Origin of the sequence: Bordetella petrii (assembly GCF_000067205.1) — a bacterium.
Classification (GTDB): Bacteria; Pseudomonadota; Gammaproteobacteria; order Burkholderiales; family Burkholderiaceae_B; genus Bordetella_A; species Bordetella_A petrii.
The window spans coordinates 3,486,664-3,715,355 of record NC_010170.1; the positions used below are offsets into that span (position 1 = coordinate 3,486,664).

A 228,692-nucleotide genomic window follows, 5' to 3' on the forward strand; every position below is an offset into this window, starting at 1 on the left:
CGGGCGCGAGGTGCCAAGTGCCGATCTTCGGTGCCGCGCTATCTCGTGTCCTCAAACATACGGATTTCGACCATGGCTACCAAAGCAAAAGCTCCTGCCAAGAAAGTCAGCAAGACCGCCGCCAAGGCTCCGGCCAAGAAGGCAACCGCCAAGAAGCCCGCCGTGAAAAAAACGGCTGCCGCTCCCCGCGCTATCAAGCAAGCGCTGAACAAGTCGCAACTGATCGCTCACCTGGTTGAACAAACCGGCGTGGAAGCCAAATCGGTCAAGGCCGTGCTGGCTGGCCTGGAAGGCGCCGTGCTGGGCTCGGTCGACAAGAAGGGCGCCGGCGAATTCTCGCTGCCGGGCCTGTTCAAGGTCACCGTGCAAAAGGTCCCCGCCAAGGCCAAGCGCTTCGGCAAAGACCCCTTCACCGGCGAAGAGCGCTGGTTCCCGGCCAAGCCCGCTTCGGTCAAGGTCAAGGTTCGCCCGCTCAAGAAGCTGAAAGACGCCGCCCAATAAGCGCTCCGTCGCGCAGCTTCATCGGCAAGGCCCGTCTCGCAAGAGGCGGGCCTTGCCGTTTTCCGCGGGATCGCATCTTCTCCCGCACGCCCCCCGCCTTCCCCGCTTGCCGATGCCTCACGATTCTTCCCGCCACGACGCCGCTCCCGCCCTGACCACCCCCATCATCCTGCTCATGTCGGCGGCCACCGGCCTCATCGTCGCCAGCAACTATTACATGCAGCCGCTGCTGCACACCATCGGCCAACAGTTCGGCCTTTCCGAAACGGCCGCCGGCGGCATCGTCACCACCGCGCAGCTTTCGTACGCCGCCGGACTGCTGCTGCTGGTACCGCTGGGCGACATGATCGAACGGCGCGCCCTGATCTGCGCCATGACCGCGCTTGCCGCGGCGGGGCTGCTGCTATCGGCGTTTTCCACCAGCGCCGCGATGTTGCTGGCGGGCACCGCCATCACGGGTTTCCTGTCTGTCGTGGCGCAGGTGCTGGTGCCCTTCGCGGCCACCCTGGCCTCGCCCCAGCAGCGCGGCAAAGCGGTCGGCACGGTCATGAGCGGGCTGCTGCTGGGCATTTTGCTAGCCCGCACATTCGCCGGCATGCTGGCCGGCCTGGGCAGCTGGCGCATCGTCTACTGGGTGGCGGCCCTGCTCATGCTGGCCATGGCGGGCGCGCTGTGGCGCGTGCTGCCGCGCTACAAGACCTCGGTAAACCTGCACTACGCCGGACTGCTGGGGTCGATTTTCCACCTGTACGCGCGCGAGCCGCTGTTCCGCGCCCGTTCGGTGCTGGGCGCGCTGATCTTCGCGTCGTTCAGCATGCTATGGACGCCGTTGACCTTTCTGCTCGCCAATCCGCCCTATTCTTATAGCGACGGCGCCATCGGCCTGTTCGGCCTGGCCGGCGCGGCCGGCGCCGTCGCCGCCAATCGCTACGGCCGCCTCAGCGACCGGGGCCTGGGCAACCTGGCCACCCGCGCCGGGCTGGCGCTGCTGCTCGGCTCATGGGGGCTGCTGGCGCTCGGCCAGCATTCACTGACGGCGCTGCTGGTCGGCATCCTGGTGCTCGACATGGCGATCCAGGGCGTGCATGTTACCAACCAAAGCTCCATCTACCGGCTGCGTCCCGATGCCCGCAGCCGCCTCACCGCTGGTTACATGACTTCTTATTTCATCGGCGGGGCGGCGGGTTCGCTGGCCTCGGCCGCGCTGTACACCCACGCGGGCTGGCTGGGGGTGGCGGCCGGCGGCGCAGCGGTCAGCGCGGCCGCGCTGGCGTATTCCGCCTGGTCGCCGGCCGCGCGCATCCCGGAAACCCCGTCCGCGGGGGGCCGGGCGTAGGTACTTCTATAATCAGTGGTTTGACCGTCGCCGCCTTCGCGCCGCGCCGGCCCTTTACCTTTATCGCAACGCGCACGAGTCCATGCAGGAACGCTACAGCCCCACAGCCGTCGAAGCAGCCGCCCAACAAGACTGGCAGGCCCGCGACGCCTATCGTGTCACCGAACACGCCCGCAACGCCGACGGCACCGAGAAACCCAAGTTCTATGCCTGCTCGATGCTGCCCTACCCCAGCGGCAAACTGCATATGGGGCACGTGCGCAACTACACCATCAACGACATGATGGCCCGCCAGCTGCGCATGCGCGGCTACAACGTGCTCATGCCCATGGGCTGGGACGCCTTCGGCATGCCGGCCGAGAACGCCGCCATCAAGTCCAAGGTGCCGCCGGCCAAATGGACCTACGACAACATCGCCTACATGAAGAAGCAAATGCAGGCGATGGGGCTGGCCATCGACTGGTCGCGCGAAATGTGCGCCTGCGACCCCGAATACTACAAATGGAACCAGTGGCTGTTCCTGAAGATGCTTGAAAAAGGCATCGCCTACCGCAAGACCCAGGTCGTAAACTGGGATCCCGTCGACCAAACCGTCCTGGCCAACGAACAGGTCATCGACGGGCGCGGCTGGCGCTCGGGCGCGCTGGTCGAAAAACGCGAAATTCCCGGCTATTACCTGCGCATCACCGATTACGCCGACGAGCTCCTCGACCAGGTCCGTTCAGGCCTGCCCGGCTGGCCTGAACGCGTGCGCGCCATGCAGGAAAACTGGATCGGCAAGTCCGAGGGCGTGCGCTTCGCCTTCCCGCACACCATCGCCGGCGCCGACGGCCAGCTCATCCAGGACGGCCGGCTGTACGTCTTCACGACGCGCGCCGACACCATCATGGGGGTCACGTTCTGCGCCGTGGCGCCCGAACATCCGCTGGCCACGCACGCCGCGGCCACCAACCCCGAGCTGGCCAGCTTCATCGAACAGTGCAAGCTGGGCGGCACCACCGAAGCCGAGATCGCCACGCGCGAAAAAGCCGGCATGCGCACCGGCCTGACCGTCACCCATCCGCTCACCGGCGCGCCAGTCGACGTGTGGGTGGGCAACTACGTGCTCATGAGCTACGGCGACGGCGCCGTCATGGGCGTGCCCGCGCACGACGAGCGCGATTTCGCCTTCGCCAAAAAATACCAGCTGCCCATCCGGCAGGTGGTGGCCCACGAAGGCAAGGCCTACTCCACCGACGCCTGGCAGGAATGGTACGGCGACAAGCAGGGCGGGCGCACCGTCAATTCCGGCAAGTACGACGGGCTGCCGTACGCCGAGGCCGTCGACGCCATCGCGGCCGACCTGGCCGCGCAAGGCCTGGGCGAAAAACAAACCACCTGGCGCCTGCGCGACTGGGGCATCTCGCGCCAGCGCTACTGGGGCACCCCCATCCCCATCATCCATTGCGCCGACTGCGGCCCCGTGCCCGTGCCCGAGCAAGACCTGCCGGTCGTGCTGCCCGACGATCTCATCCCCGACGGCAGCGGCAACCCGCTGGCCAAGAACGAAGCCTTCCTGTCCTGCAGCTGCCCCCGCTGCGGCAAGCCCGCCCGGCGCGAGACCGACACGATGGACACCTTCGTCGACTCGTCGTGGTATTTCATGCGCTATACCTCGCCCGGCAACGACCAGGCGATGGTCGATGCCCGCAACGACTACTGGATGCCCATGGACCAGTACATCGGCGGCATCGAGCACGCCGTGCTGCACCTGCTGTACGCGCGCTTCTGGACGCGCGTCATGCGCGACCTGGGCCTGCTGAAGTTCGACGAACCCTTCACCAAGCTGCTATGCCAGGGCATGGTGCTCAACCACATCTACTCGCGCAAGAACGCCCAGGGCGGCATCGAGTACTTCTGGCCTGAAGAAGTCGAGAACCTCTACGACGCCAAGGGCGCCATTACCGGCGCCCGCCTGAAAAGCGACGGCTCCGACGTCAACTATGGCGGCGTCGGCACCATGTCCAAGTCCAAGAACAACGGGGTCGATCCGCAGGCGCTCATCGACACCCTGGGCGCCGATACCGCGCGCCTGTTCGTCATGTTCGCCAGCCCGCCCGAACAGACGCTCGAATGGTCCGACTCCGGCGTCGAGGGCGCCAACCGGTTCCTGCGCCGCCTATGGTCGCACTGCCATGCGCACCGCGACGCCGTGGCGCGCGGCCTGGCGGCCGGCGCCGACTGGGCGCAGGCTCCCGCGCCGGTCAAGGACCTGCGCCGCGAAGTCTACGGGCTGCTCAAGCAGGCCGACTACGACTACCAGCGCATCCAATACAACACCGTGGTGTCGGCATGCATGAAAATGCTCAACGCCATCGACGACGCCAAACTGCCCGAAGGCGCCCATGCCGACGCCGCGCGCGCCGAAACGCTGGGCGTGCTGCTGCGCGTGCTGTACCCGGTGGTGCCGCACGTCACTTGGCTGCTGTGGCGCGAGCTCGGCTACACCCACTCGCTCGGCGACCTGCTCGACGCGCCCTGGCCGCATGTCGACGAGGCCGCGCTGGTGGCCGACGAAATCGAGCTCATGCTGCAGGTCAACGGCAAGCTGCGCGGCGCGATCCGCGTGGCGGCCAAGGCATCCAAGGCCGACATCGAGCAGATCGCCGCGGCCCAGGAAGAAGTCGCCCGTTTCCTTGAGGGCCGTCCGCCCAAGCGCGTCATCGTCGTGCCGGGCAAGCTGGTCAACGTCGTAGGCTAAGAGGTTCTGCATGCAGATTGCCCCGCAACGTCCGCAACGCTTCCCCGCCCGCTGGCTGCTGCGCGCCGCCAGCCTGGCGGCCGTCATGCTGCTGGCGGCGTGCGGTTTCGCATTGCGCGGCGTCACGCCGCTGCCGTTCGACACCCTGTACGTCGGCATTGCCGACAACACCCGCTTTGGCGCCGACATCCGGCGCGCGCTGCGCGCGGCCTCACCCAACACGCGCCTGGTCGACCAGCCCGATCAGGCGCAAGCCATCCTGCAGCAGGTGCATAGCCGCCGCACACTGCGCGAGGTTTCTCTGAACGCGCAAGGCCGGGTCGAGGAATACGAACTGGGCATAGACTTCACCTTCCGCCTGATCACCAACAAGGGCTTGGCCATCTTGCCCGACACCACGCTGTCGGTCTATCGCGAAATGCCCTACGACGACCAGGTCGTGCAGGCCAAGCAAGGCCAGATCGAAAGCCTCTACCAGTCAATGCAGCAATCGCTGGTCAGCCGCCTGCTGCGCCGGCTCACCGCGGCCGACGTGCGCACCGCCGCCGAAGCCGCCGCGCGCGGCGAAAGCGATCCCGACGCGCCCGTCTTCGATCCCAACGCCGCTCCGTCGGATACCGGCCCCGAAACCTGGCAAACGCCCGGTTCGCCCGGCACCGGCTCCTGGTAAAGCATGGCACAGGCGCTCGATGCCGACCGGCTGGCCGATCACCTGCAGCGCGCAGGCCAGCAGCTGGCTCCGCTATACACGGTGTCGGGCGACGAGCCCCTGCTGGTCACCGAAGCCATCGACGCCCTGCGCGCCGCGGCGCGCGCGGCCGGCTACACCGACCGCACCAGCATGGTCATGGACGCCCGCAGCGACTGGAGCGCCGTCGCCGCCGCCACGCAGAGCGTATCTCTGTTCGGCGACCGCCGCGTGCTGGAAATCAAGCTGCCCACCGGCAAGCCCGGAAAAACAGGCGGCGACACACTGACGCGGCTGGCCGACCAGGCCTCACGGCAACCCGACCCCGACACGCTCATCCTGGTGGCGCTGCCGCGCCTCGACAAGGCCACCCGCGACGCCAAGTGGGCGCAGGCCCTGGCGCAGGCCGGCATCATGGTCGACCTGCCCACCATCGAGCGCAGCCGCCTGCCGGCCTGGATCGGCGCACGGCTGGGGCGGCAGAACCAGCGCGCCGACAACGCCACGCTGCAATGGATGGCCGACAAGGTCGAAGGCAACCTGCTGGCCGCCCACCAGGAAATTCAAAAGCTCGGCCTGCTCTATCCCGAAGGCCAACTGGCCGCCGAAGACGTCGAGCGCGCCGTGCTCAACGTGGCGCGCTACGATGTCTTCGGCCTGCGCGACGCCATGCTGGCCGGCGACGCCACGCGCACCGTGCGGATGCTGGCCGGGCTGCGCGCCGAAGGCGAGGCGCTGCCGCTGGTGCTGTGGGCCGTCGGTGAAGAAATCCGCCTGTTGGCGCGCGTCGCCGAAGCGCGCGCCGCCGGCCAGGATACCGGCGCCGTCATGCGCCGGCTGCGCATATTCGGCGCCCACGAACGCCTGGCGCTGCAAGCCCTGGGCCGCGTGTCCGCGCGCGCCTGGCCGGCCGCCGTGCAACACGCCCACGAGGTCGACCGCCTCATCAAGGGCCTGTCCGTGCCCGGCCGCCTGGCCGATCCCTGGGAAGAAATGGCGCGCCTGGCCTTGCGCGTGGCGGCTGCCGGCCGTGCCTGAGCGGCGTCGCACGTTACACTTGAACTCCACGGCGGCGCGCGCCGCGCCGCCACCGCACTCATGCAAGATTCCGTGATGCCCGCTACCGACATCGATACCGCCATGCTGGCTCTGGGCGAAAACGCCCGCCGCGCCTCGCGCGCCATGATGCGCGCCACTGGCGCCGCCAAGAACCATGCCCTGCAGGCCATGGCCGAAGCGCTGCGCGACAACCGCGCCGAACTCCAGGCCGCCAACGCGCAAGACATCGACGCCGCACGCGCCGGCGGCCTCGAGCCGGCCCTGCTCGACCGCCTGACACTGTCCGACAAGGCCATCGACCGCATGGCCGAAGGGCTGTTGCAAGTGGCCGCGCTGCCCGACCCTATCGGCAGCACCACCGCCAGCGCCTTGCGCCCCAACGGCATGCGCGTGGCGCAAATGCGCGTCCCGCTGGGCGTCATCGGCATCATCTACGAATCGCGTCCCAACGTCACCATCGACGCGGCCGCGCTGTGCCTGAAGTCCGGCAACGCCACCATCCTGCGCGGCGGCAGCGAGGCCTTGCATTCCAACGTGGCGCTGGGCCGCATCGTGCAGGCCGGCCTGCAGGCAGCCGCGTTGCCGGCCGAAGCCGTGCAGGTCGTCGGCACCACCGATCGCGCGGCGGTCGGCAAGCTCATCACCATGACCGAACACATCGACGTCATCGTGCCGCGCGGCGGCAAGGGCCTCATCGCCCGCCTGGCCAGCGAAGCGCGCGTGCCGCTGATCAAGCACCTCGACGGCAACTGCCACGTCTATATCGACGCCGCGGCCGACCCGCAAAAGGCCCACACAATCGCCTTCAACGCCAAGACCTACCGCTACGGCATCTGCGGCGCCATGGAAACCCTGCTGGTCGACGCCGGCGTGGCCGTGTCCATCTTGCCGCGCCTGGCTGCCGCCTTCAGCGCGCACGGCGTCGAATTGCGCGGCTGCCCGCGCACGCTCGAAATCGTGCCGTCCGCCACGCCCGCCACCGATGACGACTGGGCCACCGAATACCTGGCGCCCATCCTGGCCGTGCGCATCGTCGATTCGCTCGACCAGGCCATCGAGCACATCGCACGCTGGGGCTCGGGCCACACCGACGCCATCGTCACCGAAGACCTTTCGGCCGCGCAGCGCTTCCAGCGCGAGGTCGATTCTTCCTCGGTCTACGTCAACCTGCCCACGTGCTTTGCCGACGGCTTCGAATACGGCCTGGGCGCCGAGATCGGCATTTCCACCAATCGCCTGCATGCGCGCGGCCCGGTCGGCCTCGAAGGGCTCACCACCCTGAAATGGGTGCTCAACGGCGACGGCCAGACCCGCGGCTGACCGCCCTGCTACTCCACTCACGCGTTTCCTGATTTCGAGTTTCCATGCCCACGCAAGTCCTGGCCTACGCCTTCAGTCTCGTCACGCTCTGCTTTCTGGTCTGCTGCATCTGCGGCATCCTGCTGTTCTTCGTGCGCACCGACCACATCAATAACGCGCTGCAGCATCCCTTGCTCAAGCACGGGCCGTTTCGCCGTTTCCCGCTGGTCGTCAAGACCACCATCTTGCAGGACTACTTCTTCAGGCTGGCGTTCCCCGGTTTCAATTTCGGGCTGTTTGCCCACGCCAACCGGCAACTCGCCCACGTCGACCCCAAACGCGTGCCGCTCAGCATCAAAGCGCCCATCGTCGGGTTCTGGGCGTCTTGCTGGGTCGGCCTGGCGGCCATGATCGCCGTCTGGATCATCCTGTTCATGTACCGCTGACGCGGCGTTACTCGTCCTCTTCGAATACCTGCACGATAGCGTCGGCAATAGCGCGCACCCGCGCGCTGCGCCTGAGGTCGCCGTGCAGCACCAGCCACAGGTCGTACGATTCGGCGCGCTGCGGCCACAGCCGCACCAGGGCCGGATACGTGCCGGCCAGCATCACGGGCAACTCGCCGATGCCCAATCCGCGGACCACCGCTTCCAGCATCATCAGGCCCGAGTTCACCTCCAGCACCACCTGGCCATTGCGCGTGGGTTCACCGCAAAAAGCATCCAGCCGGCCGGGAATCGCGCTACGCTGGTACGCTACCAGCCGATGCCCGGCGAACGCCGTGCCAAGCCGGGGCTCGCCATGCTCCTGGACATACGCCGCCGACGCATACAGCCCCATCTCGCGCCGCGCCAGGTGACGGTGGATCAAATCGGGATTGTCTGGCCGCACGTTGCGCACGGCGATATCGGCTTCACGGCGCGTCAGGTTGGTAATCTGCGTTGAGGTCGACAACACCACGCGGATGTCCGGGTGCTCGACCTGCACACGCTTGAAGGCCTCCAGCAAATAATGGCGCCCCAGGGTATCCGACGTAGCCACCCGCACCACTCCTGACAGACGCGCATCCAACCCCTGCAGCTGGCGCTGCAATTGGTCGGCCGCCTGCTCCATGCGCTCCGCGGCCGCGAAGGCCAGTTCTCCAGCCGCCGTGGGCACGTAGCCTCGCGGCGTGCGCAGGAACAACCTGGCCTGCAGCGACGCCTCGATGGCGGCCAAGCGACGCCCCGCGGTCGCCTGGTCCACCTGCAACACCGCCGCCGCGCCACGCAATGTGCCCACCCGGTAGATGGCCAGGAAAATGCGCGCGTCATCCCAATTCATGGAGTTTCCCCGAAGGCTGCAGCCGTGCCAGTCCGGAAGCAGGGCGGCGCCAGGCGTGCAATGCGATGCAACTTTGCATTTCGTTAACGCAATTCTACGGGTTTTTTTGCATCACTAGCCGGCCCTAAGATGCCAGTTTCCGGCCAGCCTTACACTAGGGAAATCACCTGTCATGCGTACCACTTGCCCTTCTTCTGCACTAACCGTGAGCGCGCCCGCGGCGAGCTCAGCCTTTTTCCCCTTGCTGGCCCTGGCCATCGGCTGCGTCATGGCCATGCTGGACGTCACCGTAGTCAATGTGGCCCTGCCCAGCATCGGCGCCCAGCTCGGCACGCCGCTCAGCGGCCTGGTGTGGATTATCGACGGCTACACCCTGGCGTTCGCCGCCCTGCTGCTCGCGGCCGGGGCCTTGTCCGACCACTACGGCGCACGGCCCGTGTACCTGGCGGGCCTGGCGCTGTTCACATTGGCCTCACTGCTTTGCGGCGCCGCGCCCAGCACCGGCCTGCTGGTCACCGCGCGGTTGCTGCAAGGCGTGGGCGCGGCCCTGTTCATGCCCAGCTCGCTCAGCCTGCTCATGCACGCCTACCAGGTGCCCGAGGTGCGCGGACGCATGCTGGCGGCCTGGTCCGCCATCATCACCGTAGCCGCCACCGCCGGGCCGCTGGCGGGCGGCATGCTGATCGATCTGTTCGGCTGGCGCAGCATTTTTCTGATCAACCTGCCGCTCGGACTGGCGGGCCTGTGGCTGGCGCGCGCGCATCTGGAGTCACCCGCGGCGCGGCCGCGGCCGCTGAACCCCGGCAACCACCTGCTGGGCATCGGCATGCTGGGGCTGGCAAGCTATGCGCTGATCCAGGGCAACGTATACGGCTGGACGGCGCCGCGCATCGTGACAGCCGGCGTGCTGGCCTTGGCTTGCGGCGCGGCACTGCTGGCGCGCGAACGGCGTCATCCTCATCCCATCGTGCCGCGCGCCCTGGCGCAAACGCCCGGCTATCTTGCCACCAACACCTATGGCTTTCTGGTCAGCTTCTCGGTGTACGGCCTGATCTTCCTGCTCAGCCTGTATGTGCAGCAAGCCCTGGGAGCCGACGCATTGCAGGCCGGCCTGAAGCTGCTGCCCGTGTTCGGCGTGTTCTCGATCGGCAACCTGGCCGCCGGGCGGCTGGCTGTCCGCTGGGGCGCACGGGCCACCATGCTGGTTGGCGCGGCCATCGGGGCGTTGGCCGCCATCGCCACCGCCATACTGTGCGCACCCGACTCGCCCTATTTGCTACTGGTGATCCTGCTGGGCGTAGGCAACCTGGCCACCGGCGCGGCCATTCCAGCCATGACGGCGCTGGCCCTGCAAATCGGCGGCGCCGCGCACGCGAACAGCGCCGCGGCGGCCCTCAACGCCAATCGCCAGGCGGGCGCCCTGGTAGGGGTGGCAGCCATCGGCGGCGTGCTGCACACGCTGCCAGACTGGCACGCCAGCCTGCCAACCGCCATGCTCCTCATCGCGGCAGCCTATGCGGGCAACGTCATGATCGCTGCACGCTACCTGCCGCGAAGCGCTGGCCAGCCCGCTCCCGCGCCGTAAAATGGGTCGTCTCCATCCCATTTCTATTACTGCAGGCCTGCCCACTCCATGTCCGACATCCAACATCACGAGCAACAAGGCCGCTTCGACATCCATGTCGACGGCCAGCAGTGCGTTCTGGACTATCAACTGCGCGATGGCACCATGGCCATCTTGCACACCGGCGTTCCGCCGGCCGTGGAAGGCCGCGGCATCGCCGGCCGGCTGACCCGCGCCGCGCTCGATACGGCGCGCCAGAGGGGCTGGCGCGTGCAGCCCATATGCTCGTACGCCGTGGCGTACCTGGCGCGCCACCCCGAATACCAGGATCTGGCAGCCTGATGGGCAAGCCCGCGCCGGCGGGGCCGCAAGCCTGCCCGTGCGGCAGCGGCCTGGCCTATTCCGCCTGCTGCGAGCGCTGGCACCGTGGGCCCCAGCATCTGCAGGCGCCCACGGCCGAGGCCCTGATGCGCTCGCGCTATAGCGCCTTCGTGCTGGATGCCCTGCAGTACCTGCTGGACACCTGGCATCCCGACACCCGCCCCGCCGGGCTCGACCCCAATCCCCCCGACCTGAAATGGCTGGGCCTGCAGGTCAGGCAACACAACCAGCAAGACGCCAATCACGCCAGCGTCGAGTTCGTGGCGCGCTGCCGCCAAGGCGGCCGAGCCACCCGCCTGCACGAAATCAGCCGCTTCGTGCGGCAAGAGGGCAGGTGGCTCTATCTCGATGGCCAGCATCTCTAGCCCGCCCGCCAGGCCAATGTGGCGCCCCGCCCATAACTACGTCACCGGCGCCGCCAGGGTCTTCGCAAACAGCCAAGGCGCGCGGGTCTCAAAGCCTGCCCGCCATACATTCGGAATAAATGCGCTCAGCTAGGCGCGCGGCCATCTGCTGCTGCTCGACTTCAGAGTAATACCTTTCTTCGTCATGAACTTGCGTGATCAGCGCACGCATCTTCTCGTCGTTTCCGGTCACGCTCATCATTTCGGCAATGGTGCCCCCATGCTGTTTGATGGTCAGCAACACGCCGGACAGCGCCGATTTTTTCTGGCATCGCTCAGCAATGGCAGTGTCGTTCGCCGGGGTGCCGGCAGCCGCGGCGTTTGCTGCCATGGCCATCGCGATGCATGTCTTCCATGTCTGCTGTTTCATGTCGAATTCCAAAACCGCTTCCCGCGAACAGGCTCATGCGGCGGCGGCCGCAATACGCCGGCTGGCGGCACGGCAATCGCGCCGATATGCAGTCAGGTTATCGAAACAAAAGGGCATCAGGATGATGGAACGCCCAGATCACATGCGCGGCCGCAAAAGCCGCGCGGATCACACTCCAGGCCCAGGCCACCCCATACACAGGTTGTGGCGATGTCGCGACGCTGCCGTTCGTCAACCGAACCCGGTAGCCACAAAGACAAAACCCCAGCACGAAGGGTGCTGGGGTTTTGGGGGATAAGAGCCTGACGATGACCTACTTTCACAGACGGGAAGTCCACTATCATCGGCGCGAAGGCGTTTCACTGTCCTGTTCGGGATGGGAAGGAGTGGGTCCACCTTGCTATGGTCGTCAAGCGTAGCTGGTTGGGGCGTTGCGGTCAGGCGCAACGCCACCGAATTGGGAAGAAGCACAGCGACCTGGGCAAGGTTGAAGTTGCGCAGGGGTTGTGAAGAAAGTTGTTGGAACGGCACTTGTATCGCTACGCGCTCATACCAGGTCTACAAAACCCGCAGAGTTATAGGATCAAGCCGCACGGGCAATTAGTATCGGTTAGCTCAACGCATTACTGCGCTTCCACACCCGACCTATCAACGTTCTGGTCTCGAACGACCCTTCAGGGGGGTCTAGCCCCCGGGATACCTAATCTTCAGACGAGTTTCCCGCTTAGATGCCTTCAGCGGTTATCTCTTCCGTACTTAGCTACCCGGCAATGCCATTGGCATGACAACCGGTACACCAGAGGTACGTCCACTCCGGTCCTCTCGTACTAGGAGCAGGCTCCGTCAAGTATCCAACGCCCACGGCAGATAGGGACCAAACTGTCTCACGACGTTTTAAACCCAGCTCACGTACCTCTTTAAATGGCGAACAGCCATACCCTTGGGACCGGCTACAGCCCCAGGATGAGATGAGCCGACATCGAGGTGCCAAACACCGCCGTCGATATGAACTCTTGGGCGGTATCAGCCTGTTATCCCCAGAGTACCTTTTATCCGTTGAGCGATGGCCCTTCCATTCAGAACCACCGGATCACTATGTCCTGCTTTCGCACCTGTTCGACTTGTCAGTCTCACAGTCAAGCACGCTTATGCCATTGCACTATCAGCACGATTTCCGACCGTACCTAGCGTACCTTCGAACTCCTCCGTTACGCTTTGGGAGGAGACCGCCCCAGTCAAACTGCCTACCATGCACTGTCCCCAATCCGGATAACGGACCAAGGTTAGAACCGCAAACAAACCAGGGTGGTATTTCAAGGTCGGCTCCACCGAATCTGGCGACTCGGTTTCTGCGCCTCCCACCTATCCTACACAGGCCGGTTCACAGTCCAATGCAAAGCTACAGTAAAGGTTCATGGGGTCTTTCCGTCTAGCCGCGGGTAGATTGCATCATCACAAACACTTCAACTTCGCTGAGTCTCAGGAGGAGACAGTGTGGCCATCGTTACGCCATTCGTGCAGGTCGGAACTTACCCGACAAGGAATTTCGCTACCTTAGGACCGTTATAGTTACGGCCGCCGTTTACCGGGGCTTCGATCAAGAGCTTGCACCCCATCACTTAACCTTCCGGCACCGGGCAGGCGTCACACCCTATACGTCGACTTTCGTCTTGGCAGAGTGCTGTGTTTTTAATAAACAGTCGCAGCCACCGATTCTCTGCGGCCCCTTCAAGCTCTGCGCGCAGGCGCATCACCCTACCGGGGCATACCTTCTCCCGAAGTTACGGTATCAATTTGCCGAGTTCCTTCTCCTGAGTTCTCTCAAGCGCCTTGGAATATTCATCCCGTCCACCTGTGTCGGTTTGCGGTACGGTCTCGTACAGCTGAAGCTTAGAGGCTTTTCTTGGAACCACTTCCAATCACTTCGCGAGACTTGCTCGCTCGTGCCACACCCTTGAATTTCGCGCCCGGATTTGCCTAAAGCGCCTTCTCCAATGCAGCAACAGGGACATCCAACACCCTGATGACCTTCCGCGATCCGTCCCCCCATCGCACTGTACGACGGTGCTGGAATATTAACCAGCTTCCCATCAGCTACGCATCTCTGCCTCGCCTTAGGGGCCGACTCACCCTGCGCCGATGAACGTTGCGCAGGAAACCTTGGACTTACGGCGAGGGGGCTTTTCACCCCCTTTATCGCTACTCATGTCAGCATTCGCACTTCTGATACCTCCAGCAGCCTTTACAAGCCACCTTCGCAGGCTTACAGAACGCTCTCCTACCGCGTGTACAAAGTACACACCCGCAGCTTCGGTTTATCGCTTGAGCCCCGTTACATCTTCCGCGCAGGACGACTCGATCAGTGAGCTATTACGCTTTCTTTAAAGGATGGCTGCTTCTAAGCCAACCTCCTGACTGTCTATGCCTTCCCACTTCGTTTCCCACTTAGCGATAATTCGGGACCTTAGCTGGCGGTCTGGGTTGTTTCCCTCTTGAGTCCGGACGTTAGCACCCGGTGCTCTGTCTCCCAAGCTGGACTTGCGGGTATTCGGAGTTTGCCATGGTTTGGTAAGTCGCCATGACCCCCTAGCCATAACAGTGCTCTACCCCCCGCAGTCATACTTGAGGCACTACCTAAATAGTTTTCGGAGAGAACCAGCTATTTCCAGATTTGTTTAGCCTTTCACCCCTATCCACAGCTCATCCCCTAGTTTTTCAACACTAGTGGGTTCGGTCCTCCAGCACGTGTTACCGTGCCTTCAACCTGGCCATGGGTAGATCATCTGGTTTCGGGTCTACACCCAGCGACTGATTCGCCCTATTCGGACTCGCTTTCGCTACGCCTTCCCTATTCGGTTAAGCTCGCCACTGAATGTAAGTCGCTGACCCATTATACAAAAGGTACGCCGTCACCCCATAAAGAGGCTCCGACTGTTTGTATGCATACGGTTTCAGGATCTATTTCACTCCCCTTCCGGGGTTCTTTTCGCCTTTCCCTCACGGTACTGGTTCACTATCGGTCGATCACGAGTATTTAGCCTTGGAGGATGGTCCCCCCATCTTCAGACAGGATTTCACGTGTCCCGCCCTACTTCTCTTACGCCTAGTTCCACCAGCCAGATTTCGTCTACAGGGCTATCACCTGCTACGGCCGGGCTTTCCATCCCGTTCGACTACCTGATTGGCTAAATCGTAAAGGCTACTCCGATTTCGCTCGCCACTACTTTCGGAATCTCGGTTGATGTCTTTTCCTCGAGCTACTGAGATGTTTCAGTTCACCCGGTTCGCCTCCACTGGCCTATGTATTCAGCCAGGGATACTGCTTGCGCAGTGGGTTTCCCCATTCGGACATCTGCGGATCAAAGCTTGTTTGCCAGCTCCCCGCAGCTTTTCGCAGGCTACCACGTCCTTCTTCGCCTGTGATCGCCAAGGCATCCACCATATGCACTTAGTCGCTTGATCCTATAACACTACCGTCTTATAGGACGCTGATATGTTTCGCGTTTGTGCCGTTCATAAGTTTCAAAGCAGCTCTGACAATACTGCCGCCAGACCTTGAGACTTGGAACTAAATCTATGCAATCACAACCCGTGCTCATTTTTCATCGGCTCGCGCCAATTACTACATGAACACACTTTCGTTGTGCTTCTTCCACTTTGTTAAAGAACTATGTATAGCCTTCCATCGGGTCCTAAAACCCAACGCCCAGCACTGACTCGCAGCACTCGCCGTTGGACTCTCGCAAACGTCGTTGGTGGAGGTGAACGGGATCGAACCGATGACATCCTGCTTGCAAAGCAGGCGCTCTCCCAGCTGAGCTACACCCCCATACCCGCCGCAATCACGACAGCAACCTTGCGGCCACCACCACCTCCTGCGCAGATACCTGGTGGGTCTGGTTGGATTCGAACCAACGACCCCCGCCTTATCAAGACGGTGCTCTAACCGACTGAGCTACAGACCCAAAACCCTCTTCGGATCAGCAGTCAGGATCGCAGCACGGCAGAGGATCTCTCCCGCACCCCACGCTCACAACCGATCCCTCGCTACACATTTCAACAACCGATAAGCGTGGACGCTTCAAGCCATGCCGCCTTCGCTCTTAAAGGAGGTGATCCAGCCGCACCTTCCGATACGGCTACCTTGTTACGACTTCACCCCAGTCATGAATCCTACCGTGGTAATCGCCCCCCTTGCGGTTAGGCTAACTACTTCTGGTAAAACCCACTCCCATGGTGTGACGGGCGGTGTGTACAAGACCCGGGAACGTATTCACCGCGACATGCTGATCCGCGATTACTAGCGATTCCGACTTCACGCAGTCGAGTTGCAGACTGCGATCCGGACTACGATCGGGTTTCTGGGATTGGCTCCCCCTTGCGGGTTGGCAGCCCTCTGTCCCGACCATTGTATGACGTGTGAAGCCCTACCCATAAGGGCCATGAGGACTTGACGTCATCCCCACCTTCCTCCGGTTTGTCACCGGCAGTCTCATTAGAGTGCCCTTTCGTAGCAACTAATGACAAGGGTTGCGCTCGTTGCGGGACTTAACCCAACATCTCACGACACGAGCTGACGACAGCCATGCAGCACCTGTGTTCCGGTTCTCTTGCGAGCACTGCCAAATCTCTTCGGCATTCCAGACATGTCAAGGGTAGGTAAGGTTTTTCGCGTTGCATCGAATTAATCCACATCATCCACCGCTTGTGCGGGTCCCCGTCAATTCCTTTGAGTTTTAATCTTGCGACCGTACTCCCCAGGCGGTCAACTTCACGCGTTAGCTGCGCTACCAAGGACCGAAGTCCCCAACAGCTAGTTGACATCGTTTAGGGCGTGGACTACCAGGGTATCTAATCCTGTTTGCTCCCCACGCTTTCGTGCATGAGCGTCAGTGTTATCCCAGGAGGCTGCCTTCGCCATCGGTGTTCCTCCGCATCTCTACGCATTTCACTGCTACACGCGGAATTCCACCTCCCTCTGACACACTCTAGCCCGGTAGTTAAAAATGCAGTTCCAAGGTTAAGCCCTGGGATTTCACATCTTTCTTTCCGAACCGCCTGCGCACGCTTTACGCCCAGTAATTCCGATTAACGCTTGCACCCTACGTATTACCGCGGCTGCTGGCACGTAGTTAGCCGGTGCTTATTCTGCAGGTACCGTCAGTTGCCCCAGGTATTAGCCAGAGCCGTTTCTTTCCTGCCAAAAGTGCTTTACAACCCGAAGGCCTTCATCGCACACGCGGGATGGCTGGATCAGGGTTGCCCCCATTGTCCAAAATTCCCCACTGCTGCCTCCCGTAGGAGTCTGGGCCGTGTCTCAGTCCCAGTGTGGCTGGTCGTCCTCTCAAACCAGCTACGGATCGTCGCCTTGGTAGGCCTTTACCCCACCAACTAGCTAATCCGATATCGGCCGCTCCAATAGTGCGAGGCCCGAAGGTCCCCCGCTTTCCCCCGTAGGGCGTATGCGGTATTAGCTACGCTTTCGCGTAGTTATCCCCCGCTACTGGGCACGTTCCGATACATTACTCACCCGTTCGCCACTCGCCGCCAGACCGAAGTCCGCGCTGCCGTTCGACTTGCATGTGTAAAGCATCCCGCTAGCGTTCAATCTGAGCCAGGATCAAACTCTTCAGTTCAATCTCTGTAGTTCGCGCACCACTGCCGAAGCAGCGGCACTTCGCTCAAAGAAAATGAGGTTCCTTGAATGATCCAACATCTCTGTTTGACATTCTTGGTACTTCACTTCTATGTGAGCGCCTGATTTCTCTTTGGCTCGCAGCCTTTCGAAAAAGACCGCGCGGCCGCATCACTCAAGCGCCCACACTTATCGGTTGTTTTGTTGTTAAAGAACGAGATACTGCGCTTGCCGATCGCTGCGGTGCAGTTCGATCAGCACAGAAACGAGATTATGAGGCCTTTTTTTGACCCTGTCAAATCAGCATCACTGCTTTGACCGACTCGCTCCTGCTTACTGCTCTTGCCAACTTCGCTTCGCCAAGCCCACAATTTGTAAGGGTTAACCCGAACAACATTGCTAACTGCGAAGCCCGAAATCTTAACACGATTTTTGCAGCTTGTGCAACAACCCCTGGGCCATCGCACCGCCGCCGTGTCCTTGACTGCGGCCCCGCTGCCTGGACAAAACCGCGTCTCGGCAGCGAAGGAGCGAGACTATACACGAAATTCGCGCCCCCTGCCGCCGGCCACTCATTACCTGTAAACCACCTGGTAAATCTAGATGCTTAGCCACCGCTTGCGCCGGCTCTCTTCTATTTGCCGCTGGATTTCGCTTTCGCGCAGCGCCCAGGCCGGCGCGCCGATGTCGTCCAGCATGTGCGGGTCGAGATCTTTGAGCAAGGTCGCCGTGTGCCGGCAGGCGCGCTGCGCCTGAATGGATTGCCACCAGGCCAGGCTGGCCCGGCGCCAGGCCGCCAGCCAGGTGATCGTCAGGCCGGAAAACAGCGGCATTGTGTTGGCATTGAGTAGAGGTTGCGATTCCATGCTGGTCTCCCATATCTGCACACTGGTAAGCGTATAAGCCCAGAAACCGCCTGTGAATCGCATTGTTCTACCCATATTGGTCGGTTATGCTTACCAGCATGAGCCGCCTGCCTCTTAACACCCTGCCCGCCTTCCGTGCCGTGGCTGAACTGCAGAACCTGCGCGCCGCCGCCGAGCGCCTGCACCTGACCCATAGCGCCATCAGCCAGCAGATACGCGGCCTGGAGGAACAGCTGGGATTCGAGCTGTTTGACCGGCGCGGCCGGCGCGTGGTGCTCAACAGCGCAGGCGAAGCGCTGCTGCGCAGCGTTCAGTGCGCCCTGGCCCAGCTGGACGATGGCGTACAAGCCGCGGCGTCGGTGGCGCGCGGGGCCGGCCAGCGCCTGCGGGTATCGGTGCTGCCTTCTTTTGCCCAGCGCTGGCTGCTGCCGCGCATGGCGCGCTGGCACGAACGCCATCCCGGCCTGACCCTGGAAATCGAGACCTCGCAGCAGGTGGCCGACCTGCAACGCCAGGGCCTGCACGCGGCGCTGCGTTCGGGCAAGGGGCCGTGGCCCGGCGTGGTGTCCGACCCGCTGTTCGAGGACATCCACATGCCGCTTATCGTGCTGGCGTCGCCGGACGCCGCGCGGCAACTGGCCGACAACGGGCCGGAAACCCTGGCGCGCCAACCGCTGCTGGGCGACAAGGAGCTATGGCGGCAATGGTTCGCCGCCGCCGGCCTGATGGTGGACGTGACGCCGGTGGCCACCTTCAACGATGCCGGCCTGATGCTGCAGGCCGTGGAACAGGGCCTGGGCCTGGCGCTAAGCCGTGAACTGCTGGCGGCCGACGCCTTGTGCGCCGGTCGGCTGGTGAAGGTATCGCCCATCAGCGTGGATTTCGAGCCCGCCGATACGTATCATCTGGTGTACCCGCCGATACTGCGCGATTGGCCGCCGCTATTGGCGCTGCGACAGTGGATTCGCGACGAACTGGAGCGCTCGCGCGACAGCCTGGCTTCGCCGCGCCGCGCCGCGGAATCACCCGGCAAAACTGAATCCAAACGTTGAGCCGGTAATGGCGTGTGTCCCAGGCGGGCATGCGCACAGGTTTTGTTGCATGCGGCCACGGCAGGCTTGCTATGCTGCGCGGTCGGAAAGAGGAGCGCGAGGTTCTCTCTATCATGATGCTGCTCCAATGCGCACGACGCATTTCCTGGCGGCGGCTATGGGCGGCTCTGCTGCTCTGCCTGCTGGCCACTATGGCCGTTTCGGCAATCGCCCAGCCCGAACACCCGCCCGAACGTCCGCCCGACGCCGCCGAAGCCGAGTCGGCGCTGGCCGATGCCCGCAAGCAGATCGACGAGATCCGCAAGCACCTGGAAGATGGCGGCGAAGACGCGCAACTGGTGCAGTGGCGCGCCGACGTGCTGGATATTCAATCGCGCGCCGACGCGCTGGCCGAGGCGCTGGCGCCGCAACTGGCCAGCATGACGGCGCGCCTGACCGAGCTGGGCGAGCCGCCAGCCGGCACGCGCGAGGCCCCCGACGTGGCGGCCCAGCGTGCGCAGTTGCAGAAAAGCAGCCGGGCGCTGGATTCGCAGACCAAGCTGGCGCGGCTGCTATCGGTGGAGGCCGCGCAGACCGCCGAGCAGATATCCACGTTGCGGCGCAACCAGTTCCAGGCCCGGCTGGGCGAGCGGCGCGACTCGCTGCTGGGCACATTGTTCTGGTCGGAATTGCAGGGCGACCTGCCGCGCGACCTGCGGCGGGTAGGACGCCTGGCTGATGATTTACAGCAGGCGGCCGCCGACACGCCGGACGGCGTCTGGGCGGCGTTGGCCCTGGCCATCGCCGCCGTGCTGCTGTTGCGGGCCGCCTGCAGCCGCCTGCTGGTCAGGCTGACCGCCACGCGCGTGCCGCCCGGCCGCCTGCGGCGCTCGTTTTTGGCCGTGAGCATCGTGGTGTTGGCGGTTGCCACGCCGGGCCTGGTTGCCGAACTGCTGCACATCGGCCTGACCTGGAACGATACCCTGCCAGACGACACCAACGACTTGCTGGGCAGCCTGGTGGCGGTGGTGTGTTTTGGCGGTTATGTGGCCGGGTTGGGCCACGCGCTGTTGTCGCCCGAGCGTTCCACCTGGCGCCTGCCCGTCATTCACGACCGCGTCGCGCATGGGCTGCGCCACTTGCCGGTTGCACTGGGCATGCTGGTGGTGGCGATCTGGCTGGCCGACCAGTTGCCCGTTCTACTCAACGCCAGCCTGACCACCACCATTTGCGTGGCTTCGCTGGCCGCGCTGGCGCTGGCCGCCACGCTGGCGTGGGGGCTGCGCCGCTGTACGAGCCTGCACCGGCAGGCGCGCCAGGCCGACGAAGACGGCCGGGTGGCGCCGCGCCCGTTCTGGGTGTCGGTGCTGGTGGCCGTGACGTGGGCCGTGCTTATTACCAGCGTCGTCAGCCTGCTGGCGGGATACGCGGCGTTCGGCAGCTTTATCGTCAAGCAAGTGTTGTGGACGCTTGCCATTCTATGTTCGGCGTATCTGTTGTCGGTGCTGATCGAAGACGGCTTCGGCACCCTGCTGGCCTCTACGGCCCACGACGACGAAGGACGCAACCGGCTGCGCGGGCAGGTGGCCGTGCTGCTGTCGGGCGCCGCGCGTGTGGCGGTCGTGCTGTTCGCCGCAACCCTGCTGCTGGCACCCTTTGGCGAAGGCCCGAGCGACCTGCTGCATCGCGTGAACCAGTTGCATAGCGGCCTGCAGATCGGCGAAGTGCACTTGCGCCCCGGCGCCCTGATGCAGGCGCTGCTGGTGTTGGCCCTGTGTCTGGTGGGCGTGCGGCTGCTCAAGCGCTGGCTAGCCAACCGTTATCTGCCCACCACCGAACTCGATCCGGGCATGCAATTGTCGGCTGCCACGCTGTTCGGCTACACCGGCGTGGTGGTGGCCGTGGCGCTGGCCCTGTCGGCGCTGGGCATCGGGCTGGAGCGCGTAGCCTGGATCGCCAGCGCGCTGTCGGTGGGAATCGGTTTCGGCCTGCAGGCGGTGGTGCAGAACTTTGTGTCGGGCCTGATCCTGCTGGCCGAACGGCCGGTCAAGGTGGGCGACTGGGTATCTCTGGGCGGTGTCGAGGGCGACATCCGGCGCATCAATGTGCGCGCCACCGAAATCCAGATGGCCGACCGATCGACCGTGATCGTGCCGAACTCGGAGTTCGTCACCAAGACCGTGCGCAACGTCACGCACGCCGATCCGCTGGGTCTGGTGCAGGTGAAGCTGCCCATGCCGCTGGATGCCGATGCGCCGCGCGTGCGCAAGCTGATGCTGGAAGCCTTCGCGGCGCACGAAGGCATTGTGGAGAACCCCGCCCCCGATGTGTTCCTGGAAGGCATCGAACACGGCCATCTGATGTTCAACGCGCGGGGCTATGTGGGATCGCCGCGCAATGCGTACGGGGTGCGCAGCGCGCTGCTGTACGACATTTTGCAGCGCATGGCGCAGGCCGGCCTGCCGCTCGCCTCGCCGTCGACGCTGGTGCTGGCGCGCCCGCCCGCGCGCGGCGATGCCGCCGCGCAGCCCGACGCATCGGACGCTAGCGCGCCAGGCGACGCTTCATGAACGCGAGAAAGCGCGGGTCGGTGGCGTAGGCAATGTTGACGCGCAACGCCGAGGTCAGCTGGCCGCGCTCGGGCATGAAGATCGCGCCCGGCGCCAGAAATATGCTGGCGTCGGACGCTTCGCTGGCCAGGGCCAGTTCGTCCTGCCCCGGTTTCAGGCGGGCCCACAAATAGAACCCGCCGCCCGGCGCGTACGGCAGGGCCAGTCCCACGCTTTTCAGGGCGGGCAGCGCCTCGCGCGTGGCGCGCTCCACGTGCGCCTTGAGGCGGCGCTGGTGCTTCAGGTACTGCCCGCTGGCGATCAAGTTGAAAACCAGGCGCTCGACGTAGTCGGATGTGCTGACCAGCGTTAGCATTTTCAGGTCGCACAGGGCGCCGGCCAGGGCGTTGTTGGCCGCCAGGTAGCCGACCCGCAGGCTGGCCGACAGGGTCTTGGAAAACGTGCCCACGTAGATGACGCGTTCCAGCTGGTCGAGCGTGGCCAGCCGCGGGCTGGCGGCGGGCAGGATGTCGGCGAAGGGGTCGTCTTCGACAATATAGAAACCGTACTGCGCGGCCGCCTGCAGCACCCGGTGCCCCACCGGCAGCGTCAGCGACCCGCCGGTGGGGTTGTGCGCCAGCGACTGGGTGAAAAACACTTTCGGCTTGAAGGCCGCGGCCTTCTGCGCCAGGTCGTCGAGATCGGGGCCATCGGCGCGGCGGCGCACGCCCACCAGTTTCACATTGGAAAAGCGCAGTTTGCCGAACAGGGGGTAGTAGCCAGGGCTGTCGACCAGCGCGACATCGCCGGGTTCGAGTAACTGCCGCGCCACCAGGTCCAGGGCGTGATTGGCGCCATGGGTCAACAGCACTTGCTCGGCGCCCGCCTGTATGCCGCGTTCGGCCAGCGCCACGGCGATGCGCTCGCGCAGCGGCTTGTATCCCCACGGATTGCCGTAGCCGTGGCCGATATCGGTGTCGCGCAACGCCTTGGCATTGCCGGCGGGACGTCCCAGGTCGAAGCGCTCCATCCATGACGGCGGCGGCCGGCCATCGCCGACCCGCACCTCGTAATGCTGGACCAGTTGTTCGCGCAGCAGCGATACGGTGTCGATCGCCTGCGCGACGTGGCGCGAACGCTGTGCCGAAGACAGCGCGCGGGTGACCGCCACGTAGTAGCCCGAACCGGGCCTGGCCTGCAGGTGTCCCATGGCCACCAGCCGGTCATAGGCATCGGCCATGGTGTTCTTGGACACGCCATGCTCGACGGCGCCGGCGCGCACCGAGGGCAGGCGCTGCCCCGGCTTGAGCGCGCCGCGGGCGATCAGGCCGGCGATTTGTTCAACGATTGTGCCCACGCGACTCATGGGGGCTCCTGCAGCGATGTTGAGTGTGCCTACTTCGTATCTGGGACAGTTTTGCAAGCTACCCGGAAACTGTACCTTGTTTTGTCCCGGTTTAGCGTTGATTATCCCATCTGCCCGATCGCGGGCCAGCCGACCGGCACGGCGGCGCCAGAACAGAACACATCAGGAGGAGATATGAAGACCATCGATCGCCGCTCGGCCATCAAGACCTTGGGCCTGGGCGCACTGGGCGCGGCCGGCATGTCAGCCGCGATGCCCGCGCACGCGCAACAAGCCGTGAACTGGCGCATGCAGGCGCTGTGGGACGGCGGCACCACGCCGCAAAAATTCGAAGAGCGCTTCGTCAAACGAGTCGCCGAGCTTACCGACGGCAAGTTCAAGATCGAACTGTTCTCGGCCGGCCAACTGGTTCCCGCCAACCAGGCTTTCGACGCCGTGCGCGGCGGGGCCTTCCAGATGATGAAGACCTTCGACGGCTACGAGGCCGGCAAGATTCCGGGCCTGGCCTTCACCAGCACGGTGCCGTTCGGCTTTCCGGAGCCCGACCAGTATGAAGCCTGGTTCTACGAGCTGGGAGGCCTGGAACTGGCGCGCGAGGCGTATGCGCCCGCGGGCCTGTACTACATCGCACCTACCGTCTATGGCCCCGAACCTATCCACTCGAAAGTGCCGCTCAAGACGATTGCCGACCTGCAAGGCAAGAAAGGCCGCTTCGTGGGACTGGCCTCGACCGTGATGGGCGCCCTGGGCGTGGCGGTGACGCCGCTGCCCACCAGCGAAGTGTATTCGGCGCTGGACAAGGGCGTGATCGACCTGGCAGACCGCGGCGACCTCACGGCCAACCTCGAGGCGGGCCTGGGCGAAGTCGCCAAGTACATCGTCATGCCCGGCCCGCACCAACCCACCACGGCAACCAGCTACGTGGCCAACCGGGCCGCCTACGAAAGCCTGCCCGCGCCCTATAAGGCCGCCCTGGCCGCGGCCGCGCGCGAAACCTCGGCGGCCCTGCGGCAGCACATTCTGGTGGCCGACGGCAAGGCGCTGGAGGCCTTCAAGGCGCAGGGCGTCACCGTGACGGCGTTCGACCCGGCCGAGCTGGCGAAGACGCGCGCGCAGGTGGCCGAGGTGTGGCAGAAGGCGGCCGGCAACAATGCCAACGCCGGCAAGATCCTGGAAAGCCAGATGGCTTTCCTGAAGCGCCTCGGCCTGCTCAGCTGAGCGCGCCGCGCGGGGCGGGCCGCACGCGGCCCGCCGCTACGCAGGCGCAGGCCTGCCCTATCAACCGAGACCTTCATGCCCCGAGCCATAAGCTGGTATGTCAAGCTGGTGACCGGGATCAACCGCGCGTTGTTCCTGGCGGTCGCCGGCCTGATGCTGATCATCGTTCCCGTCATGCTCTACGAAGTGACATCGCGCTACGTGTTTGGCGCGCCCACCACCTGGGGCATGGAGCTGGCGACGATGCTGTTCGGCCCCTACTTCCTGCTGGGCGGCCCCTACCTGCTGCACCTGCGCGGCCACGTCAACCTGGACCTGGTACGCCGCCGCCTGCCGCCGCACCGCATACGCCAGCTGGACCTGTTCAACCACCTGATCATCATGGCGTTCTGCGCCATTCTCGTGACGTACTCGCTGCCGCTGGCGCTGCAATCGCTGGCATTTCACGAGACCTCGTTCTCAGCCTGGAACCCGCCGGTGTGGCCGGTGAAGTTCACGGTGCCGCTGGCCGTGGTCCTGCTGGGCGCGCAAAGCCTGGCTGAATTCCTGCGCCTGCTGGCGCGCGACCCGGGCGCGCTGGAGGGCACGCCATGAGCTCGAACACCATTCTGGCCATTATGTTCGGCGGCCTGACGCTGCTGATGCTGACCGGACTGCCGATTGCCTTCGTGCTGGGCGGACTGTCGCTGCTGCTGACCGTCACGCTGTGGAACGCCGACGCCGTCGTGCTGATGGTGCTGCAGATATTCGACACCATGCGCTCGGAAGCACTGCTGGGCATCCCGCTGTATATCCTGATGGCCGGCATCCTGCAGCGCTCGGGCGTCATCGAAGACCTGTACCGCGCGATGGAACTGTGGTTCGGCCGGCTGCGCGGCGGCCTGGCGATCGGCACGGTCGTGATCTGCGTGATCATGGCGGCCATGACGGGCGTGGTCGGCGCCGCGGTGACCGCGATGGCCCTGCTGGCCATGCCCGAGATGCTGCGGCGCGGCTATGACCCCAAGCTGGTCACCGGCACTATTTGCGCGTCGGGCACGCTGGGCATCTTGATCCCGCCTTCGGTGCTGACCATCGTATATGCGGTGACCGCCCAGGTGTCCATTGGCAAGATGCTGATCGCGGGCATGGTGCCCGGCCTGATCCTGGCCACGCTGTACATCTTGTACATCCTGTATGTGGCGTATTTCCGCCCCGGCCAGGTGCCGCCCCCCACGGGCGAACGAGTGCCGTTCGGCGCCAAGCTGCGCAGCCTGCGCGCGGTGATCCTGCCGATACTGCTGATCGTGATGATCCTGGGGTCGATTTTCTTCGGCATCGCCACGCCTACCGAGGCGGCCGCAGTGGGCGTACTGGGCGCGGTGCTGGCCAGCGCGGTCCGGCGCCGGCTGACGGCGCGCGGCCTGAGCGAAGCGGCCATCGAGACGCTCAAGGCCACGGCGATGATCCTGTGGATCACCATCGGCGCCAAGGCGTATGTGGCGATCTTCACCGGCCTGGGCGGCGCCAACACCTTGATGGAGTTCATCCGCCACCTGGACATGCCGCCCTACGCGGTGCTGGCCGCGATGATGCTGATCCTGATCTTCCTGGGCACCGCGCTCGACGAGATCGGCATCATCTTGCTGACCGTGCCGGTGTTCCTGCCCATTGTGCGGCTGCTTGGTTTTGACGAGATCTGGTTCGGCGTGCTGTACGCCATCACGATCCAGACCGGCTACATCAGCCCCCCGTTCGGCTACACGCTGTTCTACATCAAGGGGCCGCTGCCGCCGCACCTGGGCATGGGCACGGTTTATCGCGGCGTCACGCCCTTCATGCTGCTGCAGATACTGGCCCTGCTGATATGCGCCGCGTTCCCCGGCCTGGTCACCTGGCTGCCGCGCCTGATGGCCCATTGACCCCTTCCCTTTCCGTTCGATACCTGGACACACTACCGTGAGCACAGACGCCAAGAATTCCCGCATTTCCGGTTTCCACAAAGACGACATCCCCACCCGGCTGGCCCGCGTGGCGGCATTCGCCGGGCTGGACGACGAGACCGTGCAGCACCTTGCCAACATGGGCAACCTGGATCCGCAGCTGGCCGACCGCCTGATCGAAAACGTAGTGGCCACGCTGAACGTGCCGATCGGCATCGCCACCAACATGAAGGTCGACGGCGAAGACGTGCTGGTGCCCATGGCGACCGAGGAATCGTCGGTGGTGGCGGCCGTGTGCAACGCGGCGCGCCAGTGCTACGACCAGGGCGGCTTCACGACGTCGATGTCCGGCTCGCTGATGATTGCCCAGGTGCAACTGGTGGATGTACCTGACGCCGCCCATGCCCGCATGCGCATTCTGGAGCACAAGGCCGAGGTCAAGGCCCTGTGCGACGACTGCGACCCGCTGCTGGTCAAGCTGGGCGGCGGCCTGCAGGACGTGGAAGTGCGCATCGTGGATGCGGCCGGCGGCCCCATGGTGGTCACGCACCTGATCGTGGACACGCGCGACGCCATGGGCGCCAACGCGGTCAACAGCATGGCCGAGAAACTGGCCCCGCACATCGAGTCGTGGACCGGCGGGCGCGTGTACCTGCGCATTCTGTCCAACCTGGCTGACCGCCGGCTGGCGCGCGCCCGCGCCGTCTGGACCTGCGACGCCATCGGCGGCGCCAGCGTGCGCGACGGCATCATCAGCGCCTACCGCTTCGCCGCCGCCGACCCCTACCGTGCCGCCACGCACAACAAGGGCATCATGAACGGCGTGTCGGCCGTGGTGCTGGCCACGGGCAACGATACTCGCGCCGTGGAGGCCGGCGCGCATGCGTATGCCGCGCGCAAGGGCTGGTATTCGAGCCTGACCGATTGGGAAGTGACCGCCGAGGGACACCTGGCCGGCACGCTGGAAATGCCCATGGCCGTGGGCCTGGTGGGCGGCGCCACCAAGCTGCATCCGACCGCGCGCGCCTGCCTGAAAATACTGGGCGTCTCGACCGCCGAGCGCCTGGCCCGCCTGATCGCGGCCGTCGGTCTGGCGCAGAATTTCTCGGCGCTGAAGGCGCTGGCCACCACCGGCATCCAGAAAGGGCACATGTCGCTGCATGCGCAGAATATCGCCATGATGGCCGGCGCCGTCGGCGACGAGATCGAGCCGGTGGCCAAGGCGCTGGTGGCGCAGGGCGCGGTGCGGGTGGACGTGGCCGAAGCCGAGCTGGCCCGGCTGCGCGGCCAGGGATGATACGGGCGCCGGGCCGAGGGTAGCCGGCCGGCTACCCTGCCAGGGCCCGCGTGGCGGGGATCAGCAGGCCCAGGCCCGCCAGCAGCAACAGCACGAACACCAGCCGCTTGACCGTGCGCACCGCCCCGGCAGACGCGTAACGGCGCACCAGCCAGGTCAGCCCCACCACCACCGGCAGCGCTTCCAGGCTCAGCCATAGCGGCGCGGCGCCCAGGCTGCCATGGCCCGCCACCAGCGCCAGGCGCAGCACCGCGTTTGACGAGAACAGCACCAGCAGGCTGTTGCGCACCAGCGGCAGGGGCAGCGGCTGGCGGTACATCTGGTACACCATGGGCGGGCCCGCGCTGGAAAACAGCCCGCCCAGCACGCCGGACAACACGCCGAACGAAATAAAGGACAGCCGCGAGGACACGCGCGGCAGCGGCCGCGTGCGCGTCACCAGCAAGATCGCGCAAGCCAGAATGGTCAGGCCCAGCAGCCAGCGCAACAGCAAGGCGGTGTTGCCGCTGATCCATTCCAGGGCGAATACCCCCAGCGCCACGCCGGCCAGGCTGCCCGCCAGCGGCGGCCGGATCAGCGACCAGCTCAGGTGCGAGCGGGCGCGCCCCAGCGCCACCAAGGCATTGGCCAGCGTCAGCATGCTGACCACATTCGAGACGTCGGGCAGAGGCGCCAGCGAGAACAGCCCGGTCAACCCCAGCAGCACCAGGCCGAAAGCGAACCCGGTCATGGTCTGGGCATAGGTGGCCAACGCCACGCACCCCAGAAACAGCAAATGATCCAGCCACGTCATACTACGACTACGACAACTGCCACAGGCGCGCGCGGGCGCGCCGCGCACTGCTACCGTCTGCCTCCCCGACTTGCATACATATTCAAAGACAGGCCGCCCAGCACCAGGCAAGCCGCGACGATTTTCCAGGGAGGCAGGGGCTCGTCCAGCAGCGCCGCCGACGCCAGGATGCCGAACACCGGAACCAGCAGCGCGGTTGGTGTCACGGTGGCGGCGGGATGGCGCGCCAGCAGCCAGCCCCACACCCCGAAGGCGAATACGGTATTGCCTGCCGCCTGCCAGAAAGCCGCCAGCCACGCCCACCCGCTGGCGTGCGCCAGCGCCTGCCCGATGCGCGCCGGGCCGTCCACCGCCAGGCTGATGAGCGCCAGCGGAATGATGGCGAACAGGCTGCTCCAGGCAGTGAACGCCACCATGTTCACCCGGCCCACGCCGCGCATCACCATGTTCGTGCAGCCCCACGCAAAACCGGCGGCCAGCACGATGCCCAGCCCCATCAGCGTGACCGCGGCAGCGGAATCGGTAGCGCTATGCCAGGCCACCACGCCATAGCCGGCAGTAGCCAGGACCAGCGCCCAGGCCTGCAGCGGCCGCACGCGCTCGCCGCCGAAAACCATGGACATGAGAATCGTGAAGAACACCTGCGACTGGATCACCAGCGAGGCCAGGCCGGGAGAGATGTCCTGCCGCATGGCCCAGTACAACAGCCCGAACTGCCCCACGCCCAGCAGCAGGCCGACGCGCGCCATGGCGCTCCAGGGCACCGCCGGCCGGCGCAGCACCAGCACCCATGGCAGCGCCGACAGCAGGAAGCGCAGCGTGGCGAACAGGAAAGCGGGGAACTCGGCCAGGCCCCACTTGATAACGACGAAATTGGTGCCCCAGATGAAAACGACGGTCAGCGCCAACAGCAGGTGGGACAGCGGCATGAATCAGGCAGGGGAGACGGGGCAAGGCCGCATCATACCCCTGCACGCCGCATCCGGCCTCAGGCAGGCACGGGATGCGCCGCCTGTTCGCCCACCACGGTGGTCCAGCGGCGCACGCGCCACTGCTTGACCAGACCGGCTTGCACGTAGGGATCGGCCTGGGCAAAAGCCTCGGCCACTGCCGGCGATTCGCCTTTGAACAGCAGCACCGCCTGGTCGGCCGGATCGGCCAGCGCGCCGCCCAGCACCAGCTCGCCGCGCGCCACGGCCTGGCGCGCCAGCGCCAGATGCGTATCGCGGAATTCGCCGCGGCGTTCGAGATAATCGGGCACCAGGTCGTAGAACAGCAGATAATGCATGGCAGCTCCTGCGCTAAATTGTCGAGACGGCTCGATCATACTTGCCGCTATCTTGCCCATCTACCCAAGGAATCCCGATGATCCAGGAAATTGCCAGCATTCTCGTCACCGCAGGCCACGAGGCCGACTTCGAGGCCGCAGTGGGCCAGGCCCGGCCGCTGTTCATGCGCGCCCGCGGATGCCATGGCGTGGCGCTGCACCGTTCGATCGAAAATCCGCAGCAGTACACCCTGGTGGTCGATTGGGAAACGGTAGAGAACCACATGGTGGATTTCCGCGAATCGGCCGACTTTCAGGAATGGCGCAAGCTGGTCGGGCCGCATTTTGCCGAAGCGCCCCAGGTGCACCACGAAACCAAGGTGCTGTAGGGCGGCGCGCGGCGCCTAGCGCCGCGTCCAGCCTTCGTAGGCGAGCCGCAGGCCGAACAGGGCCAGGCCGGCGCCCGCCAGGCATTCCAGCGCGCGCTGGCAGCGCAGATACGCGCGCCGCACCAGGGGCCGCGAGAACAAGTGGCACAGCAGCACTCGCCACAACAGCGACGCCGCCACCAGGGCCAGCCAGGCGGTGGCCTTGGCCCATGGCGGCGTATCAGGCCGCAGCGTCACGGAAAAGATGCCGGCAAAAAACAGGACCGTTTGCGGATTGGCCAGGTCGGTGCACAGGCCGCGCCGGAAATGGCGCCAGCCCGCGACGGGCTGTGGCGCGGACGCGACGGGCAGGCCATGCGTGCCGCTGCCGCGCAGCAACCGCCAGCCATACCAGGCCAGATAGGCGCCGCCCAGCATCTGGATGAAGGTGAACAGAGCACCACCGGCCGTGATCAGGGTGGCCATGCCGAATAATCCCAACCCGGAATAAAGGGCATCGCCGGTGGCCACTCCCAGGCCGGTCATGGCGCCGGCAGTCCTTCCTGCTGCCAGGCTGGCCTGCACCACGACCAGCAGGTTGGGGCCGGGGCTGAGGAACGTGAAGGCGAACAGCCCCACGGTCAGCAATACGGTGTGCAGGGGATCCATGCGCCTATTATGCCGCTGTGCAGCCGTGCCCGGCATGCGGATCCTGCGCGCCCGCCAGTTCCACCGCCAGCCGGATGGCGTCGGCCAGAAACGGCGAACGGTCGTCCTTGCGGCAACTGATGATAACCGGCGACACGAAAGAATCCGCATCCACCGGCACATGCGCGACGTCTGCGCGGTGCAGGCGCTGCACCGACGCCGGCACCAGCGTCACGCCCAGGCCGGCGGCCACCAGGCCAATGGCCGTCTGCAGTTCATTGGCCTCCTGGATCACGCGCGGCGCATGGCCGGCGGCGCGAAACAGCCCCAGCACATGATCGGCGTAGTTGGGCCGCGGCCGCGCGGGATACAGCACAAACGGCTGCTCGGCCAATTCGGCGATGCCAATGCGGCGGCTGCGCGCCAGCGGATGCCCCAGCGGCAATGCCGCCACCAGCGGCTCGGCCATCAACACGCGCCGCTCGATGGCGGGATCGTCGATCAGGATGCGGCCAATGCCCACATCGATGCGCCCTGCCTTCAACGCCTCGATCTGCGGCAAAGTGGTCATTTCGGCCAGGCCGACCTCGACGTGCGGATCGGCCTCGCGCAGGCGGCGGATCAGTTCGGGCACGAAACCATACAGGGTGGAAGGCACGAAACCCATGCCAAACCAGCGGCGCTTCGTGCGACCCAGGCGCCGCGTGCCCTGCACAATCTCGTCCAGGCGCTGCGTGAGCTGCAACGATTGCTCAAGCAAGAACCGGCCGGCCTCGGTCAGTTTCAGGGCGCGCGAACCGCGCTCGAACAACACGACGCCCAACTCGTCTTCCAACTGGCGGATCTGCCTGCTGAGCGGTGGCTGCGCGATATGCAGGCGCGCCGCCGCGCGGGTGAAGCTGCCCTCGCCTGCCACAGCCTGGAAGTAGCGCAGATGCCTGAGTTCCATAACGCACCTATACCTTAAAGGTATTGAAAGCAACCAATATAGTCTTGGACCGCTTGAAAATCGAGCCGCATACTTCAAATCAAGACTTACTGCTTATTTCAGGTATGGAAAGCATTCGCATCGAAACCGTCGAAGCCATTCTGGTGGATCTGCCCACCATCCGCGCCCACCAACTGGCCATGGCCGTCATGCAGCGCCAGACACTGGTGATCGTGCGCCTGCGCTGCAGCGACGGTGTCGAAGGGCTGGGCGAGGCGACGACCATAGGCGGCCTGAGCTACGGCGAAGAAAGCCCCGAAGGCATCAAGCTGGCCATCGACACGTACCTGGCGCCGGCCCTGGTCGGGCAGGACGCCACCAACGCGCGCGCGGCCCTGGCGCGGCTGGAAAAGGTGGCGCGCGGCAACCGTTTCGCCAAGTCGGCGCTGGAAACGGCCCTGCTCGACGCCCAGGGCAAGCGCCTGGACGTGCCCGTGGCCACCCTGCTGGGCGGCGCGGTGCGCTCTCGGCTGCCCGTGCTGTGGACCCTGGCCAGCGGCGATACGGCGCGCGACATCGACGAGGCCGAGGCGCTGCTGCAATCCCGCCGGCACAACACGTTCAAGCTGAAAATCGGCCGGCGCGACGTGGCGAGCGACGTGGCCCATGTATCGCGCATCAAGCAAGCCCTGGGCGACCGCGCCCGGGTGACGGTGGACGTTAACCAGGCCTGGGACGAGGCCGAGGCGGCCGGCGCCATCGCGCGGCTGGAAGCCGCCGGCGTTGACCTGATCGAACAACCTATTCCGCGCGCCAACCTGGCCGGCATGGCGCGGCTGGCGGCCCGCTTCGTGGTGCCCATCATGGCCGACGAAGCCGTGTGCACGCCGGAAGACGCGCTGGACATCGCGCGCCTGGGCGCGGCCGACGTGCTGGCGCTGAAAATCGCCAAGTCGGGCGGCATCCTGGAAATGGGACGCACCGCGGCCGTGGGCGACGCCGCGGGCATGGCGCTGTACGGCGGCACCATGCTCGAAGGCTCGATCGGCTCTGTTGCATCGGCGCACGGTTTTGCGACGCTGCCACGCCTGGCGTGGGGCACCGAGCTGTTCGGGCCGCTGCTGTTGAAAGACGACATCGTGGCGGTTCGCCCGGTGTACGACGACTTTTCGCTGGAACTGCCGGCCGGGCCCGGACTGGGCCTGGCGCTGGACGAGGACAAGCTGGCGTTTTACCGGCGCGACCGCGCCGCGGCACGCGGCGCTTGAATCACCGCTGCCTGGCGTCCGTTATTCGCACGCCCCGGGTTTTCAATAGATTTACACAGGAGACACCATAATGAATACCGTTTTGTCGAAACCGCTGGCGGCGCTGTGCGCGGCAACCGCGCTGCTCGGCGCGGCGTCGGCGGCGCAGGCCGAATACCCCGAGCGCGCCGTGACCTGGGTGGTGCCCTTCCCGCCCGGCGGCGCGATGGACAACATCGCCCGCACCCTGGGCGAAGCCATGGGCAGGCAGCTGGACACCTCGTTCGTGATCGAGAATCGCGCCGGCGCGGGCGGCAACATCGGCGCCGCCATGGTGGCGCGCGCCAAGCCCGACGGCTACACCATTCTGATCGTGGCCAATGGCATGGCCGTGAACCCGGCCCTGTACTCCAACCTGAACTACGACCCGCAAGCTGACTTCGCGCCGATCTCGCTGCTGGCGGTCGTGCCCAACGTTCTGGTCACCAACCCGCAACGCACCGGCGCCACCAGCGTGGCCGACGTAATCGCCAAAGCCAAGGCCAAGCCCGGCGCCTACACCTTTGCCTCGGCCGGCGTGGGCACCTCGATCCACCTGGCCGGCGAACTGTTCGTGTCGATGGCGGGCATCGACATGCTGCACGTGCCTTACAAAGGCAGCGGCCCGGCGGTCGCGGACCTGCTGGGCGGGCAGGTGGACTACATGTTCGACAGCATCACGTCGGCCAAGCCGCACATCGTGTCGGGCAAGCTGACCGCGCTTGCGGTCACCACGGCCAAGCGTTCGGCCGCGTTGCCCGACGTGCCCACCGTGGCCGAAGCCGGCCTGCCCGGCTACGAGCTCACGCCCTGGTTCGCCGCCTTCGCGCCGGCCGGCACGCCGCCCGAAATTGTGGCCAAGCTCAACGCATCGATGCGCCAGGCGCTGGACGATCCCAAGGTCAAGGCCACGCTGGATTCGATCGGCGCCGAACCGATCGGCAGCAGTTCCGAAGAATTGAAGACCTACCTGGCCAAGGAAGCGGTGCAGGGCAAGAAGCTGGTCGAAGAACGCAACATCAAGCTGCAGTAAGGCCGCACGCCGATTCCAATATCCGGTACTCTGCTTGCGGCCGTATATGGAAAATTCTGCACGATCAGCGAGGAACTCATGAAACTGGCGGCGAACCTATCCCTGCTCTACCCGGGCCAGTCCCTGGCGCAACGCGCCGAAGCCGCGGCGCTCGATGGTTTCGCCGGCGCCGAGATCCTGTTTCCCTATGACGTGCCGCCGGCCGAACTGGCCGCGCTGCTGCGCGCGCACGGCATAGCGCTGGTGCTGGTCAATACGCCCATCGGCCCGGCCGGTGAAAAAGGCCTGGCCTGCGTGCCCGGCCGCGAAGCGGAATTCGATGCCGCGCTGGCCCAGGCTCTGGCTGTATGCCGGGCCACGGGCTGCCGCGCCGTGCATGTGATGGCCGGGCATCCGCCGGCCGGCGCGTCGCACGCCGACTGCCAGGTCACGCTGGTGGGCAACTTGCGCCGCGCTGCGCCCCTGGCCGCGCAGGACGGCATCACCCTGACGCTGGAAGCCCTGAACCGGCACGACATGCCTGGCTACTTCTACAGCCAGCCAGGGCAGGCGGCGCAGATCATCGCCGCGGTCGGACACCCGTCGGTGCGGCTGCAGTTCGATTTCTACCACTCCCAGCGCGAGGGCCTGGACCTGGACCGCGAACTGCGCGCCGTGCTGCCCCTGGTGCACCACGTGCAATTCGCCCATCCGCAAGGACGCCACGAGCCCGATCCCACCGACCCGCCCGTGGCCCAGGCCTTGCGCACCCTGGCAAGCAGCGGCTACGCCGGCTGGATCGGCTGCGAATACCTGCCGCGCGCGGACACCCGCGCCGGGCTGGCGTGGCGCGACGCATACTGGCAACTGGCGAAGGGCGGCGACAAGCCCTAGTCGCCGTCCAGTTCGGGGTAGTAGCGGAAAATGCCGTCGCCGAACGGCAGGCGCCGGCCGCTGGAAAAATACGCCTGCAGGGCCGGCAGCGTCGCCACCCGGGCATGCAGCGCCATCACCTTGGGATAACGCCCCGCCACTGCGCCCATGCGCCGTGGAAACGCGTACAGCAGGCCATCTACCAGGTGAAACAGCGACAGGTCGGCGTACGACCAGCGCCGTCCGCCAGCCAGCCAATCGCCATACCCGTCGAGCACGCGCTCGAAATACCCGAGGAACTTCGGAATGCGCTCGGCCCGGAAATTGGCTGCGCGGCGCAAGGCTTCGTCACGCTGGTCTTCGTAGTATGCGCTGGCGGCCACCGGGTGGTGGGTATCGTGCGCTTCGGCCACCATATCGGCGATGGTCAGCTGCAGCTGGTGCGTCCAGTAGCGGCCGCTCGCGCTGGCGGGCGCCAGGCCATGCTTGTCGCCCAGGTAGAGCAAGATGTTGGCTGTCTGGCCCAGAGTGAGCCGACCGGCCACCAGGTAAGGCGGGGCGAACGGCGGTTGCTTGCGCGGCGCCTGCATGTCGTCGACCAGGCTGGCGTCGGGCTGCCGGGCACGCTCGCGATACGGAATGCCGCCGGCCTCGAGGGCCAGGCGCACGAATTCGCCGCGTCCCGGTATGCCGTCCCAGTACCACAGGTCATAGGTCATGGGATGCTCCTTGGTGCAGTGGGAATGCCGCCGGCGCCTGCGCCGGCGCCTTGGCATTGAGCATCCACCTTACCACCGCGCGCGGCGCGGCTGCCGCCCGGGAGCCCCGGATGCCCTAGAAACCCTGGACGCCCGCCAGCTTGCGGCGCGCGGCCAGGGCCACGGCCACCGTGCTGCGCACGTCGGCCAGCGCGCGGTGGGTGGGATCGGCCGCGCCCACATGGCGCGCCAGCACCTGCAGCTTGTGCGACGGCAGCTCGGGCCATGCCTGGCGGGCCAGCTGCAGCGTGCAATGCGTGGCGTTGGCGAACGGCAGCCCGGTATGCTCGGCCGCGGCCTGCAAAAAGCGGCAATCGAACGACGCGTTATGGAAAAACACCGGCGCGTCGGCCAGGAAAGCCAGGAAGGCGGAAAACGCCTCGGCCACGGGAATGCCGTGGCCGTCGACCTCGGCCTGGGTAATGCCGGTCAGGCGGGTAATGAACGGCGGCACCGTCCCGCGCGTGCGCACAACCTGAGAAAACTCGCGCTCGATGGCGCCGTCGGGCCCCACGTGCACCGCGGCGAATTCCAGGATTTCGCAGCTGGCGGTGGACAAGCCGGTGGTTTCCAGGTCGGCCACGGCAAACGGCCCGCCCAGCGCCTGCATGGCCAGGCGATGCCGCGACGCCCGTGACGGCGCCGCCTGTAAAGGCCGGGGCGGCGCAAAGGGATCGTGGTCCAGATACGGATTGGGCGTGGAGTAGCGGCGGCGAAAATAGGGCATGGCAGGCGCGGCAATGCACGCATTGTATGCGCGCGAGGCGGCCGTTGCGCGGCCGCCCCCAAAGCGTGGCTCAAAGCGGCGACCCAAGTCTTATATAAGATATAAGACACTTGCCGCAGCCCCCCTCCTCCCTCTACAATCCTGGCGACAACCCTCCTAGCAACCCGACTTTACGCAGGCCTCCCCATGCTGGAAACGTACCGCCAACACGTCGCCGAGCGCGCGGCGCTGGGCATCCCCCCGCTGCCCCTTTCGGCCCAACAAACCGCCGATCTCATCGAACTGCTGAAGAACCCGCCCGCCGGCGAAGCGGAATACCTGCTGAACCTGCTGACGCACCGCGTGCCGGCTGGCGTCGACGACGCCGCCAAGGTCAAGGCTTCGTACCTGGCCGCCGTGGCGCTGGGCAAGGAATCGTGTGTGCTGATCAGCCGGGCCAAGGCAACGGAGCTGCTGGGCACCATGCTGGGCGGCTACAACATCGGCCCGCTCATCGAACTGCTCGACGACGCCGACATCGGCACCATCGCCGCCGACGGCCTGAAGAAAACCCTGCTGATGTTCGACGCCTTCCACGACGTGAAGGAAAAGGCGGACAAAGGCAACGCCAACGCCAAATCGGTACTGCAGAGCTGGGCCGACGCCGAATGGTTCACCAGCCGCCCCGAACTGCCCGAAAGCCTGACCATCACCGTGTTCAAGGTGCCGGGCGAAACCAACACCGACGACCTGTCGCCCGCCCCCGACGCCACCACGCGGCCCGACATCCCCATGCACGCGCTGGCCATGCTGAAGAACAAGCGCGACGGCGCCGCGTTCGAGCCTGAAGAAGATGGCAAGCGCGGCCCGGTGAAGTTCATCGAATCGCTGAAAGAAAAGGGCCACCTGGTCGCCTACGTGGGCGACGTGGTGGGTACCGGCTCGTCGCGCAAATCGGCCACCAACTCGGTGCTGTGGTTCACCGGCGAAGACATCCCCTTCGTGCCGAACAAGCGTTTTGGCGGCGTCTGCCTGGGCGGCAAGATCGCCCCCATCTTCTACAACACCATGGAAGACGCGGGCGCGCTGCCCATCGAGCTGGACACCTCCAAGATGGAAATGGGCGACGTGATCGAGCTGCGCCCCTATGAAGGCAAGGCGCTGAAAAACGGCGAAGTCATCGCCGAATTCCAGGTCAAGTCCGACGTGCTGTTCGACGAAGTGCGCGCCGGCGGCCGCATTCCGCTGATCATCGGCCGCGGCCTCACCGCCAAGGCCCGCGAAGCGCTGGGCCTGCCGCCCTCGACGCTGTTCCGCCTGCCCAAGAACCCGGCCGACTCGGGCCGCGGCTACACGCTGGCCCAGAAAATGGTCGGTCGCGCCTGCGGCCTGCCCGAGGGCCAGGGCGTGCGCCCCGGCACCTACTGCGAACCGCGCATGACCTCGGTGGGCAGCCAGGACACCACCGGCCCCATGACCCGCGACGAACTGAAAGACCTGGCCTGCCTGGGTTTCTCGGCCGACCTGGTCATGCAGTCGTTCTGCCACACCGCGGCCTACCCCAAGCCTGTCGACGTCAAGACCCACCACTCGCTGCCGCAGTTCATCAGCACGCGCGGCGGCATCTCGCTGCGCCCCGGCGACGGCGTGATCCACTCGTGGCTCAACCGCATGCTGCTGCCCGACACCGTGGGCACCGGCGGCGACTCGCACACCCGCTTCCCCATCGGCATTTCGTTCCCCGCCGGCTCGGGCCTGGTGGCCTTCGCGGCCGCCACCGGGGTCATGCCGCTCGACATGCCCGAATCGGTGCTGGTGCGCTTCAAGGGCAAGATGCAGCCCGGCGTCACGCTGCGCGACCTGGTCAACGCCATTCCGCTGTACGCCATCAAGCAAGGGCTGCTGACGGTGGCCAAGCAAGGCAAGAAGAACATCTTCTCGGGCCGCATCCTGGAAATCGAAGGGCTGCCCGACCTGAAGGTGGAACAGGCCTTCGAACTGTCGGACGCCTCGGCTGAACGCTCGGCCGCCGGCTGCACCGTGCGCCTGAACAAAGAACCGATCATCGAATACATCAACAGCAACATCGTGATGCTGAAGTGGATGATCGCCAATGGCTACGAAGACGAGCGCTCGCTGGGCCGCCGCATCAAGGCCATGGAAGCCTGGCTGGCCGATCCCAAGCTGCTGGAGCCGGACGCCGACGCCGACTACGCCGCCGTAATCGAAATCGACCTGGCCGACATCCACGAACCGATCGTGGCCTGCCCGAACGACCCCGACGACGTCAAGACCCTGTCCGACGTGGCCGGCGCCAAGATCGACGAAGTGTTCATCGGCAGCTGCATGACCAACATCGGCCACTTCCGGGCGGCGTCCAAGCTGCTGGAAGGCAAGCGCGACATCCCGGTCAAGCTGTGGGTGGCCCCGCCCACCAAGATGGACGCCCAGCAGCTTACCGAAGAAGGCCACTACGGCGTATTCGGAACCGCGGGCGCGCGCACCGAAATGCCGGGCTGCTCGCTGTGCATGGGCAACCAGGCACAGGTGCGCGAAGGCGCGACCGTCATGTCGACCAGCACGCGCAACTTCCCCAACCGCCTGGGCAAGAACACCAACGTGTACCTGGGTTCGGCCGAACTGGCCGCCATCTGCTCGCGCCTGGGTCGCATCCCCACCAAGGACGAGTACATGGCCGACATGGGCGTCATCAACAAGAGCGGCGACCAGATCTACCAGTACCTGAACTTCGACAAGATCGACGACTACAAAGACGTGGCCGACGTCATCGAGGTGTAAGCCGCAGGCGCGGGCGGCCGGCCTTCTGGCCGCCGGCGTATCGAATCCCCGGGCATGCCCGGGGATTTTTTTGCTCTACGATGCAGCCATTGCCGGCCGGCGCCGCCGCCGGAACATGGGGCCTGCATATGAACACCGAGTATCTGGAAAGCTTCGCCAAGGTGGTCGAGTGCCGATCGCTGGCCGAGGCCGCCCGACGCCTGCACCTGACATCGGGCGCGGTGGCGGCGCGCATCCGCATTCTTGAAAGCGAACTGGCCACGACGCTGGTGCAGCGTTCCGGCCAGACCATCACGCCCACCGAGGCGGGCATGCGCATCTACGACCGCGCCAAGGAACTGATCCAGTCCGCGCGCGACCTGCAGGCCATCGCCAGCTCGGGCGCCCCGGAAGGCGAGCTGCAGCTCGGCGCGTTTCCGTCCGCGCTGACCACCCATGTGCCGGTGCTGCTGGATGGCTTCTGCGCCAGGCACCCCGACCTGTCGATCTACATAGCCTACGATGCCTCGGCGGAACTGTGCCGCCGCGTGCATCTGGGCCAGCTGGACGCGGCCGTGGTGATCGAGCCCACCTTTGCCATCCACAAGAACTGCGACCTGCACACACTGCAGGAAGAACCGCTGATCGTGATCGCCCCGGCCCATATGGCGGGCCGCGACGCGCACGACCTGCTGCTGCACGAACCCTTCATCCGCTATGACCGCATGGCCCACAGCGGCCAGCTGGTCGACCGCTACCTGAAAGACAACGCCCTGGTGCCGCGCCAGCGCATCGAGGTCGACAGCCTGCTGACCATCGTGTCGCTGGTCGAGCGCGGGGTAGGCGTGTCGCTGGTGCCGGACTCATTCTCGATCTGGTACAAGGCCGACGGGCTGGTGAAGATCCCCCTGCCCGAACGCACGCCGATTCGCCGCATCGGCATGATCTGGGGCCGCCACAGCCCGCGCCTGAGCGTGGTGCAGGCCCTGGTCGAGCACGCCAGCCGGGCGCTCTGACGCGCCCATTACCGCGCCGCCAAACCCTTTGCGTTGAAAACGCAAAAAATTTGCGAATCCGCCGGGTGCCGGTCTCGTAGACTTTCAGCGTTTATGAACCGGCAAGAAGGACAAGCAGAATGCCCAGACAAGTGGTGCGGCTCAATCTCTGGACCGACCCGGCGTTCGACCGGATCGTCGGCGCCAGCCCCGATGCGGCGCTGACCGTCGTGGACCTGGCCAGCCCGCCGGAAGCCATTCTGGCGCAGCTGGGCGAGGCCGACATTTACCACGTGTCCGCCGCCAAAGACGAAGTGCCGCCGCAATGGCAGGTGACGCGCGAACTGATCCGCCGCTGCCCGCGGCTGATTTGCGCCTCGACCTCGGGCGCCGGGTACGACACGGTGGATGTCGACGCCTGCACCGAGCATGGCATCCTGGTAGTCAACCAGGCGGGGGGCAATGCCGCCTCGGTGGCCGAGCATGCCTTCGGGCTGATGCTGGCCGTAACACGCCGCATTGTTGAATCCGACCACCTGCTCAAGACCGCCAGCGGTTTTTCGCGGGAAGACCTGATGGGCCGCGAACTCAGCGGCCAGACACTGGGCCTGGTGGGCATCGGCCACATCGGCCGCTACACCGCCCGGCTGGCGCAGGCCTTCGGCATGCACGTGCTGGCAACCGATCCGTATCTGGACGCGGCCGAGATCCAGGCGCGCGGCGCGAGGCCCGTGCCGCTGGATGAGTTGCTGACCAGCAGCGACGTGGTCTCGCTGCACTGCCCGCGCACAGCCGAAACCCGCAACCTGTTCGGGGCCGCGGCATTCCGCAGCATGAAGCGGGGCGCCTTGTTCATTTCCACCGCCCGCGGCGGCATCCACGACGAAGCGGCCCTGTATGACGCCCTGGCCGCCGGCCACCTGGGCGGCGCGGGCCTGGACGTCTGGAACGTGGAGCCGCCGCCATCAGACCACCCTCTGCTCACGCTGCCCAACGTCGTGTCCACCTATCACACCGCTGGCGTCACCCATGAAGGTCGCCGCAAGGTGGCCGCCATGGCGGCCGAGCAGATCGTGGCCCTGTGCGCTGGCACCTTGCCCGGCCGCATCGTCAACCCAGACGCTTTGCCAGCTTTCCTGCGCAGGCTGGGGTAACGGCCCCGGAAGCGAATCACCGACACCACAACCAACTAGACCAAGGAGACACTGTCATGCATATCAAGAACGGGTTCAAGCATCGGCTGGCCACACTGGCCGCCACCGCGCTGACCCTGTCCGCGACCCTGGCCAGCCCGGCCGCGCAAGCCGAGTACCCCGAGCACCCGATCAACATGGTAGTGTCGTATGGCCCCGGCGGCGGCACCGACCTGATCGCACGGGCCCTGGCTCCGTTCATTGAAAAGTACCTGGGCAACGGCGCCCAGATCGTGGTGCTGAACCGGCCTGGCGCGGGAGGCGCCATCGGTTTTGCCGAAGTCGCGCGCGCCAAGCCCGACGGCTACACCATCGGTTTTCTGAACACGCCCAACCTGATCACCATACCCATCGAGCGCAAGGCCCAGTACCGCTGGACCGACTTCGACCTGATCGGCAACCTGATCGACGACCCGGACAGCTTCGCCGTGAACAGCAGCAGCAACATCAAGAACCTGGCCGACCTGGCCGCCTACGCCAAGGCCAACCCGGGCAAAGTCACGGTGGGCACCACCGGCATCGGCTCGGATGATCACCTGGCGATGTTGCTGTTCGAGAAATCCACCGGCACGAAGATGACGCACGTGCCGTACAAGGGCGCGGGCGAAGTGCGCAGCGCGATTTCCAGTGGCGAGATCTTCATGGCCGCCATGAACATCGGCGAAGCTATGGCTTACATCAAGGCCGGCTCACCCATGCGCGACCTGGGCGTCATGAGCCAGGAACGCTCGCCCATCGCGCCCGACCTGCCCACCTTTAAGGAACAAGGCCACGACATCACCATGTCGTCGCTGCGCGGCATCGGCGCCCCCAAGGGCCTGCCGGCGGACGTCAAGGCCAAGCTGGTGCACGCGGTGCAGCAGGCCGTGCGGGACCCCGCGTTCCGTGAAAAAGCCCAGGCCATGTACGCACCGCTGCGCTACCTGGCCCCCAAGGAATACGAGGCAGAACTGCAGGCCAACGAAACCCTGTTCCGGAACTTCTGGAAAGAGACGCCCTGGGCGGAAAACTAGGCTGTTGACGGGCGGCGGCCCGGGGGGTGAATAAACGCGCCCCCGGGGCGATGGAACCTCGTTGCCCGCGTCGCCCCCCCGGTGCTTCAGAACTCGACCGCAGCCGACAATGAGAACGTCCGCGGGCCGCCCAACACTAAGTAGCCGTTGCCTGGGTATCCGCCCACCGACGACCAGTAATCACGATTGGCAATGTTTTCGACGCGGGCGCGCAGCGTGACCAGGTGGCCCTGCACGTCCATCATGTAGCGCAAGCCGGCATCGAAGCGGGTCCACGACGGAACTTCAAGCTTATTGGCGGCATCGGCGTACGACGATCCGGTGTACACCATGCGCCCGTCCAGCGTCAGGCCCTCGACACCGGGAACGTCCCACTCCACGCCCAGATTGGCCTGGAAGTGCGGCACACCGATGACGCGATTGCCATTGTTGCCTTCTGTGCCCGTGTCGATCTGCCGCGCATCCAGCCAGGTCAGCCCGCCCAGCACGCGCACGCTGCGAGTCACTTCGCCAAACAGGTTCAACTCTGCACCGCGGTGACGGTCTTTGCCCGAACTGGAGAACACCTGGTCGTCGCCGACTACGCCGCGCGGCTTATCGGTGGTGAACAAAGCCAGCGTGGCGCCCAAGCCTTCGCCTTCGTACTTGATGCCTAGCTCTTTCTGGCGAGACACATAGGGCGCCAGGCTATCGCCCGCGTTCACCACCGGTTTGCCTCCGGAAGTCTGCGGGGCAGAATCGCCCTGGACCAGGGCCTCGATATAGTTGCCGTATAGCGACACGCTGGGCGTGAGCTTGAATACGATGCCTGCGGCCGGCGAATTATTGCTGGCGTCGTAGGCGGAGTTCTCGACACCGGTGTTGTAGTCGTAGCTGCGCGTCGACATGCGTTGGTGGCGAATGCCCAGCATCAGCGATACGCGGTCGTCCCAGAACGACATGGTGTCGCCGAAGGCATAACTGCTCATCTGCACGCGCCCTTGCAGCAAGGGATCATCCAGGTCGCCGCCACGCAGCGCCATCGAGCTGAAAGGCGGTTTGTTGTACGAAACGGGATCATAGATGTTGGTGGGGAACGTGTTGGCATAGTCCATGACATAAGCGTTCTTCTTCTTCAACTGGAAGAACGATGCCGATGCCACGAACTCGTGCCCAACCGAGCCCGTCCGCGCCTTGGCGCGAATGCCGAATTCACCCGTATCCACCGTATCTTCGCGGGTGTTGTCGAAGCGGTAAAACGAGGCGTCGCCCGTCTTGCCATTGCTGACCGTGACATTGCCCAGCGAGTTTTCTTCGTCGCTGCGGCGCATGCCGTATGCCGCCCAGGCGGTGATGTTGTCGTTGAAATCGTGCTCGGCGCGCAGCGTGCCAAACACGTCGCGCTCGTTCGAATACGACCAGGGTTGAGCGTAATTGGAGCTGGCATCCGGAGCATCGGGGACGTCGGTCACGCCGGCGGCCAGGGTCACATTGGGACGCGCGCGCTTCAGCTTGTTTTCCTGCCAACCGATGTCGCCCGACAGACGCGTATTGGCCGAGCGCCAATCCAGGCCCAGCGACACCACGCTGGTGCGCGTGTGCTCGTCATCCACCGCGGTATCGCCGCTGCGTTGCCCCACGTTCAACCGGATGCCGGTACTGTCGTCCGGGCCGAAACGGCGGGCGATGTCAGCCGACGCCTGGAACTGGCCACCGCTGGATACGCCGGTGGTCACGCGCGTCAGCGGTTCGTTGGGAGCCCGCTTGGGCACCAGGTTGATCACGCCGCCAATGCCGCCGCCACCGGGGGCCGCGCCGGTCAGGAATGCGCTGGCACCGCGCAGCACCTCCACCCGCTCGAACAGTTCGGTGGCGATGTACTGGCGCGGCAGCAGGCTGTACAGGCCGTTATAGGCCACATCATCGGAACTGAGGATGAATCCCCGGATGAAGTACGACTCCTGGAAGTTGCCGAAGCCACGCGCCACGCGCACCGTGGCATCATTCTGCAGCACGTCGCCGACACTGCGGGCCTGCTTATCCTGGATCAGTTCATTGGTATAGCTCGTCACGCTGAAAGGCGTGCTCATGAAATCTTCGGTACCCAGAATCCCGACGCGCCCGCCACGGGCCACCTGCCCGCCCGCGAACGCCGGCGACAGGCCTTCGGCCGAGGCATCCGCGCTGGCCTCCACGGTAATCGTGTCCATTACTACCGAGCCGTCCTGGCTGGCGGCATTTTCCTGGGCCTGTGCGGCGCCCAGGCACCAGGGTAAAGCCGCCGCCAGACTGGCGTAGGTACGAAATTTCATGAGCTGATTTCCTGATGCCGCGGCCACACGCCGGCGGCCGCGAATACGACAATGAGAATCGAATCATATCAAAACGAAAATGCTTCTCATTAGAAAATCAGCTTTTGATGCAAATATCTGTGGCCAGATGACAACAAACAGTGTCCTCTCGACGTTCCTGCCCCTACCCGCCGAACCGCTGCTCCGGCAAGCCGCGCACCCCCAGGCCGTGCACGGCGAACAGGCTGCCGCGCGACACGCCGTCGTGCGGAAACCGCGGCAGCGGCGGGCGCGCCATCGAGGTCACGTACAACACGTCCAGATCGGGTCCGCCGAACATGACGCTGGTGACTTTCTTCACCGGCATCTCGATCACGCGGTCGACCGAGCCGTCCGGCGCGTAGCGAACCAGCTTGCCGTCGTACACCAGGGCGTTCCACAGGTACCCTTCGGCATCCACCGTGGAGCCATCGGCGCAGCCGCCGCCGCTGGTGTCCACACGCGCATGCGTGCGCCGGTTGGAGACGCCGCCGGTTTGCTGGTCGTAATCGTAGGCCCAGACTTCGCCCGACCCCGAATCGTTGAAGTAGAAGGTATTGCCGTCGGGGCTCCAGCACGGGCCGTTGGACACCACGATGCCGCGCGCCAGAGTGTGCAGCGACAGGTCGGGGTCCAGCCGGTACAGGGCCCCGTTCGGGCCCTCTTCATTGGTGTCCATGGTGCCGGCCAGGAAGCGCCCGTGGCGATCGACCTTGCCGTCGTTCAGGCGGTTGGCCGGCTTGTCGGGTTCGGGGTCGACGATGAGTTCGACCTCGCCGGTGTCGAAGTCCAGGAAATGGAAGCCGCGCGCCAGCGACAGCACGGCGCCGCCCTGCTTGCGCAGCGCCATCGAGCCGATTTTTTGCGGCACGTCCCAGGCGCGGACCTCGCGTCCGTTGGCGGTGCAGCGGAAAATCCGGCCGTCGGCGCTGTCTATCCAGTACAGGCGCTGCTCGTCTACGTCCCACAACGGGCCCTCGCCCAGGGTGGTCTTCACGTCGACCACGATGTCGATGTGCATGATGTCTCCTTGGTGTGCCCGGAATGCAGCCCGGCCGCCTCTCTTCAAGTGCGGCGTGCGGCGGGCGCGCCGGGCGGACGCGCTCAGGGGGCCGGGTCGCCGCCAACAGCCTGCTTGTGGGCGGCCAGCGCCATCAGCCGGCGGTCGCGCCACAGCTGGCGCGCGGCCAGCTCGTCGGCGGGCAGGTGCTCGCGGCGCTCGGCCTCGATGCGGTCCATCAGCTCGCCGCCCCACGGCACACGCCGCTGCATCTGCTCGAACAGCCCGGCGTACATGCCTTCGTAGCGCTCGGCATAGTCGCGCACGCCGCCCGGCGCATTCAGGTCGATGGTCTCGAACGGGCCCATGAACGACCAGCGCAGCGCCAGGCCTTCGCGCAGGCCGATGTCTACGTCTTCGACGCCCGCATAACCGTCGGCCACCAGCCGAAAGGCCTCTTGCAGCAAGGCGCCTTGCAGACGGTTCATGACGAAACCATCGATTTCCCGGCGCATCATGATGGGTACCTGACCGGCATCGGCAAGCAGCCGGCGCGCCTGTTCCATGGCCTGCGGCGAGGTCCAGGGCGCGGGCACCAGTTCCACGGCCGGCACCAGATAGGGCGGATTGATCGGATGCGCCACCAGGCAACGCTCGCGGCCCGCCAGGTGGTCGGTAAAACGGGACGGCAGCAAGGCGGACGTGGAGCTGGCCAGGATGGCCCCGCCCGGCGCCAGACGGTCGAGTTCGGCGTAGACGGCGCGTTTGCTGTCCAGCACTTCAGGCGTGCTTTCCTGCACATAATGGGCGTCCGCCAACGCCGCCTCGACGTGCGGTTCGACCCGCAGACGGGCCAGCACCTGGTCGGCCGGTTGGCCCCGCAACAGGCCTTGCGCGGCCAGGTCGGGCAGCACCGTGGCGGCGAACTCGAGCGCCGCTTCCGCCTGCCCGGGCTGGCTGTCCCACAGGGCGACCCGGTGGCCGCCGCGGGCGAAAACAATGGCCCAGGCGCGTCCGATGAGCCCGGCTCCGATGATGGCAATGTTCGACATGTCTGCTCCTTGGTTGAAGTGTGCGTACAAACCTTAGAGCGTTTCGACGTTGCCGTCGACGCTGAGCGACGTGCCCGGCAGACGACGGCGGCCAACAGCGCTTAGAATCCCGCCATCGCCCCCCAAGGAATCCGGCAATGCGACTAGGGCCGCCGCTGCTGACCCTGCTGATGGTATTGACTGGCTGCGCCACCGCGCCGCCGTCGAATCCCGAAAACCTCTGCGCGATCTTCCGCGAAAAACCCGACTGGCACGACGCCGCGCTCGACATGCGCGAGAAGTGGGGCGTGCCGGTGCAGGTGCCGTTCGCCATGATGTACCAGGAATCCAGCTTCCGGCACGATGCCCTGCCGCCGCGCTATTACTTCCTGGGCTTCATCCCCTGGGGCCGCGTCAGTTCCGCATATGGCTACGCCCAGGCCAAGGACGAGACCTGGGCCGACTACAAGCGCGAGGCGGGCGGCTGGACCGCCAGCCGCGACGACCTGGCCGACTCGCTTGATTTCATGGGCTGGTATATCAACAAGACCCAGCGCATCAATGGCATTTCGAAATGGGATGCCTACGGCCAGTACCTGAACTACCACGAAGGCTGGACGGGTTACCGCAACCGCAGCTACGACCGCAAGGCCTGGCTCAAGCGCGTGGCGCAGCAAGTGCAGGCGCGCGCCGAGCGATTCGGCGCCCAGTACCGCTCATGCGAAAAGGACCTCACCCGGGGCGGCTTCTTGGGCGTGTTCTGAGGCCATCGCGCTGCGCTATCCTGTCGGCTGGAGAGAGAGAGGCGCCATGTATTTCGATTCGACACTCTGGGCAATGACGCGCGGCGTGCGCTTGCGCGTGCTGGCCTGCGCGCTGTTGGGGCTGCTGGGCCTGGCGGCGGGCATCGCGCGGTTCGTATTGCTGGGGCTGTTCCTGGCGCGGCTGTTCGCAGGCGTTGGCGGCGGCGCCTTGTGGTGGCCGCTGGCCGGCGCGGCCGGGGCGATTCTGTTGCGCGGCATGTTCGAGCATGCCCTGAACCTGCTGGCCAACCGCAACGCAGCGCTCATCCAGAACAACCTGCGCGCGCAGCTGTACGACAAGATCGTCGAGCTGGGCCCTGCCTGGTTCGGCGGTCAACGCACCGGCGGCGTCATGCTGGCCGTGATCGATGGCGTCGAGCAGTTGCAAAGCTTCTTTGGGCGTTACCTGCCGCAGCTCTTCATCGCGGCCTGCGCGCCCGTCGTGATCTTTGCCTTCATTGCCTGGTGGGACTGGCCGGTAGCGCTGGTGTTGATGGCCGCCGCGCTGGTCACGCTGGTCCTGCCGCTGGCGGCGCACCGCAGCCATCGCGACGCGTCGCGGCGCCGGGCCCAGGCCTTCAAGGCCTTCGGCGAGGAATTCCTCGACGCAATGCAAGGCCTGCCCACCCTCAAGGCATTCGGCCAGAGCCGCGCCTGGGGCGAGCGGCTGGCCGAGCGGGCGCGCGCCTTGTCGGACAACACCTTCAAAGTGCTGGGCCGTGAAGTCTCGGCGCGTTTCGCCACCGACATCGGCATCACCGTAGGCGCCGCGGCCGCGCTGGCGCTGGGCGCATGGCGCGTATCGCAAGGCGAAATGACGCTGGCGGCGCTGCTGGTGGTGCTGATGGCCGGCACGGAAATCTTCCGGCCCCTGCGCGACATGCGCTCGGTGTTGCACCACGGCCTGATGGGCCAGTCGGCGGCGGCCAGCGTGCGCGCGCTGCTCGACGCCGACAGCCCGGCGCCGCGCGGCGCCGCAGACGCCACGGTAGCCGTGCCGGCCATGAGCGGCGGCGGCCTGTCGATCGCGTTCAAAGACGTCGAGTTCTCGTATCCCGGCGGGCGCCGCGGGACGCACCAGGGCATGAGTTTCGACATCCGGCCCGGCGAACGCGTCGGTATCGTGGGGCCCAGCGGCTCGGGCAAATCCACCCTGGTGCGGTTGCTGCTGCGCCTGCACGACCCGCAGGCCGGCTGCATCGAAATCGACGGCCACGACCTGCGTTCGCTAGACCCCGAAGCGGTGCGCGCGCGCATGTCGCTGGTAGCGCAGGACAGCACGTTGTTCCACGGCACGGTCGAAGAGAACCTGCTGCTGGCGCGGCCCGACGCCACGCCCGACCAACTGCATGCCGCCGCGGCAGCCGCCAACGCGCACGCGTTCATCATGGCGCTGCCGCAGGGCTACCAGACGGTGCTGGGCGAGCGCGGCCTGCAACTATCGGGCGGCCAGCGGCAACGCCTGGCAATTGCGCGCGCGCTGCTGCGCGACACGCCCATCCTGATCCTCGACGAAGCCCTGTCGTCGGTAGATGCCGAAAACGAATCAGAGATCCAGCAGGCGCTCGACCGCCTCAGCCGCGGCCGCACGACCCTGGTGCTGGCGCACCGGCTGTCCAGCGTGGTCAATGCCGACCGCATTCTGGTGCTGGACCGCGGCCGCATCGTCGAGACAGGCACGCATGACACCCTGATGGCGGGCGACACGCTATACCGGCGCCTGATGGGAGGCCAGCACGACGCTACGCATACTGCGCTGGAACCGGCCGCCTCCGGTGCCGCGCCAGCCGAAACCGACGCCGCCGGCGGCCGCCCCGCCCCCGCACCGCTGGAAGCCGAGGCGCGCCACATTGGCACGCGGCAAGTCATGCAGACGCTGATGCAGATCATTCGCCCCTGGAAACGGCAATTCGCCATCACGGTGGCCAGCGGCATCGGGCGCGTGGCGGCGTTCATCGGCGTTTCGGTGCTGGGCGCGCTGGTCATCGCGCGCCTGAAAAACGGCGAATCGTTCGATGGCCTGCTGGCCGGCCTGTTCGTGGCGGCGGTGGCCGCCGCCGCGCTGCACTGGCTCGAATCCTGGCTGGCCCATGCCATTGCCTATCAGTTGCTGGCGGAAATGCGCATTGCGCTGTACCAGAAGCTTGAGGCCCTGGCGCCCGCCTACCTGCTGCGCCGGCGTTCCGGCGACCTGGTCGGGCTGGCCACGCAAGACGTGGAAACCGTGGAATATTTCTTTGCCCACACGGTGGCGCCGGCGTTTGTCGCGGTATTGGTGCCGGCCGCGGTGCTGGCCATCCTGGCCGCCACCGCGTGGCCGCTGGTGCTGGCGTTGCTGCCCTTTCTGCTGTGGGCCGGCGCCTCGCCCTGGCTGAACCGCGCGCGCGTGGATGCGCAAGGCAGCCTGGCTCGCCAGTCGCTAGGCCTGCTGGGCGCCCATCTGTCCGAAACCATACAGGGCCTGTCCGACCTGGTGGCGTTCTCGGCGGCCGGGCGGCGCCGCGCCGCTTTCGTGGCGATCGCGCACGATTACCAGCGCGTGCGGCTGGCCTTGCTGGCCGATCTGTCCCGCCAGGGCGCGCTGCTCGAAATCGCCACCGGCCTGGGCGGCCTGGCAGTGGCGGCGGTCGGCGCCTGGTGGGTGGCGCAGGGCGAGCTGGCCGCGAGTCTGCTGCCGCTGCTGGTGCTGTTGTCGGTGGCCGCGTTCCTGCCGGTGTCGGAAATCGCCCAGGTCAGCCGCCAGTTGGCCGACACGCTGGCCTCGACGCGGCGCCTGCGCGCCATCCACGATGAGCCGGTGCAGATCGCCGACGGCCCGCTGGCGCCGCCGCTCGACTCCGCGGGCCTGCCGCTGGCCTTCGAGCAAGTCACTTTCACCTATCCCGGCCGGCTGCAGCCTGCGCTGCAGCGCGTCAGGCTCGACCTGCCGGCAGGCGCCACCCTGGCGCTGGTCGGCCCCTCGGGCGCGGGCAAGAGCACGCTGGCCAGCCTGTTGCTGCGCTTCTGGGATCCGCAGCAAGGCGCCGTGCGCATTGGCGGCGTCAGCCTGCCCGAATTGACGCTGGATGCGCTGTACCGCCGCATTGCCCTCGTCGCGCAAGACACCTGGCTGCTCAACGGCACCCTGGAAGACAACATCCGGCTGGCCCGCCCCGACGCCAGCGCCGACGACCTGCAGCAGGCGGTAGAACGCGCCGCGCTGGCCGAACTGGTGGCCGGCCTGCCGGATGGCCTGCGCACCCGCGTGGGCGAGCGCGGCGTAGCGCTCTCGGGCGGCCAGCGCCAGCGCATCGCCATCGCGCGCGCCTTCCTGCGCGACGCGCCCATCCTGATCCTGGACGAAGCCACTTCGCACCTGGACGCCATCAGCGAAGCCCAGGTGCACCACGCCCTGGGCGAGCTGATGCGCCATCGCACCACGCTGATCATCGCGCACCGGCTGTCCACCATCCGCCAGGCCGATACGATCGCCGTGGTAGACGGCGGCCGCATCGTCGAATCAGGCACGCACGACGAACTGATCCGACGCGGCGGCGCCTATGCGCACCTGGTGAACCGGCAGATGATGGCGGCTCGGCAGGCCGCCTGAAACGCTGCTCCGCCCCATGCGCAGCGCCGCCTACGATTGCGGCGCTGCGCCGATTATCGTGGCCGGTGCATAGCCGGCCGGCCGCGATGCCACCCGTACGCCGCCGTGGATGCGCTGCTGCTGCGCATCAGCGAACATGTAATACGGGAACGGCGCCGGCATGCCGCTGGCGTCGTCCAGCCGGCGTGCCGCATCGGCCGGCAGCGTGAATTCCAGCGACGCCAGCGACTCCCGCAACTGCGCGGGCCGGGTGGCGCCCACGATAATGCTCGACACCCCCCGCTTGCCCGCCAGCCAATTCAACGCCACCTGCGCCATAGGCTTGCCCAGTTCGCGCGCCACGCGTTCCAGTTCGGCCACGATGGCGAAATTGCGCGCAGTGAAGCGGTCAAAGCCGGGCCTGGGGTTTTCCGACACCACCTGCAAGCGTCCCTGGCCGAACTGGCCGTTTTCGCTAGGCCGGTACTTGCCCGACAACAAGCCCATGGCCAGCGGGCTCCAGGGCACGATGCCCATGCCCTGCTCGATGGCCAGGTCGGCGAACTCGCGCTCGACGTTGCGCTCGACCAGCGAATACTCCAATTGCAGCGCGGCCACCGGCTCGAAGCCGCGCCACTGCGCCAGCGTCTGCGCGCGCGAGGCATACCAGGCGGGCACGTCCGACAGGCCCACGTAGCGGATCTTGCCGGCCCGCACGGCGTCGTCCATGGCACGCATCACTTCGTCCACCGGCGTCAGGCGGTCCCAGGTGTGCAGGTAATAAAGGTCGATATAGTCGGTGCGCAGCCGCTTGAGCGACCCCTCCAGCGCGCGCTGGAAGTTCTTGCGCTGGTTGCCGCCGGCGTTGGGATTGCCCGGCTGCGCGTTGTAGGAGTACTTAGTGGCGATCACCAGCTCGTCGCGGCTGCCCGTTTCCTGCACGAACTGCCCCAGCCAGCTTTCGCTGGTGCCCTCGGTGTACATATCGGCGGTGTCGATGAAGTTGCCGCCGGCTTCCCGGTACAGGTCGAAGAGTGCACGCGCGGTTGCCTGGTCGGCGCCCCAGCCCCACTCGTTGCCGAAAGTCATGGCGCCCAGCGCCAGCGGGCTGACCCGCAGGCCCGAGCGGCCCAGCGTGAGATATTGCTTCATGGTCATGATCGTGCCTTTCCTGAAAAACGGCGGCGCGGAATGCGGCGGCCATGCAGGCACTCTAGGGCTCGACACTTATAAGAAAAATAGCCTATCGGTTGATAATTAATGAAGCCTGACTTCATAATCTGGCGCATGGACTATCCTGCCCAACTGCTGCCCGCCGTACATGCCTTCACCCGCGTGGCTCACCACGGCAGCTTCACCCGCGCGGCTGCCGACCTGGGCGTTTCGGCGTCGGCGCTGTCGCAGACCGTGCGCGGCCTGGAAGCGCGCCTGGGAGTGCGCCTGCTCAACCGCACCACCCGCCGGGTGGCGCTTACCGAAGAAGGGCAGCGCTTCCTGCAGCGCGTACAGCCGGCGCTGGGGGCCATCGGCGACGCGCTCGAAGACATGGACGACACCCGCGGCCGGCCCGCCGGCACGCTGCGCATCAATACGTCGCGGGTGGCTTGCGCCATGCTGGTCACGCCGCACCTGGCGGAATTCACGGGGCGCTACCCTGGCATCGTGCTCGAGCTGTTCCTCGACGATGGCCTGTCCGACCTGGTGGCCGGCGGCTTTGACGCCGGCATCCGCCTGGGTGAAAACCTGGCGCGCGACATGGTGGCGGTGCGCATCAGCCGCAACCAGCGCATGGTCACCGCCGGCTCGCCGGCGTATTTCAGGCAGTACGGCAATCCGCCCCGGCAACCGGCCGACCTGGCCGCGCATGCCTGCATCGGCACCCGCTTCGAAACGCGCGGCACCCTGTACCGCTGGGAGTACCGCCAGCCAGACGGCCAGTTGCTGGAAGTCGACGTGCCGCACCGCATCGTGACCAACGATTTCGCGCTGATGGTGCAGGCGGCGCTGGACGGGCTGGGACTGATCCACGTGCTCGAAGACCCGATCGCGGCGCACCTGGCCAGTGGCGCCTTGCAACCCGTGCTGGAATCCTGGGCCGCGGATTTTCCGGGCTTCTATCTGTACTACCCGCACCGCACGCAAATGGCGCCGAAGCTCCGCGTCTTTGTGGACTTCCTGCGCGAGCGCCTGGCTGGCGCGGTCACGCCCCCTGGCAAGCCGGACTGACGCGCCGGCGCGTCGAATGTCCCGTGTCCGATGACCCTGGAAACGGCCGGGGAACTCCTCCACCAGAGCCAAGTCTTACATAAGATATAAGACAGAGGACATTCAAGCCTGCGTAACCTTGTCTCACATACAATGACAAGCGCGCCAAAACGCCAGAAAATGGCAGCTTTACGCGGTCCCACACCCACGGAGTCTCATCATGCCGCACAACACGTTCAATACCCTCCAGAATTTCAAGATCGGCAATAAATCCTGTCAGTTTTATTCCCTGCCGGCCCTGGGCAAGGCGCTGGGGGTGAACGTGCAGCGCCTGCCGGTGTCGATTCGCGTCGTGCTTGAATCGGTGCTGCGCAATTGCGACGGCCAGAAAGTCACTGAAGAACATATCAAGCAGCTCGCCGGCTGGCAGGCCAACGCCAAGCGCGAAGACGAAATTCCCTTCGTGGTGGCGCGCGTCGTGCTGCAAGACTTCACCGGCGTGCCACTGCTGGCCGACATCGCGGCCATGCGCTCGGTGGCCGACCGCATGGGCAAAGACCCCAAACGCATCGAACCGCTGGTGCCGGTCGACCTGGTGGTCGACCACTCCGTCATGATCGACTACTTCGGCACCAAGAACGCCCTCGATCTGAACATGAAGCTGGAATTCAAGCGCAACCAAGAGCGCTACCAGTTCATGAAATGGGGCATGCAGGCCTTCGACACGTTCGGCGTGGTGCCTCCGGGCTTCGGCATCGTGCACCAGGTCAACCTCGAGTACCTGGCGCGCGGCGTGCACCAGAAAGACAACGTCTACTACCCCGACTCTCTGGTGGGCACCGACAGCCACACCACCATGATCAACGGCATCGGCGTGGTGGGCTGGGGCGTGGGCGGCATCGAGGCCGAAGCCGGCATGCTGGGCCAGCCCGTGTATTTCCTGACCCCCGACGTGGTGGGCGTCGAACTTAAGGGCAAGCTGCGCGGCGGCGTCACCGCCACCGACCTGGTGCTTACCATTACCGAAATGCTGCGCCGTGAAAAAGTGGTGGGCAAGTTCGTGGAATTCTGCGGCGAAGGCACGGCCAGCCTGTCGGTGGCCGAACGCGCCACCATCGGCAACATGGCGCCCGAGTATGGCGCCACCATGGGCTTCTTCCCGGTCGACGAGCGCACTATCGACTACTTCGAGGGCACCGGCCGCACGCCCGAAGAAATCGCCGCCTTCGAGGCTTATTTCAAGGCCCAGAAGATGTTCGGCGTGCCCAAGGCCAAAGACATCGACTACACCAAGCTGCTCACGCTCGACCTGTCCACGGTGGCCCCTTCGCTGGCCGGCCCCAAGCGTCCGCAAGACCGCATCGAAATCGGCAACGTCAAGAGCACCTTCATCGACCTGTACTCCAAGCCGGTCTCTGAAAACGGCTTCAACCAGCCGGCCGAGAAGCTGCAAAAAACCTTCACCACCAGCGCCGGCACCAAGATCAAGAACGGCGACATCCTGATCGCCGCCATCACTTCCTGCACCAACACGTCCAACCCCAGCGTGCTGCTGGCGGCCGGGCTGCTGGCCAAGAAGGCGGTGGAAGCGGGCCTGACCGTGCCCAAGCACATCAAGACCTCGCTTGCCCCCGGATCGCGCGTGGTCACCGAATACCTCAGCAAGACCGGCCTGCTGCCCTACCTGGAAAAGCTCGGTTTCGACGTGGCCGCCTACGGCTGCACCACCTGCATCGGCAACGCTGGCGACCTGGCTGCCGACCTGAACGAAGCCATCACCGGCAACGACCTGGTCTGCGCCGCCGTCCTGTCGGGCAACCGCAACTTCGAAGCGCGCATCCACCCGAACATCAAGGCCAACTTCCTGGCCTCGCCGCCGCTGGTGGTGGCCTACGCGCTGGCCGGCACCATCACGCGCGACCTCATGACCGAGCCCGTGGGTCGCGGCAAGAAGGGCGACGTCTGGCTGGGCGACATCTGGCCCACCACCGAAGAAGTGCAGTCGCTGCTGAAGTTCGCGCTCGACCCCGACGCGTTCCAGGCCAATTACGGCCAGGTCAAGAGCAAACCCGGCAAGCTGTGGGAAAACATCAAGGGCGTGACCGGCGAAACCTACAACTGGCCCGAGTCCACCTACATTGCCGAGCCGCCGTTCTTCGAGGGCTTCGGCATGGAACCTGGCGCCATGCCGGTTATCCGGGGCGCGCGCGCGCTGGGCATTTTCGGCGATTCGGTCACCACAGACCACATTTCCCCGGCCGGCTCTATCAAGGAAACCTCGCCCGCCGGCAAGTGGCTGAAAGAGCATGGCGTGATGAAGGCCGATTTCAACAGCTACGGCTCGCGCCGCGGCAACCATGAAATCATGATGCGCGGCACCTTCGCCAACGTACGCATCAAGAACCTGATGATCCCGGCGCTGCCCGACGGCAGCCGCTTCGAAGGCGGCGACACCCTGTTCCAGCCCAGCGGCGAACAAATGTCCATCTACGACGCCGCCATGAAGTACGTGGCCCAGGACACGCCCACCGTAGTGTTCGGCGGTGAAGAATACGGCACCGGCTCGTCGCGCGACTGGGCCGCCAAGGGCACCCAGCTGCTCGGTGTGAAGGCCGTAGTGGCGCGCAGCTTCGAGCGCATTCACCGCAGCAACCTGGTCGGCATGGGCGTGCTGCCGCTGCAGTTCAAGGGCGGTGACAGCGTCGATTCGCTGGGCATCACGGGCAAGGAAACCTACGACATTTCGGGCCTCGAAAACGGCATCAAGCCCATGCAGGACGTCACCCTGACCATCCACCGCCCGGATGGCTCCAGGCAAGACGTGACCGTGCTGCTGCGCATCGACACGCCCATCGAAGTCGAGTACTACCAGCACGGCGGCATCCTGCCCTTCGTGCTGCGCCAGCTGCTGGCCGCTTGACGTAAACCCCACGCGCCTGGCACCCGCGGGGTGTCGGGCGCTGCCGCACAGCACTCGCGGCGGGTCGCGCGGCGCGCGATGAAACACCTGCGCCTGATGCGGCGCTCAAGCCTTCACCGGCCCACAGGGTTAAACTATTCAGTTCGCATTCTGAAATGGATCCTGACCCCAGCATGGCCCGAACCCGCAGCACCCCCCACCCCAGGCTGAACCGCGACGCGTCGCGGCTGGTCGCGCTTGCCCAGTCGTTGAACCGCTCAGGCAGCCGGGTCGAAGACCTGTACTGGGAAAACCTGCTTGCCGAGGCCATCCCGAAATTGCTGCGCGGCGGCCAGGATGCCCCGCTCGAATCCGCGCTGGACCATCTTGCCCAGCGCGACCCGGGCGCCTATGAAGTGCTGATCGAACAGGCCGAAACCCTGTCCGAATCGATGCAGGTCGACAAGAACGGGCAGCGATACGACGTGCTGCTGATCGTGGCGCCCGTGGTTGCCTGGACCCGCTACACGATTCCCACCGGCCCCATCGGGGCGCCGGCGCAACAGGCGCTGCTGGCCCAGCTGCATGGCCATGTGCTGGCCGACGGCGCGCGCGCCGCCTTGCTGCCCTGGCTGGTCAGCATCGACCACATGCCGCGCACGTTTTCCGAAACCTGGCAATGGCTGCAGCGTCTGGGCAGCCAGGCACTGGGCGCCGAAACCGCCAAGCCGACCCTCAACGACGACACCGAAACCGCCAACATGCTGGCCGATACCCGCTACGTCGTGGCGGCGGTCGCCGTGCCCGCCGGCGCCCCGGTGTTTCGCTGGCAAGAGCAGCCCGGCGACGCCACCCACAGCCGCGACAGCTGCCTGGCGAACTGGGTCGAACAGGCCCAGCCCACGCTGGCCACCCTGCTGCCCGGCTGCGGCATCGAATGCCTGCTGCCCGATGCCTATTACGTCAGCAATCGCGAAGCCGACCGCCGCGTGCGGCCGCTGTCGTTGCGCGCCGCCGTCAACTGGCTGGAAGGCGCCGTCAACCTGGCGCCGTCCGAACTGCGCGCCGTGGTGGCCGGCTGCGGCGACGTGCGCATCGACGAATACCGCATTGGCTTCACCGCGCGCAACAGCAACGATGTCTATTACGGCTGCGTATGGCCGCTGTACGGCCGCGAAGAAGACCAGACGCCCGACGAAGACATGCCCGACACGGTCGACGAAATCGCCGCGCTGCTCAAGGAATACGGCGTGCATGACGTGCGCCGCATTCCGGGCGTGCTGCCGCCCGAATATTGCGAAGACTGCGGCGCGCCGCAGTTTCCCAACCCGCTGGGCGAACTGGTGCACGCCGAACTGCCCGAAGACGCCGACACCGCGCCGGCCCAGTTCCACTGAAGTGAAACGTCTGCGCCGAAACGCCCGGGTCTTGCCAGGCGCCAGGCTCCGCAGGTGCCTGACACCGTGCTGTCGAGACAATCGCTGCACACTTCGGTGTCAGGCACCTGCAAAGCCTGACACCCGTCATGCCTTGTTCCCGTTTCAGGTTGGGCGGGAGGCGTAATGCAGGCCGACATCTTCTGCCGCGTCATCGACAACTACGGCGACATAGGCGTTTGCTGGCGCCTGGCGCGGCGCCTGGCACACGGCCGCGGCTGGCGCGTGCGCCTGTGGGTCGACGACCTGCGCGCGTTCGGTTGCATCCGGCCCGGCATCGATCCCGACGCCGGCGTGCAACGGCAAGCGGGCATCGACATCGTGCACTGGACCCCATCGCCGCCCCCGCTGGCCCCCGGCGACGTCGTCATCGAGGCGTTCGCCTGCGACCCGCCGGCCGCCTTCGTGCAGGCCATGCGCGCCCGGCCGCCGGTATGGATCAACCTCGAATACCTCAGCGCCGAGCCATGGGTGGAAAGCTGCCACGGCCTGCCGTCGCAGCGGCCCGACGGGCTGGTCAAGCACTTTTTCTTTCCCGGGTTCACGGCGGCCACCGGCGGCCTGCTGCGCGAGCCGGGGCTGAGCGCCGAGCGCGATGCTTTCCAGGCCTCGCGGCCGCAACAGCACGCCTTCCTGCGTGGCCTGGGCCTGGACGGTGCCGCCCTAGCGCATTGGCAGGCCGGCGCCCGCGTGGCTACGCTATTCTGCTACGCGCACGCCCCGATTGCCGCGCTGGCCCAGGCCCTGGCCCGCGACGCGCGGCCCACGCTGCTGCTGGCGCCCGCGGGCGTCGCGCCCGGCCTGGAAGAGGCCGGCGCGGGCGCCCTGCGGATCGCCCGCGTGCCCTTCGTGGCGCAGCCCGATTTCGACCGCCTGCTGTGGTGCGCCGACCTGAATTTCGTGCGCGGCGAAGACTCCTTCGTGCGGGCGGCTTGGGCGGCCCGGCCGCTGGTATGGCACATCTACCCCCAGGCCGACGATGCCCACCTGGATAAGCTCGACGCCTGGCTGGCCCGCTACCCCGGCCCGCCGCAGGCCCAGGCGCTGATCCGCGCCTGGAATGCCCCGGGCGACGCGGCCGCCGCCGTGGCCGCCGCACTGCCGGCCGCGCTGGCTGCGCCCGCCTGGCCCGCGTGGCAGGGGGCGGCCCGCGCCTGGGACGCCAGCCAGGCTGCCCGGCCCGATTTAGGGGACACGTTGGCTGATTTTTGCGCAGAACTCGCCAGGAAACGCTAGAATAGAGAGTTTTCCGAGTTCCTTTGCCCGCGCATGTTGCGCCGAGCCAGGCCTCGAATTGACAGCCTCCCGGGGCACGCGGGCCGCCATCATGCGGACACCTGCGCGCAAGCACGGCGAGCGCGCTATATCACCCGGAGTTTTTAATCGATGAAAACCGCTCAGGAATTGCGAGTCGGCAACGTGGTCATGGTCGGCAAAGATCCTCTCGTCGTCCAGAAGGCCGAATACAACAAGTCGGGCCGCAACGCCGCCGTCGTCAAGCTGAAGTTCAAGAACCTGCTCACCGGATCGGGCAGCGAATCGGTCTACAAGGCCGATGAAAAGTTCGACGTTGTCGTGCTCGACCGCAAGGAATGCACCTACTCGTACTTCGGCGACCCCATGTACGTCTTCATGGACGAAGAGTACAACCAGTACGAAATCGAAGCCGAAAGCATGGGCGACGCGCTGAACTACCTTGAAGAAGCCATGCCCGTCGAAGTGGTCTTCTACGACGGCCGCGCCATCTCGGTCGAACTGCCCACCATCCTGGTCCGCGAAATCACCTACACCGAGCCGGCCGTGCGCGGCGACACCTCGGGCAAGGTGCTCAAGCCCGCCAAGATCAACACCGGCTTCGAGCTGAACGTGCCGCTGTTCTGCGCCATTGGCGACAAGATCGAAATCGACACGCGCACCAACGAGTACCGCAGCCGCGTGAACTGATCGCCCGGCGGGCCAGGCGGAAACGGCCCGCCCCTGCGAGTACGAATAACGGCGCCGACAGGCGCCGTTATTGCTGCGGCGCCACACCCGGCCGGGCCGATAGCCGAAAATACTTGTGTTCGCCGCCGCGCGCCCCCATATTCCCGTCATGGCACTCAAAGTTTTCGACCTACAGTGCGACCAGGGCCACCTTTTCGAAGGCTGGTTCGGCTCGCACGACGATTACGACGCGCAGCAGGCGCGCGGGCTGGTCACGTGCCCGATGTGCGCGTCTGCCCAGATCACCAAGCGCTTGTCCGCGCCGCACCTGAACGTGGCGCACCTGCATGCCCCGCCGCCAGCCGCCGCGGGCGCCGCCGCGCCCAACGACCCGGCCGCCGTAGCCCGCCTGCAGGCCGCCGTGCTGCAGCAAATACGCGACATCATCCGAAAAACCGAGAACGTCGGCCCGCGCTTTGCCGAAGAAGCGCGCCGCATCCACGAAGGCGATGCCGACGACCGCCCCATCCGCGGCACCGCCACGGCCGAGGAACGCCTGGCGCTGAGCGAAGACGGCATCGAGGTCATGGCCCTGCCCGACTTTCTGGACGACGAGCGCCTGCAATAGTCCACCGTCGTTGCCGGCCGCTCAAAGCAAACGGGCCCGTTCACTGAACGGGCCCGGTTTGCTTGAGAAAACCCGGCGCGCTAACGGCGGCTTTTCTTGCGCACGGACGCAGCCTGCTCGCGCTGCAACTCGGCTTGCTCGGCCTGCAGGGCGTCGATCTGGCGCTGCATGGCGCTGAGTTCCTTGCGCAGCTGCTGCTGTTGCTGCGACAGCGCCGCGGCCTGCTGGCGCGCCTGTTCCTGGCGGGCGGCCACCTGTTGTTCCTGTTGGCGGCGCAGGGACTGGTCGGCCTGCAGCGTGGCCAGCTCGCTGCTGCGCTCGGCCAGCAGCCGTTCAGACCGCGCGTATTCGGCCTGCAGCTTGATGCGCTTGATGTCGACTTCGGCCAGGTCGGCCGACTGCTGGGCGAAGGCGCGATACGTGGATTCAGCCTGCTTGTCGGACTGCGTCTGCACGACGCGCCAGAAGTCCTTCTGCTGGAACAGCGCAACGTAGTAGGTGAGATCGTCAGGCTTGAACAGCAGGCTGGCGCCGTAGGTACCGTTATAAGTGGTGCGCAGCTCGGACACCTGGCGGCTCTGGATCAGCGACTGCAGTTCGGCAACGGTGGAATTGGCCTTGGCCTGCGGCGCGGGTGGCGTGACAGGCGTATCGCCCGCCTGCTTGCTTTCCACCTGCTGCACCGGCGGGCGGGCGGCGTCGGATTGGGCGCTGGCGCAGGCCGCCAGGCTGGACAGTACCGCGCCCAGCATGACCAGCCGCGCGGCGGTATGAAGTTGATGGACTCGCATGCCTTCCCCAAAAAAACGTTGCAGAACTATACCAATTAATTTCAACCTTCAGGGGCCTGATTTTCCCCAGCCCCGGCGCGGCGGCTACATGGGTTCGGCCAGCCCTTCCGCCATTTCGCCCTGGTTGTTGCCCAGGCGCAGCTTGCGCATCTTTTCCCACAGCACCTTGCGGCTGATGCCCAGGTAATGGGCCGTGTCCTGGCGCCGCCAGCCATGGGCCTCCAGCGCCGCCAGAATGCGCGCGCGCTCGGCGCGCTCGGCGTCGGTCAGGGTGTCGCCGGCGCCGGCGGCCAGCACCAGAGCGGCCTTGCCGGGCGCGGCCGCCAGCCGGTCGAATATCTGCTCGATGCGCGGCCGGTCCCATTGCCGGAACTGGCGATGCACAATGGCCACCCGCTCGACCACGTTCGACAGCTCGCGCACATTGCCGGGGAACGTGGTGGCGGCCACGCGTTCCAGCAGCCAGCCCGGCGGCGGATCGTCCTGCCCGGCATCGTGGCGTTCCAACAGCGTACGGAAAATAGCGATTTTTTCTTCGGCGCCTCGCTCTTCCAGGCTGGGGATATACAACTCGATGACTGCCAGGCGGTAGTACAGGTCGGAACGGAACTCATCCTGCGCGCACAACTCGCGCAGGTCTTTGTTGGTGGCCGCCACCAGCCGGAAGTCGACCGGAACTTGCACCGTGGAGCCCAGCCGGGTCACGGCGCTCTGTTCCAGCACGCGCAGCAGCTTCACTTGCTGGTACAGCGGCAGGTCGCCGATTTCGTCCAGGAACAGCGTGCCACCATCGGCCTGCTCGAAATACCCTTTGTGCGCCCCGACCGCGCCCGTGAACGCGCCCTTGGCGTGGCCGAAAAAATGCGCCTCGAACAGCCCTTCGGGAATGGCGCCGCAGTTCACCGCCACGAACGGCCCGTCGGCCCAGGCGGCGCGGTCGTGCAACAGGCGCGCCACGCGCTCTTTGCCCACGCCGGTCTGGCCGTGGATCAGCACATTGCTGCGGCAATCGGCAAACATCTGGGCCTCGGCCAGCAGTGCCTGCATGGGTTCGGACACCGCCACGAAGGGCTGCTCGCGGCGTGCCACCTGGCGATCGGCGCGGTCCAGCGACCCGAGCAGGTCGAACAGCTGCTTGCGCAGCTCCGCCGCCGTGAACATCAGCGGCAGCGTATGCGAGTATTCGGGCGGATAGAAGCGCGGATCATGGCCGCGCGCCTCGGACGCCACCCAAATGACCGGCATGCCCTGCGAGGCCAGCCAGTCGTAGCCGCTGAAGCGCTTATCGCCCATGACCGACACGGACACCAGGGCCACCGCGGTGCGAGTTACGTCGCGCGGCGGCGGAAAGGCCGTGCCGGCGTCGGCGCGCACCACGGTGACATCCATGCCGGCCAGACACCGCTCGGCACGCGCCGCGATATCGGACAGCCCCTCCCATACATAGAGGTCGAAGTCGTCGCGGATTGCAGGCTTGGTCATTCCTTCAGAGGTTCCTTTACTTGTCAGTACACCAACCGTGGCTTGCCGCAGTCCACCGACAGCAGCGACACGTCAGTTTCGCCAAGATTCAGCCCCAGCAGATTCAGCAACTGCTGCAGCAGGGTCGACAGCGGATCCAGCAGCGGCTGCAGCAATGCCACGACAATCGCCGCCAGGCCGCTCAGGCCATTGCCATTCGCCTTGAGCACCAGATCCGCCACGGTATTGATGCGGCATTGCTTCAGGCTGCCGAACAGGCCGCCCACGCCGCAGCCGATGTCCAGCACCGGAGACAATAACGAACCCAGCACATTGCCCACGACCTGCAGCGTTCCGCCCAGCACGCCGGTCAACCCGCCTGTCGTCATGCGACTGCCCAGGGCATCCATCGCCTCGCCCGACCACTGCAACTCATTGACCACCGTCGTGATAGAGCGGCCGTTGGCCGTCGGCCCCACCAACTGCTCGGCCAGCAACTTGCGCTGCTCGTCGTTCATTGACACCGGGCTGGATCCGTTGGCGCCCAGCAGATCGCCCAGGATGCCGCCTATGACGGCATCGGCCGTGTCCCCGCTCATCTGGGCCAGGTCGATGTCGGTAGCCTGGACCGTCTTGGTGGCGTCGGCCGAGGGCGGCTCGGTCAGCGTAACGGACACCGGGGAGCCCGGACGAAATACCGGCAAGGTCACGCGGCTGCTGACCGGCAAAATACCCAGCACATTGAGCACCGGATACCGTTGCACCGACGTGAAATCACTTTCGACACATGCATTGGAGAGAGAGAAAAAGGACTCATCGTCGGCAGAATTCAGCGCCGGGAATTTGCCCAGGCACACATTGGCCACCGATGAGCGCACGTCGAAGGTGGCCTGGTGCGGTGTCAGCGGCGCCTCGCACAGCGCGGTCAGGGTCGCGTCGGACTGGCCTGCCTCGATGATCAGCGGCAGGTCCACCCAGGTTCCCGCCGTGGCCAGCAGAGGCCCGACGATGGGAATGTCCTTTGTCTTCAGCCGGAGATACACCCGGACGCCGGCGGTGCTGGCGCGCGTGCCCACGCCGCCCACGGCGATCGACGGCGGCTCGACGACACGCACACGGCTTTGCACCCCCAGGATGGGCACATCCAGGCCCAGATCGATCAAGTTGTCGCCATTGGCGATCATCAGGCCGGTTTGCAGCAGATCGGTGACATTGACATCTGCCAGCAAGGCCGACTGCGCGTCGGTCGCAAGTGCCGCATTCAGCACGCCGCCATCGCCAAACAGCTTGATGGGCACGTCCAGGGGGGCAACGTCGAGCAGCACGCCGATAATGTCGGACAGCAGGCCGATCTGTGCTTGCGCGGTGCCCTGCGTGCGCCTGGCCACCGACAATGTGGCATTCAGCAAGTCCCCGAGCGACACGGCATCCAGCGCGGCCAGCTCTTCGGGCGTGCCGATGCCAGACAAGACCGACAGCGGGATTCCCAGCTCCTGCAACAGCCCCGAGGGCGTTACCTGCAAATTGAGCAGGCTGGACGAATCCAGCACGCTCAGCTGGTCCGGCGTGGCGCCCAGCGAAGCCAGCAGTTTGCCCATCAGGCCATCCGATGCCAGGCGCAACAAACGCGATTCCACGCTGAACGCCGCCGTGGGCGCTGTGTTCGAGGCGACCGCGACAACGCTGACTTCCGTGCCGCCCATCCAGTTGCCAATCACGCTGGGAATGAGCGCCGTCAGTGTCTTGTCGATGCGCACCCGCACCGCGTTCACGCGTCCGCCGGAGGCGGCATCGGGCTCGAACAAATGCATGCCCGTCGAATCGGCGCGGGCGGGGTCCCAGAACTTGCAGTCGACGGTAACGTTGGCAGCCGCAATGGAATCGACAAAAGCCGGCACGTTGGCCACCGCGCTGGTTTGCGCGGCGACGGCTACGGGCGAGCCTGCCGCGCAATCGGATGCCGCACCAGTGGGCGCCAGAACCTGGACGGCCGACAACGCGGCCAGATCCGCCGCTTTTTGCAGCTCGCGCTTCATATAGAACAGGTAGCCGATCTGCGCCGACAGCAACATCACCAGGCCAATCAGCACGGCGAACGCGGTCGACACGGCGATAGAGCCGCGCTGGCGGTCGTGCATGGGCGAGGATTGCAGGAACGGCTTCATCTGGCGGATACCCGTGGGCAGGCTTATTTGCTGTCGGTTTTCACTTTTTCGGTGAACCACTGCGGAATCGGCTGGCGGAAGCTTTCCAGGTACCGGTTCCACGCCGCGGTGGACACCGGCCCCAGAATGGGCAACGCGCCGCCGGCGCGGCGGCCGTCGGCCTGGGCGGCCAGGAGGCCGCGCGTCACGTCGCCGAAGTTCTCGCGTTGCGGGGCGGACGCCGCCTGGGCCGGCGCGCTGGCCACCGCCGCGCCGCCCGTAGCCCCCTGGGGGGCGGCGGCCGGCATTGGCGTCTGCACCTGCCGCACGACCGGACGGTTGGGCATGGCCTGCGCCGCGGGTGCGGCCGGCGCCGCCACGGCGGCGGGCTGCGCGGCGGCCCCGCCGGTCAGGGGCGCGTTCATCTGCGCCGCCGCCACGCACGGCAGCGCGGCGGCCAGGGCCAGCGGAAGGCGAAGAAAACGTCGGGACATGGTCATCTCTTTCAGGTTCGTGAATACGGTGGCCAATTGGCGAATACCGCCCTACTGCGCCATGGGCGGGTTGATCATGCGGTCCATCACTGGCTGCAGCATGGGCATGACCACGTCACGCCCGCTGGACACCTGGGTGGCGCCATGCCCGCCGGATGCTTTCGTTACGTCACGCACTACGCCCTGGGCGCGCGGCGTACCGCCGGCGCGCGCCTGCACCTGCATCTGGCTGGCCAGCTGGTAAATCTGGCTGCGGGCCTCCTGCCCCAGGTTGGCGCGGTCCATCAACTGCTGGGCCTGCACGGCATTGCCTTCCACCACGAGCAGCAGCGCCATGTTGGCCAGCACCTTGATATTGGACGGGTCGAGCTCGGCCGCCTTGCCCAGCGGCACGCGCGCGCCCGCGCTGTCGCCGGCGCGCAAGCGGGCGTAGCCCAGGTCGCCCAGCATCTGGGCATCGGTGGGCGCCAGCTTGACGGCGCGCTCCAGGTCCTGCGCGGCCTGCGCATAGTCGCCGCGCGCCCCGGCCAGCAGCCCCAGGCCGTGCCACCCTTGCGCGGCCTGCGAGCCACCCAGCAGTTTGCGGTAGGCCGCCTCGCTCTGCTCTTCCTGGCCCGTGCGCCGCAAGGCGTCGGCCTGCAGCGCGGCCAACTGATCGTTGTCGCCGAAGTTCTGTCTGTAGGCGTCGATATAAGCCAGCGACGCAAAGTACCGGCCCTGGGCCTGGCTTTCGCGGATCAGCGCCAGCATCAACTGCGGCTCGGTGGGCTGCTTGCGCGCATCCGGGTCGTCTTCAGCCTGCCGCATCAGGGCCTGCTCTTGCTGCTGTTGCTGGATCAGTTCCCAGGCCGATTCCATCTTGTTGCTCTGACAGCCAGCCAGCAACATGGTGCATAGCACCGCCCCCAGCCAGCCATGCCGCCGCGTTACTTGCTTCATTACATTCCTCCCGCAATACGCGACAGCCCGCGCAGCACCGACAAGATGCCCATGCCGCCCGTCACGATCAGCAGCGCCGGCAACAGGGTCACGATCATCACGCCTGTCATCTTCACGGTCAGGCGCCCGATTTTTTCCTTGAGCTCGAACCGACGCTTGTCGCGGATGCGCTGCGCGAAGCGGTTCAAGGGCTCCTGGACGGCGCCGCCATGGCGGTCGACCTGCACCAACAGCCGGCAGATCGCGGCCAGGTCGTCGTCATCGAAACCCTGCGACAGCCGCGCCAAGGATTGCTCGCGAGTGCGGCCCCTGGCGTACACGGCGGTCGACACCCCAAACTCGTGCCCCAGCACCGGCAGCACGGGCGTAAAGTCATTGACGATCACGCTCAGGCTCTGATCCACCGACAGGCCCACGCCCTGCAGCAGGCGCAGCAGGTCCACCAGCAAGGGCAGTTCTTTGCCGGCCTGCTTCTTGCGGGCCTTGACCCGCCGCACCAGCATCCATTTGGGCAACAGGTAGCCCACCGCAAAGCCGATGAACAAGGTGAACACCAGGGCCATCATCGAGCCCGGTCCCAGCCACGCCCGGCGCGCCAGCACGGCGGCCATGGGCAGCGCCAGCGCCAGCCCGAAACGCAGCACCACATAGCGGGCGCGCGCATGGGCCGGTTTGGCGTAGCCGGCCAGTTCGATCAGCTTGTTGTCTTCGTCCGGCAGCAGCGATTCGGCCAGGCGCCCTTCGCTCAAGCGCTTGCCCAGGGCATCGGTACTTTGCGCCAGGGCGGCCAGGCGGCCGGCCGGCTGAGACTCATCGGCGGGCAGCGCGGCGCGCGCCGGGTCGCGCCCGGCCAGCGCCTGTTCGACCACGCGCATGCTGCGCGCCTGCCCGCGCAGGCGCCAGACCATGCCCAGCCCAGCGATCAGCAACGCCAGGCCCACCAGCAACACGGCCGCGGCCCACAGGCCTGAAGGAGTGGTTGCGGTCAGGATGTCCATGGCGCGCCCGTCATATGGATTTGGTCATGCGATACAGCCAGTACGACCCCGCCAGCTGCAGCCCCAGCGCCGCCATCAGCATCTTGAAGCCCAGCGGGTCGTCCCACATATCCATGAACATCGCGTTGTTAGTAAGCATGATGTAGCAGGCGATGCCCAGCGGCATCAGCGCCAACACCCATGCCGACAGGCGGATCTCGGCCGAGGCCGCGACCAGTTCGCCGCGCGCCTGCGCCACGTCACGCATGAAGGCGGCGATGCGCTCGAGCACCACGTCGCTGCGGCCGCCGTATTTCTGGGCCACGCGCACCACGGCGGCAAGCAGGCGCAGTTCTTCGAACCCATACTGACGCGCCACGTTGGCCAGCGCGGCATCCAGTTCCTGGGTCGAGCGGCTCAGGTGCGCCGCTTTTTCGACCACCTCGCGCAAGGGTTCGCTGGTATTGGCCGACGCGGCCTGGAAGGCCGCCGCCATGCTGTTGCCGATGGTGATCAGCCGCACCATGGTGTCGAGCATCTCGGGCAGCTGGTCGAACATTCGCCCGCGACGGCGATCGGCCCGCAGCCAGATGTAGAAATAGATGGCCACCAGCAGCATGACCGCCGCCACAATGGCCGATACCGGGCCGCCGAGCACCGCCGCCAGCAACACGCCTGTGCAGAGAATGAGCGATATGGCGCCGTACAGGCCCGCGGTCTGCCGCAGGCCCGCGCAGCGCAGCAGCACGTCCCAGTGCTCGATGCCGCTTTGCAGTATGGTGCGCGGCGCATTGTCGTCATCGGCCGACGCATTCTGGCGGCCCTGGGTGAGCTGGCGTTCCAGGAATACCGAGGTAGCCTGGCGCCGCTGCCCCTGCCCCGCGCGGCGCCATAGCAGCACCGCGCCCAGCATAAAGGCCAGCGCCGAGGCCGCCAACACCCATGCGGCGGCCATCAGCGCCTCCGCCCCCAGAAACCGCCGCCGGAAGAATCTTCCTGGGCCGCGGCGCTGGCGCGCATTTCCTCGCGCAGCCTGCCGAGCTTGGGCGTATGCGGATGCACCCCCAGCCAGCTCCAGGTGTCTTTCTCTTCGCCGTCCGGCGTCACGAACAATTCGTGGCGATACAGCTCCTGCGTGGCGATCACGGTATCGCCCATGCCGGTGACTTCGGTAATCGACAGCACGCGCCGCTTGCCATTGGGCAGGCGGCCGATCTGCACGATGAAGTCCAGCGCGCTGGCGATCTGCCGGCGCAAGCTGTCTTCGCTGCCCTGGAAGCCGGCAAAGCCCGCCAGCATCTCTATGCGGTACAGGCATTCGCGCGGCGAGTTGGCGTGGATGGTGGCCATAGATCCTTCATGGCCGGTGTTCATGGCCTGCAGCATGTCCATGACCTCGGCGCCGCGCACTTCGCCCACCACCACGCGGTCGGGGCGCATACGCAGACTGTTGCGGATCAGATCGCGGATGGTGACCAGGCCGTCGCCGTCGAAACCGCCCTGCCGCGACTCCAGCCGCACCACGTGAGGGTGGTTCAGTGACAGTTCGGCCGTGTCTTCGACCGTGACCACCCGCTCGTTGGTGGGAATGAAGAACGCCAGCGCGTTCAACAGCGAAGTCTTGCCCGAGCTGGTGCCGCCCGACACCAGGATGTTGCAGCGGTTGGCCACCGCCATGTTCAGCAACCGGTGGATGTCTTCATTGAACGTGCCCAGCGTCAGCAGGTCCGCCGGTTTCAGCGGATCTTTGCGGAACTTGCGGATCGACACCATCGGCCCGTCTACGGCCAGCGGCTCGATCACCACGTTCAGGCGGCCGCCGTCCGGCAGACGCGCATCCACCATGGGGCTGGACTCATCCAGCCGGCGGCCGATAGGCGCCAGAATGCGCCGCACGATGCGCAGCACATGCTGGTTGTCGGAAAACCCCAGCGATTCGCGCGTCAGCACGCCGCCGCGCGACACGAAGACGTTGTCGTAGCCGTTGATGAGAATGTCTTCCACCGCAGGATCGGCCAGCAGGTCTTCCAGCGGGCCCAGCCCGGCCAGTTCCTTGGTCAGCGCCTCGGCGATGTGGCGCATTTCGCCTTCGTTGATGGCCACGCGTTTGGTGCGTGCAAAACTGGCCACCTCGATGTCGACGAAATCCTGGATGGCGTCGCGCGCCCAACGTCCGAACTCCGCGCCCAGTTCCTCGATGCGCGAAAGCAGGTGTTCGTAGGCGGCGGTCTTGACTTCCTGATAGCGGGCAGACCCGACAAAGCTGTTGTCGCTGTCCGGGCCGAATTGGATCGTGGCTGTCATGATCATGTCGCGTCCTGTTCAATACGTGCGCGCCCCTGGGCCACTATTCGGCCACCAGCATGCGCCGGTGCACGCCGGGCAGCCAGGTGGCCAGCCAGCTGCCGCGCCCGGCAGCCGGGTGAGTGTCATTGCACAGCTTTTCGGCCAGGGCCTGCACGCCGCGCACGTACACGTCGCGCTCGGCATCCTGATGCAGCAGCCGGCCCTGGTTGGTGCATACCATCAACGCCAATGCCCGGTCGGGCAGCGTGCCCACCAGCTCGAGCTGGAACCGCTCGGCGATCTGCTGGGCAGTCATGCCGTAGCGCTCGTCGTAGCGATTGACCACCAGGCCCAGCGAACTGCGTTCTACATGCCGGCGCTCCAGATCCTGCAACGTGCCCGAAAGCGCAACCAGCGAGCTGACGCTCTGGTCGGTGACGATCCAGTTGGTATGCGAAGTGCGCGCCAGTCCGGCCACGAAGTCCATATTGGAGAAGCCGCCGGTGTCGGTGATCATCAGGCCGAAATGCTGGCGCAGCCGCTCGAACACCAACAGCGAATCCGACTGCGACATATGGTTCATCTGGGCCGGGTCGCGCGGCAGCGACATCACGCTGAGGCCCTCGCGCGTGTGCGCCATGGCCGATCCCAACAGCGTGGCGTCGAGCCGCTGCAGGTTGCGCACGGCCTCGGCGAAGTCGAAATCGCCGCCCACGTTCACATACAGCTGCGCGTCGCCTATGGGCCAGCCCAGGTCCAGCAGCGCCACGCGCGCGGCCAGCGGCAGCATGGCGCCCGCATCGGCCGGCTTGCGGCCCGCGCCATTCGATTCGCCATGCGCCTGTGCATAGCGGTCCTGGGCGATGCCAGCCAGATGAGCCGCCAGCGTGCTGGTGCCGACGCCGCCCCGCGCGCCGATCAGCAGCACGTCGCGGCGCGAGCCCGCTTCGGCCCCGCCCAGACTGGGCATGTCCAGCAGGCGCTGCACGATGTCGCGCACTTCCTGCGGCGCCACCGAAGGGTCGACGAAGTCCGTTACGCCGGCGCGCAGCGCGGCGATCGCGCCTTCAGGCTGGCCCAGCAAACCCACCGCCACGCGAGGAATATTGGGAGCCACGCGGGCCAGCATGCGAGCCAGGTCGGCCGAGCGCAGCAGCTTGCCCGGATCGTTGCTCGCCAAAGTGAAGTCCAGGAAGATGATCTGCGGGTCTATATCGGCCAGCCGCCTGCCCAGTTGCTCAACCGATGGAGACTCCTGGGTCAACACCCCCAGCGGGCCCAGTGCCTCGACCAACTGCGAGGCCACGCCGTCTCCCTGCGAGCAGAAAAGAAACCGGATGCCGCTTTGCAGCCCTGCCAACTCTGTGGAATAAGCCTTCATATCTTTCACCGCGAAAAACCCGGCACTTGTTGGCCGCCGGCAGGCCCCATCAGGTAGTAGCCCCATGCATTGGTGATCGAATCGGGCCGCTCCTGACGCTCGCCGGGCAATGGCAGTGCCACGCCGCGCGCAATTGGCCGCACCAGGCGGGGCGTCACCACGATGACCAGTTCATGCTCTTCCTGCGAGTATTCGATGCCGCGGAAAAATGCGCCGATGATGGGCAGTTCGCCCAGGAACGGCACTTTGTTCACCGAGGCCTTGGTCTGGCGCGACACCAGCCCGCTGATGACGAAGCTTTCACCGTCGCCCAGCTCGATCATGGTGTCGGCCCGGCGCGTGCGCAGCGCGGGAATCAGCGTGGCGGTCTCGCCGTTCAGGATGGGAATGCCATTGACGTAGTCGAGTTCGCTGGCCTCGGGCGCCACTTTCAGCGCGATGCGGTCGCGCGACAGCACGGTGGGCGTCACCGTCAGCCCGATGCCGAAGGGCTTGAACACCACGTTCTGCGTGCCCAGGCCGCCCGACTCGGGAATGGGGATTTCTCCGCCCGCCAGGAAGCTGGCGCTCTGGCCGCTGAGCGCCACCAGGGTGGGCTCGGCCAGCACGCGCGCCATGCCGTTGCTTTGCAGCATGCGCAGCGTGGCGCCGAAATGGTTGGAGTCGAACAGCAGATTAAAACCGTCGCTGAGCACGCCGCGTGGGTTCAATGTGCCCGGCGTTGAAAAACCGTCGGGCGACGTGCGCGAGCCGAAGCCCCAGCCGCCCGCGTTGCCTGTCATGGACAGCCCCACTTGCTTCATGACGGAGCGCGACACCTCGACAACCTTGACTTCGACCTGCACCACGCCGCCGCTGCCGGCGGTAGCCACGTCTACCACGTTCTTGTCGCCAACAGAGGCAGCGGCGGCGGCCACCGAATTCTGGTGCGACAGCGCTGAAGGCGCATGGCCCGACACGACGGCATGCGTGCCCGCGACGTCGACGTTGGCGCCGCCGGCCTGGCCGCGACGCTGCAGTTCGGCCTGCACGGGTCCGGTCACATGCACGGTCCAGGTTGCCGGGCTGCGGCTATTGCGCGCCCAGACCTGTACCTGGGTCGTGCCGGCGCTTTTCCCGATCAGCATCACAGCCGCGGGCCGCCCTGCTGCCGCGGGCAACACCTTGACGTCCGCGACGTCGGGATCAGCCACGGCAATGCGAGTCGGCGTGCCGGGCAAGGGCAGCAGCTGCTGCCCCTTCACCGCCAGAGAAATATCCTGGCTGGCCGCGGGCGCGGCGGCGGCAGGTTCGGCGGGCCGCGCCTGGCCTGCAACGGGCGCGCCGTAGAAAACGCCGGCCGTGGCCAATACAGTGCAGAGTAGAGAGGCGCGCATACGGGGTTTCATCCAAATCGACATAACAGACGGATACTCGGGTTCATGTAGTCGCGCATCATCAATAGCGCACGCGTTGGGCGTCGTCGCCGCGCAAGATTTCAATGGTGCGCCCTGCGCCGCCGCCCGACGCTGCCGCGGGGGAACGCTTCATCGGCTGCGGCGCGGGCCCGTCCAGCTGCGCCAGGCTGTCGCCGGCATAGGCGCGGTTGACGCCGTCCGCCAGCGCGGCGCGCTGCTCGGCCGTCAGGCCCGCGCGCGCCGATATCACCGCTTCCCGGGGTACGAACAAGTCGCGATCAGGCAGCGCCTCATCACTGGGCGCGCGCAGCGCCAGTTGCAGATGGCCGGACCGGCTGGCAAGCAGCAACTCGTTGACGCGCTCGACCGGCACGGCAAGCAGGGCCGACCTGGCGGGAGCGGGGCTGGCGCCGCGCTGGACCACCGGCTTGTCGGATGCCACCGGCGGCCCATCGATAGACTGCGCGCCATAGGCAAGCACGCGCACGCGCGACTGCAGCAGGCGCACCTGGCTGCCCTTCACCTCGTTGTCTTTTTCCAGGGCAAAGAAAACGTCGACCAGATCGCCCGGGGTTATGCGGTTGCCGGCTCCGACGATCTCGTCCACGGGCACTGCCACGGCGCGCTCGCCGTCGCGGAGTTGCTGCGCCAGGCCCTGGGCCAGCGACTGGTTAGTGATCGGTTCGCCACCGGCAATATCCAGCCGCGCCACCTGACCCGCCAGGTCTTCGGGCTTGGCATAACCATGCGCCAGCGGAATCGGCCACTGCTGCACTTTCAACATGCCGGCATCCAGCCGAGTGCCGGCCTGGATGTCCTTCGCTGCCAGAACCACCGGGTAAGTCGCCCGCGGCGCGGCAGGCTGCTCCGGCGCGGGCGCCGCGGTTGCCTGGGCGGCGGCCGGCGCAGGCGCCGGCTGGCGGGCAAGATAGTAGGCCAGTGCGGCGAGGACAACACCAGCCGCCAGCAGGACAGCGGCGAGAATCTTACTTACGCCGGTCATAACGGCTCCTGTGTGATTTGAATGGTGGCGCGCGCGGACAACCTGGAAGGCACCAGGTTTTCGGCCTGTCCGCCCGCGACGAGCCCGAGCAGGCCCTGGAACGATTGCAGCAATGGCCATTGCGCCACGTCGTAGCTCAGAACCACATTGATGCAACCGACCTGGGCGCCGCTTGCGCCCGGCCACGAGCAGGTAACGGGCTCGGCCGTGCGATTGCATTGAACTCCGGTGCCGGATCCGAATATGCTCTGGGCCGCGTCGCACGCCGCGGCCTGCACATCAGAGCGACCGGCATAGCGGGCTTGCAGGCCCGCGCGCGCGCCCTCGCCCGCGGCGGCCGCCAACTGCTGCTGGGTCCAGAAGATGGCGCCATAGCCCACGATGGCCAACAAGATCAGCAGCAGCACGGTCAGCACCATGGCGAACTCGATGGCGGCCACGCCCCGTTGGCGAGGCGGCCGGGCCAGGCAATGCGGCATGTTCGACGCGACCATGGTTCAGCCCCCTTCGGCGCCAAGGTCGCTCAGGCGCACGGAGGCACGCGCCGTCAACATGTCGGGAACCATCGCGCGCTCGATCAGCGGCAAGTTGGGGATCAGCGGATACCCCCCATACGGGTAGCGGACGACCACCTCGATCTGGTCATCCGCCAGCGCCTGGCCGCTGCACACCGCGCCAGCCGTGACACTCAGCGGACCTTCCTTGCCGCATACCGCGACGCTGAGCGCCGCGCCCGACATCGCCGTGATCCAATCGGCCTGCTGCAGCGCGAAATCGCGCGCCGCGGTGGCGCGCAACTGCATATGCTGGTCGCCCGCCTGCCATTGCAGGGCTTTGCGGGCGCCGTCTTGCGCAGCCAGGTTCAATGACTGCTGCGCGGTGAAGAGCATTCCGTACATCATGATGCCGTACAGCACCGAAAAGAACACCAGGAAGATCAGCGCGAATTCCACTGCGTAAGCGCCACATTGAGCGCGGCGAGAGCCAGGTACGTGACGTAGGGCACCCGGCCCAGGGAATGCGGCAAAGTCCACCGGCGAGAGGCCCCCAGGTACAACAGGGCGTGCCCCCCCGCCAGCAGGCTGCCTAACATCAAGACAGCCAGCAGGCCCCTGGGCCCCAGCATCAGGCCATAGGCCGCGATCACTTTGATGTCTGCGGCGCCCATGCTGCGGCGCATCCATAGGGGTACGAACAACAACGCCATGGCGAAACCGAGCAGGGCCATGCCCCAGCTCGTCCACATTGGCGGGTAGTGCCATCCCACTTTCAATGCAGCCGCGCCCGCCCACAGCCCTTGAAAGCTGGCGCCGGCCACGACGAGCACGTTGGGAACCCGACGGTGGCGCCAGTCGGCGGCCACCAGCAACAAGCTCCACAGGATGAAGAACAACCACCACAATGCATCCCCTACGGACAGCAATCCGGGCTCCTGGAATCAATCGGGAAGCGGTCAAGCAAGCGCGCATCGGCTGATACTGCGCGCTGCCTTCCTCGCACGGGACTAGCCGTCAGTGCCAACCGCTTTCAGGTTCGTCACGATGGTCGTGAAGAAGTCTTGCAGTCCATCGGTGAGCGACACAACAACCGTTGCCAACCCCGCCACCAGCAACGCCGCCAGAATCGCGTATTCCAGCGTGGTCACGCCCTCTTCATCATTCCAGAATCGCAAAAATTGCTCTTTCATTGCTCTCTCCCATGCACGCCCCCGGTACAGCCGGGGTTTCCTATCCGCGCTCCAGCGATGCGGCGGGCTCGGCGCCCGCGCCCACCCCTGTAGCGCCAGATCCAATCAGCTGGTCCACGCGTTGCGCCAACTGCTGGCGGAAACGCAGGGACGAGCGGTGCAACTGCCAGCGCAGCAGCGCCAGCACGGCAACCGACAAAACGAACACGACATACGGCAGCGAAGCGCCGCCGACCAGCAGGCCCACGAATTCGTAGGGAACGGCGCACACCATGGAACCCGCGGCCGCGGCGGTGTAATGCATGCCGCACACCGCGGCGGCCATGACGGTGGCTGCCAGCGCGCGCTGCCAGGTGGTGTACACATGAAAGGCCAGCCACAATGCAGCGGTAGCCGCCACCACGGCGACCAGGACGGACAGCACGATCAGCGGCAGGCTCCACAGGAACACAGCGGGAATACGCATGGCGGCGATACCCACGTAGTGCATGGCGGCGATGCCCAGGCCGGCAATAACCCCGCCCACCACGCAACGCAGCGCGGAAAAGCGCGCGCGCGCCACGTACCACAGCGCGATGCCCGAACACAGCACGGCGAGCAGGAAGCTCAGCATCGTCAGCCCGACCTCGTAACCCGCGGCGAACGGCATGGCCTGCGCCTGTATGCCGATGAAATGCATGCTCCAGATGCCAATGCCGCCCAGCGCCACTGCCGCAATGCCCACATACGGCAGCCAGGGCTGGCCGTTCGCGGCCGCCGCCCGGATGTGAGCCGCGGCGGTCAGGGCGACGTATGCGCCATACCCGGCAATCAGAAAGGACAAGATCACCAGGCCTGGAGCAAATGACAGGGGAACGATTTCACCGGGGGTCATAAATCCGTCCGTTGGGTACTACGCCTGTCCCTGTCTGCCCAGTCTGCGATGCGATGCGCCAGCAAGTTTCATTTGGAGATCCCAGAAACCAACCGCGACAAAACAATTTGCATAACGTCGAAGATAGTCTCAACTATTAACAGGCAAATAGCATTAGGGTTATTACGTAATTTATGTTTATATTTCCGACTATCCTAACTTATCCGGGCAATAAGTCCAGATAGTGATGAAAAACGTCAATAAAATGCAGCATATCAGTTACAAATAGGCAAAATTTGCTCAGAGGAACTATATAGAGAAGTGTTTTTTGTATAGTTTTATTACTAAGTTGCTCGCAACAGTTTTCCGCTATGGCAACATGCAGAAGTGATACCAACTATTTTGTTTCACGTTGCGTGCCGGCCCGTATCGTGGCGCGGCCGCGACATTCTGTTGATTGCGGCCCATGACAGCTTCCCTGCGTACCGGCGTTCTTGTTTCTTCCGCGCTGCTGACCCTGTTGGGCAGCACTGCCAGCCGGGCCGACGGCCCGCTGCGCGGCAACCCGGTCGACGCCCTGCCGCGTGTCCAGACGCCCGCCAATACCGGCGCGCCCCGGCCTCAACCGACCTTGCAGGCCCCCACTCCTGAACAGCAGGCTGTGCAGGCGCGCCTGGCGCAGCGCATCGTGCCGCGCAACTTCGACGTGTCGGGGGTAAGAACACTGCCCTTCGACGAGGTGTCGGCCATCCTGGCGCCGCTGGCGGGCAAGGAAACCACGGTGGGCGCGCTGGTGGCCGAAGTGAACAAGATCACCGCGCTGTACCGCGAGCGCGGCTACCCGCTGTCGTTCGCGCTATTGCAAAACCAGTCGTTCGCCAATGGCCTGGTGGCGGTCACTGTCGTCGAGGGGTATGTCTCGAAGGTGCAGATCGACGGCGACATTGGCAATGCGCGCGACCGCCTTGATAGCCTGGCCGCGCCGCTGCTTGAAGAAAAGCCATTGACGCAGCCCACGCTGGAACGCGTGCTCAACCTGATGCGCACGGTGCCTGGGGTGCGGTTCCAACCCAAGCTGGACCTGCCGCGCCGCGCCGATGGCGCCACCGAGCTGGTGCTGGACGCCACGCGGCGCCCGGTAACGGCCGACGGCGGCATCGCCGACCTGGGCACGGGCATGCAGCCGCTAGTGAACGTGGCTGGCAACAGCCTGACGCCGCTGGGCGAGCAGGTGAAGCTGACCAGCAGCATCCCCCTCAACAGCGACGACGTTCGCTATGTCGCGGCCCAGATTACCGTGCCGCTGGGCGCGGATGGTCTGACGCTGCATATCGACGGACACCACTACCAATCGTGGCCGCAAGACGACGCCGTCGAGCGCCTGGGCTACGATCGCGAGGTGACCAACAACCGGGTGGGCGTCGGCCTGAGCTACCCGCTGCTGCTGAACAACCGGCGCTCGCTCGTCGCGACCGCGGGCGTATATGCGGTGAATGCGAAAGACCGCTATGAAGCGCGCAACAGCGACCGCTGGCTGCAGCAAGACGTGGACGTGCGCGCGGCCACGGCCGAGCTGCGTTATCGCGACGTGCTGCCCAGCCGCTCGACCGAAGTCGGCCTGGGGGTGTCGCAGGGCTTCAATGCGGCGGGCGCCGACAAGACGGTAGACACCAACTACGGCTACAGCGGCGTGCCCGACGTGAGCCTGAATTTCACCCGCTACAACCTCGACGTGAAGCAAACGTTCAGCCTGCCCGCGCAATTCGGGCTGGTGCTGAGCGCCGCCGGCCAATACACCGACGACATCCTGCCCAGTTCGGAACAAGTGTCGTACGGCAGCTGGCGCTACGGCATGGGCTACCCGCAGGGCGAAAAAAGCGGCGACAAAGGGGTGGGCGTCTCCGCCGAAATCAACCGCCGTTTCGGCATTGGCTGGAAGTACCTGAACAGCGTGCAGCCCTACGCCATGGTCGACTATGCGCGCACCTGGTACAACAACCGCACAGTGCAGAACAACAACCCCGGCCACTTGTCTTCAGTGGGCCTGGGAATGCGCTTCACCGACGACAAGTACTACTTGTTCGACGTGAACGTGGCCAAGCCCGTCGGCGCGCGCACCGTCGACGACGGCGACCGCAACCTGCGTTTCAACGCCAACTACTCGCTGTTCTACGACGCCTTCTGAAGGCCGCGGCAGCCGCCGCGCCTCGCGCAACGTTACGTAACATCGCCCGTAACGTAACGTCATGTACCCCTGAAACCGTAACATTCGCAGGATGCGTAACGTCCCAAATTTGGGACGTTCGCGTTTCAGGGAAAATCTTGAATGTGATGGTTAGGCATTGATTTTTCGAACAAATTTTTTTCCGCCGCCTATAGTTTCGGTCCTTTTCAGGTTGCGTTAAAAAGTTGGCATGGATTGTGCTTCAAGGAACGTAACCGGCGCATATGTGACGCCGACTCGTCCCCACAGGAGTGCAATCATGTCCGCGAAATCTTCCGATGTCCGTCGCGTCCAACGCGTCCTGGCCAGAACGGCCATCACCGCTGCGCTGGCAGCCGCACTCGCCGCTTGCGGCGGCGGCGGTGGCGGCAGCGACAAGCACGCCTCCGGCCGGCCTGGCGGCGGCGGGGGCGACAACCCCTCTACCCTGCCCGCCGGCCTGCTAGAAACCACGCTAGGCAATACGGGCAGCGCGGTCGACAACGCCGCCCCGCTGCAATTGGGCGATGCGCTGGGCGGCATCGGCAAGTCGCTCGATCCGACCCTCGCGCCGGTCGTCGACACCGTGACCGGCCTGACGCAGCAAGTGGGCGCGGCCACGGGCCTGGGCGCACCGGTCGACGGCGTGCTGACGCAAGTCGGCGGCACGGTCAGCAACCTGGGCGACACCGTTGCCGGCACCGGCCTGCCCGGCGGGCTGGGCACTGGCGTGGGCGGCCTCGTCAGCGGCCTGGGCGACACTGTCGCCAGCGCGGGCGGCCTGCTCAATGCCGACCCGGACAATCCCCAACCGCTCACCACCGTGCTGGGCAACGCGACCAACGCGGTCGGCGCGCTGACCGGTGGCCTGGCCGGCGAAGGCGGCCTGCTCAACCCGGTGACCGGCCTGGTGGGCGGCGTGACCGGCGGCCTGGGCGGCGGCGATGCGCAACCGATTCTCGAACCGGCCCTGGGCAACGTCGGCTCCACCGTCGACAACGTGCTGCCGCTGGGCTTGAACCCGGCCCTGGGCGGCGTAGGCAAGAGCCTGGACGGCGTGGTCAGCCCGATTGCCGGCCAGGTCACCGGCGTGACCCAGCAAGTGGGTGACGCGACTGGCCTGGGCGCGCCCGTGGCCGGGCTGCTGACCCAGATCGGCGGCACGCTGGCCGGCGCGGACGGTACCCTGCCCGACGGTACGCCGTTGGCCGGCGTGCTCGGCAACCTGGGCAACGCGGTCGCCAGCGCGGGCGGCGTGCTGCACGCCACGCCGGATAACCCGAACCCGCTGGGCGCCACCCTGGGCAGCGCGACAGCCGCCGTTGCTTCGCTGACCGGCGGCCTGGGCGGCGTGGGCGGCGACGGCGGCCTGCTGGCTCCGGTAACGGGCCTGCTGGGCGGTTTGGGCGGCGGCGACGGCGCCACCGGCGGCCTGCTGGCTCCTGTCACGAACTTGGTCGGCGGCCTGACCGGCGGCTTGGGCGGCGGCACCGGCGGCGATGCCACGGGCGGCCTGCTCTCGCCGATCACCGGCCTGGTGGGCGGCCTGACTGGCGGTCTGGGTGACGGCACGGGTGGCACGGGTGGCGCTGGCGGCCTGCTGGCTCCGGTGACCAACCTGGTGGGCGGCCTGACGGGCGGTCTGGGCGGCGACGCTGGCGGCGATGCCGCGGGCGGCCTGCTGGCGCCGGTGACCGGCCTGGTCAGCGGCCTGACTGGCGGCTTGGGCGGCAGCACGGGCGGCACCGGCGGCTCGGGTAGCGGCGGCAGCGGTGGCACGGCCAATGGCGGACTGCTCGGCGGACTGCTCGGCGGCGTGCTGGGTGGCCTGGGCGGCAGCGCCAAGTAAACCGGATCGGCGGACAACGGAGCGTGAACCCATGTTGCACTTGGATTCTGCGATACACCTCAGCCGCCCTTCCGCATCGGTTTCCGAAAGCGACGAGACACGGCCAGGCATGATAGATGACATCTCGTTGATGCTCGGGCGGCAGTTCGCCGCCTACACGGCAGCCTGCCAGGCTGCCCTGTCCGAGAAGATGGGAATTGCGCTCGCAGACCTGAAGGCGCTGGACTTGGTGCTTGAATTCGAGTCCCTGCCCACGGGTCAGCTGGCGCAATTGATGGGCATCAGCCCGGGCGGCGCCACCGCGCTCATCAACCGGCTGGAAACAGCCGGCTATGTCGAGCGCGGCCGCCATCCGCTGGACCGCCGGATCATCGTGATCCGGCCGGTCGAGGAGCAGTGCCGCACACTGCTGGCCGAACGCCATGCCATCGCCCGCGAAGTTACGCTGCTGTCGCGCAACTTCGACACCTCGCAATTGGAAACGGTGCACAGCTTCCTGACTCAATGCCTGAAAGCCTTGCGGCACGATACCCGGGTATGGCTGGAAACCCGCCACGTGCATGGGCTGGACGACTGAGCCAGGCCCTAGGGTCCGACTGCATCAACAGGAACCGGCCGCCGGCGCGCCTTAGCGCGCCGGCCCGAACTCCAACCGGGGAACCGCCGCCAACAGGCGGCGGGTCATTTCGTGCCTGGGCGCATGCAGCACCGCATCGGCGCCGCCTTCTTCGACGATCCGGCCTTCATACATGATGGCGATGCGATCGGCCAGGTATTCCACCACGCCGAAGTTGTGGGTGATGAACAGGTAGGCAATGCCCAGTTCGGCCTGCAGCTCGCGCAGCAGGTCCAGGATCTGCGCCTGCACGGATACGTCGAGCGCAGAGGTGGGCTCGTCGCACACCAGCACTTTGGGCTCCACCGCCAGGGCGCGCGCGATGGCGATGCGCTGGCGCTGGCCGCCGGAAAATTCGTGCGGATAGCGGCTGGCCGTATTGTCCGGCAGCCCCACGCGCCGCAACAGGTAGCCAGTGCGCTCGCGCCGCGCGTTCTCGTCCAGGTCGGGCCGCAGCGAGGCGATGCCCTCATCAAGGATGTCGCCCACCCGCATGCGCGGATTCAGCGACGCGTAGGGGTCCTGGAACACAATCTGTATGTCCTGGCGCAAGCCGCGTAATTCGCGGCGGCCGGCACACAGCAGGTCGTGGCCGCGCAGCAGGGCGCGGCCTTGCACCCGGGCGCCTTCCACCAGCCGCAACAAGGCCTTGCCGGTGGTGGTCTTGCCGCAGCCCGACTCGCCCAGCAAGGCCAGGGTCTCGCCGGCGCGCAGAGAAAAGGTCACGCCATTGACAGCCTGCACCCACGAATCGATGCGCCGCAACAGCCCCTTGCGCACCGGGTAGTGCACCAGCAAGTCCTGCACATCCAGCACGACATCGCCCACCCGGACGGCAACCGGTGCAGCGGCGGGAACGACCTCGGGCGTGGCGGGCGCGCCGCCCGCCAGCGGCCGGCCGCGCTTCTGGTAGGTGGGAATGGCATCGAACAACTGGCGCGCGTACGGGTGGCGAGGCGTCTCGAAGAACACGTCGGCGGGCGCGCTCTCGATGATTTCGCCGCCGCGCATCAGGGCCACGTGCCTGGCCACGTTGCGCACCACCGCCAGGTCATGGGTGATCAGCAAGATAGCCATGCCCATTTCGCGCTGGATCTCGGCCAGCAGGTCCAGCACCTGCGCCTGCACGGTCACATCCAGCGCGGTGGTGGGTTCGTCGGCGATCAGCAGCGCGGGCTCGGCCGCCAGGGCGATGGCGATCATGACCCGCTGCTTCTGCCCGCCGGAAAACTGGAACGGGTAATCGTCGATGCGGCGCTCGGGCTCGGGAATGCCCACCCGGCGCAACCATTCGATGGCCCGGGCGCGGGCGGCCGCGCCGCGCAGCGGCGTGTGCGCCTGCAGGGTTTCCAGAATCTGCTCGCCCACCCGCATCACCGGGTTGAGGCTGGTTGAGGGCTCTTGGAAAATGATGCCGATGCGCCCCCCGCGCACGCCGCGCATGGCGCTTTCGGGCAACTGATTCAGGTCCTGGCCGTCGAGCGCGATCTGCCCTGCCACGATGCGGCCGGCGTCGGGCAGCAGGCGCAGCAGGGCCAGGGCCGTCATGCTCTTGCCGCAACCCGATTCGCCCACCAGCGCGAAGGTCTCGCCGCGCTCGATTGCAAGCTGCAGGCGCTTGACCGCATGCGTCAGGCCGGCATCGCCGGCGATGGCCACGTCCAGGCCGTCTACGGCCAGCAAGGCTTGGGCGCGGGTCATCGCGGCTCTCCGGTCGCGGCGACGGACGCGTCGGTATCGCCCGGCCGGGCGGGCCGGTAACGGCGCGCGCGCGGGTCGAAGGCCTCGCGCACTGCGTCGGCGAACAAGTTGGCCGCCAGCACCAGCGCCAGCATGAAAACGAATGCCGTCAGCAGGTTCCACCACACCATCGGGTCGCGCGACATCTCGACACGGGCGCGGTCGATCATGGAGCCGAATGAATTCATGCTGGGGTCGACCCCGATGCCCAGGTAGGACAGCACGGCCTCGTAGAGCACCAGCCCGGAAAATTCCAGCACGGCGGTGATCAGCACGATGTGCATCACGTTGGGCAGCAGGTGGCGGCGCATGATGCGCCAGTGCGACACGCCGAAGGCGCGCGCGGCCTGCACGTATTCCAGCTCGCGCAGCTTGAGGGTTTCGGCGCGCAGCAGCCGGCACAGACCCGACCAGCCGGTCAGGCCCAGGATCATGCACAGCAGGAACAGCCGCAGGTCGGCGCGCGCGGCCGAGGTGTCGAACAGGTCGGGATGGCTGTCGATATACACCTGCATCATCAGCGCGCAGGCCGCCACCAGCAGCACGCCCGGAATGGACGTCAACGTGGTGTACAGGTATTGGATGGTGTCGTCGACCTTGCCCTTGAAATAGCCAGCCGCGATGCCAAAGCCGATGGCTGGGGGCAGCATGGCCAGCGACGTGAGGCTGCCGATGACCAGCGCCGTGCGCACGCTTTTCAGGGCCTGCCACAGCACGTCGTTGCCGGTGCGGTCAGTGCCGAATGCATGGTAGCCGCTGGCCAGTCCGGCCACCGCGCCCACCACCACGCACAGCAGCGCATAAGTGATCCAGGCGGCGCGCCACGGTATATCGGTGCGCGCGCGCGCCATATCGGATGCAGCCTGCCGCCAGCCGCCGCGCGCGCGCGCCAGCGCCGCGCACAGCAAGGCGCCGCCCGCGAGCGCGGCGGCCACGCCGCCGGCCAGGCCCCAGGCCAGGCGCCGAAGCACATCGCCCGGCAACTGGGTTTCCGGGTCGTCGAGATGCGCGCCGCCGCTGCGCAAACGCGGGAAGTCGCGCACCGGGTGACCGTCGATAAGCTCGGTTTCCTTGGTGAACTGGCGCGCGGCCAGCGGCGCGGAATAGGTTTTTTCGGGGCGGGTCAGCACGGTGCCCGCCAGCAGCCCGTCCAGCGCCGACCGTACGGCCGGCGCATAAATGGGCGGCGCGCCAGCGGGCGCTCCTGGCGCTGGCGGCAGCTGCGGCCGGTAATGAATCGAATCGAGCAGGCCCACCGCCACGAACGCCGCCAGCACCACCGCCGAGCACATGGCCGGCGCGTCGCGGCCCACTTGCGCCCAGGTGGCGCGCAGCGTGCGGCTGCGGCGCACCCGCCAGCCGTACGCCAGCGCGCCCGCCACCATCAGGAACAGCGCGACATCCGTCCACAGGAATACGAACTTGGGCATGGCGGTCACTCGAAGCGCACGCGGGGGTCGGCCAGCGTGTAGGAAATATCGGCCAGGATCAGCCCCACGATGTACAGGGCCGCCCCCAGGAACACCATGGCCCGCACGATGGAGAAGTCTTGCGCGTTGATGGCGTCGATGGTGTAGCTGCCCAGCCCCGGAATGCCGAAGAACGATTCGGCGATCAGGCTGCCCATGAACAGCAGCGGCAAGGCAGACACCGTGCCCGTCAGGATGGGCAGCATGGCGTTGCGCAACACATGGCGAAACAGCACCACGCGCTCGGTCAGGCCCTTGGCCCTTGCGGTGCGCACGTAGTCTTTGCCCACTTCTTCCAGGAACAGCGCGCGGTAGAAGCGCGCCTCGGGCCCCAGGCGCGAGACTATAGCCACCAGCACGGGCAACGCCAGAAACTTGACGGCGTCCAGCCCGCCGGCAAAACCCGAATACGGCACCAGCCGCAACACCTTGGAGAACATCCACTGGCCGGCGATGATATAGAACAGGCTGGATATCGACAGCAAGATCACACACAGCACCACGCCCCAGAAGTCCAGCCGCGTGGCCCTGAAATACACCAGCAGCAGCGAGAACACCACGCTGGCGAACAGGCCTAAAAAGAAAGTGGGAATGGCCAGCGCCAGGCTGGGCCCCATGCGCATGCGGATTTCGCGGCCGATGTCGCGGCCCGCATCCGACGAGCCGAATTCCAGCGCCAGCAGCGGCACCGAACGCTGGTAGAACACCGTGTCGGTCAACCGTTGCGCGCCCTGCGCCTGCGTGTTCACGAACAGAGGTTTGTCGTAGCCGTGTTGGGCTTTCCAGCGCTCGATGGCCTCCTGGCTGACGCGCTGCCCGCCGATGGCCAGGCGCGCCATGTCGTCGGGCGTGTTCACCGCGAAGAACAAGATGAAGGTGAACAGGTTCACGCCGATCAGGATCAGCACCCCATACAACAGGCGGCGGATGACGTAGCTGGTCATGGCTGGTGTTCCTTGGGTGGAGCCGGCCGGGCGCCGGCGCCGAAGGCGGTTTGCCGCTCGCGCCGCTTCAGCGCCACGTACGACGGCCATATGGCCAGCGCCAGCACGGCGGCCAGCAGCAACAGCGGCCACCAGCGCGGCGTGTTCCATTCGTGCACTTTGCGCACCCGCAGCGCGGGGTCGACTTTTACGTACTGCAGGGTGTTGCGCACCATCTGCGTGGGCTTGGCGTTGCCCACCCACTGCTGGTAGGCGCCACCCGACATGGGAAAGTAGCCGAACATCCAGGGCGCGTCGCGCTGCACGATGGCCACCATGCGGGCGATGACCGCTTCTTTCTCGGGACCATCGTCCAGGTACTTCATTTGCTCGAACAGCCGGTCGTATTCGGGGTTGGCGTAGTTGGCCGCGTTTTCGCCGCCATGCCTGGCCTTGCCGTTGGGACCGTACAGCAGGAACAGGAAGTTCTCGGCGTCGGGGTAGTCGGCCACCCAGCCCCAGAAGAATATCTGCGCGGTGCCGCGCTGCATCTTGTCCTGGAAGCGGCTGTAGTCGGTCGAGCGCACATCCATCTGGATGCCGATCTTGGCAAGCTGGCGGCGCATCCAGTCGAACTGCGGATTCGAGCCGCCGCCGGTCATGGCGTCGTAGTACAGCACCAGGGGCGCGCCGGTTTCGGCGTTGCGCCCGTCCGGGTAGCCGGCTTCGGCCAGCAATTGGCGCGCCACTTCCAGCGGCTTGCGGCGGGGCTTGCCGTCGACCAGGTCGTACACCACGGGGTTGACGCCCTCGGGCGGCTCGCGGTAGCCCAGTACGCCGGGCGGCACCGGGCCGTACGCCACCATAGCCTGGCTGTCTTCGAACACGGCCACGTATTCTTCCCAGTTGAAGGCGATACTGATGGCCTGGCGCAATTTGCGGTTTTTTTCCTGCTGCTCGGGTGTGTCGCCAAGACCCACTACCGGGTCGAGCCAGTTAAAGCCCATGTACCAGCTGGATGTTTCGATGGCGGTGGGCAGCTGGATGCCGTGGTCGCGGTAGCGGCGGGCCTTGTCGGGGGAATCGCCAGCCGCCACCAGCATGGCCACGCCGTACTCGCCGCGCTCGACCTGCGGCATGTCGTAATAGCCCTGCATGAATTTGCCGGTCAGGGGCACGGCTTCTTTTTCGACGCTGAACACCACGCGGTCGACGAACGGCGTGGGCTTGCCGCAATCTTGCAGCAGGCCGGCGGCGCGATCGGCGGGCTCGCCCTCGCAGGGATAGGGCTCGCCGCGGAAATTGGGGTTGCGCGCCAGCACATGGCGGCGGTTCTGCACCGACTCGGCCAGCAGGTAGGGCCCGGTGCCTACCGGCCATGTATTGAGCGACAAGTCGTGCGCGGCCATGCCGGGCTGGCTGTAGAAGCGGTCCGCCTCCCAGGGAATGGGCGCGGTGAAGGTCATGGCCAGCCAGTACTTGAACTGTGGATACTTGCCCTTGATGCGGATGCGCAGCGTATGCGGGTCGAGCGCCTGCACGCCCTCGAAGCCGTCGCCCTCGCGCAGATCGAGCCAGGGCAGGTCGCGCTGGCCAGGGGGCAGGCCGCGCCGCAACTCGGCGTCGCGCGCCTGCAGGCGCTTGCCGTAATCGCCCATGCCCAGCACGTATTCGGCCATGACCGAATAAATGGGCGACGCCACGCGCGGGCTGGCCAGCCGGCGAAACGCATAGACGTAGTCGTCGGCCGTCAGTTCGCGGGTGCCGGTCTTGGGGAAATCGGGCACATAGAACTTGTCGTCGAGCTCGCCGGGCTGCAGCGGAAAGTAGCTGTAGCGGCCATCGGCCTCGCGCGCGAAGGCGGGGTGCGGCTGGAACAGGATGCCGGGGCGGATGGGAATGTCGTACACGCTTTCGGCCACCTGCTGGCCGGGCGCATCCGGCGCCAGCGCGTTGCCCTGCGCATCGTAGTAGCGCGGTGGCGCAATGGCCGCCGCGGCGCGCGGAATGAGCTCGTACGGCCGCTTCAGGTAGTGATAGCCGTACAGCGGCTCGTAGATGTTGTACGTGTACGGGGTCTCGTCGGTGGAATACGAGCGGGCCGGGTCCAGGTACTTGGGGGAACGCTTGACGAACGCCGTGTAAAGCGTGTTTTCGGCCAGGGCCCCGGTTTCATAGGGGCTGTTGATGGGATCGCGGCTGCAGCCGGCCAGCGCCAGCGCCGACACCAGCACTGCCATCGAAATCCGCCGCCGCCATGCACTCATATGAAGCCGCTTCCGTATCGTTATTCCGCACCGAGCCCGGCGCAAAGCATAGCAAAGGCTGCCCGCGCCTCGGCCGCGCCTGCCTGCCTTGGACCACGGGCTAGCAGCGGTGGTTCCGCCAGCATTCGTAACGCCATTTCCAGGGCTCGGTGGCGCCGGCCTGCCCCCACAGGCCGCTGCCGGCCTGGCGGGCCTGCTGCTGCAGGCCACGCATGGCCGTGTCGTTCAGGTAATCGCCACGCCGCGCGGTATAGGCCCACGCATAGCCCGCCGCTACCTGGGCCCGGTTGGCCGAGTTACCGTCGGGCAGCATCAGTGCGCAGACATCGCGCTCGAATTGATCCTGCTCATAGCATTGCGCGGTCAGTGTCTTGCCGCCAACCAGTTGCTCCAGGTGCCGCCGCGAGGCGTCGGCATAGGGCTGGCCCGGCTCTTGCTGGCCATGCCCCGCTTCGGGAGCGTCGATGCTGTCGAGCCGGATGCGATGCTGCTTGCCATCCACGCGCAGCGTGACCGTATCGCCATCGGCCACCTTGGTAACCGTGCCCGTGAGCGTATAGCGGCCCGGCGGCACGGCGCCGCCGGTACGCGAAACCGGCCCGCCGCCCGACGCCGTGCCCGCGGGATGCGCCGGCTGGCGGGCCGTGGCCTGGGGCGGTTCGGGCGGTTCGGGCGGTTGGGTGCGGTTGTCCTGGAACCAGTGGATCAGCGCGGCGGCCAGCGCCACGCCCAGCACCCCGCCCAGCCGGCGGCCCAGGCGGCCGAGGGAAAACTGCCTGCGCAAGATGGTTGAATCCCGAAAATGACAGATGGCGTGCAGTGTGCCATATCACAGCCAGCCCGACTTGCGGAATCTCCAGTACAACACGCCGCACACCGCCGCGATGCCGGCCAGGGTGACCGGATAGCCCCAATGGGTTTTCAGCTCGGGCATGAACTCGAAGTTCATGCCGTAGATGCCGGCGACCGCGGTGGGCACGGCCAGGATGGCGGCCCAGGCGGCCAGCCGGCGCGTGATGTCGTTCTGCTGCGTCTGGGCGATCATCATGCTGGCCTCGAAGGCGAAGGCCAGGGCCTCGCGCAGGCCGTTGATCAGTTCGTCCACGCGCAGCACGCGATCGGCCACCACCGAAAAATACGGGCGCGCATTGGCGTCGACCGCCGACATATCCATGGTGGCCAGCCGGCGGCATATCTCGGCCAGCGGCGCGATCACGGTGTGGATGCGCAGCAGGTCGCGGCGGCGCCGGTACAGCTTGCGGATGTCGGAATCCTTGGCCCCGCGGATCAGCAGCTTCTGCTCGGCCGATTCGACCACCTGCTCCAGTTCGCCGGCGGCCGCCACGTAATGGTCGGTGAGCAAATCCAGCAGCTCCGAAGCCACGTAGTCGCTGCCGCGCCGCAGCAAGTCGGGCGCCGATTCCAGGCGTTCGCGCAGCGCACGGTAGTTGCTGGTGGCGCCGCGCCGCACTGTCAACAAAAAACCGCGGCCGATCACGATCTGGGTTTCCCCGAACAGCGGGCGGCCCTGGTCGATTTCAACGGTCACCGCCACCACCAGCACGCAGTGGCCGAAGTCGATGATCTTGGGCCGGCGGTGCGGCTCCAGCATTTCGTCGCGCGTCTTGGGCCGGATGCCCAGGTCGGAGGCGACCTGCTGCAACAGTTCGCCGCTGGGGTTGCGCAAGCCGATCCACAGCAGGTTTTCGTCCTGGCAGGTGTACGACTTGATGTCTTGCAGGGGCACGTCGTGCGAGCGACGCCCCTGTACGTAGGCCACCGAGGCCACCACTTCGCTTTCTTCGGTCCGCGGCGCAGTGGTCTGGTCTTGCGGCATAGCACGCCTCCGCATGAGTGGCGCCCGGCGCCTTGGGGCCGGGCGATCGGGGCATGATAGCTCAGTTGGTTTCGATCAGCCGGTTGATCCGCAGCGCCACCAGCGTGCAGATAGCGCCGGAAATCAGATAGGCGCTGGTGGCGATCAGGCCGAATTTCATCGACAGCCCCAGCGCGACCAAGGGCGCGAACGCCGCGCCGAAGAGCCACGCCATGTCGGTGGTCAGCGCGGCGCCGGTGTATCGAAAATGCATGGAGAAGTTCGAGGTCACGGTGCCCGACGCCTGGCCATACGACAAGCCTAGCAGCACGAAGCCGCACAGAATGAAGGTGTTCTCGCCCAGCGCGCCGCCCGCCAGCAGCCAAGGCGCCGAAAGCGCGAAAAGGCCGATCAGGGCCGCCAGCGAGGCGAGCGTGCGGCGGCGCCCGAAATAGTCGGCGACCCAGCCGGAAACGATCATTGCCACGAAGCTGAGGGCCGCGCCGACGATCTGCACGCTCAATATGCTGACCAGCGAGCGCTCGCCGTGCAGACTGATCCACGACAACGGGAAGATACTGACCAGGTGGAACAGCGCATAGCTGGCCAGCGCCGCGAACGCGCCGATGAAGACGTTGTAGGCCTGTTCGTCGATGACTTCGGAAACGCGTATGGGCGAGAGCTCGCGCTCTTCGAGCAGCCGCGTGTATTCCTCGGTAAGCACCAGCCGCAGCCGCGCGAACAACGCCACCACGTTGATGGCGAACGCCACGAAGAACGGGTAGCGCCAGCCCCATTCGAGCAGGTCTTGCGTGCTGAGCGTGCTGAGCAGGTACAGGAAAATGGCGCTGGCCAGCATGAAGCCCACCGGCGCGCCCAGCTGGCCCAGCATGGCATACCAGCCGCGCCGGTGCGGCGGCGCGTTCAGCGCCAAAAGCGAAGGCAGGCCGTCCCACGACCCGCCCAGGGCCACGCCCTGCAGGCAGCGAAACACCGACAGCAGCCCGATCGCCATGGGGCCGATCGCCTCGTAGCTGGGCACGAACGCCATGCCCACCGTAGCGGTGCCCAGCAAGAACAAGGCCAGCGTCAGCTTGGTGCCCCTGCCCCAGCGGCGTTGCACCGCCATGAAAATGGCGGTGCCGAACGGCCGGCAGATGAACGCGAAAGAGAAGATCGCGAACGACCACAGCGTGCCGTACAGCAGCGGTTCGAACGGAAAGAAAACCTGTGGGAAAACGGCAACACAAGCGATGCCGAAAACGAAGAAATCGAAGTATTCGGACGCCCGTCCGATGACCACGCCGACCGCGATTTCTCCCGGCGCCACGTTGGCATGGCTGGACTCTTGGGTGGACTGGGGATACTGCATCGCGGTGCTGGACATACGATGACTCGCTCCGTCTGTGATGGGAAACGACCACCCCCGGGCCAGGCGACTGCCGGGGATGCCAGCCTCTCCACGAATCGACCTTGACTTCCTTTTTACTCTAGATTTTTCAAAGCTTCCAGAGTAGGGTTGCAAATATTCTTCGAGGGGTAGGCCATATCCTAGGGGGGCTGCATGTCCGTGCCGTTTTTCCGAAGACTGAAAGCCGCACTGATTCTTCCCGCACTCGGCGCGCTGGGCGGCTGCAGCAAGGCGGTGCTGCTGTCCCCCTCCGGCGACGTCGCCTGGCAACTGCGCGACATCATCCTCGTTTCCACCGGCCTGATGCTGCTGATCATCGTGCCGGTCATCGCCGCCACGCTGTGGTTCGCCTGGCGCTACCGGGAAAGCAACGCCGAATCCACCTATTCCCCCGACTGGGACCACTCCACCATACTCGAGCTGCTGATCTGGGCGGCGCCGCTGCTGATCATCATCGCGCTCAGCGCCCTGACCTGGGTCAGCACCCATCAACTGGACCCCTACCGTCCGTTGTCACGCATCGATGCCGACCGCCCGGTGCCCGCCGGCGTCAAGCCGCTCGAGGTGCAGGTCGTGGCGCTGGACTGGAAATGGCTGTTCCTGTATCCCGGCCAGGGCATCGCCACGGTCAACGAGCTTGCCGCGCCGGTGGATCAGCCCATCGAATTCAAGATCACGGCCTCCAGCGTGATGAACTCGTTCTACATTCCCGCGCTGGCCGGGCAGATCTACGCCATGCCGGGCATGCAGACCCGCCTGCATGCCGTCATCAACCATGCCGGCGTGTACGACGGTTTTTCGGCCAACTACAGCGGCGCGGGCTTTTCGCAAATGCGCTTCAAGTTCCACGGCATGTCGCAGGCCGACTTCGACAAATGGGTGCAGGCTGCCAAGACATCGGGCGGCACGCTGGACCGCGATGCCTACCTGAAGCTTGAGCAGCCCAGCATTGCCGCGCCGGTGCAGCACTTCGCCACGGTGGAATCGAGCCTGTACGACGCCATCCTGAACCGCTGCGTGCAGCCCGGCGTCCAGTGCGCGCGCGACCTGGCCGGCGCGATCTGCCGGGCGCCCAGGCAGGCAGCGCTGGAACTGCCGCCGCCCCTGGCCCGGCCTGCCGCCATGTAGCGCCAGGCCGTTACCCCCAGCCCCGCTTGACGAACGAATCTAGCAGGAACCCTGAAAATGCCAGACCATCCCGTCACCGAAAGCCTGTTGTTCGGACGCCTGAGCTGGGACGCGATCCCCTACCACGAGCCCATTCTGGTGGTCACGTTCATCGGCGTGGCGCTGGGCGCCGCCGCCGTGCTGGGCGCGATCACCTACTTCCGCCTGTGGGGCTACTTGTGGCGCGAGTGGTTCACCAGCATCGACCACAAGAAAATCGGCATCATGTACGTGGTATTGGGACTGATCATGCTGCTGCGCGGCTTCGCCGACGCCCTCATGATGCGTACCCAGCAGGCCATCGCCTTCGGTGAAAGCGCGGGCTACCTGCCCCCGCACCACTACGACCAGATATTCACCGCCCATGGCGTGATCATGATTTTCTTCGTGGCCATGCCGCTGGTCACCGGCCTGATGAACTACGTGGTGCCGCTGCAGATCGGCGCGCGCGACGTGGCCTTTCCCTTCCTGAACAACTTCAGCTTCTGGATGACGGTGGTCGGCGCGGTACTGGTGATGATGTCGCTGTTCGTGGGCGAGTTCGCGCGCACCGGCTGGCTGGCGTATCCGCCGCTGTCGGGCATATTGAATAGTCCCGATGTGGGGGTGGACTATTACATCTGGGCATTGCAGATAGCAGGGGTAGGAACCCTGCTGTCGGGCGTGAACCTGCTGGTGACCATCGTGAAGATGCGCGCCCCGGGCATGAACATGATGCGCATGCCGATTTTCACCTGGACCGCGCTGTGCACCAACGTGCTGATCGTCGTGTCGTTCCCGGTGCTGACCGCGGTGCTGGCGCTGCTGGCGCTCGACCGCTACCTGGGCACCAATTTCTTCACGGCCGATGGCGGCGGCAACGCCATGATGTACGTGAACCTGATCTGGATCTGGGGCCACCCCGAGGTCTATATCCTGGTGCTGCCGGCCTTCGGCATTTTTTCCGAGATCGTGCCCACTTTCTGCCGCAAGCGGCTGTTCGGTTACGCGTCGATGGTGTACGCCACGGTCGTGATCACCGTGTTGTCGTACCTGGTGTGGCTGCATCACTTCTTCACGATGGGATCAGGGGCGAGCGTCAACTCGTTCTTCGGCATCACCACCATGATCATATCGATTCCCACCGGAGCCAAGGTATTCAACTGGCTGTTCACCATGTTCCGCGGGCGCATCCGCTTCGAAGTGCCAATGCTCTGGACCATAGGCTTCATGGTGACCTTCGTGATCGGCGGCATGACCGGCGTGCTATTGGCGGTGCCTCCGGCCGACTTCGCCCTGCACAACAGCCTGTTCCTGATCGCGCACTTTCATAACGTCATCATCGGCGGCGTGGTGTTCGGCCTGTTCGCCGGCATTACCTACTGGTTTCCGAAGGCCTTCGGCTACCGCCTGGACCCCTACTGGGGCAAATGGTCGTTCTGGCTGTGGCTGGTGGGCTTCTACGTGGCGTTCATGCCGCTGTATGTGCTGGGATTGCTGGGCGTCACGCGGCGCATGAACCATTTCGACGACGGCTCGCTGCAGATCTGGTTCCAGATCGCCGCCCTGGGCGCCCTGCTGATCGCAGGCGGCATCGCATGCTTCCTGATCCAGTTGTACGTCAGCTTCAAGCGGCGCGACGCGCTGCGCGACCACACCGGCGACCCCTGGAATGCCCGCACCCTGGAATGGTCGACTTCGTCGCCCCCGCCCCCCTACAACTATGCGTTCACGCCGCTGGTGCACGACCGCGACGCCTGGTGGCAGATGAAGCAACTGGGCTACACGCGGCCCCAGAGCGGCTTCATTCCGATCCACATGCCGTCCAATACCTGGGCAGGCATCGTGCTGGCGGGCATTTCGATGGTAATGGGCTTCGCGCTGATCTGGCACATGTGGCCGCTGGCGATCCTGAGCTTCGCGGCCGTGATCGGCGTCGCGATTTTCCACACCTTTGACTACAACCGCGATTACTACGTGCCGGCCGACGACGTCGCCCGCTGCGAGGCCGATCGCACCAGACTGCTGGCCAGCCATGCCTGAACACACCGCTACCCTGCCGGGCGACGCCGGTCGCCAGTTCTACCTGACGGAAGAACACCATGTGAAGAACGGCACCCTGCTGGGCTTCTGGGTGTACGTCATGAGCGACTGCCTGATCTTCGCCTGCCTGTTCGCCACCTACGGCGTGCTGGGCCGCAATTACGACGGCGGGCCGACCGGGGCCGATCTGTTCGAGCTGCCGCTGGTGGCGCTCAACACCTCGCTGCTGCTGCTGTCTTCCATTACCTATGGGTTCGCGCTGCTGCAGGGCCGCAAGGGGCGCGTGGGCTCGCTGCTGGGCTGGCTGGCGGTCACCGGCCTGCTGGGCGCCGGCTTCCTGGGCCTGGAAATCTACGAGTTCGCCCACCTGATCGCCGAAGGCGCCGGCCCGCAGCGCAGCGCCTTTCTGTCGGCGTTTTTCACTCTGGTCGGCACCCATGGGCTGCACGTGACTTTCGGCCTTGTCTGGCTGGTGGTGCTGATGGTGCAGATCGGCATGCATGGCCTGATTATCCCGAACAAGCGGCGCCTGATGTGCCTGTCCATGTTCTGGCATTTCCTGGACGTGGTCTGGATCGGCGTCTTCACCGTGGTCTACCTGATGGGAGTCCTGCCATGAGCGCACCCGCCACCGCCCCCAACGGCCACGAAGAAGATCCGCTGGCCCATGCCTCGCTGCATGGCTACCTGCTGGGCTTCGCGCTGGCGGCCATCCTGACCGCCATTCCGTTTTTCATCGTCATGGCCAATGTGTTTTCCAGTTCGCGGGTGACCGGCCTGGTGCTGCTGGCGCTGGCCATTGTCCAGATCGTGGTCCACGTCATTTACTTCCTGCACGTCGACTTCCAGTCCGAAGGCGGATGGAACATGCTTTCCATCGTGTTCACGCTGGTGCTGGTGGTGATCGCGCTCAGCGGCTCGATCTGGATCATGTACCATCTGGATCACAATATGATGCCCATGTCGACGCACGACATGCGAAACATGCCTTGAAGCCCCAGCCGTCCCAGCCTGCTCCGCCCTCGTCCCGCAGCGCCGCCAGAATTGTCTTCCTGGCCGTGCTGGCGGCCATGCTGTTTGCCGTGTTCTGCTCGCTGGGCGTGTGGCAGGTGCAGCGCCGCGCCTGGAAACTGGAACTGATTTCGCAGGTTGAACAACGCGTGCACCAGCCCGCCGCCCAGGCGCCCGGGCCGGCGCAATGGCCGTCGCTGAGCCGCTCCGGCGATGAATACCGGCATGTGCAGGCCGTCGGCACGCCCCTTTACGACCGGGAAACGCTGGTGCAGGCCACCACCGATTACGGCAGCGGCTACTGGGTGATGACCCCGCTGCAATTGCGCGATGGCGGCACGGTGCTGATCAACCGCGGTTTCGTGCTGCCGGCCTGGCGCAAGCACACGGCCCCGCGGCCTGCGCCCGGCGAGATCCGCGTGGCGGGCCTGCTGCGTATGTCCGAACCCGACCTGCGTTTTCTGCGCCACAACGATCCGGCCCGCAACATCTGGTATTCGCGCGATACCGGCGCCATCGCGACGGCGCGCAGCCTGGGCGAAGTCGCCCCCTACTTCATCGACGTGGGAAAAACCCCGGGCCAGGCATCAAACCCGGCCGTGGCGCCGGTGCCGGGCCTGACCGTGATCGATTTTCCGAACAACCACCTGTCGTACGCCATTACGTGGTTCGCCCTGGCCGCGATGGTGATCGTGGGCGCGGCCATCGCCCTGCGCGTTGAACGGCGCGGGCGCGATGATGGCGACGCATAAGGAAGGTTGGCCGGCCGGCTGTCCGGCCAAGCCGGGGTTCTAGGCAAACAGCTTGCGCACGCGCTGCGCCACGTCGATGCGCGGCGCCGATTCGGCGGGTGGGCGGCCTCGGCCGTGCGGCAGCTCGGGCGGCGCGGGCAGCATCTCGAACAGCGGCACCAGCGCGTCCGGGATGAAACGCGTGCGCGACCCGTATACATGACGGTCGCCCAGGCCGGTCTGCTGGTGCACATAGAAGCGCTGCGGCACCACCAGCTGCAGGCTTTCTTTGGCGCGCGTCATGGCCACGTACAGCAGGCGCCGTTCTTCTTCGATTTCCTCGGCCGTGCCAGTGCTCATGTCGGATGGAATACAGCCATCGACGACGTTCAGCACATACACCGCTTTCCATTCCTGGCCCTTGGCCGAATGAATGGTGGACAGGATCATGTAGTCTTCGTCGCGCAGCGGCGGGCCCGATTCGGCGCTGGTGGCGTCCGGCGGGTCCAGCGTCAGTTCGGTCAGGAAGCGTTCGCGGCTGGCGTACCCGGCTGCGATGCGCGCCAGCTGGTCGAGGTCGGCCTTGCGCACGCGCGCGTCGTCGTACAGGCGTTCGAGCTGCGGCGCATACCAGCGCAACGCCAGGTCCAGGTCGGCTGGCCATTGCAGGCCCGGCGCGCGCAGGGCGGCATAAGTTTGTGCAAAGGCTTCCCAATCGGCCTTGGCCGCCGCGCCCGGCTTGAAGTCGCGCAGCGCCGCCAGCGGCTCGGGAGCGTCGGCCAGCGCATCCATCAGGCGCCCCGCGATGGCCGGCCCGATGCCGGGCAGCAGCTGCGCGGCGCGAAACCCGGCCAGCCGCCCGCGCGGGTTCTCGGCCCAGCGCAGCAACGACAGCACGTCTTTGATGTGGGCGGCTTCCAGGAAACGCAGCCCGCCGAATTTCACGAACGGGATATTGCGGCGGGTGAGCTCGAGTTCGAGCGCGGCGCTGTGGTGCGACGCGCGGAACAAGGCTGCCTGCGACTTCAGCGTGGCGCCGGCTTCGCGCTGCGCCAGCACCTGGTCGGCCACCCAGCGCGCCTGCCCGGCCTCGTCGCTTACGGTTACCAGCGCGGGCCGGTTCGACGACGCGCGGTCGGTCCAGAGATTCTTGGTGTAGCGCTCGGCGGCCAGCCCGATGACGGCGTTGGACGCATCCAGGATGGGCTGGGTGGAACGATAGTTGCGCTCCAGCGTGATCACGTGCGCGGGCCGCGCGAACTGGCCGGGAAAATCCAGAATGTTGCGCACGGTGGCGGCGCGGAACGAATAAATAGACTGCGCGTCGTCGCCCACCACGGTCAGGCCCTGGCCGTCGGGTTTCATGGCCAGCAGGATGGCCGACTGCAGGCGGTTGGTGTCCTGGTATTCGTCGACCAGCACGTGGTCAAAGCGCGCCCCGATCTCCCGGGCCAGCACTTCGTCTTGCATCATCTCTGACCAATACAGCAGCAGGTCGTCGTAATCGAGCACCTGCTGGTCCTGCTTGGCCTGCACATAGGCGCCGAACAGGCCCTTCAGCGCGTCTTCCCATTGGGCGCACCACGGAAAGGCCTGCTTCAGGACATCGGCCAACGGAGCCTGGCTGTTGATCACCCGCGAGTAAATGGCCAGGCAGGTGCCCTTGAGCGGGAACCGCTCAGCGGTGGCCGACAGGCCCCTTTCGTGCCGCACCATGCCCATCAGGTCTTCGGCGTCGCCCCGGTCATGGATGGTGAAGCTTTCCGACAGGCCGATGCGGGTGGCGCAGTCGCGCAGCAACCGGGCGCCAATGCCGTGGAAGGTGCCGGCCCACGGCAGCGCGGGCGCCTGCTGGGTGGCATGCAGCTTCATCACGCGGCGCAGCACCATGCCCACGCGGCGCTCCATTTCCTGGGCGGCGCGGCGCGAGAAGGTCAGCAGCAACATGCGCTGCGGGTCGGCGCCGTTCAGGATCAGGTGGGCAACCCGGTGGGCCAGCGTACTGGTTTTGCCCGAGCCGGCGCCCGCAATGACCAGCAGCGCGGGCGCATCGGGCTGGCCCACGCCGAATTCGGCGGCAGCCCGCTGCGCGGGGTTGAGCTCGGACAGGTAGTCGGCGGGATCGGGACGGGAATGCGGGGGGGCGGACATGGCGGACCGTAGCGGTAAATACTGTATATTCATCCAGACTATAACGGAACTGGCCCGTCGCCGTCGCCCGCCCCGCCATGCCCATCCTGACCGGCACCGCTTCCTGGACCGACCCCACTCTGCTGGCCTGCGGCCGCTTCTATCCGCCGCAGGCGCGCACGCCCGAGTCGCGCCTGCGCCACTACGCCAGCCTGTTTCCGCTGGCCGAAGTCGACGCTACTTACTACGGGCTGCCAAGCGGGCACATGGCGCACCTGTGGTCCACCCGCACACCGGACGATTTCGTCTTCAATATCAAGGCGTTCCGCCTGTTCACCGGGCATCCGGCGCCGCTGCGCGCACTGCCGGCCGACATCCGGCGCGAGCTGGGCGGCGCGGACGACGAGGCCTGCAACCCGGCCGGCCCGAACGGCGGCTCGGCCAGGCCGCGGCACCCGGCCCGGGCCGAGCCCGCCGTGTTCTACAACCAATTACCCACCGACCTGCTGGATGAGCTGTGGCGGCGCTTCCTGGTGGCGCTGGAACCCCTGCGCCTGGCCGGCAAGCTGGGCGCCGTGCATTTCCAGTTCGCACCCTGGGTGCAATGTGATGCGCGCGGCCACGCCCTGGTGAGCGCATGCGCGCGCCGCATGCAGGAACACCTGATGGCCGCCGAATTCCGCCATCGCAGCTGGTTCGACGGCACCGCCCGCAGCGCCGCCACGCTGGACTTCGAACGCGACCTGGGCGTGGTGCACACCATCGTCGACGCGCCGCAAGGCTTCGACAACACCGTGCCCGCCATATGGGAGGCCACCCACCCCGAACTGGCCGTCCTGCGCCTGCACGGCCGCAACGCGGCCGCCTGGAACCGCATGAGCGGCGCCTCGTCGGGGCGCTTCCAGTACGAATACACGCCGGCCGAACTGGCCGAACTGGCCGAGCGGCTCAAGCGCCTGGCCCAGCGCGTGCGCAATGCACACGCGGTGCTGAACACCAACTACCAGGACCAGGGCATGCGCAACGCCGCCGGACTGGCGGCCGCCTTGAAGTAAAGGCCGGCCGTGCCGCTAGGCGCGGCGCCGCGCCACGGCGGCCAGGCTGTCCAGCACCGTTTCGAACTTGCGCGCGATGTCGCTTTCGGGCACGCAGGCGTAGCCCAGCAACAGCCCCGGCCGGCTGGGCGTGCCGGTGGCGTAGTAACGCGACAGCGGCCGAGTCAGCACGCCGCGCACGCGCGCTTCTTCAACCACGCGTTCATCGTCCATATCGTCGGGCAGGTTCAGCACCAGGTGCAGCCCCGCATCGCTGGAATCGCGATGCAGCCAGCCTTCGCCCAGGCGGCGTTCGATCAGGTTGACCAGCATCGCGCGCCGCCGCGCGTACAGCATGCGCATGCGGCGGATGTGGGCGGCGTAGTGGCCTTCGGCAATGAACGTGGCCAGCGCCGCGTGCGTCATCAAGTGGCCTTCGCGGTAAAGCTCGGCATGCGCGGCCTGGAACGCCCGGGCCAGCCCCTTGGGCAGCACCAGGTAGCCGATCCGCAGCCCCGGATACAGCGTCTTGCTGAACGTGCCCAGGTAGATCACGGGCGCATCGGGCTCCAGCCCCTGCAGCGACGCGATCGGCCGGCCCGAGAAACGGAATTCGCTGTCGTAGTCGTCTTCGATGATCCAGCTGCCCCAGGTGCGCGCCATGGCCAGCAATTGCCGGCGCCGCGCCAGCGACATCACCGACCCCAGCGGATACTGGTGCGATGGCGTCACGAACACGAAGCGGGGCGGCGCGCCCTCGGGCTGGGCGGGCAGCTGCATGCCCTCATCGTCGACCGGCTGGTGGACGATGCTGATGCCGTTGGCCGCCAGCACGGTGCGCGCGCCCCAGTAGCCCGGGTTTTCCACCCACGCCACATCGCCCGGGTCGCCCAGGATGCGCGTGGCCAGGTCGATGGCCTGGTGCGAGCCTTCCACGATGATGATCTGCTCGGGTTCGCAATCGATGGAGCGCGTGACCGCCAGGTGCTGGGCCAGCGCCTCGCGCAGCGCCGGCAACCCGCCGCCGTACGAATAGCTGAGCATGGCCGGCGTGGGGTTGCGCCACAATGCGCCCAGGATGCGGCCGAACTTCTTGTGCGGAAATTCAGTGACGTCAGGCACCCCGGGCATGAAGGCGCCCCACTGATATGGAGATGCCGAGGCCTCGTCGACAATGTGCGAGCCGCGCGCCGATAAAGACGCGCCGGGCTGTGCCGCGGCGGCGTGCCGCCGGCCGCGTCCGCTGGCCAGGTAAGCGTCGGGAACGGAGTCGGTGACGAAGGTGCCATTGCCCTGGCGGCTATAGGTGTAGCCTTCGGCCAGCAACTGGCCGTACACGTGCACCACCGTGTTGCGCGCGATGCCCAGTTCGGCCGCCAGGTCGCGCGAGGCGGGCAGCCGCGTGCCGGCGGCGATGGCGCCATCCAGGATGGCTTCGCGGATGCCGCGGTACAGACGCTTGTTCATCGGCCCGTCGGAGGGCTCGCCCAGCCGCAGTTGCAGCAGGTCGCCGGCAAGGGTACGCAATTGGTTCTACCAGTTTTGCCAGAGTGGTTCTTATCAATGGGGCCATCTTAGCATTAAATAAACCCTGGACAGGCGCCGCCCACGGCGGCGCCGGCGCTTCCCGCCGCGCCCGCGGCGCCCTCTTGTTTGCCATCGAGGCTGAAATGCAGAACCGAGACTTGAATACCCGCCGTTCGCTGGCCACGCCGCGCGGCGTGGGCGTGATGTGCGACCTGTACGCCGTGCGCGCGGAAAACGCGACACTGTGGGATAGCACCGGCAAGGAATACATCGACTTCGCCGGCGGCATCGCCGTGCTGAACACCGGCCACCGCCATCCCAAGGTGAAGGCCGCCGTGGCCGAACAGCTCGAGGCCTTCACGCACACGGCCTACCAGATCGTGCCGTACGAAAGCTACGTGGCGCTGGCCGAGCGCATCAACGCCCTGGCGCCCATCGACGGCCTGAAAAAGACCGCCTTCTTCACGACCGGCGTCGAAGCGGTCGAGAACGCCGTGAAAATCGCGCGCGCCTACACCGGCCGCTCGGGCGTGGTGGCGTTCACGGGCTCGTTCCATGGCCGCACCATGCTGGGCATGGCGCTCACCGGCAAAGTGGCGCCCTACAAACTCGCCTTCGGCCCCATGCCCGGCGACATCTATCACGTGCCCTTCCCCAACGGCACGCAAGACATCAGCGTGGCCGACTCGCTCAAGGCGCTCGACCTGCTGTTCAAGTCGGACATCGATCCCCAGCGCGTGGCGGCCATCATCATCGAGCCGGTGCAGGGCGAAGGCGGCTTCAACATCACGCCGCCCGAGTTGATGACGGCGCTGCGCAAGGTCTGCGACGAGCACGGCATCATGCTGATCGCCGACGAAGTGCAGACCGGCTTCGCGCGCACCGGCAAGCTGTTCGCCATGCAGCACCACGGCGTGCAGGCCGACCTGATCACCATGGCCAAGAGCCTGGGCGGCGGCTTCCCCATCTCGGGCGTGGTGGGCCGCGCCGAAGTCATGGACGGTCCGGCCCCGGGCGGCCTGGGCGGCACGTATGCCGGCAACCCGCTGGCGGTCGCCGCCGCGCATGCGGTGCTGGACGTCATCGAAGAAGAACAGCTGTGCGCCCGCGCCGAGCAACTGGGCCGGCGCCTGCAAGACCACCTGAACAAGCTGCGCCCGCGCTGCCCGGCCATTGCCGACGTGCGCGGCCTCGGTTCGATGGTGGCGTTGGAATTGAACGACCCGGCCACCGGAAAGCCCGACGCGGCGGCGGTCAAGCGCGTGCAGGATGAGGCAATTCAACGCGGCCTGATTTTGCTAAGCTGCGGTGTATACGGAAACGTATTGCGCTTCCTGTATCCCTTGACCATCCCTGACGCTCAATTCGCCCAGGCGCTCGACATCCTCGCCGATGTCCTGACCGCCTGACCCCGGCGATTCCGCCAGGATATCCGGCCGCGCGCGCCCACTGCGGGGCGCGCGCGGCCGGTTGGCCATTTCGCGCTTTCATATATCAAGGAGTCTTCATGTCGCAATTGCCCCAACCGCTCAAGCGCGCCGAGCTGCTGCGCGACGCCTGCTACATCGACGGCAAATGGGTGGGCGCCAGCGGCGGCGCCACCATCCCCGTCGACAACCCGTCCACGGGCAAAACCATTGTGTCGGTGCCCAAGCTGGGCCGCAAGGAAACCGAACAGGCCATCGCCAGCGCCGAAGCCGCCCTGCCCGCCTGGGCGGCCAAGACGGGCAAGGAACGCGCCGCGATCCTGCTGAAATGGGCCCAGCTGATGATGGCCAACCAGCAAGACCTGGCCATCATCATGACCTCGGAACAAGGCAAACCGGTTACCGAAGCCGCCGGCGAAATCGCCTATGCCGCCTCGTTCCTGGAATGGTTTTCCGAAGAAGCCAAGCGCATCGACGGCGACGTGCTGCAAAGCCCCAAGGCCGGCCAGCGCCTGATGGTGTTGAAGCAGCCCATCGGCGTCACCGCCGCCATCACTCCGTGGAACTTCCCGGCCGCGATGATCACGCGCAAGGCCGGGCCGGCGCTGGCCGCCGGCTGCACCATGGTGGTCAAGCCGGCGCAACAGACGCCCCTGACCGCGCTGGCCCTGGCCGTGCTGGCCGAAGAAGCCGGCGTGCCGCCCGGCGTGTTTCACGTCATTACCGGCAGCTCGCGCGAGATCGGCGCGGCGCTGTGCGAAAGCGATGCCGTGCGCAAGCTGAGCTTCACCGGCTCGACCGAAGTGGGCCGCACGCTGATGGAGCAGTGCGCCCCCACTATCAAAAAACTGTCGCTGGAACTGGGCGGCAATGCGCCTTTCATCGTGTTCAACGACGCCGACCTCGACCGCGCGGTCGACGGCATCCTGGCCTCGAAGTACCGCAACGCCGGCCAGACCTGCGTGTGCGCCAACCGCATCTACATCCAGTCGGGCGTGTACGAAGACGTGCTCAAGCGGCTGACCGCCAAGGTCGAGGCCATGAAAGTGGGCGACGGCTTTGCCGACGGCGTGACGCAAGGTCCGCTGATCGACAGCAACGCGGTGGCCAAGGTGCAGGAACACATCGCCGACGCCACCCAGCATGGCGCCAAGGTGGTAACCGGCGGCAAGCCGCACGCGCTGGGTGGCACGTTCTTCCAGCCCACCATCGTGCGCGACGTGACCCCGTCGATGCGCTTCGCCACCGAAGAAACCTTCGGCCCGGTGGCGCCGCTGTTCAAGTTCGAGACCGAAGAAGAAGTGCTCAAGCAGGCCAACAACACCATCTTCGGGCTCGCGGCCTACTTCTACACGCGCGACTACGCGCGCGTGTGGCGCGTATCCGAAGCGCTGGAATACGGCATCGTGGGCATCAACACCGGCATCATCTCGAACGAGGTCGGTCCCTTCGGCGGCGTGAAGCAATCGGGCCTGGGCCGCGAAGGCTCGAAGTACGGCATCGAGGAATACCTCGAACTGAAGTACCTCTGCCTGGACCTGGGCGCCTGACCCGGGCGGCATGGCGCAGCCATGCCCGGCAAGGTGCCTGACATCCTCCGGGTGTCGGGCACCGGCCGCGCTTCAGGCGCCTGTGCGCTCGAATTCCCCCTGAAGTCATTGTTCCTCCTTCAGGACACTGACATGCAAACATGCTAGATTTGCGGCTCTTCCCGACGAGTCCGGCATGACCAAGACCTACACCCGCGAAGACACGCGGCGCATCGCCGCGATCCTGGCCGAAGCCGCGCAGGCCGAAGTCATGCCGCGCTTTCGCCGGCTCACGGCCGACGCCGTGCACACCAAGAGCTCGCCGCGCGATCTCGTCACCGACGCCGACGAGGCCGCCGAGCGCTTCATCGCGGCGCGCCTGGCCAAGCTGCACCCGGGCGCGATCATGGTGGGCGAAGAAGCCTCCACGCGTAATCCGGCGCTGCTCAACATGCTGGTCGACGCCGACCTGGCCTTTCTCATCGATCCCATCGACGGCACCCGCAATTTCGTGGCGGGGCTGCCGCTGTTCGGCATGATGGTAGCGGTATGCCATCGCGGCGACGTGCTGGCCGGCGTCATCTACGACCCCGTCGCGCACGACTGGGCCATGGCGGTGCGCGGCGAAGGCGCCTGGTCCGAATCCGGCGACGGCACGCAAACGCCGCTGAAAGTGGCGCAGCCCGGCCCGCCCCACGAAATGGACGGCCTCATCGCCACCGGTTTCCTGCCCGAGCCGCTGCGCAGCACGGTCAATGGCAACCTGGCCACGCTGGGTTCGACCGCCTCGCTGCGCTGCGCCGCGCACGAATACCGCATGGGGGCCAGCGGGCACTGTCATGTCATGCTGTACAACAAGCTCGATCCCTGGGACCACGCCGCCGGCTGGCTGCTGCACCGCGAAGCGGGCGGCTTCTCGGCCCACTTCGACGCCAGCCCCTACAAGCCCACCCACCGCACGGGCGGCCTGCTGTACGCGCCCGACGTCGGCAGCTGGCATGCCGCCCGGCGCGCCCTGATGGGCGAGGACTTCCCCACCGCCTGAAAGTCCATGCGGCCAATGCCTGCCCAGGCCACCGCGCGGGCGGCCGGTTTATCCCCAGTTTCTGTGGACAACCCTATGGAAAGCTTGGGGTCATTTGCAAAAAAACCAATCGCGGCAAGCACTTGCTTATTGCGATCACGGTAGCGCGACAAAAGGACCATACAGCGCGTCCAGGGCATCGGCGCACGGCCGGGACACCTTCAGGGCGAACAGGTCGTCGGCGCGCGTGCGGCCCAGGTTCAGGGCCGCGACAGGCAGGCCGTCTTCGGCCGCCGCGCGCACATAGCGGTAGCCCGAATGCACCATCAATGACGAGCCCACCACCAGCACGGCATCCGCCTGCTCCAGCGCGGCGCGGGCCCGCGCCCCGCGCTCGGGCGGAATGCTTTCGCCGAAGAACACCACGTCGGGCTTGACGATGCCGCCGCAACGCGGACAGGCCGGCACCTCGAAGCTGGAAAAATCCACGCCTTCCAGGTCGGCGTCGCCGTCGGGCGCATCGGCGGCGTCCAGCTCGGCCCAGGCAGGATTGCGGCCCTCCAGCTCGGCCTGCCAGGCCGCGCGCGGTCCGCGCCAGTCGCAGCGCATGCAGCGCACTTCGTCCAGCCGGCCGTGCAAGTCCAGCACGTTACGGCTGCCGGCGGCCTGGTGCAGGCCGTCGACATTCTGCGTAACCAAAAGGCCAATGCAGCCCCGCGCTTCAAGATGCGCGAGCGCGCGATGCGCGGCGTTGGGTTGCACATTGCCGAAGCGGCGCCAGCCCACAGCGCTGCGCGCCCAGTAGCGCGCGCGCATATGGGCATGCCCCATGAACGACCGGAAATCAATGGGCGGCCTGCGCTTCCACTGGCCGTCGGCATCGCGGTAATCGGGAATGCCGGAGCCTGTGCTGCAGCCCGCGCCCGTCAGGACGAACAGGCGCGAATGGCGATCGATGAATTCGCCCAGCGCCCGCAGATCCGCGGCGCCAGGCGCCGGAACCGCGGACGCCGCGCAGGCGCGGGCCGAAGCGTCCATGGCCGGCAAACGCCGCGCTACGCGCCGCCCAGACCGCAGTCGGGCATGTCGCTGACCAGGCTGGCCTGCGTGACGTTGCTGCCGGGCGGCACGCTGCGCGTCAGCCAGACGTTGCCGCCGATGGTCGAGCCATGCCCGATGGTGACGCGTCCCAGAATGGTGGCGCCCGCGTAGATCACCACATCGTCTTCAATGATGGGGTGGCGCGGCAGTCCCTTTTTCAGCTCGCCGTTCTCGCCCGGCGGGAAGCGCTTGGCGCCCAGCGTCACCATCTGGTACAGCCGCACGCGATCGCCGATGATGGCGGTTTCGCCGATGACCACGCCGGTGCCGTGATCAATGAAGAAACTCTTGCCGATGGTGGCGCCCGGGTGGATGTCGATACCCGTGTCGGCATGCGCGATCTCGGCCACGATGCGCGCCAGCATGGGCACGCCCAGCTTGTACATCACGCTGGCCAGGCGGTGGTGAATCATGGCGCTCACGCCCGGATAGCAGAGCAGCACTTCGTCGACGCTGTGCGCGGCCGGGTCGCCCTGATAGGCGGCGGTCACGTCCAGGTCGAGCGCGCGCCGCACTTGCGGCAGCGCGGCGCCGAACTGCCGCACGATCTGCACGGCGCGCGCGCGCAAGCTGGCCTCGGGCTCGGGTTCGGGCGCATTGCGGCCCATGTGGTGCAGCTCAAGACAGACCTGGTGCAGTAAGGCATCGAGCGCCGCGCCAATGGTGTGCCCGACATAAAAGTCTTCGACTTCCTCGCGCAGGTCGATGGGCCCCAGGCGCATGGGAAACAGCGCCCCGCACAACTGCCGCACGATCACGCGCAGGCTTTCCTGCGACGGGAATTCACGGTCGCCGGCGTCGTCGCGCAGGCGGCCGCGCGGGCCGCGCCAGTCGACGCGGGCCGCGCGCAGCCCCGACACGATGTTATCCAGATTCCAGTGCGCCGACGGCGAGTGGGACGAATCATTCATGGCAGCAACCCCGCAGCCGCGGGCGCGGCAATGTATACGGACATGGCAAGTACCTCTGCAAAGCCTGCGCCGCGTTTCGCCGCAGCGCAATATCCCTGAACTGTAACCGCTCGCGCGCGGTTTGCCGCGCGCGACCCGTCTTGCGTTGGGGTTTTGGAACGCGCGCCCGCGCGGCCCAAACCCATAGGGTTAATGCTGACTCGCACTTTTCGGGCCGGTGCCTATAATGAATTCAAACGAACGTTTGAATGAATGCCCGCCATGAATGAACTCAACTCACCCTCCACCCGCGAAATCATCCTGGACACAGCCGAGGCGCTGTTCGCCCGGCAAGGCCACGACGGCACGTCGATGCGGCAGATCACCAGCGAGGCGGGCGTCAACCTGGCGGCGGTGAACTATCACTTCGGCTCGAAAGAAGCCCTGGTGCAGGCCGTGCTGAAGCGGCGCCTGGCGGTCCTGAACCAGGAGCGCCTGCGCCTGCTCGACGAGCTGGAGGCCCGGGCGGGCGGCGAGCCGCTCAAGCCGTCCCAGATCGTCGATGCATTCTTCGGCACGCTGCTGCGCCTGGCGGCCCGCCCGGATCACGCCGGCAAGCATTTCCTGCCCCTGCTCGAACGCACCATGACCGACCCCACCGGCTTCATCCGCGCGGTGGTGGCCGAAGAGTACGCCGACGTCATGGAGCGCTACCAGACAGCCCTGTTCAAGGCCCTGCCCGACGTGCCGCGCGACGAAATCATCTGGCGCTTCCAGTTCATGCTGGGCGCCACGTCCTATGCCATTGTGGGCACCGAGGTGCTGCGAATGTGCATGGGCTGGAGCCTCGATGACCCCGAGCAGGCGCACGACCCCGAACGGCTGCTGCCGCGCCTGATGAGCTTCCTGCTGGGCGGCCTGCGCGCTCCCCTGCCCCAATATCCCAAGGCCTGACATGGAATGCGGCCTGTTACGGTGCCCGACACCCCGCGATAGGCAGGCGCCCACGAAAAATCGTGCCAGGGGTCGGGCGCCGCAGGTGCCTGACACCACTTGCCGCCCGTTCACTGAACCCCTGCTTACCTTGCTTTACGGAGACCCGACACCATGAGCGGCTTGTTGCTTGCTGCGGGCATTGCTGCGGCCCTGATCGTCGTCCTGCTGGGCGTGCGCCCGCTGCGGCGCGCGCTGCTGACGCGCCCCTTGTTCAACGCCTACCGCAAGGTGCTGCCGCAAATGTCCGACACCGAACGCGACGCGCTGCAAGCCGGCACGGTGTGGTGGGAAGGCGAGCTGTTTCGCGGCCGCCCCGACTGGGCCAGGCTGCTGGCCCTGCCCCGGCCGCGCCTGACCGACGACGAGCAGCGCTTCCTCGATAACCAGGTCGAGCAGGCCTGCCGCCTGGTCGACGACTGGGACGTCACCCACAAGCGCTACGACCTGTCCGCCGACACCTGGGACTACCTGAAGCGCAACGGTTTCCTGGGCATGATCATCCCGCGCGAATACGGCGGCCTGGGCTTCTCCGCCTACGCGCATTCGCAGGTGGTTACCCGCCTGTCGACGCGCTCGTCGGCGCTGGCCGTGTCGGTCATGGTGCCCAATTCGCTGGGGCCGGCCGAACTGCTGTTGCACTACGGCACCGACGAACAGAAGAACCATTACCTGCCGCGCCTGGCGCGCGGCGAAGAAGTGCCGGCGTTCGCCCTGACCAGCCCGTGGGCCGGGTCCGACGCGGCCGCCATTCCCGACCGCGGCATCGTCTGCAAAGGCCAGTGGCAAGGCCGCGAGGTGCTCGGCATGCGCGTCACCTGGGACAAGCGCTACATCACGCTGGCGCCGGTGTGCACGTTGCTGGGCCTGGCGTTCCGGCTGTACGACCCCGACGGCCTGCTGGGCGGCGCGGCCGATATCGGCATCACCTGCGCCCTGGTGCCGCACGACCACCCGGGCGTGGAAACGGGGCGGCGCCATTTCCCGCTGAACGCCATGTTCATGAACGGCCCCACGCGCGGCACCGATGTCTTCATGCCGCTGGACTACATCATCGGCGGCCCCGCCATGGCGGGCCAGGGCTGGCGCATGCTGATGGAATGCCTGGCCGCCGGCCGCTCGATCTCGCTGCCGGCGTCCAACACCGGCATGTCGCAGCTCACGGCGCGCGCGGTGGGAGCCTATGCGCGCGTGCGCAGCCAGTTCCGCATGCCGGTGGGCCACTTCGAGGGCGTGGAAGAAGCCCTGGCGCGCATCGGCGGCCATACCTACCTGATGGACGCGGCGCGCGTCATGACCGCGGGCGCCATCGACCTGGGCGAAAAGCCATCGGTGGTGTCGGCCATCGTGAAGTACCACGTCACCGAACGCGCGCGGCAGGTGGTCAACGATGGCATGGACGTCATTGGCGGCAAGGGCATCTGCCTGGGCCCGTCAAATTTCCTGGGACGCGCTTACCAGCAAGTGCCGGTGGGCATTACCGTGGAAGGCGCCAACATTCTCACGCGCAGCCTGATCATCTTCGGCCAGGGCGCGATCCGCTGCCATCCGTACGTGCTGGCCGAAATGCAGGCCGCCGCCGACCCCGACGCGCGGCGCGGCCTGCAGGCCTTCGACCGCGCGTTCTGGCGCCACGTGGCCTTCGTGGCGGGCAACGGCATCCGCGCGCTGGGCCATGCGGTCACCGGCGCGCGCCTGGCTCGGGCGCCGCGCGCCGCAGCGCCGGAAATGCATCGTTACTATCGCCAGCTGACGCGCTACGCGTGCAGCTTCGCCGTGCTGGCCGATGCCTCGATGGCGCTGCTGGGCGGCAGCCTGAAGCGCCGCGAGCGCATCTCGGCGCGGCTGGGCGATGTCTTGTCGCAGATGTACCTTGCCTCGGCCGTGCTGAAGCGGTTTGAAGACGAAGGGCGGCAGGCCGCTGATGCGCCGATGGCGCACTGGGCGCTGCAAGATGCGCTGCGGCGTGTGCAGGAAGCTTTCGATGGCGTACTGGACAACCTGCCCTCGCGTTCGGTAGGCTGTGCGCTACGCCGTCTGCTTTTCCCTTGGGGCTCGCTGCAACATGCACCAGCAGATCTGCTTGGCCAGCAAGTCGCCCGGCTGCTCGTCGAGCCCGGCGCCGCGCGCGACCGGCTTACTGCCAGTTGCCATCTGCCCGCCACGATCGATGAACCGGTCGGTGCGCTGGAAGCCGCCCTGGCCGCCACCGTGGCGGCCGAAGGCGCCGACGCCCGTCTGCGCGCCTACGAGAAAACCGGCGCCCTGGCTGCCGACCCGCGCGCCAATGTGCGCGACCTGCCCGATGCCGCCTACGCGGCGGGCGGCCTCGATTCCCACGACTACGAACAGATCAAGCGCCGCGATGCGCTGCGCGACCAGGTCATCCGGGTCGACGACTTCCCGTTCGACTTCGGCATCGGCGGCGCGGCCGCGTCCGGCGCGCGGCGCGAAGCCGCCTGACACCTAAAGGAACCGCCATGGCACACGCCCCCATCTACGTCGTGGACGGTGCGCGCAGCCCCTTCCTGAAGGCGCGCAACGCGCCCGGTCCGTTCTCGGCCGCCGACCTGGCGGTGCAGGCCGGGCGCGCGCTGCTGTTGCGCCAGCCCTTCGCGCCCGGCGACCTGGACGAGGTCATCATCGGCTGCGCCGCGCCCTCGCCCGATGAAGTCAATATCGGCCGCGTCATCGCTTTGCGGCTGGGCTGCGGCAACCGCGTGCCCGGCTGGACCGTCATGCGCAACTGCGCCTCGGGCATGCAGGCGCTGGATTCCGCCATCGCCAACATTCGCACCGGGCGCTCGTCGCTGGTGCTGGCGGGCGGCGTGGACGCCTTGTCGCGCGCGCCCCTGCTGGTGTCCGACGACATGACCCGCTGGCTGGCGCGCTGGAGCGCGGCACGCGGCGCGGACGCCCGCCTGGCGGCGCTGCGCGCCTTCCCCTGGCGCGGCCTGGCGCCGGTCATCGGCCTGGTCAAGGGGCTGACCGATCCGGTAGTGGGCCTGTCCATGGGGCAGACGGCCGAAAACCTGGCCACCCGCTTCGGCATCGATCGCACCGCCATGGACGCCTACGCCGCGCGCAGCCACGCGCGCGCGCTGGCGGCCCGCGCGGCGGGCGCATTCGGCGAGATCGCGCCGCTGATCGACACGCGCGGCACGCTGTATGCGGACGACGACGGCGTGCGCGAGGACTCCACGCCCGAACGCCTGGCCAGGTTGCGGCCCGTGTTCGACAAGCCGTGGGGCAACATCACGGCCGGCAACAGCTCGCAGGTAACCGACGGCGCCGCGCTGCTGGTGCTCGCGTCCGAAGACGCCGTGCGGCGCTGGAACCTGCGCCCGCTGGGGCGCATCGTCGACTCGCAATGGGCAGGCCTGGACCCGGCCCAGATGGGACTGGGCCCGGTGCACGCGGCCACGCCCATCCTGCAACGGCACGGCCTGGCTTTGGGCGACCTGGACTTGTGGGAAATCAACGAGGCCTTCGCCGCGCAAGTGCTGGCCTGCCTGGCCGCATGGGAAGATGAATCGTATTGCCGCGAACACCTGGGCACCGGCGCCCTGGGCTCGCTCGACCAAAATCGTCTCAACGTCGATGGCGGCGCCATCGCCCTGGGGCATCCGGTCGGCGCCTCCGGCGCGCGCATCGTGCTGCATCTGCTGCAGGCGCTACGGGCGCGCGGCTTGCGGCGCGGCATGGCGGCCATCTGCATCGGCGGAGGCCAAGGCGGCGCAATGCTCGTCGAAACGGAGGCCCAACCATGAACACCCCTATGCCCCATGGCTGGCGCCACTGGCGGCTTGAGCGCCGCACCGACGGGCTGGCCTGGCTTACCTTCGATCGCGCCGGCGCCGCCGTCAACGCCCTCTCGGCAGAAGTCATGGCCGAACTGGCGGCCGTGCTCGACGCGCTGCAGGCCGACCCGCCGGCGGGGCTGGTCATCCACTCCGGCAAGGCAGCCGGCTTCATTGCCGGCGCCGACATCGACGAATTCGCCGAACTGAACTCGCCGCAGCAGGCCCAGGCGCTGGTCGAGCGCGGCTGGCGCCTGTTCGACCGGCTGGCCGCCGTGCCTTATCCCACGCTGGCGCTCATCCACGGCCACTGCCTGGGCGGCGGCCTGGAACTGGCATTGGCCTGCCGCTACCGAATAGCGGTCGACCAGCCCGGCACCTCGCTGGCGTTGCCCGAGGTCATGCTGGGCATATTCCCCGGCTGGGGCGGCATGCGCCGGCTGCCGGCCGTGATCGGCGCTCCCGCGGCGCTCGACATGATGCTTACCGGCCGCCCGGCCGACGCCCGCCGCGCCGCCGCGCTGGGCCTGGTCGACGCGCGGGTGCCGGCGCGCCTGGCCGAGGCCGCGGCCGCCCAGCAGGTGCGCAGCGGCAAGCCGCCGCGCCGGGCGCGCGGCATGGCGGGCTGGCTCGGCCGCTGGCCGCTCAAGCTGCTGGTGGCGCGCCGCGCCCACCGGCAGATCGCCGCCCGAGACCCGCAAGGACATTACCCGGCGGCACCGGCCATCGTCACGCTGTGGTCGCGGCATGACGGCAATGCGCTGCGCGCGCCCGATGTGGTGCAGCGCATTCTCACCTCCGACACCGCCCGCAATCTGCTGCGCGTGTTCCGCCTGCAAGAGCGCCTGAAAGCCAACGGCAAGCCGGCCGCCGGCGCGCGGCCAGCCAGCCACGTGCATGTGGTGGGCGCCGGCACCATGGGCGGCGACATCGCCGCGTGGTGTGCCCTCAAGGGCCTTACCGTCACCCTGCAAGACCAGGACGCCGCCCGCATCGCTCCGGCCATCGGCCGCGCCGCCGAACTGCACGCGCGCAAGCTGAAAGACCCGCACGCCGCGCGGGCCGCGTCCGATCGCCTTATTCCCGACCCCGACGGCGCCGGCGTGGCGCGCGCCGATGTGGTCATCGAAGCCATTACCGAGCAGGCCGAGGCCAAGCAGGCGCTGTACCGCGCCTTGCAACCGCGCATGAAACCCGACGCGCTGCTGGCCACCAACACGTCCAGCCTGTCGCTGGCGGCCCTGCGCGACGGCCTGGCGCAACCCGGCCAACTGGTCGGCATTCATTTCTTCAACCCGGTGGCCAAGATGCCGCTGGTCGAAGTGGTACAGGCCGGCCCCGACGAGCTCGGCGCGCAGGCGCGCGCCTGCGCCTTCGTGGGCCAGATCGGCAAGCTGCCGTTGCCGGTGCGCGACGCGCCCGGGTTCCTGGTGAACGCGGTGCTGGCCCCCTACATGCTTGAAGCCATGCGCTGCGTCGACGCCGGCCTGGCGCCGGAAACCGTCGACCTCGCCATGACCGATTTCGGCATGCCCATGGGCCCGCTCGAACTGGCCGACACCGTGGGCCTGGATATCGCCATGGCGGCCGGCCGCCAACTGGCGGGCCAGGATGAACCGCCCCGCTGCCTGGCCGAGCGCCTGGCGCGCGGCGAGCTGGGCCGCAAAACGGGCCGTGGCTTCTACGCCTGGCACGACGGCAAGGCGCGCAAGAACAACGCCAGCGCGCCGCCGCCCGGCCTGGCGCAGCGCCTGGTGCAGCCGCTGGTTGAACGCGCCGCGCAACTGGTGCCCGACGGCGTCGTGGCCGATGCCGACCTGGCCGACGCCGGGGTGATCTTCGGCACAGGCTTCGCGCCGTTCACCGGCGGCCCGCTGCACTACCGTGCCACGGCCGGCCCAACATCCGCCGCCGGCCACGCTGCGCCGGCGCCATCCAATCCATAACGAGACAGTACAACGCAGCGCCATTGTTTTTATCCCGCCTCTGGAGGAGACACACATGAAACACGCATCGTTGGCAATGACCACGTTATCGGCAGCCCTCGCGGCCAGCGCGGCAGGCACGGTACACGCGGCGGGATTCCAGCTTCTAGAACAAAACGCCAGCGGTTTGGGTAACGCCTATGCGGGATCGGCGGCGGTGGCGGAAAACGCCAGCACCATCTACTACAACCCCGCCGGCATGACCTACCTGCCCGGCTTCAACGTGTCGGCCGGCGTCAACGCCATACAGCCGTCGTTCAAGTTCCATGACAACGGCAACAGCCGCAACCCAGGCGCGCTGGGCGGCGGCGCTCCCACCGGCGGCAACGGCGGCGACGCGGGCGACCTGGGCGTGGTGCCCAACGCGTATTTTTCGTGGCAGCTCAACGAAAAGTGGTTCGTCGGCCTGGGTGTGGGCGCCCCGTTCGGCCTGATGACCGAATACGACGACAACTGGGTCGGCCAGTACCACTCCACCAAGTTCGACATCAAGACGGTCAACCTCAACCCCTCGGTGGCGTACAAGGTCAACGACCAGTTCTCGATGGGCTTCGGCGTGAACTGGCAATACATCGACGCGCAGTACACCAAGAAGGTCGTGGTGCCGGTCACGCCAATGGGCCCGTTTCTGCCGGGCGACGCCGACCTCAACCTGGACGGCGATGCCTGGGGCTGGAACGCGGGCTTCATGCTGCAACCCACCGAAGACACCCGCATCGGGGTGTCGTACCGGTCCAAGATCAAGCACACCGCGCGCGGCGACACCAAGATCGACGGCTACGCGCCGGGCCAGTCGCTGTCGTATGACGCCAAGGCCTCGGTCACGCTGCCCGACACGCTCATCCTGAGCGCCATGCACCGCCTGAACTCACGCTGGGAGCTGCTGGCCGATGTGTCCTGGACGGGCTGGAGCAGTCTGCCCGAACTGAAGATCCACAACGACGGCGGGCCTACCGACACGCTGCCGCTGGACTTCCGCGATTCTTGGCGCGTGGCGCTGGGCGCCAACTACCAGTTCGCGCCCAAATGGAAATGGCGCTTCGGCGTCGCCTGGGACCAGTCCCCCGTGCACAGCGCGTCCGACCGGCCCACCTCGCTGCCCGACACCGACCGCTGGTGGTTCTCTACCGGAGTACAGTATCAAGCAAGCAAAGACACCCGCATCGACGTCGGCTATACCTATCTGTACCTGCGCGATGCCGACATCGACAACGATTCGGGCAATGACTTGACCCGCGGGCGCGTGGCAGGCCACTACAGCAGCAAGGGCAACATCCTGGGCATCCAGGTGTCCACCCGCTTCTGACGACCGCGGCGCGGACGCCGCCCACACAGGAGATCGCTTTGAGCAGCAAGTTCAACGTCAAACACGCCGCCGTCCTGGGCGCCGGCGTCATGGGCGCGCAGATCGCCGCGCACCTGGCCAACGCCGGCGTGCCGGTGGTTCTGTTCGACCTGACCGCCAAAGAAGGCGATCGCAACGGCATCGCCAACAAGGCGCTGGCTGGCCTGAAAAAACTCGAACCGGCGCCGCTGGCCAGCCCATCGCGGCTGGCGCTGATCACGCCAGCCAACTACGACGACCACCTCGACCGCCTGGCCGGCTGCGACCTGGTCATCGAGGCCATCGCCGAGCGCATGGACTGGAAGACCGCCTTGTACGAGCGCATTGCGCCGCACGTCGCGCCCGACGCCATCCTGGCCTCGAATACCTCGGGCCTGTCGATCGGCGAGCTGGCCGATGCGCTGCCCCAGGCCCTGCGAGCAAACTTCTGCGGCGTGCACTTCTTCAATCCTCCGCGCTATATGCGGCTGGTGGAACTCATCGCCACGCGCCACACCCGGCCCGAAGTGCTCGACCACCTCGAAACCTGGCTGACCTCGCGGCTGGGCAAGGGCGTGATTCGCGCGCTGGACACGCCCAATTTCGTCGCCAACCGCATCGGCGTGTTTTCCATCCTGGCGGCGCTGCACCACACCGGACAGTCGGGCCTGGGCTTTGACGAGGTCGACGCCCTGACCGGCCCCAAGATCGGCCGGCCCAAGAGCGCCACGTATCGCACGGCCGACGTGGTGGGGCTGGACACCCTGGCCCACGTGGTCGGCACCATGCGCGACAAGCTGCCCGACGACCCCTGGCACGCTCACTTCCAGTTGCCTGCCTGGCTGAGCGCCCTGATCGACAAGGGCGCCCTGGGTCAGAAAAGCGGCGCGGGCGTGTATCGCAAAGTGGGCAAAGACATTCTCGTGCTCGACCCGGCCGCCGGCGACTACCGGCCGTCGGCCGGCCAGGTGGCCGACGAAGTGGACGCCATCCTGAAGCAGCGCGACCCGGCCCAGCGCTTCGCCGCGCTGCGCGCCAGTGAACATCCGCAGGCCCGGTTCCTGTGGAACCTGTTCCGCGACATCTTCCATTACAGCGCCTGCCAGCTTGAACACATTGCCGACAATGCCCGCGATGTCGACCTGGCGATGCGCTGGGGATTCGGTTGGGCGCAAGGCCCGTTCGAAACCTGGCAGGCCGCGGGCTGGCAGTCCATCGCCGCCGCGGTAGCCGAAGACATCGCCGCCGGCCGGGCCATGAGCGCCGCGCCGCTGCCCGCCTGGGCGCTGGACGGCAGCCGCACCGGCGTGCACGACGCGCAAGGCTCATATTCGGCGCGCGCCAAGCGCCAGCAGCCGCGCTCGACGCTGCCCGTATATGCGCGCCAGCTGTTTCCCGAGCGCCTGGTGGGCGAACCGCCCGCCGCGCGCGGCGTCACCCTGTGGGAAAACGAAGGCGTGCGCCTGTGGCACCTGCCGGAAGTCGATGCCGGCATCGGCATCCTGTCGTTCACCTCGAAAATGCACGCCATCGGCAGCGAAGTGCTCGACGGCGTCATGCAGGCAATAGCGCACAGCGAACAGACGCTGGACGCGCTGGTGCTGTGGCATGAACCGCCCTTTGCCGTGGGCGCCAACCTGGCGCAAGTGGCGCAGGCCTGCGCCGCGGGCCAGTTCGACCTGCTGGAAGCCACCGTGGAAAAATTCCAGCGCGCCTCGCTGGCCCTGCATTATGCGCGCGTGCCCACCGTGGCCGCGGTGCAGGGCATGGCGCTGGGCGGCGGCTGCGAATTCCTGATGCATTGCAGTCACCGCGTGCTGGCCCTGGAAAGCTATATCGGCCTGGTCGAGGCCGGGGTGGGCCTGGTGCCGGCCGGCGGCGGCAGCAAGCTGCTGGCGGTGCGCGCCGCCGCCCTGGCGGCGAACACGGCCACCCCTGCCGAAGTCTTTCCGTACCTGCAGCCGGTGTTCCAGAACATAGCGACGGCGCAGGTCGCCAAGAGCGCGCTGCACGCCATCGACATGGGCTACGCCCAACCGGGCGACACGGTGGTGTTTCATCCCGACGAACTGCTGTGGGTAGCCTTGCGGCGGGCCCGCGCGGCCGCCGACATCGGCCACGTGCCGCCAGCCCGTCCCCAGGGCGTCCCGGTGGCGGGCCGCACCGGTATCGCCAACTTTGAAATGGTGCTGCTCAACATGCGCGAAGGCGGCATGATCAGCGCGCACGACTACAAGGTGGCGCGCAGCGCCGCCGTGGCGCTGTGCGGCGGGGCCGTCGAGGCCGGCACGCGGGTCGACGAAGAATGGCTGCTGGCGGTGGAGCGCCGCGAATTCTTGGCGCTGCTGCGCACGCCGGAAACCCAGGCGCGCATCCGCCACACCCTCGAAACCGGCAAGCCGCTGCGCAACTAGACACGAAGGAAGCATGATGAGCAAACAGATCCAGGACGCCTACATCGTGGCCGCCACCCGCCTGCCGGTGGGCAAGCGCAACGGCATCTACGCCACCACGCGGCCCGACGATATGCTGGCCGCCGCGCTGCGCGCCGCGCTGGCTCAGGTGCCGGCGCTGGACCCCGCGCGGGTGGAAGACGTCATAGCCGGCTGCGCCATGCCCGAGGCCGAGCAGGGCATGAACGTGGCCCGCATGAGCCTGCTGCTGGCCGGCCTGCCCGACGGCGTGCCCGGCGTCACCGTCAACCGCTTCTGCGCATCGGGCCTGCAGGCGGTGGCCGACGCCGCCGCGCGCATCCGCCTGGGCGCGGCCGACGTGATGATCGCCGCCGGCACCGAATCCATGAGCGCGATGCCGCAGATCATGGGCAACAAGGTGGCCATCAACCCCGAGATTTTCGCGCGCGACGAAAACCTGGGCATGGCCTACGGCATGGGCCTGACCGGCGAGAAAGTCGCCGCGCAATGGAAAGTCTCGCGCGAAGACCAGGACGCCTTCGCCCTGGCCTCGCACCAGAAGGCCTGCGCCGCCATCGCAGCCGGGCACTTCGACGCCGAGATCACCCCGTACCGGGTCGTCACCCACTTGCCGGGCGAGGCCGGCGCGGTGCGCACGGCCGAACGCCTGTCCGAACGCGACGAAGGCCCGCGCCCCGACACCAGCGCCGAGGCGCTGGCCAAGCTGAAGCCGGTGTTCGCCGCGCGCGGGTCGGTCACCGCCGGCAACAGTTCGCAAATGTCCGATGGCGCGGCAGCCGTCATCCTGGTGTCGGAACGCGTGCTGCGCGAACTGAACCTGCAGCCGCTGGCCCGCTTCGTGGGCTTCTCGGTGGCCGGCGTGCCGCCCGAGATCATGGGCATCGGCCCGAAGATGGCCATCCCCAAGGCCCTGGCCGGCACTGGCATCGCTCAGCAGGATCTCGACTGGATCGAACTGAACGAAGCCTTCGCGGCCCAGTCACTGGCCGTGATTCGCGACCTGGACCTGGACCCGGCGAAGGTCAACCCGCTGGGCGGCGCCATTGCGCTGGGCCACCCGCTGGGCGCCACGGGCGCCATCCGCACCGCCACGCTGGTGCATGGCCTGCGCCGCACCGGCGGCAAGTACGGCATGGTGACCATGTGCGTGGGCACCGGCATGGGCGCGGCAGGCATCTTCGAGGCCCTGTAGCGGCCGCGCCTGTGAAGCCTTATTGGTTCCAGCGGCTGCCGCCGGCGTGGCGGGCCCGCCTGATGCGGGCGGGGTTCAACCTGCACCCCGCCTTCCGCGCCACCGGCGGGCGGGTCACGCACATATCGCCCGACTTCCTGCACCTGCGCATCCGGTTGCCGCTGATCAGGCGCACGCGCAATATCGTCGGATCGATGTATGGCGGTTCGCTGTTCGCCGTCACCGACGGCGCCCACCCCACCCTGCTGATGTCCGCGCTGGGGTCCGGCGCCATCGTGTGGGACAAGGCCGCCACCATCCGCTACCGCAAGCCGGCCTACCACACGCTGTACGCCGATTTCCGCATCGACCGCGCCGACATTGCCGCCATCCGCGCCGAACTCGCCAGCCGCCACGAAACCACCCGCGTGTACGTGGTGGAACTCAAAGACCGGCACGGCGTGGTGCATGCCGTGGTCGAGCGCACGGTGTACATCGCCGACAAGCAGTTCTACAAAACCAAGGCCCGCGCCGGCGCGGCGCCCGGCGCCTGAACGGCGGCCCCATGTCATGAAACGCATCTGGCTCGACAGTTATCCCCCCGGCGTTCCCGCCGAGATCGATATTTCGCCCTACCCGTCGCTGCTGGACGTCCTGGACGACAGTTGCCGGCGCTTCGCCGACCGGCCGGCGTACACCAGCATGGGCGTCACGCTCACCTATGCGCAACTGGATCGCTTGTCGCGCGACTTCGCCGCCTGGCTGCAGTCGCGCGGCTTGCGCCAGGGCGACCGGGTGGCGCTGATGCTGCCCAACCTGCTGCAATACCCGGTGTGCCTGTTCGGCGCCCTGCGCGCGGGCTGCGCCGTCGTCAGCTGCAATCCCCTCTACACCGCGCACGAGCTGGCCCACCAGCTGGGCGACTCCGGCGCGCAGGCCATCGTCATCGCCGAAAACTTCGCCCACACGCTGCAACAAGCCTTGCCACGCACGGCGCTGCGGCACATCGTGGTGACCTCGGTAGGGGAACTGCTCGGCCCGCTGAAAGGCCGCGTCGTCGATTTCGCGGTGCGGCACGTCAAGCGCAAGGTGCCGGGCTGGTCGCTGCCCGGCGCCACGCGGCTGCGCAGCGCGCTGGCCGCGGGCCATGGCCTGCCGCTACAGGCGCCGCGGCTGACGCGCGCCGACCCTGCCTTCCTGCAGTACACCGGCGGCACGACCGGCGTGGCCAAGGCCGCGGTGCTGACGCACGGCAACATGCTGGCCAACCTGTGCCAGGCGCATGCATGGGTGCGCGGCCTGGTGCGCGAAGGCGAAGAATGCGTGGTGACGGCGCTGCCGCTTTATCATGTGTTCGCCCTGACCGCCAATTGCCTCACCTTCCTGAAACTGGGCGCGCGCAACCTGCTGATCGCCGACCCGCGCGACCTGAAGGCTTTCATACGCGCCTTGCGCAAGACGCCCTTCAGCGCCATCACGGGCGTGAACACGCTGTTCAACGGCCTGCTCAATCATCCTGAATTCGCCAGCCTGGATTTTTCCCGGCTGCGACTGACGCTGGGCGGCGGCATGGCGGTACAGCGCGCCGTCGCGCAGCGCTGGCGCGAAGTCACCGGCGTGGCGCTGGCGCAAGCCTACGGCCTGACCGAAACCGCGCCGGCGGTCACCATCAACCCGCTGGATGTCGAGACCTTCACCGGCTCGATCGGCCTGCCCGTGCCATCCACCGACTTGTCTGTGCGCGACGACGACGGGCGCGAACTGCCGCTGGGAGAGACCGGCGAGCTCTGCGTGCGCGGCCCCCAGGTGATGCCTGGATACTGGAACCGGCCCGACGAAACCGCGCTGGTCTTTCATTCCGACGGCTTCCTGCGCACCGGCGACATGGGCTACGTCGACGAACGCGGCTATGTATACCTGGTAGACCGCAAGAAAGACCTGATCCTGGTGTCGGGTTTCAACGTCTATCCCAACGAGATCGAAGATGTCGCCGCCCTGCACCCCGGCGTGCGCGAAGTGGCGGCCATCGGCGTGCCCGACGAACGCTCCGGCGAAGCGGTGAAGCTGTTCGTCATTCGCCGCGACCCCGGCCTGGATGCGGCCACCCTCATTGCCCACTGCCGCCAGCACCTGACCGGCTACAAAGTGCCCCGCCACGTGGAATTCCGCGACGACCTGCCGCGCACGCCGGTGGGCAAGATATTGCGGCGGGAATTGAGAACGCCTCCGGCTGCTGGAAGCGCCAGCCCACCAGGTGTCTGACACCCCGCGGGGAGTCAGACACCGCCAGCGCGACGCCTGTCTGGCCGCACGATCTTGGCCATACGGTGTCTGACACCCTGCGGGGTGTCAGACACCTGAGCACCGCGCCAACTCTCACCACTGCCCGAAATAAATACCCGCACGCTTGTGGGCATTGGTCGACCGCTCGACCTGCTCGTCGGACATGGTGGTGCGCCGCTTGGCGCGCAGCGACCAATCCAGCAAGTGCTGCCGCAACTCGGCGCGCACCGCTGCGTGGGACGCGCTGGCGCCCAGGTCCTGGAACTCGTGCGGATCGTCCCGCAGGTCGAACAGCTGCTCGGGCTCGTCGCGCCAATACACGTAGCGCCACCGCTCGGTGCGCACCGACCACGCGCGGCATTGCTGCGGCGTCTTGCCCAGCGCGATCCGCGCCTGGCGGAAACTGTAGTCCAGCTCGGACACCGCCGCCTCGCGCCATGGCGTGTCCTGCGCTTCGCCGTGCAGCAACGGCTGCAGGGCGCGGCCCTCGAGCCGGTGGCCGGCCTGCGGCACGTCCAGCGCCTGCAGGATCGTCGGCGCGATGTCCACGCCTTCCACCAGTTGCCGGCGCACCTGGCCGCGCGTGGCGTCGGCCGCCGCGCTTGGGTCCATGACGATCAGCGGCACCCGTTGCACAGTGTCGTAGAACAGCTCTTTCTCGCCCAGCCAGTGGTCACCCAGGAAGTCGCCATGGTCGGACGTGAACACCACCAGCGTGTTGCGCATCAGCCCGGCGCCTTCCATGTAGTCGAACAGCCGGCCCAGGTGGGTATCCAGCTGCGTGATCAGCCCCTGGTAGGCGGGCCGCACGGTGCGCACGCATTCGTCGCGCGCGAAGCTCTGGCTTTCTTCGTGCTGGCGATAGGCCTGCAGCACCGGATGCGCGCCGGCCAGCTCCTGCTCATTGCGCACCACCGGCAGGCACTGGTCGGTGCTATACATGCGGTGGTAGGGGTCGGGCGCCATGTAGGGCCAGTGCGGCTTCACATAGCTCAGGTGCAACGTCCAGGGCTGCGAGCCGCGCTTGCGCATGAAGTCGAGCGCGCAGTCAGTGGTGTAGGCGGTTTCCGAATGCGGCTCGCTGACCCGCGCGGGCAAATGGGCATTGCGCATGTGCCAACCGCTGACCACCTGCCCGCTCGCGTCCACCGCCGAAATCACATAATCCGACCATGGGTCGGGCGAGTCGTACCCGTGGCGCCGCAGGAAGGCGGGGTAGCCGCTTTCATCGCCCGGTTCGTGGTGGCCATCGTAGCGGTCGGCCTCGCGGAAGCTGCCGCGCGCCAGCAAGGCGCCCAGTTCCGAGCCGCCGTCGATCGCCAGCCGCTGCATGCCGGCCTGGTCAGGTATGACGTGGCTTTTGCCGATCAGCACCAGGTCGCGCTCGCGGCCCGCCAGGTATTCGCCCAGCGTCACCTCGCCCACCGACAGGGGCACGCGGTTCCACGTAGTGCCGTGGCTGGACGGATAGCGCCCGGTGTAATAGCTCATGCGCGACGGCCCGCACACGCCCGAGTTCACAAAGGCCCGTTCGAAGCGCACGCCGCGCGCGGCCAGCGCATCCAGGTTGGGCGTGCGCAGGTACGGATGCCCATAGCAGCCCAGATGGTCGGCCCGCAACTGGTCGGCCATGATGAACAGCACATTCTGGATCTTGCTCATGGGGTGTCCGCTCCGCTACTGGGTTGCCTTGAAGCCGGATGCGCGCACCACCGGCTCCCACTGTTTGCGATAGGCTTCCAGCGCCTGCGCGGTCTGCGCCGCATCGGCCGATACTGGCTCGAGATTGGCGGCGCGAACCGCCTGCTGCATGCCCGGATCGCGCATCACATCGGCGATGTCGCGGGCCAGGCGCTCGACCTTGTCCTGCGGCATGGCGGCTGGCGCGAAGAATGCGTTCCAGCCATCTGCCGCCAGGTCGATGCCCGACTCGCGGAAGGTGGGCACGTCCGCCAGCTCTGCTTCGCGCGCAGTGCCCGATGTCGCCAGGATGCGCACGCGCCCGCCCTGGTGCTGGGGCAGCAGGGTGTCCAGCGTGTCGATCGCCTGCGGCAGAATACCGCCCACCAGCTCGCTGATCAGCGGCGCCGAGCCGCGGTACCCCACCACCTCGGCCTGCTGGCCGATCTCGTTGCCCAGCATCAGCGCAAAAAAGTGCGGCAGGCTGCCGGTGGCCGGCACGCCCACGGTGAAGCGGTCGGGGTTCTGTTTCAGCCAGGCCCGCAGCGCCTGCATGTCTTTCATGGGCGACTCGGCGGACACCGCCAGCGCGAACTTGTAGCTGCTGACCAGCGACACCGGCTTGAAATCGCGCTTGGCGTCGTAGCCGGGGTCGGCATAAACCAGCGGGGCCACCACCATCACGGCGGGATTGCCCAGCAGCAGCACGTTCTGGTTCGCGTCGGCATTGCGCACCAGTTGCGCCGAAATGCGGCCGCCCGCCCCAGTCTTGTTCTCGACGATGACAGACACCCCGACCCGGTCTTTCAGGCGCTCGGCCACCAGCCGGGCGATGCGGTCCGAACTGCCGCCGGGCGGATAGCCCACCACGATGGTCAAGGGGCCGCTCAACGGCTCGGCCGCCCAGGCCGTGCCGGCCAGCGCACATGCCGCCAGCGCGGCGCATAGCATCCGTTTGATCATGTCTTCTCTCCTGTTTTGCCGTTTTTTGATGAGTTGCTGTCTAGGCTAAAGCACTGTAGCAACGAAGGGTTTTCTTGATCTAATCCAATATCGGCATAAACAAACGCAAAAAGTCCCGGTAGGAGCCCTTCGATGTCCTCTGTGCCCGCGCAGCCTCCCGTCCACCTGGCGGAAATGCCCATGTATTGCCTGTACCAGGCCTGGTCGCAGGCCAGCCCCGTGTTCGTGCGGCTGTGCGAAGGCCGCTTCGGCATCACCCGGCGCGAGTGGCGGCTGCTGGCCGCGGCGGTGGAATATGGCCCGCTGACCTCGGCCGAATTGGCGGCCACGGCCAGGCTGGACCTGGTGCGCACGTCGCGCGCCCTGGGCACGCTGTGCGAGAAAGGCTGGACTGCCCGGGTGCGCGACACGCACGACAAACGCATCACCAACGTGATGGCAACCGAGTCGGGGCGCGCCCTGTACGAGGCCATGCTGCCGGAAATCGCCCGCCTGAACGAACTGCTGATGGCCGACCTGACCCCGGTCGAAGGGCAACAGTTGCTGCGCCTGCTGCAGATCGTGGCGCAGCGCGGGGCGCGCATGGCCACTGAGAACGTCGTGGCCGACAAGGCCAGCCGCCGGCAAGGCGGCACGCGGCGTCCGCCGCCGGCCTGACCTAATCAGGCAGACAGGCACGCCCCAGGCAGGTGTCTGACTCCCGAAGGGTGTCAGACACCGCAGCAGCTAGCGGCCACGCCGCCCCGCCCGGTGCCTGCCGCCTGCAAACCCGCGGACCCAGATACTGGGCGCCTGTGCCGCCCACGCAACAATATGTCGACCGCCCGCGCTATCTTCTATAATCCCAAAACTTATCAAGAATCATTATTATTCTTGATACTAGAAACGAATCTGTTTTCTTTTTATGGGGATTCCACTTGAAAGCTCGTTTGCGCACCCCGCCGGCCCGCAAGGCGCCGGCCCTGACCCTGGCCATGCTGGCCGCCGGCCTGGCCACCCCTGGGGCCTGGGCCCAGGAGACCTCGGCCGACAACGCCGCCACCCTGCCCGCCGTGCGTGTTACCGGCAGCCAGGAAACCGCCACCGGCCCGGTCACAGGCTATGTGGCGCGGCGCAGCGCCACCGGCACCAAGACCGACACGGCGCTGCGCGAAACACCGCAAGCCATCACGGTGATTCCGCGCGAACAGATCGTGGACCAGGGCGCGCAAAACGTGCAGGACACGATGAACTACGCGGCGGGCGTGCGCCCCAACGCCTATGGCGTGGACAACCGGGCCGACTACGTGCGCGTGCGCGGCGTGGAGCCCGTGCAATACCTGGACGGCCTGCGCCAGTTCTTCAGCTACAACAACCCGCGCACCGAGGTCTATGCGCTGGAGCGCGTCGAAGTGCTGCGCGGCCCCTCGTCCATGCTGTATGGGCAAGGCAGCACCGGCGGCGTGCTGAACCTGGTCAGCAAGCGCCCGCAGCCCGAGGCGCAACGTGAAATCGGCGTCATCCTGGGCAACCACAACCGCAAGGAAATCCAGGCCGACCTGACCGGGCCGCTGACCGAAGACGGCCAGTGGCTATATCGCGTCGTGGCCGTGGCCCGCGACAGCGGCACGCAGGTGCAGTACGCGCCCGACGACCGCCTGATGCTCGCCCCGTCGCTGACGTGGCAACCCAGCGCCGCCACGTCGCTTACCCTGCAGGGTTATTTCCAGAAAGACAAGGCCGGCACCACCCAGTCGTTCCTGCCATGGAACGGCTCGGTCAGCTACAACCCCAACGGCCAGGTTCCCACCCGCCGCTTCGTCAGCGAACCGGGCTTCGATGCCTACGACACCGAGCAGTTCAGCCTGGGCTGGCTGTTCGAACACAAGTTCAACGACCGCTGGACCGTGCGCCAGAATTTCCGCAACACCATCAGCAAGGTCGACTACAAGTCGATGTATCCGGACTCGTATTCGAACCCCGAAGATCCTTATCTCGACCCCGCGCAAACCACGCTCAACCGCTACTGGTACGTCCACAAGCCGCGCATGCGCACGCTGCTGGCCGACCAGAACCTGGAAGGCAAGCTGAACTGGGGCGCCACCGAGCATACGGTGCTATTCGGCGCCGACTACAGCCGCTACCGCGAGACCGGCGAAGAGGGTTCCGGCCTGGGCAGCCCGCTGAATGTGTACCATCCGGTCTACGGCAACATCCCCGACTACGAAACCGCCGACACCCCCAAGACCAAGCAGCAACAATTGGGTTTCTATGCGCAGGACCAGATCCGCTACCGCAACTGGATCTTCCTGGCCGGCATACGCCACGACCGCGCCCAGACCGACGTCGAGGGTAGCGACCGTGAAACCGACAACGCCACCACCAAGCGCTTCGGCCTGCTGTACGCAGCCGATAACGGCTTGTCGCCCTATATCAGCTACAGCGAATCGTTCACGCCCATCGCGGGTACGGATGTGCACAGTAACCGCTGGAAACCCATGCGCGGCAAACAATGGGAACTGGGCCTGAAGTACATGCCGCCCGACAGCGACCTGGAAGCCTCGGCGGCCATCTACGACCTGCGCGAGAAAAACCGCCAGGTGCCCGACCCCACCAATCCCAACAACCAGGTCCAGACCGGCAAGACCAAGACCAAGGGCGTGGAACTGGAATTGCGCGGCCGCGTGACCAAGCAGGTGGACGTGATCGCCAACTACATCTACACCGACATCGACCCGGCGCTGGAAGGCGTGCCCAAGCACATGGCCTCGTTGTGGACCAAGTACCGCTTCGCCCTGGCCGGCCTCAACGGCTTTTCGGCCGGCGCCGGCGTGCGCTACCTGGGCGCCTTCACCGACGGCGGCGCCCCCGAGACGCCCTCGGTCACGCTGTTCGACGCCATGCTGGCCTACGACAGCGGTACCTGGCGCTACGCGCTGAACGTGAACAACATCGCCGACAAGACCTACGAGGTCACGTGCCTGCGGCGCGGCGACTGCTTCTACGGCCAGCGCCGCACCGTGACGCTGAGCGCGGCGTACCGGTTTTGACCGGGGGCAGGCCCGGGCTTGCCCGGGCCTGCCAACCCTTTTGGCTTACCCCAGTCGCAGGCCCGTGGCCTGGATGATCTTGCCCCACTTCGCCATTTCGGCCTGGATGAACTGGCCGAACGCCTGCGGCGTGTCGCCCACCAACCGCACGCCCACTTCGTCGAAACGCTTGATCACCGCGGGGTCTGCCAGCACCTGGCGGACCGCGGCATTCAGGTCGCGCACCACGTCCTCGGGCGTGCCGGCGGGCGCCACCAGGCCGAACCACGCTTCCGACTCGAAGCCGGGCACGGTCTCGGCGATGGCTGGAATGTCTTTCATGCTGGCGATGCGCTGAGCCGACGCCACGCCCAGGGCGCGCATGGCGCCTGCGCGCACCTGCGGATACGTGGTGGGCGAGTTGTCGAACATGACCTGAATCTGGCCGCCGATCAGGTCGGTGGCGGCCGGCGCGCTGCCGCGATAAGGAATGTGCTGCAGGTCGATGCCGGCCTCCAGCTTGAGCAGTTCCATGGTCAGGTGACTGGTCGTGCCGCTACCCTGCGAGCCGTACGCAATACTGCCCGGATGTTGTTTCGCGTACGCGATCAGCTCAGCCACCGATGTGTAGGGCGCCTGGGGGTTGGCCGCCAGCATGATAGGCACCGACGCCAGCAGCGACACCGGCGCGAAATCGCGCGCCGGGTCATAGCCGGGATTCGCATACAGCTGCTGGTTGATGCTGAGCGGGCCGGCGCTGGACACCAGCAAGGTGTAGCCATCGGCCTTGGCGCGCGCCACATAGGCCGCGCCGATGTTGCCTCCCGCGCCCTGCCGGTTCTCGACGATGACCGACTGCTTGAATATGCCCGACAGCTTGTCCGCCAGCACGCGCGCCACGACGTCGGTGGTGCCGCCTGCCGGGAACGGCACGACGATGGTGATGGCGCGCTCGGGATAGGCGGCCTGCGCCGCCGCGACGGGCAGCAGGCCCGCCAGCGCGGCGCCGGCCAGCACGCGCAAGGCTTTCTTGAACATGGTCTTGTCTCCGTGGTTCTAGGTCGTTGTGTTGTTATCGCGCGGCCCGTCTGCGCGGGCCTGGTTCAGAATCCGTACAGCCTCGCCGGGTTGTCGACCAGCAGTTTGTGTTGTGTGGAAGGGTCGGGCACCCACAGGGGAATCAGGTCGACCAGATCCCCGTCGTTGGGCATAGGCACGTCGCAAATGGGATGCGGCCAGTTGCTGCCCCAGATGATGCGATCGGGCCAATGCGCGGCCACGCGGTGGATCATGGGCAGCATGTCGGCATGCGGATAGGGCTGCGACGACAAGCGATAAAGACTGGCCAGCTTTGCCCAGGCGCGCCCCGTGTCCATTAGCCGGGCCAAGGCCGCGAACGGGGCGCTGTCCACGCCTTCGTCGCCGCGGATGCGCGCCATGTGGTCCAGCACGATGTCCACTCGCAGCGCCAGCAGGCGCGGCAACAGCTCCACCAGTTCGTTCGCATGCTTGAAATGCAGCACCAGATGCCAGCCGAGCTCTTGCGCTTCGGCCGCCAGGGGCTCCAGCTGGTCGAATCCCACGCCGCCGCCCACCACGGTAGACAGGCGATAGCCGCGCATGCCCAGCGCGTGCATGCGCCGGCGCTCGGCCAGGGGGCGTCCCGGCGGCATCACCGCCACGCCGCGCGCCCGCGCGCCCATGCGCTCCAGCGCATCCAGCGTGGCGGCATTGTCGGTGCCGTGCGCGCCGCCATGCACGATGACGGCGCGCTCGATGCCCAGCGTGGCCAGCAGTTGCACATAGTCTTCTACCGTGCAGTCTTGCGGCGTGTAGCTGCGCTGCGGCGAATAGGGAAACCGCGCTTGCGGGCCGAAGATGTGCGCATGGCAATCGCAGGCGCCGGCGGGCATGCGAAAGCGCGGCGCGCGGGTGTTGCGGTCGGGACCGGGGCAGGCATGCATGGCGGCGCCCTAGCTCGCTTGCGCTTCGCGTTCGGCGATGCGGGCCAGCACATCGGCGCCCCGGTTCGCCGCCGACACGCCGCGAAACAGATACGCCATGCTGACCACGGCCTGCATCTCTTCCCAGCTTGCGCCGGCGCGGCGTGCCGCAATGCCATGGATGAGCGCGGCATCGCTGAGCTCTGCCATTAGCATGCCGAAGATCATCAATTGCGCCGTCTTGGTGTCGAAGCACGCGGGGTTCATTGCATGGGCGCGTACCTGTTCCTGCATTTCCACCAGGGCGGGATCGAGCGCGCCCGTCACCAACAAACGCGCCTCGACCCGCGGCGGCAGGTAGCCCAGCAACTGGCGATAGCTGTCGGCCTGGCGTTGCAGCGCGGCAGCGTCGCGCGGCGCGCCGACGGCCTGGGCAACAACACTGGCATCGATGCGGGATGCGGACATGCGGGGCTCCTTCTGCAAGTGGCGCCGGCGGAATGCAGCGCGGCAGGCATATGGTTGACGAACCCCGAAGCAAAGTCAATAAAAAATCGATTTTATTACTTCGAATCGATTATCGTGCCAGGGCGCTACAATAGCCCGCATGAAAAATGCCCCGGCTTCCTCCGCCGCGCCCAAAACCGCGGCCAGCCCGTCACTGACGGCCTCGGTCGCTATCCAGATCCGGGCCGCCATCCTCGATGGCACCTACCCGCCCGGCGCGCGCCTGCGTCTGGACGAGCTGCGCCGCACCTACGACGTCAGCCTGAGTCCGCTGCGCGAAGCCCTGACACGCCTGGCCGCGGAAGACCTGGTGCAGATCACCGACCAGCGCGGCTATCAGGTCACGCCGGTGTCAGCCGAAAACCTGCGCGAAGTCACGGTGCTGCGCACCCAGCTCGAAACCACGGCGTTGCAAGAATCGCTGCGGCGCGGCGATGACGCCTGGGAAGACGCCCTGGTGGCGGCCTACCACCGGCTGCATCGCCTGGAAAGCGACGGGCAGCGCGCCGAAGGCTGGGAAAAAGCCCACCGGGCCTTCCACCTGACCTTGTTCGCGGCCTGCGGCATGCCGCTGCTGCTGCGCTTTTGCGGCAGCCTGCACGACTTGAGCGATCGTTACCGCCGCCTTTTCCTGGCGCGCCATGCGCCCGACGCCAATGTGCCGGCCGAGCACCAGGCCATTTTCGAAGCCGCCATGGCGCGCGACGCCGAGCGCGCCGCGCAGATTCTTACCCGCCACCTGGAACGCACCGGGCGCAACATCATGACTGAGCTGGCCGGGCCGGCCGCCGACTGACCCGGCTCATTTCCCCGAAGGCTCCTCTCAACCCAGCCCCTCAAAATTCAATAAGTTATTGATATTCAAGAATTACGGGGGGCGGCAGCAGCAAAGAAAAAGGGCCTCGCAATGGAGACCCTTTTAAAATTTGGCGCGCCCGGCAGGATTCGAACCCACGACCCCTTGGTTCGTAGCCAAGTACTCTATCCAACTGAGCTACGGGCGCTGGTAAAGAGGCGAAATTATAGCGGAAATTTGTTATTTGTCCAGCCTGATTTCGGCGCTCCCTGTTTGCGGGCTCAGCACCAGCCCGGACGCCCGGGGCGTCTTGCGTTCGATGTCGGGCAGCAGAAAGGCCACCACGCCCAGCAGCGGCAGATAGGCGCACACCTGGTACACGTAGGCAATGCTGGTCATGTCGGCCAGTTTGCCCAGGGCCGCGGCGCCCAGGCCGCCCATGCCGAACGCAAAGCCGAAGAACAGGCCGGCGATCATGCCCACCTTGCCGGGCACCAGCTCCTGCGCATACACCACGATGGCCGAAAACGCCGACGCCAGCACGATCCCGATCACCACCACCAGCACGCCGGTCCAGAACAGGTTGGCATGCGGCAACAGCAGCGTGAACGGCGCCACGCCCAGGATGGACGCCCAGATCACGATCTTGCGCCCGATGCGGTCGCCCACCGGCCCGCCCGCCACGGTGCCGAACGCCACCGCCGCCAGGAACAAGAACAAATACAGCTGCGCCGACCGCACCGACAGGTCGAACTTGTCCATTAAGTAGAAAGTGAAGTAACTGTTCAGGCTGGCCAGGTAAAAGTACTTGGAAAAGATCAGCACGCCCAGGATGCCCAAGGCCCACATTACCTTGGCGCGGCCTGGCGCGGCGGCGTCGCCCGCCGCGCGGGCGCGGGGCTTGAGCAGCGCGCGGTTGGCGCCGTACCAGCGGCCGATGCCCACCAGGACCACAATGCCGAACAGCGCCGCCAGCGAGAACCAGGCCACGCTGCCCTGCCCGTGCGGAATGATGAACAGCGCCGCCAGCAGCGGCCCCAGCGCCGACCCGACATTGCCGCCCACCTGGAACAGCGACTGCGCCAGGCCATGCCGCCCGCCCGAGGCCATGCGGGCCACGCGCGACGACTCCGGGTGGAACACCGACGACCCGGTGCCCACCAGCGCGGCGGCCACCAGCAAGTACGGCAGCGACGGCGCGAACGCCAGCAGCAGCAGGCCCACCAGCGTGAAGCCCATGCCTATTGGCAGCGAGTACGTGGTGGGCCGCTTGTCGGTGTACAGGCCGATGCAGGGTTGCAGCAGCGACGCCGCAATCTGGTAGGTCAGCGTGATCAGGCCGACCTGGGCGAAACTGAGGTTGAACGAATCTTTCAGCATGGGGTAGATGGCCAACAAGATCGACTGGATCATGTCGTTCATCATGTGGGCCACACTGATGGCGCCCAACACCTTGTAGGCGGTAGAGGGTGAAGCAGCCGGCGCGGAACCGGCGGAAGTCGTGGAAGTCATGGCGTGGCAGCGGAGATCGAAGCGGCACCCGGACAGGCGCGGGCCGCGGCGCGCGAAGCAATCAGTGTATAAAGTCCCGGATGCGCAGAAGTGCCAACTTTCGTCGCCAAACTGACATAAGCACCGCCATGCCCCGCCGTCCCGTCGCGCCCGCCGACCCCACCCGCAGCCGCCAGGCCGAAGACTACCAACACGTGCCGCGCCTGGTCACGGCGTTGGCCAAGGATTTCGTGCCCAGCGAGACCACTGGCCCGCACAGTCATCCGCGCGGTCAACTGGTGTACGCCATCGAAGGCGTGATGCGCGTCAGCACGCCCGACGGCTTCTGGACCCTGCCCTCGCTGCGCGCGCTATGGGTGCCGCCCGGCACGGTGCACGGCATCCAGATGGTGGGCAAGGTGTCGATGCGCACGCTGTATGTGCACGCGAACGCGGCGAATTCGCTATGGGATCGCTGCCAGGTGGTCGAGGTGTCGGGCCTGCTGCGCGAACTGATTCTGGCCCTGACGGCCGAGCCCATCGAATACGCGCTGGAGGGCCGCGGCGGGCAGATCGCCACGCTGCTGCTCACCGAACTCAAGGCCGCGCCGGTCATTCCCATCCGGATCCCCTGGCCGCAAGACCGCCGCTTGCAGACGGTCTGTCGGGCCATCCTGGCCCAGCCTGGCCTGGCGCGCACCGTAGACGACTGGGGCGACGAAGTGGGCGCCAGCGGCCGCACCCTGATTCGCCTGTTCCAGGCCGAGGTGGGCCTGAACTACCGCCAATGGGTGCAGCAAGTACGGCTGGCGGAGGCGCTGCACCGCCTGTCGCTGGGACAGCCAGTGGCTCGGGTGGCGGCGGAGCTGGGTTACCGTAGTCCCAGCGCGTTCAGCGCGATGTTCCGCCGCGCGCTCGGCTCGCCGCCGCAGGCTTACTTGCACAACGGCAGCTGAGCGGGCGGCGGCCCTGCCGCACCGAACCGCGCTTTTCCTGCTGCGGTGATTCCCACCGCCCAAGTATGGGCAAGCCGTATATTTATATATCTAGATTTATAGATATATAATTCGAGAAAACTCGATTTATAGACGCCTACATGGACATCGACCTGATCATCAAGGCACTCGCCAACCCGGTGCGCCGCGACATCCTGCAATGGCTCAAAGAGCCCGAAAAGCACTTCTCGACCCAGGAGCACCCGCTGGAAGTCGGGGTGTGCGCCGGGCAGTTCGAGCGCTGCGGGTTGTCGCAATCGACCATGTCCACGCACCTGGCCGTGCTGCAGCGCGCCGAACTCGTCACAACGCGCCGCATCGGCCAGTGGATTTTCTACAAGCGCAACGAAGACACCATCTCGGCGTTTCTGCGTTCCCTCGGCCAGGAACTCGTGTGACCCGGCACTGCCGGCCCCTCCCTTTTCTTCCCTACACCAGCCTTCACCATGCCCACTTTATTCGACCCCATCGCCGCCGGCGACCTGCAACTATCCAATCGCGTCGTCATGGCGCCGCTTACCCGCAACCGCGCCCCCAACGCCGTGCCCACCGAAATGATGGCCACGTACTACACGCAGCGCGCCAGCGCCGGGCTGATCATTACCGAAGCCACCGCCATCACCCATCAGGGCCAGGGCTATGCCCAGGTGCCCGGCCTGTACTCGGCCGAGCAACTGGCTGGCTGGAAGCGCGTGGTCGACTCGGTGCACGCGGCCGGCGGCAAGATCGTGGTGCAACTGTGGCACGTGGGGCGCATTTCGCACACGTCGCTGCAGCCCGGCAATGGCGCGCCGGTGGCGCCCTCGGCGGTGCGCGCCAATTCCAAGACCTACCTGGTGCGCCCCGACGGCTCGGGCGAATTCGTGCCTACGTCCGAACCGCGCGCGCTGCGGCTGGACGAGCTGCCCGGCATCGTTGAAGACTACCGCCGCGCCGCGCGCGCGGCCGTCGAAGTCGGCTTCGACGGCGTGGAAGTCCATGCCGCCAACGGCTACCTGATCGACCAGTTCCTGCGCTCGGGCAGCAACCAGCGCACGGACGGCTACGGCGGCAGCATCGAGAACCGCGCCCGCCTGCTGGTACAGGTCATGGACGCGGTGACCGGCGAGATCGGCGCGGGCCGCACCGGCATCCGCATCTCGCCCGTCACGCCCGCCAACGACGCCAGCGATCCGCAACCCCAGCCGCTGTTCGACTACGTAGTGCGCAAGCTGGCGGGCTACGGACTCGCCTACGTGCATGTCATTGAGGGCGCCACCGGTGGCCCGCGCGACTTCCAGCAAGGCGATCAACCGTTCGACTACGCCGCGCTGCGCGAGGCCTACCACCAGGCCGGCGGCCGGGGCGCGTGGATGGCCAACAACAACTACGACGCCGCGCTGGCCGGACGCGCCATCGAAACCGGCCAGGCCGACCTGGTCGCCTTCGGCAAGCCCTTCATCGCCAACCCCGATCTCGTGCGCCGCCTGCGCGAACAGGCGCCGCTGAACGAGCCGGACAAGGCCACGTTCTACGGCGGCGGCGCCCAGGGCTATATCGACTATCCGGCGCTGACCTGAACTTGCGATAGCGAGCCGGCTGGGGCGCGGGGCTCTTGCCGAGCGCTCTGCCGGGCGCCTTTCAGTACGCCCGGCAAAGCGAGACAGTCGGGCGTCCGCCCATTTAGTTGCGAAAATCAACAATATCGGCAAGAATGGCAGCCTCGATCGCCAATCTCCATTCCTGCCAACATGCTCCATACCCGCCTGACCCGTCTGCTCGGCCTGCGCTGTCCCATCATTCAGGGGGGCATGAGTTGGGCATCGTCGAACGCCGCGCTGGCCCTGGCGGTATCGCGCGCCGGCGGCCTGGGCACCATCGCGTCCGGCCCCATGTACCCGCAAGACCTGCTGGCGGCTATCCAGGCGGTGCGGGCCGGCACCGACGCGCCGTTCGCGGTCAACATTCCGCTATACAACAAGCGCGCGCAAGAGCACATGGACATCGCCATAGCCGAGCGCGTGCCCGTCATCATCGCGTCGCAGGGTGGCCCGCAGAAGCACCTGGCCCGCGCGCGCGACGCAGGCATCAAATGGCTGCAGGTGGTGGCCAGCCCGCTGCATGCCCAGAAGGCGCAGGCGGCCGGCGTGGATGCGGTCATTGCGGCGGGCCTGGAAGCCGGCGGGCACCCCGGGCCCGACGAAATCGGCACACTGGTGCTGGCGCGCGCCGTGGCGCGCGCGATCGATATTCCGTTCGCCATCGCTGGCGGCATTGCCGATGGCGCGGGCGTGGCCGCGGCGCTGTGCCTGGGGGCCGATGGCGCGCAGTTGGGTACCCGCTTCCTGCTTACCCCGGAAGCCGGGCTGCATCCCGCCTACAAGCAGGTCGTGCTGGCGGCCGGCGTGGCCGACACCACGCTGGTCGGGCGGGGCCGCTCGCCGGTGCGCATGCTGCGCAATGCCTTTGCGCGCGAGTACGCGGCCGCGGAACGGGCCGGCGCAGCCGATGCCGACCTCGACAGCCTGTTCGCCGCGCGCTCGCTGAAGCTGGCGGCCAAAGACGGCGACGTCGACCAGGGCAAGGTGGAAGCCGGCCAGAGCGCCGGGTTGGTCGACGCCCTGCAGCCGGCCGGCGAGGTCGTCGCCGAACTGGTGCGCGACGCGCGCCAGGCCCTGTCGCGCGGATCGAGCCTGCTGGCCGCCTGAGGGGCGGCCCGAGGAATACCGCGAGGGGCCGGCAGGGCCGGCCCGCCCGCCCTACTGCTTGACCAGCCCCGCGCCCTTCACCAGTCCGGTCAGCACCTGCTGGTCTTTGCGCACAAAATCGAGCGCCTGCTGCGGCGTCATGCTCCACAGCTCCACGCCCTGCGAGGCCATCTGCTTGCTGTAGGCCGGGTCCTGGTTGACGGCATTGACGGCTTTGTTCAGCCGGTCGATGATCGCATCGGGCGTGCCCGCCGGCGCGGCCAGGCTGTACCACGACGCCGACTCGGCCCCGTCGATGCCCGCCTGCGCCAACGTGGGCACGTCCGGCAGCAGCGGCGAACGCTCTTTGGCGGCGTACGCCAGCGCCACCAGCCGGTTGTCCTTGATGAACTGCAGGCTGGCCGCCAGGTTCAGCACGGCCATGTCCACCTGCCCGCCCACCAGGTCATTGATGGCCGGCGCCGCGCCCTTGTAGGGGATATGCACCAGATCGATATCGGCGCGCTGCCGGAACAGCTCTGCGCCCAGATGGGGCGAGCTGCCCGGCCCCGCCGACCCGTAGTTCAACTTGCCGGGCTGCTTGCGCGCCAGCGCGATCAGTTCGCCCACCGATTTGACGCCCAGCTTGGGATTCACCACCAGCATGTTGGGCTGGTTGCCCACGATGCCGATAAAACGGAAATCCTTCACGCCGTCGTACGACGTGTGCTGCATCAGCGGCGTAACGATATGGGCCGCCGCGGTGCCCAGCAGCAGCGTATAACCGTCGGGCTTGGCGCGCGCCACGATCTGCGTGCCAATGGACGCGCCGCCGCCAGCCTTGTTTTCCACCACGACGGGCTGGCCCAACTGCTTTTCCAGTTCGCGCGCCAGGGCGCGGCCCAGCGTGTCGGCCGGCCCGCCCGCGGCATAAGGATTGACCAGCGTGATCGGCTGGGAGGGGTACGGCTGCGCCGCCAGCGCGGTCGCGCACAACGCGGCAGCCGCGGCGGCCACCATGAATTTACTGATCGCTTGCATGTCGTGTCTCCTGGATTGTTTTTGCTGAAATGCGGCGCGCCGGAGCCGGCGCGGCCCCGGCGCGTGTCATATCGCGCCTTGTTCGCGCAACTGCGCTATTGCCTGGTCGTCCAGACCCAGGCGTTCAACCAGCACTTGCCGCGTGTGCTCTCCCAGCAGCGGCGGCCGGCCCAGGCTGGGGTCGTCGTAGCCGTCGAACTTGAACGGCACCGGTACGGCCCCGAACCGCCCCAACTGGGGATGCTCGTATTCCCCCACCATGCCCCGCGCGCGCACGTGGGCATCGGCCAATATCTCGTCCACCGACAAGATCGGCCCGGCCGGCACGCCGGCCGCATCGCAGCGCGCGCACAGCTCGTCGCGCTCGAACCGGCGGATGGCGGCCTGCAGGCCTTGCATGACTTCGTCGCGCCGCGCCACGCGATCGGCGTTGCGCGCCAGCGCCGGATCGTCGCGCCAGTGCGCCAGGCCCAGCAGTTCGCACAGGGGTTTCCAGTGCTGGTCGCTCCCGGTGATCTGCACCCATTTGCCATCGCGGCACTCGAACGCAGCCGACGGCACCCGCCCTGGATGCTCGGTGCCCAGACGTGGGGGCACTTCGCCCAGGGCGAAGTAACGCGCGGCCGCGAGCGAAAGCAGTCCCACCTGCCCATCCAGCATCGAAAAATCCAAGTGGCATCCGCCGCCGCCACGCTCGCGCCCCATCAGCGCGGCCAGGATGCCTATGGCCACCCACAGCCCCGAGGTCAGGTCGGCCACCGGCAGGCCGGGCTTGACCGGACCGCCGCCGCGCTCGCCAGTCAGGCTCATGATGCCGCCCATGGCCTGAAACACAGTGTCGTAGCCCTTGCGCCCGGAATACGGCCCAGTGAGCCCGAAGCCCGTGCACGAGCAATAGACCAGCCCGGGGTTGCCGGGCGCGATGTGTTCGCGGTCCAGTCCGTATTTCTGCAAGGTGCCCACAGGAAAATTCTCGACCACCACGTCGGCCTGTTCGGCCAGGCGGCGGATCAGGGCCTGCCCTTCGGGATGCCGGAAGTTCACCGTAATGGATTGCTTGCTGCGGTTGAACGCCAGGTAATAGGCAGATTCGGCGCCGTGGGGACCCTGCACGCGTGGTTCGAAACCGCGCGTTTCATCGCCGCCGCCCGGCTGCTCGACCTTGATCACGGTGGCGCCCAGCTCGGCCAGGATCATCGAGGCGAACGGGCACGCCAGCACGCGCGACAAGTCCAGAATGGTGATGCCGTCCAGCGGTCTCATTGCCCGCCTCCGCTGCCGAAACTGCGCATGATGGTGTTCGCGTCGCGGCCCACCGCCAGCGCCTCGGCCAGCGCCAGGTCAGCCGAACGGTGAAACGAACGCTTGGTCAGTTTCATGGCGGCCGGCTCCCAGCCGGCCATGCGCCGCGCCAGTTCCAGCGCGCTGTCCAGCACCCGGTCCGCCGGCACGACACGGTTGGCCAGGCCCAGCGCCAGCGCCCGCGCGCCGTCAATGGGCTCGGCCATGGCCACCAGCTCGAAGGCATGCTTGCGGCCCACCTGGCGCACCAGGTTGGCCATCACCACCGCCGCCACGATGCCGTGGCGCAGTTCGGGGTAGCCAAAGCGCACGTCCTCGGCCATGACCGCCATGTCGCAAGCCAGCGCCAGGCCCGCTCCGCCGCCCAGCGCGTTGCCCTGCACGGCCGACACCACCGGCTTGCCAATGCGCGAGAACGCCAGGTGCAGCTCTGTGGTCAGCTCGGCGCGCTGCAGCACCGCGTCGCCATGCTGCGCGGTCAGCCCGGAGAATTCCCGGGTGTCGGCGCCAGCGCAGAACGATTTGCCGTTGCCGGCCAGCACAATGGCCCGCACCGCGCCGGAACGATCGGCGTCATGCAGGGCATCCAGCAAGGCTTGCGTCAGGGCCGTGTTCAGCGCGTTGTGCTTTTCCGGGCGATTCATGCGCAGCAGGCGCACGGCACCCTGGTCTTCAATCTGCAGTTCGGTCATGGCGATTCCTGGTCGAGGCGTCCGCAAACCGGCGCCTGTTAATTAGCCTGTTAATTGAGGTGACCTATTAATTACTTAAATCAACTATTGCTTAAATCAACTATATGAGCGCGCCCATGCCACGCGGGCGGGCGCGCCCTCTAGCGCGGGTCGGCGTTGCGTCCGCGTCGGGTGGGGATTTCGCTTTTCAGGTCATGGAACATGTCGAGCGCGCGCGCGGTCAGCTTGTCCAGCGCGCGCTCAATCGTGTCGCGCTCGGCCGCGCTCAGCACTTCCAGCAGAGATTCGTTGCGCGCGACCGCCGCGGGGAAGATCTCTTGGTACAGTCGCCGGCCCGCCGCGGTCAGGTCCAGACTGATGCCGCGCCCGTCTTCCGCGTCGGCGCTGCGGCGGATCAGCTTCTTCTCGATCAGCTCCGACACGGTGCGGCTGGCCTGGCTCTTGTCGATGTTCGATTCGCGCGCCAGCGCGTTCAGCGACATCGGCGCCGCGGCGCCCAGCAACGCGATGATGCGCCATTCGCGCGGACCCACGCCGTAGCGGGTTTCGTTCAGGCCGGCGGCAATGCGGCTGGACACATGCGCCAGCCGGTTGAGCCGGTACGAGAACAGGTCTTTCAGACCGGCCGGAACGGCGCGCGGCGCGGTGGCAGAGGCGGTCTTGCGGGCGGGTCGAGTGGCCATGGTGTCTAGTTTCCGGACTGAAAGCGCGCGCGGCGGGCAGGCCGCGCGCAAACGCGCACATGATATACAACCGTGTGGCGGCGGGCGTGTCTGATGGCGTCCCTGATGCCCCCTCATGGCGCCACTCCCGGGCCAAGCAGGGGATTCAGGCCGGCCGCGGCCACGCGGCTGTGCAGTTCGCGCCCCAGAGCCTCCTGGCAAAGCCGCGACACCGCCGGCAGTCCGGCCAGGTCCAGTCCCGTGCGCACCCCCATCGACTCGAACAGGCTGACCAGGTCTTCGGTGGCGACATTACCTGTATGGCCGCCGCCGTACTTGACCTTGTCGGGATGCCCGCCCACACCGCCGAAGGCGCTGTCGAAATAGCGCACCCCCGCGTCCAGCGCGGCCACGTAATTCACCAGCCCCGTGCCGCGCGTATCGTGAAAATGCGCCACCAGCGTCATTTGCGGAAACTCCAGCTGCAGCGTCCGGTACAGGTTGCGCACCGCTGGCGGCGACGCCATGCCTGTGGTGTCGCCCAGCGTGACCAGGTCCACGCCCAGCTCCGCAAAGCGGCGAGCGTTGTCCAGCACGCGGGCGGCATCCACTGCCCCCTCGAATGGACACCCGAAAGCCACCGAAATCGTGCCCACCATGCGAAAGCGGCCCGCGGCGCGCCGCGCCATGGCGGCGATATTGTCCCATTGGTCGCGGCGGGAACGCTTCAGGTTGCGCAGCGAATGCGATTCGCTGGCCGAGACCAGCAGGCTGATTTCATTGGCGCCATGGCCGGCATCGAGGTCGTGCAAGGCGCGCTCCACCGCCCGCACATTGGCGCAGGTGGCCTTGTACCAGACTCCCGCGCGCCTCGGCAGGCCGGCCAGCAACTCACTGGCGTCGGCGAACTGCGGCACCACACTGGGGTTGGAATACGACGTCGCCTCGACCCGATCGAAGCCCAGGTCGGCAAAGCGCTGTATGAGGCCGACCTTGGCCGGCGTGGCGATGAACCGCGCTTCGTGCTGCAGGCCGTCGCGCGCGAAGCACTCGCACAGGACCACGTCGCGCGTCATGATTGCAACTCCAGCCCGAAGCGCTGCAAGGCGTAGTCGCGCAGCTTGTTCTTCTGCACTTTCGAACTGCCGGTCATGCCGATGTGCTCGAAGGTATCGACCACGTCGAGATAGCGCGGCACCTTGAAATTGGCGCAGCGCTCTTTGCACCAGGCAATCAGTTCGTCAGGCCGGGCGCGATGCCCTTCTTTCAGCAGCACGAAGGCGGCCGGCACTTCGCCCAGCCGCGCGTCGGGCACGCCCACCACCTGGGCCAGCTGCACGGCGGGATGGGCGTGCAGCACTTCTTCGATTTCCAGGGGCGCGACGTTCTCGCCGCCCACCCGGAACATGTCTTTCAGACGCCCCACCATGCGCAGCCGGCCATCGCCATCCATTTCGCCCAGGTCGCCGGTGCTGAGCCAGCCATCGGGGCTGAGCGCGCGCGCGGTGGCATCGGGCATGTTGTAGTAGCCCTTCATGATGCTCCAGCCCCTGGCCTGGATCTCGCCGCGCTGGCCCGGTGGCAGCGGCGCGCCCGTGCCCGGGTCGACCACCCGCACCTGCATGCCAGGGTGCGGCAGCGCCCAGCCCATGGCCCGCAAGGCGAAATCATCATCGTGGGCCGACATGATCACATTGGGCGAGGCCTCGGATTGCCCATAGGCATTACAGATGGATGGCACGCCCATCACGTCGCGGATCTTCTGCATGACTTCCGGCCCCACCGCCGCCCAGCCGCCGCGCAAGTGCAGCCGCGCCGGGTCAAAATCTGGATGACCCATCAGCATCAGGAAGATGGTGTCGTTGCCCGATGTCAGGGTGCAGCGCTCGCGGTCCAGGATGCGCAGCGCCTCGCCCACGTCAAAGCGCGGCAGCGTCAACAGGCAGCAGCCCGTCACCAGGCTGACCAGAATGGACAGCGTGGTGCCCGCCACGTGGAAGTACGGCCGGATGCTGAAATAGCGGTCGTCCGGCGTCACGCCGATGCGTTGGGCCGCCGCCCAGGCATTGGTCAGCATATTGGCGTGCGTCAGCATCACGCCTTTGGGAAACGACGTCGTGCCCGAGGTGTATTGGATAAGCAGCACGTCGTCGGGCGCGACCTGCCCGGCCGCTTCGTCCAGTTCAGCCCCATCCACCAGGGCGCCCTGGCTGATGAAACCCTCGTAGCCCAGGGCGCCGGCAGGCACCCGGCGCCCGGCCACGACTACCTTGCGCAGTTTCGGCAGCGCATCGCCCGGCAGGCCAGTATCGACGGCCGGTTCCACCTGGCGCAGCAAGCCCATGAAATCGATGCCAAGGAACTCGTCGGCCATGATCAACAGGCTGATGTCGGCCTGCTTCAGACAAAAGCGCAGCTCTTCGCTCTTGAACCGGGTATTGACCGGCACCGTGACCGCGCCCAGGCTCGCGCAGGCGTAGAACACTTGTATCCACAGCGCGCTGTTGCCCAGCATGACGCCCACGTGGTCGCCGCGCCGCACGCCCTGCGCATGCAAGGCCGCTGCAACGGCGCGCGCCTGCGCGGCCATGTCCTGCCAGCCATAGCGGCCGTCGGGCCCCACGAAGGCCTCATGCGGCCCGCGCTCGGCCACGGTGCGCGCCAGGCGGCGCGCCAGGGTGGTGGGTTCAGGCAGCATCGGACGCCCCCGCCCGGCTGCCGCCAAACCCCGCCAGCGCGCCCTTCCAGTCGGTGCCGCGCAGGTTTTCATCGATGGCCAGCAGCTCGATGGCCATGGCGCCTTCGCGCGTGGTGGCCAGGCCCTGGTCGACGCTGCGCTTGGTCAGCCGCACGGTCAGCGGCGTGGCCTGGGCGATGCGCGCGGCCATCGCGGCGGCCTGGGCATCGAGCTCGCCGGCGGCGTAAACGTGATTCACCAGGCCGATTTCACGCGCCTCGCGCGCATCGAACTTGCGGCCGGTAAACAGCAGCTCTTTGGCCATGCGCGGTCCCACCGCGCGGGGCAACCGCTGGGTGGCGCCAATAGTGCCCCAACCGACTTCCGGGTAGCAGAACTGCGTGCCTTCGGCGGCCAGGATGAAATCACAGGCTGCGGCGATCTCGCAGCCCGAGCCAAAAGCCGCGCCATGCACCACCGCGATTGCCGGCTGTGGCAGCCGCTCGATGGCGGCATAGGCGGCAAAGCCCGCCACACGGCGCGCCGTCATGTCCTGGTCGGACATGGTCTTGCGCTCTTTCAAGTCGGCGCCGGCACAGAACACCGGGCCGGCGCCGCGGATCACAACGACCCGGGCGCGTTCATCATTGGCCAGCGACGACAGCGCGGCCACCAGTTCGTGGCACATGCGCAGGCTCAGCGCGTTGCGGCTGTCGGGCCGGTTCAGCGTCAGGGTGGCGACGTGCGAGTCGAAGTCCAGGGCAAGGGTTTCGTATACCGCGCTCATTCAGGCTCCTGCATTGGCGGAATTGCCGGAGCCCACTATACGGCAATTAGTTGATTAAATCTACTATATTTGGCGGCACGACCTGCCGGCCATAAAGTTGCATAAATCAACTTTTTAGTTGACCATATCAATCAATATTCCTGATCCGGATGTTCCGGACACTCTCCCATGAAACTGCTGCGCCGCGCGCTGATCGTGCTTTGTCTTCATGCCGCCGTATTGCCATGCGCGCATGCCCAGAACTACCCCGACCGCCCGATACGGCTGGTGGTGGGGTTCTCGCCCGGCGGCGGCAGCGACCTGGTGGCGCGCATCCTTGCGCGCGCGCTGGGCAAGCAACTGGGGCAAACCGTGGTGGTCGAGAACCGTCCCGGCGCGGGCGGCATGATCGCCACCCGCGCCGTGGCGGCCGAGCCGTCCGATGGCTACACGCTGCTGCTGGGTAGTGCCGCGGCCTTTGTCATCAACCCTTACCTGCGCAGCGATGTCGGCTACGACCCGGTAGGCGATTTCACGCCCATCGGCGCGGTGTCGCGCTTCGATTATGTGCTGCTGGGCCGTCCCGGTCTGCCCGCGGCCACTCTGCCCGACCTCGTCGCCTACGCCCGCGCCCATCCCGGCAAGTTGACCATCGGGTCGGCTGGCGTGGGCTCCAACACCCACCTGGTGGCCCTGTCGTTCCTGGCGCGCAGCGGCATTGAATTGCGCCACGTGCCCTACAAGGGCACCGCTGGCGCGCTGAATGACCTGCTGGGCGGCACCATCGACCTGCTGTTCGACTCGGTGCCCACCGTCATGCGGCAGGTCAAGACGCGCAAAGCGGCCAGCTTCGGCACCACCGGCGCGCGCCGCGAAGCCATGCTGCCTCAGGTGCCGACTTTTGCCGAAGCCGGCATGCCTGGGTTCGAAGCCAGCAACTGGTTTGCCGTATTCGGCCCGCGCCAGGTCGACCCGGCCATCGTGCGCCGGCTGAACACCGCCATGGCGCAGGCGTTGCAAGACCCCGAGCTGCTCGACAGCTTCCGCCAAAGCGGCAACATCGCGTTGGGCGGCTCGCCGCAAGACCTGGCTGCGCTGGTTGCTCGCGAAACCCGGCAGTACAAGGCCTTGATCGACGCCACCGGCATCCGCCTGGACTGACACCGCTTTCCCGCCCCGCAGCATGACTCAATCCGCTCCCGCTACTGACGCCACCCCCGCCGCTGCCTTGCCCCTGGCCGGCTGGCGCATTCTCGATCTCAGTTCCGCGGTAGTTGGCCCGTACGCGACCCAGGTACTGGCCGACTATGGCGCCGAAGTGACCAAGCTGGAGCAGCCGTCCGGCGACATCATCCGCTGGATCTCGGGCCGCTCGCCCACGCCCGGCATGTCGGGCAAGTTCATGCATATGAACCGCAACAAACGCAGCGTCGCGCTCGACCTGAAAACCGCCGCCGCGCGCGAGACCGCTCTGGAGCTGGCGCGCCGCTGCGACGTATTCGTGCACAACATGCGCTCTTCGGCCATCCGCAAGCTGGGGCTCAGCTTCGACGAGTTGCGCGCCGTGAACCCGCACATCGTGTATTGCAATATCGTCGGCTTCGGCTCGGCCGGCCCCTACGCCGACCGGCCCGCGTACGACTCCATCCTGCAGGGTGGCACCGGGCTGGCCAGCCTGTTCGCCGCCACCGAAGGCGCGCCGCGCTATGTTCCGTATGTCGTCGTGGACCGCAGCGCCGCGCTGATGGTGGCCAACGCCATCCTGGTGGCCTTGCTGGCGCAGGGCCGCAGCCGCCAGGCGCGCCAGATCGAGGTGCCCATGTTCGAGAGCTACGCGGCGCTGCTGCTCAGCGAGCACCTGTACGGCGCGACCTTCGAGCCGCCCATCGGCGGCAGCGGCGACCGGCGCCTGCTCGACCCCAACGCTCGACCGGTGAAAACCCGCGACGGCTATATCTGCATCACCACCAACACCGATGCCCAGGTCATGGCGCTGTTCGACGCCATGGGCCGGCCCGATCTGAAGGCCGACAAGCGCTTCAACACGGCGATCAACCGCATCGATCACATCGGAGAGTTCTTCCAGATCCGCGCCGACGAGATCGCCCGGCACGACATCGCGCATTGGCAGGCCGTGCTGGCCCGCCACGACATCCCCGCCATGCCCTGCCATACCATCGACAGCCTGCTCGAAGACCCGCACGTGGGCGCCGTCGGCCTGGTGCAGCAGGTGCGGCACCCCACCCAGGGCACGGTCAGGCACATCAATGTGCCGGTTTCCATGACAGGCTATGTGCCGTCGCTGCGCCATCATGCGCCGCGCATCGGAGAACAGACCCGCGACATCCTGCGTGAACTGGGCTACGACGAAGCCCGCATCCAGGGCATGCTGGAACGCGGCGAGGCCTGCGCGCCGCGGGACTGATCACGCCGCGCCTAGCCTAACGCCAGCGCGATGCGGTCCATCAGCATGCGCACCCGCCGCGGCAGCACCGTGCTGGGCGCATAAACTATCTGCAGCGCCGTGGCGCTGCTCGCGTAGCCGCCCAGCACCTCGACCAGCGCCCCCGATGCCAGGTCGGCATCGATGTCGCGGATCGACTTCAATGCAATGCCGCGTCCTTCGCAAGCCCACTGGCGCACCAGGCCTCCGTCGTTGGCCACGCGGCGGCCGCGCACCAGTACCTTGTGCGGCCGGCCATCTACCTGGAACGGCCATTCGCGGTCCAGTTCCTGGCCGAAGCGCATGACGATGCAATCGTGCCCCGCCAGCTCGTCGGGATGCCGGGGTTCGCCGTGCGCGGCCAGGTAGGCGGGCGAAGCGCACACCACCCGGCGGTTTCCCCCCAGCGGCCTGGCCCGCAGCGAGCTATCGGCCAGCACGCCGTGGCGTATGGCGAAATCCAGGCCCTGCGACACCAGGTCGACATTGCCATCGGTAAGATTAAGGTCGATGCTTACCGCATCGTGCTCCTCCAGAAAAGCGTCGACAATCGGCACGATGCGGCGCCGGCCCAGGTCTTCCGGCGCGCTGAAGCGGATCGGCCCGGAAATCTTCTGCGTGCCCAGCCTGATGCTCGCCTCCAGTTCGTCCGCCTCGGCCAGCAGGCGCCGCGCGCCCTCTGCCAACTGCCGCCCCGCCTCGGTCAGGCTGACGGCGCGCGTGGTGCGCGCCAACAGGGTGGCGCCGTAGTATTTTTCCAGGGCGGCCAGGCGCTCTGACACCGAGGCCGGCGACAGCCCCATTTCGCGGCCCGCCGCCGCCATGCCGCCCTTTTCGGCGATGCGCAGGAATAGCGCGAGGTTTTCGAGGACCATTCTTCGGAAATTCCGAAATAATATTTTGAATTCTAGGTAATTATCAAAAAAAACCGCAAGCACTATATTGGCCGGCATGCGCGGCCCGGGTTTTGCCAGGCCGACCCAGCCCCCTGAACCCTGAACCTTGAACCCTGACCCAAAAGGATTGATTCATGAAAGCCGTTGCCCTGACCCGCTACCTGCCGGTTTCCGACCCCGACGCCTTCCTGGACGTAGACCTGCCCAAGCCCGTGCCGCAGGGCCGCGACATTCTGGTGGCCGTAAAGGCGGTAGCCGTCAACCCGGTGGACGTCAAAGTGCGCGCGCCCAAAGACAAAGTCGAAGCCGAGCCGCGCGTCATCGGCTACGACGCCAGCGGCGTGGTCGAGGCCGTGGGGCCGCAGGCCACCCTGTTCAAGCCGGGCGACGAGGTCTATTACGCCGGAGACATCACCCGCGCCGGCACGAACCAGGAATTCCATCTGGTCGACGAGCGCATCGTCGGCCACAAGCCCCGCACGCTGTCGCACGCCGAAGCCGCCGCGCTGCCGCTGACCACCATCACCGCCTATGAAGCCTTCTTCGACCGGCTGCGCATCGACCGCGATGGCGCCGACCGGGGCCGCTCGATCCTGATCGTGGGCGGCGCGGGCGGCGTCGGGTCCATCGGCATCCAGCTTGCCAGGCGCGCCGGGCTCACGGTCATCGCCACCGCCTCGCGGCCCGAGACCATCGCGTGGGTCAAGGAGCTGGGCGCCGACCACGTCGTGAACCATCGCCAGGATCTCGCGCCGCAAGTGCGCGCGGCGGGCTTCGAGTACGTGGACTACGTGGCCATATTCAATGACATGCGCCACTGGGAAGCCGCGGTCGACCTGGTGCGTCCCCAGGGAGCCATCGTCTCGATCGACAACACCGACTTGCCCATGCCGATGGCCGGCATGAAGACCAAATCGGCGAGCTTTCACTGGGAATTCATGTTTGCCCGCGCCATGCACCAGACCCCCGACATGATCGAGCAGCACCGCCTGCTGTCGTTCGTAGCCGGCGAAATCGATGCGGGCCGCCTGCGCACCACGCTGACCGAGGTGCTGGAACCGATCAATGCCGCGAACCTGCGCGAAGCCCACCGCCGCGTGGAAACCGGCGCGGCCAAAGGCAAGATCGTGGTGCAGGGGTTCTAGCCCCTGCACGCGCCAAGGCAGAAAAGGAAAAGGAAAAGGGCCTCGCAAAATGCGAGGCCCTTTTGAATTTGGCGCGCCCGGCAGGATTCGAACCCACGACCCCTTGGTTCGTAGCCAAGTACTCTATCCAACTGAGCTACGGGCGCTGCAAAGACAGAGAATATAACACTTTATCAGCGCCCCCGGCAAATTCACCCGGCGGCGGCCCGTCGCTCAAGGCCTGCCGCCGCCATCCAGCGAACGCCCGCGCCCCGGGGGTCACCGGCCGGGCCGGTAACCCAGCGCCTTCATCGCCGCGCCCAGCGCCTGGGGCGCGTAGTCGTCCCAGGGCGCGTTGCCCACGTCCAGCCGCGTGTGGATGTTGGCGACCGTCCATTGATCGCTGCGTTCGAGGCTGGCCAGCTCGTCCCAGCCCAGCGGCACCGAGATGCCCATGCCTGGCCGGGCGCGCGCCGACCAGGCCGCCACGGTGGTGGCGCCGAAGCCGTTGCGCAGGTAGTCGGCGAAAACCTTGCCGACCCGGTTGCGCGGCCCGCTTTTGGCCACGAACAGTTGCGGCACGGTTTTGGCCAGGTGCTGCACGACGGCCTGCGAGAAACCTTTCACCGCGTCCCAGTCGTACTGCCTACGCAGCGGCACCACCACGTGCAGGCCCTTGCCGCCGCTGGTCTTCAGCCACGCTTGCAGTCCCAGCTCGCGCAGCAGCACATGCACCAGCTCAGCCGCCTGCCGCACGGCCGCCCACTTCACTCCTTCGCCCGGGTCCAGGTCGAACAGCATGCGGTCGGGCTTGCCGATCGCGGTCTTGACGGCATTCCAGGTGTGGAACTCCACCACGTTCATCTGCGTGGCCGACATGATGCCTTCCAGGGTGGCCACCTCCACCAATGGGGCATGGCCCGGATCCAGGCTGGGCGGCAATGACCGCACGCCCGGCAGCGAAGCGGTGTCAGGGTGCTTCTGGAAGAACAATTCACCCCCGATGCCGGCCGGCGCCCGCAGGAAAGACACCGGCCGCCCGCGCAGGTGCTCCAGCAGCAAGGGCGCCACCAGGCCGTAGTAGCGCGCCAGGTCGAGCTTGGTAAGGCCGGTGCTCGAATCGATGACGCGCTCGGGATGCGTCAGCCGCGAGGCGCGCGCCGGCACCGGGGTTTCGCGCTCGATCGCCTGCGGCGGCTTGTCGCTGCGCAACCCGCGAAACGACGCCTGCCGTACATGGCCCGACGCCGTCCATTCGGCGAACGAAACTTCGGCGATCAGTTGCGGCTTGACCCAATGCGCGCCGCGCGGCGCCTTGGCGGCCGCCGCCAGCGGGCTGTCGGCCACTGCCAGCGCCTGCAACTGCCGCGCCAGCGATTCCAGCCCCTGCGTGTCGAACCCGGTGCCGACCTTGCCCGCGTAGCGCAACTGGCCGTCCTTGTCGTGCACGGCCAGCAGCAACGCGCCGAATCCCTGGCGCGCGCCCTGCGGCGAGGTATACCCCACGATTACGAATTCCTGGCGCTGGGCGCACTTGAGCTTGATCCAGCTATCGCTGCGCCGCGATACATACGAGGCGTCCCGGCGCTTGCCGATGATTCCCTCCAGACCCATCTTGCAGGCCGACGCCACCAGTTGCGAGGGGGTGGCATCCAGGGTCTCGCTGAAGCGCACCGTATCCTGCAGGGCGGCGGCGTTGGCGGCCACCAGCTGGCGCAGCCAGGCGCGCCGGGCGTGCAGCGGCTCGGCCCGCACGTCGCGCCCCGCCACGTACGGCATGTCGAACACGTAGTACACAATGGCGGCGGGCCGCTTGCGGTCGAAGGCATTCTGCAGAGCCTGGAAGCTGGGCGCGCCGTTGTCGGCCAGTACCACGATCTCGCCATCGATCCAGGCCGACGGCACATCCAGCTGGCCAATGGCCCGGGCCAGGTGCGGCAGGCGCGCGGTCCAGTCGTGGCCATTGCGCGTATACAACCGCGCCTTGCCATCTTCCAGGCGGGCCAGGATGCGATAGCCGTCGTACTTGACCTCGTACAGCCAGTCGCCGCCGCGCGGCGGACCGTCGACCAGGGTGGCGAGCTGCGGCTTGAATTCCTCGGGCAGGTCGGCGGGCTTGCCGGGTATGCCGTCCCTCGCGTTGTCGGCCGTTTTTTTCTTCGCGTTGTTGCGGGCCGACGCTGTCTGTGCCCGGCGCTTGCGCAAAGGCACGACGCTGTCGGGCATTTCGTCCACCACCGAGAACTCGCGTTCGCTGCGCGCCTCGCCATCGCGGTCCTTGATCAACAGCCAGGGGGGCTGTTTCTCGGTTTCGCGGCCCTTCATGCGTATCAGGGCCCAGCGCCCGCGCAACTTGGCGCCGTGCAGGTCGAACTTCAGGTGCCCGTCGCGGTAACCCTGGCGGGGGTTGCCTACCGGCACCCACACGCCCTCGTCCCATATGATGACCTTGCCCGCGCCATACTGGCCCTTGGGGATTTCCCCCTCGAACTGGTTGTAGGCAATGGGGTGGTCTTCTACCTGGACGGCCATGCGCTTGACCGATGGATCGAAACTGGGGCCCTTGGGCACCGCCCAGCTTTTCATCGCGCCATCGAGTTCCAGCCGGAAGTCGTAGTGCAAGCGGCTGGCCCAGTGCTTCTGCACGACAAACGCGCGCGCCCCCTCATTGGCCTGGCCGCCATCGGCCGGTTCGGGCGTCTGCTTGAAATCGCGCTTCTCGCGGTAACGCTTCAGGGAGTCTGCCATGGTCAGGCCGCCTTGCGCGCGCTACCCGAGCGGGACTTGGCCGTGGTTTTCTTGGCGGCGCGCTTGCGCGGCGCCGCCTTCTTGGCGGACTTGGCGGACTTGGCGCTCGTCTTGCGCGCGCCCGAGTCGCGCTTCTTGCCGCCTTTCAGGCTGCGCTGCAGCAGTTCGGTCAGATCGATGACATTGTCGGCATAGGCAGGCGTTTCCTCCTGCGGCTCGATCACGGTCTCGGTCTTGCCGGCGCGCGCTTTCTTTTCGACCAAGCCCATGATGGCCTGCCGGAATTCGTCCTGGAAGTCGCCCGGGTCCCATGGGCCCGACATGTCTTCCACCAGCATCTTGGCCATTTTCAGTTCGGTGGCGCTGGGCGTCATGTTCTTGGCCTTGGACGAAGGCAGGTCCAGGCCTTTCATCGACTTGACCTCTTCGCCCCAACGCATCAGGTTCAGCACCAGCGCATCGCCCGAAGGAATCAGCGCGGCCAGATGCTGCTTGGTCTGGATCACGACTTTGGCGATGCCGATTTTCCCGGTCTTTGCCAGGGTATCGCGCAGCAACGCATACACCTTGTGGCCGCGGTTGATGGGCTCTATGTAATAAGGCCGCTCGAGGTACACGAACGACACATCGGCAGCCTGCACGAAACGCTGGATCTCTATCGTCTGGGTCGTGCGCGGGTACGCTTCGGCGATTTCGTCGGCCGACACAATCACGTACTCGCCGTCGGCGTATTGCACCCCCTTGACGATGTTGTCGCGGTCGATTTCCTTGCCGGTGCGCTTGTTGATGCGCTTGTAGCCCACCGGGTCCATGGTCCGCTTGTCCAGCCAGTCGAAGTCCACGCCCGAGTCGGTGGTGGCCGTATGCAGGCCTACCGGAATATGGACCAGGCCGAACGAGATCGCGCCTTTCCAGATTGTTCGAGTTGCCATGAGTCACCTCTGCCGATGCTGGCGGCCCGCCCGACGGGGCCTGGCCGATGGGGGTGCTCTGCAATTATCGTGCCTGACGGCGCCGGTGGCACAGACGCCCGCGCCGGCGATTTGCGATAGACGCGATACCTCTCTATAGTCACGCCATAGGCACATGGCCCGGGTGCAAACAGGCCCCATTCCCAGGATGACGGAAATGAACCCCAGACTGAATGCCTTCATAAATGCCGTCGACGGCGCGCTCGGCGCCGCCGGCGCCTCCGAAGCCCAGGTGCTGGCCGCGGTCAGTTCGGCCATGCAACGGTTGGTGCAAAACGACGACTGGCTGGATGCAGCCTGTACGGTGCCCCATCCGGAACACTACCAACAGTACCTGCTGCACCTCGATCCCGCCCGGCGGTTTTCGGTTGTGAGCTTCGTCTGGGGCCCGGGCCAGCGCACCCCTATCCATGACCACACGGTCTGGGGCGTCATCGGCATGCTGCGCGGCGCCGAGATCGGCGCCCGCTACCGGCTGGACGACGCGGGCCGCGCCGTACCCGACGGCCCGGCGCATGTGCTGGAAACCGGCCAGGTAGAACAGGTGTCGCCATCCATCGGCGACGTACACCGCGTGCAAAATGCCAGCGCAGACCAGGTGGCCATCAGTATCCACTGCTATGGCGCCGATATCGGCCAAGTCAGGCGGCACGTGTATTATGAAGATGGGGCGCCGCCCAAGATTTTCGTATCGGGTTATTCGGCGCCCGTTCACTGACCTTCCCAACGGCCGACCCTGGCCGGCATGGCGGGTGTTTTTTCTCGGCCATAGTCTCTTTTTGGCCCCCGGGCAGCCCGATAGCGGGCCCCCTTCTCATGCACCACCTACCCATGCCCTCAGATCGCCCACCCCATCCGATCAGTGCGCAGCTGAGCAACCTGTCGGAAATAGACGAAACATACCGCTACCAACTCCTGGTAGAAGCGGTCAAAGATTACGCCATCTATCTGCTCGACCCTGACGGGTACATCAGCAGCTGGAACGCGGGCGCCGAACACTTCAAGGGATACCGGGCGCACGAAATCATCGGCCAGCACTTTTCCTGCTTTTATACCGAAGAGGACCGCGCCGCCGGCTTGCCGGCCAAGGCGCTGGCAACCGCCGTCAGCGAAGGCCGGTTCGAAGCCGAAGGATGGCGAGTTCACAAAGACGGCACGCAGTTCTGGACCAGCGTCATCATCGACCCGATCCACAACGCGTCCGGCAAGCTGCTGGGTTTCGCGAAAATCACGCGCGATATCACCGAAAAGAAGCAGGCAGCGGACGACCTGCTCGTGGCCCGCGAGGCGCTGCACCACTCACAGAAACTGGAAGCGCTGGGTTTGCTGACGGGCGGCGTCGCGCACGATTTCAACAACCTGCTGATGGTGATACGCGGGTCAGCCGAGCTGCTGCGGCAGCCGGGGCTTAGCGACAGCAAGCGGCAACAGTACATCGACGCCATATCCAGCACATCGGACAGGGCCGCTCACCTGACGCGGCAATTGTTGGCCTACGCGCGCAAGCAGCCCCTGCGGCCGGCCACGTTCGACGTGCGAAGCTGCATAGAAGGCATGCAGGACCTGTTCCATGCGACCACGGGCTCGTCCATCGAGATCGCGTACGACCTCGCGCCCACTCCCTGTTACGTGCACGTGGACCGCAACCAGCTCGAAACCTGCATCCTGAACATCATCATCAACGCGCGCGACGCCATGCCGGCCGGCGGCACGCTCACCATAACGGTGTCTGCCGTGGATACCGTGCCGGCCACCCGGCATCACGGCCCGGCCCACCGCCCCCATGTCGCCATCACCATCGCGGATACCGGCTTGGGCATCGCGCCAGAGGTCATCGACCGGGTGTTCGAGCCCTTTTTCACCACCAAAGAACCGGGTCGGGGCACAGGGCTAGGGCTCAGCCAGGTGTTCGGTTTCATCAACCAGTCGGGCGGCCATGTGGATGTGGCCAGCACGCCCGACAGCGGCACCATGTTCACCCTGTATCTGGAAAGCGCCCAAGCCACCGGCTTCGAAGACCTTCTGTCGCCGCAGTCCGATATTTCCAGCCTGATGCAACGTCCGCGGCACAAGATTTTGCTGGTGGAAGACAACGCCGAAGTCAGCGATATCGTCACATGCCTGCTGCAAGACCTGGGCCAGGAGGTCGTGGCCGCGCCGCATGGCAACGCCGCGCTAGACATCCTGAACCAGCGGGACGGCGCGTTCGATCTGGTCATCAGCGACATCGTCATGCCCGAGCTTAACGGCCTTCAGCTTGCGCGCAAGATTCAGCAGCGGTGGCCGCGCATGCGCATCGTGCTGGCCACCGGGTACAGCCATGCATTGGCCGACCTGGAACCGGCCGAATTCCCCGTTCTGCACAAGCCCTACTCTATCGAGGCCCTGACCAAAGTGATCGACGCCATTGCGCGGTAATAAGGCAGGCGCGCGGGCCGCCGCGCGCCTGGGCCGCACCCGGCGCGGGCGTCAGCCCGCGCGGCGCTCCATCAGCTGGTGGATCTCGTCGTCTTTGGCCTGCCACTGCTGGCCCAGCCAGTGGTGGAATTCAGTGCGGAAGGCCTTGTCGCGGCTATAGTCGGCATCGCAGAACTCGGGCGGCACCGGCAATTGCCGGATGCGCACCAGCACCGGCCCGACGCGGCCGCATGCCAGGTCCCAGAAACGGGGGATTCCTTCCGGATAGACGATGGTCACGTCCAGCATCGAGCGAAAGCGCTTGCCCATCGCATTCAACGCCACCGCCAGGCCGCCCGCCTTGGGTTTGAGCAGATGGCGGTATGGCGAAGATTGCGCCACGCGCTTGGCCTCGGAAAAGCGCGTGCCTTCCACGAAAACCATGACGCTGGTGGGCACCAGGGAAAATTTTTCGCACGCACGCCGCGCCGCTTCCTGGTCTTCGCGCCCCAGCGCGGGATTCCGGCGCAGCGCGGCCTTGCCGTGGCGCTTCATGAAGGGAAAATCCAAGGCCCACCACGCCAGGCCGATGACCGGCACGTAGATCAACTGCTGCTTCAGAAAGAATTTCAGCAGGGGGATGCGCCGGGTCAGCGCCTGCTGCAACACGAAAATGTCCACCCAAGATTGGTGGTTGCAATTCACCAGGTACCAGTCTGCGTAGCGCAGCCCGGCATGGCCCTGGATATCCCAGGGGGTTCGTTGAATCCGCTCGAACCAGCCGGCGTTGCCACGCACCCACGCCGTCGCAATGGCGTTGAGCACCGGATCGACGCGCCGACGCATCGCCGGAAACGGCAGCATCAGCTTGAGCAGGGCCACGGGGAACAGCAGCAGGCACCAGAACAGCGTGCTGGCGCCGAGCAGAATGACGCTGATCACGCCGGTTATCCAGGCAAGCCGGCCGCGCGGCACTGGAAACGCGCGGCGTTGCCGCGAGGTTTGGCTATGCCCATGCGCATCGCTTTGCGCGACGGCGGCGCGGGCCACTTCTGAGGACGGGTCTGAAAAAGTCATGGGCGCCAGTTTGCTGCCCCCGAGCCTGAAATGATCTGCGCAAGATCAAAGACAGCATTGGCTACATCTGCGACCGCGCGTATGCCGCAGCCTGAAGCTGTTCTTGGCGCAGGCGCGGGCGCGGATATACTGTACCGATAAACAGTATTTCAGCTTACCAAGCATGACCAGCTATCAGTTTGATCTCATCGCCCGCCTGCTGGGCGTGCCCGCAACGGCCCGCGCGGCGGCGCGCGCCGTCCTGGTCGATAACATGGCCTCGGCCGACGCCGCTCAATTGCAAGGCTGTGCCGAGGCGGAACTCGACCAGGCGCTTTCCGACATTCAAGCGCTCGAACTCGAGATCCGCGGGGTCTTCGTTTTGCACGGCCCCAACGAGTTCCGCGTCACGGTGGGCCACCACGACACGCACCGAATGCCCGGCGCCCAGCAGTTGGCCGAGGGCCAGGTCGTGCAGTTGGTCGCGCACTCTACCGAGCGCTATATTCCCGTGCGTGTCGTCGCCACGCCCGCCCAGGTCGGCGGCTACTACGACGGCATCATCGTTGAACAGTTGGTGGCCGCCAGCCGCTTTCAGGTGGGCGACCGCGTGCGCTTTGGCGAAGACCAGGTCATGACGGGCGACACAGACACCCGCCCCGGAATACCGGGCCACCTGCACCGGCGTTTTCAGGGCCGACGCGGCGGCCGGTAGGGATTGGCCACCTGATGACAAAGCCCCGTATGACAAAACCCCGTATGACAAAGCCCCGCGCAGAAACTGGGCGGGGCTGGTCGGTACTGGCTAACTGGTAGTGGCAACTTGGTAGTGGCAACTACGTGAAGCTATTCTTGGTGAAACTATTTTTGGCGGAGACGGTGGGATTCGAACCCACGATGCAGTTTTTGGCCACATACTCCCTTAGCAGGGGAGCCCCTTCAGCCTCTCGGGCACGTCTCCGAAGAATTTGCGATTCTAGCATGATTTTCCCGGCTTGCACCTGCTGGTGCAGGCCGGGAAAGCAGGCGCATCAGGCCTTTTCGGCCGGCGCCTGATCAAGGCCGAACGCCTTGTGCAGCGCGCGCACGGCCAGTTCCATGTACTTGTCGTCGATGATCACCGAGGTCTTGATTTCACTGGTGCTGATCATCTGGATGTTGATGCCTTCCTGGGACAAGGTCTGGAACATCAGGCTGGCCACGCCCACGTGCGAACGCATGCCGATACCCACGATGGACACCTTGGCGACCTTGTCGTCGGTGACCAGTTCGCGGGCTTGCACGGCCGGCACGACTTCGCGCTTGAGCAGGTCGATGGTGCGCTGGAACTCGTTGCGGTTGACCGTGAACGAGAAGTCGGTGGTGCCGGCCACCGACTGGTTCTGCACGATCATGTCGACATCGATGTTGGCGGCGGCGACCGGCCCCAGGATGGAAAAGGCGATGCCGGGTTTGTCGGGCACGGCCAGCAGGGTGATCTTGGCTTCGTCGCGGCTGAAGGCGATGCCGGAGACAACGGCGGCTTCCATTTTTTCGTCTTCCTCAAAAGTAATCAGCGTGCCCGAAGTCATTTCTTCTTCGAGCGGAATGAGCGGGTCGGTCAGCGAAGACAGCACGCGGGTGGGAACGCGGTACTTGCCGGCGAACTCGACCGAGCGGATCTGCAGCACCTTGGAACCCAGCGACGCCATTTCGAGCATTTCTTCGAACGACACCACCGACATGCGGCGCGCTTCGGGCACCACGCGGGGGTCGGTGGTGTAGACGCCGTCGACGTCGGTGTAGATAAGGCACTCGTGGGCGCCCAGCGCGGCCGCCACGGCCACCGCCGAGGTGTCGGAACCGCCGCGGCCCAGCGTCGTGATGTGGCCGTCGGGGTCGATACCCTGGAAGCCCGTTACGATGACGACCCGGCCGGCGTCCAGGTCGGCGCGCACGCGGGCGTCGTCGATAGAAGTGATGCGGGCCTTGGTGAACGAGGAGTCGGTGCGCACCGGCACTTGCCAGCCGGTGTAGCTGCGGGCGGGCACGCCCTCGGCCTGCAGGGCCACCGCCAGCAGGCCGCTGCTGGCCTGCTCGCCGGTGGCGGCAATCATGTCGAGCTCGCGCGGGTCGGGCTGGGGCGAGATTTCGCGGGCCAGGCCCAGCAGGCGGTTGGTTTCGCCGGCCATGGCCGACGGCACCACCACCACTTGGTGGCCGGCGGCGTGCCACTTGGCAACGCGGCGCGCCACGTTGCGGATGCGCTCGACCGAGCCCATCGAAGTACCGCCATATTTGTGAACGATCAGGGACATCTCGTGCTCTGGCTGGAAACCCGCCCCACCGGGCAGGCAAAGCTTGGCATTTTAACGCGCGGTGAAATTTTGCGCAGGCGCGCCCCGCAATACCCTTGCGACAGGGGCGCGGGCGACGGTCAGTCTTGCCCCCGGGGCTCGATCCATACCCGGCCGCGGTGGCAGCGGATGACGTGCCGCGCATGCGTCACGCGCATCTGCCGGTCGTGCCCCAGGCTGTGCAGTTGGCGCAACTGGCGCAGCAGGTCGGCCAGCCGGGCTTCGGTGGGCATGCGCGCGCCGTGCAGGTGCAGCCAGTAGCGCAGCACCTGCGCCTGGCGGGCTGCGGACAGTTCGCGCCATGGCGCGAGCGCGAAGCTGGCCAGGTCGGCCGAGGGCTGCAGCGCGGCCAGGTCGGCGCGCGCCACTTCGGCAAGAATGCCGGCGGCATCGGCCATGTGCCGGGCATGGTCGGCCAGCCGGGCCTGCCAGCCTGGCCATCGCGCATCCAGCACCGGTGTCAGCAGTTCGCGCACGGCGGCGCGGGTGTACCGAGGGTCGGCATTGGTGGGATCTTGCACCGGCTGCCAGCCATGTTGTGCCGCAAATGCCTGCGCTGCACGCAGAATGTCGGCGCGGCCCTGGTTCAGCCAGGGGCGCAGGTACAGCAGCCCATCGCGCGGCATGCTGGGCGCCATGGCGGCCATGCCCTGCACGCCGGCGCCGCGCAGCAGCCGCAGCAGCACGGTTTCCGCCTGGTCGCCCTGGTGATGAGCCAGCAGGATGTGGCCGGCCTCGTGCTGCCGGGCCAGGTCGGCCAGCGCGGCATAGCGGGCATCGCGCGCGGCGGCTTCGATACCCAGGCCGCTGTCGGCCCGGACCTGTGCCCGGGAGGTGTGCACACTTACCTGCAGAATGCGGCCCAGCGCCTGGACGTGCGCGGCCCAGTCGTCGGCCGCGGCCTGCAGGCCGTGGTGCACGTGGAAAATCAGCAGGTCGATGCCCAGGCGGCGGGCCAGCGGCGCGGCGTGGGCCGCCAGCATGGCCGAGTCGGCCCCGCCGCTCACGGCCACCGCCAGGCGCGGCGCGGCCCCGGCCAGCGGCTGCACCGCCGACGCCAGGGCGGCGGCCAGCACGGAAGACGGAAACCCCGCCCCCGCGGCCGATGGCGTCGCGGCCGGCGCGGCGGACCCGGAGGCGGTCCCCGGGGCAGGTTCAGGCAGGGGCGGCTCGGCGGGCTTCATGGATGGACACGATCGGCCTGACGCCACGAGGGCCGGGCAAGACGCCCGGCTGCCGCGTCAGGCGCGGACTTCCTGGAATTTGCCGTAGGACAGCAGGCGCTGCATGCGCTGCTCGACGAGCTCGTCCGGGCTCATGCCGCGGAACTGGCGCAGCGCATCGCCCAGCGCCCGGCGCAGCAGGCGCGCCATGACACGTGGATCGCGGTGCGCACCGCCCACGGGTTCGTTGACGACGCGATCGATCAGGCCCAGGTCTTTCAGGCGCGGCGCGGTAATGGCCAGCGCCTCGGCCGCTTCGGACGCCTTGTCGGCGCTGCGCCACAGGATGGAAGCGCAGCCTTCGGGCGAAATGACCGAATAGGTGGCGTACTGCAGCATCAGCACGGCATTGCCCACGGCAATGGCCAGCGCGCCGCCCGAACCGCCCTCGCCGATTATGGTGGCGATGATGGGCACCTTGAGCTCGGCCATGGCGTACAGGTTGTGGCCGATAGCCTCGGACTGGCCGCGTTCTTCGGCGCCCACGCCGGGATACGCGCCCGGGGTGTCGACGAAAGTGAAGACCGGCAGGTTGAATTTCTCGGCCAGCCGCATCAGGCGCAACGCCTTGCGATAGCCTTCGGGGCGCGGCATGCCGAAGTTGCGCGCGGCGCGCTCTTTGGTGTCGCGGCCCTTCTGGTGACCGATAACCATGCACGAGGCGCCGTTAAAGCGCGCCAGGCCGCCCACGATGGACTGGTCGTCGGCGTACATGCGGTCGCCGTGCAACTCGTGGAAATCGGTGAATATTTCACGCACGTAGTCGAGCGTGTACGGCCGTTGCGGGTGGCGCGCCACCAGGGCCGTTTGCCAGGGGGTGAGCTTGCCGTAGATTTCCTTGGCCAGCGTCTGGCTTTTCTGCTGCAGGCGGCCGATCTCGTCGGAGATATCCACCGCCGAATCGGCCTGTACATAGCGCAGCTGCTCGATCTTGTTTTCAAGCTCGGACAGCGGTTGTTCGAATTCCAAGGAATGTATTGCGCATGAAGTATGGTTCCGTTATTGGGCGCCTGGTGTTCAGTTCGGAACCGGCTTCGATTCCAGACTGCGCCACAAGTACCAGGTCGCCACGGTACGCCAGGGCTGCCACGCCGACGAGACCTCGCGGGCCTCGAAGCGCGAGACAGGCTCTCCGCTGAAGTAGTGTAGCGAGATTGCCTTGAGCAATCCCAGATCGTCCAGCGGCAGGACGTCCGGCCGCTGCAGATTGAAGATGAGGAACATCTCGGCCGTCCAGCGGCCGATGCCGCGTATGGCGACCAGTTCCGAGACCACGCTCTCGTCGTCCATGGCGGCCCATTTTTCAGGATGGACACGGCGCTCGCCGAAATGGACGGCCAGATCTTGCAGGTATTCGCACTTGCGCTGCGACAGGCCAGCCTGGCGCAGGGCCGGCGTGCCCGCCCCCAGCACCCCGGCCGGCGTGGGCCGCTTGCCGACGGCCTCGAGCAGGCGCTGCCACAGGGCGTCGCCCGCCTTGTTGGAGATCTGCTGGCCGACGATGGCGCGCGCCAGCGTGACGAACGGCGTGCTGCGCGTGGTCAGCCAGGCTTCGGCGTGCTGCGGGATGAGTTTTTTCAGGATGCGGTCGCGGCGCATCAGGTGGGCGACGGCTTCTTCCCAGTAATGCGGCTTGGCGGCGGCGATGTCGGCGGCGGGCATGATGGCGGGCTTCCTCAGGCGCGGCGCCATTGGGTCTGGCCGCCGGGCTTGTCATCGAGCTCGATGCCGGCTTCGCGCAGCTGGGCGCGGATGCGGTCGGCCTCGGCGTAGTCGCGCGCCTGCTTGGCGGCCGCGCGCGCGGCGATCAGGGTTTCGATCTGGCCGGCGTCGAGCGACGCCGAGGGCGTGGCCGCCTGGGCCAGCCCCGCCGCCGAATAGCGGGTGGCGCACTGGAAGTAGCGCGCCGGGTCTTGCTGCAACAACCCCAGCAGCGCGGCCAGGGACTTGAGCTGGCCGGCGCTGCGCGCGCTGCGCGTCCGGTTGGCTTCAGAAGCCAGTTCGAACAGCGCGGCCACCGCCCCCGATGTATTGAAATCGTCGTCCATGGCGGCCTTGAACGCCTGGGCCTGCGGCTCGTTCCAGTCGAGGCCCGCGTCGTCGGGCGCGACGTTCAGCAGGGCCTGGTACAGGCGGTCGAGGGCGCTCTGGGCGTCGGCCAGGTTGTGGGGCGTGTAGTTCTGCGGGCTGCGATAGTGGTTGCGCACGATGAAGAACCGCAGCATTTCGGCTTCACGGGGGTTGACGGCGTACTCGGCCTGGTCGGCCGGCGCCTCGCCCTGCGCGATGGTCTGGCGGATGGTGCGGAAATTGCCCAGCGACTTCGACATTTTGTCGGCATCGACCATCAGCGGGCCGCAGTGCATCCAGGTGTTGGCCAGCACGCCGCCGAAGGCGCCTTCGGTCTGAGCGATTTCGTTCTCGTGGTGCGGGAATTTCAGATCGGGGCCGCCGCCGTGGATGTCGAGCGGCAGGCCCAGCAGGGCGCGGCTCATGGCCGAGCATTCGATGTGCCAGCCGGGACGGCCCAGGCCGTACGGCGATTGCCATTTGGTGTCGTCGGGCTCGTCGGCCTTGGCGGCTTTCCAGAGCACGAAATCGAGCGGATCGCGCTTGGCCGAACCCACGGCCACGCGCTCGCCGGCGCGCAGGTCGTCGAGCGCCTTGCCCGACAGCTTGCCGTAGCCGTCAAAGCCGCGCACCGCGTAGTTGACGTCGCCGTCGTCGGCCCGGTAGGCCAGGCCGTTCTGCTCGAGCCGGCCGATGATGTCGAGCATTTCGCCCACGTACTGCGTGGCGCGCGGCTCGCGGTCGGGTGGCTGCACGCCCAGCGCCCGCTCGTCGGCGTGCATGGCGGCGATGTAGTATTCGGTGACTTCGCCGATGCGGCGGCCGGTTTCGACCGCGCGCCGGATGATCTTGTCGTCGATGTCGGTGATATTGCGCACGTAGTCGACCTTCAGGCCGCTGGCGCGCAGCCAGCGCTGCACCACGTCGAACGCCACCAGCATGCGCGCGTGGCCCAGGTGACAGTAGTCGTAGACAGTCATGCCGCACACGTACATGCGCACCTGGCCGGGCTGCGCCGGCTTGAAAGGTTCTTTGGTACGCGACAACGTGTTGTAGATGTGCAGCATGACGCTTTGGCTGGCCTCGGTATATTGCGATGTGGACCCTGCGGGGCGGTTCGTGCCGGCGCATGGCGCCGGCGGCACGGAACGCGGCATGCGGCCGCGCGCTTGCCGCGCCGCCGCGCCGCCACACCGCGTTCACCCGCGGCTGCTGTGTCCGGCCCGCTACATGCCCCGTGCTTCGGCCTTCATGAAACCACGAACGCAACCGGGGCTAAAATGGCGGTCGTCAAGTATAGCAAGCGGCCTGCTCGCGCGCCGAGCGCACCAGGCCGATTTTCAACGGATGCCCTCGTGACCATCAATCGCCCCACCCGCAAGATCCTGTTGGTACTGGCGCTGGCCGCCCTGCCGGGCGGCGCCGCGCTGGGCCAGGCCATGGGCGGCGGCGGCAGCCTGCCCAACGATCGCAGCGCCACGCTCACCAAGCTCGACACGCCGCCCCCGGAACGCGGCTGGAAGGCGCTGGCCAATCTGCTCGAGGCCCTCAAGCCCGGGGTCGACACCCGCCTGGACCCGACACCGTCGCAAATCACCACCCACATCGAGCGCCTGCTCACCGCGGGCAAGAACCAGGAAGCCCTGGAACTTATCGAAAAACGCCAGGCCGAAACCGAAGGTCAGCGCGGCACCGATGTCCAGCTGATGTTCCAGCATGCGCGCGCCCTGGCCGCGCTCGGCCGCAGCGCCGACGCCATCGCCCTGTACACCGACATGACCACGCGCTTTCCCGAGCTGCCCGAGCCCTGGAATAATCTGGCTGCCCTGTATGCCAAACAGGGCGACCTGGACCGCGCCCAGCAGGCGCTGGAAATGGCCCTGCGCGCCAACCCCGACTACCCCGAGGCGCGCGCCAATCTGGGCGACATCCAGCTGATGATGGCGCTGCGCACCTACCGCAATGCTGCGAACCAGGGCGTGCCCGGCATGCAGTCCAAGGCACGTGAAATCGAAAACCTGCTGAAGGAAAGCCAACAACGATGATTTCGCGCTACTCTCCGCTTCATCTGCTGCGCCTGATGGCGTGCACCTTCGCGCTGGCCACGATCGTGCCGGCAACAGCCGGCGCGCAGCCGGCAGCCTCATCCACCCCCTCTACCTCAGAAGGCACACAACCCATGAGCACCAATCCCCGCGTCAAACTGCAGACCAACCAGGGCGCCATTGTCATTACCCTGGATGCGGAGAAAGCGCCCAAGACCGTCGAGAACTTCATCAGCTACGTCAAGAACGGCTTCTATGACGGCACCGTTTTCCATCGCGTCATCGACGGCTTCATGATCCAGGGCGGCGGCTTCGAGCCCGGCCTGAAGCAAAAGCCCACTCAGGCGCCCATCGAGAACGAAGCCAACAACGGCCTGAAGAACGACAAGTACACCGTGGCCATGGCTCGCACCAGCGACCCGCATTCGGCTACCGCGCAGTTCTTCATCAACGTCGCCGACAACGATTTCCTGAACTTCACCGCCCCCACCCCCAACGGCTGGGGCTACGCCGTGTTCGGCAAGGTCACCGAAGGCACCGACGTGGTCGACAAGATCAAGGGCGTCAAAACCGGCAACAGCGGCTTCCACCAGAACGTGCCGGTCGAGGACGTGGTCATCGAGAAGGCCGAGATCCTTGAATAAGGTCGCGCTGCAGGGCCCGGTCTGGCTGGCCTCCGACATACACCTGGGGCCGGCCACGCCGGCCACTTCCGAGGCGTTCCTGGGTTTTCTGGAAGCGGCGGCCGACGAGGCCGCCGCCCTGCTGTTGCCGGGCGATATTTTCGACGCCTGGATCGGCGACGATGTCATCCAGGCCGCTCCGCCCTGGCTGGCTGCTGCGCTGCAGGGGCTCAAGCGCATCGCCGGCCGCATTCCGCTGTGGCTGGGGCGGGGCAACCGCGACTTCCTCATGGGCGCCGCCCTGGCCGACGCGCTGGGCGCCCGGCTGCTGCCCGAACCCGCCTTGCTGGAAACCGAATACGGCCGCGTGCTGCTGACGCACGGCGACGAGTACTGTACCGACGACGCCGCCTACCAGCAGTTCCGCGCCATGGTGCGCAACCCGCAATGGCAAGAGCAGTTCCTGGCCAAGAGCATCCCCGAACGCCTGGCCATGGCCCAGGAAGCGCGCGGTGAAAGCCAGGCGGCCAACCAGATGAAGTCGGCCGAGATCATGGACGTCAATGCCCAGGCCGTCGAAAACGCGTTCCGCACGGCTCAGGTAGACACTATCGTGCATGGCCACACGCACCGGCCCGCGCGCCATGTGCTCGAGGTGGACGGGCGCCGCTGCGAGCGCTGGGTGCTGCCCGACTGGGACTGCGACCATGCCAGCCCGCCGCGCGGCGGCTGGCTGGTCATCGACCGCGACGGACTGACGTTCTACGACCTGGACGCGGCCTGAACCCGTTGCGGCCAGGGGCCAGACACCTCTGCGCCAGAGGCTGGACACCCTTTTCGCCAGGTTTCAGGCTCCGCAGGGCGCCTGAGACCCTCGACGCAAATGCCGTCTTCAGCCAACGGTGTCTGACACCCTTCGGGAGTCAGACACCTTTTCATTTGGTCATCAGCCATGCGGCCACGACGATGCCCAGCGCGATGCGATACCAGGCAAAGCCCCGGTAGGTGTGGTTGGCCACGAAGCGCAGCACCGCACGCACCACCACCAGCGCGCTGATGAAGGCCGCCGCGAAGCCCACCGCGATGGCCGACAGGTCGTGCTGGCTGAGCAGGTCGATGTTGCGGTACAGGTCGTAGGTGGCGGCGCCCAGCATGGTGGGCATGGCCAGGAAGAATGAGAATTCGGTGGCTGTCTTGCGCTGGATGCCGGCGATCATGCCGCCGATGATGGTGGCGCCGGAACGCGAGGTGCCGGGAACCATCGCCAGGCATTGCGCCACGCCCACGCCCAGCGCCTGCTTCCAGCTGATCTGTTCCAGGGTGTGCGCCGAAGCGCGCTCGTCCGAGGCCGTGTCGTCCGCCGCGCCAGGCGCATCGCCCGGCGTGTGATGGGTCTTGCGCTCGACCCACAGCATGATCAACCCGCCCAGCACCAGGGTAACCGCCACCACGCCAGGGTGGTAGAACACCTGCTTGATAGTCTTGATGAAAATGGCGCCCACCACGGCCGCGGGCAGGAAAGCCAGCAGCAGGTTGCGGGTGAAGGCCGTTTCGGCCGGCACGCCGGTCAGCGTGCCGCGTATCAGTTGCCACAGGCGGGCGCGGAAGATCCACATGACGGCCAGGATGGAGCCGAACTGGATCACCACCTCGAACACCTTGCCCGAACTCGATGTGAAATTGATCCAGTCGCCGATGAGAATCAGGTGCCCGGTGCTGGATACCGGAATGAACTCGGTGAGCCCCTCGATGATGCCCAGGAAGAAAGCCTTGATCAGGTATAGCGTGCTGTCGGTCACGGTGCGTGGCAAAAAATGGGGTTAATGGCCGTCGGCCTCGGCTTCGGCCTCGGCGGGGGCCAGCGGCATGCGCTCGACCCGCACCGACGCAATGCGCCGGCCGTCGAGTTCGAGGACTTCGAAGCGGAAATGATGGTGCGCACCATCGTACTCGCAAGTGTCGCCCGGCTGGGGCAGGTGCCCGAAACGGGTCAGAAGGTAGCCCGCCAGCGTGGAGTAGTCTTGCGAATCGTCGATCAGCCCTTCGGTTTCCAGCACTTGCTCCACATGGTGCAGGTCGGCCGCGCCGTCGATCTTCCAGACGTCGTCCTGCTCGGGGGTGATGTCGGGCAGCTCGTCTTCGTCGGGGAATTCGCCCGCAATAGCCTCGAACACGTCGATGGGCGTCACCAGGCCCTCGATGGCGCCGAATTCATCGGCCACCAGCACCAGCTGCCCGCGCGAACGCTTCAGGGTGTCCATCAGGCGCAGGATGCCGATCGATTCATGCACGATGATCGGGTCGCGCAGGCGGTTGCGGCGCACCCGCCGGTCGGTGATCAGGTCGGCCACCAGGTCTTTGGCGCGGCCGATGCCGATGACCTCATCCAACGAGCCGCGGCAGACCGGGAAAAAGCTGTGCGGCGCCTCGGTGAGTTGCCGGCGGATGGTGTCGGCGTCATCGTCGATGTTGACCCAGGATACGTCGGTGCGCGGCGTCATGATGGAGCGGATCGAACGCTCGGCCAGCGTCAGCACGCCGCTGACCATGTTGCGCTCTTCGACGCCGAAGGCCGGCACGGCAGGCTGGTCGGCGCTGGAAGCAGGCATTTCCTCGCCATCAGGCGGGCGCTTGCCCAGCATGCGCAGCACGGCGCTGGCGGTGCGTTCGCGCATGGGGCGGGTGGCATCGAGCCGCAGCAGATTGCGCCGGGCAACCTGGTTGAGCAGTTCGATGGCCACCGAGAAGCCGATGGCGGCGTACAGATAGCCCTTGGGCACCTTGAAGCCGAAGGCCTCTGCCAGCAGCGAGAAGCCGATCATGAGCAGGAAGCCCAGGCATAGCACCACCACTGTGGGATGCGCGTTGACGAAGCGGGTCAGCGGCTTGGATGCCAGCAGCATGATGCCGATGGCCACCGTAACCGCGATCATCATGATGGCCAGGTGGTCGACCATGCCGACCGCGGTAATGACGGAATCCAGCGAGAACACCGCGTCGAGCACGACGATCTGCGTGACGATGACCCAGAAGCTGGCATAGACGCGCGGGCCCGAGGCGTGCGCGCCCTGGCTGCCTTCCAGCCGCTCGTGCAGCTCCAGCGTACCCTTGAAGAGCAGGAACAGCCCCCCGACCAGCAGGATGAGGTCGCGGCCCGAGAAGGTCATGGGGCCGGCGGAAAACAGCGGCGCGGTCAGGGTGACCAGCCAGGACATGACCGACAGCAGGCCCAGGCGCATCAACAATGCCAGGGACAGGCCCACGATACGCGCGCGGTCGCGCTGCGCGGGGGGCAGCTTGTCGGCCAGAATGGCGATGAAGATCAGGTTGTCGATCCCCAGGACGATTTCAAGGACGACCAGGGTAAGCAGGCCGACCCACGCGGCGGGGTCCAGCAGCCACTCCATCGAGTGCTCCAAAAGTTGCGGAACCGCCAATCGTACCTGGAAATAGCATCACATGCCGGCAACATGCCGGCAGATGCGCCGCAAAATACGGGATGTTGACAGCCAGATCCAACGCCGGCGCGGCTTGTAGGCCGATTTGGCGCGCCGAGGGGCGGCGCGCCGTGGTTTTTAGTCTTGCTTGGGCTGCAGGGCAACCAGCATCTGGGTGAAAATCTTGGGGCTGGCGGCCAGCACATTGCCGGAATCGAGCCAGCCCTGTTCGCCGTCGAAATCGCCCACCAGCCCGCCGGCTTCCTGCACCAGCAGGCTGCCGGCGGCCAGGTCCCAGGGCTTGAGGCGCATGCCGCAGAAGCCGTCCAGCCGGCCCGCGGCCACGTAGGCCAGGTCGAGCACGGTGGAGCCCAGGCGGCGCACGCCGGTGCAGCCTTCGGTGAGCTGGCGGAACCGCCCGCCGCCGGCATCGATGTCGCCCGACTTGGGCCAGTGCGCGCCCAGCAAGGCCTCGCTGTAGCGCGAACGGCCCGACACCCGCACGCGGCGGTCGTTCAGGAAGGTGCCGCTGCCCCGGCTGGCGGTGAACAGCTCGTTGCGCGACGGGTCGTAGACGACCGCCTGCGTGACCTGGCCACGCTGCGTCAGCGCGATGGACACGGCATAGTTTGGCAGGCCGTGAATGAAGTTGGTGGTACCGTCGAGGGGGTCGATGATCCACTGGAACTCGGCCTGCTCGGGGCCTTGCAGCCCGTATTCTTCGCCCAGCACGGCATGGTCGGGATAAGCGGCGCGCAGGGTTTCAACGATGGACTCTTCGGAAGCGCGGTCGACTTCCGTGACATAATCGCGCGGCCCCTTGCGAGCCACGTTGAGTCGTTCCAAATCCAGGCTGGCACGGTTGATGATGGTGCCGGCACGCCGGGCCGCCTTGATGGCGATATTGAGCATCGGGTGCATAAAATTCCGTACGTATGCAGTAAGGGCTGCCACCCGGGCGGCCTTGCCGAAATAGCGGGATTTCCCCGCGGCAACGGCCCGAAAAACCAGGAAGGCGTTAAGCCAAACTTGCCATTTTAAATGACTCAAGCATTTTCACGCGTCCAGTTCATCATGGTACAGCCCAGTCACCCCGGAAACGTGGGTTCGGCGGCCCGTGCCATCAAGACCATGGGCTTTGCCGATCTGGTGCTGGTCGAGCCCCGCTACCCGGACATGACGTCCCAGCCCGAGGCGGTAGCCCTGGCCAGCGGCGCCACCGACGTGCTGGAGCGCGCGCGGGTCTGCGCCACCCTGGAAGAGGCCCTGGCCCCGGTAACGCTGGCCTTCGCGCTGACGGCCCGCGTACGCGACCTGGGCCCCCCGCCCTGTGACATCCGCCAGGCCGCGGAGCTGGCCAGCCAGCACCTGGCCGCGCCAGGGTCCGGCTGCGCCGCCGTGGTGCTGGGCACCGAGCGGGCCGGCCTGACCAACGCCCAGATCGCCCTGTGCCAGCGCATCTGCCATATTCCGGCCAACCCCGAATACAGTTCGCTGAACGTCGCACAGGCGCTGCAACTGGCGGCGTGGGAGCTGCGTTACGCGCTGCTGCGGGCCAACGGGGCCACGCTGCTGCCCGCGTCCACCGCGCAGCAGCCCGACCCGGGCGCCGCCCTGGCCACGAGCGAGGCGGTGCAGGCGTTTTTGGCGCACTGGCAGGAAGCGCTGGTGCACGTGCAGTTCCTGGACCCTGCCCACCCCAAGAAGCTGATGCCGCGCATGCGCCACCTGTTCAGCCGCAGCGCCCTGACCCGCGACGAAATCGACATGCTGCGCGGGGTGTGCACGGCGATGCTGCGCAAAAAATAAGGTGCCTGGCTCCCGTCTGGGGGCCAGGCACCGATTAAAGCGCCAGGCATGCGGCGACAGCCTTGATCGTACGGTGTCGGGCGCCTGCAAAACCCGACACCTGGCTGTGCCGCGGCGGCAGCTTAGTCGACTTGCGCGCCCGAGGCCTTGACCACCGGGGCCCAGTTCTCGACTTCGGACTTGATGAACGCGCCGAACTCGGCCGGCGTGGTTTTCTCACCCACGGCGCCCAGGCCCGCGAAGGCTTTCTGGACTTCGGGGTTGTCCTGCGCCTTGACGATCACGGCGTTGAGCTTCTCGATCACTTCGGGCGGCGTGCCGGCCGGCGCGATCAGGCCGAACCACGACGACACGTCGAATTTCTCGAAGCCCGATTCTTGCATGGTGGGCAGGTCGGGAGCGGTAGGCGAGCGCTTGGCCGTGGTAACGGCCAGGGCGCGCAGTTTGCCGCCCTTCACGTGGGGCCACGACGACGGCATGTTGTCGAACATGAACTGCACCTGGCCGCCGATCAGGTCGGTAACGGCCGGGGCGCTGCCCTTGTACGGCACGTGCAGCACGTCCAGGCCGGCACGCAGCTTGAACAGTTCACCCGCCATGTGGATGGACGTGCCGCTGCCGGACGAGGCGAACGCCAGCTTGCCGGGGTTGGCCTTGGCGTAGTCGACCAGTTCTTTCACCGACTTAACCGGCACCTGCGGGTTCACCACCAGGATGTTGGGCACCTTGGCGCCCAGGGCGACCGGCGCGAAGTCTTTGGTCAGGTCGAACGAAATGTTCTTGTACAGCGTCTGGTTGATGGCGCTGGTAACGGCCACGAACAGCAGCGTGTAGCCGTCGGGTTCAGCCCGCTTGACGTAATCGGTAGCGATGTTGCTGCCGGCGCCAGGCTTGTTCTCGACCACGAAGGACTGCTTCAGCTCTTCGGTGAGTTCCTTGGCCATGATGCGGGCGATGACGTCGGTAGTCCCGCCTGCCGAAAAGCCGACCACGATGTGCACGGGCTTGTCCGGATAGGCAGCCTGGGCGCTGGCGCCCAACGCGAGCGCCCCCAGGGCACCGGCCAGCAGCGTGACGGCATGGCGCAGGAAGCGGGGTTTCTGACCTTTGGTCATGTAGTGTCTCCTGTGAAATTGTCCGTAGGACGGACGCACTAAACTTTGTTACAGCGGCGATTTTCCACTAGTCATGCTATTTTCGGCAAGGTAGAGTCCACGCTACGGACAGTGGGTTTTCCCTGCCCCCATACTTTACGGCCTCGATTCGTCGCGATTTACCGAGGGTTGCATGTCCACTTCAGAGAGTTCTTCCGGCCCGCGCACGCTGCGGCGCGGTCTGGCCGTGCTGGCCGCGCTGCGCGACCAGGGCGCCGGCGGGCTCAGCGTCACCGATATCGCCCGCATGACGGGCATCCAGCGCCCCACTATCTACCGGCTGCTGGCCGCGCTGCTGGATTCGGGGCTGGTGCTGGCCGTGCCGGGCACCAAGAAATACCGCGCCCAATGGGCCACCTGTACCGACGCGGCCACCCCGGACCCGCGCGTCAGCCAGACCCTGCCCATTCTGCGGCGGCTGGCCGAGCGCACGGGCGACGCCGTTTTCCTGGTGGTGCGCGAAGGAGATGAATCGGTGAGCCTGCACCGCGAGATAGGCGGCTACCCAGTGCAGATCCTGGCCACCTACGCCGGCAAGCGGCAGCCGCTGGGCGTGGGTTCGGGCGGCATGGCGCTGCTGGCCGCCCTGCCCGACCCGGTGGCGCACAGCATCGTGGAGCGCAATTCGGGCTACCTGGATGAATACGGCGGCATGACGCCGCATGAAATGCACCGGCTGATCGAAAACACGCGGGCGCGCGGCTACGCGGTCGTAGGCAACCACGCGGTGCGCGGCGCGCTGGGCGTGGGATGCGCCCTGCTGGACCCGCAAGGCGCCCCCATCCTGGCCATCAGCGTCACGGCCATCATCGACCGCATGCCGGCGCCGCGCCAGCGCGAGATCGCCGGGTGGATTCACGCCGAACTGGCGCGCCTGTCGCTGCGCGCCTGATCAGGCCAGCGGGGCCGCGTCTTTGGGCTGGCCCTGGATCTGGCGCACGGGAATGGGCGGCTTGAATCCCGCCGCTCCCAGCGTCAGGCGAATCTGGTGGAACAGATCCCAGCGCAGATCCCAGTACTGGGCCGCGGCGCACCAGACGCGCACATTGACGACAGTGCCGTTGTCTTTGTATTCGCTGACCTTGATCAGCGGGGCCGGGTCTTTCTGCACCATGGCGTGGTTGGCCACCAGCCGGTTCAGTTGCGCCAGCGCCTCGTCCAGATTGTCGTCATAGTGGACGGTGACAGGGATATCCAGGCGCCGCGTGACGTTGCGGCTGTAGTTGGTGATGGTGGCGTTCCACACCACGCTGTTGGGCAGCGAAATATAAATGCCGTCGACCTGCACCAGGCGGCACAGGAACAGGCCGACTTCGACCACGGTGCCTTCAGCGCCGCTGCTCAAGGCCACGTATTCGCCCGCGCGCAAGGGACGCAAAATCAGCAGCATGATGCCGGCAGCGATGTTCTGCAAAGTGTTCTGCAAGGCCAGGCCCACGGCCAGGCCGGCAGCGCCCAGCACGGCGATGAGGCTGGCGGTCTGCACGCCGAAACGCGCCAGCACGGCAATTACCGTGAAGATGCGCACCGTCCACACCACCACGCTGTAGAACATGGGCACGATGGTGGGATCGATGCGCGACGAACGCGTCGCAACGCGCCGCACCCAGCGGCCCAGCAGCGTCGACGCCCACCAGCCGATCAACAATATGGCCAGCGCCATGACTATGTTGAACGCCCCGTCGGCCAGACGCGGCATCAGGGTTTCCAGGTTTACCAAATATTCGCTCATGCGGGCTCCCACCCAGTACTGCGCGCGCCCAAGCTCACGCCCGGGCGCGCAGAAATTGAAGGTTTGAAAACTTTATCAGATGGCCATGGCGTAGTGTGGCGCGCGTTCCTGGACAAGCACGCGAATCGCCCGGCGCGTGTCAGAGCCGGCGGAAGTGGTTGTCCCACGACAGGCCGGGCGACGGCGCCAGAATGGATTGCGCAGCCAGGCCAGGCCCGGCTTGCACCAGCGCCCCCATGCCGCTGTTGGCCAGGAACCGCCCGGACGCCAGCGGCGCCACGCCGCAGCCGTCGGCCAGGCGAGTCAGGCCCAGGCAGCGGCCGCTGGCTGTATCCCAGTACACCACCTGCCCGCCCACCGGACTGCTGGTGGCGATGATGCCGCCGGACGGGTCCGCCGCCACCGACCCAATGTAATTGCGGAATCCGCGCAGCACGTCGTCGGGGCCGCCATACAGCTCGGGCTGGCCACCGCGGCGATGGCGCCCCACCAGCGGCGGCCGCTCGCCCGCCGGGCCGGTGTGCTGGCAGCCGAACCACACGGCCCCATCGGCCGCCAGGGCCAGGTGCCGGATCGACAGGCGATGGTATTGCCGGGGCAGCTCGACCTGTTCGAGCAGGCGGCCGTCGGCCGCGTCGATATAAGCCAGTGACGGCCGCATGGTGTCCAGGTTGAGTTCCAGCTTGCCGTAGTCAGGGTGCGTCAGAATGCCGCCATTGGCCACGCACAGCGTCTTGCCATCCGGCAACAGCACGACTTCGTGCGGGCCGATGCCGCCGGTAGCGAATTCGCCGATGCGGCGGTAGCCGCCGCCGGCAGAGGCGTCATACACGCCCAGCACGCCTTGCCCGGCCTCATAGTCGTTCTCGGTGGCCAGCATGCGCCGGCCATCGGGCAGGAACACGCCATGGCCGAAGAAATGCCGCCCGGGCGCCGCCTGCAAGGCTACCGGCGGCCGGGAACCGTCGATGTGAAAGGCCACGGCAAAAAAGCCGGGCTGGCGCCCGAACACGACGGCGCGGCCGCGCGCCGCGTCCAGCGCGAAACTGTGGCCGCGCGCCGGCATGGGCACCACCTGGCGGTCGCGGCCCTGCGCGTCGAGCACGACGGCTTCGTAGCGCCCGCCGGCGCGGCGCGCGGCCACATAAAGGGGCGCGGCGCCGGCGGCGCGCAGCGTGGCCGGCGCCAGGCCCGCCGTGGCGGCCAGCGCCAGGAAGCGGCGGCGGTCAATCTCCATCGAGGGCATTGAATCCTATGGTCACGCCCCATGCGGGCGCGACATGCTGATCGACAATATCCTTGGCGTTTTTCAGGATCAGCGCGGCCAACGCCAGCCGCTGCCATGCGTCGACATCGGCGGCGGCCTGCTGCAGCGGAACATCCACCGCCGCAAGAGCGGCAGCGGCAGCGCCGAACTCGCCCCGCAACGACGCGTCGATCCAGTCTGCGTCGGCGGCGTAGCGATAGCCGCCCGCATCGTAGAACGCGCCCATGCCGCGCACGCTGGTCGCGAGCATGGGCACGGCCATGCCGCTGCGCCAGAACGCGGCGCGCTTGGGCCGGGCGGCCTGGGGCGAATCGCCCAGCATGGGCGCGAGCTTCACGGCGCGGACGAACTGCAGGCCGGTCGACAGGGCCTTGACGGCCTCGGCCGCCACTTCCTGCTGGCTGCGGTATAGGTCGCTGTCGGCCGACGGCGCGGTGAACTGGCTGCCGAAATCGCCCTGCACGCTCCATGCCTGGCGCAGTTCGCCCGCCACGCCGGCGATATTGGCGGCCACCGCCACGGCGTAGCGGCAAGCGTAATCTGGCGCGTTGCCGGCCGGCGCATCGAGCAGGCCCGGCTCGTCATACAGCACGTATTCCAGGGCCGGCAAGCCTTGCAGGGCGACGCTGCGCCCGGCCAGCGCGCCGGGCGTCAGGGCGGCCGGGTCGGCCTGCGATAGCAGCGCGCGCACTTGGCGCTGCATGACGCCGCGCGTATCCGGCCAGAACACCAGCCGTTCGTAGCGGTTGCCTTGCACCAGCGGGCCGAAGCGCAAGAACTCCACGCCCGACCAGGCCAGCGCCGTCTGGCCGAAGGCCTGGCGCACGCCCGGCGCGCCATCCGGCCCGCCGCCCTGCCTGCACCAGGCGTCCAGGGTTTTTTCCAGGCCTTCCGCCCGCTGGGCAAGCTCCGCCATGGCGGGCCGCACATAACGGTCTGCCAGGCGCTGGCCCAGGTCGGCCGGCGGCGCCGCCGGCGCGGCCAATGGCGCCAGCGCCAGAGCGGCAGCCAACAGCCGCTTGCTTATCAGCATATTCACTCTCTTTGCCGGGCTGCTCACAATGACTCCAGGAAACGGATCAGGTCGGCGCGCTGCTGCGGCGTCATGGCTACCACGCGGTCGCGAGCCGCCTGGGCTTCGCCACCATGCCACAGAATGGCTTCAAGCAGCGTGCGCGCCCGGCCATCGTGCAGCCAGGTCGCGTTAGGGTTGACGGTGCGCGTCAGGCCGATGCCCCACAAAGGCGGCGTGCGCCATTCGCTGCCGCTGGCCTGGCCTTCGGACACGCCATCCGCCAGACCCTCGCCCATGTCGTGCAGCAGCAGGTCGGTGTACGGCCAGATCAACTGAAAGCGATGTTCCGGGCGCTCGGCATCGCGCCGGGTCACGTATTTGGGGACGTGGCAGGCCACACAATTGGCTTCGTAGAACAGCTTCTTGCCCGCCAGCACGCGCGCGTCGTCGACGTCGCGCCGCTGTGGCACCGCCAAGTTGACCGCGTAGGTCGTGACGAAGTCCATCAGCTCGCCGGGCACTTCATGCTCGCCCAGGCGCGGCTGCGCGCCGTGTGGCATATCGAAGCAGGCCGGCTGCGCCGCCGTGCATTCGCCGTAGTGACTGGGAAACAGAGGCGTAGACAGCCCCATGTCGTTGGAAAACGCCACCGCGCTTTGCTGTTCGACCGTAGGCTGGCTGGCCTTCCAGTTAAAGCGGCCCAGCGCGGTCTGGCCGCTGCGGGCATCGCGCACCCAGTTCGGCCGGCCGCTGATGCCATCGCCGTGGTCGGCCGCCGCATTGGCCAGAATGTCGGCGGGATGCACGGCTTCGAGCAGGCCCAGGCCGATCATCGGCGGCGCCAGGCGCGGCGAGATCTGCACGTCGTCCCGCAGCGGCCCGTAGCCCGGGTCTTCGATCCGGTAGACAGGCTTCATCAGCGTGGCGGTCTCGCCACCATTGAGCGCCACCGCCACCGGCTCGTACTCGATCTCCAGCCGCCCTTCCGCCGGCAGCCCGGCCACGGCGAAGTTCTGCAATTGCGAGCCATACACCGGCTCGGGCACGAATGGCAGCTCGCCCGACGCCAGCAGGCGGCGGTGTTCATCGGTGCTGGGCGGCACGGCCAGGCGCAACAGCAGCGCCACGGCGTCGGTGCGCTCCAGCGGGTCGAAGCCGGGCACGGTGCCGCGGCCGTCCTTGGTATGACATGCCTGGCAAGACCGGGCGTTGAACAGCGGCCCCAGGCCATCCGAAGCCTGGGTCGACGACGGCGCCGACACCCAGTCTTTGCGGAACAGCCCGTTGCCCACCAGGAACTGCTGACGGCCTTCGAAGGTCAAGTTGGCCGAGGGATGCGAAAAAATGTCGGCATTGACCAGTTTGCGCGTGGTGCCGGCGCCGGCCGGCAGGGTTTCGAACGTCTCGGCCCGGGAAAAATCGCGGGTCGGCGCGGTAACCCTGGCGACGCGGTCGCGGTCTTCGACGCCGAGGTCGTCGCGCTGGGCGGATTGCGCGGTGGCGCCCGACGTGGCAAGCGCCGCCAATACTGCCACTACGATCTTGCTCACTGGAATACGGCTTCCGGCTTGTCCAGGCTGTCCGAACCTTCCAGCGCCACTTCGCCCAACTCAAGCACGGCAATCACGCGCTCCAGGCTGCGGGTCTGGTCGACCAGGCGATCGATGGCGGCCTGCACCACGGCATTGCCTTCGGCATTGCCGCTGGCAATCATCTGATCGTAGGTTTCAACCTTGTCGGCGCGGTCGCGCATGGCCTGCATGGCAGCCACGGTGGCGTCCAGCTTGGCGCGCATTTCGGCGTCCAGCTTGGGATCGCGCGCCTTGACCAGGTCGGACACGCTGGCGCCCGCGACGGTCTTGCCGTTTATGCGGGCGTAGCTGCCCAGGTACACGTTGCGGATGCCGATCTGGTTATAGAAATGCGAGTTGTGGGTGTTGTCGGAGAAGCAATCGTGCTCTTCTTCCGGGTCGTGCAGCATCAGGCCCAGCTTCATGCGCTCGCCCGCCAGTTCGCCGTACGACAGGCTGCCCAGGCCGGTCAGCATGGCGACCAGGCCAGCCTTGGGGTCCTGCTCGACCGCCTTGCGCGCCTGGCCATCCGCCTTCCAGTTGGCCACCATGGTTTCCAGGTCGGCAACCAGCAGGTCGGTGACCGCACGCAGGTACTGCACACGGCGTTCGCAATGTCCTCCCGTGCATTGGGCGGGGTCGAAATCAGTGTGCGGACGGTTGCCGGCATGGCGCTCTTGGGGCGTGCCCTGGCGGTCGGCCGGAGCCGGGCCGGAGCCGTTCAGGTCCTGGCCCCACAGCAGGAATTCGATGGCATGGTAGCCGGTGGCGACGTTGGCTTCGTTGCCGTCCGCCTCGTGCAGTGTCTCGGCCAGCAGCTCGGGCGTGATGGTGGTGGCGTCGATGGTCTTGCCGCCCACGGAAATCTTGGAATTGGCGATCACATTCACGGCGTAGAACGCGTTCTGATCGCTCTCGGTGCCGTACGAGGCATCTACGTAATCGATCAGGCCTTCGTCCAGCGGCCAGGCATTCACGCTGCCTTCCCAGTCGTCGACCACCGGGTTGCCGAAGCGGAAAGCCTCGGTCTGTTGATACGGCACGCGCGCCGCCAGCCACGCCGCGCGCGCGGCCTGCAGCGTCTGCGCGCTGGGCTGCTCGATCAACGCTTCGACTGCGGCGCGCAAGGCCTGTGCCGAAGCCAGCGAGTCTTCATAGCCAGCCAGCGCGATATCGGCATAGGTCTGCACCACCGCCTTGGGTTCGGCGGCCGCCTGGGCCACGCCCGCGGCCAGGGTGGCCGCCAGCAGCGCGCCGTAGAGCAACTTGCGCATCGGAATACTCTCCTTTGTTGTTGAAAAGCGCGCCCCGCGTGGCCGCGCCTTTCGGGATGAAGATTTACCGATGCAAGTGTAAACAATTTTCGTTCAATATTCAGTGAATTGTCAGTAATGATTATCAGCCTTGCACGGCCGGTTGCAGCCATCCTCGCAACAGCCGGGTGACGACCGGGATGCATACGAACGACAGCACTGGCGTCATGCAGGCGGTAGTGATCAGCACGCGCCAGAACAAAGGCATGGCGCTCAATTGCTCGTTGAACAACGTGCTGAACAGCAGCAGCATGGGGAAATACGCCAGCCAGATGCTGACCGCCTGTTTCCAGCGCGGCGGCGCGCTGCGCGGCGGGCCGAACCAGGTATCCATACCGCTGGCCCGATGCACACGGCTGGCGCGCACCAGGCCCGCCCCGCGCTCTAGCCACATGCGCCGCGGCAGCGAATTTTCCCAGCGCGCGAGGTTGGCCTCGTCGTTAAAGCGAAGCACGATCTGGTACTGGTCGCCCCCTTCGGGCGGCTGCAGCACTCCCGACCCCAGAAATCCCGGAAAGCCCGCGGCCAGTATCTCGCCCTGGCGCAGCCACGCCAGGAAGTCGCCGTAGCGGTCGGGGGAAATATGGCGCGTCACCAGCATGGTGATCGGGGCGGGAAGACTTGTGTTCATGCGGTACTCCTTGCTGCGTGTGGCCTCGCTTGCAATCCGCGGGCCTTCTGCCCTCTTTCCAAGCAAACCTTGTGCCAGGCGGCGGCCCCGGCCGCCCGCCCCGCAAACGCCGCCGGCTCGCGCCCGCCATGCACCGCCGCGCGCGATGCCGCGCCGTGGCGGCGCGCCACTGCACCGCGCCGGTGCGATATTGAGCATGGCCCAACGCAGGTCTACACTGGGCGCTCTCTCAACCCAAGGAGTATGCGCAATGAGCACCTACAAGATTGCGGTTTTTGTCGGCAGCCTGCGGGCCGCATCCATCAACCTGCGTTTGGCGCGTGCCCTGGAAAAACTGCTGCCCGAGAACGTCAAGTTCGAATACGCCAGCCTGGGGGACGTGCCCCTGTTCAACCAGGACGACGAAATGTCCATGCCGCCCGCGGCCGCGAAGCTCAAAGCGCTCATCGCCAGCGCCGACGGCCTGCTGTTCGTCACCCCGGAGCACAACCGTTCGATCCCCGCGGCACTGAAAAACGCCATCGACTGGGGCTCGCGCCCATGGGGCCAGAACTCCTGGCCCGGCAAGGCCGGCGGCATCGTGGGCACCTCGCCCAGCGCGGCCGGCACCGCCATGGCGCAGCAGCACCTGCGCAATATCCTGGCCGCGGAAGGCGTCAACGTGTTGACCACGCCGGAAGTCTTCCTGCAAACCACCGAAGGCTTGATAGACGACCAATACACCATCACCAACGAAGGCACCCGCAAATTCCTGCAAGGCTGGCTCGACCGTTACGTCGCCTGGGTGGCCAAGCACTCTGGCTGATCCCGCGTCGCAATCAACTCGTCATACTCGCCACGTAACCTCTCGGCCTGTTTGCTGACCTCCAGCTTAAACACCCGCCAACTCAGAGAGGTTTCAATGTCCTACTTGACAGACAAGTTGCGTGCCCCGCGCCGTGAAGCAGAAGGAGAAATCACGGTGCCGGGCCAGATGTTCGACGACATCGTCGCCGCCAACCCCGGCCGGCGCACACTATTGAAGAACAGCGTGGGGCTGTCGCTGCTGTCTGTATTCGGCGCAACGCTGGCGGGCTGTGGCAGCGGCAGCGACAACGATGACGACGACGGCCCCGCCAATGGCGGCGGCGCCGCCCCCTCTGCCGATTACTCGGTAAATTTCACGCCCCTGGCCGACAATCTCACGCCCGACACCGTACTGGTTCCCGAAGGCTACGTTGCCGAAGTGCTGTATTCGGCCGGCGACAAGTGCATGATCGGCTCGCTGGGCTACAGCGGCACGCCCCAGTCGTACCCGGCCACCGAGAACCAGGCCGGCGGCCAGCATGACGGCATGCACTTCTACGCCCTGGACGGCGTGGACCCCAACAAGGGCGGCCTGCTGGTCCTGAACCACGAAAACGTCGACCGCCAAACGCTCGACCTGTCCACCGACGCGGTGCGCACCAATCTGTCGAACGTGGGCGTGTCGGTTATCGAGATCGCGCGTGGCGACGACGGCAAGTGGTCGGTCAACCCCAATTCGTCGTACAACAAACGCTACACCGGCAACACCGTCTACAACGTGAGCGGCCCGGCCGCGGCCGTCATCGGCCCCACCGTGGTCGGCACGCTGAATAACTGTTCCAGCGGCAACACGCCGTGGGGCACCTACCTGACCTGCGAAGAAACCACGGACAACTACTGGGACCCCACCCAGCCCGAAGAAGGCTATGGCTGGGTGGTCGAGATCGACCCGCACCAGCCGACCTCCACGGCCGTCAAGCGGACCGCGCTGGGCCGCTTCGATCACGAAAACACCGCCTACATGCTGGACAAGGACAACCGCGTCGCCTTCTACATGGGCGACGACGGCACGCCCGGCTGCATCTACAAGTTCGTTCCCTCGCGCGCTTATGATCCGTCGAATCGCGCCAATAACGCCAACCTGCTCGACGAAGGCACGCTGTACGCGGCGCGCTTCAATGACGATGGCTCGGGCAACTGGGTAGAGCTGACTGTAGGCAAGAACGGCCTGACCGCCGGCGCCGTGGACCCGGGCAACTACACCCAGGTCGCCCCCGGCTCGCTGCCGGCGCAGCAGATTATCGACTTCAACTCGCAGGCCGATGTGCTGATCAACACCAAGGCCGCCGCGCGCGTGGCCGGCGCCACCCTGATGGACCGCCCCGAGTGGATCACCGTGGGCCAGGACAAGACCCTGTACTGCACGCTGACCAATAATGGCGGTCGCCGACGCACCAGCGCGGCAAACCCGCGAACCAATAATTCGCACGGCCACATCGTGCGCTGGAAAGAGCGCGGCGACTCGCCGCTGGCCACCACCTTCGAATGGGATTTGCTGCTGTTGGCCGGCTATGACGAAGCGCAAGGCAAGGCCGAGAACATCACCGGCACCATCAACGGCGATACGTTCTCCAGCCCCGATGGCATCCGCGTCGACACGCGCGGCCGCTTGTGGGTGCAGACCGACTCGGGCGCTACCGGCGCCGATGAATTCGGCCACAACGCCATGTACTACATCGACCAGACGACCGGCGAGTCGAAGCGCTTCCTGGTGGGCCCGGTTGGCTGCGAGATCACGGGTATCGCCTACAACGAAGACCTGACCACGTTCTTCATCAACATCCAGCACCCGAACGGCGCATGGAACACCGTGCGCGCCGGTGGCGGAGACGCCCGCTCGGCCACGGTGGTGGTGCGCCGCGAAGACGGCAGGCCGGTCGGCGCCTGACACGGGCGCGCCGGGCATGGGGCGGCGGGCCGCGCTGCCGCCCCGCAAGGTTCATGGCGCCGGCACGGCTCGCATGACGCGGATGGCCCTGCCGGCCGCCGCCGGCGGCCGGCGCTTACTCGCCGTCTTCGAGCCGCATGCCGATCTTCAGCCCGACCTGCCAGTGCGCGACCTGGCCATTCTTGATGTGACCGCGCACCTCGGTAACTTCGAACCAGTCTAGATTGCGCAGAGTTTCCGAAGCGCGCGCAATGGCTTGCACGACGGCATCATCGGACGACTTGGTGGACGATCCCACCAGTTCGATTTGCTTGTACACGTGGCTGTTGGACATCGTTCGTCTCCCGCAAGAAAGTAGCGGCAAGCCGGGGCGGCGGGCCGCCGGCCCGGCCTGCCCGGCCGGGTCGACCCATTGTGGCACGGCGCGGCGCGCCTGCCTATGCGCAAACGCCATGCCGGCGCACGCCGGCATGCGCGAACCGGTCCGCGGATGGGTTCTAATAGGTGATGTTGGATCACCCAAGATTGACGAACCCGTTCCCAATGTCGAAGCAACGCGCGCACAATCACAACGCCGGCGTGGAAGCCCGCAGTCCTTCCACGGAGAACCTGGCGGGCCATACGCCCATGATGCAGCAATATTTACGCCTCAAGGCCGAGGCCGGCCCGTTGCTGCTGTTCTACCGCATGGGCGATTTCTATGAAATGTTCTACGAAGACGCGGAGCGCGCCGCGCGCCTGCTGGGCCTGACGCTGACCAAGCGCGGCGCGTCCAACGGCACGCCCATTCCCATGGCAGGCGTGCCCGTGCATGCCATGGAGCAATACCTGGCGCGCCTGGTGGCCCTGGGCGAATCGGTGGCCATCTGCGAACAGATCGGCGACCCCGCCGCCGCCAAGGGGCCTGTCGAACGGCGCATCGTGCGCATCGTCACGCCCGGCACCCTGACCGACGAAGCCCTGCTTCCGGCCAAGGCCGACCGCGCCCTGGCGGCCGTGTTCCTGGGCGGCAAGGCGCGCAACCCGCGCGCCGGCCTGGCGTGGCTGAACCTGGCCAGCGGCGAATTCCGCGTCACCGAATGCGCGCCGGCCCAGATCGAATCCGAACTGCACCGCGTCGCACCCGCCGAGCTGGTGTGCGCCGAAAGCGCCGATCCGGCGCTGGCCTTCGAGGGCGCGCGCACCCGCGTGCCCGACTGGCACTTCGAAAGCGACGGCGCGCGGGCGCACCTGCTCGCCCACTTCAAGACCGACACCCTGGCCGGCTTCGACGTCGACGACATGCCCGCGGCCATCTGCGCGGCCGGCGCGCTGCTGCGCTACGCCGCGCGCACTCAATCGCAGACGCTGGCGCATGTGCAGGGCATCGCGGTCGACCGGCCCGGCCAATACGTGCTGATGGACCCCGTCACGCGCCGCAACCTCGAGCTTACCCAGACCCTCAGCGGCGAAGAGTCTCCCACGCTGTTCTCGTTGCTGGACGGCTGCCGCACGCCCATGGGCAGCCGGCTGCTGCGGCGCTGGCTGCATCATCCGCTGCGCGACAACGCCCCCGCGCTGGCGCGCCAGCAGGCCATCTCGGCCCTGCTGGCCGGCCGCACGGATGTCGCCCCGGCGTTCGGCGCGGCCGGCCTGCTGGAAACTCTGCGCGACGCGCTGGATGCGTTTCCCGATGTCGAACGCATCTCGTCGCGGCTGGCGCTGCGCTCGGTACGGCCGCGCGAACTGGCCAGCCTGCGCGACGCCCTGGCAGCCCTGCCCGCGCTGCGCGAACTGGTGGCGCCGCTAAGCGCCTCGCCGCGCCTGGCTGAACTGGCCGGGCACCTGCAACTGGATCCCGCCCTGGCCGACCTGCTGCGCCGCGCCATCGCCCAGGAGCCGGCGGTGGCCATTCGCGACGGCGGCGTCATCGCCACGGGCTTCGATGCCGAGCTCGACGAGTTGCGCGCCCTGGCCGCCGACGGCGGCGATTTCCTGGTGCAGCTCGAAGCCCGCGAGCGCGAGCGCACCGGCATCGGCAACCTGCGAGTCGAATTCAACCGCGTGCATGGCTTCTACATCGAAGTCACCAAGGGCCAGACCGACAAGGTGCCCGAAGACTACCGCCGCCGCCAGACGCTCAAGAACGCCGAACGCTACATCACGCCCGAGCTCAAGTCATGGGAAGACAAGGTGCTGTCGGCGCAAGACCGCTCGCTGGCGCGCGAGAAATGGCTGTACGAGCAACTGCTCGACACGCTGGCCGAGCACGTGCGCCCGCTGTCCGATTGCGCGGGCGCGCTGGCCGAACTGGACACTCTGGCCGCCCTGGCCGAGCACGCGCGACGCCATGACTGGACCGCCCCCGAGCTTACCGACCAGGCCGAACTGGATATCGAGGCCGGCCGCCACCCGGTGGTGGAACGGGCCATCGAGCGCTTTACGCCCAACGGCTGCCGCCTGGACGCCACGCGCCGCATGCTGCTGATTACCGGCCCCAACATGGGCGGCAAATCCACCTACATGCGCCAGGTGGCGCTGATCGCCCTGCTCGCGCGCACCGGCAGCTTCGTGCCGGCGCAGCGCGCCACCATCGGCAAGCTCGACCGCATCTTCACCCGCATCGGCGCGGCCGACGACCTGGCGGGCGGGCGTTCGACCTTCATGATGGAAATGACCGAGGCGGCCGCCATCCTGGCGGCCAGCACGCCGCACAGCCTGGTGCTCATGGACGAGATCGGGCGCGGCACTTCCACCTACGACGGCCTGGCGCTGGCCTGGGCCATTGCATTGCGCCTGGTCACCCACAATCGCGCCCTGACCTTGTTCGCCACCCACTATTTCGAACTGACGCGCCTGCCGGCCGAGCAGCCCACGGCGGCCAACGCGCATCTGGCCGCCGCCGAATCGGCGGGCGGCATCGTGTTCCTGCACGAGGTGCGCGACGGCCCGGCCAGCCGCAGCTACGGCATCCAGGTGGCGCAGCGCGCCGGCGTGCCCGCCGCGGTCATCCGCCATGCCTCGCGCGAGCTCGAACGCCTGGAAGCGCAAGGCGCGCCCACCCCGCAACTGGGCCTGTTCGCCGCCGCCATCGAAGCCGATGCCCAGGCCGGCGCGGCCAGCGACCAGTCCGGCGAAGCCGCCGCCCTGCATGCCCTGCGCGATGAGCTTGCCCAGATCGATCCCGACAGCCTGACGCCGCGCGAAGCGCTGGACGCCCTGTACCGCCTGAAGGCCTGCATGCCATGAAAACCCACCTGCCCCTGACGCTGCTGGGCGGGCTCAGCCCCGCGGACTTCATGCGCCGCTACTGGCAGCGCAAGCCCCTGCTGATCCGGCAGGCCATCCCCGGCTTCAAGCCGCCGCTGAACATCGCCGCGCTCAAGAAGCTGGCGCGCCGCGACGACGTCGAATCGCGCCTGATCTGGCGCGAAGACGGCGCCTGGCAAATGGAACAAGGCCCCTTTGCGCGCCTGCCCAAGGCCGGCGAACCCGACTGGACCTTGCTGGTGCAGAGCGTAGACTTGCACAGCGACGCCGCCTCGGCCCTGCTGCAGCAGTTCCGTTTCATCCCCGACGCCCGGCTCGATGACATCATGATCAGCGTGGCCTCCGATGGCGGCGGCGTGGGGCCGCACTTCGACAGCTACGACGTGTTCCTGCTGCAGGCGGCAGGCCGCCGCCGCTGGCGCTACGGACGCCAGCAAGACCTGTCGCTGCAGCCCGGCCTGCCCCTGAAGATACTCAGCCACTTCACGCCGGAGCACGATGTCGTGCTGGAACCCGGCGACATGCTGTACTTGCCGCCGCAAGCCGCGCACGACGGTATCGCGGTGGGCGACGATTGCATGACCATTTCCATCGGCTTTCGTGCCCCCACGCAGGCCGCCCTGGCGCGCGGGCTGCTCGAAGCCGCCGCCGACCAGGCCATGGCCCGCATCGGCCTGCTGGGCGGCCCCTATGGCGAGCCGCCGCTGCCCGGGCGACGCCTGGACGCGCTGTACCGCGACCCGGACCAACCCGCGGTCGACACGCCCGCTGCCCTGCCCGACGCGCTGGTGCAAGCCACGCTCGACACCCTGGCCAAGGTGCGCTTCGACGACGCGCTGGCGGCGCGCTTCCTGGGCTGCTGGCTCACCGAGCCCAGCAACCTGGCTGTTTTCGATGCCGCGCCGCCCGACGGCATCGACCTGGCGTCCGACTGGCCGGCCGGCGGCATGCTGGAGCTCGACCGGCGCACCCGCATGCTGTATCGCGGCCGGCAGGTGTTCATCAACGGCGAAACCGCCCAAGCGCCCGCCAGCGCGGCCCTGCGCGCGCTGGCCGACGACCGGCGCCTGGCCTGCGCCGATCCGCGCTGCCGGCGCCTGGGCAGCGCGGCGCGGGAATGCCTGGCCGACTGGCTGGATGCCGGCTGGCTGCACTATCGTCCCAGCTAAGGCGCACGCGGGCGCCGCCTGTTTTGTACGATCCGGACACCTAAACGTGTCCATCCTGCACAGAACGCTAAGGTGTGCGCGCCGCATGAAACATCACGACATGCTCCACACTTATACGTAAAGGTTGTTACGTTCTGGATGCCACCGCTTTAATTTCCACACGTCAGCACCTGCTTGATTCCTGTAGCCTGACTACTGGTTTCCCCTAACGGGACACTGGTTTCCCCTAAACAGGGCCGCATGATCGTCATCTAACAGGAGTCCAACATGATCAGCAAAACCTTGATTCTTGCTTCGGTTGTTGCCGTCGCGCTGACCGCTTGCGACAAGAAGGAAGACACCGCGAGCCCGGCCGGCTCCGAGCCGTCGACCACCATGCCCGCGCCGTCGAGCCCCGCGCCGTCGAGCCCCGCGCCGTCGAGCCCCGCGCCTTCGACCCCCGCTCCCACGACGCCGGCGCCCGACAGCTCCACCACCCCTGCGCCTGGCGGCGGCTCGACCCCTCCGGCTTCCTCGGGGTCGTAACACGCCAGGTTTGACCCCCCTGCCTCGCGCAGGCAGGAAAAAAAAGGCCGCGACAGCAATGTCGCGGCCTTTTTAGTGGGCGCCCGGGCCCGGCGGATCAGGTCATTTTGTCTTTCAGGACGCTGAGCAGCCGCTGCGCCGTGGCGCTGTTGTCGCGCTGGCCGGAACTGTCGAGCACCGTGACCTGGGTCTGGGCGCCGTCCTGGGCCAGGTGAATGCGGTATTGCGCGGCCTGGGCTTTCTTGTCGCCCGAGAACAGGCGGCTGAAGAAGCCGGGCTGTTCGTTCTTGGCGCCAGTGTCGGTGTCGACGTAGCGCACGAAGTACTCGCCAGCCGAGCGGTCGCGGTCGTCGACGGCGAAACCGCCGGAGTCGAGCGCCACGCCCACCCGGCGCCAGGCGCGATCGAACGACTCGTCGACCACCAGCATCGCGCCATTGGCGCGCACGTCTTGCACCTTGGGCGCCTGCGGCGAGGCTTCCGCCTGCGCCACCAGCTTGCGGGCGCTGTCGACATCGGTGCCCAGATAGACCATCAGGCGCGCCAGCATGGCGGCGTTCAGGCCCGGATCTTCGCGGCCGTGCTCCCACGCCACTTGGGCGTCGTCGGGACCGGTGCGCTTTTCGATCATCTGCTGGTGCGAGATGTAGACTTCGGTGTGACCGTTGACGCGTTCGACGCGAGTGCGGAATTTTTCGCGTTCGCCGCTATCCCAGGCGGTGTCCAGGATGGAGCCCAGCGCCTGGCGCAGCCAGCTTTCGGGGATCTTGGCGCGGTTTTCCGCCCAGTCGGTTTCGATCAGGCCAGCCTTGGGGCTGTTGGTGCTGACGGTAAAACCGGTATCGGTCCAGAAGTCGACCACCTTGGGAAAGACTTCTTCGGGCGGGCGTTCGACCACCAGCCAGCGCAGGTCGCCGTCGCGCTCGACACGCATGTCTTCGCGCTGCGGCAGCACATTGGTGGTTTGCGTGGCCGAAGCCACCTGCTGCTGCCCTTGCTGCTGGTACTGCGAATAAGTGGTGCTGCCAGACGCCGGCGCGCGGTAGCGCGGGTCGCTGGAAGCCTGGGTCAGGTCGGGCGGAATGCTGAGCGGCTCGCCACGCCGCGTGCTTTTATAGTCAACCGACTCGCCGTTGCCCAGCAACTCGTTGACATCGCTGCAGCCCGCCAACAATGCCAGGGCCATCAATGCCGACGCAGCGGCATGACGTTGATTCATACGCATCCTCACTATTTAGAGCAGGCCCGTTTCCTGGAGCGCGCGGCGTACCGTGTCGTGGTGTTGCGTGCCCAGTTCCACCAGGGGCAGCCGGTAACCCAGCTCAGTACGGCCCATTTGAGCCAGCGCCCATTTCACAGGAATGGGATTGGCCTCGACGAACAAGGCCTTGTTTAGACGCGCCAGGCGCGCGTTAAGTTCGCGCGCCTTGGGTACGTCGCCCGCCAACGCGGCGGCACAGAGCTCGTGCATGAGCCGCGGCGCCACGTTGGCCGTAACGGAAATATTGCCGCGCGCGCCCAGCAGAATGAGCGCGGTGGCGGTGGGGTCGTCGCCGCTGAACACCTGAAAGCCGGCCGGCGCCTCGCGGATCAGCAACGCGCCACGGCCGATATCGCCGGTGGCGTCTTTGATGCCGATGATGCCCGGCACTTGCGCCAGGCGCAGCACCGTTTCGTTGGACATGTCGGCCACAGTGCGGCCGGGCACGTTATACAGCACGGTGGGCAGGTCGACTGCTTCGGCCACGGCCCGGAAATGGCGGTACAGGCCTTCCTGGGAAGGCTTGTTGTAGTACGGCACCACCGACAGGCCCGCTTGCGCGCCCACGGCCTTGGCGTGGCGCGACAGGTGGATGGCTTCGTCGGTGGAGTTGGCGCCCACCCCGGCAATGACCGGGATGCGGCCGGCCGCATGCTTGACCGCAACGCGGATGAGCTCGGCGTGCTCGTCCATGGAAACCGTGGGCGATTCGCCGGTCGTGCCCACCACGACCAGGGCGTCGGTGCCTTCGGCGATATGCCAGTCGATCAGCGAACGGTAGGCAGCGTAGTCGAGGCTGCCGTCGGGCTGCATGGGGGTGACCAGCGCCACCATGCTGCCCTGGAATTGGATAGTTTCGGCGGGGGATGCCATGAAAAATGGGCTCCGGACCCGGGACGACAGGCCCCGGGCGATGAACTGAGTCAGTCGAGTCGCCGAGTTTAACGGATATTGGGCCTTACAAGAACCAGGTGACGATGGCCGTCCCCAATTGCAGAATGGGCTGCATCAGGGTCCACAGCGCATCGGTAACCAATAGCAGCAATACGATAACCAGACCGTACGGTTCGATGCGCGAATACTGCCAGGCCAGCCGGTTGGGCAGCAGGCTGAAAAGAATGCGCCCGCCATCCAGGGGCAGGATGGGCAGCAGGTTCAGGGCCATGAGCACCAGGTTGACGTTAACGCCCGCCATGGCCATCTGGTACCAGTAGCCTTCTTCGAGCCCGCCGGCCAGGTACAGGCGCATGGATACAACCCACAGAATCGCCATCAGCAGGTTGGCGGCAGGCCCCGCCAGGGCCACCCAGAGCATGTCTTTCTTGGGGCGGCGCAGGCGGCCGAAATCAACCGGCACCGGCTTGGCCCAGCCGAACAGCATGGCCGGCCCGCCCATCAGCTTGGACATCAGCAGAATGCCCACCGGCACCAGCAGCGTGCCCACCGGGTCGATGTGGCGCATGGGGTTCAGGGTAATGCGCCCGGCCTGCTGCGCGGTGGGATCGCCCAGCATGCGGGCCACGTACCCATGCGCCGCCTCGTGCAGCGTAATGGCGAAAATGACGGGAATCGCGTAGATCGCGATGGCCTGGATGAGATCGGACATGATGAAAGAGAGTCAGAGGCCCAGCGAGGCCGGGTCGCCGCGGCCGCGGCGCAGGACGGCGGGTTCATCGCCGGTAAGGTCGATGACCGTGGTGGGCGACTGCGGGCAGGCGCCGGCGTCGATGATGGCGGCAAGATCATGCGCGTAGCGATCGCGGATGTCTTCGGCGTCGTTCAGGGCGTCGTCTTCGCCCTTGGGAATGAGCGTGGTGGACAGCAGCGGCGCGCCCACCTGCTCGAGCAGCGCCAGGGTGACCGCATGCTGCGGCACGCGAATGCCGATGGTCTTGCGCGATGGATGCGACACCCGGCGCGGCACCTCGCGCGTGGCTTCCAGAATGAAGGTCCAGGGCCCCGGCGTGGCCGCCTTCAGCAGGCGGTACTGGCGGTTGTCGACCCGCGCGAAATGGCCGATTTCGGCCAGGTCGCGGCACAGCAGCGTCAGGTGATGGCGCTCGTCCAGCCCGCGCAGGCGCCGCAGCGCGTCGGCCGCCGCCTTGTCATCGAGGTGGGCCGCCACGGCGTAGCTGGAGTCGGTGGGCACCGCCACCAGGCCGCCGTCGTTCAGCCACTGCGCGGCCTGCTTGAGCAGGCGGGGCTGCGGATTGTCGGGATGAATAGAGAAAAATAGGGCCATGGGTTTATCCTAGCATCCTTGGCGCTTGCTCAGGAGAAACACATGCGCATGGACGATTCGCGGGAAAGCCGGAATATCGAAGATCGCCGCTCGAGCGGCCCCCGGCTGGGCGGGCGCGGCTCGATCGGCATCGGCACGATCGTGCTGGCGCTGGTCGCCATTTATTTCGGCGTCGATCCCGCGGTGGTGCTGCAAATGGCCGAAGGCCCGGCGCCCGTCGAGCAGCAGGCGCCCAGCCAGCCGCCCGCCAACGATCCCCAGGCGCGCTTCGTGGCCAAGGTGCTGGGCGAAACCGAAGACACCTGGAGCGCCATCTTCCAGCAGAACCTCAACCGCCAGTACATCGCTCCCCGGCTGGTGCTGTTCCGCGGCGCCACCCCCACCGCCTGCGGCACGGGCCAGGCCGCCATGGGGCCGTTCTACTGCCCGGGCGACAGCAAGGTCTATATCGACCTCAGTTTCTTCGACGAAATGGAACGCCGCCTGAACGCGCCAGGCGACTTCGCCCAGGCCTACGTCATCGCGCACGAAGTCGGCCACCATGTGCAGCGCCTGCTGGGCATCTCCGACCAGGTCGACCGCCTGCGCCAGCGCAACCCCAGCCAGGCCAACGCGCTGTCAGTGCGCATGGAACTGCAGGCCGACTGCTTTGCCGGGCTGTGGGCGCGCCGCGCCGACCAGGCCCGCAATATTCTTGAAAGCGGCGACGTCGAAGAAGGCCTGAACGCGGCCACCGCCATCGGCGACGACACCCTGCAAAAGAAAAGCCAGGGCTATGTGGTGCCCGACGCGTTCACCCATGGATCGTCCGCGCAGCGGGTGCGCTGGTTCAAGCGCGGCCTCGACAGCGGCGACCTGCGCCAGTGCGATACGTTTTCGGCCGACACGCTTTGAAACCGCGCGGCCGGCCCTGCGCGGCCGCGTTCTTGTAAGATTACGGCCCTTTGCGATGCCCGGCATCGCGCCCGCCGGCCCGCCCGGGCCGGCCTGCCCGGACAAAACGACACGACAGCGGCCCATGGCCAATACGCAAGCTCCCCTTATTACGCCGGCCGAAGTCCGCGACATTCTGGCCGAACCCAAGGAAACCGTTAAACCGGTCGCCTGGGCGCCGCGCCCCGCCGCCGGCCACGCTCAATGGATGGAATTTTCGTCGGCCTGCCGGCTGCGCGGCGAAGCCCGCGACGACATCATCTTCCGCGCCATTTACCGCCCCGCCCGCACTGCCGTGCATGGCCAGGCCGTCATTGCCCTGGCCGAAGCCTGTTCGGCCAGCCTGTTCGTGGGCCCGCACCGGGTTGCCGGCGTGGATACCGGCGACGCCTTCCACACCAGCCTGGTCGGCAAGGGCAGGCAACACTACCGTGGCGTGCTGGCCGACCGCACTCACCGCCACGTCTGGCATGACGACGGCGAAGGCTATGCCGAACCCGTAGAGCCGGCGCTGGACGATATTGCCGCCCTGATCCCGTATTTCCTGCGGCAGGCCAATCTGGTCCTGACGGGGGGCTTTGCCCACCCCATGAAGGGCCGCCAAATCGAACTACTGCTATGACCGCGTTCCTGCAAGCCGCCGGATGGACCGTCCTGCCGGCCGGCGACCGCGCCGTGCGCGCCGTGACCCCGGTGCCCATGGGCCTGGATGGCCAGCACGGAGCATTCTTCATTGCCCAGCCCGACGATCAGTCGTTCTACCTGACCGACGCCGGCGCGGCCGCCATGCACGCCGCCGCCTATGGCATCGAGCTGAATGCCAAGCGCCTGGACCTGCTGAACCAGGCGCCCGGCATCGGGCTGGCGCGCTTCGACAAAACCGGCGCCATTGTCGCCAGCGGCCCGGCCGCGCACCTGCAGGAAGCCGTTTGGGAAGCCGTGAAACTGGCCACGGCGCTGAGCTTCCAGTGCACCCAATGGATGCCCAAGTTCAGCCGCCTGCGCTTTCGCGCCGAAGTCGGGCGCACCCTGGCCGAAGCCGTGGGCAAGCGGCTGATGCAAGGCGCCAGGGCGCAGGCCAGCAGCGGCCACATGGCCGATTTTGCCTATGCCGTGCGCAGCGCCACGGGCGAGACATTGACCTACATCGAACCTATCGCCCTGAAAGCCGGCAAGAAAATGGACTGGACGCAGGTCTACCAGACCCACGGGAAAATGGCCGACGTGAAAATGGCCGATGCGGCGAACCGCCGCCTGGTCATCCTGGAAGACGGCGCATCGGCCGAAGAACTCAGCAAGGCCGTGTCCATTCTGGAACAATCGGCCACGGTACGGCCGTTGGGCAAGGCGCGCAGCTGGGCCGAGATTTTCGCCGACTGAACGCCAACCGGAATGCCAACTGAGCGCCGGCACGGATGGCCGACGCGAAAAGGTGTCGGGCAGCTGCGTGCCGGACACCGTTGCATTGCGCGGCGATCCTGCCTAGTTGACGACTCCGGTCAGCGCGTCGACGATGGCGCAGCCATGACTGATGGCTTCGTGCACAGCCTCGCGCGGGCTGTACACGTAGTTGCCATCGGCGAAGCCGGGCACCACGTATTCGTCGCCATGTTCCTGTACGGAGTCAGCCTGCACCACGAACACCGATGCAGTAAAGACAGGGGAGCCCGGCGCGTTTGCCGTTCCTTCATCGGGGTTGCCGCGTGCGACTTTGGCTGTCAGCCGATACCCCTTGTAGATCAAATTGTTCTGATGCACTCAAAGGCCCTCTCTAGGGCCAGCATACCGCGCATTTGTTTACAAACCTGATAAGTTTTGTAACGAAGCCGCCGTTGGACATGCACCTCGCCCTTGCCCGCCGGCTTACAAACCCGCGGCCCGGCACTGCCATCCGGAAGTCTACCCGGCATCCGGCTGGCTGGCGCTGCCCCGGTTGCGCATCGCGACCGCCTGCGCCAGGCCTTGCCAGCTCCAGCCGCGTCCCAGCAGCACCATGCGGGTATGCAAGTCTTGCAGCACCGGATCAGCCACCTGCCGCCCCAGGTCGGTCACGACCTTGCGCCGCACGTCGACGTAGCCGAACTCGTATTGCCGCGCCAACGATTGCCACAGCGCCCGCGCGCCCACCGACTGGCGGGCCCCAGTGATCAGGCATTGGCCCGCATCCAGGGCCCGGCGGTACACCGCGGCGGCCAGTCCGCGGCGCTGGTAGGCCGGATCGTATTTGGAATGCGGCGCGCGCAACAGCGGATCGGCGCGGCGCCCGAGCTCTACCAGGCGATTGAATACGGTATAGCCGGCCAGCCGGCCGCGCGCCTGATCCACCACATAAACGTAGAACTCCCCGTCGGCCTCGCGGTAGCGAAGCACCAGGCCCGGAATGTCGGTGCGGGCCTCCGGCATGTCGTACAGGCGATCGCCCGGGCAGGTGATGCGGTTATATAAAGATTGCAGTTCGTTATCCAGTTTCCACGAACCAGGGTCAACGTCGATGCGCAATTCCATGATGCGGGCAAACCACCCGGGGAATGCGCCCAGCGCCAGCGCAGGCACGGCTATCTCCTATCAAGCAAATACAGTCAGGGGTCATCGAAAATCGCCGCCGGGTTGAGCCGGGCGGCCGAAACAAGCCAAATCAACAGCACAGGAAAAGCTCCGTCATGTAGAAAAATCGATAAAAATGGCGGCCCAAAAATGCCAACGGCCCCTCGAACGAGGAGCCGTAATGGGGTGCGCCGGTATTGCGGCAGGCCGAGGCCAGCCGGAAAATCAGCAATCGTGGCCAGGGCGCGAAGCCGCCTTGGCCGATGTCATGGGACAGGATCGTATCACAGGAATTTTTTCTGTGTTTTCAAGCACCTGGCCCGCAAAGCCGGGTTGCATGGCGCTCAGGCGGTAATGCTCCCCCGCGCGGCGCGCAGCTTCTGCTCTTGCGCCGCGGCAATCTGCTGCTGCAACTGCACGGCCTGGCTGTTCAAGACGCGCAATTGCGGCAGCTTCTGCTCTTCGGGAATCCGGCTGGCCTGCAGCCGCCGGATCTGCAGCATCACCTGGCGCAGCCGCTCCTGCAGTTGCTTGATGACTTCCGTCACCGGATCGCTCGCCCGCTCTTGCGGGGCCGCCGCTTCGCCCGCTACACCCGCCTTGGCGGCCCGTGCCGGCGGCGTGCCGGCGCCAGTATCGCTGGGATTCAGGTGAAGAACCGTAGAGCCGGATAGCGCTGAAATAGACATGGGCCGCCTTGAATCATGGTCACGACTCGTTAACGGCGCACGGGCGGCAATCTTGAGGATGCCGGCGCGCGGCCATGCGCGCCGGCGCGAAGTGCCGCGCGGGTACTCCGAAAGCCCACGGGCTTCGGCGCTTTCCCCGCGGCCGGCGCCTGCGGCGCAACGACAATTTCGCTCGCTCCGGCGTCGGCCAGCCAGTCGAGCAGCGCGCTGGGCGGCGGCTCGTCCAGGAAGTCGCCATACCGTTCGTACAGGCGCGCCTGCCAGGTCTGGAAAGCATGCCGGTATTTGCCGGCCAGGCCGGCGTTGCGCAACCGCGCGTAGGCCGCCTCGCGTATCGTCAGGTCGGCGTGCAGGCGCTTTTCCCTGCCCTTCGTGACCGACTCGCCCGGCTTTCCGGGCGTGGCCCGGCGCACGCCGGCATGCTGGCAGTAGTACACCAGCGCGGCCGGCGCCCGCACGAATTCGATAGGCAGCGCGGCGGCCCGCAGCAGGTATTCGTCGTCTTCCTGGGACGTCAGCGCGGTATTCCAGCCGCCGATCGCGTGCACCGCCTCGCGCGTGAACAAATAGCCGTGCACCGGAACGAACCACGCGCCGCCGATCATCGCCGCAAGGCGCTCCGCCCTGCCCAGCCTGGGCGGCTCGATCAAATGGCCGGCCGTGCCGTCCTGCCAGCGATTCTGGTACGACGCCATGGCAATGGCCGGCCCATCGCCTTCGAGCGCGGCCGCCAGGGCTTCGAGCGCCCCCGCGTGCATGACGTCATCGTCATCAATGAAATGCACCAGATCACCCGAACTGAGGGCCACGCCGCGATTGCGGGCCACGGCCGGCCCCGAGTTCGGCTGCCACAGGTAAATAAGGGAAAAGCCCGGACGGCGCTCGCGCCGCCAGGTCTCGATGGCCTCGCCGGTGGGGGCCTGCGAGCCGTCGTCAATCACAATCACTTCGCGTGGCTTGCGGGTCTGCTGCAACAGGCAATCCAGTGTCTTGACCACGAAGCCGGGTCGATTATGCGTGGCAATAATCGTGCTGATTGGCCTGGTATCGCTCAACATTCATTCTCCTAAGCACAAAATGTTCTCTGCCCTCGGCCAGAGGGCACGCCTTGAGTTACTAGGGATCAAAATACGAGTCGCCAATCGCCCGGCATGGCCGGGCCGACTGCGTCGGGTTATATGAGGTCGGATCGGGAAAATTCAAGCCTGGGCTGGCCGGCAGCCGGACGCGGGCACGCCGCTTGCCCCTACGCCGGTTTTACCGGGAGGCACACATGACCGACGATCTTGCCGAGCGCGGCCCGCGCGACCGATCACGCATCAATATCAGCGAAGACTGGGAATGCCGGTACTGGAGCCAGCAGCTCGGCGTGACCACCGAGCAATTGCAAGAAGCCGTGCACCAGGTCGGCGACGCGGTCGAAGCGGTGCGGGCCTACCTGGCCACGCCAGCCACGGGCCGTACCAGTTAGGCCCGGGGTGCCGTCGGGTTTGGACGGTTTTCGGGCGCATGAAAAACGCCGCGGCGGGGCGGCGTAAATACCGGGTGCGGATTCGCGCCGCACTGCGCGGCGGCAAGCCCTGTTCAGCAGTTTCCTTTCTTGGCCTGACCCGGCGGACAGAAACCGCCTCCACCGCCGCCATGCGGGTCCACGATCACCGCGCCATCGGGCGTATACACAGCGCACCCGCCAAGCAAACAGGCAAAGACTGTCAGGGCACAAAGCATCTTCTTCATATTCAGGCCTGGAAGTTTGAGTCGGCGCCAGTGTATTGCCGGGCTCTGAAACTGTGCCCGCCCGTTTGTAACAGTCTGCCGAGGCAGCCCAACATCATTTACGCCCCCATAGCAACAGGCAGGGGGGCCGAATCGGTTTGCGTGCGCACCTGTCGAATGCTGCGCGCCGGCGGCAGGCCGAACAGGCGCGCGTATTCGCGGGTAAATTGCGGCACGCTTTCGTAGCCCACAGCATCGGCCGCACGGCTTATCGACACGCCTTCGTACAACATGCGGCGGCGTGCCTCGATCAGGCGCAACTGTTTTTGGAACTGCAACGGCGTCAGCGAGGTAATGCGGCGAAAGTGAACGTGAAATGCCGATACGCTCATGCCCGCCGCATCTGCCAGCGTCTCGATGCGCACGGGCTGCGCATACTTTTCGCGCAAGATAGCCACGGCGCGTCCAATTCGCTGGGCGTGGCTGCCCATAACGCCCAGCGCACGAATGGCGCCGCCATGGCGGCCCGTCAGCAGCCAGAAATGCAGTTCACGCAGCAAGGCAGGACCCAGCACAGCCAGATGGCGGGGCCGGTCCAACAGGCGCAGCAAGCGCAAGGCCGTATCGGCAACTTCAGCTTCGGTCGGCTCTACCCGCACCGGCTCTTGCACCGCAAGCGGCACGGCGCCGATTTCACCTGCCAGGCCGGCGATCAACGCCGTGTCCAGCTCCACTACCAACGAGTAGTACGGCATAGCCTGACTGGCGCGGGTGATCTGGCTGACGGTAGGCACATCGGTGCTGATCAGCAACGATTCGCCCGCGCCGAAGTCATAGCTGCGCTCGCCCATGCTCACGCGCTTATTGCCTTGCAGCACCAGAGCCACCAAAGGCTTGGAAATGGCATATTGCAGCAGGCTGGGCGCGGTTTCGCGCAGCACGACCACGCCCGGCACGGGCGTCGTGGCAACCCCATGCGCATCGACCCGCAGATCCGCATAGCGGCGGGCGTGCTCAAGCAAGGCATTAGTCGGGGTCACGGTCAATATCTGAACCAATCGAGCAAAGCATGAAGATAATCATACAACCAAATTTAGCCTAACTACTTGGAAAATATGAGTTTTCCATATATCCACCTTATAAATTTAAATAATCAGGCAAAAAACAAACAGGATTACGCAACCTGTATCCTGGTCCGAAACTTAGCATGATGGCTCCACAACCGTTCGGAGTTTCTCGTCATGAATACTGTTTCTTTAGTCACCGGCGCCGGCCGTGGCCTTGGCCGCAACACCGCCCTGAGCATTGCCCGCCGTGGCGGCGATGTGATCATTACCTACCGGAGCGGCAAAGACGCCGCCGAAGGCGTCGTCGCGGATGTGCACGCACTGGGCCGTAAGGCCGTTGCCCTGCAACTGGATACCGCCGAAGTCGCGAGCTTCCCGACTTTTGTGCATGCGGTGCGCGCCGCGTTGCGCCAAAACTGGCAGCGCGAAACGTTCGACCATTTAGTCAACAACGCCGGCCACGGCGAAATGGCCGACTTTGCCGCCACTACCGAAGCGCAGTTCGACGCCCTGTTCAACGTGCACGTCAAAGGCGTGTTCTTCTTGACCCAGGCGCTGCTGCCATTGCTGGCTGACGGCGGGCGCATTGTCAATTTGTCTTCGGGCCTGACGCGCGTCTCCTTTCCTGGCTTCTCGGCCTACTCGGCCGCCAAGGGCGCGGTGGAAACGCTAACCGTGTACATGGCCAAGGAGCTGGGCAGCCGCGGCATCACCGCGAACGCCGTAGCCCCGGGCGCCATCGAAACCGACTTCCTGGGCGGCGCGGTGCGCGACACGCCCGATTACAACAAGGCGTTCGCCGACATCACTGCTCTGGGCCGTGTGGGCGTACCCGACGACATCGGACCGATGATCGCCAATCTGCTCAGCGCCGATAATCGGTGGGTCAACGGCCAGCGGATAGAAGTCTCTGGCGGGCAATCGATTTAGGCCGGCCGCGCCTGGCCCGCCAATGCGGCGCTACAGCCAGGGGCACCATCGATGCGCGCCGCAGCCCAGGGGCAAGTTTTGGGCAACTTCCGAATCCAAAAGAAAAACGCCGCTGATCAGAGCGGCGTAAGTTCTTGATTTCAAAGCAGTTTAGTGGGGTGGCTGATGGGACTCGAACCCACGACAACCGGAATCACAATCCGGGACTCTACCAACTGAGCTACAGCCACCACTGGCACTGCAAAGAGGCCGAATTCTAGCATATATTTTGGCCCTGCCCTGCGTCCCGCCCATTCCCGGACGGGCCGCGCCTTGCTATCCTGGCGCATCCGCCGGCACCGGGCGCGGGGCAACGGCGCGACCACATTTCAGGCTTCTTATGGATCGCTTCGACGAGCTTTTGCACGAGTATTGGCCGCACCTGGTGTTCGGGGTCAGCATGGTGGCCGGCACGGGGGCCGCGGTGCATGCGGCAATGACCAAACAGGACGTACGCGCCGCCATCGGCTGGGTGGGCGTGGCGCTGTTTTCACCGCTGTTCGGCGCACTGTTCTACTTTGTGGCCGGCGTCAATCGCATTCGGCAGACGCGCGTCTCGCAGCAACGTGACGAAGCCATGCTGGCCTACGCCGGCCATGCCCAGTCGCCGGTGCGCGACGTGGTGCCCTATTCCAGCCCGCAGTTCGCCTCGCTGAAAATCCTGGGCGACAAGGTCAGCCACTTTCCGATGCTGGGGGGCAATGCGGTGCGCCCGCTGGGTGGCGGCGACGAGGCCTATCCGGCCATGATGCAGGCCATCCGCAATGCCCGTCATTGCATCGCCATGCAAAGCTACATATTCGACAGCGACCCCATCGGCATCGAAATGGCGCAGGCGCTCATCGACGCGCACGCCCGCGGCGTGCAGGTGCGCGTGCTGATCGACGCCATCGGCAGCCGCTATTCGCATCCGCCCATCGTGCGCCGGCTGCGGCGCGGCGGCGTGCGCACGGCGCGCTTCATGACCAACCCGCTGGGGCTGCTGCGCATGCCGTATGCCAACCTGCGCAGCCACCGCAAGATCCTGGTGGTGGACGGGCGCGTGGGCTTTACCGGCGGCATGAACGTGCGCGCGGCGTTCGTGCGCGCCCTGGCTGGCGACCAGACCAACAGCGACGTGCACTTCCAGCTCGACGGGCCTATCGTGGCGCAGCTGATGTCGGTGTTCGCGCACGACTGGAACTTCACCACGCACGAATCGCTGGATAGCGCGCCCTGGTTTCCGCCGCCCATCGCCCCGCTGCCGGGCACGGTGCCCATGCGCTGCGTGCCGTCTGGCCCCGACCGCGCGGTGGTCAGCACTCGCAACATGCTGCTGGGCGCGCTGGCGGTGGCGCAACAGCACATCCGCATCCAGTCGCCCTACTTTCTGCCCGACCAGCCGCTGATCGGCGCGCTGGCCACGGCGGCCCGGCGCGGCGTTATCGTCGACATCGTCATTCCGGGCCGCAATAACCTGCGCCTGGTGAACTACGCCATGATGGCGCAACTGGACCAGATCGTGCGCACCGGGTGCCGCGTGTGGCGCGCCTCGGGCGCGTTCGACCATTCAAAGCTGATGACCGTGGACGGGGCGTGGTCGTACGTTGGTTCGTCCAACCTCGACCCGCGCAGCCTGCGCCTGAACTTCGAGCTGGACACCGAAATCTACGACCGCGCGCTGGCGCAATGGATTGCCGCGCGCATCGACGGCCACATCGCCGGCGGGCGGCAGGTTACGCTGGAATACCTTTACGGGCAGCCCTTCGCCAAGCGCTTGCGCAACAAGGTGATCTGGCTGGCCTCGCCGTACCTGTAGGCGCGGCGCTACCTCTTGCCGTAGCCTCGCATGCGGTCGACCATCTGCGGCGCCGCGCCCAGGTAATTGGCGGGATCGCACAGCCGGTCGATGGCCGCGCGGTCCAGGTGCGCGGTGATGCGCGGCTCCTGCGCCAGCACCTCGGCCAGCGGGCGGCGCGCGGACAGCGCCGTGCGGCAGGCGTCATAGACCACGTCGTGCGCAACCTGGCGGCCCAGGTGCGCAGCCAGCCCCATCATTACCGCTTCAGATACGATCAGGCCGCCGGTCAGGTCCAGGTTGCCGCGCATGCGTTGTGTATCGACCTCCAGGCCGCCCAGCATGAACTTTGCCTGCCGCAGCGCGCCGGCGGTCAGCACGAAGGCTTCGGGGATGGCCGACCATTCAATGTGCCAGGGGCCGGTGGCCCGCTCGAAGTCCTGCACCAGCGCGTCCAGCGCCAGGCCGGCGTGCTGGCGCACTGTCTTGGAAGCGCTCAGCATCAACTCGCAGGAAATCGGGTTGCGTTTCTGGGGCATGGTGCTGGATGCGCCGCGGCTCTTGACGAAAGGCTCGAAGGCTTCCGCGACCTCGTTGGTCATCATCAGCATGATGTCCAGCGCGATCTTGCCCAGCGAACCGGCGACCAGGCCCAGGAACTGCACGGTCTCGGCCAGTCCGTCGCGCGCCACATGCCAGGTGACGGGCGCGCTGTGCAGGCCCAGCTCGCGCATTAATGCCTCGTGCACTTGCAGCCCTTGCGCCCCCAGCGAAGCCAGCGTGCCCGCCGCGCCGCCGAACTGGCCCACCAGGACGCGCGGGCGCAGTTGCTCGAGCCGCTCGCGGTGGCGGCGCACCATCAGCAGCCATACCGCCGCCTTGTAGCCGAAAGTAATGGGCAGCGCATGCTGCAGGTGGGTGCGCCCGGCCATCGGCGTGTCGCGATAGCGTTGCGCCAGCGCGTCCAGAATGCAATCCAGCTCTGCCAGATCAGTTTCGACCAGCGCCAGCGCGTCGCGCACTTGCAGCACCGTCGCCGTGTCCATGATGTCTTGCGTGGTGGCGCCCCAGTGCAGGTACTCACCCTCGGGCCCGCACATGTGGGCCAGCTGGCGCACCAGCGGCAAGATGGGATAGCCCACGATCTCGGTCTCGGCCTTGAGCACATCCAGGTCCAGCCGCGCCGCATCGACACGCGCGGCGATGGCGTTCGCCGCCGCCTGCGGGATGATGCCCAACCCGGCCTGAACGCGCGCCAGCGCCACCTCTGTCTCGGCGTAGCGGCGCAGTGTCGCCGCGTCGTCGAATACGGCGCGCATCGCGGCGGTGCCGAACATGTCTTTGAAGATGGAGGACTCGATTACGGAAACTGGCATGGCAGGCGCATCCTAAATGTACGTACTTTATATTAAGTACATACATATATGATGTCAACCATGCCAAACCAACCGTCATACCGGAGTCCGCCCGACCAGCATGGCGACCGGGCGCAATCCGGCCTGGCCGGCAGCAAGCGCCTTGCGCGGTGGAAGGTGCGGGGAATATGACCGCTATGCAGGGGATGGCAAGGTATGGGGTGCGGCAGCCGCTGCCAGGTTGCCTGATGGCGCGACAGTGGCTGGCGCAGAAGACTGGCCCGCCCTACACGATTCGAACGTGTGACCGCTCGCTTAGAAGGCGAGTGCTCTATCCAACTGAGCTAAGGGCGGATCGCGAAACGGCGCGTATGATAGCGCGGCAATTGTACCGTGCCGGGCCGCCCGCCATGGTTCACTGCTCGTCGAGTTCCGCCGCCGTCGAGACCCACAGGACCATGGCGTCTTCCGGGCTCAGGCTGATGACCCGGTGGCCCATGCGGCTGTCTATATAGAAGCTTTCGCCGGCCTGCAGGCGGGCAGGCTCGTAGAACTCGGTGTGCAATTCGATTTCGCCGCTGAGCACATAGACGAACTCTTCGCCCTGGTGGCGGCTCCAGTCGTGGAATTCGCCGAACGAGCGGGCCTTGACCCGCGTGTAGAACGGCATCATGCGCTTGTGCGACAGCGCATTGCACAGCAGCCGGTGGTCGTAGTACGGGGTTTCGTACAAGCGGCCTTCGCCCAACTGGTTGATCGAACGGCGGCCGGTGCCCATGTGTTCTTGCGGCGGCATGAACAGCTCGGCCACATCCAGCCCCAGGCCTGCCGCGATCTTCAGCAGGTTGTCGTAGGTGGGCGACAGCAGTCCGTTCTCGATCTTGGACAGGGTGGATGCCGCCACGCCGGTGGCCTGGGCGGCCTGTTTCAAGGTCCAGTCGCGCGCCCTGCGCAAGTCGCGCAGCCGTTGCGCCAGCGCGCTCTGCCGGGTGTTGGGCATGATGGTGTCCTTCATGCTCGCGAGCGGCGCTCGCGCAGCCGGTCGCGCGCCTGGTACGACCAGTAGGTCAGCTGCACGGCGGCGGTGCCCAGCGGTCCGCCGTTCCAGTCCAGGCCGAAAGGCGCGAACCAGCGATAGCGCTCGCTGTCGCCGCAGATGCCTTCGGCCACCACGCGGCCGCCGATGGCGGTGGTGTTCATGCCATGGCCGCCGAACGCGGTGCAATGCCACACGCCGGGCTGCAACGTGCCAATCTGCGGCATCTGATGGCGGGCATAGGCCATGCGGCCCGACCAAGCCACCTCGACCCGCACGCCGGCAAGTTGCGGATAGACCGAGAGCAGCTCGGCGCGCAACGACTCTGCCAGGTCGGGCGGGTCTTCAATACGCGTGGTGATGTGGCTGCCCCAGCTGATGCGTCCGCCATCGACCACGCGGTAGTAATTGCCGGCGCGGCGCGTGTCGCCAATGGCGGCATCGGTGCGGATGGCCTCGCGCACGCGCTCGCCCAGCGGTTCGGTCAGCATGACGTAGGTGGCGATAGGCAACATGGCGCGGCGCAATGCCGGCACCAGGCCATCGGTATACCCCCCGGTGCAGAACACCACGGTCTGCGCCTCGACCGAGCCCTCCGGCGTGGCCAGCCGCTTGACCGCGCCGGCCAGGGTGGCCGAGCGCACGGGCGAGTCTTCGTGAATGCGCACGCCCAGCCGCGCGCACTCGCGCGCCAGCGCCCGCGCATAGTTCAGCGGATGAAAATGGAATGAGTCCGGGTCGTACACGCCCTGGAAATACGCGTCGGAACGCAGCAGTTCGCGCACCTCGTCGCGCTGCAGCAGCCGGACCCGGCGGCCGAAACGTTGCTGCTCGTCGCAATAGCGGCGCAGTTCGTCCACGTCGTCATAGCGCAGCACGCGCAGACGGCCATCGACCTTGTGGGCGTCGGCAATGCCCAGGTCGCGGATATTGTCGCGAATGATCTCGACGCCTTCGATCGACAGGCGGTACAGGTCTTCATAGCCTGCCTGCCCCACGCGCCGCCGGATCAGGTCGGCGCCAGCCGAATAGGCTGGCGACACCGAGCCGCCGTTGCGCCCCGACGCGCCCCACCCTACCCGGCGCGCCTCCAGCAAGACCACCTGCCGGCCGCGCCGGGCCAGTTCCAGCGCGGCCGTCAGCCCCGCCAGGCCGCCGCCGACGATGCAGATGTCGGTGCTGGCGGGTCCTGCCAGCGCATCGTAGCGGGTTTGCGCATCGCCCAGCGTGCGCTTGTAGAACGTATCGATGTATTCAGAGGCCATGATGGCATGGATGCAGACGGGCTGGACGCCTCACGCCAGGGACGCCGGCGCCAGCGAACCGGCGACGCGCTTTTCGACCCAATTGGCCAGGCGCAACAAGGGATAGCAATATAGAAAATAGATCAGCGCGATCAGGGCGTAGATGAAGAGCGACTTGCTGGGATAGGTGATCATGAACACCTCGCCCTGACGCGTCAGTTCGGTAATGCCCACCACCGACACAATGGCGGTGCTCTTGATCAGCATGACGTACACACCGCTCATGGGCTGCACGATCAGGCGCATGGCCTGGGGTAGTATCACCAGCCGCAGCGCCTGCAGGGGCCGCAACCCCAGCGTCAAGGCGCCTTCGACCTGCCCGCGCGGCACGGCCAGGATGGCGTTCATGACGATCTCGGCCACGTAGCTCGACGTATACACCGACAGCGACACAAACGCGGCGGTATCCGAATCCCATTCCAGCCACGCCACGCCGCTGCTGGGCAGCACGAAGTAGAACACGTACAACTGCACCAGGAACGGCGTGCCGCGCAGCATATGGATGTACAGCCCCAGCAACTGGTGCACCACGCGAATGCGGTAGCTGCGTAGCACGCCGATCAGGAACCCCAGCGCCGAACCGGCGGCAATCGCGACGAACGAGATCTTGAGTGTTTCCAGGAAGCCCTTTAAAAGAAAGGGCATGACGGTCACCGCTGTGGACCAGTATTCATGCAGCATGGCTACCTCGCGTTCCAGGCCGGCCCGGCCAGCCACAGGCCAACCAGCCGCGACAGGCCCAGCATGCAGGCGTAGATCAGCAAATACCCGGCCGCGATGGTCAGGAAGCTTTCATTGGGCACGATGCGTTCGCTGTTCATCAGCACGCCGGCAGCCACCAGCTCGAATACCGCGATCAGCGACAGCAGCGAAGTGTCTTTGATAAGCACTGCCGTCTGGCCCAGCAGCGGCGGCAGCGTGTTGGCGAATGCCTGCGGCAGCACTACGTAGCGCAGCCGTTGCCGGAAATCCATGCCGACCGCCTTGGCGCCTTCGATCTGGCCGCGCGGCACCGACTGGATGCCCACGCGCACGATCTCGCTCATGTAGGCCGTATGGTGCAGCGTCAGCGCGACGATGCCCAGAATCAGCTCGCTCCAGGACTTGGCCGCCGGAACGAAATACGGCAGCGCGTAGTACACCAGGTAGATCTGCACCAGCAGGGGCGTGGCGCGAATGAACTGGATGTACCCGGCCGCCGGCCGCCATATGGGCGCGCGCCGCGCCATGCGCGCCAGCGCCAGCGGCACGCCCAGCGCCACCGAGCAGGCCAGGCTGATGCCGGCGGCCAGCAGCGTATTGGCCAGCCCATCGGCGAACTGGCCCGCGTACTGGCCGACGATGCGCCAGTTGTAGTAGTCGATCAGCCAATTCATGGGCTCAGGCCGCCATCAATGCTCCTTTTTCCAGTCGGTGGAATACCAGTACTTGATGGCTTCGGGCAGGGAATTGTCGGCGGTGCGCAGCTCGCGCCAGTTATCCAGCCAGAACTTCAGGCGATAGGCATCCGGCGCCACCGCAAAAGCCAGGGGCTCGCGCACCATGACGCCGTCGAGCACGCGCAGGTTGCCGAAATCGGCCAGGAACTGGTTGGCGGTGCTCAGCGACATGATGCCGGCATCCAGCCGGCCGCTGGAAATCGCCTGTCCGACCGGGGCGCTGCCGCCCGAGAATTCCTTCAGCTTGGCTTCGGGCAGCATCTTGCGCGCCGCTTCGGCGTAAGTGCTGGCGCCCAGCGCGCCGATGGTGACGTCGCCCTTGTTCAGGTCGGTGTAGCTTTTGTAGGGCGAGTCTTTCGGCACCACGGCCACGGTCTCGGCGTAGAACATGGGGGCGGAAAACAGGATCTGCGCGGCGCGCTGGGGCGTCGGCGTCATGTCGGCGGCCACCATGTCGGCCTTGCCCGACAGCAGCGCCGGGATCAGGCCTTTCCATTCGTAGTCTTGCAGCACCAGTTTCACGCCCAGGTCGTCAGCCATGCGCCGCGCCAGTTCCACGGCCAGTCCGGTGCGCTTGCCCGATTTGTCCATGAAGCTCATCAGCGGGCCCGACGTTTGCACGGCCACGCGGAATTCGCCGCGCTTGAGGATGTCCGACAGCGCGTCGGCGCGGGCGACGGTGGCGACGCTGGCGGCCGTCAGGGCCAACGCTGCGACGCCCAGCCATTGTTTGATTTTCTGCATGTTGAGGATCCTCTTTAACGATATGAAGCCGCCCGGGCCGGACGACGCCGGACGGTACTGCCGATACCACCACAACGACTGCGAGACCGCGCGCGCCCGTGACGGGCGCGCGCGGGGTGCTACAGAATCTTGTCCAGGAAAGCCTGGGTGCGCTCATGGCTGGGATGCCGGAACAGCGCGTCGGGGCTGCCTTCTTCGATGATGCGGCCGCCATCCATGAATAGGGCGCGGTCGGCCACGTCGCGCGCGAAACCCATTTCGTGGGTGACCACCGCCATGGTCATGCCGTCGTGAGCCAACCCGCGCATCAAGTCCAGGATGCCGCCCACGGTTTCCGGGTCGAGTGCCGAAGTCGCCTCGTCGAACAACATAAGCTTGGGGTCCATGGCCAGCGCGCGGGCGATGGCCACGCGCTGCTGCTGACCGCCAGACAACTGGCTGGGATAGCGCGCGGCGTAGTCCGCCATGCCAACGCGATCGAGCAGCGTGCGCGCGTAATCCTCGGCCTCGACGCGGCCGCGCTTGCGCACCACCCGCTGCGGCAGCGCCACGTTGTCGAGCGCGGTGCGATGCTGGAACAGGTTGAAGTGCTGGAACACCATGCCGACTTCAGTGCGCCAGCGGTTCAGGTCAGTGGCCGTGTCGCCGATGGAGACGCCATCAATGCGGATGTCGCCGGCGTCAATGGACTCCAGGCCATTCAAGGTGCGCAGCAGCGTGCTCTTGCCCGAGCCCGACGGGCCCACGACGACCAGCACTTCGCCCCGGTCGATGTGGCAGTGGATGTCGGTCAGCGCCGCATGCGGCGGCTGGCCTTCGCGATGGAAGGTCTTGTGCACTGCCTCGACAACGACCAAAGGATCCGGCATGGGGCTGCAATCTCAAAAAGATTTCGCATTTGGCGTCAGAGTTTCGTATAGTAAATTTTTCTGCGGAAATTCCACCTAGGCATTTCCCTAACGCTCGCTGTACGGCTGTAAGCGCCCTGTAATCGCCCCGAGGAGAGTACCCATGAATACCCCCCAAGACATTCTGCGCGCCCTGGGCCTGGACGAGGCCACCCTGCAGGGCGGGACGCTGGCGGCGCACAGCCCCATCGACGGCGCACGATTGGCCCAGGTGGCCGAGCACAGCGTGGCCCAGGCGCATGCCGCGATCACCCGCGCGCGCCAGGCCAGCGTGGCGTGGCGTATGGTGCCCGCGCCACGCCGCGGCGAACTGGTGAGGCTGTTCGGCGACACATTGCGGCGCCACAAACAGGCGCTGGGACGCCTGGTGTCGCTCGAAGCGGGCAAGATCCTGGCCGAAGGCGAAGGCGAAGTGCAAGAAATGATCGACATCTGCGATTTCGCGCTCGGCCTGTCGCGCCAGCTGTACGGCCTGACCATCGCATCCGAACGCCCGGGTCATCGCATGATGGAAACCTGGCATCCGCTGGGCGTGGTCGGGGTGATCAGCGCGTTCAATTTCCCGGTCGCGGTGTGGTCCTGGAACGCCGCGCTGGCGCTGGTGTGCGGCAACGCCGTGGTCTGGAAACCGTCAGAGAAAACGCCCCTGACGGCGCTGGCCTGCCAGGCCCTGTTCGCGCAGGCCGCGCAGCAGTTCGGCGATGCGCCGGCCGGCCTGCTCGAAGTGCTGATCGGCGGCCGGGAAGTGGGCGAGGCGCTGGTCGATTCTCACGACGTGGCGCTGGTGTCGGCCACCGGCTCGACCCGCATGGGCCGGCAGGTGGGGCCGCGCGTCGCGCAGCGCTTCGGACGCGTGCTGCTGGAGCTGGGCGGCAACAACGCCATCATCGTGGCGCCGAGCGCCGACCTCGACATGGCCGCGCGCGGCATTGTGTTCGGCGCCATCGGCACCGCCGGCCAGCGCTGCACCACCACGCGCCGGTTGATCGTGCATGAAAGCGTGGCCGATGACCTGCTGGCGCGCCTGCGCACCGCCTATGCCAGCGCCCGCATCGGCAATCCGCTGGACAGCGGCACCCTGGTGGGTCCGCTGATCGACCGCGCCGCATTCGATGCCATGCAACAGGCCCTGCAGGCCGCGCGCGAACAAGGCGGCAGCGTCACAGGCGGCGAGCGCGTGCTGCAAGACCAGTATCCCGACGCCTGGTACGTGCGGCCCGCCATCGTCGAAATGCCGGCCCAGACCGACGTGGTCTGCCACGAAACCTTCGCGCCCATTCTGTACGTCATGCGGTATGGCGATTTCACGCAGGCCCTGGCCATGCACAACGGCGTGCCGCAAGGGCTGTCGTCGGCCATTTTCACCAACGACCTGCGCGAAGCCGAGACCTTCCTGTCGGCGGCGGGCTCTGACTGCGGCATCGCCAACGTCAATATCGGCACCTCGGGCGCCGAGATCGGCGGCGCGTTCGGCGGTGAAAAAGAAACCGGCGGTGGCCGCGAGTCGGGCTCGGATGCATGGAAAAACTACATGCGGCGCGCCACGAACACCATCAATTATTCGCGCGAATTGCCCTTGGCCCAGGGGATCAAGTTCGGCGAATAAGGCGCGCACAAGCGCCCCGTGACGCAACGGTTTACATGCGGTTGCAGGCAAGTCTGGCGGCGATGCTACAGTGCGTCGTCCTCATTCACGCACGCCTGATCATGTTTTTGCACACTGCCCTGCTGCCTTCCCCGCTGCGCGCGCTGGTCCTGGCCGCGCTGCTGGGAACCGCCCTGCCAGCTTCGGCCGGCATCACTTACCAACTGGAACGGCCCGCCGCCGCGCCGGGCGAAACGGTGCAGATACAGGCGGTGTGCTTTAACGACGGCGACGCCGGCGAGCAGTGGCAGCCTCCCAGCCAGCTGGTGGTGCAGTGGCGCGGCGCCGACGGCACCATCGTCCGCAGCCTGGCAACGCTGGCCAGCTCGCCGGCCGCCCTGAACATTCCGGTCAACAACTTCGCCCGCGTAGCCTGGAACACCGTGGTGCCGCGCCAGGCGCGGGGCTTGCAGGCGCTGTCCATCGAGGGCGAACCCACCATGATGGCGCTGGATGTAACGGGCCGGGAAAACGGCACCCTGGCCAGCGTCCCCGCGCAAGGCCCGGTGATCGACGCGCACACGGGCCAGCCGGTGCCGGTGGCGGAAGTCGTGGCGGCGGGCGCCGCGCCCGAGGCCGGCCCCGCGCCGGCCGACGCGGCGCGCGCCTCATGGCAGGCCAAGCCCACCGCCTTCGATGCGTTTCGCGGCGCGCTGTCCGAATACCAGCCGATCTATTTCGCCGTGGGCACGCGCGGCGGCACGACCGCACGCTTCCAGATCAGCGCCAAGTACCGGCTGTTCAACCCGCCAGGCGGCCGCAAGCCCACCTTCGGCGAGAATTTCTACCTGGGCTACACGCAGACCTCGCTGTGGGACCTGGAAAGCGATTCGATGCCGTTCATCGACACCACATTCAACCCCAGCATCTTCTGGCTGTCCGACAACCTGTGGACTTCGTCCAGCCAGAACTGGCGCCTGGGCCTGAACACCGGTATAGAACACATGTCCAACGGCAAGAGCGGCGATGATTCGCGCTCGCTGAACGACGCCTACATACAGCCGGCCATCAACTACCGGTTCGACAGCGGCAGCACGCTTACCTTCGCGCCCAAGATCCGCACCTACTTCGCGAAGGAAAGCCAGAATCCCGACTACGCCGACTACGCCGGCTACGTCGACTGGAACCTGCGCTGGGCGCAGGACGACGGCGCGGTGGTCTCGGCCATGTACCGCCAGGGCGCCAGCCGGCACCGCACCACCCAGCTGGACTTCGCCTGGCCGCTGCGGCGCACCTGGCTGGATATGAACGGCTACCTGCATCTGCAGTACTTCAACGGCTACGGCGAAACGCTGCTGGGCTACAACCAGCGCAACGAATCGCAGTTCCGCATCGGCCTGTCATTGGTGCCCTGAAGCTGCAACCCGCCGCTGGTTGAGCGCGGCGGCGCCGCGCGCCGCCTCAATTGCCCTCGGCAATCGCGCCATAGTCGAAGAACAGGTCGCGAATAGACGCGGGCCGGTGCTTCAACGAACCGATGTCGTTCATGAATTGCGCATACTTCATGACGTGCTCGGGCGTGGTCGTGTACTTGGTGGCCGGATCATCCAGGATACGCACCATGTCGTCGATACTGAAGGTCTTGCCGCCGCCCATGGAATCGATCAGCACTTGCGCCGCGGCGCGCTTGTCGGCCTTGATCATGTCCTGCGCCTGCTTCAGCGCGGCGACGAAGGCAGCGTAGACTTTGGGGTTTTCCTTTGCGAAGCGTGTGGTGGTGGACACCATGGTGAAAGTGGTGGAACCGCCCATGACATCATCGGAATTCATGATGCTATGAATACCCGGCGTCTGCTGCTCAAGCTGGGCCAGCGGCGGCGAAGCATAGTGCGCGGTGATATTGCTGCTGCCCGACAGCAGCGCGGCCGCGGCGTCCGCATGCCCCATGGTGACGGTGTAGGGGTCGAAGCGGAACGCCTGCTCTTTACCGTACTTCTGTACGGCGTACATCTGCATGATGATCGATGGAATCGACGACTTCACCGAGGTGACGCCGATCTTGTCGCCCTGCTTCAGGTCGTCGATAGACTTGAGATGCGCGGCGCGCGTGTTCAGGTGCATGGGCATGGAGCTCATTGCCGCCACGCCCTTGACGTCGCCGCTGCCCTTGGTGCGGTCCCAGAGAATCAGGAACGACGGCGGGCCGGCCGACACGAAATGCGCCGAACCCGACAGCAGTGCGTCGATCATTGCCGACGGCCCGCCCAGCTTGGCCCAATCGACCGTCACCTTGACGCCCGCTTTTTCCGCCTGCTGCTCGATCAGCTTGTGCTTCTGCATCATGTACAACGGCAGAAATCCGAAACCTCCTGCGCCCAGCGGAATCCGCAATTCGCTGACTTCGGCGCGCGCGGCCGGTGGCAAGGCCGCCGCCACGGCCAGCAGTAGTATGGCTGTGATTGTTTTCATGGTGTCCTCCTTGGGGTGCTGCCTGATATGGGGCTATCCCGCCCTGGGAACGGCCAACGTCACCAGCTTGCGCACATCATCGATGCGCTCGAGCTGCCAGCATGCCGCGATCAGGGCCTCGACTTGCGTCGCCGGCAACATCGTGGCCTGGTCGCGGAATTTGTCTTCGAGCTGGGCATCGCTCAGCGGCCGCTGCAGGTTGCCCAGCGAATGCTCCAGCAGCAGGCTGTGGGTCTTGCCGTCCTGCATCGCGACCTCTACCTGCACACTGTCTTCCGACATGGCCGGGTCCGCCACGGCCACGACGCGCTCGCGCACCTGGCGCATCAGCGGCTCGTTAACGGCCTCATCGGTGAACTCGGCCAGCCCCGCCTTGCCGCGCACCAACCCGATGGACGCCGCGTGATACACCGAGAACTTGCCCTCCAGCCCGGTGGAGATCTGTTTTTTGTCGCACAGGTCGCGCACCAGCGGCGCCACCCGCAAGCGCACGGCAGCAATCTGGCCGGCGTCGATCTGGTGCGAACGGCGCAGCTGGATGCAGGCGTCGATGGTGGGATGGATGACAATGCCGCACGGAAACGGCTTGTAGGTGTTCTGGTGAAAGTGGTATTTGCGGCCCAGGCCCTCGCTGACCATGGCCAGGTCATAGTCGGCCGCTTCCACCGCCGCGAAGCCGCGCGGCCCCTCGAGCGCGTGCCCGCCCGCGGTAAAGCCGCGCTGCGCCAGCAGCGCCGCGACATAGCCGCTTTGCGCCGAACGGCCAGGGTGAAACGACTTGGCCATCGAACCGAACATCTCGCGCAGCCCGGCCGATTGCGTGGCGGCCAGGCCAATGGCCCACACCATTTGCGCGGCCTCCAGGCCCAGCAGCTTGCCAATGGCCACCGCCGCGCCGAACACGCCGATCGAACCCGTACTATGCCAGCCCGCCTGGTAATGCGCGGGATACGTGGCATTGCCAATGCGGGTGACGGTTTCGTATCCCAGCACATAGGCAAGTTCGAGATCCGCGCCCCGCACAGGATGCATGCTGGCATACGCGAACAACGCCGAGGCCACCGGCGACGTGGGATGAATGTAATTGCTGGGCGTGGTGTCGTCGTAATCGTGCACATGCGAACTGATGCCGTTCAGCAGCGACGCCAGCAGCGGGTCCGTATGTTCCGGCCGGCCCAGCACGCGCGCCGTGGGCGGACCCGCATAGGGCCCCAGCGCGGCCAGCGTCATGTCCATGGCGTCGTGGCGGCTGCCGCCCAGGGCGCAACCCATGAAATTCACCAGGGCCCGCCGCGCCTCTTTGCGCGCCTCTTCGGGAATGTCTTCCAGGCGGGCGCTGGTCACGTAGTCGGCCAGTTGACGCGTCAGATTGCGGGTATCAGTGCCGCCCATGGCTGCTTGTCTCCGTATAGGCCGATCTGGATGCCGGCTGGTGATGGCGCGCACTTCAGTCTTCGGGAAAGGGCGCCCGGTACGGCGGATGATACGAACCACGAGTTCTATCTGTCAATAATATTGTATGACGATAAAAAGCGTATTTCGCAGCGTAAATTCCTTGACAGGCATATTCCCTAATAAGTATATATACGGCATGGAATCCGCTTTCGCCGTCATCGCCGAGCCCAACCGCCGCGCCATCCTCAGCCTGCTTGCCGCCTCCGAACAGTCGGTAAGCGACATCGAGCAACAGTTGCAGCTTTCGCAACCCTCGGTTTCCAAGCACCTGAGGGTGCTTCGAGACGCCGGGTTCGTCGAGGCGCGGGTCGACGCGCAGCGCCGCCTTTACCGCATCAAGCCGGAACCCTTGAAAGAAATCGACGCCTGGCTGGCTCCGTTCCGGCAGTTCTGGCTGGCCCACATCGATGCGCTGGAGCGCCACCTGGACCAGGTGAATCCCCTACCACCACAACGAGGCAAAAAAACATGAATGACCGCGACCAATACCTGCCCGGCCCCGCCGCGGGCGCTGAAGTCCGTAAAGACGATGCTGGAAAATGGACGCTCATCGTCACGCGCCAGTTGCGCCACGCGCCAGAGCAAGTGTGGAAAGCCCTGACCGACCCGGCCAGCCTGCGCGAGTGGGCCCCGTTCGACGTCGATCGCGGCCTGGACGCAGTCGGCCCTGTCCGGCTGTCGACGGTGGGCGCCCCCACCTCGCAAACCTCGGATACGCAGGTAACACGGGCCGACGCGCCGAGCGTGCTGGAATACGACTGGAGCGGCAACCACCTGCGCTGGACGCTCGAACCGTCGGGCGGCGGCACCCGGCTGACGCTGTGGCACAACATCGACCGAGGCTTCATCGCGATGGGCGCGGCCGGCTGGCATATCTGCCTGGACGTCCTCGAGCGGCTGCTGGCCGGCGCCCCCATCGGGCGCATCGTCGGCGGCGAAGCCATGAAGTTCGAATGGCCACGCCTGAACACCGAGTACGCCCGGCAATTCGGGCTTTGACCCGGACGGCCCGGCCGCTGGCGGGCCCGGTTCAACGCATGGCCTGGCGCCCGCCCAGGGTGTTCGCTGACCGTACGTTCACCGAGCGCGACGGCCCGAAATCATCGACAATCTCCGCCTTGGGCGACTGCATCCTTGTCGCTCGCCTGACAAAATACGGAGACGAAGTTGGCTGGCACAAAGAAGGGCTGGTATTTCGGGTGGAACATCGTGGCGGCGGCCACCCTGCTGACATTGTTGACAGTGGGCATGCGCATGGGGGTCGGGCCTTTCTTCCTGCCCATGGCGCAAGACCTCGGCTTCAGCCGCAGCCTGCTGTCGGGCATCGTGGCGATCGGCATGCTCTGCTACGGCCTGGGCATGCCGGTGGCGGGCATGCTGGTGGCGCGCCGCGGCACCCGCTTCGTGCTGCTGCTGGGCACCGCCATCGTGGTCGGTTCCATCATCTGGACCGTCAACGCGCGCGGCCCGGTCAGCTTCCTGCTGGCCTTCGGCGTGCTGATGTCGGTGGGGCTGGCCTTCACCAGCCCGGTCGCCTTGACGCCCGTGCTCACCCGCTGGTTCACGCGGCGGCGCGGCATGGCGCTATTCTTCCTGTCCACCGGATCCATGGCGGGCATCGCGGTAATGACGCCGGCGTTGACCTACGCCGTCGAATCCACCACCTGGCAGACCACGCTGCTGGGCTTTGCCGTGGTGTTCACCGTGCTGACCGTGCCCATGGCCATCTTCGTGATGCGCGACCAGGCCCCGCCGCACACTGACCTGACGCCCGAACAAATCGCCGCCAGGCCGGCCGGCCATGCAACCGCGCAACCCGAAAGCCTGGCGTTCCGCGAAGCCACCCGCACGGCGCCATTCTGGAAGATCACCCTGGGGCTGTTCGCCTGTGGTTTCAGCATGAATCTGCTCGGCACCCATGGCATGCCCATGCTGATGGACCACGGTTTCGACGCCACCACCAGCTCGCTGGGCATCGGCCTGATCGGGCTGGTGGCGATCTTCAGCACGCTGGTGCTGGGCCGGGTGTCCGACGTGCTGCCGCGCCGCAAGATCCTGGCCACCATCTACCTGATCCGCGGCCTGGGCTTCTTTGCATTGCTGCTGGTGGGTACGCACTGGGAACTGTACGTGGCCGCGGCCATCGGCGGCGTGGTCTGGTCGGGCAGCATCGCCATGTCGTCGGCCATCCTGGCCGATGTCTACGGCGTGCGCCTGGTCGGCGTGCTGTACGGCTGTGCCTACCTGGGCCACCAGGTCGGCGCCATGATCAGTTCATGGCTGGGCGGCTGGGGCTACGAAACTTTCGGTACCCACTGGGTGGCCTTCGGCAGCGCCGGCGCCATCTTGTTGCTGGCGGCGCTGATCTCGTTGCGCCTGCCGCTGCAAGGCTTCACCCTCATGGCCCCGCCGCGCCTGGCGCACTAGCCCACGCGCAGCCGCGCGCGCTGGCCGGCCGTCAGTCCGGCGCGGCGTTGGCCCAGCGCCACAGCGTCGAGCGGCTGATACCCAGGCGGCGCGCGGCCTCCTGGCGGTTGCCGCCGCAGGCTTCCAAGGCCCGCAGGGCGCGGTCGCGCTGCGATCGCCCCTCGTCTGCCGCCACCGCGGCGCCCGCCTCGAACAGCTCGGGGCAATCATGCCGCAGGGCGTCATGGTCGACGTCGGCGGCATGCGGATACTGCATCAGGAACACCGCCATGCGCTCGCTGATGTTTTCCAGTTCGCGCACATTGCCCGGCCAGGCATAGCGCCGCAGCCGCGGAAGCCAGGGCGCGACCAGGCCGGCCGCCTGCAGGGGCGCGCCCAGGCGCCTGAGGCAACGGTCGATCAAGGTTTCCAGCAGCGGCTGGATGTCGTCGGGCCGCTCGCGCAGCGGCGGCACTTCCAGCCGCAGCGTATTGATGCGGTAGTACAGGTCTTGCCGGAAGCGGCGCTGCGCGACCATGTCGCTCAAGGGCTGATGCGTGGCCGCGATGATGCGCACATCCACCGGAATGGCCGCCGTGGCGCCCAGGCGGGTCACCTCGCGCTCTTGCAGCACGCGCAGCAGGCGGCTTTGCAGCGGCAACGGCATATCGCCGATTTCGTCCAGGAACAAGGTGCCGGTATGGGCCGCCTCGAACAATCCGCGCTTGCCGCCACGACGCGAGCCTGTAAATGCCCCTTCTTCATAGCCGAACAGTTCGCTTTCCAGCAGCGACTCGGGAAACGACGCGCAGTTCACCGCCACAAAAGGCCTGTCGGCGCGCCGGCTTTCGTTATGGATGGCCTGCGCGAACAATTCCTTGCCCACGCCGCTTTCGCCGGCAATCAACACGGTGAGATCGGTCTGCGCGTAGCGGCGCGCTGTCCGCACCGCGCGCAGGAAGGGCGGGCTTCGGCCGATCAGTTCGGCAAACTGGTACTTGGCCGTGTTCTGCCGGCGGCGCTGCTGCACCCGCAAGCTGGTGTCGGCCTCGTGAATGCGGCCTGCGTCGTACAGCGTCAATGCGGCGCCGACCACCGCGCCACGCTCGCGGATCGGCATGCGGTTGGCCAGCCAGTCGCGTCCGCCCAGCCGCAGCAGTCCCGCGCTTTCGGGCTGGCCGGTATCCAGCGTGGGGCGCAGCGTCAGTTCGGGACGCAGGCGGTCCAGCGGCTGGCCGACCATGGCCGCGGCGTCGTGGTCGAGCAGCCGCTGCATGGACGGATTCACCGCGATAATGCGGTGATCGCGGTCCACCGCCAGCACCGCATCCTGCAGGCTATGCAGCACGCCATTGAGCTGCTCGTAGCGTCCGGCTTCCAGCCGGGCCACGCGGGCCAGTTCAATGGCGTCTTCGAAACCCTTGCGCACGCTGGCCAGCGAATACGCAAGCAGTCCATGCAGGCCCGCCTGTTCCGCCAGCTCCACGACCAGGCTCGATCCCACGATCACCTGGAAGTTCTCGCGGCGCAACTGCTCGAAGCGTTGCCGCGCATCGTCGGGGGTTTGGTAAGCGTGCTGCACGATCTCGATATTCAGCAAATCTTTGACCGCATCGAGTTCCGGAATGGTGCGGCCGTACATCACCACGCCTACCCGGTCGGCAATGCGGCGCGCCTGGATCAGGGCCTGCAGAAGGTCGAAGCCGCCGAGCTGTATGGTGGCCACCGGCGCCTGCAAGCCCGCGCGCAGGATGCTGGCGTTGGAGCCGGCGCTGACGAATGCATCGACCAGCCCGCGGTCGAGCCGGTCTTGCGCGATAGCCAGCGCCCCGCCGAAGGTGCCGTCCACCACCTCGATGTGGGCGCGGCCGGTGTACTCGGCCACCACGGGCATGGCGAATTCACGAATCTGGCGATAGCTCAGGAAACACAGGCGCGGCAGATCGGCGCGGGCGGGAGGATCGGGGTAGCTCATGGGAAACGTGCGTGCCAATGAAACATTAATTTGTTTCATGAATGTCTCATGAAACACAAGCCCCAGCCAAGTGAAAATAAACTCTATTTAATTCAATAACTTACGATCCACGCCAAGTTGGCATGAAGCTTGCATAAGTTTGGCTACCACGCTATCGCGTACGCCCGGGAGGAGACTGAACTTGGCGCTCGAACACATTACCGTGCTGGACCTGACCCACATGCTCGCGGGGCCGTACGGCACCATGCTGCTGGCCGACCTGGGAGCGCGCACCATCAAAGTAGAGCCGCCCGGTAGCGGCGAAGGCACACGCCGCCTGCTGGAGCACGACCCCGACTATTCGCGCGACGGCATGGGAGCCTATTTCCTGACGCTCAACCGCAACAAGCGCAGCGTCTGCATCGACCTCAAGAGCGCGGCGGGCCTGGCGGTGTTCAAAGACCTGGTGCGCAGCGTCGACGTCGTGTTCGACAACTTCAGCGTGGGCGTCACCCGCCGCCTGGGCATCGACTACGACACGCTCGCGGCCATCAATCCACGCATCATCACGTGCTCGGTCACCGGCTTTGGCAGCACGGGGCCCGACACCCAGCGGCCCGCGTTCGACCAGGTCGTGCAGGCCATGGGCGGCGGCATGTCGATCACCGGCACCCCCGAACAAGGTCCCACCCGCAGCGGCATCCCGATCGGCGACCTGGGCGGCGGCCTGTTCGGCGCGCTGGGCGTGCTGGCTGCGCTGGCCGAGCGGGAACGCACCGGGCGCGGCCAGCATGTAGACATTTCGATGCTGGACGCACAGATTTCTTTGCTGAACTACATGGCGACCATGCACCTGATGTCGGGCATCGTGCCGGCGGGCATCGGCAACGGCCATTTCGTACATGTTCCGTACAACAGTTATCCGACCCAGGACGGCCATATCATCGTGGCCTGTATCGGCGACGCATTCTGGAAACGCTTCCTGGAATGCATCGATCTGCCCGCGCTGCGCAAACCCGAATACGATTCGCAACCCGGCCGCTACGCCGCCAAGGCGGAGATCGACACCCTGGTCAGCGCAGAATTACGTACCCGTCCCACGGCTTACTGGTTGCAGAAACTGTCCGCCGCGCGCATTCCGTGCGGCCCCGTCAACAACTTCCGCCAGGCGCTGGCCGACACGCAGGTGCGGGCGCGCGACATGGTGGTCGATGTTCCGCTGAAATCGGGCGCAACCATCCAGATGCCGGGCAACCCGATCAAGCTGTCGACCGCACAAGCCGCCGGCTTCGGCAGCCCGCCCGAACTTGGCGAACATACCGATGCCGTACTGGGCGCTCTGCCCGGCTACAGCCATGACCGGCTCGCCGCCTTGCGCGATGCCGGCGCCATCGCATGACCCGGACAACGGACCCGGACAACGCCATGACCGGGAACATGTTCGCCCGCGCCGCGTTGCGGCCGGGCAAAAAACTGGGCGGACGCAGCAGCGCATGGCTGCGCCGCCAGTATGCCGGCCGCAGCGATGCGGCGGCAGCCCCCTGAGCCTGGCCTGCGCGCCGGCTCGATCCAGTACAACAACAAGGAGACTCCCATGCTGACCCCTCGCCTTTCCCGCCGCGGCCATGCCGCCCTACGCGCGGCCCTCGCGCCGCTGTGCGCCGTGCTGGCGCTGGCCGGCTCCGGCGCGCAGGCCGCCGAAACCGCGCAGCAATACCCTTCGCGCCCCATACGCCTGATCGTGCCGTTCTCGCCAGGCGGCGTCACCGATACGGGCGCGCGACTGGTTGCCGACAAGCTGGGCCAACGCCTGGGGCAGCAAGTCATCGTCGACAACAAGCCGGGCGCGTCGGGCAATATCGGCACCCACATGGCGGCCCAGGCCGAGCCGGACGGGTATACGCTGGTGGTGGGCTTCGACGGCACGCTGGTCATCAACCCGCACGTACATCGCAATATTCCGTTCGATACGCTGAAAGACCTGGCGCCGGTCAGCAAGATCGGCGATGCGGCGCTGATCATCGTGGCCAACCCCGCGGTGCCGGCCAATACGCTGCAAGAGCTGATCGCCTATTCGAAGACCCAGCCCAACGGCGTCTCGTACGGCAGCGCGGGCGTGGGCAGCACGCCGCATCTGGCCGGCGAACTGCTGCGGCAACGCACGGGCGCCAAGCTCATGCACATTCCGTACAAGGGCGGCGGCCAGGCGATGGCGGATGTGGTGGGCGGCACGCTGCCGGTTCTGTACACCGCGGTAGCGGGGGCATACCCGTATGTGCAACGCAAGCAGATCAAGGCCATCGCCGTCAGCACCGAGTCGCGCCTGGCCTCGCTGCCCGACGTGCCCACCGTGTCTGAATCCGGCGTGCCCGGCTTCGTGGCCAATTCATGGATCGGCATTCTGGCGCCGGCCGGCACGCCCGACGATATCGTGGCCAAGCTGCAGCGCGAAGTCCGTGCCGTAGTGCACTCGCCCGACATCGAAGAACGCCTGGCCGGCCTGGGCATTACTGCTTCCGGCAACACCCCGGCGGAATTCCGCCAGCAAATCGCTCACGACCTGGACATGTATGCAGACATCGTGAAAAAAGCGAATATCCACGCCGATTGACGGCGCGGCGTTCCAACGGGGGTCAGCCTGCCGGCAGCATGCGCAGCCCCCGCGGCGTGCGTATGCGCGCCTGCAGGCGTGGCGCGGCGCCGGCCGGCAAGGCACGAACCTCGACCGGCCCGGCAAACGCAATGGCATCCAACGTCGCCCGAATGCCTTGCGGGTCTGGGTGAAACACCTGCAGCGCCTCCAGATGGCAGCCCAGGTCATCCAGCTTCGTTGCAGGATGCGGCAGCGCGTCCCATTGAATCAGCGTCGGCGCGGCGCCCGCGGCCGGCAGGCTGCCGTCGGCAGGAATGGTGATGCGCCACGACAGCTCGCCGCGGGTCATGGGTTCGATCTGCCCGGCGGCGGCGCAGGCCTGGACCGCGGCGGCGATGTCGTCGGTGCGCGCCACCCAGGTCGCCAGGCGCGGTGGCGCGTCCGGGGCCAGCCGATCCAGTTCGAACCAGCGCGGTCGTTGCGGCGCCGGTGCGGCAGGATCGCAGGCAATTACTTCCAGGTAGACGGACTCGCCCAGGCGCAGCAGCAGATTGTGCGTGCCCATGCGCGGATGCGCGCCCCCCGGTTGGGGCCGCACGCCGAGCGCGTGTTCGATGAAATCGGCGCCAATGGCCAGGCTAGGCGCCGTCACGGCAATGTGATCCAGCAAGGCTTGCATGCGGGCTCCGGCAAGAGTGCGTGACGAAAGCGGCCAGTCTACCCCGCCCCGGCGGGCGCCGCGCCGAAAGCGATGTGGTCCGACGCAATGGCGGCGATGCGCGGGCCGAAACTGGAGATCGCGGGCAGGGTCATGTTGTGGTGCGTGCGAATGGCCGCGGCATCGGCGTGCGGCTTGTCATGGGTGGTGTGCGCATCGGCCGCCAGCACGACCTCATAGCCGCGCGCCGCGGCCTGTCGCACGGTAGTGTCCACGCAGAATTCCGTGGCATACCCGCACACCACGACGCGCGATACCTGCAATTGCCGCAGCAAGCCCCCCAGGCCGGTGCGCAAAAAAGAATCGGGCGTGGTCTTGTCTACGACATGATCGCCATCATGCTGCTGCAGCCCGCTATACAAGTGCCAACCCTGTGTGCCACGGGCCAGTTCGCCGCCCTCGGCGCCATGGCGAATGTACACGACCGCCGCGCCTTTTCGCGGCGGGCCCGCGCCGCCAGCGCGTTAATGCGGGCCACCGTGGCGTCGGCATCGGCGGGCCGGGGTTGCGGGCGGAACAGGGCTTCCTGCACATCGACGACCAGCAGTGCGCTCGACATGGCGGCCTCCAGGCGAAAGCAACCAGTCTACCGACAGCCGCGCCGGACGCACAAGCCGACGCCTGGCGCCAGCCTGCTCCAAGGCCTGGCGCCAGGCTCGCACGGCCTAGATATGCAGGGCGTGCCCCAGCGCGCGCAAGGCGGCTTCCTGTACGGCTTCGCCCAATGTGGGATGGGCGTGAATGGTGCCGCCCACGTCTTCCAGGCGCGCCCCCATTTCCAACGATTGCGAAAACGCCGCCGCCAGTTCCGACACGCCGCGCCCCACTGCCTGCCACCCCACCACGAGATGGTTGTCGCGGCGCGCCACCACGCGAACGAAACCGTCGGTGGACTCCAGCGTCATGGCCCGGCCATTGGCGGCGAAGGGAAACGCCGCCGTCACGCAATCCAGGCCCGCGGCCTGGGCCTGCTGGGGCGCCAGTCCGGCGGTGACGATTTCCGGGTCGGTAAAGCACACCGCGGGAATCGCCGCCGGCGCAAAGCGCCGCCGCTGGCCAGCCACCAGTTCGGCCACCATCTCGCCCTGCGCCATGGCCCGATGAGCCAGCATGGGTTCGCCGGCGATATCGCCAATGGCCCATACGTTGCGCATCGAGGTGCGGCACTGGTCATCGATGCGCAGGGCATTGCCGGCGCGGTCAAGCTGCAGGTTTTCCAGGCCCCAGCCCTGGGTGCGCGGCCGCCGGCCAATCGCCAGCAAGACCTGGTCCGCCGGCAGCGCGGTTTCGGCGCCGGACGCGTCCTGCACGCGCACGGCGTCGCCAGCCGCGTTCATGCCCAGCACCTTGCGCCCCAGGCACAACTGCACGCCCATGCGCGCCAGCGCCGCTGCCACCGGCTTGGTGAGCTCGGCATCGTAGGTGGGCAGGATGCGCTCCTGCGCTTCAACCACCGTTACCTCGGCGCCCAGCTTACGGTACACCGTGCCCAATTCCAGGCCGATATAGCCGCCGCCCACGACCACCAGGCGGCCCGGAATCGACGCGGGCGACAAGGCCTCGGTGGAAGATATGACCCGGCCGGCGAACGGCATCGACGGCAGCGGCATCGGCTCGGACCCTGCCGCCAGCAGCAAGTGCTCGCACTGAATGCGCTGGCTGCCCTGCCCGGTATCGACTTCAACGGTCTTGCCATCGAGCACGCGCGCCCAGCCGCGCACCAGTTGCACGCCGTTTTTTTTCAGCAGGGCCTCGACCCCGCCGGTGAGCCGGGCAACGATGCCGTCTTTCCAGGCGACCGTCTTGCCGATGTCTATGGCGGGCGCCTGCACCGAGATGCCCAGGGGCGAGGCGCCGGCGTATTCGCGGGCGCGCTCGTATTCCTGCGCGGCGTGAATCAGCGCCTTGGACGGAATGCAGCCGATGTTCAGGCAGGTGCCGCCAGGCTGCTGCCCTTCCACCACGATGGTGGATACGCCCAGCTGGCCGGCCCGGATGGCGGCCACGTAGCCGCCGGGCCCGCCGCCGATCACCAGCAAGGTTGTGGTACGGGTCTCGCTCATGGCGCCTCCACGAAAAGCAGCGCGGGCTGTTCCAGCAGCGCGCGCACCGCCTGGATGAATTGCGCGGCGTCCATGCCGTCGACGACGCGATGGTCGAACGACGAGGACAGGTTCATCAGTTTGCGGGCCACCATTGCGCCCTGGTAGATCGCCGGCCGTTCGACGATGCGGTTCACGCCCACGATGCCCACTTCGGGATGGTTGATGACGGGCGTGCTGACAATACCGCCCAACGCGCCCAGGCTGGTCAGCGTGATGGTCGAGCCGGACAAGGCGTCGCGTTCGGCCTTGCCGCTGCGCACCGCCTGCGCCAGGCGCGCGATTTCCGCGCCCAGCGCCCAGATATCGCGCGCCTCGGCATGGCGCAACACCGGCACGATCAGGCCGTTGTCGGTTTGCGTGGCCACGCCCAGGTGCACCGCGCCGTAGCGGGTGACCACCCCGGCTTCATCATCGTAGCGGGCGTTGATCTGCGGAAAATCGCGCAAGGCGATCACCATGGCGCGCGCCAGCAGCGGCAGCAGCGTCAGCTTGCCGCGCGCTTCGCCGTACTTGCGGTTGAGCTGCGCGCGCAACGCTTCCAGTTCGGTAACGTCGACTTCCTCGACATAGCTGAAATGCGGAATGCGCCGCTTGGACTCCTGCATCTTCCGCGCGATCTTGCGGCGCAGGCCGACCACCGGCACTTGCTGCTCGTCGTGGCGCTCGCGGTATCCGCCCTGCGCGGACGGCATGGCCGCGCCCTGCCCTTGCAGATAAGCATCGAGGTCTTCATGCAGGATGCGGCCGGCCGGGCCGCTGCCATGCACGAAACGCAGTTCGATGCCCATGTCCCAGGCGCGTTTGCGCACGGCCGGCGAGGCCAGCGGACGTTCGCCAGGTTGGCGCGCCGGCCCCGCGGGCGCGGGCCGCGCATCGGCCTGCGGGCGGGACGGCGCAACGGCTGGCGCCTGAGCGGCGCCCGGCGCGGAAGCCGCACCGCTGGCCACGTCCCTGGCGATCTGGCCCGCGATGCCGCCCGCCTCAGGCGCCGGCGCTGCCGCAACGCCGACACCGTCGTCAGCCGGCGCTGCCGCTTCCTGGCCGGTGGGGGTCGGTGCGGCGTCGGCCTTGGCATTGCCCGCGCCCTCGACCTCCAGGCGGATAAGCTCGCTGCCCACGGCCATGACGTCGCCTACGCTGCCGCCCAGCGCCACGACCTTGCCCACCACCGGCGAGGGAATCTCGACGGTGGCCTTGTCAGTCATGACGTCGGCCAGCGGCTGGTCTTCGGCCACCGTGTCGCCCACGTTCACATGCCAGCCCACCAGCTCCACTTCGGCAATGCCTTCACCGATGTCGGGCATCTTGATGATGTGGATTCCCATGTCATGCCTCCATCACGCGTTGGAACGCCGCGCCCACGCGGGCCGGTCCAGGGAAGTACGCCCATTCCTGCGCGTGCGGGTAGGGAGTGTCCCAGCCCGTGACGCGTTCAATGGGCGCTTCCAGGTGGTGGAAGCAATGTTCCTGCACCAGCGACACCAGCTCGGCACCGAAACCGCAGGTACGGGTGGCTTCGTGCACCACCACGCAGCGTCCGGTCTTGCGCACCGAGTTGACGATGGTTTCCAGATCGAGCGGCCACAGGCTGCGCAGGTCGATGACCTCGGCATCCAGGCCGGTTTCCTGGGCGGCGGCCAACGACACGTGCACCGTGGTGCCGTAAGTCAGCACGGTCAGGGCGTCGCCGGGCCGCACGATGGCCGCGGACTCGAGCGGCACGGTGTAGTAGCCGGTGGGCACCTGGCTGCCCGGATGCTTGCTCCAGGGGGTGACGGGCCGGTCGTGGTGGCCGTCGAAGGGACCGTTGTACAGGCGCTTGGGCTCCAGGAAGATCACCGGGTCATCGCTTTCGATGGCGGCAATCAGCAGGCCCTTGGCATCGTAAGGGTTGGATGGCAGCACGGTGCGCAGGCCGCACACCTGCGTGAACATCGCCTCGGGACTCTGGCTGTGCGTCTGTCCGCCGTAGATGCCGCCCCCGCAGGGCATGCGAATGGTCATCGGGGCGATGAACTCGCCCGCCGACCGGTAGCGCAGGCGCGCGGCTTCCGACACGATCTGGTCGGACGCGGGATAGAAATAATCAGCGAACTGAATCTCGCAGACTGGCCGCAGGCCATATGCGCCCATGCCCACCGCCACGCCCACGATGCCGCCTTCGGAAATCGGCGAATCGAAAACGCGCGACGTGCCGTACTTGGCCTGCAGGCCCTCGGTGCAGCGGAATACCCCGCCAAAATAGCCCACGTCCTGGCCGAACACCACCACATTGCTGTCGCGTTCCAGCATGACATCCATGGCCGAACGCAATGCCTGGATCATGGTCATCGACGTGGTCGCCGGACCCATATTCTTCTCGTCAGCCATGATCAGACCCCTAGCTCTTGGCGCTGCCGGCGCAGGTGTTCCGGCATGTCTTTGTATACGTCTTCGAAGATGCTGGCGGCGCTGGGCACGTGGCCGTCGACCAGCGTGCCGTAGCTTTCGGCCTCTTTCTGCGCGGCCAGGATTTCGGCTTCCAGCTCGGACTTCAGCTCGTCGTGCTGGCGGTCGGACCAGACGCCCAGCCCGATCAGGTGCCGTTTGAAGCGCGCGATCGGATCGCCCAGCGGGAAATGGCTCCAGTCGTCGCCGGGGCGGTACTTGGAAGGGTCGTCCGAAGTGGAGTGCGGCCCGGCGCGATACGTGACCCATTCGATCAGCGTGGGGCCCAGATTGCGGCGCGCGCGCTCGGCGGCCCACTGCGAAGCTGCGTAGACCGCCAGGAAATCGTTGCCGTCCACGCGCAGCGACGCGATCCCGCAGCCCACGCCGCGCCCCGCGAAAGTCGCGCCCTCGCCTCCGGCAATGGCCTGGAATGTCGAGATGGCCCACTGGTTGTTGACCACGTTCAGGATCACCGGCGCGCGGTACACATGCGCGAACGTCAGCGCGGTGTGGAAATCGGCCTCGGCCGTGGCGCCATCGCCGATCCAGGCCGATGCGATGCGCGTGTCGCCCTTGATGGCCGAGGCCATGCCCCAGCCCACCGCCTGGATGAACTGGGTGGCCAGGTTGCCCGAGATGCTGAAGAAGCCCGCCTCGCGCTTGGAATACATGACAGGCAGCTGGCGCCCCTTGAGCGGATCGCGCTCGTTGGACATCAGCTGGCACATCATCTCGACCAGCGATACGTCGCGGGTCAGCAGGATGCTTTGCTGCCGGTAGGTGGGAAAGCACATGTCGCCCGGCTCGAGCGCCAGCGCATGGGCCGAGCCAATGGCCTCTTCGCCCAGGCTCTGCATGTAGAACGAAATTTTTTTCTGCCGCTGCGCCGTAAGCATGCGGGCGTCGAAAATGCGCGTTTTCAGCATGGCGCGCATGCCGGCCCGCAAGGTGTCGGCATCGAGCTGCGGCGCCCAGGGCCCCACCGCCCGGCCATCGTCGTCGATGACGCGCACCAGTTGATACGCCATCTGGCCGGTATCGACCGCGGACACATCTATGGGGGGTTTGGGAATTTCGCCGGCCGGCGAGAGATGCAGATAAGAGAAGTCGGTCTTGCAACCCGGGCGCCCGGTAGGCTCGGGGACGTGCAATTTCAGTGGGCCATATTGGCTCATGATGATGTCTCCACGCTTGATCGTGTCATGCGTTCTTGCTTTGCAAAGGCCTGGTGCTGGAGGTAACCGCGCAGTCGGCCGCTGCCGGATCGCAGGCGGGGTAATTGCATGCGTCCGGGTGAGAACAGATTAGCATAAGGCCTGCCCTGCCGGCGGGGCCGCGCATCCGCCCCCGGTGGGCCGCTGCCCAGGATGAAATGGCCCGTGGCCGGGCGCCTTATGTCGATTTCGGCCCCGCCCGTTCGTCGTCAGCAGGCGGAATTCCCCGCTGCCTGTCCCAGGAGCCCCAAGCCATGGCCTTGCAACTGTATTTCCACCCTTTTTCGTCGTACTGCCAGAAGGCCCTGATCGCCTTCTATGAAAACGGCATTGCCTTCGAACCGCAGATGCTGGAAGGCCCCGACAGCCCCGCCATGCGGCAGCTGGCGCGGCTGTGGCCCATGAAGCGCTTTCCAGTCCTGGTCGACGGCGACCAGACCATCATGGAATCCAGCTGCATCATCGAATACCTGGGCCTGCACTATCCCGGGCCGGTGCGGCTCATTCCCGAAGACCCCCGCGCCGCGCTGGAAGTGCGCATGCTGGACCGGTTTTTCGACAACTACGTCTCCACGCCCCAGCAAAAGGTGGTGTTCGACGCCCTGCGTGCGGCCGACGAGCGCGATCCGTACGGCGTGCAGCAAGCGCGCCAGATGCTGGAGACCGCATACGCGTGGCTGGAACAGCGGCTGCAGGGTCGCCAGTGGGCCGCGGGCGCGGAGTTCACCCTGGCCGATTGCGCCGCCGCGCCCTTCCTGTTCTACGCCGACTGGACCCACCCCATCGGCCCGGCCCATACCAACGTCATCGCCTATCGCCGCCGCCTGCTGCGGCGCCCGTCGTTCGCGCGGGCGGTGGACGAGGCCCGGCCGTACCGCCCGTTCTTCCCGCTGGGCGCGCCCGACCGCGACTGAAGCGCCTGCCGCTAAAATGGCGCGCTATGGCAGACAGGATGCGACTCGATAAATGGCTGTGGGCGGCGCGCTTCTACAAGACCCGCAGCCTGGCCGCGCAAGAAATCGGCAAAGGACGGGTGATGGTCAATGACCAGCCCGCCAAGCCGGCGCGCGATATCGCGGTAGGCGACCGCATCACGGTGCGCAAGGAAGATCCCGCCATGCAGGTCAACGTGCAGGCCCTCAGCGCGGTGCGCGGCCCGGCGCCGGTGGCGCGCCAGCTCTACGAAGAAACCCCGGAAAGCCTGGCCGCGCGCGAACGCGCCGCGGAAATGCGCCGCCTCGCGCCCGAACCGGCCCAGTCCATTACCGCCGGCCGGCCCACCAAGCGCGATCGCCGGCTGATCGGGCAGATACGCGGCAAATAGCGGCGTAGCGTCCCGCACGCCCTTGGCGGCGGCAGGTTCGCGCGTCAATCGGCAGACTTGCCGTCGATGCGCTTTTCCACCCGCCGCAACACGGCCAGCACGAACAGGGCGATCAAGGTGCTGACCACGGCCGTGGCCTCGCGGCCCATGCCCGCCGCCACACCGATGGCGGCGGTCATCCAGATGCTGGCCGAAGTGGTCAGGCCGCGAATCACGCCTTCGCCGCTGAGCTTGATGATGGCGCCCGCGCCCAGGAAACCGATGCCGGCGATCACTCCCTGCAGCACGCGGCTCAGGTCGCCGACCTGCATGCCGCCCTGCAGCGGCACCAGCACGAACAGCGCCGCGCCCAAGGCCACCAGGATATGGGTGCGCAAGCCCGCGGCCTTGCCGCTGCGTTCGCGCTCGTAGCCCAGCAAGCCGCCCAGCACGAAGGCCATGCCCAGCCGCAGCACGATGCGGGTTGCTTCGCCTGCATCCGGGATATCGCTGAATTCGCTATAGATGGTGGCCCAGATTTCTTGCCAGATCGTCATGGCGACATCTCCTGGTAGGCGGAACAAGCGTTCCCCTGGCGCCAGCCGGCACAGGGGCGCGCACGTCCATCATATCGGCTTGATGCAACATGCGCTTGCATGCCCTGGCCGGGGTCCGCCAGGGCCGGCCGCCGCTAAGGTACAATGCCTCCCCGCTGCTAGTCATAGCAGCACGTCGGGGCGTAGCGCAGCCTGGTAGCGCATCTGCTTTGGGAGCAGAGGGTCGCGAGTTCGAATCCCGCCGCCCCGACCAAGAAAATCAATAGTTTTCGCGATAGCAGCCACTAACAATAAATGCCCGAACCTCTTCAGGGGTAAACAAAGGGGTAAACGGATCGTGACCCGCCCCCCCCAGGGGTAACTAATCTGCAATGACGTTACCAGCGAAGTTGGAGCAACAACGCGCGGCCGTCGTTGTATAGTTTATGAAGTACCCGTACGAACGGGCGGAGATTCACATGGCTCAAATGAAAGTGTCTCAAGGTGGGAAGCTGTACGGCTACAAACTGACTGAGCGCGCAAAGATCCAGCCGGTACCTGCGACGACAACTAAGCAGCGTGTGGTTACCGATGCCAAGGCGGTGATTAAGGCTCACCGTGATGTACTTGTAGCTCTTAGGGATCGCTAATTGCTTGACCCCCAATTCGTCATCGCTGTACATGACGAAATCATCGCCGAGCTAGGCGGCTTGCCCGGTCTGGCTGGCGGTGGTGCCGGCGCGGTAGAGGCTGCGTTATTTCGCGTCGAGATGCACGCGCGATACGCTGAGTTAAATGACGTGTTTGGAATTGCCGGCCTATATGCCGAGGCAATAGCCCGAGGGCACGTCTTTAATGATGCGAACAAGAGAACCGCGCTCACCTATCTGTATGGGCAGGGCATTGAGGTACCGCGATTGCCAGAATTGGAAGAAGTCATGGTGCATCTTGCCGCAGGCAACCTGTCAGGCGAAGATGTAGCAGATTTTCTGTGCGCAGTGTGGATCGACCACGGAAAACCAATCGTGGGTAATGCCGTCAACTAAATAAACTGGCTGATTCAGTGCATTTGAGGCAGTAGGTTACTTCAATGTCGGAGAGGTGCTCGTGGGGTCGGCGTTGGATGCCGCGAGCAAGACGAAAGATAAGCTCGCTAGGCGCCGAGTAGCGCCGAATGCTGACCTAGCTCATACGCTATGCGGCTTAGCCATTCATCTCTTTTGACAGGGTGGGTGGCTAGGTTGGACACTATTCGTCAGCTAGGTGGGACGCGCCCTGAGCTAGAACCCCAGCCCCACCGCGATTCCTCCCGCCGCCAGCCCTGCGACGATCACCGCCAGCACCAGCACCGCCAGTTCCCGTGCCCGGAACGACTTGGCCACCATCGCCAGCGAAGGCAGGCTGACCGGCGGCAGCGTCATGAGCAATGCGGCCGCCGGGCCCGCGGCCATGCCCAGCGCCAGCATGGCCTGCACGATCGGCACTTCGCCCGCCGTCGGAATGACGAACAGCATGCCGGCAACGGCCAGCCCCAATATCCACAAGACATGGTTGTCCACGCCCGGCCCGATCTGGGGAAACAGCCAGGCACGGGCGGCGCCCAGCAGCAGCACCAGCACGATGTACTCGGGCACCAGCCGCAGTGTCATGCGCGCGAACAGGGTAGCCCAGCGCTTGAACGGATTCGGCTCGTCGGCGGCATCGCCCTGCCCTTGCAGCGCGGCCAGCGGGCCGGCGTCGAGCGCGCGCTCGTGGCCATGGCTCATGCGGTTCAGCAGCCAGCCCACGCCGAACACCAGCACAATGCCCAGCGCCAGGCGCAGGCCCACCCAGTTCCAGCCCAACACAAAGCCCATGAAAACCAGCGTGGCGGGGTTGAGCATGGTGTTGCCCAGCCAGAAGGCCACGGCGCTGCCGGGCGCCGCCTGGCATTTGCGCAACCCGGCGACCACCGGCGCGGCGCAGCAGGTGCACATCATGCCGGGTACCGACAGCAGGCCGCCCGCCACCACGCTGCCCAGGCCCGTGCCGCCCAGCGCACGAATAATCCAGCGGCGCGGCAGCAGCGCCTGCACGGCCGAACCCAGCAGCAGGCCAAGCACCATGGCCTGCCAGATCGCCTTGCCGTAGGCCAGGGCATAACCCAGCGCGGCGTCCAGGGTGGCGGCAGGCGGCTGGGCCTCGGCCCCCATCAGGATGGATGAACCAATAGAGTGCGTATCGGCCGCCGTGAAGGCGCGATGATAATAAGGCGACCATTTCACGTAGTACAGACCGATAGCAGCCACCGCCACGAACACGGCGATGGCCAGCGCCGGCGAGGCGCGATGACGCGACTTGAAGCTGCTGGTCATGGCCTAGAACGCCGCCTGGTAAATCGCCAGGGCGTCGGCCTCGGCGAGCGGGCGCGGGTTGTTCACCAGCAACCGCTGTTGCAGCATGGCGTCGGCCGCCAGCATGGGCAGATCGCGCTCGGCCACGCCGACTTCGCGCAGCGTGCGCGGGATGCCGGTTTCGCGCACCAGGGTCTCCATGCGTTCGATGAAATAATCCGCCGCCTCGGCCGGCTCGGCGGGACAGCCTTCACCCGGCAGCACGGCGGCCAGTTCGGCATACAGCGGCAGAGCCGCTTGCCGGTTAAAGCGCAACACGTGTACCAGCACCAGCGCATTGGATAGTCCGTGCGGCACATGGAAATGGCCGCCCAACGGATAAGCCAGTGCATGTACGGCCGCCACCGGCGCGTTGGAAAACGCCTGCCCGGCCAGCGTGGCGCCCAGCAGCATTGCTTCGCGGGCCGCGCGGTCGCCGCCGTCGCGGCAGGCGCGCAACTGGTTGGCCGACAATAGCGCCAGGGCCTGCCGAGCCAGCATGTCGGAAATTGGGTTCTTCAGGCGCGCCGATGTATAGGCCTCGATGGCGTGCACCATGGCATCAATGCCGGTGGCGGCGGTGGCCGCGGGCGGCAGGCCCAGGGTCAGCTCGGCATCCAGGATGGCCAGGTCGGCCATCAGGAACGGGGACACGACCCCGCTCTTGGTGGTTTCACCCGTGGTCACAATGGAGATGGCCGTGACCTCGGAGCCAGTGCCCGCCGTGGTAGGCATCAACACCAGCGGCAGCCGGGGGCCCTGGACCTTGCCGATGCCATACATGTCGGCCAGCGGCTGGCCCGACCCGCACAGCACGGCCAGCAGCTTGGCCACGTCCATTGACGACCCGCCGCCCAGGCCCAGCACTACCTCGGCACGGCAATCGCGCGCGCGTTGCGCGGCTTTGAGCACGACGTGGTCGGGCGGGTCGGCCACGACGTCGTCGATAACCGTGACCTGCCATCCGTGCGCCTGCAGGTCGGCCAGCGCCGGAGCCAGCAACCCGCTGGCGTGCAGAAACGCATCGGTCACCAGACAGAGCCGGGTGGCGGCATAGCGCTCGCGCAGCAGACCGCCCAACCGGCGGGCTGCGCCGAATTCCACGGTAAGGGTCGGGACGGTCGTGAACTGGAAGTTCGTCATGTTTGTCTCCTTGGGCTGCGGCTCGCTGCCGCGCAGGCGGTTTCCGGGGTGAAGCGTACACCAATGGCGCCACGATTCGCGCCATGGAAGGAACAATCCGTTCCACGGCGAACGGCTCGTTTTGGGTATTCGCGGCGCAATGCCGCAGTTAGAATTCCCCCGTCCCCTCTATCTACTGGTTGGAAGATCACACATGAACAACGCTTTCCTCGATGCGCTGAAGCAGCGCCGCACGCAATATTCGCTGGGCCGCAACGTCTCGGCCTCCAAAGAAGAACTGCTGTCCCTGATCCAGGAAGCGATCAAGCACAGCCCCTCCTCGTTCAACTCGCAAAGCTCGCGCGCGCTGGTGCTGTTCGGCGCCGAAAGCGAAAAGCTCTGGCGCATCGCCGTGGACGAAGTGCGCAAGGTCGCGCCGCCCGAGAACTTCGCGCAGACCGAAGCCAAGCTGAACAGCTTCGCCGCCGGCGTGGGCACCGTGCTGTTCTTCGAAGACCAGGACGTGGTGCGCAGCCTGCAGGAAAAATTCGCCCTGTACGCTGACAACTTCCCGGTCTGGTCGGAACAGGCCGGCGGGATGGCGCAATTGTCGGTATGGGCCACCCTGGCCAACGCCGGCGTGGGCGCCAGCCTGCAGCATTACAACCCGCTGATCGACGCCGCCGTGGCGAGCGAGTGGCATATTCCCGCGTCGTGGAAACTGCGCGCGCAGATGCCGTTCGGCTCCAACGAAGCCGGCTTTGGCGACAAGCCGTTCATGGACGACGCCGAACGCTTCCGCGTGGCGGGCTGAGGCCCTGGGGCCGCCCCCCGCGGCGGCCAGAACCGGCCTCGGCATTCCCGACGCCGGAAACCCGCCTCCCGCCACCCTATTCCCGACGGCCTACCTGCCCCGGCGACATGCCGTATTGCTGGCGAAACGCCGTGGCAAAGTTGGCCGGACTGGAATAGCCGGCGATCCAGGCCGCCTGCGCCACGCTGACCGCATCGCGTTCCAGCGCCAGCCGGGCCCGCGCCAGGCGCGCGTCGCGCAAATAGGCGAATACCGTCTTGCCCCACGCGGCCCGGAAATGCCGCTGCAACGTATTGACGCTGACGCAGGCATGCCGCGCGATCTGCTCCAGGGTCATCGCGTCGGCCTGCCCGCTGTCGAGCAGGTCGCGCACCTGCTCCATGCGGACGCGCTCGCGCCGGCGCAGAGCTGCCGCGGGCCGGACAGGCGCCTGGCCGTGCAGGCAGGCAAAGGCTTCGACGGCCAGGTCCAACGAGCGTGATTCCTGATACATGCGCCACAGCGCGCTGTCCAGCTCCGGCGGCGCCAGCATCTGCTCGACCAGCGTCACGGCCTGGGCCGAAGCGTTCCATTCGCAGATTGCCAGGTGCTGGCGCGAGAAGGCCAGGCAAGACTGCAACTCATCGCCGAAGCGGCGCTCCAGCCATTGCTCGCCGAACGTCAGGCTGACCGAGCGCTCCAGGTCGCCCCGCCGCGACTGGCGCACGAAATCAGCGGGCCGGACCACCGCCACCAGCACGCCACATGCCCCGCCGTCCGGGCGCGGGCCCAGCAGCACCCGCCGCCCGCCGAAGCTGACGTCCGCCTTGCCGCCTACTGTCAGCGCGATGCGCAGGCCCGGGCGCAGCGTGGCGCGCACCGCCACGCCCTGCAGGTCGCGCGCATCGACGCGATGCAGGATCAGGCCATCGGCCAGCGCCACGGTATCGACCAGGCCCTCGAACATGGGCTGGCTCACCCCCGGCGCCACCACCGCGTATTGCGCCGTGCCGTGGCGCGCCTGGCGGCGCAGCGCCGGCTCGTCCACCAGCGCGGGGGCGCGGCGAAACGGCGCGCCGGTGTTGCGTGCTGCGGAGCTCATGCGGGAATGAGGATCAGGCAAAGCTTTCTGGTGGGGGGGCAAAGCCCGGGCAGGAATACGGCTGACATAATGTTGAACGAGAAATGATAGTAGAAATCATTCTTAATTAAATCATAACAGGCACGCTGCCAGACACCCGGGCGCGCCGCTTGTTGCGCACCAGGAGCACTTCGGCAATGCAAATGCCCCCTTCCCCGCGCCCGTACGCCGGCGCAGTCGTCAGTCTGCTACTTTCGGGCACGGCCCTGGCCCAGAATGCCGCCATGCCGCATGATGCGGATGTGGTGCAGGAAATGGCCAGCGTGCAGGTGCTGGGCACGGCCGAAGAGGAAATCAAGGAATCACTGGGCGTTTCGGTGATCACGGCCGAAGAAATCCAGCGCCGCCCCCCCACCAACGATTTGTCGGACATCATCCGCCGCGAACCGGGCGTGAATCTGACGGGCAACAGCGCCAGCGGCGCGCGCGGCAACAGCCGCCAGATCGACATCCGCGGCATGGGCCCGGAAAACACGCTGATCCTGATCGACGGAAAACCGGTCGATTCGCGCAACGCCGTGCGCT

General features: G+C 66.6%; 201 protein-coding genes, 8 tRNA genes and 3 rRNA genes (1 of these 212 running past the window's edge). 97 read left to right on the forward strand and 115 right to left on the reverse strand.

Going from position 1 to position 228,692, the window contains the following annotated elements; translation table 11 throughout:
- The first annotated feature begins 72 nt into the window (after positions 1-72).
- The 7 genes from BPET_RS16835 (at position 73) to BPET_RS16865 (ending at position 8,069) form a co-directional block, all read left to right on the forward strand.
- Positions 73-501 (forward strand): HU family DNA-binding protein, encoded by a 429-nt coding sequence (locus BPET_RS16835; RefSeq protein ID WP_012250221.1) that lies wholly within the window; start codon positions 73-75, stop codon positions 499-501.
- A 112-nt stretch (positions 502-613) separates the two neighbouring features.
- Positions 614-1,837, forward strand: coding sequence for an MFS transporter (locus BPET_RS16840; protein ID WP_012250222.1), 1,224 nt, complete (start codon positions 614-616; stop codon positions 1,835-1,837).
- A gap of 82 nt (positions 1,838-1,919) precedes the next feature.
- Positions 1,920-4,577: a leucine--tRNA ligase gene (gene leuS, locus BPET_RS16845; protein ID WP_012250223.1), complete on the forward strand. Its 2,658-nt coding sequence runs from the start codon at positions 1,920-1,922 to the stop codon at positions 4,575-4,577.
- A gap of 10 nt (positions 4,578-4,587) precedes the next feature.
- Positions 4,588-5,247, forward strand: a complete 660-nt coding sequence (locus BPET_RS16850; protein WP_012250224.1) for an LPS-assembly lipoprotein LptE — start codon at positions 4,588-4,590, stop codon at positions 5,245-5,247.
- Between the two features lie 3 nt (positions 5,248-5,250).
- A complete protein-coding gene (gene holA, locus BPET_RS16855; protein ID WP_012250225.1) occupies positions 5,251-6,303 on the forward strand; it encodes a DNA polymerase III subunit delta in 1,053 nt (350 codons plus the stop codon).
- Between the two features lie 75 nt (positions 6,304-6,378).
- Complete coding sequence (locus BPET_RS16860; RefSeq protein WP_012250226.1) at positions 6,379-7,644, forward strand: glutamate-5-semialdehyde dehydrogenase; 1,266 nt, start codon at positions 6,379-6,381, stop codon at positions 7,642-7,644.
- A 44-nt stretch (positions 7,645-7,688) separates the two neighbouring features.
- Positions 7,689-8,069 (forward strand): hypothetical protein, encoded by a 381-nt coding sequence (locus BPET_RS16865; protein ID WP_012250227.1) that lies wholly within the window; start codon positions 7,689-7,691, stop codon positions 8,067-8,069.
- A gap of 7 nt (positions 8,070-8,076) precedes the next feature.
- On the opposite strand, the gene BPET_RS16870 is transcribed toward BPET_RS16865, so the two are convergent.
- Positions 8,077-8,946: a LysR family transcriptional regulator gene (locus BPET_RS16870; protein WP_012250228.1), complete on the reverse strand. Its 870-nt coding sequence runs from the start codon at positions 8,944-8,946 to the stop codon at positions 8,077-8,079.
- Positions 8,947-9,151: 205 nt separating this feature from the next.
- Between BPET_RS16870 and BPET_RS16875 the strand changes: the two genes are divergently transcribed.
- Genes BPET_RS16875 through BPET_RS16885 form a run of 3 tightly spaced genes read left to right on the forward strand, consistent with a single transcriptional unit; the run spans position 9,152 to position 11,256 of the window.
- Complete coding sequence (locus BPET_RS16875) at positions 9,152-10,531, forward strand: MFS transporter (protein WP_231852608.1); 1,380 nt, start codon at positions 9,152-9,154, stop codon at positions 10,529-10,531.
- 48 nt (positions 10,532-10,579) lie between these two features.
- A complete protein-coding gene (locus BPET_RS16880) occupies positions 10,580-10,852 on the forward strand; it encodes a GNAT family N-acetyltransferase (protein WP_012250230.1) in 273 nt (90 codons plus the stop codon).
- Positions 10,852-11,256: a YchJ family protein gene (locus BPET_RS16885; protein ID WP_012250231.1), complete on the forward strand. Its 405-nt coding sequence runs from the start codon at positions 10,852-10,854 to the stop codon at positions 11,254-11,256. Before BPET_RS16880 ends, BPET_RS16885 begins: the two co-directional genes overlap by 1 nt.
- Before the next feature lie 88 nt (positions 11,257-11,344).
- On the opposite strand, the gene BPET_RS16890 is transcribed toward BPET_RS16885, so the two are convergent.
- The 6 genes from BPET_RS16890 to BPET_RS16915 all read right to left on the reverse strand — a co-directional run bounded on the left by BPET_RS16890 (position 11,345) and on the right by BPET_RS16915 (position 17,301).
- The gene (locus BPET_RS16890; protein WP_012250232.1) at positions 11,345-11,665 is read right to left on the reverse strand and encodes a hypothetical protein; all 321 of its coding nucleotides are present in this window, start codon (positions 11,663-11,665) and stop codon (positions 11,345-11,347) included.
- A 300-nt stretch (positions 11,666-11,965) separates the two neighbouring features.
- A 5S ribosomal RNA gene (rrf, locus tag BPET_RS16895) occupies positions 11,966-12,079 on the reverse strand.
- A gap of 165 nt (positions 12,080-12,244) precedes the next feature.
- Positions 12,245-15,127, reverse strand: a 23S ribosomal RNA gene (locus tag BPET_RS16900).
- A gap of 291 nt (positions 15,128-15,418) precedes the next feature.
- Positions 15,419-15,494: transfer RNA gene (locus BPET_RS16905), tRNA-Ala, on the reverse strand.
- Between the two features lie 59 nt (positions 15,495-15,553).
- A tRNA-Ile gene (locus tag BPET_RS16910) sits at positions 15,554-15,630 on the reverse strand.
- Positions 15,631-15,770: 140 nt separating this feature from the next.
- Positions 15,771-17,301: ribosomal RNA gene (locus tag BPET_RS16915) — 16S ribosomal RNA — on the reverse strand.
- The 16S, 23S and 5S rRNA genes sit together here with 2 tRNA genes alongside, the layout of an rRNA operon.
- Positions 17,302-17,365: 64 nt before the next feature.
- Here BPET_RS16915 and BPET_RS26680 point away from each other — a divergent pair.
- Positions 17,366-17,590 (forward strand): hypothetical protein, encoded by a 225-nt coding sequence (locus BPET_RS26680; protein ID WP_151208934.1) that lies wholly within the window; start codon positions 17,366-17,368, stop codon positions 17,588-17,590.
- Positions 17,591-17,899: 309 nt separating this feature from the next.
- Here BPET_RS26680 and BPET_RS16920 read toward each other — a convergent pair whose 3' ends face one another.
- On the reverse strand, positions 17,900-18,166 hold the full coding sequence (locus BPET_RS16920; protein WP_158310085.1) for a hypothetical protein: 267 nt from the start codon (positions 18,164-18,166) through the stop codon (positions 17,900-17,902).
- An 86-nt stretch (positions 18,167-18,252) separates the two neighbouring features.
- On the opposite strand from BPET_RS16920, the gene BPET_RS16925 reads away from it, so the two are divergent.
- Both BPET_RS16925 and BPET_RS16930 read left to right on the forward strand, forming a co-directional pair.
- On the forward strand, positions 18,253-19,218 hold the full coding sequence (locus BPET_RS16925) for a LysR substrate-binding domain-containing protein (RefSeq protein ID WP_012250234.1): 966 nt from the start codon (positions 18,253-18,255) through the stop codon (positions 19,216-19,218).
- 113 nt (positions 19,219-19,331) lie between these two features.
- Positions 19,332-21,767, forward strand: coding sequence for a DUF3772 domain-containing protein (locus BPET_RS16930; protein WP_231852609.1), 2,436 nt, complete (start codon positions 19,332-19,334; stop codon positions 21,765-21,767).
- Here BPET_RS16930 and BPET_RS16935 read toward each other — a convergent pair.
- Positions 21,742-23,112, reverse strand: coding sequence for an aminotransferase-like domain-containing protein (locus tag BPET_RS16935; protein WP_012250236.1), 1,371 nt, complete (start codon positions 23,110-23,112; stop codon positions 21,742-21,744). The genes BPET_RS16930 and BPET_RS16935 overlap by 26 nt on opposite strands.
- 174 nt (positions 23,113-23,286) lie before the next feature.
- On the opposite strand from BPET_RS16935, the gene dctP reads away from it, so the two are divergent.
- The 4 genes from dctP (at position 23,287) to BPET_RS16955 (ending at position 27,549) form a co-directional block, all read left to right on the forward strand.
- A complete protein-coding gene (gene dctP / locus BPET_RS16940) occupies positions 23,287-24,330 on the forward strand; it encodes a TRAP transporter substrate-binding protein DctP (RefSeq protein WP_012250237.1) in 1,044 nt (347 codons plus the stop codon).
- A gap of 75 nt (positions 24,331-24,405) precedes the next feature.
- A complete protein-coding gene (locus BPET_RS16945; protein ID WP_012250238.1) occupies positions 24,406-24,924 on the forward strand; it encodes a TRAP transporter small permease subunit in 519 nt (172 codons plus the stop codon).
- The gene (locus BPET_RS16950) at positions 24,921-26,231 is read left to right on the forward strand and encodes a TRAP transporter large permease (protein WP_012250239.1); all 1,311 of its coding nucleotides are present in this window, start codon (positions 24,921-24,923) and stop codon (positions 26,229-26,231) included. Before BPET_RS16945 ends, BPET_RS16950 begins: the two co-directional genes overlap by 4 nt.
- A gap of 37 nt (positions 26,232-26,268) precedes the next feature.
- Positions 26,269-27,549: a hydroxymethylglutaryl-CoA reductase, degradative gene (locus BPET_RS16955; protein ID WP_012250240.1), complete on the forward strand. Its 1,281-nt coding sequence runs from the start codon at positions 26,269-26,271 to the stop codon at positions 27,547-27,549.
- A gap of 31 nt (positions 27,550-27,580) precedes the next feature.
- Here the strand turns inward: BPET_RS16955 and BPET_RS16960 are convergent, their stop codons facing one another.
- Genes BPET_RS16960 through BPET_RS16970 form a run of 3 tightly spaced genes read right to left on the reverse strand, consistent with a single transcriptional unit; the run spans position 27,581 to position 29,630 of the window.
- Positions 27,581-28,342 carry a TSUP family transporter gene (locus BPET_RS16960; RefSeq protein WP_012250241.1) on the reverse strand — a complete coding sequence of 254 codons (762 nt, stop codon included), beginning with the start codon at positions 28,340-28,342 and terminating at the stop codon, positions 27,581-27,583.
- A gap of 50 nt (positions 28,343-28,392) precedes the next feature.
- Positions 28,393-29,271: an EamA family transporter gene (locus BPET_RS16965; protein ID WP_012250242.1), complete on the reverse strand. Its 879-nt coding sequence runs from the start codon at positions 29,269-29,271 to the stop codon at positions 28,393-28,395.
- Positions 29,272-29,330: 59 nt separating this feature from the next.
- Positions 29,331-29,630 carry a YciI-like protein gene (locus BPET_RS16970; protein WP_041863027.1) on the reverse strand — a complete coding sequence of 100 codons (300 nt, stop codon included), beginning with the start codon at positions 29,628-29,630 and terminating at the stop codon, positions 29,331-29,333.
- Between the two features lie 77 nt (positions 29,631-29,707).
- On the opposite strand from BPET_RS16970, the gene BPET_RS16975 reads away from it, so the two are divergent.
- Complete coding sequence (locus tag BPET_RS16975) at positions 29,708-29,998, forward strand: antibiotic biosynthesis monooxygenase family protein (protein WP_012250244.1); 291 nt, start codon at positions 29,708-29,710, stop codon at positions 29,996-29,998.
- Positions 29,999-30,013: 15 nt separating this feature from the next.
- Here BPET_RS16975 and BPET_RS16980 read toward each other — a convergent pair whose 3' ends face one another.
- Positions 30,014-30,646, reverse strand: a complete 633-nt coding sequence (locus BPET_RS16980; RefSeq protein WP_041863028.1) for a homoserine/threonine efflux transporter — start codon at positions 30,644-30,646, stop codon at positions 30,014-30,016.
- Positions 30,647-30,653: 7 nt separating this feature from the next.
- Complete coding sequence (locus BPET_RS16985) at positions 30,654-31,574, reverse strand: LysR family transcriptional regulator (RefSeq protein ID WP_012250246.1); 921 nt, start codon at positions 31,572-31,574, stop codon at positions 30,654-30,656.
- Positions 31,575-31,678: 104 nt separating this feature from the next.
- Here BPET_RS16985 and BPET_RS16990 point away from each other — a divergent pair, with 104 nt between their 5' ends.
- The 3 genes from BPET_RS16990 (at position 31,679) to BPET_RS17000 (ending at position 34,745) form a co-directional block, all read left to right on the forward strand.
- Complete coding sequence (locus tag BPET_RS16990) at positions 31,679-32,821, forward strand: muconate/chloromuconate family cycloisomerase (RefSeq protein WP_012250247.1); 1,143 nt, start codon at positions 31,679-31,681, stop codon at positions 32,819-32,821.
- 70 nt (positions 32,822-32,891) lie between these two features.
- Positions 32,892-33,872 carry a tripartite tricarboxylate transporter substrate binding protein gene (locus tag BPET_RS16995; RefSeq protein ID WP_012250248.1) on the forward strand — a complete coding sequence of 327 codons (981 nt, stop codon included), beginning with the start codon at positions 32,892-32,894 and terminating at the stop codon, positions 33,870-33,872.
- Between the two features lie 78 nt (positions 33,873-33,950).
- Positions 33,951-34,745 carry a hydroxypyruvate isomerase family protein gene (locus BPET_RS17000; RefSeq protein WP_012250249.1) on the forward strand — a complete coding sequence of 265 codons (795 nt, stop codon included), beginning with the start codon at positions 33,951-33,953 and terminating at the stop codon, positions 34,743-34,745.
- Here BPET_RS17000 and BPET_RS17005 read toward each other — a convergent pair.
- Positions 34,742-35,443 (reverse strand): glutathione S-transferase, encoded by a 702-nt coding sequence (locus BPET_RS17005; protein ID WP_012250250.1) that lies wholly within the window; start codon positions 35,441-35,443, stop codon positions 34,742-34,744. The genes BPET_RS17000 and BPET_RS17005 overlap by 4 nt on opposite strands.
- Before the next feature lie 115 nt (positions 35,444-35,558).
- The gene (locus BPET_RS17010) at positions 35,559-36,209 is read right to left on the reverse strand and encodes a 3'-5' exonuclease (protein ID WP_151208971.1); all 651 of its coding nucleotides are present in this window, start codon (positions 36,207-36,209) and stop codon (positions 35,559-35,561) included.
- Positions 36,210-36,395: 186 nt separating this feature from the next.
- Between BPET_RS17010 and acnB the strand changes: the two genes are divergently transcribed.
- The 4 genes from acnB to BPET_RS17030 all read left to right on the forward strand — a co-directional run bounded on the left by acnB (position 36,396) and on the right by BPET_RS17030 (position 42,167).
- Positions 36,396-38,987, forward strand: a complete 2,592-nt coding sequence (gene acnB / locus BPET_RS17015) for a bifunctional aconitate hydratase 2/2-methylisocitrate dehydratase (protein WP_012250252.1) — start codon at positions 36,396-36,398, stop codon at positions 38,985-38,987.
- A gap of 128 nt (positions 38,988-39,115) precedes the next feature.
- Positions 39,116-39,982 carry a LysR family transcriptional regulator gene (locus BPET_RS17020; RefSeq protein WP_012250253.1) on the forward strand — a complete coding sequence of 289 codons (867 nt, stop codon included), beginning with the start codon at positions 39,116-39,118 and terminating at the stop codon, positions 39,980-39,982.
- 119 nt (positions 39,983-40,101) lie between these two features.
- Positions 40,102-41,115, forward strand: a complete 1,014-nt coding sequence (locus BPET_RS17025; RefSeq protein ID WP_012250254.1) for a hydroxyacid dehydrogenase — start codon at positions 40,102-40,104, stop codon at positions 41,113-41,115.
- 56 nt (positions 41,116-41,171) lie between these two features.
- On the forward strand, positions 41,172-42,167 hold the full coding sequence (locus BPET_RS17030) for a tripartite tricarboxylate transporter substrate binding protein (protein WP_012250255.1): 996 nt from the start codon (positions 41,172-41,174) through the stop codon (positions 42,165-42,167).
- A gap of 86 nt (positions 42,168-42,253) precedes the next feature.
- On the opposite strand, the gene BPET_RS17035 is transcribed toward BPET_RS17030, so the two are convergent.
- The 3 genes from BPET_RS17035 to BPET_RS17045 all read right to left on the reverse strand — a co-directional run bounded on the left by BPET_RS17035 (position 42,254) and on the right by BPET_RS17045 (position 46,528).
- Positions 42,254-44,458, reverse strand: a complete 2,205-nt coding sequence (locus BPET_RS17035; RefSeq protein ID WP_012250256.1) for a TonB-dependent receptor — start codon at positions 44,456-44,458, stop codon at positions 42,254-42,256.
- Positions 44,459-44,621: 163 nt separating this feature from the next.
- On the reverse strand, positions 44,622-45,497 hold the full coding sequence (locus BPET_RS17040; RefSeq protein WP_012250257.1) for an SMP-30/gluconolactonase/LRE family protein: 876 nt from the start codon (positions 45,495-45,497) through the stop codon (positions 44,622-44,624).
- 83 nt (positions 45,498-45,580) lie between these two features.
- Complete coding sequence (locus BPET_RS17045; protein WP_012250258.1) at positions 45,581-46,528, reverse strand: 3-hydroxyacyl-CoA dehydrogenase; 948 nt, start codon at positions 46,526-46,528, stop codon at positions 45,581-45,583.
- Positions 46,529-46,665: 137 nt separating this feature from the next.
- On the opposite strand from BPET_RS17045, the gene BPET_RS17050 reads away from it, so the two are divergent.
- Positions 46,666-47,271: a transglycosylase SLT domain-containing protein gene (locus BPET_RS17050; RefSeq protein WP_012250259.1), complete on the forward strand. Its 606-nt coding sequence runs from the start codon at positions 46,666-46,668 to the stop codon at positions 47,269-47,271.
- A gap of 46 nt (positions 47,272-47,317) precedes the next feature.
- Positions 47,318-50,899, forward strand: coding sequence for an ABC transporter ATP-binding protein/permease (locus BPET_RS17055; RefSeq protein ID WP_012250260.1), 3,582 nt, complete (start codon positions 47,318-47,320; stop codon positions 50,897-50,899).
- Positions 50,900-50,929: 30 nt separating this feature from the next.
- Here the strand turns inward: BPET_RS17055 and BPET_RS17060 are convergent, their stop codons facing one another.
- A complete protein-coding gene (locus BPET_RS17060) occupies positions 50,930-52,036 on the reverse strand; it encodes an aldo/keto reductase (protein WP_012250261.1) in 1,107 nt (368 codons plus the stop codon).
- Positions 52,037-52,165: 129 nt separating this feature from the next.
- Here BPET_RS17060 and BPET_RS17065 point away from each other — a divergent pair, with 129 nt between their 5' ends.
- The 6 genes from BPET_RS17065 to BPET_RS17090 all read left to right on the forward strand — a co-directional run bounded on the left by BPET_RS17065 (position 52,166) and on the right by BPET_RS17090 (position 59,969).
- A complete protein-coding gene (locus BPET_RS17065) occupies positions 52,166-53,104 on the forward strand; it encodes a LysR family transcriptional regulator (RefSeq protein ID WP_041864097.1) in 939 nt (312 codons plus the stop codon).
- Positions 53,105-53,303: 199 nt separating this feature from the next.
- On the forward strand, positions 53,304-56,003 hold the full coding sequence (gene acnA, locus BPET_RS17070; protein WP_012250263.1) for an aconitate hydratase AcnA: 2,700 nt from the start codon (positions 53,304-53,306) through the stop codon (positions 56,001-56,003).
- 173 nt (positions 56,004-56,176) lie between these two features.
- Positions 56,177-57,379, forward strand: coding sequence for a DUF2863 family protein (locus BPET_RS17075; protein WP_041863030.1), 1,203 nt, complete (start codon positions 56,177-56,179; stop codon positions 57,377-57,379).
- Positions 57,380-57,544: 165 nt separating this feature from the next.
- On the forward strand, positions 57,545-58,654 hold the full coding sequence (gene earP / locus BPET_RS17080; protein ID WP_012250265.1) for an elongation factor P maturation arginine rhamnosyltransferase EarP: 1,110 nt from the start codon (positions 57,545-57,547) through the stop codon (positions 58,652-58,654).
- 150 nt (positions 58,655-58,804) lie between these two features.
- Positions 58,805-59,362 carry an elongation factor P gene (efp, locus tag BPET_RS17085; protein WP_012250266.1) on the forward strand — a complete coding sequence of 186 codons (558 nt, stop codon included), beginning with the start codon at positions 58,805-58,807 and terminating at the stop codon, positions 59,360-59,362.
- Positions 59,363-59,510: 148 nt separating this feature from the next.
- Entirely contained in the window at positions 59,511-59,969 is a 459-nt protein-coding gene (locus BPET_RS17090; protein ID WP_012250267.1) for a DUF1178 family protein, read from the forward strand.
- A gap of 80 nt (positions 59,970-60,049) precedes the next feature.
- Here BPET_RS17090 and BPET_RS17095 read toward each other — a convergent pair whose 3' ends face one another.
- From BPET_RS17095 to BPET_RS17170, 16 genes are all read right to left on the reverse strand, one after another.
- Positions 60,050-60,760, reverse strand: coding sequence for a DUF2968 domain-containing protein (locus BPET_RS17095; protein ID WP_012250268.1), 711 nt, complete (start codon positions 60,758-60,760; stop codon positions 60,050-60,052).
- Positions 60,761-60,844: 84 nt separating this feature from the next.
- A complete protein-coding gene (locus BPET_RS17100) occupies positions 60,845-62,242 on the reverse strand; it encodes a sigma 54-interacting transcriptional regulator (RefSeq protein ID WP_012250269.1) in 1,398 nt (465 codons plus the stop codon).
- Between the two features lie 23 nt (positions 62,243-62,265).
- Positions 62,266-64,386, reverse strand: coding sequence for a pilus assembly protein TadG-related protein (locus BPET_RS17105; RefSeq protein WP_012250270.1), 2,121 nt, complete (start codon positions 64,384-64,386; stop codon positions 62,266-62,268).
- A gap of 23 nt (positions 64,387-64,409) precedes the next feature.
- The gene (locus BPET_RS17110) at positions 64,410-64,859 is read right to left on the reverse strand and encodes a DUF3613 domain-containing protein (RefSeq protein ID WP_012250271.1); all 450 of its coding nucleotides are present in this window, start codon (positions 64,857-64,859) and stop codon (positions 64,410-64,412) included.
- A gap of 51 nt (positions 64,860-64,910) precedes the next feature.
- Entirely contained in the window at positions 64,911-65,798 is an 888-nt protein-coding gene (locus BPET_RS17115; RefSeq protein ID WP_012250272.1) for a tetratricopeptide repeat protein, read from the reverse strand.
- On the reverse strand, positions 65,798-66,796 hold the full coding sequence (locus tag BPET_RS17120) for a type II secretion system F family protein (protein ID WP_012250273.1): 999 nt from the start codon (positions 66,794-66,796) through the stop codon (positions 65,798-65,800). The genes BPET_RS17115 and BPET_RS17120 overlap by 1 nt, the downstream gene beginning before the upstream one ends.
- Positions 66,797-66,806: 10 nt before the next feature.
- On the reverse strand, positions 66,807-67,730 hold the full coding sequence (locus BPET_RS17125) for a type II secretion system F family protein (RefSeq protein ID WP_012250274.1): 924 nt from the start codon (positions 67,728-67,730) through the stop codon (positions 66,807-66,809).
- Positions 67,730-69,085, reverse strand: a complete 1,356-nt coding sequence (locus tag BPET_RS17130) for a CpaF family protein (RefSeq protein WP_012250275.1) — start codon at positions 69,083-69,085, stop codon at positions 67,730-67,732. Before BPET_RS17130 ends, BPET_RS17125 begins: the two co-directional genes overlap by 1 nt.
- 37 nt (positions 69,086-69,122) lie before the next feature.
- Positions 69,123-70,451 carry a pilus assembly protein CpaE gene (locus BPET_RS17135; protein ID WP_041863032.1) on the reverse strand — a complete coding sequence of 443 codons (1,329 nt, stop codon included), beginning with the start codon at positions 70,449-70,451 and terminating at the stop codon, positions 69,123-69,125.
- Positions 70,448-71,818 (reverse strand): type II and III secretion system protein family protein, encoded by a 1,371-nt coding sequence (locus BPET_RS17140; protein WP_041863033.1) that lies wholly within the window; start codon positions 71,816-71,818, stop codon positions 70,448-70,450. Before BPET_RS17140 ends, BPET_RS17135 begins: the two co-directional genes overlap by 4 nt.
- Before the next feature lie 61 nt (positions 71,819-71,879).
- Positions 71,880-72,842 carry a Flp pilus assembly protein CpaB gene (cpaB, locus tag BPET_RS17145; protein WP_012250278.1) on the reverse strand — a complete coding sequence of 321 codons (963 nt, stop codon included), beginning with the start codon at positions 72,840-72,842 and terminating at the stop codon, positions 71,880-71,882.
- Complete coding sequence (locus BPET_RS17150) at positions 72,839-73,336, reverse strand: TadE/TadG family type IV pilus assembly protein (protein ID WP_012250279.1); 498 nt, start codon at positions 73,334-73,336, stop codon at positions 72,839-72,841. The genes cpaB and BPET_RS17150 overlap by 4 nt, the downstream gene beginning before the upstream one ends.
- A gap of 3 nt (positions 73,337-73,339) precedes the next feature.
- Positions 73,340-73,795, reverse strand: coding sequence for a TadE/TadG family type IV pilus assembly protein (locus BPET_RS26050; protein WP_012250280.1), 456 nt, complete (start codon positions 73,793-73,795; stop codon positions 73,340-73,342).
- Positions 73,780-74,265 (reverse strand): prepilin peptidase, encoded by a 486-nt coding sequence (locus BPET_RS27350; protein ID WP_081483014.1) that lies wholly within the window; start codon positions 74,263-74,265, stop codon positions 73,780-73,782. The genes BPET_RS26050 and BPET_RS27350 overlap by 16 nt, the downstream gene beginning before the upstream one ends.
- An 81-nt stretch (positions 74,266-74,346) precedes the next feature.
- Positions 74,347-74,529 (reverse strand): Flp family type IVb pilin, encoded by a 183-nt coding sequence (locus tag BPET_RS17165; protein ID WP_012250282.1) that lies wholly within the window; start codon positions 74,527-74,529, stop codon positions 74,347-74,349.
- Positions 74,530-74,569: 40 nt separating this feature from the next.
- A complete protein-coding gene (locus BPET_RS17170; RefSeq protein ID WP_012250283.1) occupies positions 74,570-75,403 on the reverse strand; it encodes an MHYT domain-containing protein in 834 nt (277 codons plus the stop codon).
- A 445-nt stretch (positions 75,404-75,848) separates the two neighbouring features.
- Here BPET_RS17170 and BPET_RS17175 point away from each other — a divergent pair, with 445 nt between their 5' ends.
- From BPET_RS17175 to BPET_RS17185, 3 genes are all read left to right on the forward strand, one after another.
- On the forward strand, positions 75,849-77,567 hold the full coding sequence (locus BPET_RS17175; RefSeq protein WP_012250284.1) for a ShlB/FhaC/HecB family hemolysin secretion/activation protein: 1,719 nt from the start codon (positions 75,849-75,851) through the stop codon (positions 77,565-77,567).
- Between the two features lie 298 nt (positions 77,568-77,865).
- Complete coding sequence (locus BPET_RS17180; RefSeq protein ID WP_012250285.1) at positions 77,866-79,434, forward strand: collagen-like triple helix repeat-containing protein; 1,569 nt, start codon at positions 77,866-77,868, stop codon at positions 79,432-79,434.
- 31 nt (positions 79,435-79,465) lie between these two features.
- Entirely contained in the window at positions 79,466-80,011 is a 546-nt protein-coding gene (locus BPET_RS17185; protein WP_012250286.1) for a MarR family winged helix-turn-helix transcriptional regulator, read from the forward strand.
- Between the two features lie 51 nt (positions 80,012-80,062).
- Here BPET_RS17185 and BPET_RS17190 read toward each other — a convergent pair whose 3' ends face one another.
- The 7 genes from BPET_RS17190 to BPET_RS17220 form a co-directional block, all read right to left on the reverse strand.
- Positions 80,063-81,751 carry an ABC transporter ATP-binding protein gene (locus BPET_RS17190; protein ID WP_012250287.1) on the reverse strand — a complete coding sequence of 563 codons (1,689 nt, stop codon included), beginning with the start codon at positions 81,749-81,751 and terminating at the stop codon, positions 80,063-80,065.
- The gene (locus BPET_RS17195) at positions 81,748-83,220 is read right to left on the reverse strand and encodes an ABC transporter permease (protein WP_012250288.1); all 1,473 of its coding nucleotides are present in this window, start codon (positions 83,218-83,220) and stop codon (positions 81,748-81,750) included. Before BPET_RS17195 ends, BPET_RS17190 begins: the two co-directional genes overlap by 4 nt.
- A 5-nt stretch (positions 83,221-83,225) precedes the next feature.
- On the reverse strand, positions 83,226-84,203 hold the full coding sequence (locus BPET_RS17200; RefSeq protein ID WP_012250289.1) for an ABC transporter permease: 978 nt from the start codon (positions 84,201-84,203) through the stop codon (positions 83,226-83,228).
- Complete coding sequence (locus BPET_RS17205) at positions 84,200-86,449, reverse strand: ABC transporter substrate-binding protein (RefSeq protein ID WP_012250290.1); 2,250 nt, start codon at positions 86,447-86,449, stop codon at positions 84,200-84,202. The genes BPET_RS17200 and BPET_RS17205 overlap by 4 nt, the downstream gene beginning before the upstream one ends.
- Positions 86,450-86,549: 100 nt before the next feature.
- A complete protein-coding gene (locus tag BPET_RS17210; protein ID WP_041863035.1) occupies positions 86,550-87,236 on the reverse strand; it encodes a thermonuclease family protein in 687 nt (228 codons plus the stop codon).
- A gap of 42 nt (positions 87,237-87,278) precedes the next feature.
- The gene (locus tag BPET_RS17215; RefSeq protein ID WP_012250292.1) at positions 87,279-88,286 is read right to left on the reverse strand and encodes a magnesium and cobalt transport protein CorA; all 1,008 of its coding nucleotides are present in this window, start codon (positions 88,284-88,286) and stop codon (positions 87,279-87,281) included.
- Positions 88,287-88,347: 61 nt separating this feature from the next.
- A complete protein-coding gene (locus BPET_RS17220) occupies positions 88,348-89,652 on the reverse strand; it encodes an MFS transporter (protein ID WP_012250293.1) in 1,305 nt (434 codons plus the stop codon).
- Between the two features lie 177 nt (positions 89,653-89,829).
- Between BPET_RS17220 and cyoA the strand changes: the two genes are divergently transcribed.
- The 5 genes from cyoA to BPET_RS17245 are packed head-to-tail and all read left to right on the forward strand — an operon-like array spanning position 89,830 to position 94,628.
- Positions 89,830-90,804, forward strand: coding sequence for a ubiquinol oxidase subunit II (cyoA, locus tag BPET_RS17225; RefSeq protein WP_012250294.1), 975 nt, complete (start codon positions 89,830-89,832; stop codon positions 90,802-90,804).
- Positions 90,805-90,861: 57 nt separating this feature from the next.
- On the forward strand, positions 90,862-92,865 hold the full coding sequence (gene cyoB / locus BPET_RS17230; protein WP_012250295.1) for a cytochrome o ubiquinol oxidase subunit I: 2,004 nt from the start codon (positions 90,862-90,864) through the stop codon (positions 92,863-92,865).
- Complete coding sequence (cyoC, locus tag BPET_RS17235) at positions 92,858-93,484, forward strand: cytochrome o ubiquinol oxidase subunit III (RefSeq protein ID WP_012250296.1); 627 nt, start codon at positions 92,858-92,860, stop codon at positions 93,482-93,484. The genes cyoB and cyoC overlap by 8 nt, the downstream gene beginning before the upstream one ends.
- Entirely contained in the window at positions 93,481-93,858 is a 378-nt protein-coding gene (cyoD, locus tag BPET_RS17240; RefSeq protein ID WP_012250297.1) for a cytochrome o ubiquinol oxidase subunit IV, read from the forward strand. Before cyoC ends, cyoD begins: the two co-directional genes overlap by 4 nt.
- Positions 93,855-94,628: an SURF1 family protein gene (locus tag BPET_RS17245; protein ID WP_041863039.1), complete on the forward strand. Its 774-nt coding sequence runs from the start codon at positions 93,855-93,857 to the stop codon at positions 94,626-94,628. The genes cyoD and BPET_RS17245 overlap by 4 nt, the downstream gene beginning before the upstream one ends.
- 39 nt (positions 94,629-94,667) lie before the next feature.
- Here the strand turns inward: BPET_RS17245 and BPET_RS17250 are convergent, their stop codons facing one another.
- A complete protein-coding gene (locus tag BPET_RS17250) occupies positions 94,668-96,758 on the reverse strand; it encodes an ATP-dependent helicase (RefSeq protein ID WP_041863040.1) in 2,091 nt (696 codons plus the stop codon).
- A gap of 77 nt (positions 96,759-96,835) precedes the next feature.
- Here BPET_RS17250 and BPET_RS17255 point away from each other — a divergent pair, with 77 nt between their 5' ends.
- Positions 96,836-97,792: a DUF72 domain-containing protein gene (locus BPET_RS17255; RefSeq protein WP_012250300.1), complete on the forward strand. Its 957-nt coding sequence runs from the start codon at positions 96,836-96,838 to the stop codon at positions 97,790-97,792.
- Positions 97,793-97,807: 15 nt separating this feature from the next.
- On the opposite strand, the gene pdxR is transcribed toward BPET_RS17255, so the two are convergent.
- Positions 97,808-99,298, reverse strand: a complete 1,491-nt coding sequence (gene pdxR, locus BPET_RS17260; protein ID WP_407921173.1) for a MocR-like pyridoxine biosynthesis transcription factor PdxR — start codon at positions 99,296-99,298, stop codon at positions 97,808-97,810.
- A gap of 143 nt (positions 99,299-99,441) precedes the next feature.
- Between pdxR and BPET_RS17265 the strand changes: the two genes are divergently transcribed.
- The 3 genes from BPET_RS17265 to BPET_RS17275 all read left to right on the forward strand — a co-directional run bounded on the left by BPET_RS17265 (position 99,442) and on the right by BPET_RS17275 (position 103,299).
- The gene (locus BPET_RS17265; protein WP_012250302.1) at positions 99,442-100,707 is read left to right on the forward strand and encodes a 4-aminobutyrate--2-oxoglutarate transaminase; all 1,266 of its coding nucleotides are present in this window, start codon (positions 99,442-99,444) and stop codon (positions 100,705-100,707) included.
- Positions 100,708-100,805: 98 nt separating this feature from the next.
- Positions 100,806-102,275 carry an NAD-dependent succinate-semialdehyde dehydrogenase gene (locus BPET_RS17270; protein ID WP_012250303.1) on the forward strand — a complete coding sequence of 490 codons (1,470 nt, stop codon included), beginning with the start codon at positions 100,806-100,808 and terminating at the stop codon, positions 102,273-102,275.
- Positions 102,276-102,450: 175 nt separating this feature from the next.
- Positions 102,451-103,299, forward strand: coding sequence for an inositol monophosphatase family protein (locus tag BPET_RS17275; RefSeq protein ID WP_012250304.1), 849 nt, complete (start codon positions 102,451-102,453; stop codon positions 103,297-103,299).
- Between the two features lie 135 nt (positions 103,300-103,434).
- On the opposite strand, the gene BPET_RS17280 is transcribed toward BPET_RS17275, so the two are convergent.
- Both BPET_RS17280 and epsC read right to left on the reverse strand, forming a co-directional pair.
- Positions 103,435-104,316, reverse strand: a complete 882-nt coding sequence (locus tag BPET_RS17280; protein ID WP_012250305.1) for an NAD-dependent protein deacetylase — start codon at positions 104,314-104,316, stop codon at positions 103,435-103,437.
- A gap of 17 nt (positions 104,317-104,333) precedes the next feature.
- The gene (epsC, locus tag BPET_RS17285; RefSeq protein WP_012250306.1) at positions 104,334-105,290 is read right to left on the reverse strand and encodes a serine O-acetyltransferase EpsC; all 957 of its coding nucleotides are present in this window, start codon (positions 105,288-105,290) and stop codon (positions 104,334-104,336) included.
- A 261-nt stretch (positions 105,291-105,551) separates the two neighbouring features.
- Here epsC and BPET_RS17290 point away from each other — a divergent pair, with 261 nt between their 5' ends.
- The 9 genes from BPET_RS17290 (at position 105,552) to BPET_RS17330 (ending at position 119,239) form a co-directional block, all read left to right on the forward strand.
- Positions 105,552-106,223 carry a TetR/AcrR family transcriptional regulator gene (locus tag BPET_RS17290; protein WP_041863041.1) on the forward strand — a complete coding sequence of 224 codons (672 nt, stop codon included), beginning with the start codon at positions 105,552-105,554 and terminating at the stop codon, positions 106,221-106,223.
- A gap of 153 nt (positions 106,224-106,376) precedes the next feature.
- Entirely contained in the window at positions 106,377-108,725 is a 2,349-nt protein-coding gene (locus tag BPET_RS17295) for an acyl-CoA dehydrogenase (RefSeq protein ID WP_012250308.1), read from the forward strand.
- Positions 108,726-108,742: 17 nt separating this feature from the next.
- Positions 108,743-110,032 (forward strand): acetyl-CoA C-acetyltransferase, encoded by a 1,290-nt coding sequence (locus BPET_RS17300; protein WP_012250309.1) that lies wholly within the window; start codon positions 108,743-108,745, stop codon positions 110,030-110,032.
- The gene (locus BPET_RS17305; protein ID WP_012250310.1) at positions 110,029-112,008 is read left to right on the forward strand and encodes a 3-hydroxyacyl-CoA dehydrogenase NAD-binding domain-containing protein; all 1,980 of its coding nucleotides are present in this window, start codon (positions 110,029-110,031) and stop codon (positions 112,006-112,008) included. Before BPET_RS17300 ends, BPET_RS17305 begins: the two co-directional genes overlap by 4 nt.
- Positions 112,009-112,063: 55 nt before the next feature.
- Positions 112,064-113,353: an OmpP1/FadL family transporter gene (locus BPET_RS17310; RefSeq protein WP_012250311.1), complete on the forward strand. Its 1,290-nt coding sequence runs from the start codon at positions 112,064-112,066 to the stop codon at positions 113,351-113,353.
- 38 nt (positions 113,354-113,391) lie between these two features.
- A complete protein-coding gene (locus BPET_RS17315; protein ID WP_012250312.1) occupies positions 113,392-115,785 on the forward strand; it encodes a 3-hydroxyacyl-CoA dehydrogenase/enoyl-CoA hydratase family protein in 2,394 nt (797 codons plus the stop codon).
- Between the two features lie 16 nt (positions 115,786-115,801).
- Positions 115,802-116,998, forward strand: coding sequence for an acetyl-CoA C-acyltransferase (locus tag BPET_RS17320; RefSeq protein ID WP_012250313.1), 1,197 nt, complete (start codon positions 115,802-115,804; stop codon positions 116,996-116,998).
- Positions 116,999-117,060: 62 nt separating this feature from the next.
- Entirely contained in the window at positions 117,061-117,531 is a 471-nt protein-coding gene (locus BPET_RS17325) for a DUF4442 domain-containing protein (RefSeq protein ID WP_407921189.1), read from the forward strand.
- Positions 117,532-117,547: 16 nt separating this feature from the next.
- Positions 117,548-119,239, forward strand: a complete 1,692-nt coding sequence (locus tag BPET_RS17330) for an AMP-binding protein (protein WP_012250315.1) — start codon at positions 117,548-117,550, stop codon at positions 119,237-119,239.
- A gap of 114 nt (positions 119,240-119,353) precedes the next feature.
- Here the strand turns inward: BPET_RS17330 and BPET_RS17335 are convergent, their stop codons facing one another.
- Positions 119,354-120,922: a sulfatase-like hydrolase/transferase gene (locus tag BPET_RS17335; protein ID WP_012250316.1), complete on the reverse strand. Its 1,569-nt coding sequence runs from the start codon at positions 120,920-120,922 to the stop codon at positions 119,354-119,356.
- 15 nt (positions 120,923-120,937) lie between these two features.
- On the reverse strand, positions 120,938-121,903 hold the full coding sequence (locus tag BPET_RS17340; protein WP_012250317.1) for a Bug family tripartite tricarboxylate transporter substrate binding protein: 966 nt from the start codon (positions 121,901-121,903) through the stop codon (positions 120,938-120,940).
- A 132-nt stretch (positions 121,904-122,035) separates the two neighbouring features.
- Between BPET_RS17340 and BPET_RS17345 the strand changes: the two genes are divergently transcribed.
- On the forward strand, positions 122,036-122,560 hold the full coding sequence (locus BPET_RS17345) for a MarR family winged helix-turn-helix transcriptional regulator (RefSeq protein WP_012250318.1): 525 nt from the start codon (positions 122,036-122,038) through the stop codon (positions 122,558-122,560).
- A gap of 317 nt (positions 122,561-122,877) precedes the next feature.
- On the forward strand, positions 122,878-124,932 hold the full coding sequence (locus BPET_RS17350; protein ID WP_012250319.1) for a TonB-dependent siderophore receptor: 2,055 nt from the start codon (positions 122,878-122,880) through the stop codon (positions 124,930-124,932).
- Between the two features lie 45 nt (positions 124,933-124,977).
- On the opposite strand, the gene BPET_RS17355 is transcribed toward BPET_RS17350, so the two are convergent.
- The 3 genes from BPET_RS17355 to BPET_RS17365 form a co-directional block, all read right to left on the reverse strand.
- Complete coding sequence (locus BPET_RS17355) at positions 124,978-125,949, reverse strand: Bug family tripartite tricarboxylate transporter substrate binding protein (protein WP_012250320.1); 972 nt, start codon at positions 125,947-125,949, stop codon at positions 124,978-124,980.
- Positions 125,950-126,014: 65 nt separating this feature from the next.
- A complete protein-coding gene (locus BPET_RS17360) occupies positions 126,015-126,875 on the reverse strand; it encodes an amidohydrolase family protein (RefSeq protein WP_012250321.1) in 861 nt (286 codons plus the stop codon).
- A 9-nt stretch (positions 126,876-126,884) separates the two neighbouring features.
- On the reverse strand, positions 126,885-127,322 hold the full coding sequence (locus tag BPET_RS17365; protein WP_012250322.1) for a carboxymuconolactone decarboxylase family protein: 438 nt from the start codon (positions 127,320-127,322) through the stop codon (positions 126,885-126,887).
- A 139-nt stretch (positions 127,323-127,461) separates the two neighbouring features.
- Here BPET_RS17365 and BPET_RS17370 point away from each other — a divergent pair, with 139 nt between their 5' ends.
- On the forward strand, positions 127,462-128,157 hold the full coding sequence (locus BPET_RS17370; RefSeq protein ID WP_012250323.1) for a GntR family transcriptional regulator: 696 nt from the start codon (positions 127,462-127,464) through the stop codon (positions 128,155-128,157).
- Between the two features lie 131 nt (positions 128,158-128,288).
- On the opposite strand, the gene BPET_RS17375 is transcribed toward BPET_RS17370, so the two are convergent.
- Together BPET_RS17375 and BPET_RS17380 are read right to left on the reverse strand one after the other, a co-directional pair.
- Positions 128,289-128,365, reverse strand: a tRNA-Arg gene (locus BPET_RS17375).
- A 32-nt stretch (positions 128,366-128,397) separates the two neighbouring features.
- Entirely contained in the window at positions 128,398-129,669 is a 1,272-nt protein-coding gene (locus BPET_RS17380) for an MFS transporter (protein ID WP_012250324.1), read from the reverse strand.
- Between the two features lie 128 nt (positions 129,670-129,797).
- On the opposite strand from BPET_RS17380, the gene BPET_RS17385 reads away from it, so the two are divergent.
- The 4 genes from BPET_RS17385 (at position 129,798) to BPET_RS17400 (ending at position 133,330) form a co-directional block, all read left to right on the forward strand.
- Positions 129,798-130,604: an AraC family transcriptional regulator gene (locus BPET_RS17385; RefSeq protein WP_041863044.1), complete on the forward strand. Its 807-nt coding sequence runs from the start codon at positions 129,798-129,800 to the stop codon at positions 130,602-130,604.
- 140 nt (positions 130,605-130,744) lie between these two features.
- A complete protein-coding gene (locus BPET_RS17390; protein ID WP_012250326.1) occupies positions 130,745-131,041 on the forward strand; it encodes an ArsR/SmtB family transcription factor in 297 nt (98 codons plus the stop codon).
- Between the two features lie 48 nt (positions 131,042-131,089).
- Positions 131,090-132,202 (forward strand): alkene reductase, encoded by a 1,113-nt coding sequence (locus tag BPET_RS17395; protein ID WP_012250327.1) that lies wholly within the window; start codon positions 131,090-131,092, stop codon positions 132,200-132,202.
- 171 nt (positions 132,203-132,373) lie between these two features.
- Positions 132,374-133,330 carry an NAD(P)H-dependent flavin oxidoreductase gene (locus BPET_RS17400; RefSeq protein WP_012250328.1) on the forward strand — a complete coding sequence of 319 codons (957 nt, stop codon included), beginning with the start codon at positions 132,374-132,376 and terminating at the stop codon, positions 133,328-133,330.
- A 51-nt stretch (positions 133,331-133,381) separates the two neighbouring features.
- On the opposite strand, the gene BPET_RS17405 is transcribed toward BPET_RS17400, so the two are convergent.
- The 7 genes from BPET_RS17405 to BPET_RS17435 form a co-directional block, all read right to left on the reverse strand.
- Positions 133,382-134,350 carry a tripartite tricarboxylate transporter substrate binding protein gene (locus BPET_RS17405; protein ID WP_012250329.1) on the reverse strand — a complete coding sequence of 323 codons (969 nt, stop codon included), beginning with the start codon at positions 134,348-134,350 and terminating at the stop codon, positions 133,382-133,384.
- Positions 134,351-134,416: 66 nt separating this feature from the next.
- Positions 134,417-135,613, reverse strand: coding sequence for a CaiB/BaiF CoA transferase family protein (locus tag BPET_RS17410; RefSeq protein WP_012250330.1), 1,197 nt, complete (start codon positions 135,611-135,613; stop codon positions 134,417-134,419).
- On the reverse strand, positions 135,610-136,344 hold the full coding sequence (locus BPET_RS17415; RefSeq protein WP_012250331.1) for an enoyl-CoA hydratase/isomerase family protein: 735 nt from the start codon (positions 136,342-136,344) through the stop codon (positions 135,610-135,612). The genes BPET_RS17410 and BPET_RS17415 overlap by 4 nt, the downstream gene beginning before the upstream one ends.
- A 140-nt stretch (positions 136,345-136,484) precedes the next feature.
- A complete protein-coding gene (locus tag BPET_RS17420) occupies positions 136,485-137,027 on the reverse strand; it encodes a MarR family winged helix-turn-helix transcriptional regulator (RefSeq protein WP_050978255.1) in 543 nt (180 codons plus the stop codon).
- Positions 137,028-137,140: 113 nt separating this feature from the next.
- Positions 137,141-138,082 (reverse strand): hydroxymethylglutaryl-CoA lyase, encoded by a 942-nt coding sequence (locus BPET_RS17425; RefSeq protein ID WP_012250333.1) that lies wholly within the window; start codon positions 138,080-138,082, stop codon positions 137,141-137,143.
- On the reverse strand, positions 138,079-139,704 hold the full coding sequence (locus tag BPET_RS17430; protein WP_012250334.1) for an AMP-binding protein: 1,626 nt from the start codon (positions 139,702-139,704) through the stop codon (positions 138,079-138,081). The genes BPET_RS17425 and BPET_RS17430 overlap by 4 nt, the downstream gene beginning before the upstream one ends.
- Complete coding sequence (locus BPET_RS17435) at positions 139,694-140,470, reverse strand: enoyl-CoA hydratase/isomerase family protein (protein WP_012250335.1); 777 nt, start codon at positions 140,468-140,470, stop codon at positions 139,694-139,696. The genes BPET_RS17430 and BPET_RS17435 overlap by 11 nt, the downstream gene beginning before the upstream one ends.
- A 168-nt stretch (positions 140,471-140,638) precedes the next feature.
- Between BPET_RS17435 and BPET_RS17440 the strand changes: the two genes are divergently transcribed.
- Positions 140,639-141,610 carry a Bug family tripartite tricarboxylate transporter substrate binding protein gene (locus BPET_RS17440; RefSeq protein ID WP_012250336.1) on the forward strand — a complete coding sequence of 324 codons (972 nt, stop codon included), beginning with the start codon at positions 140,639-140,641 and terminating at the stop codon, positions 141,608-141,610.
- A gap of 22 nt (positions 141,611-141,632) precedes the next feature.
- Complete coding sequence (locus BPET_RS17445) at positions 141,633-142,874, forward strand: CaiB/BaiF CoA transferase family protein (RefSeq protein WP_012250337.1); 1,242 nt, start codon at positions 141,633-141,635, stop codon at positions 142,872-142,874.
- Between the two features lie 11 nt (positions 142,875-142,885).
- Here the strand turns inward: BPET_RS17445 and BPET_RS17450 are convergent, their stop codons facing one another.
- Complete coding sequence (locus BPET_RS17450; RefSeq protein ID WP_041863045.1) at positions 142,886-143,767, reverse strand: LysR family transcriptional regulator; 882 nt, start codon at positions 143,765-143,767, stop codon at positions 142,886-142,888.
- A 155-nt stretch (positions 143,768-143,922) separates the two neighbouring features.
- Here BPET_RS17450 and BPET_RS17455 point away from each other — a divergent pair, with 155 nt between their 5' ends.
- Entirely contained in the window at positions 143,923-144,933 is a 1,011-nt protein-coding gene (locus BPET_RS17455; RefSeq protein ID WP_012250339.1) for a zinc-binding alcohol dehydrogenase family protein, read from the forward strand.
- Between the two features lie 69 nt (positions 144,934-145,002).
- Here BPET_RS17455 and BPET_RS17460 read toward each other — a convergent pair.
- From BPET_RS17460 to ku, 3 genes are all read right to left on the reverse strand, one after another.
- A tRNA-Arg gene (locus tag BPET_RS17460) sits at positions 145,003-145,079 on the reverse strand.
- Positions 145,080-145,191: 112 nt separating this feature from the next.
- Positions 145,192-147,660: a DNA ligase D gene (ligD, locus tag BPET_RS17465; RefSeq protein ID WP_012250340.1), complete on the reverse strand. Its 2,469-nt coding sequence runs from the start codon at positions 147,658-147,660 to the stop codon at positions 145,192-145,194.
- 2 nt (positions 147,661-147,662) lie between these two features.
- Positions 147,663-148,592, reverse strand: a complete 930-nt coding sequence (ku, locus tag BPET_RS17470; protein ID WP_012250341.1) for a non-homologous end joining protein Ku — start codon at positions 148,590-148,592, stop codon at positions 147,663-147,665.
- Between the two features lie 196 nt (positions 148,593-148,788).
- On the opposite strand from ku, the gene BPET_RS17475 reads away from it, so the two are divergent.
- The gene (locus tag BPET_RS17475; RefSeq protein ID WP_012250342.1) at positions 148,789-149,349 is read left to right on the forward strand and encodes a cysteine dioxygenase family protein; all 561 of its coding nucleotides are present in this window, start codon (positions 148,789-148,791) and stop codon (positions 149,347-149,349) included.
- A 113-nt stretch (positions 149,350-149,462) separates the two neighbouring features.
- Positions 149,463-151,049 carry a PAS domain-containing sensor histidine kinase gene (locus tag BPET_RS17480; protein ID WP_050978256.1) on the forward strand — a complete coding sequence of 529 codons (1,587 nt, stop codon included), beginning with the start codon at positions 149,463-149,465 and terminating at the stop codon, positions 151,047-151,049.
- Between the two features lie 51 nt (positions 151,050-151,100).
- Here BPET_RS17480 and BPET_RS17485 read toward each other — a convergent pair whose 3' ends face one another.
- Positions 151,101-152,003, reverse strand: a complete 903-nt coding sequence (locus tag BPET_RS17485) for an acyltransferase (protein WP_012250344.1) — start codon at positions 152,001-152,003, stop codon at positions 151,101-151,103.
- A gap of 265 nt (positions 152,004-152,268) precedes the next feature.
- Between BPET_RS17485 and BPET_RS27355 the strand changes: the two genes are divergently transcribed.
- Positions 152,269-152,799, forward strand: coding sequence for a hypothetical protein (locus BPET_RS27355; RefSeq protein ID WP_012250345.1), 531 nt, complete (start codon positions 152,269-152,271; stop codon positions 152,797-152,799).
- A gap of 153 nt (positions 152,800-152,952) precedes the next feature.
- Here BPET_RS27355 and BPET_RS17495 read toward each other — a convergent pair.
- From BPET_RS17495 to cysS, 6 genes are all read right to left on the reverse strand, one after another.
- A tRNA-Ser gene (locus BPET_RS17495) sits at positions 152,953-153,045 on the reverse strand.
- A gap of 70 nt (positions 153,046-153,115) precedes the next feature.
- Entirely contained in the window at positions 153,116-154,381 is a 1,266-nt protein-coding gene (locus tag BPET_RS17500) for an aspartate kinase (protein WP_012250346.1), read from the reverse strand.
- A 119-nt stretch (positions 154,382-154,500) separates the two neighbouring features.
- Entirely contained in the window at positions 154,501-155,604 is a 1,104-nt protein-coding gene (gene tilS / locus BPET_RS17505; protein WP_012250347.1) for a tRNA lysidine(34) synthetase TilS, read from the reverse strand.
- A gap of 57 nt (positions 155,605-155,661) precedes the next feature.
- Positions 155,662-156,612, reverse strand: a complete 951-nt coding sequence (locus tag BPET_RS17510; RefSeq protein ID WP_012250348.1) for an acetyl-CoA carboxylase carboxyltransferase subunit alpha — start codon at positions 156,610-156,612, stop codon at positions 155,662-155,664.
- A gap of 48 nt (positions 156,613-156,660) precedes the next feature.
- Positions 156,661-157,305: a DNA-3-methyladenine glycosylase family protein gene (locus tag BPET_RS17515; RefSeq protein ID WP_012250349.1), complete on the reverse strand. Its 645-nt coding sequence runs from the start codon at positions 157,303-157,305 to the stop codon at positions 156,661-156,663.
- Positions 157,306-157,319: 14 nt separating this feature from the next.
- Positions 157,320-158,780 carry a cysteine--tRNA ligase gene (gene cysS / locus BPET_RS17520; protein WP_041864119.1) on the reverse strand — a complete coding sequence of 487 codons (1,461 nt, stop codon included), beginning with the start codon at positions 158,778-158,780 and terminating at the stop codon, positions 157,320-157,322.
- Positions 158,781-159,068: 288 nt separating this feature from the next.
- Between cysS and BPET_RS17525 the strand changes: the two genes are divergently transcribed.
- The 3 genes from BPET_RS17525 to BPET_RS17535 all read left to right on the forward strand — a co-directional run bounded on the left by BPET_RS17525 (position 159,069) and on the right by BPET_RS17535 (position 161,165).
- Positions 159,069-159,758: a tetratricopeptide repeat protein gene (locus BPET_RS17525; RefSeq protein WP_041863049.1), complete on the forward strand. Its 690-nt coding sequence runs from the start codon at positions 159,069-159,071 to the stop codon at positions 159,756-159,758.
- A 134-nt stretch (positions 159,759-159,892) separates the two neighbouring features.
- Complete coding sequence (locus BPET_RS17530; protein ID WP_012250352.1) at positions 159,893-160,402, forward strand: peptidylprolyl isomerase; 510 nt, start codon at positions 159,893-159,895, stop codon at positions 160,400-160,402.
- Positions 160,395-161,165 (forward strand): UDP-2,3-diacylglucosamine diphosphatase, encoded by a 771-nt coding sequence (locus BPET_RS17535; RefSeq protein ID WP_012250353.1) that lies wholly within the window; start codon positions 160,395-160,397, stop codon positions 161,163-161,165. The genes BPET_RS17530 and BPET_RS17535 overlap by 8 nt, the downstream gene beginning before the upstream one ends.
- Before the next feature lie 151 nt (positions 161,166-161,316).
- Here BPET_RS17535 and BPET_RS17540 read toward each other — a convergent pair whose 3' ends face one another.
- From BPET_RS17540 to BPET_RS17550, 3 genes are all read right to left on the reverse strand, one after another.
- A complete protein-coding gene (locus BPET_RS17540) occupies positions 161,317-162,180 on the reverse strand; it encodes an undecaprenyl-diphosphate phosphatase (protein WP_012250354.1) in 864 nt (287 codons plus the stop codon).
- A 21-nt stretch (positions 162,181-162,201) separates the two neighbouring features.
- Positions 162,202-163,788 (reverse strand): TerC family protein, encoded by a 1,587-nt coding sequence (locus BPET_RS17545; protein WP_012250355.1) that lies wholly within the window; start codon positions 163,786-163,788, stop codon positions 162,202-162,204.
- A gap of 168 nt (positions 163,789-163,956) precedes the next feature.
- Positions 163,957-164,739 (reverse strand): inositol monophosphatase family protein, encoded by a 783-nt coding sequence (locus tag BPET_RS17550; RefSeq protein ID WP_012250356.1) that lies wholly within the window; start codon positions 164,737-164,739, stop codon positions 163,957-163,959.
- A gap of 120 nt (positions 164,740-164,859) precedes the next feature.
- Between BPET_RS17550 and BPET_RS17555 the strand changes: the two genes are divergently transcribed.
- Positions 164,860-165,627: an RNA methyltransferase gene (locus tag BPET_RS17555; protein ID WP_012250357.1), complete on the forward strand. Its 768-nt coding sequence runs from the start codon at positions 164,860-164,862 to the stop codon at positions 165,625-165,627.
- Between the two features lie 122 nt (positions 165,628-165,749).
- Here BPET_RS17555 and BPET_RS17560 read toward each other — a convergent pair whose 3' ends face one another.
- Positions 165,750-166,742 carry a Bug family tripartite tricarboxylate transporter substrate binding protein gene (locus tag BPET_RS17560; RefSeq protein ID WP_012250358.1) on the reverse strand — a complete coding sequence of 331 codons (993 nt, stop codon included), beginning with the start codon at positions 166,740-166,742 and terminating at the stop codon, positions 165,750-165,752.
- 172 nt (positions 166,743-166,914) lie between these two features.
- Between BPET_RS17560 and BPET_RS17565 the strand changes: the two genes are divergently transcribed.
- Positions 166,915-167,673, forward strand: coding sequence for an IclR family transcriptional regulator (locus tag BPET_RS17565; RefSeq protein ID WP_012250359.1), 759 nt, complete (start codon positions 166,915-166,917; stop codon positions 167,671-167,673).
- On the opposite strand, the gene BPET_RS17570 is transcribed toward BPET_RS17565, so the two are convergent.
- From BPET_RS17570 to BPET_RS17595, 6 genes are all read right to left on the reverse strand, one after another.
- Positions 167,674-168,513, reverse strand: a complete 840-nt coding sequence (locus BPET_RS17570) for a mechanosensitive ion channel family protein (protein WP_012250360.1) — start codon at positions 168,511-168,513, stop codon at positions 167,674-167,676.
- Between the two features lie 139 nt (positions 168,514-168,652).
- Entirely contained in the window at positions 168,653-169,750 is a 1,098-nt protein-coding gene (locus tag BPET_RS17575; protein WP_041863051.1) for a DUF1513 domain-containing protein, read from the reverse strand.
- Positions 169,740-170,813 carry an imelysin family protein gene (locus BPET_RS17580; RefSeq protein WP_012250362.1) on the reverse strand — a complete coding sequence of 358 codons (1,074 nt, stop codon included), beginning with the start codon at positions 170,811-170,813 and terminating at the stop codon, positions 169,740-169,742. Before BPET_RS17580 ends, BPET_RS17575 begins: the two co-directional genes overlap by 11 nt.
- A gap of 23 nt (positions 170,814-170,836) precedes the next feature.
- Positions 170,837-172,345 carry a di-heme oxidoreductase family protein gene (locus tag BPET_RS17585; RefSeq protein ID WP_041863052.1) on the reverse strand — a complete coding sequence of 503 codons (1,509 nt, stop codon included), beginning with the start codon at positions 172,343-172,345 and terminating at the stop codon, positions 170,837-170,839.
- A complete protein-coding gene (locus BPET_RS17590; protein WP_012250364.1) occupies positions 172,342-173,640 on the reverse strand; it encodes an imelysin family protein in 1,299 nt (432 codons plus the stop codon). Before BPET_RS17590 ends, BPET_RS17585 begins: the two co-directional genes overlap by 4 nt.
- 124 nt (positions 173,641-173,764) lie before the next feature.
- Positions 173,765-174,310: an antibiotic biosynthesis monooxygenase gene (locus BPET_RS17595; protein WP_012250366.1), complete on the reverse strand. Its 546-nt coding sequence runs from the start codon at positions 174,308-174,310 to the stop codon at positions 173,765-173,767.
- Between the two features lie 250 nt (positions 174,311-174,560).
- Here BPET_RS17595 and BPET_RS17600 point away from each other — a divergent pair, with 250 nt between their 5' ends.
- Both BPET_RS17600 and BPET_RS17605 read left to right on the forward strand, forming a co-directional pair.
- Positions 174,561-175,115, forward strand: coding sequence for an NADPH-dependent FMN reductase (locus BPET_RS17600; RefSeq protein ID WP_041863053.1), 555 nt, complete (start codon positions 174,561-174,563; stop codon positions 175,113-175,115).
- A gap of 96 nt (positions 175,116-175,211) precedes the next feature.
- Positions 175,212-177,044, forward strand: a complete 1,833-nt coding sequence (locus BPET_RS17605) for a PhoX family protein (protein WP_012250367.1) — start codon at positions 175,212-175,214, stop codon at positions 177,042-177,044.
- Between the two features lie 115 nt (positions 177,045-177,159).
- Here BPET_RS17605 and BPET_RS17610 read toward each other — a convergent pair whose 3' ends face one another.
- A complete protein-coding gene (locus BPET_RS17610) occupies positions 177,160-177,378 on the reverse strand; it encodes a dodecin (RefSeq protein WP_012250368.1) in 219 nt (72 codons plus the stop codon).
- A gap of 293 nt (positions 177,379-177,671) precedes the next feature.
- Here BPET_RS17610 and mutS point away from each other — a divergent pair, with 293 nt between their 5' ends.
- Together mutS and BPET_RS17620 are read left to right on the forward strand one after the other, a co-directional pair.
- The gene (gene mutS / locus BPET_RS17615; RefSeq protein WP_041864121.1) at positions 177,672-180,272 is read left to right on the forward strand and encodes a DNA mismatch repair protein MutS; all 2,601 of its coding nucleotides are present in this window, start codon (positions 177,672-177,674) and stop codon (positions 180,270-180,272) included.
- Positions 180,269-181,462, forward strand: coding sequence for a cupin domain-containing protein (locus tag BPET_RS17620; RefSeq protein ID WP_012250370.1), 1,194 nt, complete (start codon positions 180,269-180,271; stop codon positions 181,460-181,462). The genes mutS and BPET_RS17620 overlap by 4 nt, the downstream gene beginning before the upstream one ends.
- A gap of 251 nt (positions 181,463-181,713) precedes the next feature.
- Here BPET_RS17620 and BPET_RS26690 read toward each other — a convergent pair whose 3' ends face one another.
- The 5 genes from BPET_RS26690 to BPET_RS17645 all read right to left on the reverse strand — a co-directional run bounded on the left by BPET_RS26690 (position 181,714) and on the right by BPET_RS17645 (position 185,490).
- Positions 181,714-181,935 (reverse strand): hypothetical protein, encoded by a 222-nt coding sequence (locus BPET_RS26690; RefSeq protein WP_173376844.1) that lies wholly within the window; start codon positions 181,933-181,935, stop codon positions 181,714-181,716.
- A 149-nt stretch (positions 181,936-182,084) separates the two neighbouring features.
- A complete protein-coding gene (gene bamC, locus BPET_RS17630; RefSeq protein WP_085970220.1) occupies positions 182,085-183,212 on the reverse strand; it encodes an outer membrane protein assembly factor BamC in 1,128 nt (375 codons plus the stop codon).
- Positions 183,213-183,221: 9 nt separating this feature from the next.
- Positions 183,222-184,121 carry a 4-hydroxy-tetrahydrodipicolinate synthase gene (dapA, locus tag BPET_RS17635; RefSeq protein ID WP_012250373.1) on the reverse strand — a complete coding sequence of 300 codons (900 nt, stop codon included), beginning with the start codon at positions 184,119-184,121 and terminating at the stop codon, positions 183,222-183,224.
- Positions 184,122-184,206: 85 nt separating this feature from the next.
- Positions 184,207-184,854 carry a site-2 protease family protein gene (locus BPET_RS17640; RefSeq protein WP_012250374.1) on the reverse strand — a complete coding sequence of 216 codons (648 nt, stop codon included), beginning with the start codon at positions 184,852-184,854 and terminating at the stop codon, positions 184,207-184,209.
- A gap of 12 nt (positions 184,855-184,866) precedes the next feature.
- Positions 184,867-185,490 carry an L-threonylcarbamoyladenylate synthase gene (locus tag BPET_RS17645; protein WP_012250375.1) on the reverse strand — a complete coding sequence of 208 codons (624 nt, stop codon included), beginning with the start codon at positions 185,488-185,490 and terminating at the stop codon, positions 184,867-184,869.
- Between the two features lie 42 nt (positions 185,491-185,532).
- Between BPET_RS17645 and ypfJ the strand changes: the two genes are divergently transcribed.
- From ypfJ to BPET_RS17660, 3 genes are all read left to right on the forward strand, one after another.
- Positions 185,533-186,384, forward strand: coding sequence for a KPN_02809 family neutral zinc metallopeptidase (ypfJ, locus tag BPET_RS17650; protein WP_012250376.1), 852 nt, complete (start codon positions 185,533-185,535; stop codon positions 186,382-186,384).
- Positions 186,385-186,508: 124 nt separating this feature from the next.
- The gene (locus BPET_RS17655) at positions 186,509-187,045 is read left to right on the forward strand and encodes a hypothetical protein (RefSeq protein WP_041863054.1); all 537 of its coding nucleotides are present in this window, start codon (positions 186,509-186,511) and stop codon (positions 187,043-187,045) included.
- Positions 187,042-187,803 (forward strand): hypothetical protein, encoded by a 762-nt coding sequence (locus tag BPET_RS17660; protein ID WP_012250378.1) that lies wholly within the window; start codon positions 187,042-187,044, stop codon positions 187,801-187,803. Before BPET_RS17655 ends, BPET_RS17660 begins: the two co-directional genes overlap by 4 nt.
- 102 nt (positions 187,804-187,905) lie before the next feature.
- Here the strand turns inward: BPET_RS17660 and BPET_RS17665 are convergent, their stop codons facing one another.
- The 4 genes from BPET_RS17665 to BPET_RS17680 form a co-directional block, all read right to left on the reverse strand.
- Positions 187,906-188,181 (reverse strand): hypothetical protein, encoded by a 276-nt coding sequence (locus BPET_RS17665; protein WP_012250379.1) that lies wholly within the window; start codon positions 188,179-188,181, stop codon positions 187,906-187,908.
- 141 nt (positions 188,182-188,322) lie between these two features.
- On the reverse strand, positions 188,323-188,976 hold the full coding sequence (locus BPET_RS17670) for a hypothetical protein (RefSeq protein ID WP_012250380.1): 654 nt from the start codon (positions 188,974-188,976) through the stop codon (positions 188,323-188,325).
- 335 nt (positions 188,977-189,311) lie between these two features.
- On the reverse strand, positions 189,312-189,656 hold the full coding sequence (locus tag BPET_RS25510) for a hypothetical protein (RefSeq protein WP_012250381.1): 345 nt from the start codon (positions 189,654-189,656) through the stop codon (positions 189,312-189,314).
- A gap of 29 nt (positions 189,657-189,685) precedes the next feature.
- Positions 189,686-190,714, reverse strand: coding sequence for a glycosyltransferase family A protein (locus BPET_RS17680; protein WP_012250382.1), 1,029 nt, complete (start codon positions 190,712-190,714; stop codon positions 189,686-189,688).
- 215 nt (positions 190,715-190,929) lie between these two features.
- Between BPET_RS17680 and BPET_RS17685 the strand changes: the two genes are divergently transcribed.
- Positions 190,930-191,127, forward strand: a complete 198-nt coding sequence (locus tag BPET_RS17685) for a DUF3606 domain-containing protein (protein ID WP_012250383.1) — start codon at positions 190,930-190,932, stop codon at positions 191,125-191,127.
- A 364-nt stretch (positions 191,128-191,491) separates the two neighbouring features.
- On the opposite strand, the gene BPET_RS17690 is transcribed toward BPET_RS17685, so the two are convergent.
- Complete coding sequence (locus tag BPET_RS17690; RefSeq protein WP_012250385.1) at positions 191,492-192,412, reverse strand: AraC family transcriptional regulator; 921 nt, start codon at positions 192,410-192,412, stop codon at positions 191,492-191,494.
- Between the two features lie 201 nt (positions 192,413-192,613).
- Here BPET_RS17690 and BPET_RS17695 point away from each other — a divergent pair, with 201 nt between their 5' ends.
- Positions 192,614-193,369, forward strand: a complete 756-nt coding sequence (locus tag BPET_RS17695; RefSeq protein WP_012250386.1) for an SDR family NAD(P)-dependent oxidoreductase — start codon at positions 192,614-192,616, stop codon at positions 193,367-193,369.
- Positions 193,370-193,523: 154 nt separating this feature from the next.
- Here the strand turns inward: BPET_RS17695 and BPET_RS17700 are convergent.
- Positions 193,524-193,599: transfer RNA gene (locus BPET_RS17700), tRNA-His, on the reverse strand.
- 149 nt (positions 193,600-193,748) lie between these two features.
- On the opposite strand from BPET_RS17700, the gene BPET_RS17705 reads away from it, so the two are divergent.
- A complete protein-coding gene (locus BPET_RS17705) occupies positions 193,749-195,206 on the forward strand; it encodes a phospholipase D-like domain-containing protein (RefSeq protein ID WP_012250387.1) in 1,458 nt (485 codons plus the stop codon).
- 8 nt (positions 195,207-195,214) lie between these two features.
- Here BPET_RS17705 and BPET_RS17710 read toward each other — a convergent pair whose 3' ends face one another.
- The 8 genes from BPET_RS17710 to BPET_RS17745 form a co-directional block, all read right to left on the reverse strand.
- Positions 195,215-196,561, reverse strand: a complete 1,347-nt coding sequence (locus BPET_RS17710) for a class-II fumarase/aspartase family protein (protein WP_012250388.1) — start codon at positions 196,559-196,561, stop codon at positions 195,215-195,217.
- 256 nt (positions 196,562-196,817) lie between these two features.
- Positions 196,818-196,894 (reverse strand) — tRNA-Arg (locus tag BPET_RS17715).
- Between the two features lie 61 nt (positions 196,895-196,955).
- The gene (locus BPET_RS17720; RefSeq protein WP_012250389.1) at positions 196,956-197,540 is read right to left on the reverse strand and encodes a helix-turn-helix domain-containing protein; all 585 of its coding nucleotides are present in this window, start codon (positions 197,538-197,540) and stop codon (positions 196,956-196,958) included.
- An 11-nt stretch (positions 197,541-197,551) separates the two neighbouring features.
- A complete protein-coding gene (locus BPET_RS17725; RefSeq protein ID WP_012250390.1) occupies positions 197,552-198,841 on the reverse strand; it encodes an NAD(P)/FAD-dependent oxidoreductase in 1,290 nt (429 codons plus the stop codon).
- Positions 198,842-198,871: 30 nt separating this feature from the next.
- A complete protein-coding gene (locus tag BPET_RS17730; protein WP_012250391.1) occupies positions 198,872-199,561 on the reverse strand; it encodes an amino acid ABC transporter permease in 690 nt (229 codons plus the stop codon).
- Between the two features lie 2 nt (positions 199,562-199,563).
- Positions 199,564-200,256, reverse strand: coding sequence for an amino acid ABC transporter permease (locus BPET_RS17735; RefSeq protein ID WP_012250392.1), 693 nt, complete (start codon positions 200,254-200,256; stop codon positions 199,564-199,566).
- Positions 200,257-200,271: 15 nt separating this feature from the next.
- Positions 200,272-201,063: an ABC transporter substrate-binding protein gene (locus tag BPET_RS17740; RefSeq protein WP_012250393.1), complete on the reverse strand. Its 792-nt coding sequence runs from the start codon at positions 201,061-201,063 to the stop codon at positions 200,272-200,274.
- Positions 201,064-201,182: 119 nt separating this feature from the next.
- Entirely contained in the window at positions 201,183-201,932 is a 750-nt protein-coding gene (locus tag BPET_RS17745) for an amino acid ABC transporter ATP-binding protein (protein ID WP_012250394.1), read from the reverse strand.
- A gap of 142 nt (positions 201,933-202,074) precedes the next feature.
- On the opposite strand from BPET_RS17745, the gene amaB reads away from it, so the two are divergent.
- Complete coding sequence (gene amaB / locus BPET_RS17750; protein WP_012250395.1) at positions 202,075-203,577, forward strand: L-piperidine-6-carboxylate dehydrogenase; 1,503 nt, start codon at positions 202,075-202,077, stop codon at positions 203,575-203,577.
- A 101-nt stretch (positions 203,578-203,678) separates the two neighbouring features.
- Positions 203,679-204,971, forward strand: a complete 1,293-nt coding sequence (locus BPET_RS17755) for a phospholipase A (protein ID WP_151208974.1) — start codon at positions 203,679-203,681, stop codon at positions 204,969-204,971.
- A gap of 46 nt (positions 204,972-205,017) precedes the next feature.
- Here the strand turns inward: BPET_RS17755 and BPET_RS17760 are convergent, their stop codons facing one another.
- Both BPET_RS17760 and BPET_RS17765 read right to left on the reverse strand, forming a co-directional pair.
- Positions 205,018-206,025, reverse strand: coding sequence for an ABC transporter substrate-binding protein (locus BPET_RS17760; RefSeq protein WP_012250397.1), 1,008 nt, complete (start codon positions 206,023-206,025; stop codon positions 205,018-205,020).
- 33 nt (positions 206,026-206,058) lie between these two features.
- Positions 206,059-207,417: an MmgE/PrpD family protein gene (locus BPET_RS17765; protein WP_012250398.1), complete on the reverse strand. Its 1,359-nt coding sequence runs from the start codon at positions 207,415-207,417 to the stop codon at positions 206,059-206,061.
- Positions 207,418-207,616: 199 nt separating this feature from the next.
- Between BPET_RS17765 and BPET_RS17770 the strand changes: the two genes are divergently transcribed.
- From BPET_RS17770 to BPET_RS17780, 3 genes are all read left to right on the forward strand, one after another.
- Complete coding sequence (locus tag BPET_RS17770; RefSeq protein WP_041863055.1) at positions 207,617-207,952, forward strand: ArsR/SmtB family transcription factor; 336 nt, start codon at positions 207,617-207,619, stop codon at positions 207,950-207,952.
- The gene (locus tag BPET_RS17775) at positions 207,949-208,479 is read left to right on the forward strand and encodes an SRPBCC family protein (protein ID WP_012250400.1); all 531 of its coding nucleotides are present in this window, start codon (positions 207,949-207,951) and stop codon (positions 208,477-208,479) included. Before BPET_RS17770 ends, BPET_RS17775 begins: the two co-directional genes overlap by 4 nt.
- A gap of 168 nt (positions 208,480-208,647) precedes the next feature.
- Entirely contained in the window at positions 208,648-209,907 is a 1,260-nt protein-coding gene (locus BPET_RS17780; protein WP_012250401.1) for an MFS transporter, read from the forward strand.
- A 31-nt stretch (positions 209,908-209,938) separates the two neighbouring features.
- Here BPET_RS17780 and prpR read toward each other — a convergent pair whose 3' ends face one another.
- Complete coding sequence (gene prpR / locus BPET_RS17785) at positions 209,939-211,861, reverse strand: propionate catabolism operon regulatory protein PrpR (RefSeq protein WP_012250402.1); 1,923 nt, start codon at positions 211,859-211,861, stop codon at positions 209,939-209,941.
- Between the two features lie 181 nt (positions 211,862-212,042).
- Here prpR and BPET_RS17790 point away from each other — a divergent pair, with 181 nt between their 5' ends.
- The 3 genes from BPET_RS17790 to BPET_RS17795 are packed head-to-tail and all read left to right on the forward strand — an operon-like array spanning position 212,043 to position 214,451.
- Complete coding sequence (locus BPET_RS17790) at positions 212,043-213,239, forward strand: CaiB/BaiF CoA transferase family protein (protein ID WP_012250403.1); 1,197 nt, start codon at positions 212,043-212,045, stop codon at positions 213,237-213,239.
- The gene (locus tag BPET_RS26935; protein ID WP_158310086.1) at positions 213,236-213,385 is read left to right on the forward strand and encodes a hypothetical protein; all 150 of its coding nucleotides are present in this window, start codon (positions 213,236-213,238) and stop codon (positions 213,383-213,385) included. The genes BPET_RS17790 and BPET_RS26935 overlap by 4 nt, the downstream gene beginning before the upstream one ends.
- Before the next feature lie 49 nt (positions 213,386-213,434).
- Positions 213,435-214,451 (forward strand): Bug family tripartite tricarboxylate transporter substrate binding protein, encoded by a 1,017-nt coding sequence (locus BPET_RS17795; protein ID WP_012250404.1) that lies wholly within the window; start codon positions 213,435-213,437, stop codon positions 214,449-214,451.
- A 22-nt stretch (positions 214,452-214,473) separates the two neighbouring features.
- Here BPET_RS17795 and BPET_RS17800 read toward each other — a convergent pair whose 3' ends face one another.
- The 6 genes from BPET_RS17800 to BPET_RS17825 form a co-directional block, all read right to left on the reverse strand.
- Positions 214,474-215,112: a VOC family protein gene (locus BPET_RS17800; RefSeq protein WP_012250405.1), complete on the reverse strand. Its 639-nt coding sequence runs from the start codon at positions 215,110-215,112 to the stop codon at positions 214,474-214,476.
- Positions 215,113-215,150: 38 nt separating this feature from the next.
- The gene (locus BPET_RS17805; protein ID WP_012250406.1) at positions 215,151-215,573 is read right to left on the reverse strand and encodes an isochorismatase family protein; all 423 of its coding nucleotides are present in this window, start codon (positions 215,571-215,573) and stop codon (positions 215,151-215,153) included.
- 243 nt (positions 215,574-215,816) lie between these two features.
- On the reverse strand, positions 215,817-217,214 hold the full coding sequence (gene lpdA / locus BPET_RS17810; RefSeq protein WP_012250407.1) for a dihydrolipoyl dehydrogenase: 1,398 nt from the start codon (positions 217,212-217,214) through the stop codon (positions 215,817-215,819).
- Positions 217,211-218,581 (reverse strand): dihydrolipoamide acetyltransferase family protein, encoded by a 1,371-nt coding sequence (locus BPET_RS17815; RefSeq protein ID WP_012250408.1) that lies wholly within the window; start codon positions 218,579-218,581, stop codon positions 217,211-217,213. The genes lpdA and BPET_RS17815 overlap by 4 nt, the downstream gene beginning before the upstream one ends.
- A 1-nt stretch (position 218,582) precedes the next feature.
- Positions 218,583-219,626, reverse strand: coding sequence for an alpha-ketoacid dehydrogenase subunit beta (locus BPET_RS17820; RefSeq protein ID WP_012250409.1), 1,044 nt, complete (start codon positions 219,624-219,626; stop codon positions 218,583-218,585).
- A 2-nt stretch (positions 219,627-219,628) separates the two neighbouring features.
- Positions 219,629-220,861: a 3-methyl-2-oxobutanoate dehydrogenase (2-methylpropanoyl-transferring) subunit alpha gene (locus BPET_RS17825; protein ID WP_012250410.1), complete on the reverse strand. Its 1,233-nt coding sequence runs from the start codon at positions 220,859-220,861 to the stop codon at positions 219,629-219,631.
- 293 nt (positions 220,862-221,154) lie between these two features.
- Between BPET_RS17825 and BPET_RS17830 the strand changes: the two genes are divergently transcribed.
- Together BPET_RS17830 and BPET_RS17835 are read left to right on the forward strand one after the other, a co-directional pair.
- Positions 221,155-221,814 carry a glutathione S-transferase family protein gene (locus BPET_RS17830; protein WP_041863058.1) on the forward strand — a complete coding sequence of 220 codons (660 nt, stop codon included), beginning with the start codon at positions 221,155-221,157 and terminating at the stop codon, positions 221,812-221,814.
- 26 nt (positions 221,815-221,840) lie between these two features.
- A complete protein-coding gene (locus BPET_RS17835) occupies positions 221,841-222,224 on the forward strand; it encodes an RNA-binding S4 domain-containing protein (protein WP_012250412.1) in 384 nt (127 codons plus the stop codon).
- Positions 222,225-222,268: 44 nt separating this feature from the next.
- Here BPET_RS17835 and BPET_RS17840 read toward each other — a convergent pair whose 3' ends face one another.
- Positions 222,269-222,760, reverse strand: coding sequence for an MgtC/SapB family protein (locus BPET_RS17840; RefSeq protein ID WP_012250413.1), 492 nt, complete (start codon positions 222,758-222,760; stop codon positions 222,269-222,271).
- Between the two features lie 176 nt (positions 222,761-222,936).
- On the opposite strand from BPET_RS17840, the gene BPET_RS17845 reads away from it, so the two are divergent.
- From BPET_RS17845 to BPET_RS17855, 3 genes are all read left to right on the forward strand, one after another.
- Positions 222,937-223,013 (forward strand) — tRNA-Pro (locus BPET_RS17845).
- A gap of 205 nt (positions 223,014-223,218) precedes the next feature.
- Positions 223,219-223,389 carry a hypothetical protein gene (locus BPET_RS26940; protein WP_158310087.1) on the forward strand — a complete coding sequence of 57 codons (171 nt, stop codon included), beginning with the start codon at positions 223,219-223,221 and terminating at the stop codon, positions 223,387-223,389.
- Positions 223,390-223,785 (forward strand): type II toxin-antitoxin system death-on-curing family toxin, encoded by a 396-nt coding sequence (locus tag BPET_RS17855; protein WP_050978257.1) that lies wholly within the window; start codon positions 223,390-223,392, stop codon positions 223,783-223,785. It begins immediately after the preceding gene.
- Positions 223,786-224,019: 234 nt separating this feature from the next.
- On the opposite strand, the gene BPET_RS17860 is transcribed toward BPET_RS17855, so the two are convergent.
- Positions 224,020-225,093 (reverse strand): permease, encoded by a 1,074-nt coding sequence (locus tag BPET_RS17860; protein WP_012250415.1) that lies wholly within the window; start codon positions 225,091-225,093, stop codon positions 224,020-224,022.
- Between the two features lie 3 nt (positions 225,094-225,096).
- Complete coding sequence (locus BPET_RS17865; protein WP_012250416.1) at positions 225,097-226,254, reverse strand: iron-containing alcohol dehydrogenase; 1,158 nt, start codon at positions 226,252-226,254, stop codon at positions 225,097-225,099.
- Between the two features lie 193 nt (positions 226,255-226,447).
- On the opposite strand from BPET_RS17865, the gene BPET_RS17870 reads away from it, so the two are divergent.
- The gene (locus BPET_RS17870; protein WP_041863061.1) at positions 226,448-227,047 is read left to right on the forward strand and encodes a nitroreductase family protein; all 600 of its coding nucleotides are present in this window, start codon (positions 226,448-226,450) and stop codon (positions 227,045-227,047) included.
- Positions 227,048-227,123: 76 nt separating this feature from the next.
- On the opposite strand, the gene BPET_RS17875 is transcribed toward BPET_RS17870, so the two are convergent.
- On the reverse strand, positions 227,124-228,128 hold the full coding sequence (locus BPET_RS17875; RefSeq protein ID WP_012250418.1) for a helix-turn-helix transcriptional regulator: 1,005 nt from the start codon (positions 228,126-228,128) through the stop codon (positions 227,124-227,126).
- 176 nt (positions 228,129-228,304) lie between these two features.
- Between BPET_RS17875 and BPET_RS17880 the strand changes: the two genes are divergently transcribed.
- A protein-coding gene (locus BPET_RS17880; RefSeq protein ID WP_012250419.1) for a TonB-dependent siderophore receptor crosses the window boundary here: on the forward strand, positions 228,305-228,692 show its beginning. 1,832 nt of this gene lie beyond the right edge of the window; only the first 388 of its 2,220 coding nucleotides appear in the window; the start codon lies at positions 228,305-228,307; its stop codon lies beyond the right edge, outside the window.

Excerpts from the sequence above, each read along its gene's own strand:
- BPET_RS16835 (WP_012250221.1), top strand. The coding sequence starts at position 73 with ATGGCTACCAAAGCAAAAGCTCCTGCCAAGAAAGTCAGCAAGACCGCC.
- BPET_RS16840 (WP_012250222.1), top strand. The coding sequence starts at position 614 with ATGCCTCACGATTCTTCCCGCCACGACGCCGCTCCCGCCCTGACCACC.
- leuS (WP_012250223.1), top strand. The coding sequence starts at position 1,920 with ATGCAGGAACGCTACAGCCCCACAGCCGTCGAAGCAGCCGCCCAACAA.
- BPET_RS16850 (WP_012250224.1), top strand. The coding sequence starts at position 4,588 with ATGCAGATTGCCCCGCAACGTCCGCAACGCTTCCCCGCCCGCTGGCTG.
- holA (WP_012250225.1), top strand. The coding sequence starts at position 5,251 with ATGGCACAGGCGCTCGATGCCGACCGGCTGGCCGATCACCTGCAGCGC.
- BPET_RS16860 (WP_012250226.1), top strand. The coding sequence starts at position 6,379 with ATGCCCGCTACCGACATCGATACCGCCATGCTGGCTCTGGGCGAAAAC.
- BPET_RS16865 (WP_012250227.1), top strand. The coding sequence starts at position 7,689 with ATGCCCACGCAAGTCCTGGCCTACGCCTTCAGTCTCGTCACGCTCTGC.
- BPET_RS16870 (WP_012250228.1), bottom strand. The coding sequence starts at position 8,946 with ATGAATTGGGATGACGCGCGCATTTTCCTGGCCATCTACCGGGTGGGC.
- BPET_RS16880 (WP_012250230.1), top strand. The coding sequence starts at position 10,580 with ATGTCCGACATCCAACATCACGAGCAACAAGGCCGCTTCGACATCCAT.
- BPET_RS16885 (WP_012250231.1), top strand. The coding sequence starts at position 10,852 with ATGGGCAAGCCCGCGCCGGCGGGGCCGCAAGCCTGCCCGTGCGGCAGC.
- BPET_RS16890 (WP_012250232.1), bottom strand. The coding sequence starts at position 11,665 with ATGAAACAGCAGACATGGAAGACATGCATCGCGATGGCCATGGCAGCA.
- BPET_RS16920 (WP_158310085.1), bottom strand. The coding sequence starts at position 18,166 with ATGGAATCGCAACCTCTACTCAATGCCAACACAATGCCGCTGTTTTCC.
- BPET_RS16925 (WP_012250234.1), top strand. The coding sequence starts at position 18,253 with ATGCTTACCAGCATGAGCCGCCTGCCTCTTAACACCCTGCCCGCCTTC.
- BPET_RS16930 (WP_231852609.1), top strand. The coding sequence starts at position 19,332 with ATGATGCTGCTCCAATGCGCACGACGCATTTCCTGGCGGCGGCTATGG.
- BPET_RS16935 (WP_012250236.1), bottom strand. The coding sequence starts at position 23,112 with ATGAGTCGCGTGGGCACAATCGTTGAACAAATCGCCGGCCTGATCGCC.
- dctP (WP_012250237.1), top strand. The coding sequence starts at position 23,287 with ATGAAGACCATCGATCGCCGCTCGGCCATCAAGACCTTGGGCCTGGGC.
- BPET_RS16945 (WP_012250238.1), top strand. The coding sequence starts at position 24,406 with ATGCCCCGAGCCATAAGCTGGTATGTCAAGCTGGTGACCGGGATCAAC.
- BPET_RS16950 (WP_012250239.1), top strand. The coding sequence starts at position 24,921 with ATGAGCTCGAACACCATTCTGGCCATTATGTTCGGCGGCCTGACGCTG.
- BPET_RS16960 (WP_012250241.1), bottom strand. The coding sequence starts at position 28,342 with ATGACGTGGCTGGATCATTTGCTGTTTCTGGGGTGCGTGGCGTTGGCC.
- BPET_RS16965 (WP_012250242.1), bottom strand. The coding sequence starts at position 29,271 with ATGCCGCTGTCCCACCTGCTGTTGGCGCTGACCGTCGTTTTCATCTGG.
- BPET_RS16970 (WP_041863027.1), bottom strand. The coding sequence starts at position 29,630 with ATGCATTATCTGCTGTTCTACGACCTGGTGCCCGATTATCTCGAACGC.
- BPET_RS16975 (WP_012250244.1), top strand. The coding sequence starts at position 29,708 with ATGATCCAGGAAATTGCCAGCATTCTCGTCACCGCAGGCCACGAGGCC.
- BPET_RS16980 (WP_041863028.1), bottom strand. The coding sequence starts at position 30,646 with ATGGATCCCCTGCACACCGTATTGCTGACCGTGGGGCTGTTCGCCTTC.
- BPET_RS16985 (WP_012250246.1), bottom strand. The coding sequence starts at position 31,574 with ATGGAACTCAGGCATCTGCGCTACTTCCAGGCTGTGGCAGGCGAGGGC.
- BPET_RS16990 (WP_012250247.1), top strand. The coding sequence starts at position 31,679 with ATGGAAAGCATTCGCATCGAAACCGTCGAAGCCATTCTGGTGGATCTG.
- BPET_RS16995 (WP_012250248.1), top strand. The coding sequence starts at position 32,892 with ATGAATACCGTTTTGTCGAAACCGCTGGCGGCGCTGTGCGCGGCAACC.
- BPET_RS17000 (WP_012250249.1), top strand. The coding sequence starts at position 33,951 with ATGAAACTGGCGGCGAACCTATCCCTGCTCTACCCGGGCCAGTCCCTG.
- BPET_RS17005 (WP_012250250.1), bottom strand. The coding sequence starts at position 35,443 with ATGACCTATGACCTGTGGTACTGGGACGGCATACCGGGACGCGGCGAA.
- BPET_RS17010 (WP_151208971.1), bottom strand. The coding sequence starts at position 36,209 with ATGCCCTATTTTCGCCGCCGCTACTCCACGCCCAATCCGTATCTGGAC.
- acnB (WP_012250252.1), top strand. The coding sequence starts at position 36,396 with ATGCTGGAAACGTACCGCCAACACGTCGCCGAGCGCGCGGCGCTGGGC.
- BPET_RS17020 (WP_012250253.1), top strand. The coding sequence starts at position 39,116 with ATGAACACCGAGTATCTGGAAAGCTTCGCCAAGGTGGTCGAGTGCCGA.
- BPET_RS17025 (WP_012250254.1), top strand. The coding sequence starts at position 40,102 with ATGCCCAGACAAGTGGTGCGGCTCAATCTCTGGACCGACCCGGCGTTC.
- BPET_RS17030 (WP_012250255.1), top strand. The coding sequence starts at position 41,172 with ATGCATATCAAGAACGGGTTCAAGCATCGGCTGGCCACACTGGCCGCC.
- BPET_RS17035 (WP_012250256.1), bottom strand. The coding sequence starts at position 44,458 with ATGAAATTTCGTACCTACGCCAGTCTGGCGGCGGCTTTACCCTGGTGC.
- BPET_RS17040 (WP_012250257.1), bottom strand. The coding sequence starts at position 45,497 with ATGCACATCGACATCGTGGTCGACGTGAAGACCACCCTGGGCGAGGGC.
- BPET_RS17045 (WP_012250258.1), bottom strand. The coding sequence starts at position 46,528 with ATGTCGAACATTGCCATCATCGGAGCCGGGCTCATCGGACGCGCCTGG.
- BPET_RS17050 (WP_012250259.1), top strand. The coding sequence starts at position 46,666 with ATGCGACTAGGGCCGCCGCTGCTGACCCTGCTGATGGTATTGACTGGC.
- BPET_RS17055 (WP_012250260.1), top strand. The coding sequence starts at position 47,318 with ATGTATTTCGATTCGACACTCTGGGCAATGACGCGCGGCGTGCGCTTG.
- BPET_RS17060 (WP_012250261.1), bottom strand. The coding sequence starts at position 52,036 with ATGACCATGAAGCAATATCTCACGCTGGGCCGCTCGGGCCTGCGGGTC.
- BPET_RS17065 (WP_041864097.1), top strand. The coding sequence starts at position 52,166 with ATGGACTATCCTGCCCAACTGCTGCCCGCCGTACATGCCTTCACCCGC.
- acnA (WP_012250263.1), top strand. The coding sequence starts at position 53,304 with ATGCCGCACAACACGTTCAATACCCTCCAGAATTTCAAGATCGGCAAT.
- BPET_RS17075 (WP_041863030.1), top strand. The coding sequence starts at position 56,177 with ATGGCCCGAACCCGCAGCACCCCCCACCCCAGGCTGAACCGCGACGCG.
- earP (WP_012250265.1), top strand. The coding sequence starts at position 57,545 with ATGCAGGCCGACATCTTCTGCCGCGTCATCGACAACTACGGCGACATA.
- efp (WP_012250266.1), top strand. The coding sequence starts at position 58,805 with ATGAAAACCGCTCAGGAATTGCGAGTCGGCAACGTGGTCATGGTCGGC.
- BPET_RS17090 (WP_012250267.1), top strand. The coding sequence starts at position 59,511 with ATGGCACTCAAAGTTTTCGACCTACAGTGCGACCAGGGCCACCTTTTC.
- BPET_RS17095 (WP_012250268.1), bottom strand. The coding sequence starts at position 60,760 with ATGCGAGTCCATCAACTTCATACCGCCGCGCGGCTGGTCATGCTGGGC.
- BPET_RS17100 (WP_012250269.1), bottom strand. The coding sequence starts at position 62,242 with ATGACCAAGCCTGCAATCCGCGACGACTTCGACCTCTATGTATGGGAG.
- BPET_RS17105 (WP_012250270.1), bottom strand. The coding sequence starts at position 64,386 with ATGAAGCCGTTCCTGCAATCCTCGCCCATGCACGACCGCCAGCGCGGC.
- BPET_RS17110 (WP_012250271.1), bottom strand. The coding sequence starts at position 64,859 with ATGTCCCGACGTTTTCTTCGCCTTCCGCTGGCCCTGGCCGCCGCGCTG.
- BPET_RS17115 (WP_012250272.1), bottom strand. The coding sequence starts at position 65,798 with ATGAAGCAAGTAACGCGGCGGCATGGCTGGCTGGGGGCGGTGCTATGC.
- BPET_RS17120 (WP_012250273.1), bottom strand. The coding sequence starts at position 66,796 with ATGGACATCCTGACCGCAACCACTCCTTCAGGCCTGTGGGCCGCGGCC.
- BPET_RS17125 (WP_012250274.1), bottom strand. The coding sequence starts at position 67,730 with ATGGCCGCCGCATGGGTGTTGGCGGCCTCGGCGCTGGCCTTTATGCTG.
- BPET_RS17130 (WP_012250275.1), bottom strand. The coding sequence starts at position 69,085 with ATGATCATGACAGCCACGATCCAATTCGGCCCGGACAGCGACAACAGC.
- BPET_RS17140 (WP_041863033.1), bottom strand. The coding sequence starts at position 71,818 with ATGCGCGCCTCTCTACTCTGCACTGTATTGGCCACGGCCGGCGTTTTC.
- cpaB (WP_012250278.1), bottom strand. The coding sequence starts at position 72,842 with ATGACCGGCGTAAGTAAGATTCTCGCCGCTGTCCTGCTGGCGGCTGGT.
- BPET_RS17150 (WP_012250279.1), bottom strand. The coding sequence starts at position 73,336 with ATGGTCGCGTCGAACATGCCGCATTGCCTGGCCCGGCCGCCTCGCCAA.
- BPET_RS17165 (WP_012250282.1), bottom strand. The coding sequence starts at position 74,529 with ATGAAAGAGCAATTTTTGCGATTCTGGAATGATGAAGAGGGCGTGACC.
- BPET_RS17170 (WP_012250283.1), bottom strand. The coding sequence starts at position 75,403 with ATGACCCCCGGTGAAATCGTTCCCCTGTCATTTGCTCCAGGCCTGGTG.
- BPET_RS17175 (WP_012250284.1), top strand. The coding sequence starts at position 75,849 with ATGACAGCTTCCCTGCGTACCGGCGTTCTTGTTTCTTCCGCGCTGCTG.
- BPET_RS17180 (WP_012250285.1), top strand. The coding sequence starts at position 77,866 with ATGTCCGCGAAATCTTCCGATGTCCGTCGCGTCCAACGCGTCCTGGCC.
- BPET_RS17185 (WP_012250286.1), top strand. The coding sequence starts at position 79,466 with ATGTTGCACTTGGATTCTGCGATACACCTCAGCCGCCCTTCCGCATCG.
- BPET_RS17190 (WP_012250287.1), bottom strand. The coding sequence starts at position 81,751 with ATGACCCGCGCCCAAGCCTTGCTGGCCGTAGACGGCCTGGACGTGGCC.
- BPET_RS17195 (WP_012250288.1), bottom strand. The coding sequence starts at position 83,220 with ATGCCCAAGTTCGTATTCCTGTGGACGGATGTCGCGCTGTTCCTGATG.
- BPET_RS17200 (WP_012250289.1), bottom strand. The coding sequence starts at position 84,203 with ATGACCAGCTACGTCATCCGCCGCCTGTTGTATGGGGTGCTGATCCTG.
- BPET_RS17205 (WP_012250290.1), bottom strand. The coding sequence starts at position 86,449 with ATGAGTGCATGGCGGCGGCGGATTTCGATGGCAGTGCTGGTGTCGGCG.
- BPET_RS17215 (WP_012250292.1), bottom strand. The coding sequence starts at position 88,286 with ATGCCGCAAGACCAGACCACTGCGCCGCGGACCGAAGAAAGCGAAGTG.
- BPET_RS17220 (WP_012250293.1), bottom strand. The coding sequence starts at position 89,652 with ATGTCCAGCACCGCGATGCAGTATCCCCAGTCCACCCAAGAGTCCAGC.
- cyoA (WP_012250294.1), top strand. The coding sequence starts at position 89,830 with ATGTCCGTGCCGTTTTTCCGAAGACTGAAAGCCGCACTGATTCTTCCC.
- cyoB (WP_012250295.1), top strand. The coding sequence starts at position 90,862 with ATGCCAGACCATCCCGTCACCGAAAGCCTGTTGTTCGGACGCCTGAGC.
- cyoC (WP_012250296.1), top strand. The coding sequence starts at position 92,858 with ATGCCTGAACACACCGCTACCCTGCCGGGCGACGCCGGTCGCCAGTTC.
- cyoD (WP_012250297.1), top strand. The coding sequence starts at position 93,481 with ATGAGCGCACCCGCCACCGCCCCCAACGGCCACGAAGAAGATCCGCTG.
- BPET_RS17250 (WP_041863040.1), bottom strand. The coding sequence starts at position 96,758 with ATGTCCGCCCCCCCGCATTCCCGTCCCGATCCCGCCGACTACCTGTCC.
- BPET_RS17255 (WP_012250300.1), top strand. The coding sequence starts at position 96,836 with ATGCCCATCCTGACCGGCACCGCTTCCTGGACCGACCCCACTCTGCTG.
- BPET_RS17265 (WP_012250302.1), top strand. The coding sequence starts at position 99,442 with ATGCAGAACCGAGACTTGAATACCCGCCGTTCGCTGGCCACGCCGCGC.
- BPET_RS17270 (WP_012250303.1), top strand. The coding sequence starts at position 100,806 with ATGTCGCAATTGCCCCAACCGCTCAAGCGCGCCGAGCTGCTGCGCGAC.
- BPET_RS17275 (WP_012250304.1), top strand. The coding sequence starts at position 102,451 with ATGACCAAGACCTACACCCGCGAAGACACGCGGCGCATCGCCGCGATC.
- BPET_RS17280 (WP_012250305.1), bottom strand. The coding sequence starts at position 104,316 with ATGGACGCTTCGGCCCGCGCCTGCGCGGCGTCCGCGGTTCCGGCGCCT.
- epsC (WP_012250306.1), bottom strand. The coding sequence starts at position 105,290 with ATGAATGATTCGTCCCACTCGCCGTCGGCGCACTGGAATCTGGATAAC.
- BPET_RS17290 (WP_041863041.1), top strand. The coding sequence starts at position 105,552 with ATGAATGAACTCAACTCACCCTCCACCCGCGAAATCATCCTGGACACA.
- BPET_RS17295 (WP_012250308.1), top strand. The coding sequence starts at position 106,377 with ATGAGCGGCTTGTTGCTTGCTGCGGGCATTGCTGCGGCCCTGATCGTC.
- BPET_RS17300 (WP_012250309.1), top strand. The coding sequence starts at position 108,743 with ATGGCACACGCCCCCATCTACGTCGTGGACGGTGCGCGCAGCCCCTTC.
- BPET_RS17305 (WP_012250310.1), top strand. The coding sequence starts at position 110,029 with ATGAACACCCCTATGCCCCATGGCTGGCGCCACTGGCGGCTTGAGCGC.
- BPET_RS17310 (WP_012250311.1), top strand. The coding sequence starts at position 112,064 with ATGAAACACGCATCGTTGGCAATGACCACGTTATCGGCAGCCCTCGCG.
- BPET_RS17320 (WP_012250313.1), top strand. The coding sequence starts at position 115,802 with ATGAGCAAACAGATCCAGGACGCCTACATCGTGGCCGCCACCCGCCTG.
- BPET_RS17325 (WP_407921189.1), top strand. The coding sequence starts at position 117,061 with ATGCGGGCGGGGTTCAACCTGCACCCCGCCTTCCGCGCCACCGGCGGG.
- BPET_RS17330 (WP_012250315.1), top strand. The coding sequence starts at position 117,548 with ATGAAACGCATCTGGCTCGACAGTTATCCCCCCGGCGTTCCCGCCGAG.
- BPET_RS17335 (WP_012250316.1), bottom strand. The coding sequence starts at position 120,922 with ATGAGCAAGATCCAGAATGTGCTGTTCATCATGGCCGACCAGTTGCGG.
- BPET_RS17340 (WP_012250317.1), bottom strand. The coding sequence starts at position 121,903 with ATGATCAAACGGATGCTATGCGCCGCGCTGGCGGCATGTGCGCTGGCC.
- BPET_RS17345 (WP_012250318.1), top strand. The coding sequence starts at position 122,036 with ATGTCCTCTGTGCCCGCGCAGCCTCCCGTCCACCTGGCGGAAATGCCC.
- BPET_RS17350 (WP_012250319.1), top strand. The coding sequence starts at position 122,878 with ATGCTGGCCGCCGGCCTGGCCACCCCTGGGGCCTGGGCCCAGGAGACC.
- BPET_RS17355 (WP_012250320.1), bottom strand. The coding sequence starts at position 125,949 with ATGTTCAAGAAAGCCTTGCGCGTGCTGGCCGGCGCCGCGCTGGCGGGC.
- BPET_RS17360 (WP_012250321.1), bottom strand. The coding sequence starts at position 126,875 with ATGCATGCCTGCCCCGGTCCCGACCGCAACACCCGCGCGCCGCGCTTT.
- BPET_RS17365 (WP_012250322.1), bottom strand. The coding sequence starts at position 127,322 with ATGTCCGCATCCCGCATCGATGCCAGTGTTGTTGCCCAGGCCGTCGGC.
- BPET_RS17370 (WP_012250323.1), top strand. The coding sequence starts at position 127,462 with ATGAAAAATGCCCCGGCTTCCTCCGCCGCGCCCAAAACCGCGGCCAGC.
- BPET_RS17380 (WP_012250324.1), bottom strand. The coding sequence starts at position 129,669 with ATGACTTCCACGACTTCCGCCGGTTCCGCGCCGGCTGCTTCACCCTCT.
- BPET_RS17385 (WP_041863044.1), top strand. The coding sequence starts at position 129,798 with ATGCCCCGCCGTCCCGTCGCGCCCGCCGACCCCACCCGCAGCCGCCAG.
- BPET_RS17390 (WP_012250326.1), top strand. The coding sequence starts at position 130,745 with ATGGACATCGACCTGATCATCAAGGCACTCGCCAACCCGGTGCGCCGC.
- BPET_RS17395 (WP_012250327.1), top strand. The coding sequence starts at position 131,090 with ATGCCCACTTTATTCGACCCCATCGCCGCCGGCGACCTGCAACTATCC.
- BPET_RS17400 (WP_012250328.1), top strand. The coding sequence starts at position 132,374 with ATGCTCCATACCCGCCTGACCCGTCTGCTCGGCCTGCGCTGTCCCATC.
- BPET_RS17405 (WP_012250329.1), bottom strand. The coding sequence starts at position 134,350 with ATGCAAGCGATCAGTAAATTCATGGTGGCCGCCGCGGCTGCCGCGTTG.
- BPET_RS17410 (WP_012250330.1), bottom strand. The coding sequence starts at position 135,613 with ATGAGACCGCTGGACGGCATCACCATTCTGGACTTGTCGCGCGTGCTG.
- BPET_RS17415 (WP_012250331.1), bottom strand. The coding sequence starts at position 136,344 with ATGACCGAACTGCAGATTGAAGACCAGGGTGCCGTGCGCCTGCTGCGC.
- BPET_RS17420 (WP_050978255.1), bottom strand. The coding sequence starts at position 137,027 with ATGGCCACTCGACCCGCCCGCAAGACCGCCTCTGCCACCGCGCCGCGC.
- BPET_RS17425 (WP_012250333.1), bottom strand. The coding sequence starts at position 138,082 with ATGACGCGCGACGTGGTCCTGTGCGAGTGCTTCGCGCGCGACGGCCTG.
- BPET_RS17430 (WP_012250334.1), bottom strand. The coding sequence starts at position 139,704 with ATGCTGCCTGAACCCACCACCCTGGCGCGCCGCCTGGCGCGCACCGTG.
- BPET_RS17435 (WP_012250335.1), bottom strand. The coding sequence starts at position 140,470 with ATGAGCGCGGTATACGAAACCCTTGCCCTGGACTTCGACTCGCACGTC.
- BPET_RS17440 (WP_012250336.1), top strand. The coding sequence starts at position 140,639 with ATGAAACTGCTGCGCCGCGCGCTGATCGTGCTTTGTCTTCATGCCGCC.
- BPET_RS17445 (WP_012250337.1), top strand. The coding sequence starts at position 141,633 with ATGACTCAATCCGCTCCCGCTACTGACGCCACCCCCGCCGCTGCCTTG.
- BPET_RS17450 (WP_041863045.1), bottom strand. The coding sequence starts at position 143,767 with ATGGTCCTCGAAAACCTCGCGCTATTCCTGCGCATCGCCGAAAAGGGC.
- BPET_RS17455 (WP_012250339.1), top strand. The coding sequence starts at position 143,923 with ATGAAAGCCGTTGCCCTGACCCGCTACCTGCCGGTTTCCGACCCCGAC.
- ligD (WP_012250340.1), bottom strand. The coding sequence starts at position 147,660 with ATGGCAGACTCCCTGAAGCGTTACCGCGAGAAGCGCGATTTCAAGCAG.
- ku (WP_012250341.1), bottom strand. The coding sequence starts at position 148,592 with ATGGCAACTCGAACAATCTGGAAAGGCGCGATCTCGTTCGGCCTGGTC.
- BPET_RS17475 (WP_012250342.1), top strand. The coding sequence starts at position 148,789 with ATGAACCCCAGACTGAATGCCTTCATAAATGCCGTCGACGGCGCGCTC.
- BPET_RS17480 (WP_050978256.1), top strand. The coding sequence starts at position 149,463 with ATGCCCTCAGATCGCCCACCCCATCCGATCAGTGCGCAGCTGAGCAAC.
- BPET_RS27355 (WP_012250345.1), top strand. The coding sequence starts at position 152,269 with ATGACCAGCTATCAGTTTGATCTCATCGCCCGCCTGCTGGGCGTGCCC.
- BPET_RS17500 (WP_012250346.1), bottom strand. The coding sequence starts at position 154,381 with ATGTCCCTGATCGTTCACAAATATGGCGGTACTTCGATGGGCTCGGTC.
- tilS (WP_012250347.1), bottom strand. The coding sequence starts at position 155,604 with ATGAAGCCCGCCGAGCCGCCCCTGCCTGAACCTGCCCCGGGGACCGCC.
- BPET_RS17515 (WP_012250349.1), bottom strand. The coding sequence starts at position 157,305 with ATGCCCGCCGCCGACATCGCCGCCGCCAAGCCGCATTACTGGGAAGAA.
- cysS (WP_041864119.1), bottom strand. The coding sequence starts at position 158,780 with ATGCTGCACATCTACAACACGTTGTCGCGTACCAAAGAACCTTTCAAG.
- BPET_RS17530 (WP_012250352.1), top strand. The coding sequence starts at position 159,893 with ATGAGCACCAATCCCCGCGTCAAACTGCAGACCAACCAGGGCGCCATT.
- BPET_RS17545 (WP_012250355.1), bottom strand. The coding sequence starts at position 163,788 with ATGGAGTGGCTGCTGGACCCCGCCGCGTGGGTCGGCCTGCTTACCCTG.
- BPET_RS17550 (WP_012250356.1), bottom strand. The coding sequence starts at position 164,739 with ATGCACCCGATGCTCAATATCGCCATCAAGGCGGCCCGGCGTGCCGGC.
- BPET_RS17555 (WP_012250357.1), top strand. The coding sequence starts at position 164,860 with ATGACTCAAGCATTTTCACGCGTCCAGTTCATCATGGTACAGCCCAGT.
- BPET_RS17560 (WP_012250358.1), bottom strand. The coding sequence starts at position 166,742 with ATGACCAAAGGTCAGAAACCCCGCTTCCTGCGCCATGCCGTCACGCTG.
- BPET_RS17565 (WP_012250359.1), top strand. The coding sequence starts at position 166,915 with ATGTCCACTTCAGAGAGTTCTTCCGGCCCGCGCACGCTGCGGCGCGGT.
- BPET_RS17570 (WP_012250360.1), bottom strand. The coding sequence starts at position 168,513 with ATGAGCGAATATTTGGTAAACCTGGAAACCCTGATGCCGCGTCTGGCC.
- BPET_RS17575 (WP_041863051.1), bottom strand. The coding sequence starts at position 169,750 with ATGGAGATTGACCGCCGCCGCTTCCTGGCGCTGGCCGCCACGGCGGGC.
- BPET_RS17580 (WP_012250362.1), bottom strand. The coding sequence starts at position 170,813 with ATGCTGATAAGCAAGCGGCTGTTGGCTGCCGCTCTGGCGCTGGCGCCA.
- BPET_RS17590 (WP_012250364.1), bottom strand. The coding sequence starts at position 173,640 with ATGCGCAAGTTGCTCTACGGCGCGCTGCTGGCGGCCACCCTGGCCGCG.
- BPET_RS17595 (WP_012250366.1), bottom strand. The coding sequence starts at position 174,310 with ATGAACACAAGTCTTCCCGCCCCGATCACCATGCTGGTGACGCGCCAT.
- BPET_RS17600 (WP_041863053.1), top strand. The coding sequence starts at position 174,561 with ATGAGCACCTACAAGATTGCGGTTTTTGTCGGCAGCCTGCGGGCCGCA.
- BPET_RS17605 (WP_012250367.1), top strand. The coding sequence starts at position 175,212 with ATGTCCTACTTGACAGACAAGTTGCGTGCCCCGCGCCGTGAAGCAGAA.
- BPET_RS17610 (WP_012250368.1), bottom strand. The coding sequence starts at position 177,378 with ATGTCCAACAGCCACGTGTACAAGCAAATCGAACTGGTGGGATCGTCC.
- mutS (WP_041864121.1), top strand. The coding sequence starts at position 177,672 with ATGATGCAGCAATATTTACGCCTCAAGGCCGAGGCCGGCCCGTTGCTG.
- BPET_RS17620 (WP_012250370.1), top strand. The coding sequence starts at position 180,269 with ATGAAAACCCACCTGCCCCTGACGCTGCTGGGCGGGCTCAGCCCCGCG.
- bamC (WP_085970220.1), bottom strand. The coding sequence starts at position 183,212 with ATGCGTATGAATCAACGTCATGCCGCTGCGTCGGCATTGATGGCCCTG.
- dapA (WP_012250373.1), bottom strand. The coding sequence starts at position 184,121 with ATGGCATCCCCCGCCGAAACTATCCAATTCCAGGGCAGCATGGTGGCG.
- BPET_RS17640 (WP_012250374.1), bottom strand. The coding sequence starts at position 184,854 with ATGTCCGATCTCATCCAGGCCATCGCGATCTACGCGATTCCCGTCATT.
- BPET_RS17645 (WP_012250375.1), bottom strand. The coding sequence starts at position 185,490 with ATGGCCCTATTTTTCTCTATTCATCCCGACAATCCGCAGCCCCGCCTG.
- ypfJ (WP_012250376.1), top strand. The coding sequence starts at position 185,533 with ATGCGCATGGACGATTCGCGGGAAAGCCGGAATATCGAAGATCGCCGC.
- BPET_RS17655 (WP_041863054.1), top strand. The coding sequence starts at position 186,509 with ATGGCCAATACGCAAGCTCCCCTTATTACGCCGGCCGAAGTCCGCGAC.
- BPET_RS17660 (WP_012250378.1), top strand. The coding sequence starts at position 187,042 with ATGACCGCGTTCCTGCAAGCCGCCGGATGGACCGTCCTGCCGGCCGGC.
- BPET_RS25510 (WP_012250381.1), bottom strand. The coding sequence starts at position 189,656 with ATGTCTATTTCAGCGCTATCCGGCTCTACGGTTCTTCACCTGAATCCC.
- BPET_RS17680 (WP_012250382.1), bottom strand. The coding sequence starts at position 190,714 with ATGTTGAGCGATACCAGGCCAATCAGCACGATTATTGCCACGCATAAT.
- BPET_RS17685 (WP_012250383.1), top strand. The coding sequence starts at position 190,930 with ATGACCGACGATCTTGCCGAGCGCGGCCCGCGCGACCGATCACGCATC.
- BPET_RS17695 (WP_012250386.1), top strand. The coding sequence starts at position 192,614 with ATGAATACTGTTTCTTTAGTCACCGGCGCCGGCCGTGGCCTTGGCCGC.
- BPET_RS17705 (WP_012250387.1), top strand. The coding sequence starts at position 193,749 with ATGGATCGCTTCGACGAGCTTTTGCACGAGTATTGGCCGCACCTGGTG.
- BPET_RS17710 (WP_012250388.1), bottom strand. The coding sequence starts at position 196,561 with ATGCCAGTTTCCGTAATCGAGTCCTCCATCTTCAAAGACATGTTCGGC.
- BPET_RS17720 (WP_012250389.1), bottom strand. The coding sequence starts at position 197,540 with ATGCCCAACACCCGGCAGAGCGCGCTGGCGCAACGGCTGCGCGACTTG.
- BPET_RS17725 (WP_012250390.1), bottom strand. The coding sequence starts at position 198,841 with ATGGCCTCTGAATACATCGATACGTTCTACAAGCGCACGCTGGGCGAT.
- BPET_RS17730 (WP_012250391.1), bottom strand. The coding sequence starts at position 199,561 with ATGCTGCATGAATACTGGTCCACAGCGGTGACCGTCATGCCCTTTCTT.
- BPET_RS17735 (WP_012250392.1), bottom strand. The coding sequence starts at position 200,256 with ATGAATTGGCTGATCGACTACTACAACTGGCGCATCGTCGGCCAGTAC.
- BPET_RS17740 (WP_012250393.1), bottom strand. The coding sequence starts at position 201,063 with ATGCAGAAAATCAAACAATGGCTGGGCGTCGCAGCGTTGGCCCTGACG.
- BPET_RS17745 (WP_012250394.1), bottom strand. The coding sequence starts at position 201,932 with ATGCCGGATCCTTTGGTCGTTGTCGAGGCAGTGCACAAGACCTTCCAT.
- amaB (WP_012250395.1), top strand. The coding sequence starts at position 202,075 with ATGAATACCCCCCAAGACATTCTGCGCGCCCTGGGCCTGGACGAGGCC.
- BPET_RS17755 (WP_151208974.1), top strand. The coding sequence starts at position 203,679 with ATGTTTTTGCACACTGCCCTGCTGCCTTCCCCGCTGCGCGCGCTGGTC.
- BPET_RS17760 (WP_012250397.1), bottom strand. The coding sequence starts at position 206,025 with ATGAAAACAATCACAGCCATACTACTGCTGGCCGTGGCGGCGGCCTTG.
- BPET_RS17765 (WP_012250398.1), bottom strand. The coding sequence starts at position 207,417 with ATGGGCGGCACTGATACCCGCAATCTGACGCGTCAACTGGCCGACTAC.
- BPET_RS17770 (WP_041863055.1), top strand. The coding sequence starts at position 207,617 with ATGGAATCCGCTTTCGCCGTCATCGCCGAGCCCAACCGCCGCGCCATC.
- BPET_RS17775 (WP_012250400.1), top strand. The coding sequence starts at position 207,949 with ATGAATGACCGCGACCAATACCTGCCCGGCCCCGCCGCGGGCGCTGAA.
- prpR (WP_012250402.1), bottom strand. The coding sequence starts at position 211,861 with ATGAGCTACCCCGATCCTCCCGCCCGCGCCGATCTGCCGCGCCTGTGT.
- BPET_RS26935 (WP_158310086.1), top strand. The coding sequence starts at position 213,236 with ATGACCCGGACAACGGACCCGGACAACGCCATGACCGGGAACATGTTC.
- BPET_RS17795 (WP_012250404.1), top strand. The coding sequence starts at position 213,435 with ATGCTGACCCCTCGCCTTTCCCGCCGCGGCCATGCCGCCCTACGCGCG.
- BPET_RS17800 (WP_012250405.1), bottom strand. The coding sequence starts at position 215,112 with ATGCAAGCCTTGCTGGATCACATTGCCGTGACGGCGCCTAGCCTGGCC.
- lpdA (WP_012250407.1), bottom strand. The coding sequence starts at position 217,214 with ATGAGCGAGACCCGTACCACAACCTTGCTGGTGATCGGCGGCGGGCCC.
- BPET_RS17815 (WP_012250408.1), bottom strand. The coding sequence starts at position 218,581 with ATGGGAATCCACATCATCAAGATGCCCGACATCGGTGAAGGCATTGCC.
- BPET_RS17820 (WP_012250409.1), bottom strand. The coding sequence starts at position 219,626 with ATGGCTGACGAGAAGAATATGGGTCCGGCGACCACGTCGATGACCATG.
- BPET_RS17825 (WP_012250410.1), bottom strand. The coding sequence starts at position 220,861 with ATGAGCCAATATGGCCCACTGAAATTGCACGTCCCCGAGCCTACCGGG.
- BPET_RS17830 (WP_041863058.1), top strand. The coding sequence starts at position 221,155 with ATGGCCTTGCAACTGTATTTCCACCCTTTTTCGTCGTACTGCCAGAAG.
- BPET_RS17835 (WP_012250412.1), top strand. The coding sequence starts at position 221,841 with ATGGCAGACAGGATGCGACTCGATAAATGGCTGTGGGCGGCGCGCTTC.
- BPET_RS17840 (WP_012250413.1), bottom strand. The coding sequence starts at position 222,760 with ATGACGATCTGGCAAGAAATCTGGGCCACCATCTATAGCGAATTCAGC.
- BPET_RS26940 (WP_158310087.1), top strand. The coding sequence starts at position 223,219 with ATGGCTCAAATGAAAGTGTCTCAAGGTGGGAAGCTGTACGGCTACAAA.
- BPET_RS17860 (WP_012250415.1), bottom strand. The coding sequence starts at position 225,093 with ATGACCAGCAGCTTCAAGTCGCGTCATCGCGCCTCGCCGGCGCTGGCC.
- BPET_RS17865 (WP_012250416.1), bottom strand. The coding sequence starts at position 226,254 with ATGACGAACTTCCAGTTCACGACCGTCCCGACCCTTACCGTGGAATTC.
- BPET_RS17870 (WP_041863061.1), top strand. The coding sequence starts at position 226,448 with ATGAACAACGCTTTCCTCGATGCGCTGAAGCAGCGCCGCACGCAATAT.
- BPET_RS17875 (WP_012250418.1), bottom strand. The coding sequence starts at position 228,128 with ATGAGCTCCGCAGCACGCAACACCGGCGCGCCGTTTCGCCGCGCCCCC.